This is a genomic window from Bacillus sp. mrc49, from assembly GCF_002803435.1.
The window spans coordinates 403,403-634,088 of the sequence record NZ_PHNG01000800.1; the positions used below are offsets into that span (position 1 = coordinate 403,403).

Below are 230,686 nucleotides of genomic sequence, written 5' to 3' on the forward strand. Positions count from 1 at the left end.
TTCCCTAAACCGACGATAGCTGTATTGAACGGCCTCACTCTAGGAGGAGGATGCGAACTCGCTTTGGCCTGTGACTTGCGTATTGCAGAGGCTCAAGTCCAAATCGGCCTTCCCGAGGTTAAATTAGGCTTATTTCCTGGAGGCGGCGGGACACAACGCCTGTCCCGACTTGTCGGAAATGCAAAAGCAAAGGAAATCATTTTTACCGGTGATCCTCTTGATGCCAAAGAAGCGGAAAAGATTGGGCTCGTCAACAAAGTCGTCGGAAAGGGCAGCGGTTTGGCCGAGGCAAAAATGCTGGCCTCAAGGATGACCAGGCACTCCCTGCAGGCGCTTTCGAGAATCAAGAAGGCGATCAATGATGGAAGTGAAGCGACACTTGAAGCAGGACTGGAGCTAGAAACGAATTTATTCGTGGAAATCTTTCAAACCGAAGATGTCAAAGAAGGTGTTTCCGCTTTCCTGAATAAGCGAAAACCGTCTTTCGTACACCGTTAATCAAGGAGGGGTCTTATGCATGAATTCAGAGTGAACGTCCGTTTTTCCGAAACGGATGCCTTTGGTCCTATCAATAACACCAGTTATTTCATCTATCTCGAAGAAGCACGCATGAAGTTCTTTGAAGCTCTCGGTCTTACAATGGATGCTCAACCATGGAATTTTTTATTAGCCTCGACAAACTGTAATTTTATTGGTCAAGGTTACTTCAATCAACTGTTGACGATAAAGACTTCATTGACAAAGGTAGGCACAAAAAGCTGTGATATGATCCACGAAATCCTTTGTTCCCAAACCGGCGAGATCATTGCCGAGGGGCATGCGGTTTTGGTCTGTTATAATTTTGCCACTCAAAAAAGTGAACCGATACCTGAAAAGATGAAAGAGAAGCTCATCTCGGAGATTGTACTTCATTAGCTTGAACTAAGTCGAAAGGATTGAAGCATATATGGTGGACGATACGATTCCGGTTCGGCCCGGGGAGGAGCTGGATATTACCGTTTTAGAAAATTTTCTCAGGAAAAATGTCAAGGATCTTCCCATTGAGCCGTTAAACCTTCAACAATTTTCAACAGGCTATTCAAACTTGACCTATCAATTGAAAATGGGGGAGTGGGAGGCTGTCCTGAGAAGACCGCCGCTTGGTCCTGTTGCTCCCAAGGCACACGATATGAAGCGTGAACATCATATCCTTTCTTCCATCCATCCCTATTTCCAATCGGCCCCCGAGCCTATCTTGTTTTCGGATGATGAATCGATTGTGGGAGCCCCCTTTTTCTTAATGGAAAGGAAACATGGACTGGTCATAGATGGTGCATTTCCCGAAGGCATCGTTCCTACGGTGGAGCGATGCCGCAGCCTTTCTCATGTCATGGTCAATCGGCTCGCCGATCTTCACGCGATACCATATGAGAAAACGGGGTTAGTGGAAATCTCCAGACCAGATGGATTCATCAACAGGCAGGTACACGGGTGGATTTCGCGATATGAGAGGGCAAAGACGGATGAAATCAAAGAATTGATGCCGCTCCTTACTTATTTACAGCAGAATATCCCAAAATATAGCCAGACTTCGATCATCCATTATGACTATAAGATCAACAATGCCATGTTCAATTCAGATCTTACGGAAATGGTGGGGTTATTCGATTGGGAGATGGCGACAGTTGGCGATCCGCTCGCCGATCTAGGAGTGGCCTTAAGCTATTGGATGGAAAGCGATGACCCTGAAATGATCAAACTTGGCCTTGGACATGCTTCAATCACCACTTTAAACGGTTTTTTGACGAGAGAGGAATTTATCGAGACGTATGCAAGCAGAAGCGGCAGGGATGTATCCAATATCGATTTTTATGTTACCTTTGGTTATTTTAAATTGGCCGTCATCCTTCAGCAAATCTATTCCAGGTATAAAAAAGGGCAGACGAATGATCCCCGCTTTTCCCAACTTGGAAAAACGGTAAAAAGCTTAGTTACCCATGCAGCAAATGTTGCAGCGAAGGAAGTTTAAAGGCATGGGGCATGTACAAAACATTCATTTACTTTTAAAAAAAGAAGAGATCCGGAGGGATAAGCTTTCCGAAGGAGAGAAAGTGGCGGTCGTCCTTGATGTTCTGTTAGCGACCACCACGATCATTTCGGCGCTTCATAGCGGAGCTCGCCGGGTGATACCTGTCATGGACCCTACTGAGGGCTTGTTAATCAGCAAGGAGGAGGAACAGGGTGAGTATGTATTGGCAGGAGAGCTTAATGCGGCGCCTGTTGATGATTTGATCTATCCAAGTCCGACGCTGTTGAAGAAGATGGTACGCGATAAGACGCTCATCCTGTCCACAACCAACGGAACGGTTGCTTTGAGAAATTCCGCCGCTGCCAAAAAGGTGTATATCGCTTCTTTGTTGAATAACCCGTCTGTTGCAGAAAAAATAAAACGACAGCATCAGTCCGAAACGATCATCATCGTGTGCTCCGGAAACTCAGGTGAATTCAGCCTGGAGGATTTTTACGGGGCAGGACATTTGATCGATTGCCTGATGCTTGGCTCACGGGAGAGATTCATCCTCAATGATGCCGCAAGGGCTGCAAACGCGCTCTATCGCACGAATATCGAAAATGCTTTCGATATCCTGCAATCATCATATGTCGGACAGCTGTTCGACAGGCACAGCTTGATCGACGATTTGAAATTGGCTGCGAATAAAGGCTCGATCGATCTTGTTCCCGAGCTGGTGAATGGAAGAATCGAAGCTGAATCAAGCAGGCTGGAAATGCAGCATCAAAATCCGGATAAGAGGTGAAAGGGATGAAATTCTCACAGTCAATAGCGGTGGTGACAGGAGCAGGTTCCGGAATTGGGAAAGCTACTGCCCAACGCTTATCGGATGAAGGGGCAGACGTATTGCTGGTCGGGCGGACCAAAGCGAAGCTGAAGGAGGCTGCAGCTGAAATAAATGCCAGGCATACGCGGCCGGTCGCCGATATCTTCCCGGCAGATGTGACGGACGAGGAAGATGTCATGGAGCTTGCGATGTATGTGAAGGAACATTATCGCGATCTTCACATTTTAATCAATAATGCGGGCGGATCAAGGTCCTCGAAGCTTCTGGACACCTCAGAGGATGATTGGGACATGGTTCAGGATGTCAACTTGAAAAGTGTATTCCTTGTGTCCAAGCATTTGGGGAAATTGATGGTGGAAGGAGCGAGCGGAGAAGTGGGAGAACGTGTAAATCGGGCAATCGTGAATGTCGCTTCCTTATCGGGACATCAGGCGGGAGCAGTCATTCCCCACTACAGCTCAGCTAAAGCAGGGGTCATCAGCTTAACGAAATCTTTGGCATTGGAACTGGCCCCTGCGGGTATCCGGGTCAATTCCGTTTCGCCAGGATTCATCGAAACACCATTAACGGAGGGTGGACTGCAAAATGAAAAATTCGTGAAGTCCATCCAGCGGAACACGGTATTGGAACGGGTGGGGAAGGCTCAGGAAATTAGCAACGTCATCGCGTTTGCTGCATCAAGTGAGGCCTCCTATATGACGGGGACCGACATTCTTGTCGACGGCGGCTGGCTAATCAAATAATAAGGAGATGGGAAAATGATAAAAGACCATTTATTGACAGAGGTAACAGGCAATGTATTGATATTGACTTTGAATCGACCTGAAAGCTTGAATGCCTTCAGTCCGGAGATGATTTCCAACTTGACGAAGGAAATCAAGGAGATTAAAGAAAAGCCCCATATAAGGGCAGTCGTCATCAAAGGGTCGGGACGGTCTTTTACTGCTGGCGGCGACGTGAAATCGATGGGGAAGGCCTCTGCCGGCCAATTATATGACCATGTCGGGAGGATGAATGATTGTATATTGGCTCTTGATGCTGCCGAGGTTCCCGTAATTGCTGCCGTCCATGGGTTCGCGGCAGGAGCCGGCTTTAATTTGGCCCTTGCCTGCGATTTGATCATTGCCTCCGAAGACAGTCAATTCGCCATGAGTTTTTCCCAGGTTGGCTTGATTTCGGATGGAGGGGGTTCGTACTTTTTACCGAAGCTGGTCGGACCACATCTTGCAAAGCAGCTCTTCTTCTCGGCTGAACCGATTTCAGCTGAGCGTTTATATCAGTTGGGCATCATAAATTATTTATGTCCACTCGATCAACTTGAGGAAGAAACATTCACGCTTGCGAAAAAGCTGGCCAATGGACCGACAAAAGCCTATGGAATGATGAAAAAGCTCGTTAGCCATTCGTTTACGGCGACACTTGATGAAATGCTCGAGCAAGAGCGAATTACCCAAACGTTGATGGCATCAACGGAAGATCACTTGGAGGGAGTCACTGCTTTCAAGGAGAAAAGAAAACCGGAATTCACAGGAAATTGAGGGGGGACCATGATGAGAGCGATACAATTTAAAGAATATGGCGGGCCGGATGTATTAAAAATGACAGATACGGAAAGACCGGTCCCAACTGGCCATGAGGTGTTGATTGAAATCGATTGTGTCGGCGTCAATTATGCAGATACAGCCAGAAGGGAAGGGCAATATGTTGTGCCAACGCCGCTGCCGTTCATCCCGGGTGCCGAAGTGGCTGGAGTTGTGGTCGAGGTTGGCGGGAAAGTGACCAAAATCAAACCAGGTACAAGGGTGGTGAGCCTAATTGAATCGGGGGGATATTCCGAATATGCCTTGTCCGACGAGTACTCTGTCATTCCGATCCCTGACGCCATTTCCTTTCATGAAGCTGCAGCATTGCCCCTTCAAGGGCTGAGTGCTTATCATATTTTAAAGACGATGGGACGTTTGCAGCACGGGGAAACGGTCTTGGTACATGCCGCAGCAGGTGGAGTGGGAACGATTGCGGTCCAGCTTGCGAAAATATTTGGTGCAGCTAAAGTGATTGCAACTGCCAGCACGAAGGAAAAGTTGGAATTGGCAAAAAAACTGGGCGCTGATGTACTGATCGATTACACGGAGGAAGGCTGGGAATTGAAGGTTCGTGAGGCTACAGGAGGGACGGGAGTTGACGTGGCGCTGGAGATGGCTGGGGGCGACATATTCAATAAAACGTTGAAGTGCCTGGCACCATTTGGCCGTCTTGTCGTGTTTGGCAACGCCAGCCGTGAGGGCTATACGATGAACCCGCAGCAATTAATGAGACGCAATCAATCCGTCGTAGGCTTTTTCCTGCCCCAAATCATGAAAAAACCGGATTTGCTTTTGCCCAGCATCGACGACCTTTTTTCATACGTTGCATCAGGAAAGCTTAAACTGACGATCGGCGGAATTTATCCGTTTGAAAAGGCAGCCAATGTTCATGAAGAAATGAATACCCGTCAAACGACCGGGAAATTGATCTTGCAGGTTAAATGAAGGGAAGGGGTGCACCGAAGGAGCGGTACACCCCTTTTCCCCAAGGATTAAAAGCAAAGAGCAACTCAATCCGTTTCGGCGCTGACATCTTTTTCAGGATGCATAAAGGGCGGCTGGGGCGTTCTTTTTGCTTCTAAGAGTTCACGGTTTTCCGCTGTATTCCAGCCTATATCATTGGTGGGATGGATCCATTCGTCTCCAGCCATGACTTCGGGATCGGTATCTTCACTCCAATTTTCAAGTGGGGAGTTTTCTGATGCATATTTACTGTCTCCGATCACGACGCCGTAATCATTAACAAATGGAGCTTGTGGTTTTATGCCCGTTCCTTTAAAGCTTGGCGCGTTGATTTGGTGCGGCTGTGTATCCGCGATGATGGGTGAATCCATTTTCTTGTTCTTTTTCATAGCCTATCTCCCTTTTTTGTTTACGGTTATTTTTCTCGTCTGTCCCTATATTATCCCTGAATAATTTCCGTCGTAATTACCCCATCATAAACCGTTAACTTTATTGAAAAAGGATGGATGAAAATGAAACGGAAAGCCAATGTGGATGGAGCTGTCAAAGCAAGTAAAACCCCAAAAAGAAACCAAGCTGAAAATGATTTCTCAAATGAGTTTGCAGCAGAAGAAAACCCAATGAAGGGTGCCAACCGCAATTCAAAGCAGGGCAGAAAAGGAAGAAGTTAATGGATAAGGACAAGCGGCCCCAAGCGGAAAAACAGATGGGAGAACATGTACGGACAGAATTCGGAATGGAATTCAGCGGTGACATGAACGCAACCAAGATTTATGAAATATTGGCAAAAGAAAATAAAAAGCGGGATAATAAGTAAAAAAAGGGGACGGATCCATTTTGGATCCGTCCTTGTTCTTACAATACAGAAATTCCTGAATCTGGCATTGCGAAGACCTTTGAGCCATTACCGCCCGGGTCGAAATAAGTGAGCATGATCGAAGGCTTCTCGATAATGGTTCCTTCAGTTAAATAGATTTTCAAATCAAAAGGGAGGGCCTCAAGCAATGTATGTTTGTGGATTTCCTTTTCATTAAGCCCCAGGGCTGAATATTTGTCCCCAAGCAGCTCAGGTTCGGATAAGATGGCATCATAAATCTCTTTCCGTCCTTGTTTGTCAAGTGATGGTTCCCACCATGGTTTACGCGGCTTGAATTTTTGATTATTGAAATAATCCAACTTCATGAGACCTGTAATAGTTTCCAGCTGACTCGGCTCACGGGAAGCCAGAAATTGCTGCAGACGTTTGAATAAGTCCTCCAATTGATGTCCGATACGGGACCAGCCTTGTTGATCCCAATATGTTCCGAAAGACTGAAAAAAGTCAAAGGGCGATTGAAAGACCGTGTTGACCAGGTATTCAGTCGTATGATCCATTCTATGATCATTCCAGTACTTTTCAAGAACATCCTCCACTTGCTTGATCCGCACGATATCATCAAAGGATAAAACATTATTCCCGAGAATTTCATAGGGTGCATGTTCACTGTAAATGTAACGATGTTCATCGGCACGTATCCTCAACCCAGTCCCGCGGAGCATTTTCAAAAATCCAAGTTGCATCTCTTCCGGTCTGAGTGCGAAAACATCATTGAAGGTCTTTTTGAAGGTTAGATAATCTTCTTCAGGTAAACCGGCAATCAAATCTAAGTGCTGATCTATTTTCTTTCCTTCTTTCACCATTGTAACGGTCCTGGTCAGTTTTTCGAAGTTTTGCCTTCGCATGACGAGATCATTCGTATGGTCGTTTGTTGATTGTACACCGATTTCAAAGCGGAACAGCCCTGCGGGAGCCTTGTCGTTCAAAAACTGGATAACCTCCGGACGCATGATGTCTGCAGTGATTTCAAACTGGAAAACCACTCCCGGCTGATGTTCATCAATCAAGAATTGGAACATATCCATCGCATAGCTTCGGCTGATATTAAAGGTCCGATCAACGAACTTAATGGTCTTTGCCCCATTATTCATCAAGTACCTGATATCTTCCTTAATCTTTTCACGGTCAAAATACCTGACACCCACTTCGATGGAGGAAAGGCAAAATTGGCAGCTGAACGGGCAGCCGCGGCTAGTTTCGATATAGGTGACCCGCTTGGATAGATCAAGGCGGTCTTCTTCCAAACGATAGGGGGTAGGAAGCGATTTAAGATCAACCTTGCCGTTCTGCGGCTGGATGATTTTTTTTCCGTCCTCCCGATAGGCGATGCCGCCAATCCTCTTATAATCTTGTAATCCTTCTATTTCAGATAAAAGGGACTTGAAGGTGACCTCACCTTCTCCCATTACGATGAAATCAGCTCCGGGAATTTGGTCAAGCCATTCGTTAACATCATACGTAACTTCAGGCCCCCCGAGAATGATGACTAATTCTGGATTGATTTTCTTAAGCATGGCTATGACTTTCATCGTTTCCTCGATATTCCAAATATAACAGCTGAACCCGACGACATCAGGTTTTTTGGAATGAAGGTCACCTACAATGTTCATGATCGGGTCTTTTATCGTATATTCCGCCAGCTGCACCTCATAATCCGGCTGGGCATACGCCTTTAAATATCGTATCGAGAGCGATGTATGGATATATTTTGCGTTAAGGGTACTAATGATTATATTCATAATGAAGAAACGCCTGTCTCCTTTCATGTTCTAATTAAGACAGTAAACACTAACGAGTAATTCTACCATAGCCTACTCCATTTGAAAAACGGATACCCAGAATTATTATTTTATAAACCGTCAGTGAAAAGGGACTCCGCAACCTGTACGTTGGAAGTCCGCTTCATTATTATCCAGATAAAGGTGTCAGACTCCCGCTTGGGAATGTCGTACAAAGGGGAGATCTCCCAAGCGCTAGGGAGAAAGCGCCGGGACGCCTGTGCCTATTTGTGCGCAATGAAAAGGGGAGTATCAAAAAAACGGCAGGTGAACTTCATTATCCTCGAGTTCACCTGCATTCATAGCAGCTTTCTTTTAAAAAGCTTGTTTTATATATTCTTTGGTTCTCGTCATGAACCGTTTTGTTTTGGTGGCCTTCAGTTCTATGATTGGCTGGGCCATGGTTGCGATCATCTCGCTTGATAATAGGACCGTGATCAAGAAAGATAGGCAGGCAAGCATGATGAAACTTTCCGTATTGCTGAAATAGTCCTGTATCGTACTCTCACGGAAGAATCGAATGAAGAACCCATGCAGCAGATAAACATATAAAGTTTGCTTGCCCCAATTGGTAAAGAAATACTGTCCCCGCGGGATGAAGGATAAGAAGCTGAACACGGAAATCAGGCTCAACCCGTAAAACCCAAGGCGTTTGAACATCGACACGATCGTTGCATCTTCCAACTCGGCATATGGCTTGGAACCGAGCAGCCATTTATAATTGATATCGGTATTTAAATAAAAGCCGATGAATATCACTACCATGACACCAAGGGAAGCGAAACGAACTTTTGGTGTAAATAATTTCTTTAGATGATCCTTACTTAAATGATAGCCGATTAAGAACATCGGGAAAAAAACGAAAGTCCTTGAGAGACTAAGGTAATTGGAGATATTGTCCATATAACCAATCAATAAGGCGATCAAGATCGATAAACCTATCCCTAATGATGGCTTTAGCTTTGAAAATCCAAGCAGCATGATGTTCCAGCAGAATAGACTGATCAAGAACCAAAGAGACCACTGCGGGTCAAGCAAGTCAACAGTGAGGGCAGACCTTTGATAAAGGAAATAATAATAAACGGCATATATTAATTGAAAAATGACGTAAGGTAAAATCAATTTTTTTGTAATTTTAGCTAAATATCCTTTTTGATAGAAGCCTTTTGCAAAGAAGCCCGAAACAAGGATAAAGGCTGGCATGTGAAAGGAATAAATGGTTTTATATAAGGCGTAAATCGTTTCATTATCATGGATATACGTATTAAGCAAATGTCCAAAAACGACAAATGCCATAAGAATGAACTTGGCATTATCAAAGAAAAAATCACGTTGTTTCATAGTTGCCTCCATTTAAGAGAATTTTAAGGTAGCTAGAAAGCATTGTTATTTTTATACCCTAATTTTGTAGTGGGGAATCATGAATTATTAAATTAATTTTATGATTTCAATCTTAATTTAAGCTTAACGCTAAATATTATCGGATTCAACTTACGATAATTTGACATGAAGGGAAATAATGGATTTCAATAATTGCGATTATTTTCGGAAAAATAGCGAGGAAATTCAAAATGGGTGTCGAATAAAGGTTGGTAAGTAAGGGTTTTGATAAGGGGTGTGGATGATCATGAATATCGGTTTAAAAAATGAAACGGAATATAAACAAGAACTTGAAAAATTGAAAATGCAGATTGAAGATTTTCAAAATATTTTCAACTCAATGTCGGAGCCTTATATCAGGATTGATGAAGAACTAGGGTTTACATATGTCAATGATGCCGCCTGTGCCCTGCTGGAGACCCCTGCAGGAAAGCTTTACTCGATGAAGATGACGGATTTTCTCGACGTCATCTCTTTGAATAATCAGGAAGAGTCCGCCATACGGGGAAAACCGAGAGATAGGGAGAAGCAAATGATCCAGCTCCACACAGGGGATCTTAAACAAATTGAATTCGTACCTGTCGGTGCCGTTACCGAAGGAGAGCAAATGTATCGCCTGGAAGATGTGAGTTTGCATGTGTCCGCATCCCGGGAAAAAAGCATGTCAAGGCAGATGTTTTTGGACATATTCGATACTGCCATTGAGAGCATTGTCCTGTTTGACAGTTCGGGAATAATCATGGAAGTGAACCATGCCTTTATCCAGGTAATGGGGATTCCGAAAAAGGAAATCGTCGGAAAGAATATGCAGGATTTCATTTCTCCCGATTATAAGGGCTATTGGGATCAATGCATACGTAAAGTCTTTGATGTATCGAACTTCAAGGGAGAGGTAGAAATGATCATCAGGGACGAACCTTATCATTTCACCTTTTCGATAAGTCCAATGGGAGGAAATGACTTATATATGTCAGTGCTTCGGAGACTTACAGAATCCAATCTTATCGAAAAAAGGTTGGAGACGAGCGAACGGATTTTTGCCGAATTATTTGACCAGTCGATGGATGCGATCATTTTTTGGAATGATGACGGAATCATTTTTCGAGTCAATTACTCCGCATGCAAAATATTCGAATCGACGAGGGAGGATTTGATTGGCAGTTATATCTGGAAATACGTTTACAGCAACAATCAGCATTTCGGGCAGATGATGGAAACGTTTGAAAGGGACACGCAAGTGAGGGGCGAACTGTTTTATAAAATGCCGAATGATCAAATTAAATTACTTGAATTGACGGCAAAAAAACATGAGGGTGACGGGTACAACGTCACGATTTTTCGCAATGTCAGTGAGCGCTGGCTGATCGAAAAGGAATTGAGGGATAGTGAAAAGAAATTCAGGAAAATATTTGAGGGAACATTGGACGGCTTGATCTTATGGAATCATGAGGGATTCAAGGATATTAACGAAGCGGGTCAGGAAATATTGGAAATATCGAAGGATAGGCTGCTATCTTTTACGGTAAAAGAATTCATCGAGAAAGTTCCAGGAAACGCCCCTGACTTGAATGTACACATCGAGAATGTATACCAGCATGAGGTTTTCTCCTCCATCATTCCGATAAAATTCGAGGATGGGCGTGTTAAACATATTGAATTTTTAACGAGGAAAAATGTATATTCGAGTCTGAATTTAAGTATTTTTCGTGATGTGAGTAAAAACCTGGAAATGCAAGAGCAAATCCGCAAGTCGGACACGTTGAATGTAGTCGGTGAATTGGCGGCCGGGATTGCCCATGAAATCAGGAATCCAATGACGGCTTTAAAAGGTTTTATCCAGTTGCTGGAGGATGGAGTGGAAGGGGATTTCTCCACATATTTTCATGTCATTACTTCCGAAATCAAGAGAATTGAAACCATTATCACGGAATTTCTAGTTTTGGCTAAGCCGCAGGCGCTCAAAATCATTAAACAAGATGTGCATACCATTTTAAAGGAAACACTCGAATTGCTTGCAGCTCAGGCTTTATTGGACAATATTCAATTCGATACGTACTTCGAAGAAGTGGAGCTTCCCGTTTTATGTGAAGCGAACCAGCTAAAGCAGGTTTTCATTAACATCATAAAAAATGCTTTGGAGGTGATGCCGAATGGTGGATCAGTTCGGATCAAAACAAGTCGATGCTCAGGGGAATACGTTTGTATTTCCATTACTGATCAGGGAATGGGAATTTCATCGGAAAAACTGAAAAAGTTGGGTGAACCTTTTTATACGACGAAGGATCGGGGAACCGGGCTTGGACTGATGGTCAGCTATAAAATAATTGAAGAGCATAAAGGTTATATAGATGTCGAAAGTCAAGTGGATAAAGGGACGAGCTTTCATATATATTTGCCTTTGGAGTAGTGAAGATGGCTTGCTGAAATCGTAAGGTATATCATTTTGAAATCCAATGCTTGAAAAGGGGAATCGATGAATGGATTCCTTTTTTTTTTGCCTTTGGAGTAGTGACTTGTACAGCTGGTCCCTTCAGGGAATGAGTTTTTCCAAGGTTGAGAGCGATAAGAATTCCCGTCATATTCTGTCTGCTTCTGGGACATGCTTTAGCGCAATTTAAGAAGTTTTGTCTTTTTTTGCGAATCTATTTACATATAAGGCATATTTTGTAATACTTCTTTATTATGATGTAACTTTAAAAGGGCAGGAGTAGTGAATGTAGTTATGAATTCTAGGGGTGCAATGGAAATTTGTTCTGAGATTAGCATGAAACGTTGGGAAATGATGGAGTTTGCAAAGGCGTATGGGATAGGCCATGAGTATACTCTTCGCCAAAGCGAGCAACTCGATAAGCTTATAAATGAATATTTGATCCTTCAACACCATTCATCGGTGGAAGTGAGGAATAAGCGAGAAGACATGGTCGTCATTGTACAGAAGCCATTTCATGATGACTTTGCATGATAAATGGAACTGCATGTTTTCATATAAAGGAAATATCTAATTATTCATGATGAGAAGCTGAACTTCAACGGCAATCGGCTATAAACGATTAAATGTATCGAAGAAATGGGGAAAGGCACCTTGAGGTGTCCTTTCATGCGTTGGAAAAGCCAAATCGGCAATTGGTTTTACATAGGTTGGATGACTAATGATATTGTCCAAGAGGAATATGGAAACGCTTGGATGAATAAAAAGTAATAGCTGACTCACTTAAGCGAGCCAGCCCATGCATTACAATATCTCCAATAATATGACCATGAACAAAAGGCCGATAATGAAGGAATAGGTGGAGGATCGTTCATTGCCATCTCCGTGACTTTCCGGAATCAATTCCTTATAGACAATGAAAAGCATGGCCCCGGCCGCAAAAGCCAAGCCGTACGGAACGAGGAACCCGATGTACGATGTTAAGTAAAAACCTAATAGGCCCGTAATTATTTCGATGGCGCCAGTTAAGGTGGCGATGATGAACGCCGTGAATTTACCGATTTTTTGATTGATTAAAAAAAGGGCGACAAGCAAGCCTTCGGGGGCATTTTGCAGCCCGATGGCAAAAGCGATCAAGTTACCCGTATCAGCAGTAGTCGAGGCGTAACTCACCCCGACGGAAAGCCCCTCAGGAATATTATGAAGTGTAATGGCAGTAATGATAAGCAAAGCCTTTTCATCGAATTGAATGCCGCTTTTCGTATGGCTGAGATCGATATGCGGAATATTTTTTTCCATCATCGTCAATGTCATGACCCCGAGGAAAACTCCAATGACAAGCTGAATATAGCCTCCCGTCGCAAGAGACTCCGGAATCAGGCTCAATAACGAAGCGGCCATCATGATACCAGCGGTGAATGCCAGAAGCGTGTCCCTGAACCGGTGTGTGATCGAGCCTTGAATGAAAAGAATAGGTAACGCACCGAGCCCTGTGGACATAGCAGATAGGATGCTGCCTAATAAAACTCCACTCATAAACGTCTCCTTTGTATGATACTTATCAATTCGTATTCGTAAACCATATGGTGAAACAATAATGTATTGTATTGAGCGGACGAAAAATTGGTTCCAGATAAAAGGGCATTCCTATCATCATTTATGATCATTCTGCGGGATACCATTTTTTTAAAGTGGAATCCGTCGGCAGCAGCAGGCTGATGATGCCGAGCAACGGCAGGAATCCGACAAGCTTGATCATGGATTCAATCCCGATTATATCAGCAATGGCTCCTAGTGATACGGATCCGATGGCGCCCATCCCGAAGGCCAAGCCAACAGTCAGGCCGGCCATCGTTCCCACTTTGCCAGGGACCAATTCCTGTGCATATATGACAGTGACTGAAAAGCTGCTCATGATAATGAAACCTGCTATCAATAACAAGATGAAAGCGGCTGCAGGAGGCACGAATGGCAGAAGGGCGGTGATGGGCGTGCTGGCAGCGAAAGAAAGGAAAATCACGTTTTTGCGCCCGAATCTATCCGCAAGCGGACCGCCGAAAAATGTTCCTACAGCTCCAGCTGCCAAGAAGGCGAACAGGAATATTTGAGCGGATTTTATCGTGAATGAATGCTGTTCGATTAAGTAAAAACTATAAAAGTTGGTCATGCAGGATACATACCAGGAACGGGCAAAAATAATGAACAAAATTAAGATCAATGCTTTCGCGACTTTATGGGACCTTTCTTTATTGAAAACCTTGGCAGCCACCTTTTTCGGTTGAAAGGAAATGAGTCTTTGCGAATACCACTTGGCGATATAGAGTAATAATATAACCGCTGTTAAGGCAACGAGGGCAAACCAGAGTGCGCCTTTTTGACCGAAAGGGACAAGCACGATCGCTGTGATGAGCGGGGCGAGTGCCTGCCCGCTATTCCCGCCAACCTGATAAATCGATTGTGCCAGGCCTCTCTTGGGGCCTCCTGCCATATAGGCGACCCTTGAGCCCTCCGGATGGAAAATGGCCGAACCGAAGCCCATCAGGATCACTGCACCCAGGATGATGGTGTAGTTCGGGGCAAGTGCAAGGATGATGACCCCGATTAGCGTGCTTGTCAAGCCAATGGGCAATGCATAGGGAATGGGCTTTTTATCCGTATAGAAGCCAACAGCAGGCTGCAGGAGCGATGAGACGATATTCAGGCAGAATGCAATCATCCCAAGCTGGGTATATGTCAGCGACATGGATTTTTCAAGGATGGGGAACATGGCCGGTACAACGGCCTGAAGAGAATCATTCATCAAGTGGCAAATGCCGATGATGATCATGATTTTCAATGTCATATCTTGTTTTTGTGATTTGGTTTTCATGGCAGTGAGACTTCCCATTTGTATATTTCCTTCTTCCTGATATAGAAATTTGACTATTCATATATATGTAAAAAGCAGAGGCCTTATTAACGGGTGCCGCTTATCCTGTGTCTTACTGGCAGGGACGATCATGGATGTTTGGTAACTAACGGTAAGCTGATTGTAACGGTGGTCCCGATTAGCGGTTTGCTTGCAAGCTGGATCGTTCCATTGAATGATTCAATGATTCGTTTGCACACGAACAGCCCTAATCCAGTTCCCTCTTTTTTAGATGTGTAGAAGGGGTCGAACACTTTACCGATTTCTTTTTCGTTCAAGCCTTGTCCAATGTCGATGATGTCGATTTTCGCATGGTCCTTTTCATGGTAAATTCGTATGCTCAATTTTTCGCCATCCTTCATGGCCTCGAATCCGTTTTTGGCTGTGTTGAGAACGATTTGTTTAAACTGGTCCTTCGTGCATTGGACCCATATTGGCTCCTTTACGATATGCCATGTCACTTCCATATTGAAATAACGTGCTTCTGACTCTATTATTGGTCTCAATTCGGCAATGATACTGCGAACATCAAAGATGGATAAGTCCCTTGCCATTGGTTTCCCTAAAATCAAAAACTCGCTGACGATGCTGTTGATCCGATCGATCTCCTTCATGATGACAGAGTAATAAAACTGATCTTGTTCTTCAGGGTGTTTTTCAACCAGCAGCTGTATGAGTCCTTTTATGCCGGTAAGGGGATTTTTTATTTCATGCGCGGTGCTGGCCGCCAATGTGCCGACAAAATCTATTTTTTGCCTTTCAATCAATACCTTTTGTTTTTTTTCTTCTCTGCGAACGTTCAGCTCCTCCACGGCAGTATAGATCATGTGGGTAAAAAAGAAGGTGAAAAAGACAAACATTAAAAAGACATTCATGTTATTTGTGTTAAGCGTGTCAGGCTTTTTGACGGAAAGGGTCCAATCTACTTCTGACAAAGGAACATCCACCCATTCCGAATGCCTGGAAATGGTTTCATTCATGCCTAAAACTCGAATATTATCGCTCGTTTTAAGTTTCAAGGTTTGATCAGGGATGAGTATATTCAATATTTTTTCCATATGGTCGAGCCGGATTTGTGCCAATAAAAACCCATGGGCCCTTTTCTCGTGGTCGAGAATGGGAGCGAATATGGAAAAATGGTTAATGCCTGAGTTATTCAACGCCTTGCCTTTTGCAACTACGGCTCTTTGCGTTATAATGGCACGGTTAATATCAGCTTGTTCGATTAAATAGTAATGGTAGAATTCCTTATTCGTCCCCGACAAGGAGACTCCGTCCATGTTTATCCAATAAACACCTGCATATCTCGGGTCGGTATCCATGATCCATTTCATAAGGTGCTCAGTTCTATTATCATCCATATAAAGGACGGAACTGCTAAGGCTTAGCAGTTCAAGCTTTTTTTTCGTTTCACCGATAACTTGGTCTATATAATCTCGATAGACAGAACCGGCCCATTCAGCTTGCTCCTGTCTTTCCTTTTGGATGGACTTGTCTAAATGACGCCAATATATGATGGACAGAATGATTAATGGTAAGATAACAATGAGAAGATAGGTCGTGAATTTATGCCTTGTTTTCATGTTCGTCACTACTTTAACTTTTTTTTTCAAGTATAACAAACTGTTTGATTAAACAATACATTCCCGAGTCGTAAATTGACAAAGAAGTCATATTGTCATATAATAACTTTTAATTCAAGATATTTTAATTAAAAATACTTTAAGGTTGTGAATTTATGGAGAATAATAACATCCAGCAGTCGTTGAAACTGTTCATTGTGATGTCTAGAGCTCATCGCTCCATTAATGATGTGGTAAATAAATATATAGCAGAAGAGGGTTTGAATCCAACTGAATTTGCGGTACTGGAATTACTTTATCACAAAGGTGATCAGCCTCTCCAGCAAATAGGCGGAAAAATCCTCTTGGCCAGCGGCAGCATCACGTATGTCGTGGATAAACTTGAGCAGAAGGAATATCTTCAGCGCATAGCCTGTAAGGAAGACCGCCGTGTAACCTTTGCCAAAATAACGGACAAAGGAAAAGATTTCATTGAAGGGGTATTTCCCGAGCATGAAAAGAGAATCGATGATATCATGAGCGTACTTACCCAAGAAGAAAAAGCTACAGTGATCGAACTGCTCAAAAAGATAGGTTATTCCGCTCAAAAATAGCTTTTGAATCAGCGCCCCGTTATTTAATGGGTGCTGTTTTTTTGTGTAATGGAATGATTAGGAGCAACAACTGAAAACCTTTTTTGGCAGGGTTTGAAGGTTTTTAATATCGTTGCGGAGAATGTAATTATATGACGGAACCTACATATAGGGGTTTTGTGAAAGAGGTAATATAGGTTAGGGAGAAAAAGCTGGCGAAATGGAAAAAGGAGCGTGTACATATGAAATTTAACGAGTATGAATATAACCGCCCAAAACTGGATGAGATTAAGGAACGGTTCATGAAATCCTTGAAAAAGATGACGGACGCAAAAGATGTGTCTGCGCAAATGGCGGCTATTGAAGAAATAAATGAAATCCGAAACCATGTAGGTACGATGTTTAACTTGGTCCTTATTCGACATTCCATCGATACGAATGATGAATTCTATAAAGCGGAGAATGATTATTTGGATGACTTCTCCCCTGAAATGGAAGAGTTGACTTCGAAATTTTACAATGAACTTGTCCACTCTACATATCGCCAGGAGCTTGAGGCCAGATGGGGCAGCCAACTGTTTGATTTGGCGGACGCCCAACTTAAAACCTTTTCACCTGAAATCATTCCGCAGCTTCAAAAGGAGAATAAATTATCCAGCCAATATTCGCAATTGATTGCATCCGCAAAAATTGACTTCGATGGGAAGGAGCTGACACTAGCTCAGCTGCAGCCTTTTATGGAGTCGGAGGATCGTGAATCAAGAAAAAATGCAAGCGAGGCATATTATGGTTTCTTTGAAGAAAATCAGGAAAAATTGGATCGTATATTCGATGAACTTGTCAAGGTGAGGCATGAAATTGCGCTTGCGCTCGGTTATCGAAATTTCGTCGAGCTTGGATATTATCGAATGACAAGGACTGATTATGATGCCAAAATGGCTGCTGCATTTCGCAAGCAGGTAAAAGAGGAAGTGGTCCCGCTTGTTACCAGGTTGAAGGACCGGCAGCGTGAACGTCTTGGCTTGGATACCCTGAATTACTATGACGAGGATTTTCATTTCAAGACAGGAAATCCAGTTCCTAAAGGTGATGCGGAGTGGATCATCGCAAATGGGAAAAAGATGTATCAGGAGCTTTCGCCTGAAACGGGTGAGTTCTTCCATTTTATGATCGACAATGACCTATTGGATCTAGTGGCCAAGAAAGGAAAAGAAAGCGGAGGTTACTGCACTTTTATCGAAGATTATAAGGCTCCGTTCATCTTTTCCAATTTCAACGGGACTTCAGGAGATATTGATGTTTTAACACATGAGGCAGGCCATGCATTCCAAGTGTTTCGCAGCCGTAACCTCGATATTCCTGAGTATTACTGGCCTACCTATGAGGCCTGTGAAATCCATTCGATGAGCATGGAATTTCTTACGTGGCCATGGATGGAGCTGTTTTTCAAGGAAGATACGGAAAAGTATAAGTTTTCCCATTTGAGCGGGGCACTTATATTCCTTCCGTACGGGGTGGCTGTTGATGAATTTCAGCATTTCGTTTATGAAAACCCTGAAGCTTCCCCACATGAAAGAAAGCAAGCCTGGCGTAAAATCGAGCGGGAGTATTTGCCGCATCGTAATTATGAAGGAAATGCATTCTTGGAGAATGGCGGGTTTTGGCAGCGGCAAAGCCATATCTATCAGTCACCATTTTATTATATCGATTATACACTTGCCCAAATATGTGCTTTTCAATTCTGGAAGAGGTCCGTTGAAAAAGATGAAACGGCATGGCAGGATTATTTACAGCTATGCCAACTTGGTGGCAGCCAATCTTTCCTTGGACTCGTTGAATCCGCGAATTTGAAATCTCCCTTTGTCGATGGAACTGTCCAGTCCGTCGTGAAGGTGATAGACGAATGGCTCTCCACCGTTAATGATAAGGCACTATAATTGATGATGAGGCATCGCATGTCATGGTATAGTACCTGATGACAACGCTTGAGGATTTTTCCTTAAGCGTTTTTTTATACAGTTCCTGATTTCGCATGGATGGCGGACTTGCTTTTTAACGTTCAAAAGCTAGCCTGGCGTAAGGAATATCTCTTGGCTTGTCTTAAATGTATCTTCCTTACATATAGATGTAGGGAGGAGGGGAGCGTATGCTTTCAAGGTGGACGGGGGTTTTTCAGATTGCAGCCGTTTATGTAGGCACGGTGGTAGGTGCTGGATTTGCGACTGGAAAAGAAATCGTCGAGTTTTTTACCCGTTATGGGTTTTATGGCTTTATCGGAATCTTAATAGCAGGTTATATTTTCATATTTAGCGGTACGAAAATCATGCTCATTGCTGCAAGGATCAACGCAGCATCCTACGAGGAGTTCAATCAATTCCTTTTCGGGAAAAAAATAGCCGGAATCATCAATATCTTTTTCCTCTTCATGTTATTGGGCGTGACAGCTGTCATGATCTCCGGATCAGGAGCGGTGTTTGAAGAACAACTGGGCGTACCGAAAAGTATAGGAAGCTGGTCGACGATCATACTGGCATCGTTGGTATTAATGATGGGGATGCGGGGAGTTTTCACGGTCAACTCATTTGTCGTGCCGATCATGATTTGTTTTAGTATCATCCTTTTTTGCTCGACATTAGGGAACGGGGAATTCCTTAGGAATCTTACGAAGGTGCCGGAAGAAGTGATCACCTTGAAAATGATATTATCCCCATTTGCCTATACTGCCTTCAATCTTGCATTGGCACAAGCTGTGCTTGTTCCCGTTGCATATGAAGTCCGCGATGAGAAGGTCATCAAACATGGTGCAATTCTTGGAGGCATTTTTCTGACCATCATTTTATTGACGGGGCATTTTTCGCTCATGACGCTACCTGACGTTAATAGTTTTGAAATTCCTTCAGCGGTAATCATGAGGACTGCTGCATCCCAATTGTATTGGATGTTCATTTTGGTGATTTACGGGGAAATATTCACCTCGGTGATTGGAAATATATATGGATTACAGAGGCAAATAAGCCGGTATATTAAATTGCCAAGCATATTGATCATTGCATTGATTTTCTTAATAGCGTTAGGGATAGGTGCATTTGGATATGGAAGGTTATTAGGCTATATTTATCCGGTTTTTGGATACATCAGCCTGCTTTTTTTAATGTTGGTATGGAAAAGCAAGGCAGGAAAGGAGTAAGGAGAAACGGGGCATGTCCTTAGCCTCCTTCCCAAGATAGGAGTGTCAATCTTTCGAAAGCGTCTTGGCCATTTCCAGGAAAGCATCCCGGTAATCCTTATCTTTTTGCGTGAACATGGTCAAGCGGAGGGGTTCATTTTCATTTTTGATCAATACGGATGTTATGACTTCATCCCCATTCTTCACTTCAAATCCAGTCCCGTTCCCCACATCAAGTCCTGGATCCGAAATCGTTCCTGAAAGGCTTTTCAGTTGGAGTTTAGTGTTTTCTTCAGCTTCATCCCAATCGGTGTCCCTTGCCAGCAACTCGATACGCATGAATATCGAGTCATCTTCCTTCAAGACGAGAACATCTTTTCCTGGTTCTACGGCACTTAACTTGAACTGCTGCAGGACATAGAGGCTAAATGGTTGGTTGTTACTTTTTTTTAGGAAGGCCGTTTTTTCTATGGTCCTGCCATTCCTCTTATATTGCAAATTCTTTTCCATCAGTCTTACTTTGTTGTTTTTTTCAGGACTGCCATTTTTTTGATGAGCTGAATGATTTTCATTATCTTCTTGCTCGACATTTGTTTTGGTCGCATCTTGGCTATCGTCTTTGGCCGCTTCACAGCCAGTTAAAAGTAAGCCCGTCAATATGGCACAGCCTATATGAATTTTCCAATTGATCATGTCTTGGACCTCACCCTTCTGTTTGGAGTTCATGCAAGATAGTTGTGGAAGATGAATTTTCCCATATAAGAATAGACGGTCTTGGCAGAGAAAAGTTACAAAGCTGTAAAATGAAAGCGGAATGGTCAGTTTAGTGACCATTCCGCTAGGCTATGATGAAGTTATCCGATAATTTTATAATTTTTATGATTGACGACGGTTTTTTGTTCAAGTTCCAAATCACGATAATTTTCCATATACGTGACGTCCACGATTACGGAGTTCTCGTTCACTTTCTCGACGATTCCTTTTAAGCCTTCTCTAAATTCAATGATATTTCCAACTTCCGCTTTCTTCATGGTAATCATCCTTTCCCATTTCGTTTCCAATGATTAAAAAGTAATTATGGAGTAATTGGATTATTCGAACATCTTGCCGTTTAGATTTTGACGTGGGGGAGTGCAAGTAAAAGCATTGGACATCTCTTCTGTCGGTACAGTATGCTAAATTGTTAAGGATGGCGCCTTTCTTGTCATGAAGCGATTGTAATGATAACGCTTTATTTGGTAGATCTTGCATATGGATGTGTTCTGACCAGTATGTATTCCTATGTACAAAAAATGCCAAACATTTTACATTATGATATTTTACTATACAGTTTGCACTATTTTAAAGCATACGTAAAGAATAATGTAGCAAGTATGCCCAAAAAATTCTGATTTAAATAAAGTGCCAAGCTTATGATAAAATGGAAACGGAATTTCTCCTGTCAAATGGATGGAAGCTTATTTAAAAAAAAGGGGATCATATGATGAATGCAGACGAAGCAAATGAAGTACTGAATAAACTGGCAAATCGTGAAATCGATGAATTCAGGATCTCAAAGGAAGATTTTTTAGGGTTTCGTGAGGTACTAGTGAACAGGGAAGACTTTAAGCATTTCCGGGGCAATGCACACCATGACGGTGTAATCATCTATACGTATTTAGAAGAAGCGAGAAGCTGATATAAGGAAGAGGGGAGGGTGGCTCATTATTTGAGCCACCCTTCCATCATTTACAATCAACTTTCATTTGCCTTCTCAATTTGACTAAAGCCGACTTTCTCCATGATTTGACAGCTGATGGGGATACCTGGTATATATAGGCGATTTCGGTTACTGTTTTATTTTGCAAGTAGGTTTGCAAAAGCCATCTTTGCTGATTTAAGGTCAACCCTTCGGTGTAGGTTAAAATCGTTTCATTCTTGAAGGCCTCTTCGTGTATGGAAAAGGGATCTATGATTTCAAGGTTGACGGCATCATATGGTTTGTTGCTGGATTCATATTTATGATGGTTCTTCAATTCATTCATGATTCGGCCTTTGATGACAGTATAGGCGTAGTTATGGAATTGTCCTTGGTCCGCATTGAAATTCCGATAAGACTCCCAGAGGGCGATCAACCCTACTTGGAAATACTCTTCCTTATTTTTATAAATGGAAAGAGATCGGATAATGTGATGGATCATCGGGGTGAATTTCGTTGTAATTTTCGAAAAATCCGTCATAAAGCACAACTGCCTCTGGAAAGTGCACTTTCATGTATTCCCGGGTGCTTTTACCATATATGATTGGAAATGCTTTAGCGAAAAGGCATTTCGGGAAAAATGACAGGCCTAAAAGGAGGCTGCCATCCAACGAATAACAAAATTAATGCCATGATACTGTCCATTTTCAAGATAAGGGAAAAATGGACTTGATTCCAGGTTGGATAGGTGGAGTTCACTAGTCATGTCCCTTTTTACGGGCTCTTAGTTCCTGGAAGATGATCTGTTCCAGTTTTTCATCTTCATGATTGAAGGCAGCGTCCCCATTCTGTTTCATGTTTTAAGTGGTGTAGGTATATAATGCTGAATAAACCAGGAATCGGTGGCGAGAAGCTGAATCCAAATACTTCATTCCTGTATATTTCATTATGTATCCCCTTTACATACTTCTTCAGCACGTGCAGAGTTTCCCAAAATCGGCCATTACCTCTGCGATTTACGGAATCCCGCTTCTTGTGCGTCTTGTTCGGTACAAAACATTTCCTCCGCTTTGGTTATATCGTAATATTGGCCGGAAGGAAGGTGATAGATTTTATTGCCTTTAGAGTTTATATTCCCTTTAATTTTGGGATTGCTGCAAGCTAATGTCCCAGTGGATTCCACCTTTGATGCTTCATCAGTTTTCGAATCATCAAATCCTTTTGAAGTGGCATAGTCTTCAAGTGACCAAATGCCAATTCTCTCTTTTTGGGCTTGTTTCTGAATAGACTCCAATTCATCCAGATATTTAGTATTCGGTGCGTATACATAGGCGACTCTTGCCAATCCTTTTTCAAGCAGGAGCTCATTCACCATTTTTCCATTCACATAAAAATAGGCGAGCAGCCGACCATATTTATCTCTTTCACCAATACCGGTTTCCACTTCCACGGTAGATCCTGCAGGCATTAATTCCTTGGTGAACTTGCTTGCTTCCGGCCCAAACGGCTGTACCGGCTTGGAAGGGTGAACGGTTTCCGGTGTATCGATCAACAAAAGCCTGACCGTTTCTTCATTTCCATTTTCCAGTTTGATTTTTACAGTATCACCGTCAACCACCCTGACGATTTTGGCTGTGAAGGTTTCTCCCTTTTCTTCATTGACAGGCGAATCTGTACTGGATTGGACGTCTCCGTTGGACTTCGAGGTTTCTTGTGTCGATCCATTTCCCAGGCTATCTACTGTTCCCTGGCAGCCAGTCAAGATGAACAGGCAGAATGCACTCATGAGAATTGCGTGCAAATAAGTTTGTATAAAGGAATTTCCGTTCATGATCGTCCTCCGTTTCAAAGATGTTTTGTCAGTCAGTCATGGATTTAATCGGCAGAAATAATACTAACCTATAAAAAAGGGAAAGAAAACGAAAAAAGTTTAAATTTGAGTTTCCTTGCTACCCCAAACGCCGGTAGTTTCTTATAATGGATAAGAGGGGCAGGGGAGGAAGACTTAAATAATGACGTTTAGGCTCGAAAAAATCAGGTATAAAGGGATTCTGCATATCGATCATTTGAAAATATCAGCTGGGATGGTTACCTGCTTGACTGGAGAAAGCGGAGCGGGAAAGACGTCTTTACTCCGGCTATTGAACAGGATGGATGATCCGGATGGCGGTTCGATCTTCTATCAAGAGCAGCCGCTCGATCGTTTCAATCCGATTGAGTTGAGGCGTAAAGTCACGATGCTGTCTCAAACGTCATTCACGTTACCGGGAACGATTGGGGAAAACCTTCAGGCGGGCCTGGAAATGACGGAACGGGAAAAGAAGGATGAGGCCGTATTGTTGAAAGCGCTTGAAACGGTCCAACTGCATAAGTCCTTATCAGCTGGGGCAGGGAATCTTTCTGGAGGTGAGAAGCAAAGGCTTTCACTTGCGAGAGTGCTTTTGTTGAAACCAGAAGTGTATTTATTGGATGAACCGACAGCAGCTCTTGATGAGGAGACAGAGCTGAAGGTCATGAGCCGGTTTTTAGAGGAAGTGAAACGGGATAAGGGAACGGTCATCATGATTACCCATTCTAAACAACTTGCCGAAATATGCGCCCAAGACACAATCACTTTGAAAAAGGCGAAAGAAGGTGAGTATTAATGGAGGGAAATGGAATAATAGATATTGAGTTCTGGCGTCTTAGTGCAGCGTATATCTTCGTTATAGTCCTGCTCATCATCGTGAAATGGAGGGGGATTTCAAGGGAGAAGCAAATCATTCTCGCTACGGTGCGGATGACGGCCCAACTCATCCTTGCCGGGTATGTTTTGACTTATATCTTTGAAAATCCCCAGCCATTGCTCTCCTTGGCATTTTTATGCGTGATGGCTCTGTTCTCCATCCATAATATTTTTAAGCAAGTTCCATTCACGCCTAATAAGAAAATCAAAAGGATAGTTATCCTAAGTATGCTGACAGGACCGATGGCAGCCTTGTTTTATTTTAACTTGGTCGTGATTCATTTCACCCCCTGGTACGAGCCAAGGTATTTCATTCCAATCGCCGGAATGATTGTCGGGAATGCGATGACTGGTGTGACATTAGCGCTTAAAAACCTTCATGGAGGGATTACCGATAATCGTGACAAAGTAGAAGCGATGCTCATGCTTGGGGCGACTCCTGCGAGGGCTGTAAAAAGTCACGTGGATGCAGCATTCGACTCGGCGGTGCTCCCGACATTGAACAATATGCTGGGGATGGGGATCATTTTCCTTCCCGGTATGATGACAGGGCAGATCATGTCCGGGATAAGCCCGCTTATTGCTATTGAATACCAGATTGCCATCCTTATCGGGATTCTCGGGAGTGTGTCATTGACGGTTGTCCTTTTCATCATGCTGAGTTTTAGAGCCTTTTTTACCAAAAATGCGCAGCTTTGCATTTAATCATTGAAAAATTCTAATAAGTAATAGTTGCAGTTCCATCTATATTTTTGTACTATTTTTAGGTACTGAATAGTTTTGGTTTGTTTGTTGGGTATGATAATGCTATTCTGATAAGGAAAAGGGCATTTCTTTTTTCCTGATTGGATCGAGAGACCCCTTACATAACCTATTTTGTTAATTTATCTTAAAGGAGATTGATTCATATGGTAGAAAAAACATTTACAGTAACAGCAGAAACAGGAATTCACGCACGTCCAGCTACATTGCTTGTACAAGCTGCAGGAAAATTCGATTCAGATATTAACCTTGCATATAAAGAGAAAAAAGTGAACCTTAAATCCATCATGGGCGTAATGTCCCTAGGTATTGGCAAAGATGCAGAAATCACGATCTCTGCTGAAGGAAGCGATGAAAACGATGCACTAAATACACTAGCTGATACATTGAACAGAGAAGGACTAGCAGAATAATGTCCACTTTGATTAGTGGAATAGCAGCTTCAAATGGGATAGCCATCGCTAAAGCCTATCGCCTTACAGAGCCGGATTTAACGATCGAAAAAAGAAACATAGAAGACGTTCAGGCGGAAATATCCCGTTTTAAGGAAGCTATTCAAAAGTCAACGGTTGAATTAGAGGTTATCAGGGATAAAGCCGAAAAAGATCTAGGGGCGGATAAAGCCGCTATTTTTGACGCGCACTTGCTCGTATTGGCAGATCCGGAGCTTATAAACCCGATTTCCGATAAAATACAATCCGATAAAGTCAATGCCGAGTACTCTCTGAACGAGACAGCAAGCATGTTCATTACGATGTTCGAGCAAATGGATAACGAGTACATGAAGGAACGTGCGGCGGATATTCGCGACGTCACGAAGAGGGTACTATCACATCTCTTAGGTGTCCATATCCCCAATCCGAGCTTGATTGCCGAAGAAGTGATCATCATCGCCGAGGATTTGACTCCTTCGGATACAGCTCAGCTGAATCCGGTTTACGTGAAAGGGTTTACGACCGATATTGGTGGACGTACATCCCATTCAGCCATCATGGCCCGTTCATTGGAGATTCCAGCTATCGTTGGCGCAAAAACAGTAACATCTTCCATTGAAAATGGAGATTTGGTCATCATAGACGGTTTAAAGGGTGAAGTTCATATCAATCCTACTCCGGAATTGGTGAAACGCTACGAAGAGGAACAAGTTGCCTATGCTAAGCAAAAGGCTGAGTGGGCCAAGCTGGTTCATGAACAAACGGCTACAAAAGATGGCCATCATGTTGAATTGGCTGCCAATATAGGGACGCCGAAAGACTTAGAAGGCGTACATCAAAACGGCGGCGAAGGAATCGGGTTATATCGTACCGAGTTCCTTTATATGGGCAGAAATGACTTCCCTAGTGAAGAAGAACAGTTCGAGGCATACAAAGCGGTACTGGAAGGTATGTCAGGAAAGCCTGTAGTCGTCCGCACGCTTGATATTGGCGGAGACAAGGAACTGCCTTACTTAGAGCTCCCTAAGGAAATGAATCCTTTCCTTGGATACCGTGCGATTCGCCTTTGTCTTAATGAACAAGAGATATTCCGGACCCAGCTCCGTGCCCTTCTAAGAGCAAGCGTTCATGGGGATTTGAAAATCATGTTCCCGATGATTGCCACATTGGCTGAATTCCGCGATGCAAAAGCCGTTATGGCTGAAGTCAGACAGGAATTGCTTGATGGCGGTATTCAAGTTGCTGAAAACATTGAAGTCGGCATCATGGTTGAGATCCCTTCAACAGCCGTAATGGCGGACGTTTTTGCTAAGGAAGTCGATTTCTTCAGCATCGGTACCAACGATTTGATCCAATATACCATGGCTGCCGATAGAATGAATGAGAGAGTATCTTATTTATATCAACCATATAACCCAGCGATTTTACGTCTGGTCAAAATGGTCATCGATGCAGCTCATAAAGAAGGAAAATGGGCAGGAATGTGCGGAGAGATGGCTGGAGATGAAGTGGCCATCCCGATCCTGATCGGTCTTGGACTTGATGAATTTTCGATGAGTGCCACTTCGATTCTAAAAGCACGTTCGTTGATCAGCCAACTTTCGCTTGAAGATATGCAAAAACTATCTCAAGACGTTTTAGAGCTGGATACGAATGATAACGTGAAAGAAGCGGTTATCAATGCTTTGAAGTGATAAACCAATAGTGAAAAAAGGTGCCCCTTACCTGTTTAGGATGGGGTACTGAACATTCACTTTTTCTTTATCATTTTACGGAAAATATGTTTATTGCAATAAAATCGGGGTATATAAGAACCAAGCACAGTTGTTAGCTCTAAGCAGAGCAGCTGACATTCTCATTTCCCCCTTTGACGCCGGTTGGATTATCCAACCGGTCGTTTTTTTGAATTCATACATATGGGGGAACTGAAAAAGCGCTTGAAAATGATAATTCAGATTTTTCACTTTTCGATTATGACGATATAATGGAATTATATTTATATTGAGAATGGAGGATATGATATGGACTTAAAATTGGAACAGAAAAATGCTTTGATATTAGCGTCAAGTCAAGGGTTGGGAAAAGCGATAGCGGAAGAGCTGGTTAAAGAAGGAGCAAATGTCATGCTCGCAAGCCGGGATGAAAATAAGCTCGCTGCCGTCCAAAAGGAATTGTCGCTGCTTGGCACCGGTAAAGTAGCGTATGTGGCTACCGACATAACGGATGGAGAAGCTATCAAACGTTTGGTAAACCAAACTGCACTTGAGTTTGGGGGAATCGATATCCTGATCAATAACGCTGGAGGACCTCCTGGGGGGAGCTTTACCGATTTCAATGATGAAGAGTGGCAACAGTCTTTCGAACTCAATTTACTAAGCTTCATCAGGACGATCCGTGAAAGCCTGCCACACCTGAAAAAACAGGGCGGAAAGATCGTTAATATTGCATCTTCATCCATAAAGGAACCTATTCCTGGATTGATATTATCAAATACATTCAGGACTGCAATCGTTGGATTGTCCAAGACATTAGCATCCGAATTGGCGCCAGACGGGATCTTGATCAATACAGTCGGACCCGGCAGGATCGCGACGGATCGCATTCAGCACCTGGACAAAATGAATGCAGATAAACTAGGGTTAACACAGGAGAAGATTACAGAACAATCGATTGGTAAGATCCCTCTCGGCCGTTATGGGGAACCGGAGGAATTCGCGAAGTTCGTTACATTCCTTGTTTCGGGTGCCAATACATATTTAACGGGCCAATCTTATTTAGTTGACGGAGGAATGGTTAAATCCATTTAAAAGTATCATGAAGCAAAATGATTTGGAGGAAATTGCATTGACACAATCAAACGAAACAATCGGATTCATCGGTCTAGGAGTTATGGGAAAAAGCATGGTACGAAATCTTCTTAAAGCCGGATATGAGGTTCATGTGTATACAAGGACGAAAGAAAAAGCGGATGAATTGCTCTCAGAAGGCGCCATATGGGCCGCTGCCCCTAAGGAAATCGCTCGGAAAGCCGATTTGATCATCTCCATGGTAGGTTATCCAAGTGACGTGGAGGAAATTTACTTTGGAGAAGATGGACTTATCGAAAATGGGAGAGAAGGTACCTATTTAATCGATATGACGACCTCCACCCCATCTTTGGCAATGAGAATCGCCGAGGAAGCCAAGAAAAAAGGCATGGCTGCATTGGATGCACCTGTATCCGGTGGCGATATTGGCGCACGCGATGCAAAGCTTACCATCATGGTTGGCGGGGAAAGCACCGCATTCGAAGCAGTCAAGACCATTTTTGGTAAAATGGGCAGCAATGTTGTCCATCAAGGTCCGGCTGGATCTGGCCAGCATACGAAAATGTGCAATCAAATTGCCATTGCTTCCAATATGATCGGAGTTACAGAAGCCATTTCTTATGCAAAGAAGGCGGGCTTGGACCCAGACCGCGTCCTGCAAAGCATTTCATCCGGATCTGCCGGAAGCTGGTCACTGTCCAATTTGGTGCCTCGTATGGTCAAAGGTGACTTTGAACCAGGCTTTTATATCAAGCATTTTATAAAAGATATGAAGATTGCCCTTGATGAAGCCGAAAGAATGGGAATGGACGCACCGGGATTAAGCTTGAGTAAATCCCTCTATGAAGATCTTGCGGAAGCTGGCGAGGAAAATAGCGGTACCCAGGCATTGTATAAACACTATAATTAAGTGCTAGCTTTTCTTTTTGATGAATAAGCTGATAGCGACAGCCTTTACAAAAAGGAGTGATCGTTATGGGCGAATTCGATGACATTCAAATGAAATTCCAGGAATTGGAGGATGGTCGATATATTGTCAGGATTGAAGGCTTTAAACGCGAAAAAACCATTCACCAAACAAAGCCCATTCGCTGGGACCTGAAATTAATGAATGAAAGTCCGCTAATCCTGCCGGTAAAGTTCAGTCATATTGAAACGAATGCCGGTTTCCAGATTTTGATGCGCGAATTGAAAAACTTAGGCTTTTCAAAGCCGCGGTCTGCGAAGGAATTTGAAGAAGTGATGGCTGATTTACTCGGATCGATCGTTGAAGTGAGCCTCACGACGACAAATAAGGAAGAAGGATACCGGGAGATTCGCTTTTTACGGAGATTATATTGATTACGATCTTGCATTCTCGGGAGCTTTTCAGGAGCTGGCATATAGATATAAAGTTGAGGCCTTCAATCATCCATTCGATTGAAGGCCTCTTTTTTGTTAACTTTCAAGCTAAAAAAGTCTCTATGCGATCCAAAGCCTTTTCCAGCGTTTCCATGGAATAGGCATAAGATAATCTGAAGTATCCTTCGCCGAGCGGAGAGAATGCATCTCCCGGGACTACAGCAACCTTTTCCTGTTTGACAAGGCTTAAGCAAAAGTCCAGCGAAGAGGAATACCCTTCAGGAAGTTTAATGAAAAAGTAAAAGGCACCATTCGGCTTGACTATTTCCAGCTTCATCGATTGCAAGCGCCTGTATACATAATCCCTTCTCCTTGCATATTCTTCCTTCATCGGAATGGCATCATCCTTGCCTGCGGTCAAGGCTGCCAAGGCCGCCCTCTGCGATATGGAAGCAGCACAGGTCACATTGTATTGGTGGACCTTCAAGATATGCTTAGAGATGGCCTTGGGGGCAAATAGAAGCCCAATCCTCCATCCGGTCATCGAATGGGACTTGGATAAGCCATTCAAGACGATGGTTTGTTCCTTCAGGAAAGTGGCAATCGAAACATGCTCCTGATCAAATACGAGTTCGCTGTATATTTCATCGGCTAGAATGAAAATATCCTTCCCCCGGACAAGTTCCGCAATGTCCTGGAGTTCACTGGCAGACAATGTCACCCCGGTTGGATTCGATGGATAAGGTAACACGATGCAACGAGTCTGGTCAGTTATGTACTTTTCGATGATATCCGCAGTCAGCCGGAACCCATTTTGGGTTGTATCGGCATAAATCGGGGATGAACCGCACATTTTGATGATAGGTTCGTATCCTGGATATACCGGCCCCGGCAATATCACTTCATTTCCCGGGGTAAGGATCGTCCGGAATGTAATGTCGATCCCCTCACTGGCTCCTGATGTGACGATGACTTCATTCAACGGATCATAGGAAAGCTTGTATTTATCCATAACATATTCAGATGCAGCTTCTCGCAATTCAAGGTAACCTGCATTGTGGGTATAAACCGTATGATCTTGATCGATGGCTTGTTTGGCCGCTTCTTTAATATGCATAGGAGTAGGGAAATCAGGCTGTCCTATCGTTAAAGAAATCGTCCCTTCGATTTCAGCGACCATATTGTAGAATTTGCGGATTCCTGATATTTGAACGTCTCTTACTAAAGGATTAACTAAGTGTTCCATCTATGAATATCCTCCCTTTTCATACTTGATGAAATGATGTACTTCGTTTGACTGGTTCATCCTATTTTATCATTTAGTTTGGATGGGGGATAAATACTTTTTGCGATTCATGAATTAAAGGTATAATGAAAGATAAGAAAAATTTGAGGGCTGATACATATGATTAGAACTTGCGCAATAACGTCCAACCAGGAAGTGACGTTCGATTTACCGCTATCTGATTTGAATGATTCGAATATAGAGTGGTTTTGGGTGGACTTTTCCAATCCCACACAAAAGGAAATCGAGCTATTATCCAACCATTTTCATTTTCACCCGCTGGCAATCGAAGACTGCCTCGATGACTTTAATCAACGTCCCAAGATGGATTTTTATGAGAACTATCAATTTCTTGTGCTTCATGCCCTGAGACAGAAGGTATTCAGGGCGGTAGAGTTGGATATGTTTGTCGGGGAAAAATGGATCGTCACTTTCCATAAGGAAGATATGCTTGAGCTGGAAAAGGTATGGGAAGAAATTTCAGGTAATAAAATGCTGAAGCAAGGTCCATTTTTCTTGATGCACAGAATCATCGATAGGATCGTCGATGAATTTTTCCCTCCCGTTTATAAAATGGAAAGCGAGTTAGGGATCATCGAGGACAATACGGAAAATGAAACGATAAATGATTTGATGGATCAACTATTCGATTTGCGTACGGATATGTCCAGGCTTCGGCGGACCATTTTACCGATGCGAGATTTATTGTATAGGATGATTTCATCAGAGCGCTTGAATTATTTGAAGGACCAGCACCTTTATTTCAATGACGTATACGATCATCTTTTGAAGTTAACCGAAATGCTGGAATCCTATCGGGACTTTTCCTCCGATATCCGGGATAGTTATTTATCGGTGAACTCCAATAATATGAACTCGACGATGATGACCTTGACCGTCATCACGACCATTTTCATGCCGCTGACTTTCATAGTTGGTGTATATGGGATGAATTTTGAATTTATGCCCGAATTGACCTGGCATTATGGCTATTTCCTCATCCTTGGAATGATGGGCGGAATTGCCTTGATGATGTTTTTATACTTTGTTAAGAAAGGCTGGTTGAACCCAAGGAAAAAATCACGAAAGAACTGAAATTTCAGCTTGATAGGACAGTCTTGGGGAAATGTTCCTGAATACCAGCTATTCAAAAAAGCACTTGGAGCGGAAATCGAAATTCTTTGAATTAAAAAGAATTAAGAGTTTCAACTCCGTCAAGTATTAACACGACTTAACACGATTGTAGTCAAAGGTTCATGGCTGGAGTGAAAGGAACGAAGAGTGGGAGGTTCCCGCTAGAGGTGCGAGCCCAGACTAACAGCCCCAAAAGTGCCGACGAGACTCCCGGACGAATTCGGACAAGCTTAGTGCCTGCAGTGAAATGAAACGATCAAAATGCAAATCCCTCCACTCGGAGGGATTTGAAGGTTTATCCCGTTTTGATGCAGAGCGCCGAAGCGACTCGAGCGACCACCCGCCCCAAAGCAAGTGCCTTATGTTCCATGTGACAGGCATTTTTATAAGCCAATAAAAATTGGATAACCTCAATTATCCTTTTGCGAATTCTTTTTTTATCTATACTCTAAACAAAAGCCATAAATATCCGAATTATTAGGTATGAGCATTGATGAAAATCATCATGGTCCATTTGATTAGCAGCTTTTGCTGCTTCGCCAAAGGTTTGGATTCATGGAGCGATAAAATGAAAATAGCAAGAGAAGGGCGAGATGAACCAATGGAAGCAAATAAGGGGATATTATTGGAAAGTGGAACGAATGAGCTTGAGATAGTGGAATTCGGCATCGGAAAGAATAAATTCGGCATTAACGTAATCAAGGTGAAGGAAATTATTAATCCTGTTCCTATCACAGTCGTTCCCCATTCACATGCAAATGTGGAGGGGATCATTGAACTCCGGGGAGAGGTCCTGCCAGTTGTGAACGTGGCTGACGCGCTCGGTTTCCCTCCTTCTGCAACTCCTGAGCATGACAAATTCATAGTTGCGGAATTCAATCAGCAAAAAGTGGTTTTCCATGTACATACCGTGACACAGATACACCGTATTTCCTGGTCCCAAATCGAGAAGCCATCGGATATGTATCAAGGCCTTGAAAGTCAGATTATCGGAGTCATTAAGTTAAATAGCGAAATGTTATTGCTGCTGGACTTTGAAAAAATAGTGGTTGAAATCAATCCGGAATCAGGAATAAACGTCCAACAGGTCAAGAAACTCGGTATCCGTCAAAACTCAGACAAGAGAATCCTGATTGCGGAAGATTCTCCATTACTAAGGAAGCTATTGTTTGATACATTATCAGAGGCTGGTTTCAAGTTCCTGGAGTTTTATGAAAATGGACTTGATGCGATTGGGTATTTAGAGAATTTGATCGAATCAGGAAAAGATGTAACGGAAGAAGTGCAATTGGTGATTACCGATATCGAGATGCCCCAGATGGATGGGCATCACTTGACTAGGAGAATAAAGGAAAACAGTGAGCTCGCCGTATTGCCTGTGATCATTTTCTCTTCGTTGATTACGGATAGCCTGCGTCATAAAGGGCAAATGGTAGGGGCCGACGCCCAAATCAGCAAACCGGAAATAGCGGAGCTTGTAAAATTAATAGACAGATTCGTATTATAAGTATGAAAAACGGGCCGGGGAGGGATCACCTCACGGCCCGTTTGTATTTTCCAAGGATTATCCTTAATACTTGGAACCTTTTCCTAAAAAGGAGGATGGAAATGGATTGTGAAAAGGCTGCTTGACCGAATTTCGGCCATAAGCCTTTTTCTCGGTAGCGAGGTTAGGTTGTTTGTCACCGGCTTGTCCAACATATGCTTGAAGGATTTGTTTTGCCTTGGATAAGGACAAAGCGGCTTTGGGATTGCGTATGGATGCTGCCCGGCTGCCGAGGTGGGGGAGTTTTTTCAAGTCTTCCTTAGTGGGAGGCAGATGAAAAACATACGATCCGCATTCGACAATGACATCGGATTGCTGCGCTGCAAAGCGAGGGTTATCAGAAAAATGCAAGCCAATCTTTTTTGCTTTGCCTTCTTGCATGAGCTTGCTTAATGCGAGCCGTTTTAAATGATATAAATTTTTAGGCTCCAACGCGGTCTTCGCATGTTTGTTAACGATAAACACGGCTTGGGCAAGGGAGTTAATCGAAAACTCATCCCTTTCAGAATGTCCCTTCGTTTCGTTCATTATGGAAACTCCTTTTCTTAATAAGGTTAGAAGGTACGATACATGGGACCTTCAATAAATACCTGTATTCATATTGAGTGTAATAAAGATGCGGTGCGACTTGGGCTTATAGCCGCATGAAAATGATGCTTGTACCTTTCTAGGGCAGGACAAATTTTACCAACACTTTACCATCTATGCATTTCATATTATACCACTTCAAAATAGATAAGGAAGTAAATTTCAAATAGACAGTGTTTGGCCAAAGAAAAAGAAGGCGTTTCATGACGCCTTCTGCCAATTTCTTATTGAGTGTATATGTTGATATTTTCAGACACTCCTGCTTGTGCCTGTGCACCGAATTGTTGTGGATACCCCTGAAAGCCTTGATAAACAGGATAAGGAGGGTAAGCGTAAGCTGGCGGGTAAGGCGGGTAGGGAGGAGGATATGGCGGATAGGCTGGTGGGCGGTTGTTGAATAACAATGGTCCCACTGCCAATCCCGCTACAAAAGCAACAGGTGCTAATAGAGGAAAGAACGGAAAAAATCGCTCGTCATTCCAATATTCCGCTCCATATTCATTCCCATTCCTATATTCGTTTTGCAGCGTGAAGGATTGAGGATAGTAGTGGTAAGGCAAATACTGTGGTTGCATAATTGGCCTCCTTTCCTATAATTCTATACATAGTATGGTTTTTTTTTAGAAAAGAGCCTGTTTCACCTCAATCTGTTATAATGAATCTACTTATGAAAAAAATCAGAGGTGACCGTAATGGATTTCCTTAAAAGCATTTTAGCCGTTGGATTCGGCGGGGCAGCAGGAGCTTTGTTGCGTTATAGCGTAATCTTGGCGACCGCACATACCTTCCTTCCATTGGGAACCCTCTTAATAAATATAGTAGGCAGCTTTTTACTTGGCATGATCAATGGCTATTTCGCCTCGAAAAGGAAATCGCTCGTTTTTTTAACTTTGGGCAGCGGGTTTTGTGGCGGCTTCACGACCATGTCGACATTCTCCCAAGAAACTGCCGATTTCCTGCAAACATCAGTGTTACATGCAGGAGTGTATGTGGGGACCAGCGTTTCCTTGGGCTTGCTTGCCGGTTTTCTCGGACTGGGCCTTTTCAATAGACAAAGAGGTGAAATGCAATGAATCACATTCTTTCAGTTTTTATCGGAGGTTTCTTTGGTTCAGCCTCAAGATATGTTTTACAGACGATTTTTAATAGGCTAATGCCAGCAGGTTCGATCCCCATTAGTATTTTACTGATTAACCTGATAGGTTCTTTCGGCTTAGGGATTGCGTTTCCCCGGAAGGAAGCTTGGGACCCTTCTTTTCAAGTTTTCCTGACAATAGGTTTCCTGGGGGCGTTCACGACCTTTTCCACATTCAGTATGGAAACAATCGAACTTATAAGAAAATACCGTTGCATAGATAGCCTCATCTATGTAACGGTATCGATTTTAGGCTGTATCGGCGCTTTCCTATGTGGATATTTAATGTATGTATGACCTTCATGAAATTGGCCGATGTGGCTGGTAAAAAAATCTAAGTTTCTCATTTATCCTTCTAATGCTATAATTCATTACAAATGATAGGAAACAGCAAGACATTCTCGTCGCACAGGTTTTGTTAATAAGTCTGGCGGCTTTCCCCTGTGTTCTTTTCTATTCCTTTTCGACCTTGAATTCGTATACGGTCAGCTCAGGGCGTGAGAGAAAACGATATGGAAGCCGGGTAGTGCCAAGCCCCCTATTGACATGTAACGTCAGTGAATCAAGTTCATATGTGCCTTCGCGATACTTTTCAGCATATGGAGGAGTGACAAGGGCACCGGCAAATGGAATCTGGACTTGACCTCCGTGACTGTGACCGCTTATTTGATACTGGATATTATAAGTTCTTGATATATCGGCCAGATCAGGGGCATGCGAGAGCATGATTGTGAATACTTCTTCTGGGATGCCGGCAAGGGCCTTTTCAAAATCCGGTTTCCCCAGCATGGCATCGTCAACGCCAGAAATGAATATTTCTTCACCCGTCAATAAGGAAAGTTTGGTTGAGGTGTTTTGCAGCATGGTAAAATGAGATTCCTTCATGATATTGTTGTAAATCGTTGAGCCGTATCCGCCATGGTCATGGTTACCATAGATGCAGAATTTTCCAAATGGTGCTTTGAGTTGATTCAAGACAGAGGGTATTTCCTGCTTGGACCTGTATTTATTAGGCTGGTCCATTAAATCGCCGGTAAATAAAATAACATCAGGATTCAGTTGATTGATCTTATTGACAACGGCTTGTAGATCCTTTAGCTGAAATTGAAAGCCTAAATGCGTATCACTGAATTGAATCATTTTCATGCCATTGAATCCTTTGGGGATAAGAGGGTGGCTGATGACCTTGTACTTGGTTTCTAACCATTTTGGCTCCAGATTATGGGCATAATAGTTTCCGCCAATGCCTAAACCGGTTAAGGCAGCCAATGTACCAAAGCTTTTCTTTAAAAAAGTTCTTCTGGATATGGGTTTATTCAAATTAATCAACCTATCTGATTTAAAAATGTTACTTCCTCATACTAACAAACAATATACAAAATATGAAGAAAATATCTTCTTTACGCATATGAAAAATGTAACCCTATACGGTTTGAAATTGAACATCTATACGGAGGTAACATGATGACCGAACCATTGTTTATAACACTGATTATACTTCTATGCGCAATTGCGCTTTTTATACAAGGGAAATTTCGCGCTGACTTAATTGCGCTAAGCGCACTTTCCATGCTCGGTCTCCTCGGGATACTTACATTGGATGAGCTTGTCGCTGGTTTTGCCAATCAAGTGGTGATCATGCTGGCTGGGTTATTCATCGTCGGTGCTGGACTCTTGAATACAGGTATCGTGGAGAAGGCAGGAAACAAACTATTAGGTTTATGCGGGGGAAGTGAGTGGAAATCGCTGCTTATCGTCATGCTGACGGCTGGGATATTGAGTGCATTTTTAAGTGGTGCGGGCATTGTTTCCATTTTGCTTCCGCTCGTTATGAGCATGGCTTTACAACAAAAAACCAGCCCGACAAGGTATTTATTGCCTCTTGCCTATGCAAGCAGCATTGGCGGGCTATTAACCCTTACCGGTACACCCTCCAATATGATCGTTGCTGACGTGCTGCAGCAAAACGGATTGGTGACTTTATCTTTTTTTGACTTTTCACCGATTGGCTTAATCGCATTTGCAGCCGGCTTATTCTTCATGCTGACACTTGGGCGCCTGCTGCTGCCGGAAAGAACGATTGCCGCTAACAATAGTGTCAAAGGATTGTCGGCAGGCGAACTTGCCGGTATGTACAAGGTGTATGATCGATTGCACTACCTGCATATACCCGCAACTTCGGATATTGTCGGTGAAAGGCTGTCAGACTTGCAGCTTCCGATTCAATATGAATTGACTTTGATTGAAATCCAGCGGAAGCCGAAGGATAAGCAATTACCGCTGTTACAAAGGCAGCTTACCATTTCAGCCAGAGCGGATGAAGTGCTTCACCCTGACGATATCATATTGGTGTTCGGTGAAGAAGAAGCAGTTGAGAGATTGGCACTCAACTATGAACTGGAATTTAAACATTTCAATACGGAACAAATAAAAAAGCACTTTCTCAGCAGCAGATTTGGTTTGACGGAAATATTGATCGTCCCGAATTCCGATTATGAAAATCAAACATTGATCGATGTCCATTTCCGTGAGAAGTACCAATGCAATGTATTGGCCATCAATCGTAATGGTGAATATATTCAAGCGGATGTCGGTACGGAGCGTCTGAAACCGGGTGATGCCATACTCATACATGGCGAATGGGAAAATATTGAGAGGATTTCCTCGGATTTGCAGGACGTCATCGTTATCGGAAGTACTTCGGAAGATGGCTCGCATATCTACTCCAAAAGCAAAGCTTGGATTTCCGTGGGCATCACGGCATTGATGGTCATTCTTTTGTCGCTGGACTCGATACCTCCCGTGCTCTCAGTATTGACCGCTGCCTTGCTGATGATCATTACCGGCTGTGTCCGATCGATGGAAGATGCTTACCAAAAGATTAACTGGGAGCCTATCCTATTGATTGCGGCGATGTTCGGCATCACGACTGCATTGGATAATACGGGTGGGGTGAGAATGATCAGTGATTGGCTGGCAGTGCTGTTCAGCAATATCGGCCCACATGGTATACTGGCGGTGTTCTATCTGTTGACATTGATCCTTAGCCAATTCATCCCCTATGGGGCCGCTGTCGTGATCATGACGCCGATTGCGCTGACATCATCCGTTAACCTGGGGATTGACCCCATTCCTGTCTTCATCTGCCTTGCTGTCGCTGGGAGTTTGGCATTATCCACACCAAGGGTGGCAACGACCAACGCACTTGTCATGACAGCAGGTGATTACAAATATAAAGACTTTATCGTAATTGGGATATCTATCCAGGTATTCATCGGTGTCATCATGGTGATCACCATTCCATGGATCTTCCCATTTTGATGGATTTTGAGGCATTGCTCTATAAATGGACAATGCCTCTTCCATATGCTTGTAGGCAAAGGGAATTAATTGGCGGAAAATGGAGTTATGCCTAGGGAATTAAAATTATTTATTATCAATATTAGAAACTAATGGTATAATTTTTGCATATTGGTGTTTTCGTAATTAGGGGGAAGATGCATCTTGGATACAGAAAAAATATTGAAAAATTTAGACAGGGTGACACCATTCTTTCAACCGATTTTCAGTGCAGATCAACATCAGGTAATCGGATATGAAATTTTAGGGCGTTATGAGGAACAATCGGAATATAAAAGCCTGGGGTCATTCTTTCATGATTCTTCAGTGCCTAAAGAGTATAGGGTGGAAGTGGATAATTACGTACTTGAAATAGCCTTGGAAAGAATAAAAGACTATGGTGAAGATTTTCTGATCTTCATTAACAGAGATCCGAATTTGCTCATGCTCGATCATGGCGAAGAATTCATGGAGATTTTACATCGTCATTTCCAGCCGGAGGAAATGCACAGGATTGTACTTGAACTATCAGACACGATCAGCCCGGAAAATTTTGATCCTTTACAGCATGTTCTCGCTTACTTTAAAACGTATGGGATTAAAATAGCTTTCGATCATTTGGGTCAGGATACGAAATTGGATCAAATTGCGCAAATTTCTCCGAATATTTTAAAAGTTAATTTGGACCAGCTTCGCATTTCAGGTGGGGATGCCTATCAGGTCATCCTGTTTTCACTAAGCATGCTTGCACGAAAGATCGGTGCCAATTTACTATTTGAGAACATTGAGTCCGAATACCAGCTCCGCTTTGCCTGGAAGAACGGCGGACGATATTATCAAGGGTATTTCTTGGCCAAGCCCGAAGGTGAGTTCATCAATAAAGATTTACTTCGGGAAAAATTCCATCAAGAATGTCAGTCCTTCATTTCACTTGAAACGAAGAAGCTGGAAGCAGTATATCAAAAGACCTTGCAATTTAATGAAAATATGCAAATCTTTTTGAAGCAGCAAAAGCGATTTGGATCTCATGAAGAATTTCTTGGGACGATCGCGAAAAAGTTGGAGTCCATATGTTTTCGACTTTACATTTGTGATCAAGAGGGGTATCAACGATCGCCGAATATCCTCCAAAAAAATGGGCAGTGGATCATCCAGCCGAGTTATCTCAATAAAAATTGGAGCTGGCGGCCTTATTTCCTCGAAAACATCGTAAAGATGCGCAATGAGAAAAAGGGGATTTTGTCTGATTTATATAGTGATATCGAAACAGGCGAGACCATAAGGACCTTTTCCTATCCGCTTAATAATAAGGAATACATTTTCTTCGATCTTTCTTATAGTTACCTATATGAAAATGATGCCCTTTTATAAAAAGGATCCATGTATATAAAAGCTTGAAATGTGTAAACCTAAGCAAAATGATGCGCTGGGAGGAGACATATTTTGAGCACGTACATCTGGATTCTACTCATAGTCGTTACAGTCATGGCGTTATATCTTCTGTTTTATACATATTCTGTAGCCAGGGCACAAAAAGTCAAAGCCAGATATGATTCGACAATCGATGATGCAGTTAAAGAACATCCTTATTTGAAGAACCCGATATTCGTTTCTCTAATCGTCGGAACTCTTTTGGTTGCCGGTTTTATTTTCTACTATGCCTTTCAATGGCTATAAGAAGGAGATTTCATCATATGAAATCTTCTTTTTTATGGCTGCGGATGCAAATGGACTTCATGAGAATTTGTAGTTTCACTTTGTCCTGGAAGGGTATTGAAAGAACATAGGCAGTAATCGGAACCAAATTATTCTATAGTGAGGGGATGATAGGATTGAGTAAATATGTAGTAGCATGTCTCGCCAGTATCCTTCTTTTTTTAGGCGGAGGGTTCACAGCTTCGGCAGAGGGGTTACATAGGGAGGAAGCACTTAACTTAGTGAAGGAAGCCGCAATGAGCCAGGGCTCGATTAGCGAGGAAGTAAGCACGAAAGAAGCGATAGATGCCAAGCTCGAAAAACATTTCACAGATGATTTCATCAGGAAGTTTGTGAAAGCGAATGTAGTGAAAGTCGATGATGGGTATACTTCATTTGGATCGGACTTCGCGCCTTATTATATCCCGTTTTTCAGCTACGATGAACATACTGAAGTTGTATATGGGGACAATGGTGATCTCATGTATGTGCAGGAGGAGTTCAAGGGCACAGAGGACGGGCCGGTATTAAGCGGAAAACATGTTGAGTGCGTTACGTTGAAAAAAGAAAATGGCGTTTGGAAGGTAAAGGATGTAAGATATGAAAACGAAAAAATGAAATGAAAAAGTCTGGAGGGTGGCCCCTTCCAGACTTTTTGTTATATATTCAGTTCCTTTTTTATGGCATCAATTTCAAAGCCTATGATGGCCTTCCCATCGATGACGACCGTTGGCGTGGAATAAGCCCCATATTTATCCGTTAATTCTTTACGTGCATGTCCGTCTGCTTTAATATCTTTTTCATTATATACGACATTATTATCATCAAAAAACATTTTCATGATTTTGCAGGGAGGGCAATCAGGTTGGGTATAAAGCGTGACGTCTTTCATTTCATTCCTCCATGTATGTGCTATAGGTAAGGTCCACTCTTTCATTATAGGTAATCCCGAGCCATTTGGATAGGAAAAAAACTTCAACAATCTACTTATTCTGCTCCTGCTTCATAAGGTAGTCTATCAATCCCATGGAACTGACATTCAGGTCCATGGATATGATATCGAAAACAGGGTGGTTTATGCTTATACCCTTTTCCTCCAAATGAGCCGCCACTGCCTTGAAAATATTTTTACTGGTTGCTGCGACCCTTTCCTCGAAGGCAGCATATTCCCGAAATGCCGATTTTGCCGTCTCGACAAAAATAGGCAGCCAGTACTGAAGTTGCCTATATACTTCCTTAGGGTTTTCCGATACCCCGTAATGGCCGAAATATATTCGCTCCACGCCGATGCTTTCATACAATTCTGCTGCAGCCAGCATGGCTTCGGGGTTAAATTGATTTGGTGATGTGGATGGTAAGTGAAATTCCAATCCTTCTTCATCGAGTTCACGGTAATAGATGCCAATCGTGTCACCAGAAAACATCCCTTTTGACATGGAATCGAAAATGCTCATATGATGGTTTGCATGGCCTGGGGTGTCATAAAAAGTCAGCGTGGAGTTATCACCGGTTTGTAAGGTTTCCCTATCATGTTTCCCTATCATCCTTTCGGGGGGAATGGGCAGGATCGGATCGAAAAGCTTATTGAAGTCTTCCCCATAAACCGCTTTAGCTCCGGCTATCAAACGTGTAGGATCTTCTAAGTGCCGTACACCTTTTGGGTGGACGATCACTTTGGCATTCGGGCAATGTTGTAAAAAAAGTCCGGCACCGCCTGCATGGTCCAAATGAATATGGGTAAGAATGATATATGTAACATCCTCGGGGGCTATGTCAAGTTCAGCGAGCCCCTTGAGTAAGTGTGGGATGGAGGGACTGGCGGAAGTTTCTACTAACGTGATATCCGTATCGGCAATTACATATGTTCCCGTTCGATTTCTTCTGTCCAGATCAAAACCATCAATCAAAGAAATGCGATAACCAAGTTCACTAATGTTTTGCAATCGAATCTACCTCCAGAAAATTTTTCATGTACAAAATCCATTCCTTATTTTATGCTGTTAATAGTGTCATGTAAAGAATGAAGTTTTAAATTATTCTGAATTTATTTCAGCGTGGCTACTGGATAGAAAAGTATGGTATAGTGAAACCTATCGAAAAGGTTTTATTCAGAAAGGAGAGGGAGTATGTCTCAATTACAGGGCATCCTTACCAGATTGAAAAGTCTTCAAGAGCAAGCGAAGGAATCTGAATCTGCTCAACGTTTTTTTGAAATAGATGGTGTGAAAAAGTGCCAGGTTACATATTTCAGCAAAACAGAAATGTTCGAGCTTGAAGTATACAGTGATAAAGGGAAATCATCGAAATATCAATTCGATAATATCGATATGATTACCATTGAAATCTTTGATCTTCTTCAATCTTAAAAAAACATGAAAAAGCTGGCTTCCATTTGGAAGAGGCTTTCAGACCGTAGATAAGCTCCAGATTAATGGAGGTTGTCTACGGTTTTTTGTTTTTTGCTATTGGTCGTTGAAAACGAAGATAGAATCTCCATTGCATTTTTGATGGTTTGTACGATGAACGTTTCATTGCACTGCAGGCGCTCCTTGAGCCTCCTGGGCTTTTAGCCTGCGTGGTCTCAAGTAGACAGGCATTTCCCGCAGGAGTGTCGGGCCTTCCGTTTCATTCCACTCTGCGTGAAAACGAAAATTGAAGGGCGTTGCCTATAGTTTTGTTGATTTGTAAAAAGACCGCTTCATCCCATTTTGAGTGAAGACAAAGAGGAAATCCCGATTGTCCATATGTAGCTGGAGAGAAAAGGTACAAAAAGCATGTGAAAAGTGCGATTTTTATGAGAACCTGCCTCAAATTCGATGCAAAGCCCAAACTCGCGAGTAAAAGCAAGAAACTGGCGAGAGCTGACTTCCGTTTAGAATAGGAGTTTTATTATAGAGCGAACACGTTTCGCTTTTTGAATGAAGAAGTGCTTTTTACGACATCTTATTAATTGGAGGGATGTAAATGAAGAGTCCAATCGTATTATGCCCTGTTTGCGGTGAGAAACGGGAAATGGAAAATGTATTGACGGCACAGTCCAACCAAAATGTCATTTACCAATGTCCTGAATGCGGTTACAAAAGGGTAAACATCAAAACTAGTAAGGGCTAAGGATTTCAAGGGAAAATCCCGCTGTTTGGGATTTTTATTGCTCTGGGAATGAGCCTTTTCAGCTTACATATGTTAAACTAAAAGGAGAGCTGTATATAAAAACATATGGTAAGGGGTTTTAACATGATCGGTACTCATGATGGGGATTTATTGGAATCCAGCGTTAAAGATTTGATGATTTCTTCTGAACGCGTGGCCCACGTGCAGGTAACCAATAATTTAGAACATGCACTATTGGTATTGACAAAGAGCGGTTATACGGCCATTCCTGTGTTAGATCCGATGTATAAGCTGCATGGCTTGATTAGCACACCAGTCATTCTTGATTCAATCTTGGGACTGGAACGAATTGAATTCGATAATCTTGAGAATAAAAAAGTTTCAGAAATAATGAATATAGACATACCTCGCTTGCATATTGAGGATACACTGACCAAGGGTGTGGAATTGTTAATAGATCATCCGTTTGTCTGTGTAGAAAATGACGAACATGTATTTGAAGGAATTTTGACAAGAAGAGCGATCTTGAAAAAGGTATTCAAACAAAGTTCACCTGAATAAGTTCGGCTGCGCATTATGGTTTCTTCAGAACTCGCCAATTGGCGAGTTTTCTTGTTTAACTTGAACCGAAATCAATACATATTGGGAAAGGATGCGAAAATTGGGGAAAACAGCGGATCGTTCAAAAAAACAGTATAAACAATTGAAACGTCCCTTCATATTGACTGCCATCATGCTGGCGATGTTCATGAACGCCATTGAAGGGACGATCGTATCGACGGCAATGCCGGCCATTGTAAGTGATTTAGGCGGTTTTTCCTTATACAGCTGGGTGTTTTCGGGCTATTTGTTAATGAATGCCGTGACGGTCTTGATATATGGAAAGCTTTCCGATATCCTCGGGAGAAAACCGGTTTTATTATTTGGAATTACTGTATTCTTAATAGGCTCGCTTCTTTGCGGCTTTGCGAATAATATGACTGAACTCATCATTTATCGCTTTATACAAGGCTTTGGCGCGGGCGCTGTAGCTCCGGTAGCTTCAACGATCATTGGGGATATCTATAAAAATGAAGAACGGGCACGCGTTCAAGGATATCTATCCAGTGTATGGGGCATTTCGGCGGTCATGGGACCTGCCTTGGGCGGCTTGCTTGTTGAAAACCTGACCTGGAAACTTGTTTTCTGGGTGAATATCCCCCTTGGCATATTATCTTTTATTGGAATATGGTTTTTCCTTCATGAAAATATCGAAAAGAAAAAACGGGATATCGATTACTTGGGAGCAGCCTTATTGACTTTATCCATCTCCACTTTCATGCTGATCCTTGTAGAAGGAGGAGTGAAATGGTCATGGGCATCGGTACCGATCATTTCACTAGCCATTGTGGCCTTGCTTGCCTTCAGCTTATTCATTCTTCAGGAAAAGCGGGCAGCGGAGCCGATGATGCCGTTTGAAATCTGGCAGGAGCGCTCCATCTTGATAGCGAATCTTGTATCCCTTACGACAGGGGTCATGATGATTGGTTTGTCGAGCTTTCTTCCGACCTTCGTTCAGGGAGTGATGGAACGTTCGCCAACGGTGGCCGGTTTTACCTTGACCGCCATGTCGATAGGCTGGCCGATTGCATCCATGGTTTCAGGTCGGCTCTTGATGAAGATTGGATTCAAGGCGACTTCTCTCCTTGGAGGGTGTTCCTTGATCATAGGAAGCTTGATCCTGGTCTTGATGAAGCCTGAAGCAGGCCCGCTCCTGGCAGCGTTTGGTTCTTTCTTTGTCGGGGTGGGGATGGGCCTGACTTCGACTTCATTCATTGTCGTCATTCAAAAAACAGTCAGCTGGGAACGGCGCGGGATTGCTACAGCATCCAATATGTTCATGCGTAATCTAGGCAATACTGTAGGCGCTGCCTTACTTGGAGGAGTCATGAATACCAGACTTCATGACTATTTAAGCGGACATGCGCCAAAAGGGACGGAAGTGACCATCGATACAGCCAATAAGTTATTGAACAGCGAAGAAAGGGAGTTGCTTCCTGATGCTGTCGTGAAGGTCCTGCAGGAGGGACTCACATTGTCACTGCACACGATTTATCTAATCGTTCTCGCCTTCTCTGCAGTTAGCTTCATATTGCTTACGAGACTAAGGAAGAATGGGTAGTTATATAAGGCAAAGGCAGTCTTGTTCATGAGGTTGCCTTTGCTTTTTTCGTTAAGGAAAAGCAACGCGGATGATCAATTGAAGCAGCAAGGCGATCGTGACTCCATGTAAAATGAACTTCAGCTGACGGGTTGAGATTTTCTGGGCGACACGAACGGCTAGCTGCGAGCCGATCATGGAGCCAATGGTATAATAAGTGGCAATCTCCCAGGCAATGTTCCCTGCAAGGAAATAGGTGATGAATGCAGCTGAGCAGCTTATGAAAGTTTGGAATCTAGTAAAGGCTAGGGATTGAAGGTACGTGGCGCCATTTCTTAAAAAGGTATACATAAGCATGGTTGCCTGTCCTGGACCGAACATTCCATCGTAAACACTGATCCCGAATAAAGAAGGGTACGCTTTTTTAGGCAGATGCCAAATTGATCCCGATTCCGGCTTTGGCTTCTTGATGAAATTCATCACCAAGGCAATCGTCAAGAGGCAGATGGCCAATAAGTTCATCATTTTTTCAGAAAAGGAATTAGCAAGAAGGCCGCCACAGAAGCCGCCAAATAAGGCAAATGGGATTAACTTGAGTGCATCCGCCACTTTTAACTGTTTTTTCTTCAATAAGATATAAAAACTCGAAAATGAGGAAAACATATTGGAAAATTTGACTGAGCCAATGACTTGGTGAATCGGGAAGCCTATCAAAAGGAGGGAAGGCATGCCGATAAGACCTCCGCTGCCAGCCAAGGTGCCTACGAATGAGGCGGCAAAACTGATGACCAGCAATAAAATGATCGTCAATGGATATCACTCCGTTTCTTTTCCCTTGTATTATAAGCGGACTTTGTTGATAATTAAATGTAAATAATTTTAATCATCATGATAAGAAGTAATTATCAAGAGGTTGGTGTGTATGTCATTTTCAGAATTTCATCTATTATCCGTGCTAGCTCAGGAAATGAATATGAGAAAAGCGGCTGAGCGGTTGTTTGTTTCCCAACCGGCGTTATCTCAGCGTTTACAATCAATAGAAAAGGATTGGGGCTCGAAACTGTTTCTCCGTTCACAAAAAGGACTATCCATGACGCCAGCAGGAGAAGCGGTGATCCGATTGGCCAATGAAGTGATCGAAAAAGAAGAAAAGGTAAGGGAAAGTATCCAGGCAATGGATCATGAAGTGTATGGCACATTGAAAATAGCCTGCGCCTCGATCGTCGGCCAAAATTGGCTGCCTCAAGTCTTGAAAAAATTCGTCCAAAAATACCCTTATGCCAAAATCTCGCTAATCACCGGCTGGAGCAGTGAGATTTTAAAGTCTTTATATGAGGGGCAAGTGCATATTGGCATCATCAGGGGAGCACCTGATTGGAAAGGAATTAAACAGCACTTATTTACCGATATGCTCTATTTGGTGGATACCGAAATGAAGGAATTGAATCAAGTGTTCGAAACGGACCGCCCGTTCATTCAGTTTAAAAGTGATTCCAATTATTATCAGGAAATTCAGGACTGGTGGCATCGGCAATTTAAAACGACACCAAAAAACACTATAGTCGTCGACCAAATTGAAACATGTAAGCAAATGGTGTTCAATGGAATAGGATATGCCATTTTGCCGGCCATCACGTTACATGATAAGGATACGAATGTGTTCAAGATCCCGCTTTTGGATGGGCATAACCATTCGATTGAAAGAGATACATGGCTTTGCGGATATGAATCTGCTTTCCAGCTAAAGCAAGTCCAAGCGTTCACTGAAGTGGTGAAGGAACATATTCGTGAACAAGGCATGATATGAATCAGCTAAAGCCTAGATAGGGCGAATAATAAATTGGAGTGACATTCAGCTTGTCTTGCCAGCAGTTGTCTGGTAAATTTAAGACGAGTAATGATACATATTTAGGAGGTTTTACCCGGAATGAATAAAATGGATGCAAACGAAATTATTTCTTTTATCTCAAATAGTAAAAAATCCACACCAGTCAAGGTATATGTCAAAGGTGATTTGGAAGGCATCGATTTTGGCGCAGCTTCGAAAACCTTCATTACAGGGAATACTGGGGTCGTATTCGGTGAATGGTCTGAAGTGGAAGAGGCAATCAAGTCGGCCGGAACGAAAATCGAGGATTATGTAGTAGAAAATGATCGCCGTAATTCTGCCATTCCTTTATTGGATCTAAAAGGAATCAAGGCGCGTATCGAGCCTGGTGCCATAATTCGTGATCAAGTGTCGATCGGGGACAATGCAGTCATCATGATGGGGGCTTCAATCAATATTGGCTCCGTCATTGGCGAGGGTACGATGATTGACATGAATGCGATCCTTGGCGGTCGTGCAACCGTTGGGAAAAACTGTCACGTCGGGGCAGGGGCTGTATTAGCAGGTGTCATCGAGCCTCCTTCCGCACAACCGGTCATATTGGAAGATGATGTGTTGATCGGAGCCAATGCGGTCGTTCTTGAAGGCGTTAAAATCGGCGAAGGATCCGTTGTAGCGGCTGGTGCTGTCGTAACGAAAGACGTTCCTCCATACTCTGTTGCTGCTGGCATTCCGGCTAGGGTCATCAAGCAAATTGATGAAAAAACGAAATCGAAAACAGAGATCATGCAAGAGCTTCGTCAACTTTAATTTCTTAATCGAATATTGTCTAAAGCGTGGATAATTTTATCCACGCTTTCTGTATAGGGAGGAAAATCGCGTGAAAATAAATCCTTTTGCCGAGATTCGGCGTGAATTGCATCAAATTCCGGAGATTGGATTCAAAGAATTCAAGACACAACAATATCTACTGAATTACATACAAAATTTACCCTCTGAGCGAATGGAAGTGAAAACTTGGAAAACCGGGATATTCGTCAAAGTGAGGGGAAGGAAACCGCGGAAAATGATTGGCTACAGAGCTGATATAGATGGACTGCCGATAAAAGAAGAGACGGACTTGCCCTTCGCCTCCACCCATGAGGAGTATATGCATGCATGCGGTCATGATTTTCATATGAGCATCAGTTTGGGTCTATTGACCCATTTTAGTGAAAGTCCGATTGATGATGACTTACTTTTCATTTTCCAGCCAGCGGAAGAGGGACCTGGCGGCGCCGAGCCGATGCTGAAATCGGAAGCGATGATTGAATGGAAGCCGGATATGATTCTTGCCTTGCACATTGCGCCGGAGTATCCGGTGGGGACGATTGCTGTTAAGGAAGGGCTTTTATTTGCCAATACATCCGAATTATTCATCGAATTAAAAGGCAAAGGCGGACATGCAGCGTACCCTCATGAAACAAGGGACATGGTCATCGCAGCCTGCTCGCTTGTAGGGCAGTTGCAAACCATCGTTTCCCGAAATGTCAATCCGCTTGATTCAGCCGTGATTACAGTTGGGAAAATCACAGGCGGGACGGTGCAAAACGTTATTGCGGAGACAGCGCGCCTGGAAGGTACGATACGCACGCTTAATCCGGAAACGATGATAAAGGTCAAGTCGAGGATAGAAGCGCTTGTGGAGGGCATGAAAGTGGGCTATGAATGCCTTGCGGAGATAGATTATGGGGCGATGTACCATCAAGTATATAATGAAGAACGATTGACCAGGGAATTCATGGAGTTTACAGAGGCGACAGCTGATGTTCATCTGCATCGCTGTACGGAAGCGATGACGGGTGAGGATTTTGGGTATATGTTAAAAGAGATACCAGGTTTCATGTTTTGGCTCGGGGTTTCATCGGAATTCGGATTGCACCATTCCAAGTTGAACCCTGATGAAAGGGCAATTGAACTTGCCATCAACCATATTGCCGATTATTTAACGTTCAAAGGGAACGAAGCGTAAAGATTATACGGAACACAGAGCAAAGAAAGATGTTGGAGGGCTTAAAGTGAAAAAAGAATTTGCTGTGATTGGACTGGGTCGCTTCGGCGGTAGTATAGTGAAGACATTAGCCGAAGAAGGATTGGGAGTGCTGGCCATCGATGCTGACGAAGATCGAGTGAATGAATTCGCAAGGATCGCTTCACATGCCGTAGTTGGAGATACGACAGATGAAAATGTGCTGAAAAACTTGGGAATTCGCAATTTCGATCACGTCATTGTAGCCATTGGCGAGAATATTCAGGCGAGTATATTGACGACGCTCATGCTGAAGGAGCTGGGAGTCGGCAATGTTACCGTGAAAGCGCAAAACGACTATCATGAGAAAGTTCTTCGGAAAATCGGGGCCGATTTTGTCGTGCATCCCGAACGTGACATGGGGAGAAGGATCGCCCATAATATCGTTTCCAATAATATCCTCGATTATTTGGAGCTGTCTGATGAACATTCCATCGTCGAAATAGTTGCAAGCCAGAAGATGAACGGAAACTCGATATTTGACCTTGATATCCGTGCCCACTATGGGCTGAATATCGTCGCGATAAAAAGAGGCAATGAAATCAACGTTTCCCCGCAGGCGAACGACTTGATTCATAAAGGGGATATATTGATCGTAATCGGCGCCGATTCCGATATCAACCGTTTTGAAAAGAAGATTGTGGAATAAGAAAGATTCTTGTGCCTGACTCAATGGGACGATTAAAAAGCCCAGCCATTTGAATGGCTGGGCTTTTTCCTGTTTATTGAACTTCCATGATGATCGGCAGGATCATCGGACGGCGTTTCGTTTTTTCATAAAGGAATGGAGACAATGTATCCGTTATTTCATTTTTAATTTCAGACCACTGTGTAGTCTTCCGATCCATCACTTTATTCAGATGCTTAGTGATCAAGGATTGGGCATCGCTGATCAGATCTCCTGATTCTCTCATATAAACAAAGCCGCGTGAGATGATGTCAGGACCCGAAGCAATTTTAAATTCCTTCATGTTGATGCTTACTACGACAACCACAAGGCCTTCTTCAGAAAGAATGCGACGGTCACGTAAAACGATGTTGCCGATATCCCCGATGCCGCTTCCATCGATGTAAACCGAACCAGAAGGGATTTTACCAGCGATTTGTGCGGTATTTTCACTTAAGGAAAGCACCTCACCGTTATCCATGATAAAACAGTTTTCCTCAAGAACTCCGCAATCGACTGCATGGCGTGCATGAAGTTTTTGCATCCGGTATTCGCCGTGGATCGGCATGAAGAATTTTGGCTTGATTAAACGCAGCATAAGCTTTTGTTCCTGCTGTCCGCCATGTCCTGATGTATGGATATCACTCAATGGTCCGGAAATGACTTCTGCACCCGCGCGATATAATTGATTGATCGTTCTGGAAACACTGATCGTGTTACCAGGAATAGGGGAAGAAGAAAATACGACTGTATCCCCAGGAATGATCTGGATTTGTCTGTGTGTCCCATTAGCAATTCTCGAAAGGGCTGCCATTGGTTCACCTTGGCTGCCTGTACAAAGGATGGTAACTTTGTTTGCGGGCATGCGATTTAATTGCTGTACGTCAATGAACGTATCTTTCGGCGCCACGATATAGCCAAGGTCTTGGCCTATTGATATGGCAGAGTCCATGCTGCGGCCAAAGACGGCAATTTTACGCCCATTTGCCACCGCTGCCTCCACAACTTGCTGAAGACGGTGAATGTTCGACGCGAATGTTGCGAAAATAATCCGGCCGTCCACCTTACGGAAAATGTCTTGAATGGTATCGCCGACACGGCTTTCGGACATAGTGAAATTCTGAACCTCACTATTCGTGCTGTCTGAAAGCAGGCATAATACGCCTTCTTTGCCGATTTCAGCCATCTTTGTCAAATTGGCCGGTTCTCCAACTGGAGTGAAGTCGAATTTAAAGTCACCAGTATGAACAATCTGTCCAGGCGGCGTCTTTACAACTATCCCGTAAGAATCCGGGATACTGTGGGTCGTCCTGAAGAAAGAAACGGAAGTCTTGCGGAACTTGATCACTTCATCTTCGCTGATTTCGATCATCGTCGTCTGACGTAAAAGGCCGTGTTCTTCCAATTTGTTGCGAAGCAACCCAAGTGCCAGCTTCCCGCCGTATACCGGGACATTCACTTTTCTAAGTAAATACGGTATCCCGCCAATATGGTCTTCATGGCCATGCGTGATGAAGACACCTTTAATTTTATCTACATTTTTCTCTAAATAGCTGTAGTCTGGAATCACATAGTCAATACCGAGAAGTTCATCTTCCGGAAATTTAATTCCAGCATCAATGACGATGATCTCGTCTTGAAACTGAACCGCGTATGTGTTCTTACCGATTTCGCCTAAACCGCCCAGGGCGAATACAGCTGTTTGATCATTTTTTACGAATTTCATAAATTATAGCTCCAATACTTTGTAATCTTCATTTTGTTTTTCATAGTCTAGATAGGCTCCCGTTACGGGCAGTACGATTTCTACGTTGTAAGGTTCCTTCTTTAATTTTAGACGAACGTCGCGAACGGATTCACCTTCAACAAACATCGTTTTCGTATTCTCCCTGATGGGAACCTCTGATATGGTTACTTGATAGTATACCTTAAAAACCATTTTAATCTCTCCTCACTTGTGTGCATTGCTTTTTTCATTATATATAAAAACAACAATTTTTACATGTTTTTCAACATCATGTAAAAATAAACCCAGCTCCGCCATGAAAACGGAAGGGGTTTTGCTGAACCAAATATACTAATGTCTGCCAAAGTATATAAAAAATAGATCGCCGGTCCGTTTAGTCCTCTATCCTCTATCCTAACCGTTTTTACTAGGTGTAAAACTTAAATCGGCAAAGAAAGTTTCGGACAGCACGTTTTCCGGCGATTTCAGCTTATCTCGATTACTGGAATGATCAATGTTTTCTTCCCGCCTAACGCAGCGTTTCAAGAAAGAATAACGGCCCATATTCGACACGAAATATGTATGGTACCCATTGGTTGGCTGTTACATGGCCAATGGAGAGAATGCTTAACAAGAACTTTACAACAAGGAAGAAGCCCTCCGCAAGTTTTTGAAGGGCTGTCCGAAAAAAATACGCAAATGGATGACGGCCATGGCAAAAAATGAATGGCGAATCATGCGATGGATTTTTTTCTTAAAAGATCATTCCACTGTTTTACAAGCTTTTTACGAAGCTTTTTTAACATGGCGATCACACTCCCTTAGTTATTATTGTATAGGATTATTCAATAATGTAAATATGTCTTTACAAGTACTTGGCCCATTATTTTTAAAAAAAGGCACGAACGACGGGTAACTGAGTTTGTGGGGGAGGAAGGAGAAATATTAAATGGAGGCCCTGGTAGGTGCTCCCTTAACGATAGTATATGCACGTCCCCGAATAAAAAACGTGACTTAGCGTGGAATTTGGCACAGTTACTTGACTTATCTTGATGACAATTATTAAATGGGTACATATTAGAAAAGGATAAATCCGAATGAATTGGAAGTGAATGATTAGTGAAAATCGTATTTTTTGATATTGACGGAACATTGCTCGATCATGACAAAAAGTTACCTGCCTCTACGAAAAAGGCGGTTAAGCAGCTGCAGGAAAGCGGGGTGTTTGTTGCGATTGCAACGGGAAGGGCTCCGTTCATGTTCGAATCATTGAGGGAAGAACTTGGCATCGATACGTTCGTGAGTTTCAATGGACAGTATGTCGTGTTTGAAGGGAAAATGGTTTATAAGAACCCGCTGAGCAAATCAGAGGTAAGGAAGCTTCACGATCATGCTGAGAAAAATGAAATCCCGATCGTCTTCATGAATGAAGAAACGATGAAATCAAGCGTGCCTCATCATGACCGAATCGAAGAGGCCATTAGCACCTTGAAATTCCCACATCCTGAGCATGTGGCCGATTTTTATGAGGATCATGAAATATATCAGGCATTATTATTTTGCTCCGAAGATGAAGAAACGGATTATGTAGGGAAATATGATGACTTCCATTTCATTAGATGGCATCCTTATTCAACAGACGTACTTCCGTTTGGAGGATCAAAAGCAGAAGGCATAAAAATATTAATGGAAAAAGTCGGGTTCGCGCTCGAAGATGTTTATGCCTTTGGAGATGGGTTAAATGATATTGAAATGCTAAAAGTAGCGGGCTATGGCGTGGCGATGGGGAATGCCGGCCAACTTGTGAAGCAGGAGGCTGACTTTGTAACGAAGGCTGTCGATGAGGATGGAATATTTTTTGGCTTGAAAGAACTTGAACTCATTTAAAAATAAAAACTCCCGTCGGACAACAGACGGGAGTTTTTCACACAAAAGGATCACCGTTCCACCGCGATCGAATGATCCGGCACGGCATAAGGGTCTTCCTTATTGATGCGATCATAAAACATGATTCCATTCAAATGGTCGATTTCATGCTGAAAGCAAATGGCTGGGATGCCTTTCAGCCGGAGCAGGACCGAATTTCCTTCCAAATCCGTACCTCCAACCGTAATTCTAGCATAACGTGGTACATAGCCTGAAACAGGCCGGTTAACGGAAAGGCAACCTTCTCCTGTAGTCAAGTATGCTTTCTCCACTGAATGGCTTAGGAGCTTAGGGTTGAAAAGCGCATAGCTGTACAGTTTATCATCCTTTTCTTTTAAATGAACCGCAATCATTCTTTTAGAAACATTCACCTGTGGTGCGGCCAAGCCAATTCCTGCACGCAGTCCGTATAGGGCGGCAATATCAGGCTTTTGGCTGTTTTGCACATATTCCATCAAGCTGGCCAAAAGCTGCTTATCGGCATCTGATGCCGGGAGAGGGACCTCCACTGCGACTTTCCTTAAGATAGGATCGTCTTCTTTAACAAAATCATCCATAGTAAGCATCGTTTTTCACCCCCATCGTACTGTCATTGATATGTATAGGGTTATTTTAACAAAAAACATGCCAAAAGTTAATGGAATGATCGGAACTATTAATAGCATGGGATAGGAAGCGAACCCTTGGGTAAATCCCTATCCCACCCATTGTTTTATTTTCGAGTTAAGGTCAAAAGAAAAAAGTACATCTTTTTTTGTGAATCAGGGTAAATAGATAACATTTTCGGGTAAAGGTAATAGTAATTATCTGTTTAGCATAAGCAAGCGCCGACGATGATGAGCAGGATGAAAAGGACGATGATCAGGGCGAAGCCGCATCCGAAGCCTCCACCGCCACCACATTGCTCACCATAGCCATAACTGGGTGCAGCTGAAACCGGATAACAACATTCCTGGTTGTAACCTCCATACATAATTTCATACCTCCGTATTTGTATTGTTTTTACTTGTTGACCACTCTGATTTGAAACGGTCCCTACAGCCTATGCAGTATGGTTTAAAGGGTGTAGGCTAACGCCCAGTAATGAAAAAATCCTGTTATGAATATGATTAGTACGAGGTCTGCTGCTATAACGGAAATTCAAAAGAAACTTAAATCTTCGAAGAACTTATCAGAAGGAGTTGTCTATATTGAAGCGTTTGGGCGCCATTGTTATTTTACTTTTTTCCACTACATTGATCATGTCCGGTTGTTTTAATGGTTCACCAGAGGAAAAAATCCAAAAGATTTTAGAAAAAACGGCAGAAAAGGAAAGTGATTTCAACGAACATCAGGAGCCGCTTAATGAATTGGAGAAAAAAGAAAAAGAGCAATATGAAAAAATTATAAAACTTGGAATGGATGAATATGAACAAATCGTAGAGCTATCAGATGAAGCGACCAAGAATCTTGAACAACGGGAAGCAATAATCGAAAAGGAACAAACTAGTATGCAGAACTCGAAAGAAGAATTTAAAAAGATAGATGAACAAATAGGTAAGATAGAGGATGAAAAAGTAAAAAAAGAAGCGACTGAAATGGAAAAGGTCATGACTGAACGTTACGATACATACGACAGCTTATATGAAGCCTACCGGCAAAGCCTGGATTATGATCGAGAATTATACGAGTTGTTCAAAAAAGAAGATTTGAAGATGGATGAATTGCAGGGTCAAATCAAGAAAATCAATACCTCATATGCAAAAGTGTTGAAAGCCAATAAGCAATTTAACGCTTTAACGGAAAAATCCAATCAAAAAAAAGAAAGTTTTTATGATTGTTCAGGCATAGAAATGGCTAATTCAACAAAAGAATAAATATTGATGGGCTGTGATTCTCACTCACAGCCCTTTTTTTGCATCAGGCTGAAATCAGGGTGTGCGAAAAAGTAAATCCAGCAAATCGTGAATATTCCAGGGCCTGTACTAAAAAAAATCAAATGTGTAAAATCTAACAGCATGATCAAATGAAAGCGTTTGATGATTTTTTCTGAATATTCCTCAAAATCACGAAAATGCCTTTAGTTCAAGGGATTTTTGAATTGCTGGTATGAGTGAGCGAAGGCAAATGATCCCCATTCTCCTACCCAAAATGAAAGAAAGCGCAATTTTAGTAATACAGTAATAAACCCAAAACTAATACAGAGATGCAAATCCTTTGTTGTTCGCACTATGGGTTTGAAAAAATAAGGAACTTCAAGACATTGACTGATGTTAATTCATCTTGTAAATTAATATTTGGATATCCCTTGTATCATTTTCCTTGATTTTTTTTATGGTACAGACTAAGATTGAAGCATATTAAGCGTATCCACGTTTGAGGGATTGGTCTTAAGGGAAAAATAATTCAATGGATTGTTGAAGAAGCTAAAAAGCAAACTATCTTTGCTTTATAGAAGAATAATCACAAACCTTTTTAATGAAAGGATGAGGTGCCAAATGGCTCAAAAAACTAAACAAGCTAAAATTAATGTTCAGGATCAGCTTAAGAAAGTGGAAGAACAATTTGAAACTTTTCAAATTATAAACGAAGAGGGAGAAGTCGTGAATGAAGCGGCAATGCCTGATTTAAGTGATGAGCAGCTGCAGGAATTAATGCGTCGTATGGTTTATACACGTATCTTGGATCAACGTTCAATCTCATTGAACCGCCAAGGACGGTTAGGATTCTATGCACCGACTGCCGGTCAAGAGGCTTCTCAAATCGCTTCGCAATATGCTTTGGAGAAAGAGGATTTCATTCTTCCTGGCTATCGTGATGTGCCGCAAATCGTTTGGCATGGCCTGCCGTTATGGCAAGCATTCCTATTCTCCCGCGGTCATTTCAAAGGAAATCAAATTCCTGAAGATGTTAATGTCATCTCACCGCAAATCATTATCGGCGCCCAATATATCCAAGCTGCCGGTGTAGCGCTTGGACTGAAAAAACGCGGTAAAAAAGCCGTAGCGATCACTTATACTGGTGATGGCGGAACTTCACAAGGTGACTTCTATGAAGGAATCAACTTTGCAGGTGCATTTAAAGCGCCAGCTATCTTCATCGTGCAAAATAACCGTTTTGCGATTTCAACTCCTGTTGACTTACAATCCGCAGCGAAAACATTGGCACAAAAGGGTGTAGCTGCTGGTATTCCAGGTATCCAAGTTGATGGAATGGATGCATTGGCCGTTTATACTGCCGTTAAGGAAGCCCGGGAACGTGCAATTAATGGTGAAGGCCCTACATTGATCGAAACATTGACGTACCGTTATGGACCACATACGATGGCTGGAGATGATCCGACACGCTACCGTACTTCCGACATGGATAATGAGTGGGAACTGAAAGACCCATTGGTTCGTTTCCGTAAGTTCTTGGAAAACAAAAAGCTTTGGAATGAAGAGTTGGAGAACGAAACGATAGAAAAGGCTAAAGAAGATATTAAAGAAGCAATCAAAAAGGCAGATGCAGAACCTAAGCAAAAAGTAACTGACCTTATCGAAAACATGTTTGAAGAAATGCCTTACAACCTAAAAGAACAATATGAAATTTATAAAGAGAAGGAGTCGAAGTAAGCCATGGCTCAATTGACGATGATCCAAGCAATTACAGAAGCATTACGTACAGAACTAAAAAATGACGAAAACGTACTCGTTTTTGGAGAAGATGTCGGTCTTAATGGCGGAGTATTCCGTGCAACGGAAAATCTTCAAAAAGAATTCGGCGAAGATCGTGTGTTTGACACTCCCCTTGCCGAATCTGGAATCGGTGGATTAGCGGTCGGTCTTTCTTTACAAGGTTTCCGTCCTGTTCCTGAAATTCAATTCTTCGGATTTATATATGAAGTAATGGACTCCGTAAGCGGTCAGCTTGCTCGTATGCGCTACCGTTCAGGCGGACGTTACAGTGCGCCTGTTACGATTCGTTCACCATTCGGAGGCGGAGTGCATACTCCGGAAATGCATGCGGATAGCTTAGAAGGTTTAATGGCCCAGCAACCAGGGTTAAAGGTAGTTATCCCTTCAACTCCTTACGATGCAAAAGGCTTATTGATTTCGGCAATTCGTGATAACGATCCTGTCATTTTCCTTGAGCACATGAAATTGTACCGCTCGTTCCGTCAGGAAGTGCCTGAAGAAGAGTATACAATTCCGTTAGGAAAAGCGGATGTGAAAAGAGAAGGAACGGATTTATCCATCATAACTTACGGTGCGATGGTACAAGAATCCATCAAGGCAGCGGAAGAATTGGCCAAGGATGGTCATTCTGTTGAGGTCGTCGACTTAAGGACTGTATCTCCACTTGATATTGACACGATCATTGCTTCCGTAGAAAAAACGGGACGCGCCATCGTTGTTCAAGAAGCGCAAAAACAAGCTGGTATAGCAGCGAATGTTGTTGCAGAGATTAACGAACGTGCCATCTTAAGCTTGGATGCTCCTGTATTGCGAGTGGCGGCTGCTGATACGGTATTCCCGTTCTCTCAAGCTGAAACAGTATGGCTCCCTAATTATAAAGACATTATGGAAACGGCGACTAAAGTCTTAACGTTTTAACTTAATCTTGAGTAATGCGAATGAAAGTGCTTGCTTAAGAAAGAATTAGCATGTATGAAATGCAAGATAAAGGACTTTATTCGAAGCACTAAGTATGATTTAATATAGGAGGTTGAACTCAGTGGCATTCCAATTTAGACTCCCAGATATCGGAGAAGGTATACACGAAGGTGAAATAGTGAAATGGTTTGTAAAACCAGGAGATAAGATTCAAGAAGATGACGTGCTTTGCGAGGTTCAAAACGATAAAGCCGTTGTAGAAATTCCATCTCCCGTTGAAGGTACCGTGGAAGAAATCCTTGTTGAAGAAGGAACGGTTGCCGTTGTTGGTGATGTTCTTGTAAAATTTGATGCTCCAGGATATGAAAATCTTCAGTTCAAAGGGGATCATGGAGACGAAGAGAAGGCTGAAGGCGATAAGGATACGGAGGCTCAGGTTCAAGCTACTGCTGAAGCTGGACAAGAAGTCAAGAAAGAGGCTGCTCCGGATCAAGCCAATAGTGCAGAAACGGGCGCAGGAGCACAACCACAGGTTGAGGTGGATCCTTCACGTCGTATCATCGCCATGCCTTCTGTTAGGAAATATGCACGCGAACAAGGGGTAAACATTCGTGAGGTTGCTGGTTCCGGGGATAACGGCCGTATCATGAAAGAAGACATCGATGCGTTCAAAAATGGCAAATCCGCTCCACAGCAGCCAGCAGCTGAAAGTGAAGCTTCACAACAACAAAGTGAAAAGGAAACGACTGAAAAAGCTAAAGTGTCCATTCCAGAAGGTCAATATCCTGAAACTCGCGAGAAAATGAGCGGCATGAGAAAAGCGATCGCTAAAGCGATGGTTAAATCCAAGCAGACAGCTCCACATGTAACATTGATGGATGAAATCGATGTGACGTTACTCGTCGCTCACCGCAAGAAATTCAAGGATGTTGCCGCTGCAAAAGGAATTAAGCTTACATTCCTTCCTTATGTTGTTAAAGCGTTAACAAGTGCATTGCGTGAATTCCCTATGCTTAACACATCATTTGATGATGAGGCTAGTGAGATTATCCATAAACACTATTACAATATCGGAATTGCGGCAGATACAGACAAAGGCTTGCTCGTTCCTGTTGTTAAAGATGCAGATCGTAAATCACCTTTTGCTATTTCACAAGAAATCAATGAATTAGCCACAAAAGCTCGTGATGGAAAATTGGCACCTAACGAAATGAAAGGTGCATCATGCTCGATCACGAATATCGGTTCAGCAGGCGGCCAATGGTTCACACCTGTAATCAATCACCCAGAAGTTGCCATTCTAGGTATTGGACGCATTGCCGAAAAAGCAATTGTACGCGACGGGGAAATTATCGCCGCTCCAGTTCTGGCATTATCACTGAGCTTTGATCACCGCATGATTGATGGAGCAACTGCTCAAAATGCATTGAATCATATCAAAAAGTTATTGAACGACCCAGAATTATTGTTAATGGAGGCGTAAATAATGGTTGTAGGAGATTTTCCAATCGAAACAGATACTTTAGTGATCGGTTCAGGCCCAGGGGGATATGTTGCAGCAATTCGTGCAGCACAGCTTGGACAAAAAGTTACGGTCGTTGAAAAAGGAACAATCGGCGGAGTTTGTTTGAATGTAGGCTGTATTCCATCGAAAGCTTTAATTTCGGCGGGACACCGTTTCCATGAAGCTCAGCATTCAGAAGACATGGGGATCTTTGCAGAAAAAGTTTCTGTTGATTTTTCTAAAGTACAAGCTTGGAAAGGTACTGTTGTCAAAAAATTAACGGGCGGCGTCAGCGGCCTGCTAAAAGGAAATAACGTGGAAGTTGTAACAGGCGAAGCGTATTTCGTTGATGAAAACAGCATCCGTGTTATGAATGAAGACTCAGCCCAAACATATACATTTAAAAACGCAATCATCGCCACTGGTTCATCACCAATCGAGATTCCGTCATTTAAATATACGAAACGCGTAATTAACTCTACTGGTGCCCTTGCTTTGGATGAAGTTCCAAAATCAATGGTAGTAATCGGCGGAGGCTACATCGGTACGGAGCTTGGCGGAGCATTCGCAAGCTTTGGCACTAAAGTGACCATTCTTGAAGGCACGGAAGAAATTCTTTCAGCTGGTTTCGAAAAACAAATGGCAGCACTTGTTAAACGTAACCTTAAAAACAAAGGTGCTGAAATTGTTACGAAAGCAAATGCCAAAGGCGTGGAAGAAACCGAAACAGGCGTAACCGTTACTTATGAAGCAAAAGGCGAAGAGAAAAAAGTCGAAGCTGATTACGTATTGGTTACTGTGGGACGTCGTCCTAATACTGCCGAAATCGGTCTTGAGCAAGTCGGAATCAAAATGACGGATCGCGGTTTGATCGAAACGGATAAACAATGCCGTACAAGCGTGAAAAACATCTATGCGATCGGTGATATCGTTTCTGGACCTCAATTGGCTCATAAAGCTTCTTATGAAGGTAAAATTGCAGCCGAAGCCATTGCAGGACATTCATCAGAAATCGACTACCTTGCCATTCCGGCTGTTGTATTCTCTGAACCGGAACTTGCATCTGTCGGCTATAATGAAAAAGAAGCGAAGGAAGCTGGAATTGAAGCGCTTGCTTCCAAGTTCCCATTCGCTGCAAATGGACGTGCTCTATCCTTAAACAATACTGATGGATTTGTGAAGCTTATCACTCGCAAAGAAGATGGATTGGTTATTGGAGCACAAATCGCAGGGCCGAACGCATCTGATATGATCGCGGAACTTGGCTTGGCCATCGAAGCAGGAATGACTGCCGAAGATATCGCGATGACGATCCATGCGCACCCAACTTTAGGGGAAATTACAATGGAAGCTGCTGAAGTGGCCCTTGGAACTCCTATTCATATCATTAAATAATTTAATCAGATAGTAGCGTGCTGCCCTTGCAGCACGCTTTTTTTCATTAGATTGGTCCATGAAAAAGGAATGCACCCGCCAATTCGAGATTTTCTTTACACTATTTAAATGAAAAGGACAAAATGGGCATAAGCTATATAAAGGGCTTTTTACTTTTTTTCTCCAAAAGGTTTGAATATGGAAAAAGAGGATAAAAAATAAGATGGGCAATGTGCGAATATAAAGTTATTGCTCATGACATGAGTAGGCCTGATGTATTCATTTGAAAATGGGGTGGATCACTTGAAAAATTATCTGGTAATCCTCTTTCAACTAATCGTATGGAGCGGCTATACACTGGTTGAATGGCTTTCTGTTAATGATCGGTTTGTCTTCAAGGTTTTCATGTTTTTGGTCTTTTCATATTTGGCCATTTACATTGGTAAAATGATTTTGAAATCCAATAAGCGAACCATGCTTATAACTGTGATCAGCCTATTATGCTACGGGCTGTTACAAATCCTTTTAGAGACATTAGTACCCGTTTATTGAATTTTTTGCAGGGCCTGCAAAGACACAAAACCACGGAGGTATCATGTTCAACAAAGTTTTAGTTTTGTTAGCGAGTGTAGCCATTTTATTGATCGCTTGTACTGGCCAAGATTCCGATCACGCGGAAAAAGAGAAGAATAAAAGCGTGGAAACGGCAGCGTCCGTCCGAGATGAAAGCCAGCAAGAGAAAAAAGAACAAGAAGAAGCACCTAAGACGAATGCGGAAGAGAAAGTTAAGGCAGAATACCGGGTCAATAAAGATACTTGGTCATTTGAACCGATAGGGGACGCAGATCCGAAGGTTGTTCTGTTGACATTTGATGATGCTCCTGATAAATATTCGCTAGAAATAGCCAAAACCCTTCATCGACTTAAGGTTCCAGCGATATTTTTCGTCAATGGCCATTTTCTTGAAAATGATGAAAATAAAGCGATGCTGAAAGAAATTCATGAACTAGGTTTTCCCATCGGCAACCATACATATTCCCATGTGAATTTAAAAGAATTGACCGAAAAGGAACAAGAGAGGGAAATCGTTAAACTGAATAATTTGGTTGAGGGCATTATCGGGGAACGCCCTAAGTATTTCAGGGCGCCGTTTGGTTCGAATACCGATCATTCAAGAAAAGTTGCTGAGGAAGAAAAAATGTTGGTCATGAATTGGACATATGGATATGATTGGGAAAAGGAATATCAGGACAAAAAGGCCTTAACAGAAATCATGTTGAACAGTCCTTATTTAGGAAATGGTGCGAACCTTCTAATGCATGACCGAAAATGGACGAGTGAAGCGATTGAGGAGATCGTGAAAGGTTTTCAAAAGAAAGGCTATAAGATGCTTGATCCTGACTTGATTGAGACACCTGCATGAGCTGGCTTTCAGCTTTTGCAGGTTTTTTCATTTTCTTGGATAGTAGTACATCACGCGATTATTAAAGAGATGAAGCTGCGCCTTTAATTTTTTTGCGAGGAACTTGCATAATTCATTTGCTTTCCCTTTATCCCCGAAGGTTGCTGTTTCCGGAAGGGTGAATTGGATATAAGATTGGATTCGCTCCAATCCGTCTTCATCCTTGATCACTTCCTGGTCTACACCGATCAAGATCATATGGTAACGATCTTCTTTGGCTTGGAGATATATGGCCTTGTCTTTCATTTTTTCAGGTTCCCTCATTTCATAAGGAAAAGCTTTCTTATCGTAGTCCCAATCCAGTTGCTTTCCTGTTTTTGCCGTGATCATTTGATAATAGGTCAGCAATTCCTTTACATCCTCGATGGTAACGGTCGCTTTGACTGATTCGGGAACTAGCTTGATATACGCATTTTCTGCCATTCGGATCCCCCTTATTCGTTCGCTTTTACCATTATATTAACATTTTTTGGTTGATTTATATACTTATCTATATGTATATTTAAAAGTAAAATTACTTTTACCCTTTTTTTGGAAAGAAAGGGAGGGCGAAACTTTCAATGGTATTAACTGCTGCTCATTGCTTTACCAGCAGGATTGGAATACCCGTATGCAGCAAACATTCCCTGATCCGATAAAATGATTATGTCATACTTTTTGGCTTGATATTATAAATGTGTTATATTATAATTCATTTAAAGCGGTTACATTAATGGAATGTTGCATACAATATAGAGGAAGGGGTTGTAAAAATGGGAACTATCGTATGTCAAACTTGCAATAGCACGATTGAACATTTTGAAGATGAAAAAGTAAGTGTACTTTATACACACAATCACAACTGCCAAAGCTGTGATACAGCTGCCTCTCAGGAATAATACCGAAAACCTTCGATGAGATTAATAGAATTCAAGAGTGCTCCGCGACTTTATGGTCTGGAGCACTTTTTTTGAACAATCGATAGGCTGCTGCGCCATTTTAATGCTGACTATATGAAAAAAACCAGGGCGGTCAACCGCTCTGGTTTGTGTATTCAATCAGTTCTTTATGATGCGTAAATATTTTATTTCTGGATCCTCTGGACCTTGAACAGGCAGGCCCGCCTCGATGTTTTTTTGGATATAACTGATATTATCTTCCGTGATCAGTTCACCAGGAATAAAGATCGGGATGCCCGGCGGATATACCATGATGAATTCAGCACTGATTTTTCCGACGGATTCCTCGATCGGCACCACTACGGTTTCGGCATAAAATGCCTCCCTTGGCGATAGGGCAAGCGGTGGTGTATCAGGAAGGAGCACTTCGATTTTTTCATGTTCAGCCGCCATTTCCTTAAACTCATCCGAAAGGTCCTTCAAGGCAGCGATCAGAAGATCCGCTTCCGTTTTTGAGTCTCCTGGTGTAATCAGGCAAAGGATATTATACAAATCGGAAAGTTCCACTTCGATATTATGCTTCTCACGTAGCCATTTCTCGACGTCGTATCCGGTAATGTTCAATTCCTTGATGGAAATGATCAGTTTTGTAGGGTCATAGCTAAAGGCAGCCTTGCTTCCGAGAATTTCGCTGCCGACACAGTATAGATAAGGGATCTCATTTACGGCCTCCCTGATGTACCCTGCAAGGTTGATGGCCTCTTCGATCATTTCCCTGCCTACGGTCGCTAGCTGCCTCCTAGCCGTGTCCAGGGAAGCTAGAAGGATGTAGGAGGTTGAGGTAGTAGTGAGCATGCTTAAAATCGCTTGAACTCGATTTGCGGAAACCAATCCATCTCTCACATTTAAAATCGAACTTCCTGTCAGCGAACCACCAAGTTTATGAACACTCGTTGCGGCCATATCGGCCCCAGCCTGCATGGCTGACATGGGCAAGTCTTCATGGAAGTGGATATGGACTCCGTGTGCTTCATCAACGAGGACAGGGATTTCGTAGGAATGGGCAATTTCGACGATTTTTTGCAAATCAGCTGAAATGCCGAAATAGGTAGGATTGATTACAAGCAATCCTTTTGCATCACTATGCTCTTTTAACGTTTTTTCAACGGCATCGAGGGTGATACCGTGTGAAATGCCGAGATCTTTATCTATTTCAGGGTTGATGAAAACGGGAACGGCTCCGGAAAAGACAATCGCAGACATGACGGATTTATGTACGTTCCTTGGTACGATGATTTTATCCCCAGGACCGCATACCGTCATGACCATCGTCATGATAGCTCCGCTTGTTCCTTGAACGGAAAAGAACGTGTGGTCGGCCCCGAAAGCTTGGGCAGCCAGATCTTGTGCTTGTTTAATGATCCCTTTTGGCTGATGGAGATCATCGAGCGGAGCGATATTGATTAAATCTATGGATAATGCATTTTCTCCAATGAATTCACGGAAATCGGCGTCCATTCCTTTTCCTTTTTTATGACCTGGAATATGGAATTGAACGGGATTTTTTTTGGCATGCTGCAATAAGGCAGTGTATAAGGGTGTTTCATTCTGTGACAATTCTTTGTGGCCCCTTTTCAATATAGTAGGTACAAATATGGGGAGGAAGACTCCCATTCTATAAAATGATCGAATGTTTCTCCAATTTTGCAACCATATGAATGGTGGTAGCTATGGAAAGACATAAAACAAATGAATTATAGCACGTCTTATAATAAATGCCTAGCATGAGTTTAACGTGCTGACATGAAAAATCACCTTGTTCCTCGAATGACCGGGGAAGAAATAATGGCGAATATCGTTAATGAACCAGTCTTTCCCATGAAGCTGGATTGTGTCGAATGTAAAAATTGAATGGTTAAACAATATTTGCCATAATGAAAATGTACGTTCATATCATACATAAAAAGGGAGTGGGGAGTTTGAATTGGAAGACGCGTGTGACAGATTTGCTAGGAATACAATACCCGATTGTACAAGGAGGGTTGGCTCATTTAGCTTATGCGGAACTGGCAGCGGCCGTTTCAAATGCAGGGGGGCTGGGGCAGGTAACGGCGATGTCCTTGGACAGCCCAAAGCAATTGGTCGATGAAATAAGGAGAACGAAGGAATTGACGGATAAACCGTTTGGCGTGAATTTTGCAATTGGGCAGCATGGAAGACCTTATGAGCATATGCTTGAAGCGGCCGTGGAGCAAGGAATTGCAGCTGTTTCCGTAACGGGCGGCAACCCTGGGCCCTTTCTTGATTGCGTCAAGGACACTTCTGTGAAAAAACTTGTGCTGGTTGCAGCGACAAGGCAAGCGGTGAAGGCTGAACAGCTTGGTGCAGATGCAGTTATGGTGGTTGGCCAGGAGGGGGGCGGACATTTAGGACGGACGGATATCGGTACCGCTGTTTTGATTCCTCAAGTTGTGGATGCCGTGAAGATTCCGGTCATTGCTTCTGGCGGCTTTGGTGATGGACGCGGTTTGATAGCAGCGATGGCACTTGGGGCGGAAGGAATCGAGATGGGAACCAGGTTCATTGCAGTCAAGGAGTGTATACATGCACATGAATTATATAAAAAAGCCTTGGTTTCCGGTACGGAAAATGATACCGTTGTCATTAAGCGGTCCATCGGTGCACCGGCCCGGGTGATAGCAAATGGCTGGACGAGTAAAATTCTTGAAATTGAAAAAGAAAACGGTGGATATGAGCAATTGAAGGATTACATAAGCGGAAAAGCGAATCAGCGCTATATCCATGATGGTATGAAAGAAGAAGGATATGCTTGGGCAGGACAAGTGATGGGTCTGATCCATGATGTTCCGACGACAGCTGAGCTGTTCAGCCGGATCATCGGCCAAGCTGAGGCAATTCGCTCGAAATGGGCATACTGAAGGTGGATGGTCTCCCCCGACAACATGAAAAAACGATCTAGAAGGAGCGTGTTTAAGGTATGGATTATCAGTATCCAATGGACCTTGATTGGTCAACGGACGAAATCGTCGATGTAATTAAATTTTTCGAAGCGGTGGAAAAAGCTTATGAGAGCAAAATCCAGAAGGAAGCGTTCATGAAGGCTTACCGAAGATTCAAGGAAATCGTTCCAGGTAAGGCGGATGAAAAGAACTATACGGATGAGTTCGAGTCGGTCAGTACCTATTCTGCGTATCAAGTCATTAAGAAGGCTAAGGGGCTTGAGGACGGCGACTGGGTTAAAATGAAATAATAATTTGAAAACTTTATTGACTTACTGAAAAGATTGTTTTAACATAATAACCAAGAAAAAGATAAAGGCAGTGACGAAGAAGAGTACCTTAATGCAGTTCCGCAGAGAGCCAGTGGTTGCTGAAAACTGGTGAACGAATTTAAGCGAATGGACTTCCGAGCCCCAAACCGAAACGGATGGACGGAGTAGGCTTTGGCGATTATCTCATCGTTAATGGAGATAGGCATGGAATGAATCATGCCGTAAAGTGAGCTAATTTAGCTAATTAAGGTGGTACCACGGGTTCCTCGTCCTTTGGATGAAGGGCCTTTTTGCGTTTTTTCGAAAAAATGATACTTAAATCTATGATTAAGAGTAGTAATCTTTTTAGATTCGTCACAGAGAGCCGGCATAGGTGGAAACCGGTACGATATAAAAGGATGAATGGGCTTATGAGTGGTTTCTTGAAATAAGTAGGGAAACCCGGCTTCCTCCGTTAAAGGGTTTGGCAGGAAATATTTCCTGCTTGAGAGGGAAAAATGATTTATTTTTCCAACTTGAGGTGGCACCGCGGTATCCCGTCCTCTGCAGACACATTTTTGTGTTTGCAGGGGATTTTTTTGTGGATTTTAATTCGGTTGAGGCAGAAGCGCCATATACCCAAAAAGGGCACGGCAATCGAGTTCACATGATCGAATAAGAATTTGGAGGGGATTTTTGATGAAAGATTTGAATGAAAAGAAGATGCTTCGCTTCAAAATGGAAACCATTGAAGGCGATATTCATACACCCATTGCCATATTTCAGAAATTAGCAGGGGAACAAAGGTTTTTATTGGAGAGTTCGAATTCCCATCATGATAATGGACGTTACTCGTACTTAGGCTCGAATCCGTATTTGGAGGTAACGTCACTTGCTGGCCGCGTTTATGTGAACGATCCTGAGACGGGTGGCCAAAGCATCAAGAACATAAACATCATCGAGTTTCTGAAAAGGGAATTGTTGGTGGAGATAGGGGACACCCCAATTAACATTCCGCCATTTAATGGGGGAGCGATCGGATATATGGGGTATGATGTCATTCGCCTATTTGAAAATATAGGTCCGGTGCCTCCCGATTCTCTTCAAATGCCGGATGCCCATTTTCTTTTTTATAAGGAATTATATATATTCGATCATGTGCTTCAGAAGATACATCTGTTGACTGCTGAGGAAGAAAGTGAAAAAAGTCTGTTGCGGATGAAGGATACAATCAACCAGGCAAACATACCATCAAAGGAAATATCGTCGGAATATTTGGAATTCGACTCGAATTTCACCCAGGAAGAATTCGAGCAGATGGTACGCGAAGTTAAAGAGGCGATTGTGGCAGGTGAGGTGTTTCAAGTGGTTCTATCGCAAAGGTTTAAAGCGGACTTTGATGGAAAGCCTTTCGATGCATACCGCCGTCTGCGTTTAGCCAATCCCTCCCCATATATGTTTTATATAGAATTTGGTGATTATACCATCATAGGATCTTCTCCGGAAAGCTTAATCAGTGTTTCATCTGGAGTCGTCCATGTTAACCCGATTGCCGGCACAAGGCCAAGAGGAAAAACGGATGAAGAAGATAAAGGCTTTGAAAGAAGCCTGCTGATGGATGAAAAGGAACTTGCCGAACATAGGATGCTTGTTGATTTGGGAAGGAATGATCTTGGGCGGGTATGTGAAATAGGATCGATCCACCTTACCGAGGAAATGGAAATTCAAAGATATCAGCACGTGATGCATATTGCTTCGAAGGTCAGCGGAAAGCTTAGAGAAGGATTTACGAGTTTGGATGCATTGTCTGTCTGCCTTCCTGCCGGGACTGTTTCAGGCGCCCCTAAGATTCGGGCGATGGAGCTGATCAATGAACTGGAGAATTGCAAACGCGGGGTGTATTCCGGCTCCATAGGTTACATGGGCTTCGGAGGGGATCTGGATATGGCTTTGGCGATTAGGACGATGATCATTAAAGGCGGTAAGGCCTATGTACAGGCAGGTGCGGGAATCGTCTATGATTCAGATCCAAAAACGGAATATGAAGAAACACAAAATAAGGCACGGGCGCTAATGGAGGTACATGGAAAATGATTTTACTAATTGATAACTACGACTCATTCACCTATAACCTTTATCAATATTTAGGGGAAGTGGAGAAAGACATCATCGTAAAAAGGAATGACGAAATAACCATAGCCGAAATCGAGGAACTGAACCCAATGGCAATCGTTATTTCCCCTGGCCCTGGACGGCCGGAAGATGCTGGTATCAGCATTGAAATCATCCTTCATTTTTATAAGAAGGTTCCGCTTTTGGGCATTTGTCTCGGGCACCAAGCGATCGGTGCAGCTTTTGGTGCGAATGTGGTTGGGGCACAACATATCATGCACGGGAAAACATCGGTTATCGAGCATGATGGATCAGGGGTATTTGCCAATCAGGATGTGCAATTTCCGGTCATGCGTTACCACTCCCTAGTGGTGGAGAGAGGAAGCCTGCCAAAAGAATTGAACGTTACGGCAGCAGCACTGGATGATGGGGAGATCATGGCATTGCAGCATGATGAGTTCCCATTATACGGTCTGCAGTTCCATCCTGAGTCCATCGGGACGAAAATCGGCAAGGAATTATTGCATGAATTTTACGAGATTGCCGGGAATTTTCAGTTGGAAAAGAAACAATCCATTTTATAAAATCAAAAAACGACTGGGGGAGTTAGCGGTGAAGGAATATTTAGCAAAGTTAGCAGAGCGTCAGACATTGACGGAAGATGAGATGAGCAGAGCAGCCCAAGCGTTATTTTCTAAAGATATCACCGAAAGCGAAATGGCAGCTTTTATCATTGCCCTGAAAGCGAAAGGGGAAACGGCAGGAGAAATAGCAAGCCTTGTTAAAGTCATGAGAAAGGAAGCAAGGAGCGTCCAAACAAGCTCGGTTAATGTAATGGATAATTGCGGTACTGGGGGGGATGGGTCAAAAAGCTTCAATATAAGTACGGCATCGGCCTTCGTAATTGCTGGAGCAGGAGTCAAGGTGGCCAAACATGGCAACCGCAGCATTTCAAGCAGAACGGGCAGTGCGGATGTACTGGAAGAGCTGGGAGTTAATTTGTCCTTGGAGCCTGAGATGCTGAAAGAGGTATTGGAGGAAAACGGGATAGCATTTCTGTTCGCTCCATCCGTCCACCCTAATATTGCACGGATCATGAAAGTGCGAAAAGAATTGAAAATCCCGACAATCTTCAATTTAATTGGGCCCTTGACCAATCCAGTCCAACTTGAAACCCAATTATTGGGGATAAATCGTCGCGATATGCTCGAGCTATTCGCAGATGTGCTCCATAAATTAGGCAGAACACGCGCTATCGTCATAAATGGCGCCGGATTCATGGATGAAGCAAGCCTTCAGGGAGAGAATTCGCTCGTGCTGTTGGAGCGAGGGGATATCATTCCGTTTACCCTGCATCCCGAGGAGGTGAATCTGCCCGTATACGATAACGAAAAGATCAGGGGCGGCGATGCCAAACAGAATGCCGATATCATGCTGCGCTTGCTGAAAGGGGAAAAAGGGGCCTACCGTGATACCGTTTTATTGAATGCCGGCCTGGGTTTATACGCACATGGCACGGCAGCAACGATCAAGAAAGGAATTTCCTTGGCCAAGGAAAGCCTGGATAGCGGCTCCGCTCTTTCGAAATTGGAAAATTTGATTGCTTACGGCAATAGAAATAAGGTGGTCTTGTAATGGAAAATATCTTAACGAAAATCATCGAACAGAAAAAAGTCGAAGTCGCAAAATTAAAGGAAACAGGTTTAGATGAATCAGTCATGATCGACGTGGTCAGGCCGTCTCTCGTGCAAACGTTGAAAACTGCCAAGACCATCGCTGTCATTGCCGAAATCAAACGGGCCTCCCCTTCGAAAGGGAATATTAGGATGGATGTAAATCCGATCGAGCAGGCGCTGTCCTATGAAAGGGGCGGTGCGGCAGCGATATCCGTATTGACGGATGAAGCATTCTTCAAAGGGTCGATCGCGGATTTAAGGTCGGTGAGCGAAGCCATAAAAATCCCAAGGCTGTGCAAAGATTTCATCATCGATGAGATTCAGATCGATCGTGCCTATCGTGCTGGTGCGACCATCATCCTATTAATTGTGGCAGCACTTTCCCAAGATCGGCTTCAGGAGTTATATCAATATGCAAAAAATAAAGGGCTGGATGTGTTAACCGAAATTCATGATGAAGCTGAATTGGAACGAGCTCTTGAAATTAATGCAGAACTTATCGGGATCAACAATCGGAACTTAAAAACATTCAAAGTGGATTTGGCTGTCACGGAGCGATTGGCGAAACGGCTTGATCCAAAGCGCCACCTCATCATCAGTGAAAGTGGAATCAAGACAAAAGAAGACGTATTGCGAGTGAAGAAGGCTGGTGCTGTGGGGATTCTGGTCGGCGAAACACTGATGATCTCAGCGAATCTTCCCAATACCATGGCAGAACTGCAAATGAGCATATAAGGAGATTGCTATGTTAGTAAAAATATGTGGGATAAAGACATTGGCTGCTGCCCAAGAAGCTGTAAAATACGGAGCGGATTTGATTGGGTTCATTTTTGCAGAAAGCAGCAGGAAAGTAGCTCCTGAATTGGTCGGTGAATTCGGATTGAAGCTTCCGGGTCATGTTAAAAAAGTCGGAGTGTTTTCCAACCAGACCGAGCAAGAAGTGATAAGGATTGCTGAAGTGGCAGGGTTGGATTTTATTCAGCTGCATGGCGATGAGTCGGCCAGCTTCGCTCGCAGGATGCCGCTCCCGGTGATCAAGGCTTTTGCCATCCGCTCAGAAACAGATCTTGAAAAGCTTCAGGACTACCCAGCTGAATTTTTATTGGTGGATCTTCCAAAGGGATCTTCTGGCAAGGGTCTGACTTTGGATTGGGGTATGATCGGCGAAGCGATGTTACCTCGCAGGAAACTGATCCTTGCAGGCGGTCTGACTCCTGAAAATGTGGGGAACGCAATTAATGCCGTTTCACCAATTGCCGTGGATGTAGCAAGCGGGGTTGAAACAAATGGATTAAAAGATTCGCTGAAAATGAAAGCATTTATTAATGAGGCGAAAAATACAGCCGGAAAAGGGGAATGAATAGATGACTACTTATACGCAACCTGATCGAACTGGACATTTTGGAGCTTACGGGGGCAGGTTCGTTCCGGAAACATTAATGGCCGCGATAACGGAACTTGAGGAAGTATATGATCGATCCAAAAAAGATCCTGAGTTTCAAAAGCAGCTGAGCTATTATTTGAAGCAGTATATCGGTCGCGAAACTCCTCTCTATTATGCGGAGAATCTTACGAAACTGGCTGGCGGTGCCGATATTTATCTGAAGCGTGAGGACTTGAACCATACCGGAGCACACAAAATCAATAATACGATCGGCCAGGCGTTACTGACTCAGAAAATGGGCAAGAAAAAAGTGATTGCCGAGACGGGGGCAGGGCAGCATGGAGTGGCGACTGCGACAGTTTGCGCTTTGCTGAAGCTGGAGTGCATCATCTTCATGGGAGAAGAAGATATCAGGAGGCAGAAACTGAATGTGTTTCGGATGGAGCTATTAGGCGCCAAGGTCGTATCCGTATCACAAGGAAGCGGGACACTGAAGGATGCAGTTAATGAAGCCCTGCGTTATTGGGTAGCTAATGTGGACGACACCCATTACATAATGGGGTCCGTTCTTGGTCCGCACCCTTTTCCGGTAATTGTTCGCGATTTTCAAAGTGTGATAGGCAAGGAAACGAAGCGCCAGTATTTGGAGGAAAACCACACCCTGCCAGATGCCGTAGTCGCATGCATAGGCGGGGGCAGCAATGCGATGGGAATGTTTTATCCGTTCATTGAAGATGAAACGGTCGAATTATATGGAGTGGAAGCGGCAGGTCATGGACTTGATACACATTTACATGCTTCCAGCCTGACGAAAGGGAAGCCAGGTGTGCTGCACGGTGCATTCATGTATGTTTTACAGAACGAAGACGGGCAGATCCAGGAGGCGCATTCGATTTCAGCAGGGCTGGATTATCCGGGGGTGGGTCCGGAACATAGTTACCTAAAAGATACCAAGCGAGTGGAATATACGTCTGTTACAGATGATGAAGCCTTGGAAGCGCTGATGCTGCTATCAAGGGAAGAAGGGATAATTCCTGCTTTGGAAAGTTCACATGCCATTTCCTATGGTTTGAAACTTGCCAAGGAAATGGATAAAGGTACAGGATTGGTGATTTGCTTATCTGGCCGTGGCGATAAGGATGTAGAAACGGTTCAATCGTTAATAGGGGGCAGTGAACATGAATAAATTAACAAAGGCGCTTGAAGAATGTAGGATTAAGCAGGAAAAAGCGTTCATTCCTTATATAATGGCAGGCGATGGCGGTCTAGAACGTTTGAAGAGCCAGCTTCTTTTCCTTGAAAATAGCGGAGCGACAGCCGTGGAGCTAGGTATACCATTCTCTGACCCTGTTGCGGATGGACCGGTCATCCAGCAGGCTGGCATCCGTTCCTTGGAAAATGGCACCACTTTAAGGGATGTACTGAAAAAAGTGAAGGAAATCAAAAATGAGGTGAAGATCCCCATCATCTTAATGGGCTATTCCAATTCGCTCATGGCCTATGGTCTTAAAGAATTTACCGAAGATTGCCTTAGTGCGGGAATATCCGGATGTATCATTCCGGATGTGCCAATTGAAGAAGAAGCGGTGTTTTCCTCTATCAAAACGGCAGGGATCGTGCTTATCAGGCTCGTGACACTCACCTCCTCGAAAGAGCGCATCACAGAGATTACAGCAGGGGCAGAGGGCTTTATTTATGCAGTTACAGTTAAGGGCATCACTGGTACCCGTGACACTTTTGCAGGGGAACTGGGGGACTACCTCAAGAAGGTGAAGGAGCTTAGTCCCGTTCCTGTTCTTGCTGGTTTTGGCATTTCGACGCCAGAACATGTCCGGGATACGATCAAGTCCTGCGATGGGGTCATTGTCGGCAGCAAGATCATAGAATGCTTTGAATCAGGTCAGGAAGATCAAATCAATGAACTGATACAAGCGAGCAAAGATTTAGTTCGAAAATAAAGAAAAAGGGTTCCGGAATGTAAAAATTCCGGAACCCTTTTGGATTTTCGCTTCATTTATAGAATAACCCTACGGCCCGCTATGTAAGGCCAAACAAGGACAGTGTGTTTGGGCCAGGGAGATGAATGCTTAGACTGTTGCTTTCCAAAGCAGGCATAAAAAAATACCCCCTTAATTGTTAGTTTGGTGCCTAACAGTTAAGGGGCAGTTCAACTCATTTTTCATCGGGTTTGCCTACAGACTGGTGAAGCAAGCGACCGCTCTCCTTTTCATTTGCAGCAAGATTGGCGAGCGTCCCATAATCCCATGTCGAATGATGATTCATCGTGTTTAATTTAATTTATATAAGGGTAAAAGATGTTCAAACGCATCTTGAATGGTCTTCATGAAATCATCATCATTCATTTTAATGGCATCATCACGTGAAATTCTTATGCCGCATAGGATTTCAGCTTTCTTTACAGTTTGCAACCGGTGGAACATAGAGTTCAAATCTTCTATGTCTAGACCTTCATGAGGAATGACATCAGGTTTTGTATGATCCATCGACCAAACATAATGAGATGGAATGCTTTTGATCAAACGGTCCGCCTGTTGCTCCAGTTTCTTTCCGATTTCCATTTTATTCGGGGCTTCATAAATGACGGCGTACCAAATGAACATATGGGTTTCCCACAGCCCAATTTGAAAATGCGGCATCATTTTATATCCTCTGCTGTTTGCAGCGAAAGCTACCCATGTATCTTTAGGAGGATTCACAGTCCGTCTAGCATGCTTTGCCACATGAGGGTACATTTCATCCCCCGTCATCACGGAAAGCTGTTGGGAAAAATGCTCGCCAAGAGCTTGTAGTTTGGGTTGGATTCGATCTTTTAAAGTTTCCATGCGTTGTTCCAATCCATCAATCGTGAAAACGTTAAAATCATCTGCCGTGAATCTTGCTATATTCATTATCATCTCTCCTACTGTGTCATTTGCACATATTGTAGCATAATTAAAAGTGAAAATTAATTAATACGATTATGGGGCGTCGCGGCAAAATTCCTTCTAGGTTAAAACACAAATTAGTTGCTATTTGTTGTAGGAAGACATATGATAAACTATAAATAAATTCAGAAAATTAGGTTAATTGAAGGGAGAATGTTAATTATGAAACAAGTCATGAACCAAGCATTAAAGGCTAAAGAAGTTGAGAGACATAGAGCTGCAGTGTTAAGAATGGAAATGGACTATGAATTAGCAACCCTTTTTGAAGCGATTGGTGAAGAGAATGATCAAATGCGGTCACAATGCAAGCAAAGGCTTGAACGGATCCGGTTGGAATTGTTGAAGTTAAAAGCATTGTAAGAAGCTTGTCCGCAAGGATCATGAAGGAGAATGACTGAAGGAAATGAATCAATTTCAATACAAGGAATTTCATTATAGATGAACGGACACTTATTTTATTTAAAAAATAATGTGTCCGTTTTTCATTCGAAGCCCAAACTAAAAAATGGGGGGCGCCCGACGTTTCCCTGCTTTCGATAGGATTATCAAAAATGTAAGATGTTAAAAACTTGAAGACAAACTATATTTGCTTTAATCTTTATAGGAGGATCATTTTAATGTAGTTTCTGATCATAAAGGACGGGGATATTATAATGGCATCGGTAAAGGAAATGGATACATATGCAAAATTATGGATGAAGGAAGCGGGATCGAGACTAAGGGCTTCCTTTAATACCAAATTGGATATTGAAATGAAAACGAATCCTAATGATTTGGTTACAAATATGGATAAGGGGATCGAAAAGTTTTTTTGCGACAAGATTGGTGAGGTCTTCCCTGATCACCGGATTTTTGGGGAAGAGGGAATGGGCAATGATATAAAAGATTTAAAGGGAACAGTGTGGATCATCGACCCGATTGACGGGACATTGAACTTCATTCATCAACAGAGGGATTTTGCCATTTCTCTTGGGGTTTATGTGGATGGCATCGGAAAAATCGGCATGGTCTATGACGTCGTTAGTGATGAATTATATCATGTGATCAAGGGACAGGGAGCATACATGGATGATCAACGCCTTCCTTCGCTCGAGCCGGCAACGGTAAATAGGTCCATTGTTTCCATTAATGCAAGCTGGGTGACGGAAAACCGCAGGATAGACCCGCGTCTTTTAGCGCCGCTCGTCCGGGATGCACGAGGAACCCGTTCGTATGGTTCGGCAGCATTGGAGCTTGCCTTCGTGGCTGCTGGAAGGATTGATGCCTATATAACGATGAGGCTCATGCCGTGGGATTTTGCCGGAGGAGTGTTACTTATAGAGGAAGTGGGCGGAGAAGTAAGTAATATCAAAGGTGGCAAGTTGAACTATATAGAAGGTGATTCCCTTTTCGTTTCCAAGCCGGGACTGCACAAAGAAGTATTCGATAAATACTTATCAGGTAACTCCGGCCTTTGATGCCGAATTGCCTTATTGTAATAATTAACAAAAAAAAACTCGCTGTTTCAGCGAGTTTTTTATATTATAACTTTCCTGCTTCGCGTAATTTTTTCTTCTGAGTGAATCCAAACCCCATCAAACCGCAAAGGACAACGATTGCAGCCAATATCCCAATCAAGCTTTTTTCAGCAATGAAGATGCCGATGGAGCCAATACTGGATGTTGCCAATATCGCTAATATTAAGAAATTCCATTTAATATTCATACTATCACCCCTAATATGTCTATTGTACATAATTTCTGTATTTGTTTCTAGTATGTTTGTGATATAATATGTAAGTTAATACTAGTGATACGTTATACACAAACTTTTTTAGGAGTGAATTTTTTGAAATTAAGAGAAAATATTCGTAATATAGCCATCATTGCCCACGTTGACCATGGTAAAACAACGTTAGTGGATCAGTTGCTTAAGCAATCTGGTACTTTCCGTGAAAACGAGCATGTGGAAGAGCGTGCGATGGACTCTAATGCGATTGAAAAAGAACGCGGAATTACGATTCTTGCGAAAAATACAGCAGTACAATACCAAGATACACGGATTAACATTTTGGATACACCAGGTCATGCCGACTTCGGCGGTGAAGTGGAACGGATCATGAAAATGGTCGATGGCGTTTTGCTTGTCGTTGACGCCTATGAAGGTTGCATGCCGCAAACTCGTTTTGTGTTGAAAAAAGCATTGGAGCAAAAAATCACGCCAATCGTTGTCGTGAACAAAATCGATAAAGATTCTGCACGTCCAGATGAAGTGGTTGATGAAGTAATCGACTTATTCATTGAATTGGGAGCTGAAGAAGAACAGTTGGAATTCCCGGTTGTCTTCACTTCAGGTATTGCTGGTACAGCAAGCTTGGATTCCGATCCTGCCAAACAAGAAAAAGACATGACACCACTATTCGAAACGATCGTTGAAACGATCCCTGCACCAATCGATAACTCAGAGGAACCGCTTCAATTCCAAGTGGCCTTACTTGACTACAATGATTATGTAGGTCGTATCGGTGTTGGCCGTGTATTCCGCGGTAAAATGCATGTAGGACAGCAAGTTTCATTAATGAAGCTTGATGGAAAGGTTAAACAATTCCGTGTAACGAAAATCTTTGGTTATATCGGCTTGAAGAAAGTTGAAATCCAAGAAGCCGTTGCCGGTGACTTGATTGCCGTTTCTGGTATGGAAGATATTAACGTAGGGGAAACGGTCTGTCCGGTCGAACATCCTGACGCGCTTCCAATCCTGCGTATTGACGAGCCAACATTACAAATGACATTCCTTGTCAATAACAGCCCATTCGCAGGACGTGAAGGGAAATTCGTTACAGCGCGTAAAATCGAAGAGCGCTTGAAAAGCCAATTGCAAACGGACGTCAGCTTAAGAGTCGAAAACACCGATTCTCCGGATGTTTGGGTCGTTTCAGGCCGTGGAGAGCTTCACCTTTCCATCTTGATCGAAAACATGAGACGTGAAGGATACGAGCTGCAAGTTTCTAAACCGGAAGTTATCGTTCGCTTGATTGATGGTGTCCGTTGTGAACCGGTTGAACGCGTTCAGATTGACGTACCTGAAGAGCACACTGGTTCTATCATGGAATCCATGGGAGCACGTAAAGGTGAATTGTTGGATATGATCAATAGCGGAAGCGGTCAAGTCCGTTTACTGTTCACGATTCCAGCTCGCGGATTGATCGGTTATTCAACCGAGTTCTTAACGATCACTCGCGGATATGGCATCATGAACCACTCGTTTGACAGCTACCAGCCAATGGCACAAGGCCAAGTCGGCGGAAGACGTCAAGGTGTACTTGTTTCCATGGAATCAGGAAAAACTACACAATATGGAACGATGCAAGTAGAAGACCGCGGTGTTATTTTCGTTGAGCCGGGTACGGATATTTATGAAGGCATGATCGTCGGGGAACATAACCGTGATAGCGATTTGACTGTAAATATCGTTAAAGCGAAACAAATGACGAATATGCGTTCAGCGAATAAAGACCAAACTTCTTCCATGAAAAAACCGAGAATCCTGTCTCTTGAAGAAGCTTTGGAATACTTGAACGATGATGAGTACTGTGAGGTAACTCCGGAGTCCATCCGCCTTCGTAAAAAGATCCTTGATAAAAACGAGCGTGAAAGAGCGGCTAAAAGGAAAAAAGTTGCTGTTGAAGAAAAATAAATAGCAAGAGGAGGAGAATAGATTGGATATCCAAGAGCGATTATCATTTTTTGCAGCATTGTACAGAGTGGATGAGAATCCTGAAGCAGGAATGTGGTATTTGTATTTAACGGTCTTAGGATTGTGCATCCTTGTCTATCAGTTAGGTTTTGCCAAAAAGTTACCTTTGCTAAAAAATGTGGTCATTTATGCAGTAATGGCACTTGGATGTACCCTTCTTTCTTTCTTTGCGGTGTTTCTTCCTATGGGGGAAGCCTTGGTCATCGCATCTCTTGTTCTTGGGATTTATAGAATCCGTCTTCATAATTCCAGAAAAGAAGAACGGGCATAAGCTGATGAAATCATTACAGGATGCTTTATACAATTGGTTGACTATAAAAGTTGTCTGTGATGCAAGACCTGATGACACTGCTGCGCGCGAAACCGAAATGTTTTTCATGCAGTTGTTGAAAGACGATCATCGAGTGAACATTGATTCGGTTTCACGAGCAGAGCCTTTTTACTTCGTCGAGTATACAATGGATGAAGAAACGAAAAAGCAGCGTTTCCCAATCGAATTGATTGATATCATGTTAGATCAAATTCAGCTGGAACCAGAAAAGTATAAAAATATCGAGTAATGATAAAAAGAACCGTGCGAAATTCGTACGGTTCTTTTTATATGGCTTTTGGTAGGGAAAGTGCGTAAAACAGGTGCAGAATTGCCCACAAACTGAAGGCGGTCATATCTGAAGGCAGGACATCGCCTGTCAAGGACCATGCCGATAATGGAAAGTACAGAATGACCGCAGGGATGATCGTCAGGAATGCAAGCAGGTATGTATTCAAGCCCCTGAAGATTTTTAATGGAACGACGACTTGGACATAACCATAAGTAATCGCTAACGAGAATAGCAGATGGAATAAGAACAATGACTCCTCACCCCAGGGAACGGTGCCGATGACAGGAAGGAAATCCACATTCAGTAAAAGCGTATACACTTTTATTCCAGAAAGCATTTCAACCCACCTCATAACCAATCCAAGGACAATCCCATTAAGGAGACCGATCACAACGGTTCTATACCTGCGATTACCATTCATCTTCCGTTTTGATAGTACGGTAAAGCCTGAAGTTCCCCGTTGCAATCCGTTCATTCGTACGCTTTTCTATGCGTTGATTGCAGGTATTGCACATATAGGTATGTATAGGCCGATTACGGAGTTTCTTTGCTTCTGGACTATCGTCAGGGATCGATTCGATTTGATCGCATATTACACATTTAACCTTCATATCATTTGAACCTCACTTCAATTCGAATATGCTTTTAAGTATACCAATATTTTAATGGTAAAACGAGGATAAAGTGCAAGCGTACCTTGAACGTGAAACGTTTTTTGGAGCAAGGACAGCCATAAAACAAAAACCCGAAGAATCGCTTCGGGTTAGTAAACTCATTCCATATGGTGATTGGATTGATCATTTTGCTCTTTATCCAGCTCTTTTCTTTCCTGATTGTCATTCAGCTTATTCTTTTCCCTGTCAATCGTTTTTGAAGGCATTGGTGTCAAAATATCACCCGGAACCTCAGGGATTACTCTGCTTGTGATGTCAGCCAGTTCATTCAAGATCCCTCTTACAGGTTTACCGTTTTTAATATCCTTTGCTACTTCCCGGATCCGTTCGTTTAAATCCGGATCGGCGACGATGATGGCACTTGCACCGTCAGGATCATGCTTTAACGTTTCACCGACCGAGTATTTAATCGACCCTACCTGTGAACGCTCAATGTCCTGGTCAATATCTATCCCTACTATCGCATATTTGCCGAGAACCACTGCAGTGGCATCATTCACTTCTGGAATGGATTCAGCCAAACCAGTGAGCCTTTTTGCCGTTTGCTGCCCGGTATCTCTGTCCGCTTCCTGGATGGTCGAGTTGTTGACTTTCGTTATATGGTTTTTTGCATGATCTTCCGACGCTTGATTTTTATTATCCATTGAACACCCCACCATCAAGAGCATGGCAGAAATAGATAAAATGATTTTTTGCAAGATATGGCCCCCTTAAAGTATTGGTTAGTTACAGCCTGTCCACACCGGCTATTTCTGATGCATATAGGCATAAATTTCAGCAGACAATGATATGTTCCGTGTTATGTGATGATATCTTTACAGGAAGTTTTCTTTATAGTCTGTAAATGTTCTTCTATCTTTATGCAAAGGAACATATATTTTATCAACAGTCTCGTCCGCTACATAACTGCTGAGTGTAGTAAATGGTAAGGCATATCCTAAAGAGCAGGCAGGAGGCGTCATATTGGGAAATAAAATCTATGTTTTAGATACGAATGTCCTATTGCAGGATCCGTATTCGATTTATTCATTTCAAGATAATGAAGTGGTCATTCCTGCAGTCGTCTTGGAAGAATTGGATTCGAAAAAAAGGTATATGGATGAAATAGGAAGAAACGCCAGGCAAGTATCGAAGCTGATCGATAGCTTCCGTGAAAAAGGGAAGCTTCACCTGAGCATCCCCCTTCATAATGGAGGAAGCTTAAGGATTGAACTCAATCACCGGTCATTCCATGAGCTTCAGGAAATTTTTGTGGAGAAAACGAACGATAACAGAATATTGGCCGTTGCCAAAAATTTATCATTGGAAGAGGAGACGAAAGAAGGCGGCAAAACCGTCATCCTTGTAAGCAAAGATACCCTTGTAAGGGTGAAAGCCGATGCGATCGGGCTTGAGGCAGAGGATTTTTTAAATGATCGCGTCGTTGAATTGGACCATATATACGGTGGGCATAAAGAAGTGTTCGTCGAGATCGATAATCTGAATAAGTTTTATGAAAAAAGTTTTCTGCCACTTGAAGAACTGACAAAAGACACGTATTATCCCAATCAGTTCCTGTTGATGAAGGACACGCTGGGGAGTTCAGCTTCCGCAATTGGCATAGTGGATGAGAACTGCAGGTTCGTTAAGAAATTGGTATATGAAGGTGAGCATATTTGGGGGATCAAGCCTAGGAATGTCCAGCAGACGATGGCCCTTGATTTGTTGCTTCGTTCCGATATCCAGCTGGTGACGCTGATAGGGAAAGCAGGAACAGGGAAAACATTATTGGCATTGGCGACAGGCTTGATGCAGACGGAGGATCTGTCACAATATAAGAAACTTTTGGTTGCCAGGCCCATCGTCCCCGTAGGCAAGGATATTGGATATCTCCCTGGGGAAAAAGAAGAGAAGCTACGACCTTGGATGCAGCCTATTTTTGATAATCTGCAATATTTGTTCAATACGAAAAAACCGGGTGAATTGGATGCCATTTTAGCGGGCATGAGTTCGATTGAAGTCGAGGCATTGACGTATATAAGGGGGAGGAGCATCCCTGATCAATTCATCATCATCGATGAAGCGCAAAATCTAACGAAGCATGAGGTCAAGACAATATTGACGAGAGTAGGGGAGCGGAGCAAAATTGTCTTGATGGGGGATCCCGAGCAAATAGATCATCCTTATTTAGATGAATATAATAATGGCTTGACCTATGTGGTGGAAAAATTCAAGACAGAGCGTATAGCCGGACATGTTAAATTAATTAAAGGGGAACGGTCAGGGTTGGCCCAACTCGCCGCTACGCTATTATAAAGGAATAGGCAAGCGGGGGAAGCCCCCTTGCCTATTCCTTTAAGGCTTTATGACCCTTCAGCCACTATTTTATGGTGAAAGACCGTACATTCTTAATCGGATCATCGAGGTTGGAGGCATCGCCAAAATAAATTTCCATCGGCCCGCCCTCTGTTACTTTAAGGGGCTTGCCATCCTTGGAAAAGCCAAGGAAAAATTGAAGAGCCGTTTCCAAAGGGAACGTAAATTCTTTATCTGCAGTTGTAACCATGACTTCCGTTACCCCGTTTTCAGGTTCGGCATTTTTCAAAAAAGGTTCGAAGGGGATGCCGAAAGTCCCTTCCATCAATCTTTGCTTTTCGAATTTCCGTTCCGTCTTCAATGTAGGAGGCATGGTTGCTCCTTCTTGTATTTCTTTTTGCCAATGCTTGGAGGCCTTGATCGTATACTCTTCCAATTCATTGACCTCTGCTCTGTCAGCGTGGAAATATGTATCGATTTCGACTTTACGGTCATCAAAAATCCAGACACCGGGATCAAGCGTTATAGGATATTTCACTTTTCCATTTATAAACACGATGGGTTCCAAATATCTCATTCCTTTCTGTTGCTCTTAAGTAATTATAATCAATAATAAATGAAATGTCACATCATCAAGGATGTCGATTATTATCGTGGCTTCGTATAAGTAACGGAGAGGTGGATGTGACGTTCAGGCGGGAATTTGTTTGTCAATGTCCTTGCTTTTTCACAAAACTAAAGGTAGAATTTAAAGATAAGATATAATCGCTCTGAGCGGGGGGATTTAACATGGCATCTGATATGCTTGTCAATCATCGAGAAAAAGCTTATGCTTTATTAAAAGCAGATGCTGACAAGATTCTAAAACTGATTAAAGTTCAAATGGAGAATCTCACTATGCCTCAATGTCCTTTATATGAAGAGGTACTGGATACTCAAATGTTCGGCCTATCACGGGAAATCGATTTTGCCGTCCGTTTGGGCTTGGTAGAGGATACCGAGGGTAAATCCCTTTTGGAAACACTCGAACAGGAATTGTCAGTTTTGCATGAAGCATCATTGAAAAAATAATAGATAAAACATACTAACTCAAACAAATCTCGATGATTGTTTGAGTTTTTTATTTGTGTACAATCGGCGTTAATAGTGCTATACTTTTTTTGAATGTTACATACTAATTGCCGTGATTTAGCTCAATAGGTGGGCTTTTTTTTACGACCAGAATACGTAGGTTACGTGCACTTTTTTGTACAGCAAAATTCCCGATTGACACTTCTTACGAAATGGATTCCAGGAAAAAAAGCTTGCTCAATTCCTTGTTTTTGCATATGAATATACATAATTTTTTATTTTTTTATTGTATTCAGTTTATTTTAGTATTATGGTTATATTAATTGATTCCAAGTCCAACTGCTTCTTTTTGATAATATATTATAATAGCTTAATATTCTGTTACTAAATGCTAGGGGTTATTTATCATTTGTGATAAGATACGTGAAAATAAAATCTAAAAATATATCGAAATAATTACAACGGCGATAGAATAGGTGTTATCTGATCGTTCTCCCCGCAGTGAGGGAATAACTTTGTGAATAAAAAGTGGTGTATTCATCACGCTTTTTTTCTATATATTCTATAAAAATACATATTGATTAGGGTGATAGCAATGGGTAAACGTATAGAAAAAGTACTGGCGGCAAATCGTGGGGAAATTGCGATTCGGATTTTCAGGGCATGTACGGAACTGGATATTCATACAGTTGCAATCTATTCAAAGGAAGATTATGGTTCTTATCACCGTTATAAAGCGGATGAAGCCTACCTGGTCGGGGAAGGCAAAAAGCCGATTGATGCATACTTGGATATTGAAGGCATCATTGAAATCGCCAAAATGAGCGGTGTCGACGCGATTCATCCTGGTTATGGTTTCCTGTCTGAAAATATTGAATTTGCCAAACGGTGTGAAGAAGAGGGCATAATCTTCATCGGGCCGGAATCAAGACATCTTGATATGTTTGGTGACAAAGTTAAAGCAAGAACACAGGCGGAATTAGCTAATATACCGGTCATTCCTGGCAGCGAGGGCCCAGTGTCCAGCGTGGAAGAAGTCAAGGCATTCGGTGAACAATACGGATTTCCGATTATTATCAAAGCTTCTTTAGGCGGCGGCGGGCGCGGAATGCGGATTGTCGGGAAAATCGAAGAAGTGGAAGAAGCATATGATCGTGCAAAATCAGAAGCCAAGGCAGCCTTTGGCAATGATGAAGTGTATGTAGAACGATTCATCCAAAATCCAAAACACATCGAGGTTCAGATCCTCGCTGATACGCATGGAAATATCGTCCATCTATATGAACGTGACTGTTCGGTCCAGAGGCGGCATCAAAAAGTTGTCGAAGTGGCACCTTCCGTTTCCCTCACGGATCAATTAAGGGAAGAGATTTGCGAGGCAGCAGTCAAATTGGCGAAAAATATTGACTATGTGAATGCCGGTACGGTCGAATTTCTTGTCGCCAATGGAGAATTCTACTTCATTGAAGTGAATCCAAGGGTTCAGGTTGAACATACGATCACGGAAATGATCACCGGTATCGATATCGTCCAATCGCAAATCATGATTGCCGAAGGACATGATCTCCATGGCAAAAAGATCGGAATTCCCGAACAAGCAGGAATAAAAACTCATGGGTATGCCATCCAATCACGGGTGACGACTGAGGATCCTTTGAATAACTTCATGCCTGATACCGGCAAGATGATGGTATACCGTTCAGGTGGGGGCTTTGGTGTTCGGCTGGATGCGGGGAATGGATTCCAGGGTGCGGTTATCACGCCTTACTACGATTCCCTTCTTGTTAAACTCTCGACACATGCGCTTTCATTCGAGCAGGCAGCCTCTAAAATGGTTCGTAACCTTAAGGAGTTCAGGATCCGCGGGATTAAAACGAATATTCCCTTCCTTGAAAATGTTGTAAAACATGAAAAATTCATAACTGGCGAATACGATACTTCCTTCATTGATTCAACTCCGGAGCTTTTCAGCTTCCCGGTCAGGAAAGACCGCGGGACAAAAATGCTTTCGTATATCGGAAACGTAACCGTAAATGGTTTCCCGGGCGTCGAGAAGAAGAAAAAGCCTGTTTTCGACCCAGCCCCAATTCCTAATGTTGCAGGTTTGCCGCTTCTTTCCGGCACAAAAAACATCCTTGAACAAAAAGGCGCAGATGGGCTCGTTAACTGGATTAAAGAGCAAAATGAGGTATTGATCACTGATACCACGTTCCGTGATGCCCATCAATCCTTATTGGCGACGAGAGTCAGGTCGAAAGATATCCTTGATATCGCCGAACCGACAGCAAAACTCCTTCCCGAATTATTTTCAATGGAAATGTGGGGCGGGGCAACGTTTGATGTAGCCTATCGATTCCTGAAAGAAGATCCATGGGACAGGCTGTTAAGCTTCAGGAAAAAGACGCCGAATATCCTTTTGCAAATGCTATTGCGGGCTTCAAATGCAGTAGGTTATAAAAACTATCCTGATAATGTCATTCGTGAATTCGTGGAAAAATCAGCAGATGCAGGGATCGATGTTTTCCGGATCTTCGATAGCTTAAATTGGGTCAAGGGTATGGAAGTGGCGATCGATGCAGTCCGTCAATCAGGTAAAATTGCGGAAGCGGCCATTTGTTATACAGGTGATTTGAATGATCCATCGAGAAGTAAATACAATATCGACTACTATAAAAACATGGCAATGGAATTGGAGCATGCCGGTGCCCATATTCTTGCGATCAAGGACATGGCCGGTCTCCTGAAGCCGGATGCCGCGTACCGTCTTGTTTCGGAATTGAAAGCAACGACATCGCTGCCGATTCACCTTCACACACATGATACAAGCGGGAATGGGATATACATGTATGCCAAAGCGATTGAAGCGGGCGTGGATATCGTTGATACGGCGATTGGCTCTTTAGCCGGGCTGACATCACAGCCAAGCGTGCAAACCCTTCATTACGCACTGGAAGGATCAAGCAGGCAGCCTAAATTGGAAGTAGATGCACTAGAGCGTTTAGGGGAATACTGGGGAGAAGTCCGGAAATTCTATAATGACTTCGAGAGCGGCATGAATGCCCCTCATACGGAAGTGTACAAACACGAGATGCCAGGAGGTCAATACAGTAATCTGCAGCAACAGGCTAAAGCTGTGGGATTAGGAGAACGCTGGCATGAAGTGAAAGAGATGTATCAGCGAGTGAATGCAATGTTCGGTGATATCGTTAAAGTTACTCCTTCTTCCAAAGTGGTGGGGGACATGGCTTTATTCATGGTACAAAATAACCTATCCGAAGAAGATGTCCTGACGAAAGGCAAATCCATTGATTTCCCTGATTCGGTTATCGAGTTATTCGAAGGTTACTTGGGGCAGCCGGTTGGCGGTTTTCCGAAAGAGCTTCAGGAAGTTATCCTAAAAGGGAAGAAACCGATAACGGTAAGACCTGGAGAATTATTGGAAGAAGTGGACTTCGGTGCCCTTAAAGAAGAATTATTCAAGGAATTGGGCCGGGCTGTCACGGATTTCGACGTGCTCGCATATGCCTTATATCCAAAAGTCTTCTTGGATTATAATAAAACCATCGAGCTGTTTGGCGATGTTTCCAATCTTGATACCGCGACTTTCTTGTATGGAATGCGATTGGGAGAAGAAATCGAGGTCGAAATTGAAAAGGGAAAAACCCTTATCGTTAAATTGGTATCAATTGGCCAACCATTGGCTGATGGAACACGGGTTGTGTACTTTGAGTTGAACGGTCAATCGCGTGAAGTGATCATCAAGGATGAAAACATAAAATCATCCGTTATCTCAAAAATGAAGGCTGATCCAAAAAATAAAGAACAAATCGGTGCGACGATGCCTGGTACGGTAATTCGTGCCGTCGTAGAAAAAGGCGATCAAGTCAAGCAGGGGGATCACCTGATCATTACCGAAGCGATGAAAATGGAAACCACCGTCCAAGCACCATTCTCTGGAACCATTAAAAATATCTATGTGAAGGATGGAGAAGCGATCAGCACTGGGGATTTATTGATTGAAATAACCAAGTAGTACCGCTGGCTGTGGCTCTGCAAATGAATGGGGGCATAATGGGGTAGGCTTAAGCCTTCAAGCTTCCCTAAGCCCCTCTACAGGCAATTTAGGGCCATCATATGCATGGATGAAACAGAAAACCACCAATCAAAATGATTGGTGGTTTTTCAGTCTGTAGAAATTATGGTGAATAATGGAGAGCATCTCCTTTTTTTGCTTTGCACACTATATTATTGATTGAACAATCAGATATTAACGAGCAGGTAACGTCGGCGTTATATCATGTTCATTATGCACGTTGACTGTGTTTGGGGAGCTCCCTTTCAGCTTGGCTAAAGCATTTTTCTTGCTTCTGGATGTCAGCAGCATCAAATAGCTCATGACACCAAAAAAGCAGGCGATGAACAAGGCGTGCGATAATGCAATGTATAGGTTCTGCCTTGAGAAAATGATGAATGCACCGGCGGTAACTTGCAGAAAAACAAGAATGAATGCAGCAATCCATCCGCCGTATATCACTTTTTGGTTTTTGTAATATTTATGTGCAATATAAGTCACATAAGATACCCACAGGAATATGGTGCCGGCAATTGCGCGGTGCCCCATTTGAACCCATTCATATAGATTGGAGGGAAGCGCGGGGCTGTCATTAATGCATAAAGGCCAATCCTTACAAATCAGGCTGGATTCCGTATGCCTTACAAGGGCCCCCGTATACACGACAAATAGACTGAAAACCAATACTCCGGTGATATGGAATTTCATCCGTTTATCAACGATAAGTTTTTCGGCTTCGAACTTCTTGTCCACTTCAAAAATCAACAGCGTCAATAAAAAGACGGATGCGAAGGAAATCAGTGATATGCCAAAATGGAGGGCGAGAACAAAATCGGATTGCGACCAAAGGACGGCAGCGGCTCCTATCAACCCTTGCAGCAACAGGAAGCTAAAAGAAAGGACGGATAAAAAACGAGCTTCCCGAATATGGCCAATTTCCCGCCAAGACATATACGACAATAATAAAACCAAGAAACCTCCTGCACCTGAAACGAGGCGATGGGAAAGCTCAATGACCAATTCAAGCGTGATTTTGTCAGGAATCAGCTGACCGTTGCACAATGGCCAGGACCTGCCGCATCCCATTCCGGAATCCGTCTTGGTGACTAGAGCTCCACCCAGTAAGATGAATAGCATTACAATCGTAGTTAAAACAGCAAACCATTTAAGAGACGATTTCACTAGTAGTCCCACCTTCTTCTCTGTAGCCAAGTTATTTTGTTCCATAGTATCAATAATAGCATAAAATATTTCACAAATATTTGTCGAACTTCCTCGATCTTACACAAAATAGGATGATTTTACAAGTTCGGTTAATATTATGGGACGTGAATTAAAATGCCCGAAATAGTTGAAAGTTACATAAGACTTTGATAGAAATAAAGGGAGTGTAAACCTTCAAGTAGGTGCAAAATAGAGATAGAGCCTAGGGGATGATGATAATGACGTACGATTCAAGTTCCGATGGGAAATTTGGCAGCTGCTTACGAATGCAGTGAAAGGTATGGAGACACAAATTGGTCAAAAAATATCCAAATTTTTTTCACAAAAGCTTCCAAAAATGTGTTTTAATATATTGGAGAAATGATTTTACTAAATTTTACTGTTGATAAGCATGATATGAAGAATAATAGCTCTCGATGCATTCCATTGACTACAGTCATTGGTAAATAATTTACTTTTTGTTTTACGCTTCCTTGGTTACAAATATCGAAAAGTATGAAATAATGTTCCTATAGCATATGTAAGTATTTTTTTTGCATTTGCGTCTGTGTTTAATGATTTAAAGGAGGAAAACAAATGTCAGAAACAAGGGGTTTGTCAGAAGCTGTCATGAAGGACAGTAAAGCCGCCCTTCAATCGGATATACCGGAAACAACAGCTTGGAAGGACTTTCTCGCTCTTATAAAAGTGGGGATTGTCAATTCAAATATAATAACAGCTTTTACCGGTGTATGGTTAGCCCTTCATTTTTCAGGGCTAAGCTTTTTAAGTAATCTTGATGTAGTATTTTATACACTTGCCGGATCCGCGCTCATCATGGCGGGATCGTGCAGTTTCAATAATTATTATGACCGGGATATAGATCATTTAATGGAAAGAACGAAAAACCGGCCAACGGTAACCGGAAAAGTTCAGCCTTCGAAGGTTTTGGCGTTAAGCTTCGGCTTAATAGCTGCAGGGTTGATTTTACTAGCCTTGACTAATATGACCACGGCCTTGATTGGTGCATTTGGTGTTTTCGCCTATGTTGTTTTATATACCATGGTATTTAAACGGAGATTCGTATCGAATACGATCATAGGCAGCATATCGGGAGCGGTTCCTCCGCTTATTGGCTGGGCTGCCGTCGATCCGGGCCTTGATACGATCGCTTGGGTTTTGTTTGCGATCATGTTCCTATGGCAGCCGCCCCATTTCTATGCACTTGCGATGAGGCGTGTCGAAGAGTATCGTGCAGCGGGTGTTCCAATGCTTCCGGTCGTAAAGGGGTTCAAGGCTACAAAACGATCAATTATGTTATGGATCATCTGTTTAATGTTCATTCCTTTCTTCCTGATTCCATTAGGAATTCCTCTAGTCATCTTGGCAGCTTTATTAAGTACAGGCTGGCTTATTCTGGGAATTAACGGGTATAGAAAGAAAGATGATGTTAAATGGGCAACATCCATGTTTGTATATTCTCTAAATTATATGACCATTTTATTTGTAGCGATGGTTATTGTCACACTTATCTAGTTTGGTTAAATGAGCTGCGGCCTGTTCCTATACAGACGGCAGCTCACCAATACATATTGCATTAACCGCCATACATACATATTAACGGAAAAGTTTTTCAGCAGGGTCTTCATAAGAGCGGTTACATGAATCATCGTAAAAAAAATCCTTAGATTAGGGATTCTTTCTTTTTTAGAAATTGACATAGAGAGAATATTCGCAATTGCGCCCATTTTTTATTTTGTTAGAAAATTTTGACGAAAGAGGGGGTTTCTGAAGCTATGAAAAAAAGGCTGCACAAATGGCGCCTGTTTGCTCTGCTGGGTATTGTAGGGCTTGTCCTTTCGGGCTGCGGCGAACCATATCTATCCGCACTGAGGCCAGCTGGCGATGTTGCACAATCTCAGTTTGACTTACTGATATTGAGTACACTAATCATGGTATTGGTTATTATTGTAGTGATTGTTTTGTTCGTTGTAGTTTTACTGCGCTTCCGTCGGAAGAAAGGCGACGAAACAATACCGAAACAAATTGAAGGAAGTCATAAACTCGAAATCATCTGGACTGTCATTCCTATCCTTCTTTTAATTGTTCTGGCTGTACCAACCGTCGTCACGACCTTCGACCTGGCTGATACAAAGGCGATGGATAAGAAAGATAAGGATGGAAAAACGAAGGATGCGCTCGTTGTGAATGTTAGGGCTAACCTTTATTGGTGGGAGTTTGAATATCCAGACCTAGGCGTTGTAACAAGCCAAGATTTGGTTGTCCCAACCGATCAAAAAGTCTATTTCAATCTGACTGCTTCAGATGTCAAGCATTCATTCTGGATACCGGCCGCCGGCGGGAAAATGGATACGAATACGGATGGAGTCAATAAGTTTTACTTAGAATTCGATAGTAAAAAAGCAGAAGATTCGAATAATTTATTTTACGGGAAATGCGCTGAGCTTTGCGGTCCTTCCCACGCATTGATGGATTTCAAGGTTGTCCCGAAGTCAAAAAGCGACTTTGATGCATGGGCAAAAGATATGAAATCCGTAAAAGAACCTGTCGTGGAAGGGGATGCAGCCAAGCAGGGAGAAGCTGTGTTCAACAAAAGCTGCATTGGTTGCCATGCAGTGACTCCAAATGATAGCAGACCTGAAGCTGCTCGTCAGGCACCTAATCTGGCTACGTTCGGTGAACGTCAAAAAATAGCGGGCGTTTTGGATCACACGGAAGCAAATGTGAAGAATTGGATCAAAGACCCTGAGAAGTATAAACCGGGCAACACGATGACCGGTACTTACGGTGAACTTTCAGATTCAGATATTGATGCGCTGGCAGCTTATCTATTACAGCTTAAGGTGGAAGAAAAATAGAAGTTTGATCAAGGAGGTTAAATCGTGAGTACGTACGCTAATAAAAAAGGATTTGGCGCTACGATTTGGGATTATTTGACGACGGTGGACCATAAGAAAATCGCCATTTTATATCTTATCTCTGGCGGGCTATTCTTTGTAATCGGCGGTTTGGAAGCGATGTTTATCCGTATCCAGCTTGCAATCCCAAATAATGATTTCGTAAGTGCCGGTTTTTATAATGAAATTTTGACGATGCACGGTACTACCATGATATTTCTGGCGGCGATGCCATTGGTATTCGCCCTTATGAATGCGGTCGTACCGTTACAGATAGGGGCCCGTGATGTCGCGTTCCCATTTTTGAACTCGTTAGGCTTTTGGTTATTCTTCTTCGGAGGAGTCTTTTTGAACCTTTCTTGGTTTTTAGGAGGGGCGCCTGATGCAGGCTGGACGTCATATGCATCGCTATCCATGCACTCTGCGGGGCATGGCATTGATTTTTATGTCCTCGGGTTACAGTTATCGGGCTTTGGATCACTAATAGCGGGTATCAATTTCCTTGTTACCATCATTAACATGCGTACACCAGGTATGACCTATATGCGTATGCCGCTGTTTACGTGGTCAACTTTCGTCGTTTCTGCATTGATATTATTCGCTTTTCCACCGCTTACAGTTGGATTGGTGCTAATGATGTTCGATCGGATGTTCGGCTCGAATTTCTTCGATGTCGCAGCAGGAGGAAATACCATCATTTGGGAGCATTTATTTTGGATATTCGGTCATCCTGAGGTATATATCCTGATCCTCCCTGCATTCGGGATTTTTTCGGAAATATTTGCCACGTTCTCCAGAAAAAGATTGTTTGGTTATTCTTCGATGGTATTTGCAACCGTTTTAATCGGGTTCCTTGGTTTCATGGTATGGGCCCACCATATGTTCACCACTGGTTTGGGACCTATCGCAAACGCGATCTTTGCTGTGGCTACCATGGCCATCGCGGTACCAACCGGTATCAAGATTTTCAACTGGATCTTTACGATGTGGGGCGGAAGTGTCAGGTTCACGGTACCGATGCTATATGCGGTTGCCTTTATTCCTACATTCACAATGGGTGGCGTGACAGGTATCATGCTCGCATCAGCTCCAGCCGATTATCAATACCATGATAGCTATTTCGTTGTTGCCCATTTCCACTATGTCATTGTCGGTGGGGTAGTATTGGGTTTACTGGCAGGAATCAATTTTTATTGGCCGAAAATGTTTGGAACGATGTTAAGTGAAAAATTGGGACAAATCACATTTTGGACATTCTTGATCGGTTTCCACTTAACATTCTTCATTCAACATTTCCTAGGTCTTATGGGTATGCCTCGTCGCGTATTCACGTTCTTGGACAATCAAGGCCTCAATACAGGCAATATGATCAGTACCGTCGGAGCCTTCTTGATGGCATTTGGTGTTTTGGTCATGGTAATCAATATCATCATCACAGCCGTGAAAAATGAAAAAGTTGGCAATGATCCTTGGGGAGATGGGCGGACGCTCGAGTGGGCCATTCCTTCACCGCCGCCGTTTTACAATTTCAAGCAACTGCCGCTTGTTCGCGGTTTAGATGCTTACTGGGTTGAAAAGATGGAAGGCAAAAAGGAAATGACACCTGCAGAACCTCTAGGGGATATCCATATGCCGAATTCGTCCTTTCTGCCGGTGACGATTGCTTTCGGTTTATTTGTAGCCGCCTTCGGTGCTTTATATCATATGGATGACAAGTCTTGGACATTGCCGATTATCATTGTCGGACTTTTGATCACATTCGGTTCAATGTTGATCCGTTCCGTTAAAGATGATCATGGATACCATATTCATAAAGAAGACCTGATGGACGATTCTGACAAGGGAGGTAAGGCATAATGCACACAGATGAAAGATTCACGGATGCCACTTGGCCTGCCTCTCCCGAGAAAGCAACTCTGGAAGGGAAAAATAAGTATTTGGGATTCTGGTTGTTTCTCGGTGGAGAGACGGTTTTATTCGCTTCACTATTTGCAACTTACCTTGCCTTAAAGGATAAGGTACCGAATGGTGAAGCAGCCTTGGCAAAAGATTTGTTTGAATTGCCACTTACTTTTGTGGCGACGATGCTGCTATTGACCAGTTCGTTAACAAGTGTATATGCGATGTACCATATGAAAAACAACCATTTCAAACAAATGCAAGCCTGGCTTGTCATAACGATTGCGCTTGGTTTCGGCTTTCTAGGCCTTGAAATTTATGAATTTAATCACTATGTTCATGAGTTTCATCATACATTCACAAGTAGCGCATTCGGCTCGGCTTTCTATACGTTGGTCGGATTTCACGGGGGGCACGTTGCGTTTGGTCTGATGTGGTTCATAACCCTTATGGTGCGAAATGCAAGGAGGGGCCTTAACTTGTACAATGCCCCTAAATTTTATATTGCGAGTCTTTATTGGCATTTCATTGACGTGGTCTGGGTATTTATCTTTACAGTCGTATACTTAATGGGAATGGTGGGATAACTGATGGCGAATGAACAATCAAATTCAGCGAACCCGAATGTCGATTTAAAATATCGCCGAAAGAAAAACGCTGAAGAGATGAAACATCAAGTGATTACATTTGTATTAATGATTTTCTTTACAGTCATTGCCTTCATTGCAGTGGGAATGGAAGAGTTTTCACATTGGTTCATCAAACCGGTCATTTTACTGCTAGCGGTCATCCAAGTGGTGTTCCAATTGTATTATTTCATGCATATGAAGCACAAAGGTCATGGGACGATCTCTTTGTTTTTATTCTCTGGCCTGGCGGTCGGCTTAATTACGGTCCTCGTTTTCACAACGATCGTTTGGTTATAAACCTTAAAGGGAATCGGCTATTGCAAGATAGCCGGTTTTTCTTTTTGTGCCCATCATCAAGAATGAAAATCCAGGTTTATCTATATTTGTTACTATGTTTCATTTTAGGTATAATGAAAGCAAGGAAAAAGTTGATGAACGAGGTGATTTTTTGTCTATTGATATTTTTGGATTTCGTGCATTGTGGAGTCCTTACTATTTCGCGGCCCTCGTACTTATAACCGTAGGCTATTTTTGGCTGGTGACAAAGAAAAGGGGAAGGTTTTCGGGCGGTACATCGCTTACCGGCAGGCAAATCACCTATTTTTTAGTGGCCATGATCCTTCTATATGCTGTGAAGGGGTCGCCGCTAGATTTGTTGAGCCATATCATGTTCAGCGCCCATATGTTCCAAATGGCTTTGCTTTATCTTGTGATTCCCCCTTTATTCATCATTGCGATCCCGGATTGGGTTTGGAGATCCTTCATACATTCAAGGGGAGTGCATGGTTTTTTTCATTTTTTTACTAGGCCTTTATTCGCCCTTTTACTATTCAATGTTCTGTTCTCGTTATACCATATTCCATTAGTGTTCGATTTCATTAAAACGGGAATGTGGATACATGCGGGGTACACGGTGCTTTTATTTGCGACTGCCATTCTGATGTGGTTCCCGCTTGTCAATCAATTAGCAGAACACGAGAGCCTCTCAGGTGTGAAAAAGGTGGCTTATATTTTCGGGAGTGGAATTTTAATGACCCCGGCTTGTGCATTGATCATTTTTGCTAACGCACCTTTGTATGATACGTTTACGAACGCGGAATCATGGGCGAGCGCGATGGAGCTTTGCGTACCTGCATCAGCATTGTCCAGCTTAACGCTCAGTGGCCCGGAAATGTTCAATGGATTGCCCTTGCTTGAGGATCAGCAGCTTGGCGGAGTTCTGATGAAGGTGATTCAGGAAATCGTGTTGGGCTATGTTTTAGGTGTCATTTTCTTTGCTTGGTTCAAAAAAGAGAATGGCGGGCAAAACGATATCGATCCGATCCCGGTGGATTTTCAGACGGTCAAATAGCTGCTTCATAAAGAACTTGTCTAAAGACAGACAAGTTTTTTATCTGTTTGCCGCCCCATCCCCATACGAATATAAAGGGATGAATGAAGATTCAGCCTAAATAGCCAGTGATTTGTCTTGGTTTTTCTGTAAAAGTGAGCATTCTGTTAATAATGCTTGATTTTATTGAATTTTATGATTGCCTCTTATAAAATGAAAGGTGATTAATAAATATAGAGAGGAATACAATTCTTATGTCTTTACCAATCCTTCCAACGATAAGTACAGCCTTCATTGTATTAAGTGCCATCACTGTAGCAATAGGCTGGTATCAAATTAAACAACGTAAAATCGAGACCCATAAAAAAACGATGATGGTAGCTGCCGTCTTTGCGGTGATCTTTTTCACCATCTATCTCTCTAGAACGGTGTTCATCGGCAGTACGTCATTTGGCGGACCAGATGACATTAAAATTTACTATACGATCTTTTTGATCTTTCACATCACGCTTGCCACAACCGGAGCTGTCTTGGGAATCATCATGCTTACCACTGGATTTAAAGGGAATTTTGCCATTCATAAAAAAATTGGGCCTACGACAAGTATCATCTGGTTTTTCACCGGGATTACGGGAGTGGCCGTTTACATCCTGCTTTATGTCATTTATCATGGCGGAGAGACGACCTCTTTAATAAAGGCGATCCTAGGATTTTAAAATCATCAAAAAGCCTGGTGCAAAAAGCATCAGGCTTTCGTATTAAATACTTACATCATGCTGGAACCCTCTGATTTGCATTTGTTGAAGGCTATTACAGGCCATTGAATTGTGTAAGTTCCTCTTTCACCTGTGCGAGGATTTTTTCACATTGTTTAACTAGAGATGCAGGGAAATCCTCACCTTCGCCATATTCTACTCCGTGTGGATAATAGTGTTTTCCCAATAGCGGAACCATCAGTTTGATGACCGCCCTGTGGGCCCCGACATCGCCTTCTGTGGCATAGCCAAGTATCCGCAAGTAAAAGGTGCCTTCTTTCAATTCGAATTTACGATCGTAACTGACTCTTTCATAATCCCATTGTTCTGCACGAATTAACCCATATTGCGGCATTAGGTCATCTAATCGGTTTAGGTCGGCTGAGATATTTTCAATTTCAAAGCTTTCAAATTTCACGAGTAGTACCCCCTATGTTCAGTATTTGAGAATGAAAATGACATACCGGGAAAATATTATGTACAAGAATATATTAAAAATCTCCAAGTATGTTTATAATATACCATTTTATCCTATATTTTATAATAGTACGAATTGCTGGAAGTTGCAATGAACTAAAAACACCGTATTTTAATCATTCGCAAAAGTATCGCTAGTGAAAAAATTTATTGAAGCGGCAGTTTATCGTAAATTAGAAAATTATCATTGAACAATGATATAATCAGGTAAGGTAAGCAGGGCTTTTGCATTGGATACATAAAATAGATAGAGAGAGGGTGTGTTCCTCTGCGCAGATTAGGTAAGGTTTTAGTGTTGATCATTATTTTTTTCGTTATTGGTATTTATCTTAATATCGGCAATGAAGATGAAGGGAACCCTCTTATTGATGGTAATAAAGGTGTTAATCCCAATGAACATATAAATGAAAAGTCCAATTCCCCCGAAAAGGGAAGGGCGCCTAAAGCAACCGAAGGGTTGGCCGTGACAATCGGGAAAAATGCAAAAGAGATCAAAAAGGAGTTCGGTGAGCCAGATCGGATTGATCTGTCGGCCTACGGATATGAATGGTGGGTTTATAAAAAGGACTATAGCCACTACATTCAACTAGCCATTGAATCTGGAAAAGTGGTATCTGCATACGGAATCGGTGAGAAGGTTAATGTCGCTCCATTCAAGATCGGGCAAACCCTTGATGGCATCTATTCCAGCTTATACGTAGAACCTACGGTCGATATTGAGGTTGACGACAGTTCTTATCGTTTTGAATTGTCTGAGGAAGATATGAATATGAGGCCGTTGATCAAACTTGGTAACATTCATGTTCAGCTGTATTTGGATAAATTCACAGGGACCGTATCGAGCATCCGATTTTTAAATGATTCCGCCCTTTTGAAGCAACAGCCCTATGAGTTGACCTATCATGGTAAACTTCCGAGTGCTGAGCCTCTATCCCAAGAGGACTTGGAGAAGGTGGAGGATGGGAATGAACAGCAAATTTTTGATATCACCAATATCATGCGCAGCAGGTTCGATTTGAAGCCTCTGGAATGGGATGATCCTACAGCGGAGGTTGCTTATCTCCATAGCAGGGAAATGACCGACTCGCCTGAAGGAACCCATGTTTCCGAAGCGAAAGGGGATTTGGAAAAACGGCTTGATGCAGGTCATGTTACATACAAGGTAGCAGGTGAAAATATTGCCGCTAATTATGTAGATGCAGCAGCGGTGATGGAAGGCTGGCTTAATAGCAAAGGTCATCGTGATACGATGCTGAGTGAGGAATTCACCGGTCTAGGGGTCGGCGTTTATAACAAATATTACACCCAGAATTTCATAAAAAAATAACAAAACGGATCCGCAGTGGGTCCGTTTTTCATTTTCTGGCTTCTTGCATTTTCAAGATGAAAAAATTTCCCGTGGATACAGCGCAAAGTTCCCCATCATCACGGTGGACCTTCCCCTCGATGATGATCGTTTTGCTTCCGGTATGGATTAATTCGCACGTGCATGTCAATGAATCACCGATCGCTGGTTTAACATATCTGACCTGGATATCCGTAGTCACCGTTACATGGCCTTTTGGAACGGTCGAGCTTGCCAGCGTCCCCATGGCCGTATCAATAAGAGTGGCTATCATGCCTCCATGGGTGATGTTCAATTCATTATGTACAAGAGGCGTGTTGGGCATGGTCATCTTAAGTCTCGTCCCGTCGGTGCTTATATTCTTATTTAACTGGAGCAGGCTGGAAATATAGGAATATTTACTTTGCTCCCTTCTTGCTTTTAGTCCGGAGATTAATCCGGATAAAATGGATAACTCTGTTGTATCCGCTGACTCTGCCAGCTTTTGAAATTCTCTGATCACATCACCTGAATCCGGCATGGAATTCCCTCTTTCATTCCCTTACCTATATTATACTATAAAGAAAATGAATGACAGTGGAAAAGGGAGCGATGCACTTTTTATTTCCCTGTTGCATATGGTGAAATAGGCGATGTCTAAGTGTGAGGTGAGAGTAATGGCAAAAAAAAAGCGCCCCTCCGTGGATGGATTTAGGGAGTTTGTCAAGAAGCACCCTTATTTAGTGAATGAAGTGAGAAACAAGCAAGCAACATGGCAGGAACTTTTTGAGGAATGGTATTTACTCGGTGAGGATCATCCGCGCTGGCAGGCTGAAGGCGGCATGAATCAACCCGTTGTGAATGCAGGATCTCCATCACAACCGGTGGAAAAGGAAGAAAGTACGGAGTTGATCGGTACGATAATGAGTGCAGTCAAAAATATGGATATGGGGCAGATTCAACAATATATTGTGAATGCCAACCAGGCCATCGGAGCCATCCAAGGAGTGCTATCTGCTTTTCAGGGGAATAAATCAGGGGGTGAATCGAGCCCTCCTGCAAAAGAAAAAGAGCAGAGATCCAACCCTTTTTTATTCACAAAAGATTAAGGAGGGATTTTGATGCGTCAGAATATATATGAATTCATTCAAACGAATGAAGATATGCGAAATTACTTGAGAGTTCAACCTGCTTGGTACAAAAGATTAATGCGTAATCCTCATGAAGTGGATGTTTTCGAAACTGAGGCTAAATATTATTTCGAGAAGTCGATTCCCCATCGTGTTTCTAAATTTTCGGAAAGCGTTCAGGTTGCCTCGATGATGCTTCATATGTTTCAAGCCATGAACGCTCCCGGTGAATGAAGAAAAAAAGAGTAATTTACTCCGTTTTGCTAACAATAAAGGCAAAAGGGGGACGATGGTATGAGAAAATCGATTGTCGGTCTAGCAGTGTTGATGGCAGTGGCGGGTTGTGGCAAGAAAATACCCGAACCTGAAAATGCAAAAATGGCTATACAGGATGTATCAACCCTAAAAGCTGCCACCACTGTATTAAGCATTCGAAATTCAGATGAGGATTTTCGGGTGAAAACGTTTGTAAAGGGCAACGCCGTTTATGTAGAGTGCTACTTGAAAAACTATGGTTTTTCAAACGAGAATGGTGAAAATGCGGCAACGGTGTCCGTATATATTGATAATGAGAAAAAAGTCGATATGAATACGGCAGCATTTATTGTAAAGGATGTCCCAAGTGGCATGCATAAAATGAAGCTTGAGATATTGAATGGTTCTGGAAAGAAAACGGGACTGCAAAAAGAGTTTGAGGTACATATCACTTCTTCGCTCTAATTAAACCATTAGCATCTGTAAGGGAGTAATGGTAAAATGAAGGTGGAGGTGAGCTTGTTAATGCTTGCTACTATGGAAATCATCGACATTCTGCAACAGGCTGATGGATTAGCTGAAATGATCCTTCATTCTGAAATAGGAGAAGAATATCTCCTTAGTTTATATAAATTACAGAGCGACAAAGAGGCACAGCAAAAAATCTCGAAGTTCACTTCTTTGAAGGATCTATTCGAGGATGTCCAAAGGTTCGGTAAATATCATCCGGATTATAAACGCATCAATCTAGAAACGAGAGAGGCCAAACGGGATATGGATATGCACTCTACCGTTGCCGATTTCAAAAGGGCGGAGACCGAACTGCAATCCGTTCTTGATGAAATCAGCGGAAGGATCGGCCGCGCGGTTTCGGAGCAAGTCAAAACGCCTGCCGGCAATCCGTTTTTTGTCTCTTCGGGTGGGTGTTCAACCGGAAGCTGTGGCACTGGAGGAAGCTGCGGGTGCTCTGCCTAACTAGTCGAACCTAAATGTTGGCCGGCTTTGACGCGGTGCATTAAAGCCATCGGAATTCGTTAGTATTCTCGAAATCCGGTGGCTTTTCCGTGTCCAGAACCCTAGGGAAGCGGTCAACTGCGAAAAAGGATACAATCCGGACAAAGATTACCGCAGCAAAACATCTTTTTCTGCGGGACAAAAAAACGATGGCGGAATACATATACCTGCTCTTCCTGCCTGACGAAAATGGTTTCACAGTGGAGCTGCTTGCCGCGCATCGAATGGCTCGCAGCCTTTTTTATGAGGAAAAAAAGCAACCCTTCATCCTTTTCCGGTGATTGGTAATGGATATATATAAAGGGGATGCCGGTGAACTTCTTTACCGAAGCTTCGGTAATTTCATCATTAGCCAGAAGGCGAACGATAAATTGATGCCAAATTGGATCTAAATCCATTTTTATGAGCTCCCTTCCAGTAATTATATTCATAATAGTGAGAGAATTTCGTTTATAATCTTTTTCTTGGTTGAAAGTAAAGATTCTGCTATGCTACACTTAGTTAAAACCTTTATAAAAGGGAGTTATTGAGATATGCTTGGAGCGAGACAAGGAATCATCGTCTATTTACATACATTAAAACAAGCGAAAATGCTTAGGAAATTTGGAAATATCCATTATGTTTCGAAAAAACTGAAATATGTGGTCCTATATACGAATATGGATGAGGTGGAGCCGTTAGTGGAAAAGCTGAACAATTATTCGTTCGTAAAAAAAGTGGACCTTTCTTATAAGCCATTTTTGAAGGTGGAATACGAAAACTCCAAACCGGATAAGGCGAAGGAATACGATTATAAGATGGGGATTTGAAAAAAACTGACTCAAATAGAGTCAGTTTTTTTTTAGCCCAATGGAGGAAGGTACCTATTCATTCGCAAAATGCCGATTAAGTGCTGGTAGTAGAGCTCGGTTTCTGCAAAAAGCACCGAGGATTTCACATCGATTTCGATGATCGGTTTATCCAGCTCCTCAGCCAAGTTCTCAAAAAGCTCATAGCGTTTATTTTTGGTGATATGAGGATTTGGTATACCTTCACGGCAAATATAAAGCGGTTGGAAATTACCGGGATCCGTAGGCTGCATAACGATGACCATGGAGGTTACCTGTTTATCGTTTATGGTTGTATGCAGCGCCAATAGCCTGATGACACGATGTTTTTGGTTGCGCCCTACCTCAAGCAATTCATATATATCAGAATGTCCTTGTCCAAGTTCAATAAAACGTTGAATCAATTAAACCTCTCCTAACTTGCTTATTATTCATTACTTTATCATTTTCCCCCCTAAAAGAGAAGGACAACTTCATGGTTGAATCATGAAAAAGGATCATGGGATTGATCAGGCAAATAAAAAAAGCCCTGCAAAAAATTTGCAGGGTCCTTCTATGTCTAACTATGGACCAGAAGGCAAAGGGAGAGGAGAAACCGGAGGAAGAACTTATGGGGAAACGTAAGCCTTCTCCGCGGTTGGCAACAACACCTAAAAAGGAATGTTGTTATTCTTATTATGGCCAAAATTTGTTATCTTATTCAAAATGAATAAGATTTGTCAATTTGTATCCAGAGGAAACCATAAGGGAAGCCAATCGCGCCATGAGGAATCGTATTAAATATTGGCTTGCTTTTTCGAATATGTTAGGATAGGAAAGTAACAGAAATTTGTCATAAAATGTGGTGAGAATGATGAGGGTCGTTTCCGGTATTTGTAAAGGAAGACCACTTAAGGCTGTACCGGGTACAGGAACCCGGCCGACTACGGATAAAGTGAAGGAATCCATCTTTAATATGATTGGACCTTATTTCGAAGGAGGTATAGTCCTCGATTTGTTTGCAGGTAGCGGTGGCCTTGGAATTGAAGCGTTAAGCAGGGGCATGGATAAAGCCATATTTGTCGATCGCGACTTTAAAGCAAATCAAACGGTTAAGTCCAATTTGGAGCTATGTAAGTTTACAGACCGTGCAGAAGTTTATAAAAATGATTCAGAGCGTGCTTTGAAAGCCTTGGTCAAGAGGGAAATGGCGTTTGAGTTAATTTTTCTTGATCCGCCGTATAAGAAACAAAAGCTAGTGGAAATTTTGGAAGAAATACATAAATACCGATTACTAAGCGATATGGGATATATCGTTTGTGAACATGGCCATGATGTTACGTTGCCGGAAAGTGTTGCCGGCTTTACCGTTAAGCGGAAAGAAGTGTATGGCGTCATTGCTGTTACGATATATCACTGGGGAAACGTACACGAACAGGGGGAACTATGAATGTCCAAAATAGCGATTTGTCCAGGGAGTTTTGATCCAATAACATTCGGTCATCTTGATATCATTCAAAGGGGAGCCAATGTTTTCGATGAGGTATATGTCGTCATCGTGAATAATTCAGCGAAAAATTCTCTTTTTTCAGTGGAAGAAAGGCTGGAATTGATTACGGAAGCTACGAAACATATGCCTAATGTTAAAGTGGATTTCTATCAAGGATTGACAGTCGACTATGCTGAAAGCGTTTCCGCCAACGCCATTATCAGGGGGTTACGGGCGACTTCCGACTTTGAATACGAAATGCAGGGAACTTCAATGAACCGCTTCCTTAACAATAAAATTGAGTCATTCTTTATCATGACTAAAAATCAATATTCTTTCTTGAGTTCAAGTATCGTGAAAGAGGTCGCGAAATATGGAGGAGATATCTCCGAACTAGTTCCGCCTGTTGTCCAGGAAGCCCTGGCCAAAAAGTACGCACAATAGTAAAAACAGAAAAAAAGAGCATTGCCAGCTGCGCAATGCTCTTTTTTCTGTTTATGATAGTCCTTTGAATAACCTTTTCGTGAAAATGATGATATAAAGGACGAGAAAAATCAGGGTAAGGATCGGACCGAAATCAATCATATATTGGTATAGGGAGCTTGCCTGTTCCCCTGTACTGCTGACTGGGAAGGCATGCACCGGGCTGCCGCTATCCATATTGCCTCTATAGAAGGGTACCCAAAGCAAGACGGTGATCATCGATGCCAAAAAACCATGTGCTACTCTGGCAAGGAAAAACGGCAAGAAACGAATGTCGGTCGATGCTATGATGCTGGCAACCTGTGCCTGTATGCTGAACCCGTTGAAAGCTAGGATGAAGCTTGTCATAACTGTCTGTTGGAAAAGACTCGCATTTCCGACGGCGCTGGTCAACTTTGAACCGAGCGTCATTTCAAACATTCCTGAAATGAACGGGAGGCTTAAGGAATCCGGAAAATGAACAATATGTAATACCCCTCCGACCCATGTTGCGAGCAGTACGGTAATATTCATGTGAAACAGAAGCTTGTTGACTACCGAAAAGAGAATGATGAAACCTCCGATCATTAATAAGGTTTGAATCGAAGAGAGTACGGCGTCTCCGAGCAAACTGCCAAAGGGTCTTGTTTCCTTAATTCGTGTCCGGTGCATCTCGCTAAAGGCTTGTCTAATGGAGGGGAGCTTGGTCATGGATTTCGGATGGGATTTTTCCTCTTTCCGCCGGTAAAAACGCATGATGATGCCTACACAAAAATTTCCAAGGTAGTGGGAGAGTGCAAGGATGATCCCCAAATGAGGATTGTGGAAAAAGCCTACGGCAACGGCAACGAACAAAAACAAAGGATTGGATGAATTAGTGAAACAAACGAGTCTTTCAGCTTCAATGCGCGTCAATTGTTCCTCCTGGCGAAGCCTTACCGTGAATTTTGCACCAGCAGGGAACCCTGATGCAAGTCCCATGGCCCAGACGAACCCGCCCACTCCGGGTACACGGAATAAGGGCCGCATGAATGGTTCGAGCATGACACCGATAAACTTCACTACTCCAAAACTGATCAATAGCTCCGATAAAATCAAAAAAGGTAAAAGGGAAGGGAAAACGATTTTCCACCACATATTCAGCCCGCCTGTGGAAGCTTCAAAGGATTCTTGGGGGAAGATGATCAAGCCGACTGCCAGCATCGTGACGAAGGCGGCCAACAGTATTGTTTTCGATTTTGATTTAAGCAAAATTCAGCCTCCTTTTGAAGGTTACTAAATAGGGGCAGTCCATTTTGTATATAATAAAATATGAACTTTCTTTTCTAGAAAAGAAAAGTGCAGGATGCCACGTGATCTGCATGCACCTGGCTACATGGGCAACATCGTACATTGTAGATTCAATGACTACATTAAACCACACGGGACATGCATTCTCCGCCAAGCTTGTTTCACTGTCAATATAAATAATATGCTTCTATAAATCCGTTTAAGACCATAACTTTGAATGAGTTGTATTTTCAATATTTTTCAACAGGGGGGATATCTTTGTCGGAACCAAAGGTCGGGCTAGCTCTTGGATCGGGAGGCGCGAGGGGGTTTGCACATATTGGAGTGATAAAGGTATTGGAGCAAGAAGGAATTCCAATCGACATGATTGCCGGGAGCAGCATGGGGGCAATGGTGGCGGCCTTTTATGGAGCAGGTTCGGACATCGAACGGCTGTATAAGCTGTCTCGTGCATTCAAACGAAAGTACTATTTGGATTTCACGATTCCTAAAATGGGCTTCATTTCTGGGAAACGAACAAAGGATCTGATCAGGGTATTTACATATGGAAAGAATTTTGAAGAACTCGATATTCCTGTGGCTGTTGTCGCCACTGATATAAGAACGGGAGATAAGGTCATTTTTCAAGAAGGTCCCATCGCCCCTGCAGTCAGGGCGAGCATTTCGATTCCCGGAATATTCATTCCCGAAAGAATTGGCAAGAGGCTGCTTGTCGATGGCGGGGTCGTTGACAGGGTTCCTGTTTCTGTCGTGAAGGAGATGGGGGCCGACATCATAATCGGAGTGGATGTCGCCCATGTGAAACAGGACATGGAGATAAACTCCATCTACGATGTTATCATGCAAAGCTTGGATATCCTGCAGATGGAGCTTGTTAAAAGCAGGGAATTTGCTTCAGATATCATGATACGTCCAAGGGTCGAGAAATACAGTTCTAAATCATTTACAAACGTACAGGAAATAATTAGTATTGGAGAAGAAGCAGCAAGAGGAAAGATCGATCAAATTAAACAAAGCATTGTTACTTGGAAGGAGTCCTTTGAAGATGAACCGTAAAATGTATGTACGCACTTTCCTGGTGGTTGCTATACTTCTCATAGCATCAGCACTTTATTCTTTACCTTTTTATGTATCCAAACCAGGAATGGCTAAGGAATTGGAGCCTATTATTGAGGTTTCAGGCGGGGATGAAGCGAAAGGGAGCTTTATGTTGACTACGGTAAGGATGGGCAGGGCGAATATTTATTCCTATTTGCTGGCGAAATGGAGCAAATATCAGGAGCTTTATCCGGAAACCTCGATCAGGAGCGCAGATGAAACGGATGAAGAATATAACATTAGGCAATTGCACTTAATGGATGGTTCTAAAAATAATGCCATTCAGATAGCATATGAAAAAGCTGGGAAAGAAGTAGATTATCAGTATTTGGGTGTGTATGTTTTGGACGTGCTTAAGGGAATGCCGGCTGCCAAGGAACTGAAAGCGGGCGACCAAATCATTCAGGTCGATAACCTTAAATTCAAGTCTGCTCAAGAATTCATGGGCTACATTAACGGAAAGAAAGCCGGTGATAAAGTGGAATTGGTGTATAAACGGGAAGAGACGGAGAAAAAAGCCGTATTATCCTTGGAGCCTTTTAAAGATGATCCGAACAGGGTTGGCATAGGCATTTCACTCGATGACAACCGGAAAGTGACAACAAAGCCGGCGATCGCCATCGATTCTGAACAAATAGGCGGTCCTTCTGCAGGATTGATGTTTTCCTTGGAAATTTATAATCAATTGACGGAAGGAGATCTTACGAAAGGTTACGATATAGCAGGTACAGGAACGATGTCGGATGATGGGACAGTCGGCCCGATTGGCGGAATCCAGCAAAAAATAGTGGCTGCCGATAAGTCTGGAGCGGAAATTTTCTTTGCCCCAAACGAAAACGGAGCGGATGGCTCGAATTATGAGGATGCACTTACAGCAGCGAAGGACATTGGGACGGAGATGAAAATTGTCCCGGTCGATAACTTTGAGGATGCTTTAGCCTATTTAAACAAGTTAAAGGAAAAATGAAAAAAAGCGCAGGCAGGTTAACTGTTTGCGCTTTTTTTGTTCAGGAAATCCCTTTTAATGCGCCATGCCGGAATCGTTCTTCATGTAATGATGAGGGGAGCTTCATATTCCCGTTTCATCAGGGCAGCTTGAGACGGACCGGATAAGCCAAGTGCGTATATCTGCGCTGCCCGGACATCCATTTCGATATCCTGCTTTTGATAGGCAGACAATCTGGATATGAGCGGTAGCGGCAAGTCCTTCTTGACGTTGTGCAAATATTCCCGTCCCTTGCCATTCATGCCAAGGAGCCTGAAATAGGTTGGGAGGTGAGTATGTGCCATATCTTCCTTGTAAGTATGGGTCAATATATGGACACACATACGTTGGAGCCGTGTCCATGTGTAGCGTTTTGTTTTCAGCCCCGTCATGAACTGTGAAAAGGTAGTGGCAGTTTGAGCCATCTGCTTGATCCGATGCTCTATCCCTTCCTCGATTTCATAAACCTCTGCCAATTCGCTTAAGGAAGAAGAGAGGATCCGATATTTCAACAAAGGCCAATACATTTCCCAATCATGCAAGGCGCGGTAGCTCGATAGGTAATGCTCAAGACCTGTTCTAGTCGGTCGGGGAACATAGTTTGAAACGGAATCCAAGCCTTTGCCCCCTTCTTCCTGTATGGCTTTGCGTATCCCTGTCGCGCTGGCAATGGAATCATTGGACAAATCAGTATCATGGTATCCGGCAGCAACTCGTCGGATCGTATAGGGGCGGATTGAAAAACCGTTAGTAAGGGCAGCACTTACATATTCCTTTCCAAGAATATTATTGGGCTTCGTCAAATCCAAGGCCCCCTCGTCCTTGACGATCGCTTGATAAGCTTTGGCCGCACTTGCTGGATAGCTGTTTCCGGCATCCATGGCCAGTTTGACGGCGGCATCGAAAGGAACCGACCGATCCGACATGACTTTATGCGCGGTGATGAAAGGTTCAATCCTGCCATCTTCGCTCCCAAAACAAAAAGAGTCGCAGCCAAGATACTCCAAAAGGGAGATGGAGCCTCTTGCGAAGATCTCCGCCTTCTGCGTTGCAAAAGCGTAAGGAAGTTCGAGGACCAGGTCGATGCCTCCTTGCAGGGCCATGGCGGCACGGGTCCATTTGCTGACTAAAGCAGGCTCTCCCCGCTGTAAAAAGGGGCCGCTCATCACTGCCACAACGATATCTGCCCCGCTTTCTTCCCTGCTTTTTCTTGCATGTAAAACATGTCCATTGTGAAAAGGGTTATATTCGACTACTAAACCGCAAGCCTTCATTCGTTCACCTCAGAGAAAAACTTTGTATTTTTTCAACTTAGTGCTAAAATAGTATTTCAAGTTAAATTCTATAATGTTTCATCGTGATTTCTTGTTCAAAAAGAATCTTAAACTTTGGATAATCAGTTAGGATGACTACATTATAGTGTAAAGAAAAAATATTGACAAACTTATAATTGAAAGCTATAATTATTTTTGTTGCCTTGAGGTGATTTCATTTGAAATGGACGATTAGTCAACTTCAAAAAATTCGGGACAAAGATTTACGGTTTGATGAACTGGTGGATGTCTTAGACATTAGAGAAAGAGACCCGCAAATTCGCGATGTTTCTCCAATCAGAGTAGCAGGAAGAGCTGATATCAGCTCGACCGAGATTACTTTTCACTTGCATCTTTCAGGTGAATTGACATTACCTTGCTCCCGTACACTGGTAGACGTTAAATATCCGATTGATATTGATACAAAGGAAACCTTTCTATTAAAGGCAGATGGCACTGATTTCTACGGAGATGATGTCACTGTTGTAGAAGGCGATGTTGTAGACCTTATACCGGTAATTAAAGAAAATTTATTGCTAGAAATTCCGATGCAGGTTTTTTGTGAGGATGTCGATTCCAATGAAGCTGCTCCTCAATCCGGTAAAGACTGGGCCGTTATTTCTGAAGAGGAAAATGAGCATAAGGTTGATCCGAGATTTGCAAAGCTTGCCGACTTTTTTGACAACAATAAAGAATCTTGATTGGAACGGAAAATCGTTAATCCGATTTTTCCAGCTTTTTTATATTTTTTAAGGAGGTGGGAATAATGGCTGTACCTTTTAGAAGAACGTCGAAAACTGTAAAAAGAAAACGTCGTACACACTTCAAGCTTCAAGTACCTGGTATGGTAGAATGCCCAAGCTGTGGTGGAATGACTCTTTCACATCACGTTTGTAAAGAATGTGGAACATACAAAGGAAAAGAAGTTGTCGCAAAATAATTTCTTTTTCTACTTGAAAGCTTTGCTTTCTTGATGCAACACGCTAATCAAAGCGCAGAGATTTTCTCTGGGCTTTTTTTATAAGTTCATTTGGCGGAATATTCGGGAAACGCAACAACTTAAATGAAGAATATGGCGGAGGTGCTTACGTGAATCGGGTGATTAAGGTTGAAAAGGATTTGCGCGGTTTCATGAAGGTCATATTTAATAGACCGGAGAAAAGGAATGCCGTTAATTATCAACTTATGGACGAACTCGAATCGATATTGGCGGAAGCGGCCCGCGATGACGAGGTTAAAATGCTTGTCCTAACAGGGGCGGGTACCAAGGCCTTCTGCTCAGGCGGGGATTTGAGTGAGTTTCAAGATTTATATACCGAAGAAGAGGCCTTTACGATGTTATCGCGAATGGGTGAGATTCTGTATACACTAGCAGTTTTTCCAAAACCGACCCTGGCCTATATTAATGGCAGCGCTATTGGCGGTGGATGCGAAATAGCGACTGCCTGTGATTTCCGTTTAGCGAAAAGCGGAGTCAAGCTAGGATTTGTACAAGGGACGCTAGGGATCACTACGGGCTGGGGCGGCGCATCGATTTTACTTGAAAAAATACCAGGGCAAAAGGCGCTAAAGCTATTGATGGATGCAAGCATACATAAGGCGGAAGAGGCTCAAGGATTCGGTTTCGTAGATGAAATAGTCGGCGAGGAAGGATGGGAAGGTTTCGCGGAAAAATTACTCCGCCATGAGACAGGGGTATTGGCGGCTTATAAAAAGGTGCTGGTCAATAAGTGGCAGGCGAGTGGCCTTAAAGGGAGAATGGAGGCTGAAATCCATGAGTGTGCCAAACTTTGGGCAAGTGATGCACATCATGCTGCTGTCCGCCGTTTCTTAAGCGTGAAAAAATAAAAAATTACTGCCTCTATATTTCTTCTATCTTTCCTAGCATGTGCATATTATGAATTAAAACTTGCTAAGGAGGTAGAGGGATGTCGATTGCGAGACAAGATGCATGGACCCATGATGAGGATTTGCTGTTGGCTGAAGTGGTGTTAAGGCATATAAGAGAGGGCAGTACACAATTGAAGGCCTTTGAAGAAGTGGGGAAGCAATTATCAAGAACATCGGCGGCTTGTGGGTTTCGGTGGAATTCTTTTGTAAGGAAGCAATATAAATCGGGGATCGAGCTCGCAAAGAGACAAAGGAAGGAACAGGCCGTCCTTGAGCCTGATGCGGAGCAGAATCCTGTTGCAGCAGTGGAACATAGCAAGTTTGAACAAGAGGAGTCCCAAGAGGAGGTACAAGATTCTATTACGCTTCAGAAGGTAATATTATATTTAACCAAAATGGATGAGTTCTTCCAGCTTGATAATAGGGAGAAGGAACGGATATCCGCGCACTCCCTACTTATTGAACAGGAAAATTGCCGTTTGCAGGAAGAGAATGCCCTGTTGAGAGAAAACTTGAATGCTGTGGAGGAAGATTATCGTGCACTGATGCAAATCATGGAGCGTGCCAGGAAGCTTAGTGTACAAGAGGATGAAAAAACGAACCCGAAAGTGAGTTTTCAGATGGATAAAAACGGTAATTTAGAAAGAGTCAACAAATAAAAAAGGCGGGTGGAAAAATCCGCCCGCATTTCGTTATTCTTCTGTATCTGTTTCTGTCTTCGTTTGGTTGTCGAATGGGCTCCAAATCAGCGGGTTTTCTCCGAGGTCCCGGTCCATGTCATAGGAAACGGCAGAAAAGCCCATCTTTTTCCAAAAATCTTGTGAGTGAACTCTTGGATTGGTTTTAATAGGCATGTTCAGGCTTTTGGCGAATTCGACCAAAGCTTTTCCATACCCTTTTTTCTGATAGTTAGGGAGGACTTCAAGTTTCCAAAGAACAAGGAAGTCCCTTGAATTGTCAAAATACTGATCAAATTTAGCGCTTCTTTTGTACAGGCTCATCCTGGCTACAAGTTTGTCGCCGTAAAAGATTCCATAAAAAGGTGACTGGCTGTCATTTTCGATGATGTTACCTTCCAAATCATCTAGCATTGACAGTTCCTGAACCCCGTATTCTTTGAATTTTTTGAATTCCTCAAGCGTTTTAAAATTTACAAGTAAACGTTCCACCTTGTATTCCATAAAAAAGCTCCCCCTTAATTCTGATAAACCTCTTCGATAGTGACCTTCGAAAGTCATCCCGCTGCCAGGTACCTTTCCGAAACCCGGCAAAAGGCTAAATCTAGCATGACATCGACCCATCCTGCTGACTTATGCTTATAGCCATTGCCAACCATCTCCGCCCCTAGCCTTCGATTGCTCGCCGCTTTTAGGTTGGAGGTATTTTCTATCCCTTAAAGAGTGAAGATTGGCTAAGCTTTTCGTATCTAATATACCATTAATTCAACGTTTAAAGAAGAAAATAAATCTCCGGCATCTCATTTATGGCACTTTTAAATGGAATGTTTTTCAAGTCGTGCGCATCGGATCTTCCAACGCTGGTTCGCAGAATTTTCCAAAGTGGTTGGTATGAAATTTGATGCAGGATAAAAAAGATTATGTGTTAAAATAGTAAATATATCTAGAAAAGTAAGGATTGGTAATATGCGAATTGGAATCATTGGAGGAGGGGCGATCGGACTGCTGTTTGCATCTCGTTTGAGCGGCAAACATCTTGTGACGCTCTATACTCGCACAGAACAGCAGGCCTCAATCATCAATCATGACGGGCTCCGGCTAATCGAAGAAGGTGAAAGCCGGTTGCTGGACAGTGTCATGTCGAAAAGCTTGGACGAAGGGATAACCGATCACGACCTCCTTATAACGGCAGTTAAACAATACCACCTTCCATACATTCTGCCTGCGATCAATTGCCTTGATGTACCGTTGCTGTTCTTGCAGAATGGCTACGGGCATATTGCTCATTTAAGGCAGCTGAAATCTCCTGCCGTCTATGTGGGAGTCGTGGAGCATGGGGCCTTGAGACATGATGCGAATACAGTGGAGCATACCGGGCTTGGCCTTACCAGGATCGCTTCCTTTCAAGGGGAGCTGGATCGGCTCTCGTTAGTGAATGAGAAGATAGATGGTTTTCCTTTTATTAAGAGCGGGGACTATCGATCGATGCTCCTCGATAAACTTGTCGTCAATGCAGTGATCAATCCATTAACAGCGATCCTGCAAGTGAAAAATGGCAGCTTGATCACCAATGCTTTTTATTATCAATTGTTTCAGGAACTTTTTGATGAGATCTCCGGGATTTTGGAATTGGAGAATAAAGCGGAGTCATTTGAACATGTTAAATCCGTTTGCATGGCGACTGCAGGGAATCGATCGTCCATGCTCAAGGATTTGGAAAAGGGCGGCCAAACGGAAATTGATGCTATATTGGGTCATATCCTTTCCATGGCAGAGCGTAAGGGAAAAACTGTTGGTCTGGCGTCTTCTCTATATAAGATGATCAAGGGGAAAGAGACTCAGGGGGGATGAGTGTGTGCCGAACGTTGTTTCTAGTCTAGTCGCGATATTCATTACATTGCCTTTTGTAGGGTATATACTTTTTTTTATAGGCGCCAAACAATTCACGGGAAACCATAGGCGCTCCGTTCAGTTCGCGATGGACATGAGTGCGCTGCTTTTCGTAATATCCGTCCATTATTTAATCATTGCCATCTGGGATCAGCATATCCTTTGGGTGATCATGCTGATCATGATCGTCAATGCATTCGTGGTGGTCATGGTTCATTACAAGGTGAAAGAGGAAATCATCTTCCATAAGGTGGTAAAGGGTTTTTGGAGAGTGAACTTCGCCTTCTTTTTCGTTGCGTACATTCTATTATTTTCCATCGGATTAATTACAAGTATTACAAAGATATTTACTACATAAAATAGAACGCCACATCAATTTTCTGCTGCTGGGCAACTTCTTTTGTTTTCTTAAACCGGAATGTTATACTCTAAAAAGAATTGTAGTTGCAGAGAAAGGGAGAACAGAAATGGAGATGAAAGATCTCGCGTTACCATCTTTAAACCGTTTTGCATCGGACTATTTACAAAACCATCTTGAAGCGGAGGATTATTTTCACTATGACTTGTCTAAGCCGGGTATATATCGCGATAGATATAATGAATTGATGAACCGTGCTTTTTCCCGTCGTGAATTATCCGATTACATACAACGATACATGTCCCGTTTTTCGAGCAGTGAGGGAGTTAAAGGAAATATCGAAAGGTTGCGCAGGGATGATTCCGTTGTCGTGATCGGCGGACAGCAGGCTGGGTTGCTCTCAGGTCCGCTTTATACCATCCATAAAGTGATTTCGATCATAAAACTTGCGGAAGAACAGGAAAAAGAACTTGGACGCCCTGTCATACCGGTTTTTTGGATAGCCGGGGAAGATCATGATTTGGCTGAGGTCAATCATGTGTATGTTATGAAAAACGGAAAACCGCACAAAAAAACATATCCTTCCTATCAGCCTTATAAAACGATGGTATCGGATGTGGAGCTTGAAACGGAAAAGGCAGAGAAGTGGTTCGAAGAAATCATCGAAACCTATGGAGAAACGGCCTTTACGAATAAACTCCTGATCAATATGAAAGAAACGATTAAGGAATCGAAAACCTTTGTCGACTTTTTTGCCCGGCTGATCCATGAGTGGTTCCATGAATATGGTCTATTACTCATGGATGCAGCAGATCATGATCTAAGGCAAATCGAGAAGGGCCACTTTGTATCGATGATCCAAAAAAGTGAGCGGATCGCTGAAGTGGTCGAGGATCAACAAGCATTCATGCAGGCAAAAGGTTATCCGAAAATGATCGAAATGGATAAACACGCAGCGAATTTATTTTATTATGATCCAGAGAAGAAAGATCGATGTTTGCTGGATCGTGTAGAGGGCGGCTTCAGCGGAAAAACCGCGGAGGCATCGTTTTCGGAGGCGGAACTGCTGATGATAGCCCAGAATCATCCTGAACGGCTAAGCAATAATGTCATCACACGTCCGCTTATGCAGGAAATGCTATTTCCGGTATTGGCCTTCATTTCCGGTCCGGGGGAGATTGCCTATTGGGCCGAATTAAAACGTGCCTTTGAGTTGTTTTCAATGAAAATGCCGCCAATCATCCCTAGGTTAAACATCACGATTGTAGAACGGGGTGTCCTAACCGATTTAGAAGAAATGGAACTTGCTTTGGAAACCGTCTTGACTGAAGGGACCGCCAATGCTGAAAAACGGTACTTGGAAGCAGTGGAAGATGTGAAAACGGCTGATCTCTTCGGGATTCTGAAATCACAGCTTGAAGAGAACCATAAAAAACTCTCCGACCATGCTGTTTCTTTAGATAAAGGGATTGAGCCGATGCTGAACAAAAATATGGAATTCATTCAAAAGCAATTGGATTTCATATACGGGAAAATCGGTGACCGAACAAAGGAACGTCATGCGGTTACATTGAAAAAATATGAACGGATCGCCCATTCGCTTTATCCGCTGGAATCGCCTCAAGAGCGGATCTGGAATGCTTTTTATTACCTGAATCAATATGGAACGGAATTCATTAGCGATATCATGAAGCTGGATTACCAATTCAATAATCAGCATAAACTGATTTTCATTTAGAAAAACGAGCCGTTTTGGGAATGGTGGCGGATTAAATTTCATGCTGCATAGAGTTGCTGAATGCCAACCTCTGTCGGAAGTTAATAAGTGGAAAAAAGGATGAATGCAATAACCTGTCTAGGTTTGTAGTTTAAGGGGGTTCGGATTTGAAAATTCCGAACCCCCTTTTATGTTCAGGGATTGACTCTGCTAAACCACTTAAGTTCAGCCAATTTTCAGGTGCTTTCATGTAATTGGCCATACAGTTTTGGAAGCGAAATCGGGGCCTCGGACCCGCATGAAGTGGTCCAACACACTTGCTCTTCTTGCGAAAGAAACCTTCTTTTATTCGAGGGTGTGCATAGGAGAAGGAGATGGGATTTCTTTGTTGAAAATAGTGTGCCGACTTTTTCAATCACTTGTAAGTTGCCGAGACAAAAACGTTACGGTCAGCGGTCGCTTAGAATGAAAGGGCGAAAGTGCAACAAAGTGGTTTGGGACGGAAGGTGCGAGACTCCTGCGGGAATGGCGCGTTTACGTGATGCCCCCTAGGCACCCGGACCGACCGCTGAAAGCGAGTGCCTTTCATTAAAATTAACCTTCGAATGTTGTACACGTATTCATCGAGTTTGTCCACAGTATGAAAGACAGGTGCTAAAGCCTGTCTTTTTCTGTTTCCTGGACACTTGTCAGGCAGTGCTTCGACAGGAATAGCGGGACTGCGTCCTAGTTTGAGTCCATTCGAGGGAAATGCACGGTTCTTTGAAAAATTTGGCTAAATAAAAAAGGCATTGAAAAGAAGGGAATTATTACTTGGAAGGAGAAAGTAAAAACAAGTGGAGAAAGGTGGGGGATTGTGGTACATTGAGATTAGAATGTGGGGGTAATGGGTATGTTCATGGGAGAGTACCATCATAACATCGATATTAAGGGCCGTTTGATAGTCCCAGTGAAATTCCGGGACAATCTCGGGGAGCAATTTGTATTGACCCGCGGACTCGATCAATGTTTATTTGGTTACCCTATGGAAGAGTGGAAGCTGCTTGAAGAAAAGCTGAAAGCCTTGCCTTTAACAAAAAAAGATGCCCGGGCCTTTACCCGTTTTTTCTTTTCTGCAGCGACAGAATGTGAAATTGACAAACAAGGGCGAATTAATATCCCCACGCCGCTTACTTCATATGGCCAATTGGAAAAAGAATGTGTAATTCTTGGTGTTACCAATCGTATTGAGATTTGGAGCAAATCCCTTTGGGAAAACTATTTTTCAGCTTCGGAGGATTCTTTCGCTGAGATAGCAGAAAATATGATTGGCTTTGATATTTAAGGCTGCCCTCAGAAATAGAGTCACTCAATAACCGATTGGAAGGATGTCTAGCATGTTTCAACATACGACAGTGTTATTAAAAGAGACGGTTGATGGATTGAACATCAAACCTGATGGAGTTTACGTAGATTGTACACTAGGAGGAGCCGGTCACAGCGAATACTTGCTTTCACAGCTCTCTGACAAGGGCAGGCTTTATGCTTTTGATCAGGATGAAACGGCGATTCGAAATGCTAAGGAAAAACTGGAAAGCTATGGTGATCGGATCGTTCTTGTTCCTAATAATTTTAAATACTTGAAAGAAGAGTTGAATGCCAGGGGGATCGAGAAAGTCGATGGGATCCTATACGATTTAGGAGTGTCATCGCCCCAATTGGATACACCGGAACGGGGTTTCAGTTATAACCATGATGCTCCATTGGATATGAGGATGGACCAAAGTGCGGCCATTTCTGCATATGATGTCGTGAATACTTGGTCATTCCATGATTTGATGAGGATTTTCTTCCAATACGGAGAAGAAAAGTTTTCCAAGCAAATCGCCAGGAAAATAGAAGCGGCACGCGAGATAAAACCGATTGAAACGACATTCGAGCTTGTGGAGCTGATTAAAGAAGGGATCCCAGCACCTGCAAGACGTAAAGGTGGACATCCTGCAAAACGGGTATTTCAAGCAATCAGGATCGCCGTGAACGATGAGCTTGGTGTCTTCGAGGATTCCCTGGAGCAAGCGATTTCGCTTTTGGATATGGAAGGCAGGATATCGGTTATCACATTCCATTCACTTGAGGATAGGATTTGCAAAACGGTATTTAAGAAAGCGAGCAGCATGCCGGACCTTCCGCCTGGACTTCCTGTCATACCGGATGAATTCAAACCAACCTTAAAGATCATAACGAGAAAACCGATATTACCTTCGGAAGATGAACTGGAAGGGAATAACCGTTCACGTTCGGCTAAGCTAAGAATTGCTGAAAAGCAAAAAATATAGAAAAAATCAGTAAGGGGGAACAGGAATGAGTTCCATAGCCAAAAAAATGCAAGAACAGCAATATGAAGACCAACATCAGCAACAGACACAAACAGTGGTCATCCGTAAGGCGAAGATATCCATTGGTGAAGTTTTCTTACTATGTGCCCTTGCTATTATGGTTGCTTTTATGGGAGTGAAGATCGTTTCCAATCAAGCGTCCATCTATGAAACGAATAAAGAGATCCAGCTTGTTGAATCGAAAATTGACGAACAGGGCAAAGTGAATGACGATTTGAAAGTGCAAGTTGCCGAACTTAGTACATACGAGAGAATTTGGAAAAAAGCTGCAGCGCTTGGGTTCAAGTTAAATAAGAATAATGTGAAGGGTGTGCAGTAATAATGCAGAAACAAAAAAATATGAAGCATGGGGCAGCCGGATTATTCTTCTTATTCGGCCTGCTCTTTTTTGTTTTAATTTGCCGTTTTTTATATATTCAGGTGACAGGAACAGCAGGCGGGGAAGTGCTTGCTTCGAAAATTGAAAAGAAATACGAGAAAAAACAGGTAATAGAGGCAAAAAGGGGCAGCATCCTCGATACAAAGGGGGAAGTCATCGCCGAGGATACTTCATCTTATATCTTAAGAGCTGTTCTCAGTGACAAGGAACCTAAGCACGTCGAGGATCCGGAAATGACCGCGAGTAAGCTTGCTAAATATATTGACATGGATGAGCAGGAAATTTATGAGCGTCTTACTAGTAATAAAAAGGCTTATCAAGTCGAATTTGGCAGCGCAGGCAAGGATTTGACCCAGGTCGTCAAACAGAAAATCGAAAAAATGGAGCTGCCGGGCATCACATTCGGAAGGACGAATAAACGTTTTTACCCGAATGGAATTTTCGCATCCCATTTGATAGGTTATGTGGAAAAGGATGAGAAAACGGGCGAGATGGCCGGTAAGTTCGGCATTGAGAGGTATCTCAACAAAGAATTGAAGGAAACGAACGGGAAGCTGACGTATGACAGTGACTCATGGGGATTGCTATTACCGGATGCGAAGGAGAAAGTGGTTGCCCCGGATAATGGCAATGATGTCATGCTGACCATCGACAAGAAAATCCAAACCTTCTTGGAAGATTCATTGAGCAAAGTGCAGGCAAAATATGATCCCGAGCAAATCATAGCGATCGTATCCAATCCTAAAACGGGAGAGATTGTGGCGATGGGACAAAGGCCCACCTTCCATCCGACAACGAAAGTGGGGCTTACGGATACATGGCGCAACCTTGCCATTGAAGAAACCTTCGAACCGGGATCAACGATGAAAACCTTCACGCTTGCGGCGGCTGTTGAGGAAGGAGTCTTCAATCCGAACGACAGTTTTGTAGCGGGAACCTATAAGGCGGGTTCAGGGGAAATTCATGATCATAGTGGAATCGAAAGAGGGAAAAGCATGACGTTTCTTGAAGGGGTCCAACGTTCTTCCAACGTCGCTTTCGCAACACTGGCCATGGACAAAATCGGAGCGGATACTTTCAGGGAGTATTTGACGAAATTCGGGTTCGACAACAAAACGGGAATCGATTTGCCGAATGAAATAACCGGTAAAATTCAATATAAGTACAAGCTTGAAAAAGTGACCACTGCCTTCGGGCAAGGTTCGACCGTCACCCCGATCCAACAAATCCAGGCTGCTTCCGCCATAGCCAATGACGGAAAGATGATGCAGCCTTATGTAATCAAAAGCATTTCCGATCAGGATACAGGCAAGGTTTTGAAAACGACAAAGCCGAAAGTGACAGGGAACCCGATTTCAGCAGAGACTGCCAAGCAGGTGCGTGACTATTTGGAAACGGTCATTTCTGCGAAAAAGGGGACAGGAAGCAAATATGCCATCGACGGATATGAAGTCGCAGGAAAAACCGGTACTGCACAAATTGCCGGTCCGACTGGAAGATATCTGGAAGGGAAAAATAATTACGTATTCTCCTTTTTAGGGATGGCTCCAAAAGATGATCCGCAATTGGTCATGTATGTGGCAGTGAAGCAGCCCAAGCTGGGGGCTTCTTATGTCGGAGCAGACCCATTGTCAGAGATTTTCAATCCGGTCATGCAGAATAGCCTGCAATATTTAAACATCAAGCCATCTGATGTGAAAAAACAAAAAGCGATTGCCATCGCCGACTATACCAACGAACCTGAAAGCTCCGCCGCCAAGGAGCTGAAGGAACTTGGTTATGATGTAAGCACGATAGGGAGCGGGCGTAAAGTGCTCGATCAATCCCCGAAGGCTGGGAGCACGCTACTGCAGGGAGAAAAAATCATCTTGAGAACGGAAGGTGGAATGAAAGTTCCGGATATGACAGGGTGGTCCTTACGGGACGTCATGAAATTCGCTAATATCGCAAAACTGGATCTGAAAACGACAGGAACGGGATATGTGAGTAAACAGAATCTCCAGGCAGGGAAAAAGGTGAAGGAAGGGGATTCCTTCCATATTGAATTATCCCAGCCAGAAGGGACTACTGAAGATATCCCGAAAGATAAAAAAACCGAATGAGCAATGAAGGGGGAATCCATACGGGTTCCCCCTTCATTTTTTTGAAGGTTTCTTAGTCTAGCATCAAGTAGACAAGCATATATTGAAGCATGTATGAAATGGAGGTGCCTGTTTTTGCGTGTTTCGAATGTTACTGTCCGAAAACGGCTGGCAATCGCATTGGCAGTGGGTATCATAGTTTTTTTTATCATTGATATCCGCTTGGGAATTGTACAATTCTATCTAGGTGATAAGTTGACGGGGCTCGCTAAAGATTCCTGGAGCAGGAATATTCCTTTTGAAGCTAAGCGGGGAGAGATTTTGGATCGCAATGGTGTAGAGCTGGCAACGAATATTTCCGCCCCTACGGTCTATGTCATCCCAAGGCAGATTGAAGATCCCGATCAGACGGCGGGACAGCTTGCTTCCATATTGGATATGACCAAGGAAAAGGCTTATCAATGGCTGACGAAACAAGCGATGAGCGTCAGAATTCCCGAAGGCAGAAAAATATCCCATGAAAAGGCGAAAGAAATAAAAGCATTGGGGATAAAGGGCGTGTATATCGCTGAAGATTCAAAGCGCCATTACCCATTCGGTGAATATCTTTCACATGTACTCGGTTTCACGGGATCGGATAACCAGGGGCTGATGGGAATTGAATTGTCCTATGATAAGGAGCTAAGCGGGAAAAAGGGGTTTGTTAAATTCTATTCGGATGCCAAAGGGAAGAGGCTGGAAAACATGGCCGATGACTATAAGCCTCCCGTTGATGGAGATAACTTGAAGCTGACGATCGATAGCAAAATCCAGACGATCGTGGAGAGGGAGCTCGATAATGCGGAGGCAACCTATGACCCTGATGGTCTTATCGCCATTGCCATGGACCCCAATACTGGCGAAATTTTAGCCATGTCCAGCAGGCCGACCTTCGATCCTTCCAATTTTCAAAATGTACCATCCGAAGTGTATAACCGTAATTTGCCGGTTTGGAGTATATATGAACCGGGATCGACTTTCAAGATCATTACCCTTGCTGCAGCGCTGGAGGAAGGGAAGGTGGATTTGCAGAGGGAACATTTTTATGACTCCGGGCATGTTGAGGTGGCTGGATCCACGCTCCATTGCTGGAAAAGCGGAGGACATGGCGATCAAACCTTTCTTGAAGTTGTCGAGAACTCATGCAACCCAGGTTTTGTGGAGTTGGGCAACAGGCTCGGGAAAGACAAGTTATTTAAATATATCAATGATTTCGGGTTTGGACAAAAAACGGGAATTGATTTAACCGGAGAAGGAAAAGGGATCATGTTCAATATGGATCGGGTGGGCCCTGTTGAGCAGGCAACGACCGCGTTTGGACAAGGTGTGGCCGTAACGCCCATTCAGCAGGTGACGGCGGTATCGGCTGCCGTGAATGGCGGGACTTTATACACGCCATATATCGCAAAGGAATTGGTTGACCCAAAAACGGGTGAAGTACTTATGAGAAAGACCCCGCAGGCCAAGAAAAAGGTGATTTCGGAAGCGACTTCGAAAAAGGTGCGTGAAGCTCTTGAATCAGTAGTAGCGCAAGGCAGCGGTAAAGGTGCATTCGTCGAGTCATATCGCGTTGGCGGGAAGACAGGTACGGCGCAAAAAGCGGAAAATGGCCGATACCTTGAAAATAATTATATTCTCTCATTCATTGGTGTCGCTCCAGCAGATGACCCGCAAATCGTCGTCTATATCGCGGTCGATAATCCGAAAGGAACGGTGCAATTCGGCGGTGTCGTTGCGGCTCCGATCGTCGGCAATATCATGGAGGATTCTCTTAGGGCGATGGGCGTCAAACCTAGGAAAAACCAGATTGAGAAGGAAAGGGTCTGGACGGATCCCGTCATGGTCGAGGTGCCGGACGTGGTCGGAATGAGCAGAAAAGAGCTGCAAACCCAGCAAGTGGATTTGAAGCTCGATATAGCCGGAAATGGGGATAAAGTCATAAATCAAGCACCTGATGCGGGCATTAAGGTAAAAGAAGGCTCTACAATAAGAATTTATCTTGGCGAAAATAAAGATTAAGTATAATATAATAGATGAATAGTTTAAGCGGCTGAAGAATCATCAGCCGCTTTGTTTACGGAGGCGCGATAACCACGTATAATTAAAAATGGTTTCTCGACAAGCCAAGGTTAATCACATATAATGAATCCTCAAATTAAGTTGAGAGGGATGGAAAAATGAAGCTTCAAAAATTACTATCTTATTTACACTCCTTATTTAGCCATGAAGGAGAGAATCCTGAAATCACCTCCATTGAAAATGATAACCGTAAAGTCAAAGACGGAAGTTTATTTGTTTGCATAAAAGGTTATACGGTCGATGGTCATGATTTTGCCCAATCCGCTGTTGAAAATGGAGCTGCGGCAGTCATTGCCGAACGGGAGCTTGATTTGCCTGTACCCGTAATCGTCGTCAGGGATTCAAGCAGGGCGATGGCGGTCCTTGCCGATGCATTTTATGGTCATCCGACGCAAAAGCTGCGTTTGATCGGAATCACCGGCACGAACGGAAAGACGACAACCAGTCATCTGCTGGAAAAGATTTTCGAGGATCGGCATGAAAAAACGGGATTGATCGGCACGATGTATACAAAAATTGCCGATAAGGTCTATGAAACAAAGAATACGACGCCGGATAGCGTTACATTGCAAAAGGCTTTTCATGAAATGACCGAAGCGTCTGTGTCTACGGCCATAATGGAAGTATCTTCGCATGCACTTGAACTTGGACGCGTCCATGGCTGCGACTATGATATTGCCGTATTTACGAATCTCACACAAGACCATTTGGATTTCCATAAAACGATGGACAGATACAAGCAGGCAAAATCCTTGTTTTTCTCGCAGCTCGGAAATGCTTACATAGAAAATCGTCCTAAATATGCCGTGCTTAACGCTGATGATGAGGCAACCGAGGATTTCATTAAAGCGACGGCTGCCACAGTCGTAACTTACGGTATAGACAATGAAGCCGATATCAGGGCGAAGGATTTAAAAATTGATGCCAACGGCACATCATTCATCTTGACAGCGGGTAAGGAAGAACGTTACATTCAGCTGAAGCTCATTGGTAAATTCAGCGTATATAATGTACTCTCCGCCATCGCGGCTTCCTTATGCGCAGGCAACGATATAGATGACACCATTAAATCGATCGAGGAGATAAAAGGAGTGGCAGGCCGTTTTGAACTCGTTACGGCGAATCAAGCCTTTCCAGTCATCGTTGACTATGCCCACACTCCTGACAGCTTGGAGAATGTCCTCAAGACCGTTGCTGAGTTCGCTGAAAAGAAAATTTTTGTGATAGTCGGATGCGGCGGGGACCGAGACAAGACGAAGCGCCCGATCATGGCTGAAATTGCATGCAACTTGGCGACAGATCCCATTTTCACCTCCGATAATCCACGCAGTGAGGATGCGGCCCAGATTTTGCGGGATATGGAAGCCGGAGTGGCAGGTAAAGAATATTTGGTAATTGAAGACCGGAGGCAGGCAATAATCCATGCCGTTTCCAAGGCTGAAGAGGGCGACGTTATTTTAATAGCGGGCAAAGGTCATGAAACCTATCAATTGGTCGGTGACGAAGTGCTGCACTTTGATGACCGTGAAGAAGCGGAAAAGGCGATTCAAAGCCGTTTCGGTACAGTTTAAACCGTCGGTGAATGTGCCCTGTTTACAATCAGGAAAAGACAACAAGCAGAATTTTTATTTGAATTGTGTTAGGAATGAGGGAGTAAGGAATGTTGGAACAAGTAATTTTTTATACGATTTTGGTGGCGTTTTTAGTAACTGTACTTCTTTCGCCTATTTTCATCCCGTTTTTGAGAAGGCTGAAATTCGGGCAAAGCATCAGGGAAGAAGGCCCGCAATCGCACTTGAAGAAAACGGGAACGCCTACCATGGGCGGTTTGGTGATATTATTATCGGTTACCATCGCCACGCTGGTGATGACTTTTAAATTTTCGGTACCTTCCACCGAAACCTATTTATTATTATTCGTTACTTTAGGGTTTGGATTGCTGGGTTTCCTGGATGATTTCATCAAGGTGGTCATGAAGCGGAACCTAGGCTTGACATCCAAGCAAAAACTGCTTGGACAAATCGTGATTTCGGTCATCTTTTATTTCGTTTTCAAGCAGACAGATCGTTTCAATCCGGAATTGTCGATCCCAGGCACTGACTTTTCCGTCGACTTTGGCTGGTTTTATCTATTTATCGTGATTTTCTGGTTGGTCGGTTTTTCGAATGCCGTCAATTTGACGGATGGACTTGACGGACTTGTCTCAGGAACTTCAGCCATTGCCTTTGGCGCTTTTGCGATTTTGGCATGGAGTCAGTCACAATATGATATTTCTATATTTTCGGTGGCAGTCGTAGGGTCTGTTCTTGGATTTTTGGTATTCAATGCACACCCTGCTAAGGTATTCATGGGTGATACAGGGTCCTTGGCCCTGGGAGGAGCCATCGCAACGATAGCCTTACTGACGAAGCTTGAAATACTGTTAGTAATCATTGGCGGAGTTTTTGTCATTGAGACACTCTCTGTCATCCTGCAAGTAGGATCTTTTAAAACGACTGGTAAACGTATTTTTAAAATGAGTCCGCTCCACCACCATTATGAACTATCTGGGTGGTCCGAATGGCGCGTCGTCGTGACTTTCTGGACAGTAGGCTTGCTGTGTGCGGTACTCGGAATCTATTTAGAGGTGTGGATATAATTGAAAGAGACGGCAAGGTATTCAGAAAAAAAAGTATTGGTATTGGGCTTGGCAAAGAGCGGAGTGATGGCAGCATCGCTTCTACATAAATTAGGTGCTTTCGTGACGGTGAATGACATGAAGCCATTATCGGAAAACCCTGAGGCTCAAGGACTGCTGGAACAGGGAATCAAGGTCATCTGCGGCAGCCATCCGATTGAACTGCTTGATGAAGGCTTCGAATTGATCGTGAAAAATCCCGGGATACCCTATCGAAATCCGATTGTAAAAGGGGCGTTGGAAAAAGGGATACCGGTTATTACGGAAGTTGAACTTGCCTATCAAATCAGTGAGGCTCCTTTCATAGGAATTACGGGCACGAACGGGAAGACGACTACGACAACTTTGATATTCGAAATGTTGAAGGCCGGTGAAAAGTCACCGCTCATCGCCGGGAATATCGGGACAGTCGCATCTGGTGTGGCCGAAAAGGCGACAGCGGATGATTCGATCGTCATTGAATTATCATCTTTCCAGCTAATGGGAATAGAGGAGTTTCGTCCTGAGATTTCCATCTTGACGAATCTGTATGATGCGCACCTGGATTATCATAGCTCCAAACAAGAATATGCGGAAGCAAAAGCGGCGATTGCGAAAAATCAGCTAGCCTCCGATTTCTTGATTTATAATGCAGACCAGGATGCCGTTGTATCCATGTCGAAAAAGACCAAGGCTCAGCTCGTTCCCTTTTCGACCGAAGGGAAGAACGAAAATGGTGCCTATGTAGAAGATGGAGCCGTCTTCTTCCGCCAAGAAAAAATCATCGGCATTGCCGACATAGCCCTTCCTGGGAAACACAATTTGGAAAATGTGCTCGCAGCCATTTCAGCGGCCAAATTGAAGGGTGTTGCAAACGAAGCGATCCAAACAGTTCTGAAAACATTTTATGGCGTGGAGCATCGTCTGCAGTTCGTAGCTATGATCGAAAACCGTAAATTCTATAATGATTCGAAGGCGACGAACATCCTAGCAGCATCCAAAGCGTTGACATCCTTTTCTGAACCTGTCATCCTTTTGGCGGGCGGATTGGACCGCGGCAATGAATTCGATGAGTTAAAACCGGCCATGAAAAATGTCAAGGCCGTGATAACGTTTGGTGAAACGGCAGAAAAAATTGAGCGGATAGCCAAAGAAATAGGAATAACGAATATAAAACGTGTCGATAATGTAGAAAAGGCCGTACCGGCTGCATTTGAATTATCTAATGAAGGCGACTGTATTCTTCTCTCCCCGGCTTGTGCAAGCTGGGATCAATATAAAACTTTTGAGCAAAGAGGAGACATGTTTATGGAGGCTGTGCATAAACTGAAGTAACAGCTTTCGCAGAAAGAAGTGAATCTGCTTCTACGTTGACACCTTGGAAAAAAGCGATAATGAGCCGTTATCGCTTTTTTTTTGGCTATAGTGCAGCATTGATTTTTATATTCGTACAGGCTCGAAAAACTTCCTCGAGGTGGATGTCCGTGCCATTAAAAAAATCGAATCCTGATCTCATTCTCATTATCGTCACCTTAACTCTTCTGACCGTTGGTTTAATCATGGTTTACAGCGCAAGTGCCATTTGGGCAACATATAAATTTGATGATTCCTTTTATTTTGCAAAACGACAGTTGCTGTTCGCCTGCGTCGGGGTCATCGCCATGTTTTTCATCATGAATGTGGATTACTGGACATGGAGGACATGGGCCAAGATCCTGATCATCATTTGTTTCATCATGCTGCTTGCAGTATTGGTGCCTGGAATAGGGATGGCAAGAAATGGTTCGCGAAGCTGGATTGGCGTAGGGGCATTTTCAGTCCAACCCTCCGAGTTCATGAAGTTGGCGATGATCGCTTTTTTAGCCAAGTTTTTATCCGAACGGCAAAAGCTCATCACCTCCTTTAAAAAAGGGATGCTTCCATCCTTAGGGTTAGTGTTTTTGGCTTTTGGGTTGATCATGTTACAGCCCGACCTTGGAACGGGAACGGTCATGGTGGGAACATGCATCGTCATGATTTTCATTTCCGGAGCAAAAATCAGCCACTTTGTTGGCTTGGGGCTGATCGGCGTAGCCGGCTTCATCGGTTTGATTTTGTCGGCGCCCTACAGGATAAAAAGGATCACATCTTTCTTGGATCCGTGGGAAGATCCTTTGGGAAGCGGCTTTCAAATGATCCAGTCCTTTTATGCGATCGGTCCGGGTGGATTGTTCGGCCTTGGCCTCGGGCAAAGCCGGCAGAAATTTTTCTATTTACCAGAGCCGCAGACCGATTTCATTTTTGCGATCCTTTCCGAGGAACTGGGATTCATCGGCGGCTCTCTAGTCATTCTGTTATTTGCGCTTATGCTTTGGAGAGGGATTAGGATAGCGCTTGGGGCACCTGATTTATACGGCAGCCTTGTAGCGGTGGGGATCATTGCCATGGTCGCCATCCAGGTGATGATCAATATCGGGGTCGTGACGGGTTTGATGCCAGTTACCGGCATCACCCTTCCTCTGTTAAGCTACGGTGGTTCATCGCTTACACTCATGTTGATGGCGATTGGGGTACTATTGAACATTAGCCGCTACTCAAGGTTTTAAGAGAATTTCAAAAAAAGGGAGGTCCTGTCACACGCGGGGCTTCCCTTTTTAGGTTGAAAGCCTTTGCAGGAAATGAAGGGTGAAAGAACCTTGGCTTAAATTAGAAATAAATGAAATGCCAATAAAATATTACCATGTATGAATGTTTGCGAATCCACAATAAATATTGGCAATACAGCTTTGTTTAGACTATAGTATAAGAGGGTTAGGCCGCATAGGCGCTTGCTTCTGTTCATTTTATATGCTTTTACTTGCAAGATGTCATCATTCTCGGAAAAAAACAGTGACCTCATGAAAGAGGAAATGAAAATCATGATTTGGAATTATGGGAACAACAAGGAGGTTTATCATGGATAAAGTGATAAAGCAATTAACTGAAATGAAAATCGGCAAGGTTCTTGAACAAGAACCGCTTGCGAATCATACAACTATGAAAATAGGAGGGCCCGCTGATTTATTCATCGTGCCATCTTCCGTTGAAAATATAGAAAAAACGATGCAGATCATCAAAGAGCATGCCATACCGTGGCGGGCTATTGGCAGGGGCTCCAACCTTCTTGTAAGTGATGGGGGAATTGAGGGTGCCGTGCTTAAATTGGGCAGAGGCCTTGATCATATCGAGATGAATGGAACGGAAATCAAAGCTGGAGCTGGTGTTTCACTTGTCAGCTTGTCTGTTCAGATCAGTAAAAAAGGTTATGCAGGATTGGAATTTGCCAGTGGAATACCTGGTTCCGTCGGCGGAGCTGTCTATATGAATGCCGGTGCACACGGTTCCGATATGAGTGAGATTCTCAAGGAAGCGCATGTTCTGTTTGAGGATGGTTCTTTAGCTTGGCTTTCGAAGGAGGAAATGGAGTTTTCTTATAGAACTTCCGTACTTCAAAAGAAAAGACCTGGTATCGTGTTGGAAGCCGTGTTCCAATTGACCGAGGGAGATAAAACCGAAATCGTTGCAAGAATGCAGGATAACAAAAATTACCGGAAGGATACGCAGCCGTATAACCTGCCATGTGCAGGCAGCATATTCCGGAATCCACTACCGCATCATGCCGGTAAATTAGTGGAAAATGCCGGTCTGAAGGGACACTCGATTGGCGGAGCGCAAATTTCCCCAATGCACGGTAACTTTATCGTCAACACGGGTAATGGGAGTGCAGCGGATGTTCAGGCCTTGATACAGCATGTGAAAGATACTGTATATGATAAATTTGAAGTTGAAATGGAAACAGAAGTCGAAATTATCGGCCGTAAATAATAGGATGTAATATATCCAAATTTTGTGTTATAATGTGTTACCTTTTAAAGTTTCATAGAAACGGACTTAGAGTGTGCCGTGATTTCGTATTGTATAAAAACCATCCATTTTTTCAGGAAGAGGTGAAAGGGATGGAAAAGGGGAAAATCGTTTCCATTGAGGACCGCATCCCGAAATTAAAACAATTAAGAAAAAGCAAAGCAAACAAACGGCTGGTTCTGTTGCTTTCCCTTTTCTTCATTCTGGTTGCATGCGTACTATATTTCTTATCCCCGCTAAGCTATGTGAAAACCGTTCAGGTGGAAGGGAATCGATATATCACTTCCAAGCAAATCATTGAATTGAGCAAGGTGAAGAAAGATCGAAGCATTTGGAAGGTCGATACAGGGAAAGCGGCAGCCAATATTAAAAAAAACCAGGAAATAAAAAGTGCCAAGGTAACACCCGTATTTCCTAATTCGATTAAAATTACAGTATCCGAGCATAACAAGATGGCATACCTGTCCAATAATGGGAAATATGCCCCTATTTTAGAGAACGGGACCGTCCTGGAGGAGTTAGTGACAGGGGAAATGCCATTATATGCCCCGGTTTTAATCGGTTTCAAAGAGGGTAAAGCATTAAAGTTGCTCTTAGAAGAGCTGGATAAGCTTCCTGTCGAAATTCAAAATGCCATTTCGGAAATCCATTATGCTCCAACCAAAACCGACGCCTACCATATTGTCATGTTCATGAACGATGGGTTCGAAGTGAACGCGACAAGCCGGACGTTATTCGAGAAAATGATCCACTACCCATCAATCGTCAGTCAGTTGGATCCAAAGGTAAAGGGAGTCATCGATCTGGAAGTGGGTTCTTATTTTAAAGCGTATAAAAATGCGGAACAAAAGGAAGACACGAATGAGCAAAATTGATGGCAAACGGGTGGTGCTATCCCTCGTTTGCCTGGTGCTCGGATTTATGGTTGCCTTCTCTTACAATCTGGCTAAGGATAATCGGGGAGTAAGTGAGGACAAGGCATGGAATCAAGAATATGAGCTTAGGCAGCAACTGATTGAACAAGAGACCAAGAACCGGGAATTTCAGAAGGAACTGCTTCAAAAGCAGGAAACCGTATCCAGGATAGAAAAAGATCTGGCCCAGGAAAAGCAGCAGTTTTTCAATTTGGCCAAAGATACGGAGAAATACCGGATGTTTCTCGGGAAAGTGAAGGTGAAAGGTTCAGGCCTTCAGGTAACCCTTGACGATGGTGGGAATGTGGATCCGGAAGCCAATGTCAATAACTACTTGGTTCATGAACAGCATGTCTTCAAGGTTGTAAATGAATTATACATATCAGGTGCAGAGGCTGTTGCGATCAACGGTCAGAGATTGAACCATGATTCCTATATAATCTGTAATGGACCAGTCATCACAGTCGATGGACACCAGCATCCGGCTCCATTCATCATTACTGCAATCGGGGATCCGGAAGTCCTGGGGGCTTCCCTCGACCTTCCTGGAGGCATAAAGGAACAGTTGGTTGACGAAAATATCATCTTTACTATGGAAAAGAAAAAGAATATCATGTTTGACCCCGTTATTGGAGGGAGATCAGTTTCCTGGATTCGATGAAAGATTGGTGAGAGACTGGAAATGAAAAAAAAGCTTTCTTTTAGTTTGCTTACTTTGATTGCGGGCTTCATGCTCGCCATCCAATTCAATTTGGTGAATCAACCTGTCGTTTCCGATACAAGGGATATGTGGGAGCTGAAAAATGATTTATTGAAAGAACAGCAAGCACAAGTGGAATTGATAGATGGCATCAGTAAGCTCGAAGGGAAAATAGCATCCTATGAAACCGAGAGAAATGAAAGCAAGGAAGAATTGCTGCGAAAGACCCTGACTGAATTAAAGACTGAAGCTGGTTTGACCGAAATAAAGGGTAAAGGTGTAATCGTGTCCATTCAACCGATTAAGGAAGGGATCCTACTTGGCGAGCGGATTGAGTATATTTCCCCGGTATTATTAATCAGGCTCCTTAATGAAATGCATAGGTATGGGGCGGACGACATTTCCATAGCTGGTCAAAGGTACATAACGACATCGGTCATTCGTGATATAAATGGACAGCCGAAAATGGACGGATATCCGTTAACCGATTACCCGGTCGAACTGCTGGTAATGACGGATGATCCAAAGAAATTAAAGCAACGTATTGAAGGCTCGGAACTAATGGATGATTTTTTCATCGATAACTTCGAATTGCAAATAAAGGCACCTTCTCGTGAATTGACATTGCCTGCCTACCAAAATGATGTAAAAGTGGAACACATGATGCCCATCATGAATGGGGGGGATTCGTAATGTGGCTTCCAGTTTTTGGACTCCTGATTGGGGTCACCCTCGGCTTTTTGGTCGATTTGGATATTCCCCATGAATATTCAAATTACCTTTCCATTGCCGTGCTCGCGGCTTTTGATACCTTATTTGGAGGCATCAGGGCCCATTTGCAAGGTCTTTATGATGAAGTTGTATTCGTAACCGGATTCTTCTTTAATATAATTCTTGCCGCAGGTTTGGCTTTTCTAGGTGTACATCTTGGTGTAGACTTATATTTAGCCGCTATCTTCGTATTTGGTGTAAGACTGTTTCAAAATATCGCCATGATCAGAAGAATACTGATTGAAAAATGGTCCGATTCCCGTAAAAAGCAGAAAAAAAATCTATAATTTTAAAGGGAATCACATCTTAAATGACGAATAGTTTATGCAGTATCCAGTTTAGCAGATTTCTCCATTATGACGAGAAGCGAACAATGTGCAGCTTAAAGTGAGAAATCTACGAAATGTACCGCTAATTATGACATTCACGAGTTGGTGAAATCAGTTCAGTTATTCTATAATGAATAGGTCTTTCGATATAAAAATGTTATTCTACTAAAACATGTATAAAACTGAAGGAGGTGCCATGGAGAATGAACAGCAATGAAATATACGTAAGTCTTGACATCGGTACATCCAGTGTAAAAGTAATCATTGGGGAAATGGTCAATGACACATTAAATATAATCGGTGTAGGAAATGTTAAATCGGAAGGGCTCAAAAAGGGCTCGATCGTCGGTATTGATGAAACCGTCCAATCCATCCAAAAGGCTGTCGAGCAAGCAGAACGTATGATAGGGATGGAGATAAAAAACGTAATCGTCGGCATAAGTGCAAATCACGTGACGCTGCAACCTTGTCATGGGGTAGTAGCGGTATCCAGTGATAATAAAGAAATTACGGAGCATGACGTTTTCCGTGTTAGGGAAGCAGCGGAGTTAATTACGATCCCATCCGACAGGGAGATTATCGACGTGGTGCCCATCCATTACAAAGTTGATGAACTTGATGAGATCAGCGATCCAAGAGGCATGATCGGCGTTCGCTTGGAAATGAGAGGGATCTTAATCACAGGTCTTCGGACAATCTTACATAATACGCTGCGGTGTGTGGAAAGGGCTGGGTTAGAAATAACCGATATCGCCCTGCAGCCATTGGCGGCAGGTTCCCTTGTTTTATCCAAGGATGAAAGAGAACTTGGGGTGGCGCTTGTCGATATTGGCGGGGGTTCCACTACGCTGGCAATATTCGAACAAGGCTATTTACAATATACGTCTGTGATACCTATAGGCGGGGAAACACTTACGAAGGATCTTTCCATCGTTCTTAGGACAACGATGGAGGAGGCTGAGAAAATAAAAGTAAAGCATGGCCATGCCTTTTATGATGACGCGTCCGAAGATGAAGTATTCCAAATACCGATCATCGGCAGCGACCAGCAACAGCCCTGCAATCAATTAATGCTTTCGGATATCATTGAAGCGAGATTGACCGAAATTTTCGAGTTGATTCAAGATGATTTGAGGAGACTTGGTTTTCAGGATATTCCAGGAGGTTTCGTATTGACCGGTGGCGTTGTCAAAATGCCGGGAGTCCTGGAGCTTGCTCAATATGTGTTCCAAAACCGTGTAAGGACGGCCGAACCGAATTACATCGGTGTCAGGGAACCCCAATATACGACTGCAGTCGGACTGATTAAACATGCATGCAAGAAAGAGAGAATGCAAAAAAACACCGCTCATAAAACTCCTGTAGCAGCCGGTCAAACGCAAGAAGAGAATGACCAGCGCAGCCAAAAGGTTTCTCAGAAAAACAAAGAGAACGTACCGGCTAAAAAACAAGGTGAAAAAGGTGAATCTAAATTCAAAAAAATCCTAGGTTACTTTTTTGAATAACAATCATTAAGAATCGGGAATTTCGTCAAAATAGGAGGATTGTCATGTTGGAGTTTGATTCTAATTTAGAACAATTAGCAACGATAAAAGTAATAGGTGTTGGCGGCGGCGGAAACAATGCGGTAAACAGAATGATCGAGCATGGCGTACAAGGTGTTGAATTCATTTCTGTCAATACTGACGCACAGGCTCTTAATCTATCAAAAGCTGAGATCAAAATGCAAATCGGCGGAAAGCTTACACGCGGATTGGGTGCTGGAGCCAATCCTGAAGTGGGGAAAAAGGCTGCTGAAGAAAGCAAAGAGCAGATTGAAGAAGCGCTTAAGGGTGCCGATATGGTTTTCGTAACCGCTGGAATGGGTGGCGGAACCGGAACGGGAGCTGCTCCTGTCATCGCCGGCATTGCTAAAGATTTAGGCGCGCTTACCGTTGGTGTAGTCACACGTCCATTTACCTTTGAAGGCAGAAAACGGGCAACACAAGCACAAGGCGGCATTTCATCGATGAAGGAATCCGTCGATACGCTGATCGTCATACCAAACGACCGTCTCCTTGAAATCGTCGATAAAAGCACACCGATGCTTGAAGCTTTCCGTGAGGCCGACAACGTACTTCGTCAAGGTGTACAAGGGATTTCAGATTTAATTGCGGTTCCCGGTCTTATTAACCTGGACTTTGCCGATGTTAAGACCATCATGTCCAACAAAGGTTCGGCGCTTATGGGCATCGGGATTTCCTCAGGGGAAAACCGTGCGGCAGAAGCGGCGAAGAAAGCCATTTCCAGCCCGCTACTCGAAACTTCGATTGATGGTGCCCAAGGCGTACTGATGAACATCACTGGCGGAACGAACTTAAGCCTCTTCGAAGTTCAGGAAGCAGCCGATATCGTCGCTACTGCCTCCGATCAGGACGTAAACATGATTTTTGGTTCAGTCATCAACGAGAATCTTAAAGATGAAATCGTCGTGACGGTAATTGCAACAGGGTTTAACGAAGTGGAAGCTTCCATACGCCCTACTGGACGTCCAACACTCGGACAGCAGCAGCAATCAAGGCCGCAGACACAGCAAGCGCCACAGACTAATGTGAAGCGTGAAGTGAAGCGGGAAGAAGTCAATGAGCAGCCTTCGCGCAATGCGAACCAAGGCGAAGAGGCTCTGGATATTCCAACTTTTCTCCGTAACCGCAATAGACGCCGTTAATATCACCGGCTAAAAAAACCGTTCCCGCTGGGAACGGTTTTTTTTCGATTTTTTTTACGCCCCGTTTTCATCTTCTTGCGGCTATCGCAAATATCTTCTGCAGAAACCTGGATTGGTTTTTGGGTGATGTTTTAAATGATTTCTGCAAGGGGGCCGTTTCCGGGCTGGGACCTTCATTAATATAAAGGAAAAAGGGATGGTTCCCCGAAAATCTTAAACTTTTAAAACATAAATCGACAGAAGTAAAAGGGGGCAGGATAGTCTCTCGGAAAGTATTGGAAAATTTCAAGAGCTGTTTTTCTACAAAAAGGGTAAAAATGACTGAAAAACTCTTAAGTTTTCGGTACAAAAAGTGACACACTTTCCAAGGCCAGGTACGCTATACTTTTTGCTAGTGGAAGGTTAGTTCCTAAAGGGAGGGGAGGGTGTTTGACCTTATATTTAGATGTGATCTGGTTGTTGAATTGGTTATTTGACTGCCTCCTTTTATATGGGACCGCAATCATTCTCAAACGAAGAGTCGCTCTTTGGCGGATATGCATCGGCGGGTTGATCGGTTCCTTCATTATCGTAATGGCATTCACTCCTTTTTATGCAATGGCGGACCGAGTGTACATGAAGATTTTTGTATCCCTGGTCATGGTGCTGGCCACCTTTGGATTTAATAGGTTAAAGCTTTTCATGAAATCGGTGGCCACTTTATACTTTGTGACGTTTTTATCTGGGGGAATCCTCCTGGGCCTTCATTATTTATTCGAATTTCAAATCGTAGCCAAAGACCCCGGTCAATATGCAGGAATCAATCGTTTTGGCGACCCTGTCAGCTGGATATTCGTAATGATCGGATTCCCGCTTGCTTGGCAATTTTCCAAGCGTACACTTGAAGGGATGGAAATGACAAAGCTGACACATGAACAAATGGTTATGGTTTCGGTTAAGATATCTGACTTCGAAGGGACATTCCACGGACTGGTGGATACCGGGAATCAATTATATGATCCGATTTCACGCTCCCCTGTGATGATCATTTCTCTATCGGGAGGGGAATCGGGAATTCCTGACGATATGCTAGAGCTCTTTAAAAACCCTGATAATCTGATCAAGCAGGAAGAACAACCTGAGTATTCATGGACTGGACGAATGCGGGTCATCCCTTATAAGGTGGTGGGGCATGAACATCAGCTTTTGACCGCTATCAAGCCGGATTCCATCAAAATCGTTCAAGGGGAAAAAGAATATCACGTTAAGCAAGGGCTCGTTTCATTCACCTTTTCGAAACTCTCTCCCGACAACAGCTATCAATCTATCGTTCACCCGAAAATGTTAACCGGCATCCCGGTGCAAAATGCCTCCTGAACCATTGATTCACTCTAACATCTGACCCATAATCCGTTTATTAGAAGGGAGAATTATTTTGAAGAAACTCATTCTTCGGCTCACTTATTTTTGGTACAAACTATTGTTCAAGCTTGGATTGAAGACGGACGAAATATATTACATTGGAGGAAGTGAAGCGCTGCCGCCGCCCCTTTCGAAGGAAGAAGAGGCAATACTGATCAATAAATTGCCGAATGGCGATGAAGCAGCACGATCGATATTGATCGAACGTAATTTAAGGTTGGTCGTCTATATCGCCAGGAAATTTGAAAATACGGGCATCAATATCGAAGACCTCATCAGCATAGGCACCATCGGTTTAATAAAGGCCGTGAATACATTCAATCCAGAGAAGAAAATAAAATTGGCTACATATGCCTCGAGATGCATCGAGAATGAGATTTTGATGTATTTACGAAGGAATAACAAAATCCGTTCTGAAGTTTCCTTTGATGAACCATTGAATATCGATTGGGATGGAAATGAGCTTCTGCTATCAGATGTCCTTGGCACTGACGATGACATCATCACGAAAGATCTTGAAGCGAATGTGGACCGCAAGCTGCTGACGAAGGCACTCACGCAGCTATCTGAACGCGAAAAACAAATAATGGAACTCAGGTTTGGCCTGGCAGGCGGAGAAGAGAAAACACAAAAGGATGTTGCCGATATGCTTGGAATTTCCCAATCATACATTTCACGTTTGGAAAAACGGATCATCAAGAGGCTTCGAAAGGAATTTAATAAAATGGTGTAAAAAAATTTAGCACCTAAATGCCAATTAAATCAATACTTTGGCAGCGATATTAAAAATTATGGTGATTTTCTGTTCTAGCCAAGTGCATATTTTTCCCTCCCGCGGAAATACTGTTTTTTGTACAGCGCTCCTGTGAGGAGGGAATAATTTTGTCTCGTAATAAGGTTGAAATCTGCGGTGTGGATACATCAAAATTACCGGTTTTAAAGAATGAAGAGATGAGAAAACTCTTTAAAGAACTGCAAGATGGCGAAATTTCAGCAAGAGAAAAACTGGTAAACGGGAATCTTCGACTCGTTCTAAGCGTCATTCAGCGCTTTAACAATCGGGGAGAGTATGTGGATGATCTATTTCAGGTAGGCTGTATAGGGTTAATGAAGTCGATAGACAACTTTGACTTAGGTCAAAATGTTAAGTTTTCAACATATGCTGTACCGATGATTATTGGAGAAATCAGAAGATATCTTCGTGACAATAATCCGATTCGGGTTTCCCGTTCTTTAAGAGACATCGCTTACAAAGCTTTGCAGGTTAAAGAAAAGCTCATAAGTCAGACCCTTCGTGAGCCGACAGCTGAAGAAATCGCCAAGGTGTTGGAAGTACCTCATGAAGAAATCGTTTTTGCACTTGATGCGATACAAGATCCAGTTTCACTTTTTGAACCGATTTATAATGATGGCGGGGATCCGATTTATGTACTCGACCAACTGAGTGATGAGAAAAATAAAGACAGTACGTGGATTGATGAAATAGCTATTAACGAAGGCATGAGACGGTTGAATGACCGGGAAAAAATGATCCTTCGGAAACGGTTTTTCCAAGGGAAGACGCAAATGGAGGTAGCCGAAGAAATCGGCATTTCACAGGCGCAGGTGTCCCGGTTGGAAAAGGCGGCAATAAAGCAAATGAATAAAAATATCCAACAGTAGAAGCTGAGCATGAGAAAAGGTAGCTTAAGCGGGTAGTGCAGCAATGTTCATTACCCGCCCAAAGCCACTTATCTGTAGCGGCTTTTTTATTTTGTCGAAAATGCATAAGGGAGGAGATGGAGGGCGAAACGTTTATTTATCGTATTCTTCATCCTTGAGTGAATCATGTCATATACATGTGAAGAGGACCTTCATCTATGATGAAATTGTGAGGAGCTGAGTGGGATGACCAGAATTTCCGAATTTCAGATCAAGGATATCGTCAACATAGCAGATGGAAAGAAACTTGGGAATATGTCGGATCTTGAAATCAATACGGCTACAGGGCAAATTGAGGCAATCGTCGTTTCAAATGGCACCAGGTTAATGGGGTTCTTCGGCAGGGAACAGGATATTGTGATTCCATGGCGCAAGATAAAAAAAATCGGCGCAGATGTCATTCTTGTTGAACATCAGACGGTATTTCAGGCAGAACTGAAAGATGAACGGTTTTAAGGGGTGAAGTGCACAAATCTATGATACACTAGACTAAAAATGAAGAGGTTAAAAGCATGAAAGAGCCATTTGTTTTAATAGATGATCAATATATGCTCATTGACAGCTGGAGACAGCAAAATCTCCAGCTCGTAGCGGGCTTCACCACGAAAAATGGGGGAGTCAGTTCAGGGGATTTCCAAACATTGAATACCGGTTTCCATGTCGGTGATCGCCTTGAAGATGTCCAGGGAAATCGCAGGATCTTGGCAGAAAAGCTGTCATTTTCCCTAGATGGCTGGGTAGGGGCGGAACAGACGCATGAAACGCAAATATTGCAAGTGAACAGCCTCGATGGCGGCAGAGGCGCAACGGATTATCATTCAGCCTTTAAAGGCACAGACGGATTTTATGCGAAGGATCATAATGTTCTTTTGACAATGTGCTACGCAGACTGCGTGCCCCTATACTTTCTTGCCCCGGCGCATGGTATGATTGGGGTGGCGCATGCTGGCTGGAAGGGTAGTGTAAACGGAATTGCCCGGAAAATGGTTGAAGCATGGCTAAGAGAGGGTATAAAGGAAGCGGAGATATTTGCTGTAATAGGACCGTCCATTTGCTCGAAATGCTATGTTGTTGATGACAAAGTCATAGATTTAGTGCAGAATTTGCTGGAAGATAATGACGAAAAGCCATATAATTTAATCAGTGAAGGACAATATCAGTTAGATCTTAAGCGACTCAATTCTTTGGTTCTTCAGAAAGCGGGAATTCCAAACAGTCAAATTGAGATTACATCGTACTGCACAAGCTGCGATCAAGATTTGTTTTTTTCACATCGCCGTGATAACGGGAAAACAGGCAGGTTAATGAGTTTTATCGGTTGGAAGGAGGATTTAGGGTAATTGTGAAAGTATTGGACAATTTAAAAAACATCGAAGAAAAGATAAATATAGCATGTGAAAATAGCGGCAGGCGCCGTGAAGATATAAAGTTGATCGCCGTGACAAAATATGTTTCGGTCGAGAGGGCGAAGGAAGCCTTGGAAGCGGGAATCAGCGACTTAGGTGAAAACCGTGACGAAGGGCTCCTGAATAAGTACGAGGTACTGCAGGACAAGCCGAACTGGCATTATATTGGCTCCTTGCAGACGCGAAAAGTGAAGAATGTCATTGATAAAATCACCTATATCCATTCACTGGACCGAATTTCTTTAGCGGAAGAAATTCAAAAACGGGCAAAAGAGCCGATAAATTGTTTAGTGCAGGTGAATGTTTCGGGCGAGGAATCCAAACATGGCATGGATCCAGAGGCAGCAATGAGCTTCATAAAGGGGTTAGCCGGTTTTGATAAGGTGAAGGTTGCAGGATTGATGACGATGGCTCCTTTGACGGATGATGTACAAGTTTTACGTCAGTGCTTCCGGAACCTGAAAAATCTGCAGGTGGAAATCCAAAATGCTGCGCTTGCGCATGCACCATGCACGGAATTATCCATGGGGATGTCCAATGATTTCATGATTGCCATCGAAGAAGGCGCTACTATGATCAGGATTGGCACAGCACTTGTAGGCGAATAATTTTAAGGAGGTACGCTATAGATGTCGTTCGTATCAAAATTTAAATCTTATTTCGCACTGGATGATGAGTATGAGTACAAGGATGAAGTGATGGAAGAAGAGGAGGCTGAACGAAAAACCGTGAAGTCAGCTAAACAGCAGCCAGTTTCTGCAGGGACTAATGCCAATCAGAATATCGTAAGTTTGCAAAGCGTCCAGAAATCTTCTAAAGTAGTATTATTGGAGCCTCGTGCCTATGCAGAAGCCCAGGAGGTAGCCGACCATCTGAAGAATAGGCGGGCTGTTGTCGTGAACCTTCAACGGATTCAGCATGATCAAGGAAAGCGGATCATTGATTTTCTTAGCGGGACTGTCTATGCAATCAGCGGGGATATCCAAAAAATCGGAACAGATATATTCTTATGTACCCCTGACAACGTCGATGTTTCCGGTAATATTACCGGCTTTGCCGTCGATGAGGAGTATGAAGAAGCGAGGTGGTAATGATTAATGGGTTTAGTGCTTCAAGGTTTATATTATTTAATTGAAATTTATTCAATGGCATTAATCGTATACATATTGATGTCATGGTTTCCAAATGCAAGGGAGACATCCATCGGTCAATTCCTGGAAACGATTTGCGAACCATATTTAGAGCCTTTCAGAAAGTTCATACCACCACTTGGCATGATCGATCTTTCACCGCTTGTGGCCCTTCTGGTGCTTAACTTCGCAAGTGGTTATGGCATTCATTACCTTCAGACGCTGGTAGGTTAACAACAACCGGCAAAGAACTAAACTACACAGCCGGAAGATTCTCAGCTGTGTAGTGGCAACGAAGGAAGAAAGCATGTTTAGATCAATCATTATCTTGATAATTAAGGAGCAATTATACAATCATGAGTATTTATCAGCATTTCAGGCCGGAGGAAAAGGAATTCATCGACCAGGCAATGAATTGGATCGATCAGGTGAAAGATTCTTACGCTCCGAAATTATCTGATTTTCTGGATCCGCGACAGCAGGAAATCCTTATTTCCTTATTGGGAAATGATCCGGATGCCAAACTGCAATTCAACGGCGGGAGCGAATTCGTTGAGCGAAAACGTGTGCTCATTTACCCTGATTATTACTCTCCTGAACCATCGGATTTCAATATCTCCTTATACGATATTTCCTATCCAAAAAAGTTTGTTACGCTTGAACATAGGCAAATACTTGGAACCTTGATGTCACTTGGGGTAAAACGTGAAAAATTCGGTGATATAATCGTGACGGAGGAGCATATCCAATTTATTGCGGCCGAGGAGATGGATGCATACCTCACTGGGAACCTGGAGAAAATCGGTAAAGCTTCCGTTGCCATAAAACGGCTTCCTATCGGGAATATCATCCAAGTCCAAGATAAATGGGAAGAACAAGTCACCACTGTCAGTTCCCTAAGGCTGGATAGTTTGCTTTCTGCCGTCCTTAATATCTCCCGCCAAAAAACGCAAGCCCTGGTAACGTCAGGTAAAGTGAAGGTCAATTTCAAGCAAACGGAAAATGTTTCTGAAGAATGCCGCGAGGGGGATACGTTATCCATCAGGGGGTTTGGCAGGTGCAAGATACTGTCGATAGATGGAAAAACCAAGAAGGATAAGTGGAGAATCTCGTTAGGCAGGCAAAAATAATTCAAGATTAAGCAGGATTTGTACATTTATTGTCGAATATAGAGTTTTAATATACTAGAGTAGAAACCGTTCTGGAGGTGCCGTAATGCCCTTAACCCCGATAGATATACATAATAAGGAATTTAATAAAGTATTTCGAGGGTATGATGAAGATGAAGTAAATGAGTTTCTCGACCAGGTCATTAAAGATTATGAACTGATTTTGAGGGAGAAAAAAGAACTTGAAGATAAACTGAACGAGACTTATGATCGTTTGGGACATTTTACGACAATCGAGGGTACACTTAATAAGTCGATTATTGTCGCACAAGAAGCAGCTGAGGAATTGAGGCGCAACGCCCAAAAAGAAGCGAAGCTGATCATTAAGGAAGCAGAGAAAAATGCCGATCGGATCGTCAATGAGTCACTTGTGAAAGCAAGGAAAATCGCGATGGACATCGAAGACTTGAAAAAACAATCCAAAGTATTCCGGACCCGTTTCAAAATGCTTGTCGGTGCACAGTTGGATTTGCTGGACAATGATGATTGGGACCACCTTCTTGATTACGAAGTGGATGCTACTGAAATAGAATTAAATGAGAGAGTGGAAGAGGAAATTTAAACGATTCCTTGACTTTCAACACTTTTTTCGCATATAATTTTTTAACAATACAATTCATGATTACTTTAGACGATGACAGGGAAAGTAAATTCTTCACATGCTTATTAATAGCGACCGGGGATGGTGAGAGCCTGGAATAAGCGAAGATATTGAAGATCACCCTCGAGTTCTGAGTTGAACCTGCTTTTGCAGCAAGTAAACGAAGCGTTTCATTCACGTTACGAATGCTCGAGAGGTTGGATTCACTTTGTGAATCTTTCTAGCCAGGGTGGTACCGCGGGAAGCAAAGCTTTCTCGTCCCTTTTTTAGGGATGAGAAGGCTTTTTATTTTGCCTGGAGGAGTTTTGGGTTCCAATGAAATTGTGTAAAGACGGATGGAGGATGTAACGATGGAATACAAAGATACCTTATTGATGCCAAAAACGGAATTTCCAATGCGTGGAAATTTACCAAAACGAGAGCCGGAGATTCAAGAGAAATGGAAAGAAATGAATATTTATAAAAAGGTGCAGGAACAAACGGCAGGACGCCCTTTATTCATTTTACATGACGGACCGCCATACGCTAACGGTGATATCCATATGGGTCACGCGATGAACAAGGTTTTAAAAGATTTCATTGTCCGCTTTAAATCAATGAGCGGTTTTCAAGCACCGTATGTTCCGGGTTGGGATACGCACGGCCTTCCGATCGAAACGGCCTTGACTAAAAAAGGTGTAAAGCGGAAAGAAATGAGTGTAGCCGAATTCAGGAAGCTTTGTGAAGAGTATGCTTATGTCCAGATCGACAATCAACGTGAGCAGTTTAAGAGAATTGGGGTTCGCGGGGATTGGGATAACCCTTACATCACATTAAAGCCTGAATATGAAGCCCAGCAAATCAAGGTCTTCGGGGATATGGCGAAAAAAGGCTATATTTATAAAGGGAAAAAACCTGTTTACTGGTCACCTTCCAGTGAATCAGCACTTGCGGAAGCTGAAATTGAATACCAAGATAAACGTTCTGCGTCAATCTATGTTGCTTTTGAAGTTACGGATGGCAAAGGAGTAATCGAAGAAGGAGTTAAAATCATCATTTGGACGACAACTCCTTGGACGATTCCTGCTAACCTTGGCATCTCGTTGCATCCGCAATTAAATTACGTCGTAGTGGCAGTCGAAAATGAAAAGTTCTTAATTGCTGAAGCTCTTCTTGAGTCCGTGACCGAAACGCTAGGCTGGGATAACCCAACCGTTGTGAAAACGGTAAAAGGGAACGAATTGGACCGGGCAGTTGCCAAACATCCTCTTTATGATCGCGAATCTTTAGTGATGCTGGGTGAACATGTTACGACGGAAGCTGGCACGGGCTGTGTCCATACCGCTCCAGGACATGGTGAAGATGACTTTATCATCGGACAAAAATACGGCTTGGATGTCCTTTGCCCCGTGGATGAGAAAGGGGTCATGACAGAAGAGGCCGGTGAATTCGCTGGATTATTCTATGATCAAGCAAATAAACCGATTACAGAAAAATTAACCGAAGCTGGCGCGTTATTAAACTTGACGTTCATCAATCACTCTTATCCACATGACTGGCGGACGAAGAAACCGACGATTTTCCGGGCAACTGCACAATGGTTCGCATCAATCAAAGACTTCCGCAGTGAACTTCTGGAGGCCATCGAAGAAACGAAATGGGTTCCAGCCTGGGGGGAAACGCGGCTATTCAATATGGTCCGTGACCGCGGAGATTGGTGTATCTCCCGTCAACGTGCATGGGGTGTACCGATTCCTGTCCTTTATGCAGAAAATGGCGAGCCGATCATTACCGATGAAACGATCACTCATATTTCAAACCTTTTCCGTGAACATGGTTCAAACATCTGGTTCGAACGGGAAGCGAAAGAGTTACTTCCGGAAGGCTTCACTCATGAAGGCAGCCCAAACGGCATCTTCACGAAAGAAACGGATATCATGGACGTATGGTTCGATTCCGGCTCATCTCATCAAGCTGTTCTTGAAGAAAGAGAAGACTTACAGCGTCCTGCCGATCTTTATTTAGAAGGTTCGGATCAATATCGCGGCTGGTTTAACTCTTCACTTTCAACAAGTGTTGCCGTAACAGGAAAAGCACCCTATAAAGGCGTGCTGAGCCACGGATTCGCTTTGGATGGAGAAGGCCGCAAAATGAGTAAATCGATTGGGAACGTTGTCCTGCCATCCAAGGTCATGAACCAGCTTGGTGCAGATATATTACGCCTTTGGGTCGCTTCTGTCGATTACCAATCAGATGTCAGAGTTTCAGATCCTATCCTTAAACAAGTCTCGGAAGTGTATCGTAAAATCCGCAATACATTCCGCTTCCTGCTGGGGAATTTGGATGGATTCAATCCGGAAACCGATAAAGTGGCAATCGATGAACTGCCTGAAGTGGACCGTTACATGCTAGTCAAATTGAATAAGCTGATCACTCAGTCCAAATTGAGTTATGAAAATTATGAGTTTGCGACCATTTATAATATGGTCAATAACTTCTGTACACAGGATTTGAGTTCGTTTTATCTTGATTATGCGAAAGACATTTTATATTGTGAAGCACCAAATGGTAAAGAGCGTATGGCCATTCAAACAGTGCTATACGAATCATTGGTAAGCTTGACGAAATTGGTATCGCCAATCCTTTCGCATACGGCTGATGAAGTATGGGCGTTCATTCCCGGTGTAACGGAAGAAAGTGTCCAATTGACATGGATGCCTGAAGAAATTCACGTTGATGATGCACAAGCCATCGAAGAAAAATGGACGGCTTTCATGAACGTGCGTGATAACGTACTGAAAGCATTAGAAGAAGCTCGCAATCAGAAAATCATCGGTAAATCACTGAACGCAAAAGTGAAGGTTTACGTGAATGAAGAAACGAAAAATCTGCTTGATAGCATCAAGGAGAGCTTTGAACAGTTATTCATCGTATCCGAATTTGAACTTGCTGGAGATGTGTCAAGTGCACCATCAGAAGCGGTTAAACTCGAGGATATTGCAATCGCGGTGACAAAAGCCGAAGGTGAAACATGTGAGCGTTGCTGGAATGTTTCCAAACAAGTGGGTCAAGTGGAGGAACATCCGACACTATGCCCGCGTTGTGCAACTGTAGTGAAAGAGCATTATGTGAATCAATGATCCAGAAGGCATGCGGCGGGACCCCCTATGAAGGGTCCGGTCAGCATGTATACAAAAAGGCTTCGAAATGATTACATTTCGAAGCCTTTTTAATGTTAGACAGGTTTTGAAGCAGGTAATCCCATTTTAGATAGTCATGTGTGCGAAAGAACCCTTCTTTTGATCGAGAACGTGTATAAGGTAAAGCCGGTATATTCTCATTTTTTAAGGCTGTTTTCGCATACTTTGTTGCTATTCACCCAGGAATGCGTTGAGGTTATAGTGGAAAGGAACGTTTATAGTACAGTACCACAAAAATGCAGGCAAATAGAACTCTATCTACGTTTAAACGCAGAGTGGAAGGGAGCGCCTGCAGTGGCTTGGAACGGTCCAAGTATAAACCTTAAAACTGTAAACAAACTCCATTATTATCGACTTTGTCTACAATTTTGCCGTTCTCTATCTGGAGGGTCCAAAAAAGGTATATCGCATAAAGGAATATTGCCATGGTTTTATACTTTTCGGATTAGTCATTATTTCTAGTTTATGCTACAATTCAAAAGTGAAGATTTGATTAGTTTGGGGGAAAAAATGTGTTTTATTATTTAATTGCCCTTTTGGTCATTGCTCTCGATCAGCTGACAAAATGGATGATTGTGAAAAAAATGGAGTACGGAGAAAGCATTGAAATTATTGAAAACCTTCTATATATTACCTCGCATCGTAATCGTGGGGCAGCATGGGGAATTCTACAAGGACAAATGTGGTTTTTCTACATCATCACCATCGCTGTCATTATTGGACTTGTCTATTATATTCAGAAAATGGCAAAGCAAAGCCGTTTGCTTGGAGTGGCCCTTGGCCTCATGCTAGGCGGGGCAATCGGTAACTTCATCGATCGCATCGCTCGCCAGGAAGTAGTGGATTTCGTTCATACCTATATTTTTAGCTACAGTTTTCCGGTATTTAATGTTGCCGATGCTTCGCTTTCAATTGGAGTCGGACTGCTCGTGATTCATATGTTATTAGAAGAAAAAAACGCTAAGGAGAAAAATAATGGATAAAAGGTTATACAGCATCGATGAAACACTAAAAGGTGTCAGGATAGATAAGGCACTTTCGACTTTGAACGAGGAATGGTCGCGTACACAAGTTCAGCAATGGATTAAAGATGATCATGTATTAGTCAATGGCTTGGCCATAAAAACGAATTATAAATCGATTCCAGGCGATACGATCGAGGTGACGATTCCCGAGCTTGAGGAATTGGATGCAGCGGCAGAAGAGATGGATTTGGATATTTATTATGAAGATGCGGATGTCCTCGTGGTCAACAAACCGAGCGGAATGGTCGTCCACCCAGCACCTGGACATGTATCAGGCACGCTGGTAAATGGGTTGATGGCCCACTGTACAGATTTGTCTGGAATTAACGGCGTGATGCGTCCCGGCATCGTCCATCGAATCGACAAAGATACATCTGGTCTATTGATGGTTGCCAAAAACGACATGGCACACGAAAAACTTGTCCAGCAGCTTGTTGACAAGACGGTTACCCGTAAATATCAAGCAGTAGTCCATGGTGTGATCCCACATGATTTCGGAACGATCGATGCACCGATCGGCAGGGATAAAAAAGATCGTCAAAGCATGACCGTGACGGACTCGAATTCCAAAAATGCTGTAACACATTTCCGTGTCATCGAACGTTTCAATGCTTTCACTTTGGTGGAATGCCAACTTGAAACCGGAAGGACGCATCAAATCCGTGTTCACATGAAATACATTGGCTTCCCGCTTGCAGGCGATCCTAAATACGGACCGAAGAAGACCCTGAAGCTAGATGGACAAGCGTTGCACGCAGGCCTTCTAGGATTCATCCACCCCCGTACCAATGAGTATATGGAATTCGAAGCTCCGATACCCGAAGAGTTTGAACAGCTAATTAATCAATTGCGTAGAAGTAAGGATTGACAAATTCGTTTTTATGATATATCATGATAACAACTTAACAAGAACCTTTAACACAGTTCAGAGAGACTGAGAAGGAAACGGATACGCGAAGTCGGGATACCCATGCCCACGTCGTTAAAAATCCTCATGCCTTCTTGGCATGAGGATTTTTTGTTGAAGGAAAAAGGAACCGAGGTGGCCGAGATGTTGAATGAGAAAGCGATAGTACTTGATGAACAGGCCATTGGCAGGGCCTTGACGAGAATTGCCCATGAGATTATTGAGAAAAATAAGGGAATTGAAGATTGTGTATTGATCGGGATTCGTACACGCGGGATTTTCCTCGCTGATCGACTGGCCAGACGCATCAATCAAATAGAGGGTAAGGCAATCGAGCTAGGAGAACTGGACATTACCCTATATCGCGATGACCTTTCGAAAAAAACCAACGATGGAGATCCCATTGTAAAAGGCTCAGATATTCCGGTCAATATAAGCGACAAGAAAGTGATTTTGGTTGATGATGTTCTTTTCACAGGCAGGACCGTCAGAGCGGCAATGGATGCCTTGGTGGATTTGGGAAGGCCTTCGCAAATCCAGCTCGCAGTTTTAGTGGACCGAGGGCATAGGGAACTTCCGATACGGGCAGATTTCGTCGGGAAAAATGTTCCGACATCACAATCCGAGAAGATTACCGTTACGTTGACAGAAGTGGATGAAGCAGATCAAGTCACTATATTAGAAAAATAAACAAGCTGAAAATTATATAAAACCCTTTTAAAGACAGTCCAGAGAGGCTGGCAAAGGGGAGTCAATCGGGAGATGTGTGCCTATCTATGGGCGTGCACCTTCCGTGAAACCCTCTTTGTTTAGACAAAGAGGGTTTTTGCCGCTTTAACGCATCATGAGGAGGATACAGAAATGGAAGAAGTAAAAAGGGACATCGTACTTGATGTTGAGGACGTGCCAAAGGTTGGTCAATGGATTACACTAAGCATCCAGCATTTGTTCGCCATGTTCGGCGCGACGGTGCTCGTGCCATTCTTGGTGGGATTAAGCCCGGCGGTTGCACTGGTTTCAAGCGGGTTGGGAACACTATCCTACCTATTGATTACCAAGGGGCAGATACCCGCTTACCTTGGCTCATCCTTCGCCTTCATCACGCCCATCATCGCGGCAAAGGCGTTAGGGGGGCCAGAGGCGGCCATGATTGGCTGTTTTGCAGCCGGATTGATATATGGGATAGTAGCCCTGGTCATCCAAAAAGTCGGTTTGCGCTGGTTAATGAATTTACTTCCTCCGGTTGTGGTAGGTCCGGTCATTATCGTAATCGGGCTAAGCCTTGCCGGAACGGCCGTGGATATGGCCATGTATGATCCGAAGCATGAATATAGTGTGACATATATAGTAATCGCGCTGATTACATTAGCGGTAACCATCATCTGTAACGTATTCTTTAAAGGCTTCCTTAACTTGATCCCAATTTTAATGGGGATTATAGTGGGCTATGGCTGTTCGGCTGCAGCAGGAATAATAGACTACTCACCAATCAAGAAAGCCGACTGGTTTGAAATGCCGGATTTCATGTTTCCATATGTCACCTATACTCCGACCTTCTCATGGGAAGTCATTGCCATCATGGTACCCGTGGCCATCGTCACTTTATCCGAGCACATCGGACACCAGATGGTTTTGAGTAAGGTAGTCGGAAGGAATTTTTTGGAAAAACCCGGCTTGCACCGCTCGATCCTTGGGGATGGAGCTGGTATCATGATAGGCTCCTTCATTGGGGGTCCGCCGCTGACATCCTATGGTGAAAATATCGGGGTCCTGACAATGACAAAGGCTTACAGTGTATACATCATCGGCGGCGCAGCATTGGCTGCAATCATCTTTGGCTTCAACGGTAAGATTTCAGCGGTCATCAGCTCGATACCTACAGCGGTAATGGGCGGAATTTCAATCCTGCTCTTCGGAATCATCGCTTCAAGCGGGCTGAGGATGTTGGTTGATAATAAGGTTGATTTCGACAAAAAAAGAAACCTGATGATCGCTTCAGTCATACTAGTGTTGGGGATCGGGGGAGCATTCGTGCAACTATCGGAAACGGTTTCGCTTTCCGGAATGGCACTTTCGGCAATAGTCGGCATCCTGCTTAACCTGATCTTACCTGACCGTGAAAAAATATCTGAGGATATCTTTGGAAAATAAGAAAAACTGAATCATAATAGATCACCTTTTAAAAGAAGTCCAGAGAGGCTTAAAAGGGTGTTGCTGTAAAGATGAATGAGAACGGGACAAGGCTCTTATAACCAATCCCCATGCTCACGCCTCTTTATGACCTACACCCTGTCCTTAAAAGGCGGGGTGTTTTTTATGCCCCGCATCACGAATGTGAAAGGAGCAGGATCAATGAAAAAATTATTCACGATGAATGAATTGACCGTTACTGAAATTGAAGGAATTCTTCATGAAGCGGAGGGATTTGCCAATGGATCGAGCTGGCATCCTGAACTGCAGACCATGGTTGCCAACCTTTTCTTTGAACCTAGCACACGTACCAAATCAAGTTTCGAAATGGCGGAAAGGAAACTAGGCTTGGAGGTCATTCCTTTTGATGCTGGTACATCATCCGTATTAAAAGGAGAAACCTTATATGACACGGTTAAAACGCTTGAGGCAATAGGCGTCAATGCTTTGATCATCCGGCATGAGCAAGATCATTATTTTGACGAATTGAAAGAGAAGATCAGGATTCCGATAATCAATGCCGGGGATGGATGCGGAAATCACCCGACCCAGTCATTGCTCGACTTGTTGACGATAAAACAAGAGTTTGATAGTTTCAAAGGTCTGAAGATTGCGATAATCGGCGATGTGAGACATAGTCGGGTCGCCAAATCGAATGCTGAGGCATTAACGCGCCTAGGAGCGGAGGTCGTATTCTCAGGTCCGCCTGAGTGGTTTGACGGAGAAAACGGTTTGGGAAGTTATCAGGACATCGATGAAGCGATAGCGACATCTGATGTGGTCATGCTGCTTAGAATCCAGCATGAAAGGCATAGTGAAAAATACAATCATGCGAATGGGGACTATCTGGAACGTTTTGGCCTGACGAAGAAACGTGAAAAAAATATGAAACAGGACGCGATCATCATGCATCCTGCACCAATAAACCGCGGTGTTGAAATTGACAGTGATTTAGTCGAATGCAGCCGCTCTAGAATCTTTAAACAGATGGAAAATGGCGTGTTCATTAGAATGGCCGTGTTGAAAAATGTGCTCGAACAAACCGAAGGGGGAATGAACCATGAAAACTGTCATCAAAAATGGAGTATTGCTAGATAATCAAAACTCATTCAAAAAAGCGGACATTGAAATGGAAGGAAAGGTCATCACGAAAATCGGCGAGGACTTGGCTACGGAAAATTGCAAGGTAGTTGATGCAAAAGGGTTGCTTATAACGGCAGGCTTCATTGATTTGCACGTCCATTTACGCGAGCCGGGCGGTGAACATAAGGAAACGATCGAAAGCGGAACGCTTGCAGCAGCAAGGGGCGGTTTCACGACGGTTGCTGCGATGCCCAATACAAGGCCCGTTCCTGATACAGTGGACCACCTAGATGCTCTCAATCGGAAAATCGAAGAAACGGCACATGTACGGGTCCTTCCTTATGCATCCATCACGATAAGGGAAGCGGGCAAAGAACTAACAGACTTTTCTTCATTGAAACAAGCTGGCGCTTTCGCATTTACGGACGACGGAGTAGGGATTCAAGAAGCGGGGATGATGCTTGAAGCGATGAAGCGGGCTGCCGCCCAAGATATGGCGATTGTCGCTCATTGTGAAGATAATAGCTTGATCAATAAAGGCTCCGTCCATGAAGGGAGATTCTCTAAAGAGCAGGGAATCAATGGAATTCCGTCTGTATGCGAAGCTGTACATATCGCCAGGGATATCCTCCTTGCGGAAGCGGCGGACTGCCACTACCACGTTTGCCACATATCGACGAAGGAATCGGTCAGAACAGTACGCGATGCCAAACGTGCAGGCATTCGGGTGACAGCCGAGGTTACTCCGCATCACTTATTATTGTGTGAAGATGATATACCGGGGCTTGATGCCAATTATAAAATGAATCCGCCTTTAAGAGGTCGTGAAGATCGGGACGCATTGATTGAAGGGCTGCTGGATGGGACCATCGATTTCATTGCAACGGACCATGCTCCACATGGAGCAGAGGAAAAAGCAGAAGGAATGCAGCTGGCTCCATTTGGAATAGTAGGATTGGAAACGGCCTTTCCGCTGCTATATACCGAATTGGTCAAAAAGGAAGTTTTGACATTAAAGCAATTGGTCGACTTCTTGACAATCAAGCCATCTGAAAGCTTTTCCCTTCCATATGGGGACCTGAAGGAAGGCGCCATTGCCGATATCGTGCTCATTGACTTGGAAGCGGAAAAAGAAATTAATGTAGAAGAGTTTGCATCAAAAGGGAAAAATACACCTTTCAATGAAAAGAAATGCTATGGCTGGCCGGTCATGACGATTTCAGAAGGTAAAATAGCTTGGGAAAAAGGACGTGTTCAACAATGAAAAGACAGTTAATCTTAGAAGACGGAACGATTTTCCTTGGGGAAGCATTCGGCGGGGACGTAGAAAAAATCGGTGAGGTCGTTTTTAATACAGGGATGACAGGATATCAAGAAATCCTTTCCGATCCATCATATTGTGGCCAAATCGTCACACTGACGTATCCATTGATTGGAAACTACGGAATTAACCGGGATGATTTTGAATCAATCAACCCTGCTATCGCTGGGTTTGTCGTTAAAGAAACGGCAGATCATCCGTCCAACTGGCGCAGCCAATCATCTCTTGATGAATATTTGAAAATGAAGAACATACCCGGAATAAGCGGTATCGATACAAGGAAGCTGACAAGGATCATCAGGAAATCTGGTGCCCTGAAAGGTGCGATCTGCAACATCGGCAAAGATGCTGAAGAAGTTATCTCACAACTGAAGGCAACGGTGATTCCAACCAATCAGGTGAAACAGGTTTCTACGAAAGCACCGTATTCAAGTCCAGGCAGGGGTCCCCGGGTCGTCCTCGTGGACTATGGAATGAAGCATGGAATTTTGCGTGAGCTGACCAAGCGCGGCTGTGATGTAGTGGTCGTACCATACAACGTCACGGCTGAGGAAGTGTTGCATTATCATCCGGACGGCGTGATGCTTTCTAACGGACCTGGAGATCCGAAAAGCGTTCATGAGGCGCTTGAAATGATACGCACCATCCAAACAAAAGTGCCATTATTCGGAATCTGTTTGGGACATCAACTTTTCGCCCTTGCAAATGGAGCAGATACGGAAAAGTTAAAATTCGGCCATCGAGGATCAAACCATCCTGTAAAGGAACTTCGCACCGGGAAGGTATCCATCACTTCTCAAAATCATGGTTATACGGTCGAACCGCTTTCCATCGAACAGACGGAGCTTATTGTGACCCATACTGCGTTGAATGACGATACGATTGAAGGACTGCGTCATAAAAAATATCCAGCCTTCACGGTACAATACCATCCTGAAGCTTCACCTGGACCGGAAGACGCCAACTACTTATTCAATGAATTCTTACAAATGATCGAGACTGCAACCACCAAGGGGGAAGAAACATGCCAAAACGCAATGATATAAAAAGCATCCTAGTGATCGGGTCAGGTCCGATCGTCATCGGCCAGGCAGCCGAATTCGATTATGCCGGAACCCAAGCATGCATGGCCTTGAAAGAGGAAGGCTACCGAGTAATCCTGATTAACTCTAACCCTGCTACCATCATGACAGACAGTGAAATGGCCGATGCGGTTTATATCGAACCGATCACATTGGAATTTGTCAGCAAAATCATTCGTAAAGAGCGTCCTGATGCACTGTTACCTACACTTGGCGGTCAGACTGGACTGAATATGGCCGTTGAATTGGCCGAAGCGGGAATTCTGGAAGAATGCAATGTGCAGATCCTTGGGACGAAACTTTCCGCGATTCAGCAAGCGGAAGATCGGGATCTTTTCCGTACCCTCATGAACGATCTTGGGGAGCCCGTTCCTGACAGTGATATCATTCATAACCTGGAAGAGGCTTATACATTCGTGGAGCGGGTCGGATATCCGGTCATCGTCCGCCCGGCCTTCACGCTTGGCGGAACGGGCGGCGGAATTTGCGATGACGAGGAGCAACTGATCGAGATCGTGGAGGGCGGCCTGAAAAGCAGCCCCGTCCACCAGTGTCTGCTCGAAAAAAGCATTGCCGGTTTCAAAGAGGTGGAATATGAAGTGATGCGTGATTCGAACGATAATGCCATTGTCGTTTGTAATATGGAAAACTTCGACCCTGTCGGCGTCCATACAGGAGATTCAATCGTTGCGGCACCAAGCCAAACGTTAAGTGACAGAGAGTATCAAATGCTCAGAAATACATCCTTGAAAATTATCCGTGCCCTGAAAATTGAAGGAGGATGCAATGTTCAACTAGCCTTGGATCCGGATAGCTACCAATATTACGTCATTGAAGTGAACCCGAGGGTGAGCCGTTCGTCAGCGCTTGCTTCAAAGGCAACTGGATATCCGATTGCCAAGCTTGCAGCAAAAATCGCGGTTGGCTTGACGCTTGATGAAATGATGAACCCGGTCACAGGCAAAACCTATGCGAGCTTCGAACCGGCCCTGGACTATGTTGTAACGAAAATCCCGCGCTGGCCATTCGATAAGTTCGAAAGTGCCAACCGGAGGCTCGGTACGCAAATGAAGGCGACAGGGGAAGTCATGGCAATCGGCCGTACCTTCGAAGAATCGATCATGAAAGCTGTGCGTTCCTTAGAAGCCGGCATATACCATCTTGAATTGAATGACGAGTTTGGGGATGAAAAAATAGAGAAACGGATCCGTAAAGCGGGAGATGAGCGGTTATTCTATATCGGCGAAGCTTTAAGAAGGGGGAAAACGATCGAAACCATTCATGAATGGAGCCAAATCGATTTATTCTTCCTCCATAAGCTGAAAAAGATCATTGACTTTGAAAAGGAACTGCTGGAACATTCCTTTGAATGTGAAGTTCTGCAAAAAGCTAAAGAACTTGGTTTTTCTGACAAAACGATTGCAGAAATATGGAGAGTTCCCGAAATCGAAGTCTATGAATTTCGGAAACAACAAGGAATCATCCCTGTTTACAAAATGGTCGATACTTGTGCGGCGGAATTCGAATCGGAAACACCTTATTTCTATGGAACATATGAAGATGAAAATGAATCCATCGTGACCGATAAGAAAAGCGTCATTGTCCTGGGGTCAGGTCCCATCCGGATCGGCCAAGGCGTGGAATTTGATTATGCGACTGTACATTCGGTCTGGGCAATCAAAGAAGCGGGCTATGAAGCGATCATCATCAACAATAATCCGGAAACAGTTTCAACGGATTTCAGCATCTCCGATAAACTTTATTTCGAACCTTTGACACTGGAAGATGTCATGCATGTCATCGATTTGGAAAAACCGGAAGGGGTCATCGTCCAGTTCGGCGGACAAACGGCAATCAACCTCGCGGAGGGCTTGGTTGAAAGAGGCGTGAAGATCCTTGGCACTTCATTGGAAGACCTCGACAGGGCGGAAAACCGCAATAAATTCGAGAGGGCCCTGAAGGATTTAGGCATCCCGCAGCCAAAGGGAAAAACGGCTACATCTGTTGACGAAGCGATCGTCATTGCGGAAGATATCGGTTATCCGGTTTTGGTCAGACCTTCCTACGTACTTGGCGGAAGAGCGATGGAAATCGTCTATAAACAAGAAGAATTGCTGCATTATATGAAAAATGCCGTGAAGATCAACCCAGATCATCCGGTGCTTATAGACCGATACTTGACGGGTAAAGAAGTTGAAGTCGACGGAATATCCGATGGGAAAACGGTCGTCATCCCAGGAATCATGGAGCATATCGAGCGTGCGGGCGTCCACTCAGGTGATTCGATTGCCGTCTATCCGCCCCAGAATTTAACGGAGAAACAAAAACAAGTGATCATCGACTACACGACAAGACTGGCAAAAGGCTTGAATATAATTGGTCTCTTGAACATTCAATATGTCATCAGCAACGAGGAAGTATATGTCATTGAAGTGAACCCGCGTTCAAGCAGGACCGTTCCATTCTTGAGTAAAATTACGAATGTGCCGATGGCTAACTTAGCCACTAAAGTGATCCTTGGCCACTCGCTTGAAAGCCAAGGGTACCAGTCCGGTTTAGTCGCCGAACAATCCGGGGTTTATGTGAAAGTGCCGGTCTTCTCATTCGCGAAATTAAGGGGTGTGGATATTTCCCTCGGACCTGAAATGAAATCGACCGGTGAAGTGATGGGGAAAGATAGCACCCTTGAAAAAGCTTTATATAAAGGGCTGGTCGCTTCCGGATTCAAAATAAAAGGGCATGGTTCGGTCTTATTGACGATATCGGATAAGGATAAGCAAGAAGCACTGCTGTTGGCAAGACGGTTCCATAATATCGGGTTCAAGCTAATCGCCACAAGCGGAACTGCGGCCCTATTGAAGCAATCGGGCATCCCGACTGCGATTGTCGGTAAAATCGGCGAAGAAGGCAGAAACCTGCTCGATGTCATCAGGAACGGGGAAGCGCAATTCGTCATTAATACTTTGACAAAAGGAAAGCAGCCTGCACGTGATGGATTCAGGATCCGCCGCGAATCGGTTGAAAATGGAGTGACATGCCTAACATCTCTCGACACGGCAGAAGCGATTTTAAGAGTGATAGAATCCATGACCTTCTCTGCCGAAGCAATGGGGAAAATGGAGAAAAGTCGTGAGGTGAGCTATATATGATCAAGAAGGAAAGAATGAAGGTGTTAACTCATAAAGAACTGGCCCCCTCCATCTTTGAACTAACCCTGCAAGGGGAACTGGTTTCAGAAATGAACCAGCCAGGCCAGTTTGTCCAAGTCAAGACAACAGAAGGCACTGAGCCATTGTTACGACGCCCGATTTCCATTTCTTCTTATAACAGCAGTGAAAAGCGGTTCACGATGATATACCGGGCTGAAGGAAAAGGAACGACACTGTTATCGCAACGTAAACAGGCTGAAGCGGTCGATATCCTTGGCCCGCTGGGCAATGGGTTTCCCATTCATGAAGCGAAAGAGGGGGAAACAGCTTTATTGGTAGGCGGCGGTATTGGGGTTCCCCCGCTCTATCAACTATCACAGATGCTGGTCGCCAACGGGGTAAAGGTCATCCATGTATTGGGCTTCCAAACGAAGTCGGCGATTTTTTACGAAAAAGAGTTTAGTGAATTAGGTGATACGTATATTGCCACAGTGGACGGTTCATATGGGACAGCAGGATTTGTAACGACTGTGATTGACAAGCTGGAGCAGGAATTTACTACGATCTTTTCATGCGGGCCGACACCGATGCTGAAAGCGTTGGAAGCGGGCTATCACGAGAAAAAGCTTTACCTGTCCCTTGAGGAAAGGATGGGTTGCGGGATCGGCGCCTGTTTTGCCTGTGTATGCCATACAGGAGATGATCCGGCTGGATTCAGTTACAAAAAGGTATGCAGCGATGGTCCGGTATTCCGGGCGGGAGAGGTGGTATTATGAGCAGACTTTCAGTTGAGTTACCAGGCTTACATTTGAAAAATCCGGTCATGCCTGCCTCTGGCTGCTTTGGATTTGGCCGTGAATACAGCCAGTTTTTCGACTTGGATATTCTAGGGGCCATCATGATTAAAGCGACAACACCGGAACCTAGGTTCGGAAATCCGACTCCGCGCGTTGCCGAAACCTCTTCGGGCATGCTGAACGCTATCGGCCTGCAAAACCCAGGCTTAAAAAAGGTAATCGATGAAGAGCTGGCTTGGCTTGGTAGATACGATGTCCCGATCATCGCTAACGTTGCCGGTTCACAAATAACGGACTATGTAAAGGTCGCCCGTGAAATAAGTAAGATCGGAAATGTCAAAGCACTTGAATTGAACATTTCCTGTCCGAATGTAAAAGAAGGAGGCATCGCTTTCGGGACGGTCCCGGAAGTTGCCAAAGAGGTTACAAAGGCAGTCAAGGAAGTATCTTCGGTGCCTGTATATGTGAAGCTCTCACCGAATGTCAGTGACATCGTGGAAATGGCCAAAGCGGTTGAACAAGGCGGTGCCGATGGGCTGACAATGATCAATACATTGGTCGGCATGCGATTGGATTTAAAAACGGGCAAGCCGATCCTTTCGAACCGGACGGGGGGACTATCAGGTCCTGCAATTAAACCGGTTGCCCTCCGGATGATCTATGAGGTGAGCCAGCAAGTGTCGATTCCGATAATCGGAATGGGCGGAATCGCTACTGCCGAAGATGTCATCGAGTTTTTCTATGCTGGTGCCAGTGCGGTCGCAGTCGGAACAGCCAACTTCGTCGATCCCTTTGTATGCCCGACCATCATTGAGGAATTGCCGAAATTGCTGGACGAGCTCGGATATGACCATATTTCACAATGTACCGGAAGGAGCTGGAAGCAGAATGAAGCAGTCGCTAATTATCGCCCTTGATTTTCCCGATGTCATTCAGACGGAACGATTCCTGAGTCAGTTCCCGTCGGAAAAATTGGCACTGAAAGTAGGGATGGAACTATTTTACCAAAATGGACCGTCCATCATTTCCTCCATAAAGGAACGGGGCCACGATGTGTTTCTGGATTTGAAGCTGCATGACATTCCAAATACGGTCAAAATGTCCATGACAGGTTTGGCAACATTAGGTGCTGATATGGTCAATGTACACGCTGCGGGTGGTCAAAAGATGATGGAAGCAGCCATGGAGGGTCTCGATAAGGGAACGTCTGCAGGGAGAGAACGCCCGTTATGCATAGCCGTTACCCAACTGACAAGCACTTCCGAGCAACAAATGAACAAGGAACAAAGCATTAGCGGTTCTCTTACGGATTCCGTCCTCCGTTATGCAAGGCTTACTCAACAGGCAGGCTTGGATGGCGTTGTATGTTCCACTCATGAAGTGAAGGACATCCATGATCGCATCGGCCAAGGATTTCTAACCGTCACACCTGGAATTCGCAGTGCAGGCGGCAAAACGCATGACCAAACTAGAATAGCAACGCCTGAACAGGCAAGGGGCTTTGGAGCGGATGCCATCGTTGTAGGAAGAGCGATAACGAAAGCACAGGATCCATTGAAGGCGTATTTGGATATGAAAGCAGCTTGGGAGGGAATAACATGTTAAACGAAATGATTGCCGAACATCTATTGGAAATAAAAGCAGTGTACCTGCAGCCGAATGACCCATTCACTTGGGCATCAGGAATTCAATCACCGATTTATTGCGACAACCGCTTAACCCTTTCTTACCCAACGGTACGTACGGAAATCGCGGAAGGATTAAAGGGTTTGATTGAGCAGCATTTCCCGGAAGCTGATCTGATTGCAGGCACCGCTACTGCCGGCATTCCGCATGCAGCCTGGGTGAGCGAAAAATTAAATGCACCGATGTGCTATGTCCGCTCTAAAGCGAAAGAGCATGGAAAGGGCAATCAAATCGAGGGCAGAGCCGTTCCGGGACAAAAAGTGGTGGTCGTGGAAGATTTGATATCAACCGGAGGCAGTGTGATCACCGCTGTAAATGCACTGAAAGAAGCGGGATGTGAGGTTCTTGGAGTCGTTTCGATCTTTACCTACGAATTGGAAAAGGGAAAAGAAAAGTTAAGTGCGGAAGGCATCACGAACCATTCATTGAGCAACTATTCAACGTTGATCAAAGTCGCTAATGAAAAAGGATACATCACAGCTGATGAATTGGAAAAGCTTAAAAAGTGGCGCGAGAATCCTGCGGATACCGCATGGATTTCAGCATGAAAAAAGAGGTGGCCCAAACATGTCGATTGGGCCACCTCCTTTTTTTACTCTTTTACCGTTTCCTTTAAGCGGATGACGGTATCGGCATCCGGTGTAATATATACGGTCTGCTGCTGGTCATAGATAACGAAGCCTGGCTTGGAGCCATTCGGTTTCTTTACATGGCGGACTTGTGTGAAGTCAACGGGAACAGAGCTCGATTGCTTGGCTTTACTGAAAAATGCTGCCAACACAGCTGCCTCTTTTATCGTTTCTTCGCTCGGTGATTCATTTCGAATCACAACATGTGATCCAGGGATGTCTTTCGTATGAAGCCAGATTTCGTCCCGGCGTGCAAATTTATTCGTTAAATAGTCATTTTGTTTATTATTCTTTCCGACAAAAATGAGATCCCCATCGGTAGCGTAATAGGTTTCAAGCTGCGGTTTGGCATTGGCAGGTTTTTTCATGCCTTTTTTCTTTTTTTGGCGGATGTAGCCTTCTTCCTGAAGCTCTTCGCGTATTTCCTCTATATCCCGGGGCGAAGCCGATTGAAGCTGCTGGTGCAAGGCCTCGAAGTAGGATAATTCCAATTTTGTCTTTTCGATTTGTTCTTGGACCACTCCGACCGCATTTTTGGACTTTTGGTATTTGGAGAAGTACTTTTGCGCATTATCGGATGGGTTTTTTAACGGGTCAAGCGGAATCGTTATCGTACCTTGCCCCTCATCATAATAATTGTCGACCTCAATCTCCTTCATGCCTTTTTTCATTTGATAAAGATTTGCTGTAAGCAGTTCACCGAATAATTGATACTGTTCCCCGCGTTCCGTATCTTTCAACGTACGCTCGAGCTTCCCGATTTTTTTGGAATTCTTTTCAATTTCGTTGGAAATGAAACGTTCCACATCCTGGCTCTTCTGCTTAACCCGATCTCGTTCGGCCTTGCCGAAGTAATATCTGTCTAGCATTTTGCTTAATGAAGGGAACGACCGTTGTGTTTCACCCAGGTGTTCAAGTGGAAGCATATAAAAAACTTCTTTATTTCCGTCTTGTTTAATCGTCGCAGTATATTTTTGTGCCGATATTTCTTTGATTAGGCTTGAAAAAGCGGCAGGAAGGGTGGTGCTGTTTGCCAATCCAGCACGGTATACGGCTTCCTTGGCTACTAAAGGTGATATTCCTGAAAAGCTGGCGACAAGCTGTCGGTCAAGTCTTCCTGCATTGAAATCCAGGTTCTTCCTGATATCTTCCTCGGTGGCCTCGAAGGGATTAACCTTCTCCTGGGCAGGAGGCACCTTATATTCCTGGCCTGGCAATATGGCACGGTAACTGTTCACGGCGTATGAGACATGCTTAATGCTGTCCAATATCATGTTCCGTTCTTTATCGACTAGCACAATGTTGCTGTGACGGCCCATGATTTCAATGATTAATTGCTTTTGAGAGACATCCCCCAGTTCATTGCGGCCCTTCACCTCTAATATAATCATCCGATCGAGTTCATATTGATAAATATCTTCTATTGTATAACCTTCTAGATGTTTTCGAAGAAGCATGCAGAACATGGGTGCCTCTTTTGGATTTTCATAACTTTCTTCCGTCAATTGCACTCTTGAATAGCTTGGATGTGCTGATAAGAGGAGCTTATGGTTCTTCCCCCCTGCTCGAACCACCAATATCACTTCATTTTTGTATGGTTGATGTACCTTGTTGATCCGACCGCCTTTTAATATAGAAGCGATTTCTTCGGTCATCGCTTTTGTAAATAATCCATCGAATGACATTCTATTTTTACTTCCTTTACATAAGATTTTCTATGATACTCCATTCTTCGAAGACACGTTAGTGATGATTCGAGAATGTTCTCATTCATGATGATTGACGCATAAACTGGAGCTGGCCGATTTAATATCACCTGTTAACCGGCAAGGTTCTATAGGCAATGTTCAATTTGGGGCCGGTCTTCTTTCCGCAATTCTGTTTAATTATAGCATTATTTTGGACGAGTCTGAATAATCATGGAAGAAGAGCAGGTTGTTTTATGTATCGATAAGCGGGCAGGTGTTGGGTGAGTAAAGCAAAAGCGCCTGTTTAAGATGTATACAGGGGCCTATTTCATTCTACTCAAAGGGATGTGTGATACTTGATGGAGTTTAAGGAAATGAACAATCAAGAAATGGAAAAAGCGCTTCAAACAAACGTTACACACGGTTTGGACGATGATGAAGTAAAGGACAGGCTGCAGAAGCATGGGTTCAACGAATTGAAGGAAGGTGAAAAGCAGTCAGCCATACTTTTATTTTTTGCTCAATTCAAAGATTTCATGGTCATCGTATTACTAGCCGCGACTTTAGTATCCGGGATATTGGGTGAATATATTGATGCGATTGCCATCATGGCGATTGTTTTTTTAAATGGATTACTCGGTTTCTTTCAAGAACGAAAGGCTGAAAAATCTCTCGATGCGCTGAAGGAAATGGCAGCACCGCAAGTGAATGTACTTAGGGATGGCCGTTGGTTGAAGGTCCCTTCACGAGAGGTGGCCGTGGGGGATATCCTGAAATTTTCAAGCGGTGACAGGATAGGGGCCGATTTGCGGATTGTCGACCATTCAAGCCTTGAAATCGAAGAATCGGCACTTACAGGCGAGTCGCTTCCAGCCGTTAAATGTTCCGATCCATTGATGAATGAGGTCGAAGGGATCGGGGATCAGGAAAATATGGCTTTTATGGGTACGATGGTCACAAGAGGGAATGGTGTGGGAATCGTCATCGCTACGGGAATGAACACGGCAATGGGGAAGATTGCCGACTTGCTGCAGACTGCAGAAACAAAAGAAACACCTCTGCAACGGAGGCTGGAGCAGCTAGGGAAAATATTGATCATCACCGCCTTGATATTGACGGTCATTGTCGTCCTGACTGGCGTCATTCAAGGGCATGACCTTTATACGATGTTTTTAGCCGGTGTATCCCTTGCAGTTGCCGCGATTCCGGAAGGTTTGCCTGCCATCGTGACTGTCGCCTTATCCTTGGGCGTACAGCGCATGATCAAACAAAAAGCGATTGTCCGCAAGCTTCCTGCTGTTGAAACGCTTGGGTGCGCCACCGTGATTTGCTCAGATAAGACGGGTACACTTACCCAAAACAAGATGACGGTTACGAAAGTTTGGAGCGGGGGGAAAACATGGGATGTCACAGGCACTGGATATAATCCGGTCGGTGAGTTTTCCTTGAGGGGAGTTGCGGTTGCACCGAAAAACCATAATGCCCTGCTTCAAATCATCACGTTCGGGATGCTTTGTAACAAGGCCGAGTTAAATGAGAAGGGAAAACAACATGTACTGGACGGTGATCCGACAGAAGGGGCCATGTTGGTCGCGGCGATGAAAGCGGGCTTGACGAGGGAGCACCTTTCCAAAAGGTTTACGATCGTGAAGGAGTTTCCCTTCGACTCAAGCCGCAAAATGATGAGTGTGATCGTCAAGGATGACAAAGATAATCATTTCGTCATCGTTAAAGGAGCCCCAGATGTATTGATCGCCCAGTGCGATACGATTCTGTGGGAAGACAGATCGGAAATATTGAATCGCGAAAGTAAGGCAAGGGTACAGCAGGATATGAATGAGCTTGCTTCACAGGCACTTCGGATGATTGCTGTCGGTTATAAACCCCTTCCGAAAGGAACGATTCTTCTTCACGAAACGGAAGCTGAGCGTAATTTGACCTTCATGGGACTTCAAGGCATGATCGATCCGCCGCGTCCGGAAGTGAAGCTGGCTGTCAAGGAATGCCGGGATGCCGGAATAAAAACCGTCATGATTACTGGCGATCATGTCATCACCGCAAAGGCAATAGCTAAAGAGCTTGGCATCTTAAAAGGAAAAGACCTTGTACTTGAAGGGCGGCAATTGGCTGACATGGAAGTGGGGGAACTTGAAGAAATAGTTGAAAGTGTTTCGGTATTTGCCCGTGTTTCCCCTGAACATAAATTGAAAATCGTAAAGGCCCTCCAAAATAAAGGACATGTCGTAGCGATGACTGGTGATGGCGTCAATGATGCCCCTGCGATAAAATCTGCGGATATTGGCATATCGATGGGCATTACCGGGACGGATGTTGCCAAGGAGGCATCATCCCTGATATTGGTCGATGATAATTTTGCAACGATCAAATCTGCAATTAATGAAGGCCGGAACATATATGAAAACATCAGGAAGTTCATCCGTTATCTGCTTGCTTCCAATGTCGGGGAAATTTTGGTCATGTTTTTTGCGATGTTATGTGCCTTGCCTCTTCCGTTGATTCCGATCCAAATCTTGTTCGTGAATCTTGTTACGGACGGGCTTCCTGCCATGGCACTGGGCCTTGATTCGGCTGAAGAAGATGTCATGAAACGAAATCCGCGAAATGCCAACGAAGGCGTTTTTGGCAGAGGGCTTGGCTGGAAGATCATCTCGCGCGGTTTCCTGATAGGGATATCAACGCTGATCGCCTTTTATGTCGTATATCGGGCAAACCCCGAAAACCTGGCATATGCACAAACGATTGCGTTCGCTACCTTGGTTCTTGCCCAGCTCATTCATGTTTTTGATTGCAGGAGTGAACGGTCGATCTTCTCTAGAAACCCGTTCGGTAACATGTACCTTGTTGGGGCGGTCCTGTCTTCGTTGTTTTTGATGCTTGCAGTCATGTATGTAGAGCCATTGCAAACGATCTTCCACACAGTGCCCATTTCGGGAAGGGATTGGCTATTGGTGATAGGAATGGCTTCCATCCCAACTTTTTTATTGGCCGGAACCTTTTTAGCAAGAAAAGCACAGTGAAATATGTTATAATCTTTAAGGTGGTAGAGTCTTGCTCTATTGCCTTTTTATTTTTTGTAGTCTATTATTTATAAGCTAAACTGATGATGCAGCAGTTGATATATAATCAAACTAATCGCGAAATTACTACAATATGCTTGATAGGAAGTGGAACCATGGTTACCAGCATGACGGGCTATGGAAGAGAAGAATCGGGAAACGGACAGGTCAAGGTCTTTGCCGAGATAAAGACGGTGAATCATCGCTTTTGTGAATATACGATTAGAATGCCGCGCCAGCTTTTGATTTTGGAAGAAAAAGTTAAGAAAAAGGCGAATCAATACATAAGAAGGGGACGGGTGGAAATCTTCATTACAGTGGAAGGTGAGAGCCTCGTTTCCAAAAAAGTGAAGGTCGATTGGGATCTTGCCGATCAGTATGTAGAGTTGATGGCCAAGGTCAAGGACACATACAAACTGGAAAGCCCCATTACATTACAGGATATGCTTCACCTTGAATCGATTTTCATGACGGAAGAAGTGCCTATGGTCCCTCACGACTTGGAAGCTTTATTATTGAAGGCTGTTTCGGGAGCCTTGGATAACCTGAAAACAATGCGGACACACGAAGGGCAGGAGCTGGCCCTGGACATGGTCAACCAGCTTAATAGGTTTCGAGAAATTATCGCAGGCGTCAAAAACCATGCGCCTAGAGTCGTCGAGAAATACAAAGCCCGTTTGGAAACCAAATTGGCCGATTTAACGGATGGGCTGATTGAGGATAGCAGAATTGTGACAGAAGCGGCCATTTTCGCTGATAGATGTGATATAAATGAAGAACTTACGAGGCTTGAAAGCCATGTCCAGCAATTTTCAGCAACGCTTTCAGAGAATGAGCCTATCGGCCGAAAATTGGACTTCCTAGTCCAGGAAATGAATAGGGAAGTCAATACAATCGGATCGAAGGCTAATGATTCCTTAATTACCAAAGATGTGGTGGAAATGAAAAGCCTGCTTGAAAAATTAAAGGAACAGGTTCAAAATATCGAGTAGTCGGTTTATGATGAACCTAAAAAGGTGACAATAGAATATGAATGGGGGACAAAAATGTCAATTAAGCTCATTAATATTGGATTTGGGAATATCGTATCCGCCAACCGGATCGTATCCATCGTGAGCCCTGAATCGGCTCCGATTAAAAGGATCATCCAAGATGCCCGAGATCGCGGATCCTTAATAGATGCTACATACGGAAGAAGAACCAGGGCCGTTATAATTACAGACAGCGACCATGTCATCTTATCTGCCGTTCAACCGGAAACGGTTGCAGCACGGCTGCAAGATAAAGATGACAGCGTGGAAGAGGGGTAACTGAAACAATATGAGAGAAAAAGGTTTATTAATCGTTTTGTCCGGACCATCCGGTGTTGGTAAAGGTACAGTAAGGAAGGCAATTTTTTCTCAGCCTGGAACAGCTTTTGAATATTCCATTTCGATGACGACTAGACTGCCTCGCCATGGTGAAGTGGATGGAGTGGATTATTTCTTCAAAAAGCGCGAGGAATTCGAGTCGTTGATTGAAGAAGGCAAATTGCTTGAATATGCAGAGTTTGTCGGTAATTATTATGGAACGCCAGTGGATTATGTCCGTGAAACGATCGATTCCGGAAAAGATGTTTTTCTGGAGATCGAAGTTCAAGGAGCAAAACAGGTCCGCGAGAAATTCCCTGAAGGACTTTTCATTTTCCTTGCCCCTCCAAGTTTGACCGAACTCGAAAGCCGGATCGTTACACGCGGCACCGAGACGGAGGAAGCGATAAAAGGGCGAATGAAAGTGGCTAAGGAAGAGATTGAACTTATGGATCTATATGATTATGTCGTGGAAAATGATCATGTGGATGCAGCATGTGCTAGAATTAATGCAATAGTGATTGCCGAGCATTGCCGTCGGGAAAGAGTCGCTAAGTTATATAAAAAAATGTTGGAGGCGGAATAAACTATGTTATATCCATCAATTGATTCCCTATTATTGAAAATCGATTCTAAATACTCGCTTGTATCTGTGGCAGCTAAACGTGCCAGGGAAATGCAAATTAAAGATAATTGCCTCATCACCAAACCGGTCTCCCATAAAGCGGTGGGCCGTGCCCTTGAAGAAATTCATTCAGGCAAATTGACCTATGATAATTCTTACGAGGAAAACTAAGCGAGAACACATAAGCTTGACCTATCGGGTCTGACACCCTTAAGCAAACAGGATGCGTTACATTTTTGAAAGTTGCTTCCTTCCTGCGGCCAAGGTGTCAGGCCTGTTTGTTTTGATTTTTCAATAAATAAAGCAGGCAGCAATGATGGGGAAAACCCCATATTAATTGCGCATATCAAATGATTTTTCTACAGTTTTCCTTCATAATTAAGAAATCCAGAATGTATAGTTAGGGGAAATTTGCATGCTTATCAAGAAAAAAGTACTTCTTTGCGTCACTGGCGGTATTGCTGTATATAAGGCTGCTGCCCTGACCAGTAAATTAACACAGGAAGGTGCACACGTAAAAGTGATCATGAGTGAATCTGCACGTCAATTCGTGACGCCGCTCACTTTCCAAGCTCTTTCAAGGAATGATGTGTACACAGATACATTTGATGAAAAGGATTCTTCTGTTATTGCCCACATCGACTTGGCTGATTGGGCTGATATCATCCTTGTGGCTCCGGCGACGGCGAATGTCATCGGCAAGGTGGCAAATGGAATCGCCGATGATATGATCACGACCACGCTGCTTGCAACGGAAGCACCTGTTTGGATAGCGCCGGCCATGAATGTTCACATGTATGCCCATCCCGCCGTTCAGAAAAACATGGAGACACTTCGTACGTTCGGATATCAATTCATTGAACCGGGGGAAGGGTATTTGGCATGCGGGTATGTAGGTAAAGGGCGGTTGGAGGAACCGGAAACGATCATGGATCACCTGAGGAATCACTTTGCCGAAAGTAAACCGCAGCTTCTTAAAGGAAAGAAAGTCTTGATAACCGCAGGTCCTACTCGCGAAGCAATTGATCCGGTACGTTATGTCACCAATCATTCCAGCGGAAAAATGGGCTATGCTTTAGCTGAGCAGGCAATCGAAATGGGTGCTGAGGTTACATTGGTGACGGGGCCCGTGAATTTGATGCCGCCCTTGAAGGCCCATGTCATTCCAGTGGAATCGGCAGCAGATATGCATGATGCCGTTCTCAATCAGTTCGATGCAAGTGATGTCGTCATCATGACCGCTGCCGTCGCAGACTATAAACCGAAGTTTTATCATGTACAGAAGATGAAAAAGCAGCCGGGAGAAAATGTGATTGAATTCGAACGGACAAAGGATATCCTTAAGGAACTCGGTGAGAATAAAACGCACCAGATCTTGGTAGGCTTTGCTGCTGAAACGAACAATGTCGAAGAATACGCAAGAGGGAAATTAGAGAAAAAGAATGCAGATATGATCGTTGCCAATAATGTGACCGTCGCAGGGGCAGGCTTTGGGACGGATACGAATATCGTGACCATTTACAAGAAAGATGGAAGTGCAATCGAGTATCCCAAAATGAGTAAAGCGGATATAGCTAAAAGCATCCTGGCAGAATTATCCCGCAACCAAAAGGAATGATGTGTTATGGATATTGCATCCGTGATTGTGGATGTACCCGCCAAACAAACCGATCGTGAATTTGATTACCGCATACCGGAAAAGTGGAAACAAGTCATCAAGCCTGGCATGCGGGTCATTGTGCCATTCGGTCCAAGAATGGTCCAAGGATTCGTCACAGGTGTAAAAGACGAAAGCGATTTTTCGAAATTACGCCATATAAAAGAACCGATGGACTTGGAGCCGATCCTTAATGAAGAATTGCTTCGGCTGGGGAACTGGTTGACCAACGAGGCCATGTGCTTTAGAATTTCAGCGCTCCAAGCCATGCTTCCGGCAGCAATGAAAGCGAAGTATGAAAAAGTGATCAATCTCATTGAAGATAAAAAGGATCAACTCCCGCCGATCATTGAAACACTTTTCGGAAGAAACGCTTCTTTGTCCTGGAAAGAGGTGATCGAAGGAGAGCATGCATCCCTTTTTCAAAAAGAACTCCAAAATGGCAATCTGGAGCTCGTTTATAATGTGAAAAACCGCCTTAATAAGAAAACGGTCCGTGTCATTCAATCGCTGCTTTCGACCAGTGAACTGAAAGAAATGGCGTCGGGCCTATCCGGTCAAGCAAAAAAACAACAGGAACTGCTGCTTTACTTTATGGAACATCAAGAGCCTGTCCCGTTAAAAGAACTGCTTGAAGTGACCCATACATCCAGCAGTACCGTCAAATCCCTTGTATCAAAAGGGGCATTGGCGGAACTGGATCAGGAAATATACCGTGATCCATATGAGAACCGTGTGTTCCAACCATCCAATCCTTTTACGCTAACAGATGAACAAGCGGTTGCCCTAAAGCCCATCCAAGAGAAAATACATCATGATGAACATGATGTATTCCTTTTATACGGTGTGACCGGGAGCGGGAAGACGGAAGTGTATTTGCAGGCGATCGCCACCGTTATTGAAAAGGGAGAGGAAGCCATCATGATGGTACCTGAGATCTCCTTGACACCGCAAACGGTTAAAAGATTTAAGGAACGCTTTGGCGAGCAGGTCGCTGTCATGCACAGCGGTTTATCCGTAGGGGAAAAATATGATGAATGGCGAAAAATCCACCGAAAAGAAGTGAAAGTGGTAGTGGGCGCACGTTCAGCCGTGTTTGCCCCGTTTGAAAACCTGGGACTGGTCATCATTGATGAGGAACATGAATCCAGCTATAAGCAAGAGGAAACGCCAAGGTATCATGCCAGGGATGTTGCCATTGAACGGGCAAAATCCCATCAGTGCCCAGTTATCCTTGGCAGCGCGACCCCTACACTCGAATCGTTTGCACGTGCCAAGAAGGGCGTCTATAAACTATTGACACTGAGCCGGAGGATGAATGAAAATGCATTGCCGGCAGTCGATATTGTTGATATGAGGGAAGAACTAAGAACGGGAAATCGTTCGATGTTCTCTGAACTGCTCTTTAGCAAGCTGCAAGATCGGCTTGAAAAGGGGCAGCAAACGGTCTTGATGCTGAACAAACGGGGGCATTCCTCCTTTGTGATGTGCCGAAGCTGCGGATTGGTGATCAATTGCCCTAATTGTGACATTTCACTCACCTATCATCGCTTTAATGATATAATGAAATGCCATTATTGCGGGTTTGAAGAGGGGATGCCTTCCGTTTGCCCGGAATGTGAAAGCGAACATATCCGATTCTTCGGTACGGGCACTCAAAAGGTTGAAGAAGAGTTAGCGAAAATCCTCCCTGAGGCGCGGGTCATTCGGATGGACGTTGATACGACGAGCAAAAAGGGCTCACATGAACGTCTGCTCAATGCCTTTGGAGAAGGAAAGGCTGATATATTGCTTGGCACACAAATGATTGCCAAGGGACTGGATTTCCCTAATATCACCCTGGTAGGTGTCCTTTCAGCTGATACGATGCTTCATCTGCCTGATTTCCGCTCGTCGGAAAAGACTTTTCAGCTGCTGACACAGGTCAGCGGCAGGGCAGGACGTCATCAACTTCCGGGGGAAGTGGTCATTCAAACTTATACACCAGAGCACTACAGCATCGAACTTGCTGCTCTGCAGGATTATGATGCCTTTTATGAAAGGGAGATGGATCTCCGCAGGAAAAGTCATTATCCACCGTATTATTACGTTGTCCTTATCACGGTTTCTCATGAAGATTTGATGAAGGCAGTGAGTGTCACCGAAAAAATTACCAATTATTTAGGTTCGCGATTGAATCGGGACTCAATCGTTCTAGGCCCAGTCGCTTCGCCGATCAGCCGAATCAACAATAGATATCGTTACCAATGTCTGATAAAATACAAACGAGAGCCGGACCTTAATCAACATTTACGAACGCTTTTGGAACATTACCAAAAAGAAACGGCTCAAAATCATCTGCAGATTTCGATCGATTTAAATCCGCAGATCATGATGTGATGGTTGAAGAGTAAGATGATTACACCGCGGACTGTTACGAGCTTGCGTTTTTATATAATGAAGTGTTGTTTCTCATATCTAGGAGGGTACTTTGAATTTTGGCTATTTTACCGATTGTTTTATTTCCTGAAAAAATTTTACAACAAAAATGTGATAAAGTAACAAGTTTTGATAAAAAATTGGCAAAGCTGTTAAATAATATGTATGAAACGATGGTGGAAGCGGATGGCGTAGGGCTGGCTGCGCCGCAAGTCGGCATTAAAAAGCAAGTGGCCGTCGTTGAAATAGATGAAGGTTCGGGTCACCTTGAGTTGATCAATCCAGAAGTTCTGGAAATGGAAGGCGAGCAGACGGGTGTGGAAGGTTGCCTTAGCTTTCCAAACCTATATGGTGAAGTGTCCCGTCCTTATCGCATCAAAGTGCGCGCACAAGACCGAAAAGGAAGCTTTTTCGATATAGAGGCGGAGGATTTCCTCGCAAGGGCACTTCTGCATGAGATCGATCATTTGCAAGGGGTTTTATTTACAAGTAAGGTTTCGCGCTATATTTCAGAAGAAGAGTTAGAAGGGTATGAAGAAGAATGACAAAAATTATCTTTATGGGGACACCGGATTTCTCAGTACCGGTATTGAAAAGGATCATTGACGAAGGGTTTGACGTGATTGCAGTCGTCACGCAGCCGGATCGTCCCGTTGGCCGTAAAAAGGTGCTGACGCCCCCGCCGGTCAAGGTCGAAGCGGAAAAACAGGGAATTCCCGTTTATCAGCCTGAAAAGATCCGTGAAAAAGCAGAATTGGAAAAGATCATCGCATTAGGTGCTGACCTTGTGGTGACCGCGGCGTTCGGGCAAATCCTCCCGAATGAATTGTTGGAAGCCCCTAAATACGGATGCATCAATGTACATGCCTCCTTGCTTCCTGAGCTTCGTGGTGGCGCACCGATCCATTATTCAATATTGCAGGGAAAAGAAAAAACGGGTATCACCATCATGTATATGGCGGAAAAATTGGATGCCGGAGATATATTGACGCAAGCTGAAGTGGCCATCGCGGAAGAAGATAATGTGGGAACCCTGCATGATAAGTTAAGCAAGGTAGGTTCGGATTTGCTTGCGGAAACATTGCCGAAGCTTATCAATGGCGAACTGAAGGCAACCAAGCAAGATGAGGGAAAAGCGACCTTCGCTCCTAACATTAAACGTTCGGAGGAAAAAATCGACTGGTCGAAAACAGGGGAAAATATCTATAACCATGTACGCGGGCTGAATCCATGGCCAGTTGCCTACACAACCTTAAACGGATCGGTCTTGAAAATTTGGCAGGCCGATAAGTTTGAATACGGCAACCAGGAAGCACCCGGCACAATTTTAGAAGTGCAAAATGATGGTTTCATCGTTTCGACAGGCAATGGAACGGCGATACTGGTTACAGAACTGCAGCCTTCAGGGAAGAAAAAAATGCCGGCGAAAGATTACTTGCGCGGAGCCGGGTCGTTCATTAAAGCAGGCATGAAGTTAGGAGAACAGAATGAAGCAAACTAAAAAAGGAGTACGTGACATTGCTCTCGATATTTTGGAATCTGTAGAGAAAAACCAATCCTACAGTAACCTCTTATTAAACAACTTGATCAAAAAGCATCAATTATCCCCTGTTGACAGCGGTTTGCTTACGGAAATAAGCTACGGGACGATACAGCGTAAGATGACATTGGATTACTTTTTGAGCCCTTATATTAAACAGCCGAAAAAGACGCAAAGCTGGGTCATCAATTTGCTTAGGCTGTCTGTTTATCAAATGGTTTATTTAGATAAGGTGCCGGACCATGCGATCATCTTCGAGGCAGTTGAAATTTCCAAAAAACGCGGTCATAAAGGTACATCTTCGATGGTCAATGGCGTGCTTCGCAACATCCAGAGAAATGGTGTTCCTTCCCTTGATGCCATCAAAGACGATCTTGAACGGCTTTCCATCGAAGTGAGTCATCCAGTCTGGTTGATCAAACGCTGGGTGGAGCAATTTGGGTATGAAAAAACCAAGGAAATGTGTGAAGTGAACTTAACGGCCCCATTGCAAACGGGACGGGTCAATTTAAAGAAGATTTCCCGCAATGAATTAATGAGCATATTAAGGGAAGAGGGATATGACGTCGAAGCAAGTGAAGTCGTCCCAGAAGCCATCGTCAGCTATAGAGGCAATCTTGCCCATTCAGAAAGTTATAAACTAGGCTACCTGTCGATCCAGGACGAAAGCTCGATGCTTGTTGCTCATGCTTTGGGGGCAAATGATAATGATGCTGTTCTCGATTGCTGTGCTGCTCCTGGAGGGAAAACGACCCATATTGCAGAAGGTCTGACGACTGGACAAGTCTATGCGCTGGATCTTCATGAGCATAAAGTCAAGCTCATCAAGGAGCAGGCAGAGCGGCTAAAACTGAGGAACAACATCAAGACTATGGCACTCGATAGCAGGAAAGTGCAGGAACACTTCAATAAAGAAGGGTTCGACCGGGTCTTGATCGATGCTCCGTGTTCAGGGTTGGGAGTCATGCGCCGGAAGCCTGATGTAAAGTACACAAAAACAAAAGATGATATAATGAAACTCTCAAGTATACAAAAACAATTATTGGAAGCTGCCGCACCGCTGGTAAAGCAAGGCGGACGGTTGGTATATAGTACATGCACGGTGGATAGGGAAGAAAATGACCAAGTGGCCATGTCGTTTTTGAAAGACCACCCGGATTTCGAGAGCGATCCATCGCTGTCAGAAAGAATGCCCGAGAGCGTTCAGCCGTTTATCGAGGGCAATACGCTGCAAGTTTTTCCGCAATATTTTAGCAGTGACGGATTCTTTATTGCGAGTTTTAGAAAGAAGGTGCTGTAATGGCAGAAATCACCAAATCATCCAGAGTAAGAAAAGACACAACACCAGAAAAACCATCCATCTATTCATTGGAGCTTCACCAAATTAAAGAATGGATCATTCAAAATGGCGAGAAGGCTTTCCGGGCCGAGCAAGTATACGATTGGCTTTATAAAAAGCGCGTCTCCAGTTTTGAAGATATGTCCAACCTATCGAAATCTTTACGCGATAAGCTGGAATCACATTTTACCTTCACTACCTTGAAAACGCTGATCCAGCAAACGTCAAATGATGGAACGATGAAGTTTTTATTTGAACTCCATGATGGATATTCGATTGAAACGGTATTGATGCGCCACGAATATGGAAACTCCATTTGCGTGACAACACAGGTTGGTTGTAGAATTGGTTGTACCTTCTGTGCATCGACACTAGGTGGATTGAAGCGAAACCTTGAAGCAGGCGAAATAGTTGCCCAAGTCGTTAAAGTGCAGCAAGCGCTTGACGAAGTGGAAGAACGTGTCAGCTCAGTCGTCATCATGGGAATCGGGGAACCGTTCGATAACTACGATAATATGATGTCATTCTTGAAGAATATAAATCATGAAAAAGGCTTGAATATCGGGGCCCGTCATATTACCGTTTCTACAAGCGGGATCATTCCTAAAATCTATAAATTTGCAGAAGAGAGCATGCAAATCAACTTTGCGGTTTCCCTGCATGCACCAAACACGGAATTGAGAAGTAAATTGATGCCAATCAACAAGGCTTACAAACTTCCCGACTTGATTGAAGCCATAAAATACTATACCGAAAAAACAGGGCGCCGTGTAAGTTTTGAATATGGTCTATTCGGCGGGGAAAATGATACAGTCGAACACGCCGAAGAATTAGCCAATTTAATAAACGGGATCAAATGCCATGTCAACTTAATTCCGGTTAACTATGTACCGGAACGCAACTATGTACGTACACCTCGGGATCAGATTTTTGAGTTTGAAAAAACATTGAAAAAGCGCGGTATCAATGTGACGATCCGAAGGGAACAAGGCAGTGATATCGACGCAGCCTGCGGCCAGCTTCGGGCCAAGGAGCGCAAAGAAGAGACGAGGTGACCCTATTGAGGGCGATATTTAAAACAGACCGTGGAAAAGTCCGGCAGCATAATGAAGATAATGGCGGAATCTTTAAAAACTCGGAAGGCGTTCGCCTTGCCATCGTTGCAGATGGCATGGGCGGCCACCGTGCCGGGGATGTGGCAAGTGCGATGACGATTGACCTTTTGAAAAAGGGATGGGAGGAATCCGGCGGGATCGAAACGGCAAATGATGCCGAGGAGTGGCTAAAACAGCAAATCTTCTTGGTCAATCATTCGCTTTTTGAATATGCCGAGTCACATACAGAGTGTAAGGGCATGGGAACCACCGTTGTTGCTGCGATATGTACTGATACATTTGCGACCATCGCCAATATCGGGGACAGTCGATGTTATTTGTACAATGAGAGTGGCTTTAAACAGGTTACGGAAGATCATTCACTCGTAAACGAATTGGTCCGTTCCGGGCAGATTACGAAGGAAGATGCCGAGAACCATCCACGAAAAAATGTTTTATTGCGAGCCTTGGGAACGGAAAAGCAAGTTGAAATGGACATCACGACGGTCATTTTCGAAGAAAGTGATTTATTGTTGCTTTGTTCGGATGGCTTAACGAATAAAGTGAATGAACAGGAGCTTGAAGAAACGGTTACAAATGGGCAGCCTCTTGAAGAAAAGGCAAAATCATTAATAGACAAGGCCAATCACTACGGTGGGGAAGATAATATCACCCTTGTGCTTGTTCAATTTACTGATGAAAGCGAAAGCAGGTGAATTGAATGTTGATTGGCAGAAGAATCAACGGCCGTTATAAACTGATCGAGATGGTCGGCGGCGGTGGCATGGCGAATGTTTACCTTGCAAGGGATATGATTTTGGATAGGGATGTTGCGTTGAAAATCCTTCGCATGGACTTCAACAATGACGAAGAATTCATCAAGCGCTTCAACCGTGAAGCTCAATCGGCAACCAGTTTGGCCCATCCCAATATCGTAAGTATTTATGATGTTGGAGAAGAAGATGCCATCTATTATATCGTCATGGAATATGTGGACGGCTTCACACTTAAGCAATACATACAAAAATATTATCCGATTCCAGTTGATGAAGCCTTGGATATCATGAAGCAAATCACGGCAGCGATTTCCCATGCCCACCATAATGGGATCATCCATCGTGACATCAAGCCACAGAACATATTGATCGATAAAGAAGGAACCGTCAAGATAACGGACTTTGGAATTGCCTTGGCCTTGAGTGCAACCAACATTACTCAGACGAACGCAGTCTTGGGTTCCGTCCATTACTTATCTCCGGAACAGGCAAGGGGCGGCATGGCCAATAAGAAATCGGATATTTACTCCCTTGGCATCGTCATGTTTGAATTGCTGACGGGTAGATTGCCTTTTTCCGGTGAATCAGCCGTGTCGATAGCGCTTAAGCATTTACAATCGGAAACCCCTTCGCCAAAACGGTGGAACCCTGAAATACCTCAGAGTGTAGAAAATATTATTTTGAGGGCGACAGCGAAGGATTCATATTACCGATATGAAAGCGTAGATTCAATGGAAGATGACATTCGTACGTCGTTGAATCCTGAGCGTTCAAATGAGCAGCCTTTTACGATACCGGAAGACCATGATGCAACGAAAGCGATACCTGTCATCACGGATGATCAGCTCTCGAGCATTGATGAGACGATTATAAGAGGGCCGGAGAAAAATACGGCAGTCTATGCAGACGATGCTGAAGATGACTCAGTGGAAGCCATGAAAGTGAACAAAAAACAAAAGAAACAGAAAAAACAAAAAATGAAGACGAAACAAAAGGACAAAAAACGGAAGAGAATGCCAGCTATTTTGGTAACCATCTTTTTAGTCCTCGCACTGCTTGCTGTCTTATCTGTCACGTTAGGACCATCCCTGTTGGGCTCGAAGGAAGTGACGATCCCTGACCTTAAAGGGAAGGAATTGGATGATGCGATTACTGATTTGCTTAATCTGGATTTGGTCGTCGGAGAAACGATTGAGATCGAGGATGAAGAGGTTGAAGCGGGACTGGTGATCAAAACCAACCCGAAGGAAGGAAAAACCGTCAAGGCAGGTGCAAAAGTCGATATTTATCAAAGTGTAGGTAAAGAAACGATCTCGCTTTCCAACTATGAAGGCCGGAATTACTCGGATATTAAATCCCTGCTTGATAATATGGGATTCAAAAACACGATCGTGACCTACAAATTTGATCAAAGTGCTGCCGGTACCATCATAGATCAGACGCCATCGGGCTCCACTGAAATCGTCCCTTCCGAAACGGAACTTGAGTTGACTGTAAGCAAAGGGGAAGATTTATTGAGCCTGAAAAATCTCAAGGGGTTCAATGAAGCCGGCCTAAATGATTATTCCAATGAAAGCGGAATAAAGATCGATGTGGAAGAAGAGGTATACGATGATTCCGTCGAGAAGGGCCTGGTCATTTCCCAGTCGCCTGAACCGGGTACTAAGGTGGAAAAAGGCAGTACGGTGAAAGTCATCGTCTCAAAAGGGAAAGAAGAGATCCCCCCCAAGACCGTAACGGAGAAAATCAAGATTGAATATGATCCAGTTGAACCTGGCAAAGCGCAAAAAGTGCAAATTTTCATTGAGGATATCAATAATAGCATGACGGAGCCTAAGGAATCATTCTTTATCGTGGAAGATGCCAAGCGAACGATCGAATTGACGGTTTCCCAGGATAAGAAAGCTGGCTATAAAGTCATGAGGGACAACCAGGTCATCATCGACAAAGCTGTCTCTTATCCCGACTAAATATATAAATTAGGAGTGTGGCTATGCCCGAAGGAAAAATTATTAAAGCACTTAGCGGATTTTATTATGTGCTTGATGGGGAAGAAGTTTTTCAATGCCGCGGACGGGGCGTTTTCAGGAAAAATAAGGTAACTCCGCTCGTTGGTGATTATGTGGTGTACCAAGCGGAAAATAAAACCGATGGGACCGTTACCGAGATAAAACCGCGAAAGAATGAGTTGATCCGTCCGCAAATTTCAAATGTAGACCAAGCCATCCTCGTCTTTTCGGCAGTTGAACCTGACTTCAGTCCGGCGCTGCTCGATCGTTTCCTCGTATTGATCGAAGATAACGAAATCGAGCCCATTATCGTCGTGACGAAACTGGACTTGGTCACATCTGAAACCCGGACGAAATTGACACAGTACATCAATGATTATCGCAAACTTGGGTATACGGTATTGGAAACATCCTCGGTTACCACAGGAGGCATTGAAGAACTTGTTCCTTATTTAGAAGGGAAAACGAGTGTATTTGCCGGTCAGTCAGGAGTTGGGAAATCGTCTTTGCTAAACGCGATCAACCCTGAACTGGCTTTAAAGACGGATGATATTTCGTCACATCTTGGACGGGGGAAACATACTACGCGTCATGTAGAATTGATTCATATCGGCTCCGGCCTTGTCGCGGATACGCCTGGTTTCAGTTCACTCGAATTCACGGAAATGGAAGCTGAACGGCTATCCTATTGCTTCCCCGAAATGCATAAGCATGGAGAGGACTGTAAGTTCAGGGCTTGTTTGCACGATAAAGAACCGAGGTGTGCCGTGAAGGAAGCGGTCGCATCCGGCGAAATCCCGCAATATCGCTATGAGCATTATATGCAATTCCTGGAAGAAATAAGAGATAGAAAGCCGAGGTATTGAAATGGTTAAAATTGCACCTTCGATTTTATCAGCTAACTTTGCAAAATTGGGAGAAGAAATCCTTGATGTGGAAAGAGGCGGGGCGGATTTTATCCATGTGGATGTCATGGATGGGCAGTTCGTTCCGAATATTACCATCGGACCGTTGATAGTGGAAGCCATTCGTCCTGTGACAAAGCTACCGCTTGACGTTCATCTTATGATCGAACAACCGGACCGTTATATCGAGGCGTTCGCAAAAGCGGGAGCCGACTATATAACGGTGCATGCAGAGGCCTGCACACATCTGCACCGAACGATCCAGTTAATTAAATCATTCGGCCTCAAGGCAGGGGTGGTGCTTAATCCAGCCACGCCAGCGTCCTTGCTCCAACCTATAATCGAAGATATTGATATGGTGCTGTTGATGACGGTTAACCCAGGCTTTGGCGGGCAAAAGTTCATCACATCCGTATTGCCAAAAATCGCTGAAGTTAAGGCGATGGCGGACAACCATAATCAGGATCTGGAAATTGAGATTGATGGCGGAGTCAATGAAGAAACGGCGAAACTATGTATTGAACAAGGGGCGACGGTCCTTGTGGCCGGGTCAGCAATATATAATCAGGAAGATCGCCGTGCTGCGATTCAAAGAATTCGGGGAAATTGATATAAAGCCGACATTATCATATACATAGGATAATGATCGGCTTTTTTTATCAGTGTCACAAAGAAATCTCGTATATGCATATACGTGTAAAAAGGATGATGATCATGATCATTAGTATAATGGCGGGCGGTCCAGAATCGCTATGGCCTGATTTGGCAAGGTATAAGGAAGTGACGGATCTCTGGATCGGGGTTGATAGGGGAGTATGGGCCTTGCTTGAAAATGGGATCGACCCTAAATGCGCCTTCGGGGATTTTGATTCGGTTTCGCAAGAAGAATACAAGGTAATAGCACAAAGGCTTCAGCAAGTGAATTTATATTCTTCCGAAAAGGATGAAACGGATCTGGAAATCGCTTTTCATTGGGCGATAGATCAAAAACCGAGTGAAATTCACATCCTTGGGGCCACTGGGGGGAGAATGGATCATTTTCTTGGCAATATCCAGCAGCTCCAAAAGGAAAGCATTCTTCCCATTCATGCCGAAATTGATATATACATAGTCGATCGCCAAAACATTTTCACAGTCAAGACAGCAGGCTCTTATGAGGTAACTGCATTGAAGGATAAGAAGTACGTATCATTCCTGCCAGTCACAACGGCAGTCACTGGCATCACCCTGACAGGCTTCAAATACCCGCTGAGCGATCGCAGCTTGGAGATAGGTTCGACACTCTGCATCAGCAATGAACTAATTTCCGAATCTGGGAATGTTTCATTTAAGGAGGGCATATTAATGATGGTAAGAAGCAGAGATTAAAATTCATGCTTAAAGCAGATTCGGATATAATTACAAATCCTATATCCGCTTAAAAGCTTATGTTGTAATAGAAAAATTCCACTTCATCTTAATTTGTGGGATGCAAAGAGGAGGGGCATGATGAAATTTTATACAATAAAATTGCCAAAAGTTCTGGGTAGTTTGGTAAGGGCTATGCTCGGAGCGTTTAAAAAGGGCTGATACTTATTCTACATGACACCTCTCGGATTTCCGGAGGTGTTATTTTTCGTGAAACCAGGGTTAACGAATGTGTGGCCATCCATTAATGGGAGATGACTTTCTAGATGCGGATATAAAAAAGTCTACGAAGCTATCAACCATCCCCATTAAATTGTTAGCCATTTCAAGTAAAAAGGCATCCTTAGAGGATGCCGTAACATTATACGCGTTCTACTTTGCCCGATTTAAGAGCTCTTGCAGAAACGTATACACGTTTAGGTTTACCGTCAACTAAAATACGCACTTTTTGAAGGTTAGCGCCCCATGTACGCTTGCTAGCGTTCATTGCGTGAGAGCGGCTGTTACCAGAACGAGTTCTTCTTCCAGTGATTACACATTTACGTGCCATGTTCAATTCCCTCCTAACTACACCAAGCTTAAGTTTTCACAGTCATCTTAAGTCTTTGTAAAATACTTTAATAATTTATCATACCTACCGTGAGAATGCAATACTTCAGTTAATTACTTTCAAGAAAAATACCTTGACATACAAACTGGAAAATTGAATTATATTAAGTACCGTAAGACAATTACTTTTAAAACCTCAGACATTATAGTAAAATGTCTTTAGTTGACTTGATTTTTTGGGAGGGAAAAGAGAAATGTCTATTGAATTACAAACGAAATATGGACAAATTGATATCTCTAATGATGTTATCGCAACTGTAGCAGGCGGAGCAGCAGTGGATTGCTACGGAATTATAGGAATGGCTTCCAAAAAACAATTTAAAGATGGCATTGCTGAAATTTTAAGAAAAGAAAACTTTACTAAGGGTGTAATTGTCCGTCAAGAAGAGGAAGAAGTTCATATCGATATGTATATCATCGTAAGCTATGGAACGAAAATCTCGGAAGTTGCGCATAATGTGCAATCGAAGGTAAAGTACACTCTGAACAAAACTGTAGGATTAGCGGTTGATTCCGTAAACATTTTTGTCCAGGGAGTTCGTGTGACGAACCCTTAAGTATAGGAGGAAAGTTTAGTGTCAATTACAAGTTTAAATGGAAAGCGCTTTGCAGAAATGATCATTCAAGGTGCCAATCATTTAGCGGCCAATGCCCAAATGGTTGATGCGTTGAATGTTTTCCCTGTCCCAGATGGAGATACCGGGACGAATATGAATTTATCGATGACTTCCGGAGCGAAGGAAGTGCAAAATAACGTCCAGGAACACATCGGAAAAGTGGGCACATCCCTTTCGAGAGGATTGCTGATGGGCGCTCGCGGCAATTCTGGTGTTATCCTTTCACAGTTGTTCCGAGGCTTTGCAAAAGCGATTGAACATAAATCGGAAATCAATAGTGAAGAATTCGCACAAGCTTTTGAAGCAGGCGTGCAAACAGCTTATAAGGCTGTAATGAAACCTGTCGAAGGAACCATTTTAACGGTTGCCAAAGATGCAGCCAAGCAAGCGGTTACATCAGCTGCCAGGCACCAAGACCTCATTCAGGTTATGGAAGAAATCGTAATGGAGGCCAATGCCTCACTGAAACGCACACCGGATCTCCTTCCAGTCTTGAAAGAGGTGGGAGTCGTCGACAGCGGCGGACAAGGCTTGGTGTTCGTATATGAAGGCTTCCTGGCCGAACTGAAAGGTGAAGCACTCCCAGCCCGTTCTGAACATGGTCCTAGCATGGATGACATGGTCAGTGCCGAGCATCACATGAACGTCCAAGGGCATATGAACACGGAAGATATCGTGTTTGGTTACTGCACGGAATTCATGGTCCGGTTAGAAAGTGACAAGCTGGCAAATAAATCATTTGATGAGGAAAAATTCCGAAATGAATTGAGTGAATACGGAGATTCATTATTAGTCATTTCAGATGATGAAGTTGTCAAAGTACATATTCATTCTGAACAGCCTGGAGAATGTCTCAATTATGGACAGCGATACGGTAGCTTAATCAAAATGAAAATCGATAATATGCGCGAACAGCATACTGCGATCGTGGGTGAAACGCAGACTCCGCTTCAAACGAAACCGGCAACGAAAGATAAATACGGCGTCGTGTCCGTTGCGATGGGTGCAGGAATCAGTGAATTGTTCAAAAGCATCGGCGCCAAGTCGGTCATCGAGGGTGGACAAACGATGAATCCTAGCACGGAAGATATCGTTAAAGCCGTTGAAGAGGCATATGCCGAGCATGTCATCATCTTGCCTAACAATAAAAATATCATTATGGCTGCCAACCAAGCAGCAGATGTCCTTGGAGATCATGTGACGGTCGTCCCGACGAAGACGGTACCACAGGGAATGGCTGCCTTGTTGGCATTCAATCCATCACTTGATGCTGCCGAGAATACACAAGCGATGAGCGAAGCCCTTTCGCATGTGAAAACCGGCCAGGTCACTTTTGCCGTACGTGATACCAATATTGATGGTCTAGCCATTGAGACGGGGGATTTCATGGGAATAGCTGAAGGAACCATCAAAGTGAAGGATAAAGACAAGACGCAAGCGGCAAAAGAACTTCTTACTGAAATGATTGACGAGGATGCCGAGATCCTGACGATATTATATGGAGAAGATGCCAATGCAGAAGAAGTCGAAAATCTTGTTGCATTCTGTAAGGAGAATTTCGAAGACGTTGAAGTTGAAGTCCATAATGGCAAACAACCTTTATATTCTTTCATTTTTTCAATTGAATAAGTAACCTTTCATGAAGCTAAAGCATGTTCCGTTTCTTTCTTAGGATCATGAACGAATAAAAGGCAAGAAACTGCATAAGTCATTAGGCTATGCAGTTTTATTTTTTTTGCTGCTATTCGCTTATCAAGAGGGCGGGCTGCCTTATCGGCAAGAACGCTTGTTCAGTCTCAACTGTCCCCTGCCCGCGCAGGAGTCTCGCAATCAACCTTAACTAGTGTCGGTTTAAAAACAGCACTCTTTAGGAAAAGAGCCCATTTTTTGATGAACGATATGAACGGCCTGAATGGAATTACGGCGAATTTGACGTTATTATTAAGCTAACACCCAGCCTTTCCCTTGATTTCAATAGCTGAAGGAGGAGCAATGCATGAAATTCAGAAGTGTATTCGATATAATAGGTCCTGTTATGATTGGCCCCTCTAGTTCCCATACTGCCGGAGCGGCAAGAATTGGGAGGGTGGCCAGGAACTTATTCAACCGTGAACCGAAATGGGCACATATTTCTTTTTATGGATCGTTCGCTAAAACCTACAAAGGACATGGAACGGATGTAGCCATCGTAGGAGGTTTACTTGATTTTGATACATTCGATGAGAGAATTAAGGAATCGTTGGAAATAGCACGTAAAAAGAAAATTAAAATTGCTTTCCGGGAAGAAGAAGCAGTCCCTGAACATCCCAATACAGCAAAAATAACGGTGGGGGATGAGGATGGGGAACTTGAACTCGTCGGAATATCGATTGGCGGGGGGAAAATTGAAATTGTCGAATTGAATGGGTTTAAGTTGAGGCTTTCGGGCCACAACCCTGCCATACTTGTCGTGCATGATGACAGATTCGGGGCCATTGCCAGTGTTTCTAACATTTTGGCTAAGCATCGAATCAATATTGGCCAGATGGAAGTTTCCCGTAAAGAAAAAGGGAAGATGGCGCTGATGACGATTGAAGTGGACCAAAACCTTGAGGATCAAGTCATTGCTGAAATTACGGCACTCCCCAACATCACTCAGGTAGCGAGGATTGTTGATTGATAAGGAAATCGATTCGTTCCCACATAGGAAGGAGAAGATACCATGTTTCGAAATGTTGCGGAATTGATAGAATTAGCTGAATCAAAACAGAAAAAAATATCAAATTTGATGATAGAACAGGAAATGGAAGTGACGGGCAGGACACGTGAACAAATCATCCACCAGATGGGGGTCAATCTGGATGTGATGGAACAGGCTGTTGAAAAGGGCCTCCAAGGTGTCCGGTCCGTTTCCGGCCTTACTGGCGGTGATGCAGTCCTGCTTCAGGATTATATTAATTCCGGGAATTCCCTATCCGGTGAATTGTTGTTGGATGCGGTCAGCAAGGCCGTGGCCACAAACGAAGTGAACGCAGCCATGGGAACCATTTGTGCGACCCCCACTGCCGGATCGGCCGGGGTGGTGCCAGGAACCCTTTTTGCGTTGCAAAACAAACTAAAACCGAATCGGGAACAAAAAATCGAGTTCTTATTCACGGCAGGTGCCTTTGGCTTTGTTGTTGCGAACAATGCTTCAATTTCCGGGGCAGCGGGTGGCTGTCAGGCAGAGGTTGGTTCCGCTTCGGGAATGGCAGCGGCTGCAATTGTTGAAATGGCAGGGGGAACACCTGCGCAAAGCGCTGAAGCTATGGCGATTACGCTAAAGAACATGCTTGGTCTTGTATGTGACCCGGTTGCCGGGCTTGTGGAGGTGCCTTGTGTGAAACGGAATGCGATGGGGGCGGCCAATGCAATGGTTGCCGCTGATATGGCGTTGGCGGGGATTACAAGCCGTATACCATGTGATGAAGTGATTGATGCGATGTACAAGATTGGGCAAACGATGCCATCGGCTCTTAGGGAAACTGCACAAGGAGGATTAGCGGCTACACCGACTGGACGGGAGTTGGAAGCGAAGATTTTTGGCTTGCCGCTTAACAAAAAGTGACTTCCGCCATTTTTGAGCCGATAACGGCAGTGAAAGGGATCGGGAGCGAAACGGCGGCAGCCCTGGAGGAAATGGAGATCCATACCGTCAAGAATCTCCTTGAACATCTTCCATATCGTTATGAAGATTACCGTTTGAGGGACTTGGAAACGGTAGAACATGACGAGCGCGTCACCGTAGAAGGAAAGATTCATACCGTGCCCACATTAGGGTACTTTGGAAAGAAAAAATCGAGGCTGACGATAAAAGTATTGACCGGGAGATATTTAATAAATGTCATATTTTTTAACCAGCCATATTTGAAATCGAAACTTGCGATAGGGGAAACCATAACGGTAACTGGAAAATGGGATCGTCATCGCCAAACCATTACAGGCTCAGAGTGCCTTATTGGCAATCACAGTCGGGAGAAAGAGTTTGAACCGGTTTATTCCGTGAAGGGCAGCATTACGGTTAAAGGTTTGCGCCGCTTTATCTCCAATGCATTTACCCAGTATGGGTCCATGATTGAAGAGAATTTGCCTCCGCAATTGTTGGCGACATACAAACTGATGCCGCGTAATGATGCTCTTCGCATGATGCATTTTCCTTTATCCGCTGATGATATCAAGAAAGCGCGGCGCCGTTTTGTGTATGAGGAATTTTTATTGTTTCAATTGAAAATGCAGGCATTGCGTAAAGTGCAGCGGGAGCAATCAAAAGGAATCGGTCAGGAATTCGACATCAAGTCGGTGGAAACCTTCATAGAAACGCTTCCTTTTCCATTAACACATGCTCAAAACCGTGTTGTCGATGAAATCTTGAATGACATGAAATCCCCTTATCGGATGAATCGCCTTCTTCAAGGCGATGTTGGATCAGGAAAAACGGTTGTGGCTGCGATCTGCCTGAAGGCGTCGATTACAGCGGGTTTCCAAGGCGCCCTTATGGTCCCGACCGAAATACTGGCTGAGCAGCATACGCAATCATTGAAGGCGATGCTTGAACCGACCGGAGTGAAAGTAGCGTTATTGACCAGTTCGGTGAAGGGCAAAAAACGCCGGGAGCTATTACAAATGCTCGGATCCGGGGAGATCGACCTTTTGATCGGAACGCATGCTTTGATACAGGATGAGGTGAATTTTCAAAACCTAGGTCTTGTCATAACAGATGAACAACATCGTTTTGGGGTGGAGCAACGTCGGATCCTCCGTGAAAAAGGTGCGAATCCGGATGTTCTATTCATGACGGCAACACCCATTCCGCGTACGCTCGCGATTACCGTTTTTGGTGAAATGGACGTCTCGACGATAGATGAAATGCCGGCTGGACGCAAAGCGATCGAAACGTATTGGGCGAAACATCAAATGCTTGATCGGATTTTGACTTTTGTTGAAAAGGAACTAAAAAAAGGACGCCAGGCTTACGTCATCTGTCCATTGATCGAGGAATCGGAAAAGCTTGATTCTTTGCAAAATGTTCTGGATGTCCATGCGATGCTGAACCAATACTTTGGCAATCGCTATAAAGTGGGACTCATGCATGGACGCCTTCCCGCGGATGAAAAAGACGAGGTCATGCAGCAGTTCAGTGTAAATGTGGCGCAAATCCTCGTCTCTACGACCGTTGTCGAGGTTGGAGTCAATGTTCCAAATGCAACGGTAATGGTCATTTATGATGCAGAGCGTTTTGGTCTGTCCCAGCTGCATCAGCTGCGGGGAAGGGTTGGACGGGGAAGTGATCAGTCCTTTTGCATCCTCCTGGCAGATCCGAAAACGGAGGTCGGAAAAGAACGGATGAAAATCATGACAGAAACAAATGATGGCTTTGTCCTCTCGGAGAAAGATTTGGAACTTCGTGGCCCAGGTGATTTCTTTGGCAAAAAGCAAAGCGGGCTGCCGGAGTTCAAAGTGGCTGACATGGTCCACGATTACAGGACCTTGGAGGTGGCGCGCGAGGATGCCGCAAAACTGATTGCCTCCCAAAGCTTTTGGCATTCCCGGGAGTATGCACCGTTGCGTACCTATTTAGAGGGGACAGGGGTATTTACGGGAGAAAAGTTGGACTGAAATAATGAAAACCATTAGCAGATTGCGAGAATTTCCACAATATCTTGCAATCTGTTTTTAAAATATATATACTACTATTAGTACCTAGTCATAATACTACGGATGGTGACCTTCAAATGCGAAGAAACAAGAAGGAACGCCAGCAATTATTAATCGAAACGATTAAACAGAATCCTTTTGTAACGGATGAGGAGCTGGCTGAAAAATATTCGGTGAGCGTCCAGACAATTAGGCTTGATCGTCTAGAATTATCGATACCGGAACTGCGTGAACGCATTAAGAACGTGGCCGAGAAAAAATTCAGTGACGAAATCAGGGCTTTGCCTTTGGATGAAATCATCGGGGAAGTAATAGATCTCAATTTAGATGACAATGCCATTTCGATTTTGGATATAAAAAAAGAACATGTCTTCAAGCGGAACGGAATTGCCAGGGGGCATCACCTTTTTGCCCAAGCGAATTCATTGGCAGTGGCAGTCATGAATGATGAATTGGCACTGACAGCAAAGGCATCCATTTTATTTACTCGTTCCGTAAAGGAAAATGAAAGAGTGGTAGCCAAAGCGAAGGTTAAAAGCGTGGACCATACCAATGATCGATCAGTGGTGGAGGTCAGAAGCTACGTAGGTAATGAGCTGGTTTTTAAAGGCGAGTTCGAAATGTATCGCTCTTAACTTTCTAGTAAAGGATGAATGAACATGAAAATCACGATAGATGCAATGGGCGGAGATCACGCGCCTAAAGCACAGGTTTTAGGGGCGATGAAAGCTGTCGAGGCTTTTTCCGATGTGGAAATCACCTTGGTCGGGAATGAAGCCGAGATCAACCAACACTTAATCAAACATGGCCGGATAAAGGTCGTACATACTGAAGATAAAATATTGAGTACCGATGAGCCTGTTCGCGCGGTTCGCCGCAAGAAAAGTGCCTCGATGGTATTGGCTGCACAACAAGTAGCAGATGGGGAAGCCGACGCATGCATTTCATCAGGCAATACAGGAGCGCTTATGGCTGCAGGTTTGTTTGTTGTCGGAAGAATCGATGGCATCGAACGTCCGGCATTGGCACCGACACTGCCGACAATCGACGGAAAAGGATTTGTCCTGCTTGATGTGGGCGCTAACTCCGATGCGAAACCCGAGCATCTGCTGCAATTCGCGATAATGGGTTCCGTTTATGCCCAAAAAGTACGCGGAATAGATAAGCCGCGTGTCGGCCTTTTGAATATCGGGACAGAAGAAAAAAAGGGGAATGAATTGACCAAGCATGCTTTTTCATTGCTGCAGCAGTCATCGGAAATCTCCTTTATTGGTAATGTTGAAGCACGAGACCTTCTAAATGGACCGGCCGATGTGGTCGTTACGGATGGATTTACGGGAAATATGGTGTTGAAGACACTGGAAGGTACGGCTATGAGCGTGTTCACCATGTTGAAATCGGCTTTGACGAGCAACCTGAAGAGCAAGCTGGCTGCTGCAATGGTGAAGCCGGAATTAAAGGTCATAAAAAATCAAATGGACTATTCGGAATATGGCGGTGCAGGATTATTCGGCCTGAAGGCTCCTGTCATCAAGGCGCATGGATCTTCGGATGCGAATGCCATCTATAATGCGATACGCCAGACTCGCGACATGGTTGGTCATGACGTCATCCCGACCATTGCGAAGACGATAGAAAAACAATAATAAATCATAGAGGCAGGGGAGTAACAGATGGGTAAAATTGCTTTTGTCTTTCCAGGACAAGGTTCACAATTAATAGGAATGGGGCTTAGCTTATATCAGGAAAACGAGCGTGCTCAGCAAATTTTTCGTACAGCGGATGAAAAACTTGATTTACCGCTTTCTGAACTTATCTTTAATGGTACACAGCAGGAATTGACGGTAACCTACAATGCACAGCCAGCTTTATTGACTACAAGTTATGCACTGGTCAGCGCTTTGGAAGAAGCGGGAATCAAAGCGGATTATACAGCGGGCCATAGTTTGGGTGAATATACGGCTTTAGTGGCATCTGGTGCCATCTCTTTTGAAGATGCCGTATATACCGTTCGTAAACGTGGGGAGTTCATGGAAGCGGCTGTCCCGAATGGTCAAGGCTCAATGGCGGCGATACTTGGAATGGATCGTGAAGCTCTGACTGAAGTGACTTCTGAAATAACTGCCACAGGCGAATCCGTTCAATTGGCCAATATAAATTGTCCGGGGCAAATCGTCATTTCCGGCACATCGGAAGGTGTTAAACTGGCAAGTGCAAAGGCGAAGGAGAATGGAGCCAAAAGGGCGCTTCCCCTTGAAGTGAGCGGACCTTTCCATTCGGAATTGATGAAACCAGCAGCAGAAAAACTACAGGGTGTCCTGGATGAAGTGACCTTCCAACAAGCGGATATTCCCGTCATTTCGAATGTAACGGCCAAACCGATTACTGCACCTGTTGAAATTAAAGAAAAATTGATCGAACAGCTGTATTCCCCAGTACTTTGGGAGGACAGCGTCAGAACATTGCTCGAGCTGGGTGTCGATACGTTCATCGAGGTAGGCCCGGGGAAAGTTTTGGGCGGATTGATCAAGAAAATTGACCGTTCCGTGCAAATCCATTCCGTATCCGATCTAGAAACCCTGACTAAAACAGTCGAAACTCTGAAGGAGGTACAAGCATGATCCTTAAAGGTAAAAAGGCACTCGTAACAGGAGCCTCAAGGGGCATTGGCAGGGAAGTGGCGTTAGAGCTTGCTCTTCAGGGAGCGGATGTTGCCATCAATTATTCCGGCAGTGAAGCGAAAGCGAATGAAGTGGTCGATGAAATCAAGGCATTGGGCCGTGAAGCATTCGCCATTCAATGCGATGTTGCCAATGGTGAATCAGTGACTAACATGGTCAAAGAAGTCGTCGAACGGTTCGGCCGCGTGGATATCCTGGTAAACAATGCCGGCATCACACGCGATAACTTATTGATGCGCATGAAAGAAGATGAGTGGGATGCAGTGATCAATACGAACCTTAAAGGCGTTTTCCTTTGCACAAAAGCGGTCACCAGGCAAATGATGAAGCAGCGCAGCGGCAGGATCATAAATATGGCATCGATCGTCGGCGTAAGCGGAAATGCAGGTCAGGCCAATTATGTGGCGGCGAAGGCGGGCGTAATCGGCCTGACCAAAACCACTGCGAAGGAACTTGCTTCAAGAGGGATAACGGTTAATGCGATTGCTCCCGGCTTCATCTCGACTGATATGACTGGGGAATTGCCTGAAGATGTCCAAAAGGCGATGCTGGACCAAATTCCACTGGCGCGTTTCGGTGACCCTAAAGAAGTCGCATCTGTCGCATCTTTCCTTGCTTCAGACGCCAGCAAATATATGACTGGACAAACACTTCATGTAGATGGCGGCATGGTTATGTAAGTTTTCTTTGATTTTTTTCGAATTTAATTTATAATGTCTTGAGGGGAGGTGAACAAATTGGCAGATGTATTAGAAAGAGTAACGAAAATCGTTGTGGATCGTTTGAACGTAGAAGAATCAGAAGTGAAACTTGAAGCTTCTTTCAAAGAAGATCTTGGTGCCGATTCCCTAGATGTAGTTGAACTAGTCATGGAATTCGAAGACGAGTTCGATATGGAAATTTCGGACGACGACGCTGAAAAAATCGCCACAGTAGGTGATGCTGTGAATTACATACAAAGCACTATGTAATGTATGGTCTTTTGACTAAAAGCTCCGTTTTTAACGGGGCTTTCTCTTGTAATGAAAGAAGTTTAAGGAAAGCTGCTTGATATAAGGGAATGATGATTGGCTAAAGCAAGCTTCTTTCTGCCTGACAGTGGTTGACGGTTAGTTTTCTTTAAGCGAATTATCATGTATGATGGTACATAGGAAAGCTTGACAGGAATTCCTGCCAGGTTTCTTTTTATATATTGGAAAAATATGCTTTTTTGAACCGTTGTGGAGGGTTTTAAGTGATACGTAGGAACGGAAATAATCGTAAACCATCAATCAAGGATAATAAATTTAAACAGTTGCAAGAAAGTCTTGGTTTTCATTTTCAGGATGAAAATTTATTGAAACAAGCTTTTACACATTCATCTTATGTGAATGAGCATCGCCGTAAGCCTTATGAAGATAACGAAAGGCTTGAATTCTTGGGAGACGCTGTGCTGGAACTGACCATCTCTAAATACTTGTATCAAAAATACCCGATGATGAGCGAGGGTGAACTGACCAAATTAAGGGCAGCCATAGTGTGCGAACCCTCGCTTGTTGCTTTTGCCAATAGTCTTTCCTACGGGGAATATGTATTACTCGGAAAAGGGGAAGAAATGACAGGCGGAAGGGAACGGCCTGCGATGTTAGCGGATGTATTCGAAGCATATATCGGGGCGTTGTACCTTGACCAAGGGTTGGAGTCGGTTGTGCAGTTTTTGAATAATGTTGTGTTTCCGAAGATAGACGAGGGTGCTTTTTCTCATGTGATGGATTATAAAAGCCAGCTTCAAGAGCTGATCCAGCGTGATGCTATCGGTGTCCTGCAATATAAAATCCTGCAGGAGAAAGGGCCGGCCCATAACCGGGAGTTCGTTTCCACCGTCTCTTTGAACGGGGTAGAGCTTGGCACTGGTTTAGGGAAGTCCAAAAAAGAAGCGGAGCAGCATGCAGCCGAGCATGCATTGATCGTCTTAAAAGAAAAAAATCAACAAGATAGTTGAACAGTAGAGGAGGAAAGGTCATGTTCCTCAAACGCTTGGACGTTGTAGGATTTAAATCTTTCGCAGAGAAGATATCGATTGATTTTGTACCTGGTGTCACGGCAGTGGTTGGACCGAACGGAAGCGGTAAAAGCAATGTGACCGATGCAGTCCGATGGGTACTTGGAGAGCAGTCTGCGAAATCGCTTCGTGGCGCAAAAATGGAAGATATCATTTTTTCGGGGAGTGACACGAGGAAAGCGTTGAATTTTGCAGAAGTATCCTTGACCCTTGATAACGAGACCAATTCCCTGCCGATAGACTTTCATGAAGTAAGTGTGACGAGAAGGGTATACCGATCGGGAGAAAGTGAATTTTTCATTAATAATCAAGGATGCCGCTTGAAAGACATCATAGATTTGTTCATGGATTCAGGCCTTGGCCGTGAAGCGTTTTCGATAATCAGTCAGGGGAAAGTCGAAGAAATCCTAAGCAGCAAAGCAGAAGAAAGACGTGTGATCTTTGAAGAAGCAGCAGGTGTCCTCAAATATAAAACAAGAAAACGAAAAGCGGAATCGAAGCTGACTGAAACACAGGATAATTTGAACCGTGTCCATGATATCCTCCATGAATTGGAGGGGCAGGTTGAACCCTTAAAAATCCAATCCTCCCTTGCCAAGGAATTTTTGGAGAAAAAAGACGAGCTTGAACAAATTGAAGTTGCTTTAACCGTGTTTGAAATTGAAGAACTTTATGAAAAATGGGAAAAGCTGTCCCATGATCTAGAAAAGCATAATGAAATGGAGCAGCAAATGGCAGGGCAGCTTCATGAACGGGAAGCGCATCTCAAAAAGCTCCGGGATAATCTGGCTACGCTCGAGACATCAATCAATGAGCTTCAGGAAATTCTCCTGAACGCGAGTGAGGAACTTGAAAAGCTTGAAGGCCGTAAAGAAGTATTGAAGGAACGGAAAAAAAATGCTGCCCAAAACAAATCACAGCTTGAAAGAGCGATCGTGGAAGGCGAGACTATTGTCAAGCGCCTGTCTGTCCAACAGAAAAGTGAAAGGGACATCCTCCATGCGCTGAATTCGGAAGTGAACGGCATCCAGGAAACCTTATATGAAAAACAAAAAAGCCTGGGGCTTTTCAATAGCGATATCGAAGCCGTGATTGAAGCGAAAAAAAGTGATTATATTGAGTGGCTGAACAAGCAGGCAACGGCCAAAAACGAAAAACAGTATCTGCTTCAGCAGCTAACGCAACAGGAGCATAAAAACGCTAAACTGGATTCGGAAAATGAAAAGTTCCTAATTGAAAGAAATGATATCACCGCAAAAAAATGGGAATATTCACAGCGGATGGACAAGGTGACCAAGCAGCTTGAAGAGCATGTCTCGGTTTTCAGGAATCAGCAGAATAAACTGGATGCGGCTAAAGATGTGTATCAAAAGCAAGAAACCACTCTTTATAAAGCTTATCAATTCCTTCAACAAGCCAAGTCTCGCAAAGAGCTTCTTGAAGAAATGGAAGAAGACTATGCAGGCTTTTTTCAAGGTGTTAAAGAAGTTTTGAAAGCGAAAGAAAAGCTTTCAGGCATTGAAGGCGCAGTCGCAGAGTTGATAAAGGTGCCAAAGGAGTATGAAACGGCCATCGAAACGGCCCTGGGCGGAGCTATGCAGCATGTTGTCGTCGAACGCGAAGAGCATGCACGTGAAGCGATTTCCTTCTTGAAGAAGAATAGATATGGACGTGCTACGTTCTTGCCGTTATCAGTCATAAAGGCAAGGGAAATTTCATCAAGTCAATTATCGATGCTGAAAAGCCATGCAGCATTTGTCGGGACAGGCTCCTCTCTGATCCAATATGATGTCAGGCATGCTGCAATCGCCGAAAACCTGCTAGGAACGGTCATCATCACCACCGATTTAAAGGGTGCGAACGACCTGGCCAAAATGATGCAGCATCGCTTTCGTTTCGTAACGCTCGAAGGCGATATCGTCAATCCAGGCGGTTCAATGACTGGTGGGGCGCTAAAGCAAAAAACGACCTCCCTGCTTTCAAGAAAGACGGAATTGGAAGAACTCCATCAAAAACTTTCCGCAATGGAAGCAAAAACGAACCAGCTGGAAAAGCAGGTCAAACAGCTGAAAGTGGATGTCGGTGTTCAAGAGCAAACGCTTGAACAAACGAGAAAAATGGGGGAGGATCTCCGGTTACAGGAGCAAACCCTGAAGGGCGAACTGCGTGAAATCGAATTGCAGGAAAGAAACGTTAATGACCGGCTTCACCTGTATGATTTGGATAAAAACTCTTATTTGGAAGAGCAACAACAAAAAATGGCCAGATTGGAAGAGTTGGACGAGCTATTGAATTCATGCAAAACGGAAATCGAAGCGCTTGACAAGTTGATTTCAGACATGACAGCACAAAAACAATCTCAACAATCTTCAAAAGAAAGTCTTGCTGAAGAAACGAATGAGCTAAAGGTAACACTGGCCTCTAAGCGCGGACTGCTTCAAAACCAAAAAGAGAAGATGGAACGCATTGAATTTGATCTTGCAAAGGAAACGAGCAAGCTTGCCGAAAATAAAGATGACTTGGGGCTTCTGACAAATGAAATGACGGACAGTTCAAGCGGAGAAGAGACACTCGAGGATATGGCCCAGCAAAAATTGCTTGATAAAAACGGGGCCATTGAAGGGATTGCCAGTAAAAAACAAGAAAAAAATGAGCTTCTTTCACAAGTTGAAACGCTTGAATTGGCCTTGAAGGAAGAAAATAGGGTTTATAAAGGCGTTATCGAAGTGATAAAAGATGAAGAGGTCAAATTAACTCGCTTGGACATGGAACTTGAAAACCGCCTTGACCATTTAAGGGAAGAGTATACGCTATCCTATGAAGGGGCCAAGGAACGGTATCCATTGATGCTCCCTGTAGAAGAAGCACGCAAAAAAGTGAAGCTCATCAAGCTGGCGATCGAGGAATTGGGGACGGTCAATCTAGGTGCAATCGAGGAATACGCCCGTGTAGCTGAACGCTATGAATTCCTGATGAGTCAAAAGGAAGATCTTCAACAGGCAAAAGACACATTATTCCAAGTTATAGATGAGATGGATGATGAGATGAAACGTCGCTTTGCTGATACCTTCTATTCGATACGGGAGCAATTCGAACAGGTGTTCAAAGCTTTATTTGGCGGGGGAAGAGCGGAGCTGAAGCTGACGAATCCCGATGATCTGCTTCATACAGGGGTAGATATCATTGCACAGCCACCAGGTAAAAAACTGCAGAACTTAAGTCTTTTATCCGGGGGAGAACGGGCATTGACGGCAATAGCCCTATTATTCTCCATTCTAAAAGTGAGGCCGGTGCCTTTCTGTATCCTTGATGAGGTCGAGGCAGCACTCGATGAGGCGAATGTCGTCCGGTTCAGCCAATTCTTAAGGAAGTTCAGCAGGGAAACGCAGTTTATCGTCATCACCCACCGGAAAGGTACGATGGAAGAGGCTGATGTCCTCTACGGGATTACGATGCAGGAGTCAGGTGTGTCCAAGCTTGTTTCTGTCCGGATGGAAGAGTCGGAAAACTTTATCGAAGTGTAAATTCATGAATGAGAGGAAGTGGGACAATGAGTTTTTTCAAGAAGCTAAAAGAGAAGTTTACGACCCAGGAAGAGAAGGAAAAAGAAATTGAGGTACAAGAAATCTCCATAGGGGAGAAATTCAAGCAAGGTTTGACGAAGACGAGGAATTCCTTTACTGGAAGAGTTAATGAGCTTGTTGCCCGTTACCGGAAAGTGGATGAGGATTTTTTTGAAGAACTTGAAGAAATCCTGATTCAAGCTGACGTTGGCTTCGACACCGTCATGGAATTGATCGATCAATTAAAAACGGAGGTCAAACTCCGCAATATCTCGGACACAAGGGAAGTGCAGTCCGTCATTTCAGAAAAGCTTGTGGACATCTACCAAGGTGATGACGGTGATACCTCAAGGCTGAACATCCAAGAAGAAGGTTTGACGGTCATTTTGTTTGTCGGTGTGAATGGGGTAGGTAAAACGACGACAATCGGTAAACTTGCTCATAAGTTCAAGAGTGAAGGTAAATCGGTTGTACTGGCAGCGGGGGATACATTCCGTGCTGGCGCAATCGAACAGCTTGAAGTATGGGGGGAGCGCGTCGGTGTCAGTGTAATCAAACAAGGTGAAGGGTCCGATCCCGCTGCGGTCATGTTCGATGCCGTTCAGGCTGCCAAGGCAAGAAAAGCGGACATTCTGATATGTGATACGGCCGGACGCTTACAGAACAAAGTGAACTTAATGAAGGAATTGGAAAAAGTGAAACGCGTAATCGAACGCGAAGTACCGGGTGCTCCACATGAGGTGCTCCTTGCCCTTGATGCAACAACGGGACAAAATGCCCTGATTCAGGCCAAGACATTCAAAGAAGCGACGAATGTCTCGGGAATCGTTTTAACAAAGCTAGACGGCACGGCAAAAGGCGGAATTGTTTTGGCGATTCGCAATGAGCTGGCCATACCCGTTAAATTCGTCGGACTTGGTGAAAAAATGGACGACCTGCAGGAATTCGATGCCGAAAAATATGTTTACGGCTTATTTGCTGATATCATTGATAAAGAAGAGCTTTGAATATAACTTAGTAAGCCGGAAGAGATTATTCTCTTCCGGTTTTTTGTTGATACTATAGTATTTAAGGGAAAAACCATTCACCGTTCTATAAGTAGGGGAGAAAACATTTTGAGCAAATGTCAGATTGAAAATAATACGCCAACGTTGGAAGAATACATATATTTGTGTGCTTCTGTGGGCATGGGCAGAATTGTCGGGGATGGGGCCCCAGATCATCAGAAAAAAGGTATTGGAAAGGAAATCATGGATCATTTGGTTAGGTACTTGAATACCCATGCGCCAGATAAGGCATTTATCGGTTTGTTTGCTTCGCACGGTAAACAATCTTTCTATGAAAAATATCATTTTAAAGATTATTCTCCCAATATGATGGGGATGTTTACTGTAATTTCAAGATAGATATATTTTAAAAATCGGATATGACTGTCGATCAAAGCATCGGATATCGAAGACAAGCGTTTTAACCGTCCATATAGCTGCTCCAGAGGGGCATGGCTGATATTTAGACCTATTTCTTCATTATGGAGCCTATCGTCCCCATAATGAAGAAATGGACGCACTTCCTCTCGGCGGTCAATTATAAAAGAAGAGCAGGAATGGTCACGATAGGGGTAGCCGCCGCTGTCCTTGGCGGAAATCGGCCGACACATGCGGATTCAAAACACAGGGAAACCTCGGCGTCTTTCCGACCTTTCCCTGTTTATTTGTACAATTGAAATTTGGCTTACACAGGCATTATATGCAGATGAAAAGATGGCAAGTTAAACTTAAAAACCGGCTGAAGCGGCGTTTGAAAGTGAGAAAAAGAAAAAAATGATTGGCTCCAAGCAAGTGGTAAGGAGTTTAGCTTGACATCAAATAAACAAGACGATACAATATAAACTTGTAAAGGGTTTTCACTTAACAGCAGGGAGGCTTGCTAAGATGCTTGAAAAGACAACGCGGATTAACTATTTGTATGACTTTTATCAATCGTTGTTAACAGAGAAGCAGCAGAGCTATATGTCCCTCTACTATCTGGATGATTACTCTCTTGGGGAGATTGCCGATGAATACGAAGTGAGTAGGCAGGCAGTCTATGATAATATAAAAAGAACAGAAGCGATGCTTGAGGAATATGAAGCAAAGCTATTGTTATTTCAAAAATTTCAAGAGCGTAACCAGTGGATTGCGAATATGAAGGCACTCATTGAAAAGGATTCCTTTTCGAAGGAGAAGCTGCTTGATGCAATCACGACGCTTGAGAAGTTGGATTAGGAGGCGGCAATATGGCATTTGAAGGATTGGCCGACCGACTGCAGAGCACGATGCAAAAGATCCGCGGAAAAGGGAAGGTCAACGAAGCAGACGTAAAAGAAATGATGCGTGAAGTTCGATTGGCCCTGCTTGAAGCGGACGTTAACTTTAAAGTCGTGAAGGAATTTGTAAAGCGTGTAAGTGAACGTTCGGTAGGTCAGGAAGTGCTGAAAAGCTTAACCCCCGGTCAACAGGTAATTAAAGTAGTTAAGGAAGAATTGACGGAGCTGATGGGCGGCGAACAGAGCAAGATTGCCGTAGCCTCGAAGCCGCCGACCGTCATTATGATGGTTGGTCTTCAAGGGGCGGGTAAAACGACGACCACCGGAAAGCTTGCCAATCTTCTTAGAAAGAAATACAACCGCAAGCCATTGCTCGTTGCGGCTGATATTTACCGTCCGGCGGCGATTAAGCAGCTTGAAACACTTGGCAAACAATTAAGCATGCCTGTTTTTTCCCTTGGTGACCAAATCAGTCCTGTTGAAATAGCGAAACAGGCGATTGAAAAAGCGAAGGAAGAGCATCATGATTATGTTTTGATCGATACCGCAGGCCGTCTTCATGTTGATGAAAACTTGATGGGCGAACTGAAGGATATTAAAGAACTGACAAAACCGGATGAAATCTTCCTTGTGGTCGATGCGATGACGGGGCAGGATGCGGTCAATGTAGCCGAAAGCTTCAATGATCAGCTCGGCCTGACTGGAGTCGTCTTGACGAAACTCGATGGGGATACACGCGGTGGTGCGGCACTTTCGATTCGTTCAGTCACGAACACGCCGATCAAATTCGTCGGTATGGGAGAAAAATTGGATGCGCTTGAGGCATTTCATCCAGAACGGATGGCGTCAAGGATCCTCGGCATGGGCGATGTATTGACCCTTATCGAAAAGGCACAGGCCAATGTCGATGAAGACAAAGCGAAAGAATTAGAGAAAAAGATGCGTACAGCGACTTTCACCTTTGATGATTTCCTTGAACAGCTTGGTCAGGTGCGGAATATGGGGCCGCTTGATGATATTCTGAAAATGATTCCTGGTGCGAACAAAATGAAAGGGATGGACAATCTTCAAATTGATGACAAGCAGATCGGTCATGTTGAAGCCATCATCCGTTCCATGACGACCCATGAAAAGGAACATCCAGAAACCATGAATGCATCCCGCAAGAAACGGATTGCCAAAGGAAGCGGCAGATCGATTCAAGAGGTGAACCGTCTATTGAAGCAATTCGAAGAAATGAAAAAAATGATGAAACAGGTCACGAACATGCAAAAAGGAAAGAAAAAGGGATTCAAATTCCCATTCATGTAAGGGTTATTTCAAGTCGAAACGAAGCGGAAATACAGGCTGAAGCCATGTAGTTCAACACTTTTTTCGCCTGTTAAGAAAAAAACCTTTACAAACATACAAGACATTTGATATCATACTATCTTGTGTGAAACTATTCGGAGGTGCTTATTTAAAATGGCAGTAAAAATTCGCTTAAAACGTATGGGAGCTAAAAAATCTCCTTTCTATCGTATTGTAGTTGCAGATTCCCGTTCACCACGTGACGGACGTTACATTGAAGTGGTAGGAACTTATAACCCGGTGACTCAACCAGCTAAAGTTGACATCAACGAAGAGCTTGCTCTTAAATGGTTACAAGATGGAGCTAAACCATCTGATACAGTTCGTAACTTATTCTCAACACAAGGCATCATGGAAAAATTCCATGTTGCAAAAAACAGCAAGTAATCGACGGTAGTTGATGAAAGCATTAATTGAAACGATTGTTTCAGCACTTGTGGATTTTCCCGAAGAAGTCACTGTGACCTCCAAGGAAGAGTCCGACCGGCTTGTCTATATCCTCTCCGTTCATAAAGAGGACATGGGTAAGATCATCGGGAAGCAAGGGCGTGTTGCTAAGGCGATTCGGACTGTAGTATATGCAGCAGGATCTTCACAGCAGAAGAAAATCTATTTGGAGATTTCCGAATAAGGAGGGCTAATACCCCTCCTTTTTTTGCACTTCAAGAAAGTGAAATACCGGCTCCCCTCACTTCTGAAAATGGTCCGGAGTTAAACTTTACGCCTTTTTAAGACGCATCTTTTATCGATATACGTTATACTTAAGGGAATGACCCCCATTGTTCAAAAAGATTACCCCATCATACATATTTTTTGAAGTAAATAAGAAATCTTAGATAATAGGAGGTGCTGGAATGAAAATTCTCCAAAATGTAATCGTTAACCAAGTATTAACGGAATCCAGCAAGAGTCAGCTCCTCGAGAATTACAAATCAAAACGCCTTCAGCTTCAAAAAGAGAGTGAACAACTCCGATTTGAGCTGAAAAAGCTTGAAAAAACAAGAAATCTCCAGCCTGCCAGTCTCCGTGCCCATTTCGAAAAAGAGATAAATCAGAGGCAGGAAAAAATTAAACTGCTTGAATTTCAGATGGAACAGCTGGAGATCCTTCCCGCCGGAAGCGAATTGAAGGAACGGGAAGTTCAAAGTATCATTGATGTGGAAATCGGGGCAGATTGGGACGAAATAATGGCAACGAAGACCATTGTCATTAAAGATGGAATCGTCTCGGAAATTCGTTAGAGGTGAAAGAATGGAAAACTGGTTTAATGTAGGTAAAATTGTCAACACCCATGGTTTATTAGGAGAGGTCCGGGTCATTTCTTCAACAGACTTTCCGGAAAAACGCTACAAAGTGGGGAATACCCTGTATTTGTTCAGGGATACGGAGAAAAAGCCATTGCCGCTTGTCATCAGGTCCCACCGCACCCATAAAAACTTTAACCTATTGACTTTCGAGAACTATTATAACGTGGGTCAAGTCGAGGCTTTTAAAAACGGGGTCCTGAAAGTCAAGGAAGCACAGCTTGGTCCATTGGACGAAGGCGAGTTCTACTTCCATGAAATCATCGGCTGTGCGGTATTTACGGATGAGGGCAGTGAAATAGGGGAAATCGTTGAGGTGCTGACGCCAGGTGCCAATGATGTATGGGTCATAAAGAAAGCCGGAAGCAAGGATATTTTGATACCGTACATTGCTCAAATTGTCAAAGAAGTGGATATAACCGCCAAAAAGGTCATCATTACGCCGATGGAAGGACTTTTAGATTGATGAAAATCGATGTACTTTCGCTTTTTCCAGAAATGTTCGAAGGCGTGTTCGGCTCGTCGATTCTAAAAAAGGCTTCCGAAAAGCAGGCTGTCAGTTATAAGGTGACCAATTTCCGGGATTATGCCGATAATAAGCATTCGACGGTGGATGATTATCCTTATGGCGGAGGTGCCGGGATGGTGTTGAAGGCACAACCGATTTTTGATGCCGTGGAAGCTCTTAAAGGACAAGCTGAACAAAACCCCCGGGTGGTCCTGCTTTGTCCTCAGGGAGAGCGTTATTCGCAGAAAAAAGCTGAAGAGCTTGCTAAAGAGGAACATCTCATTTTCATTTGTGGACATTATGAAGGATATGATGAACGCATTCGTGAGCATGTCGTAACGGATGAAATATCAATCGGTGACTTTGTGCTTACAGGCGGGGAACTGGGCGCTATGGTCATTATTGACAGCGTGGTCCGCCTGCTGCCTGGTGTTTTAGGAAATGTAGACTCCCCGATCCTTGATTCCTACTCTTCTGGTTTGTTAGAGCATCCCCATTATACTAGACCTGCAGATTTCCGGGGAATGAAAGTGCCCGATCCGCTCATATCCGGAAATCACAAAAAAATCGATGAATGGCGGATGAAGGAATCACTGCGCAGAACGTGGACGCGGCGTCCCGATTTGCTCAAGAGTTATGAACTTTCGGATCTAGAGAAAAAATTATTGTCCGAGATTCAAAAAGAAGACTGATCCCTATTGCATCGACGTTTGGAATATGATAGGATATACCTTGTGACTTGGGCGAAATGCTCAGTCTTATAACGATGTTCCGCTGCAAACATTCAGTATTTGCAAGAGCGTCCAGGAGGAGTTGGAAACGATGCAAAACATTATTAACGAAATTACAAAAGAACAACTTCGCTCAGATCTTCCATCATTCAGACCTGGTGACACAGTACGTGTACACGTAAAGGTTATTGAAGGAACTCGCGAACGTATCCAGTTGTTTGAAGGCGTTGTAATCAAACGTCGTGGCGGCGGAGTCAGTGAAACTTTCACAGTTCGTAAGATCTCTTACGGCGTTGGAGTTGAACGTGCTTTCCCTGTTCACACACCAAAAATTGCAAAACTAGAAGTTATCCGTCACGGTAAAGTACGTCGTGCGAAACTTTATTACCTACGCGAACTTCGTGGTAAAAAAGCACGTATTAAAGAAATTCGTCGTTAATCCTTCGAATATCTCTATGCGGGTTTACCATGATCCACATAAGGTGAATAACCAAACAGTATCATGCGAAAAGGGAGCTTGTTCATCAGGCTCCCTTTTTGCACTTGATGAAACTCATGAATGCTCCAAGTGGCTGAAAATCCAATTGGAATCCTGCTCGCTATAGCTTCCGCGACATGTTAAAATGGTTGTTGATATGCATTCTAAAAGGGTGGGTAAGGATGGCGAAAAAGAAAAATGAATTGTGGGAATGGACAAAGGCGGTCATAATCGCGGTCATAGCTGCGACACTGATTCGGTATTTCCTCCTGGCACCTATTGTCGTGGACGGTAATTCCATGATGCCGACATTGAAGGACACGGACCGCATGATCATTAACAAAATCTCCTATTCGATCGGTGAACCGAAAAGATTCGACATTATCGTGTTTCATGCTCCAGAGGGCAAGGATTACATAAAGCGGGTCATCGGACTGCCAGGCGAAAAGGTAGAATATAAAAACGATACACTTTATGTGAATGGAAAAGCTTACGCTGAGCCATACTTGGATGAAAATAAAAAGAAATTGATTGATGGCGGTGCTTTGACGGAGCCGTTTACATTAAGCGAGGTCATTGGCCGGGAAACGGTTCCTAAGGGCCATCTGTTCGTCTTGGGGGATAATCGCCGGCTAAGCAAGGACAGCCGTTATGATAGCGTAGGCGTCGTTCCTTACGATAAAGTGTTAGGAAAAACTAAATTAGTTTATTGGCCAATCAAAGACTTTCGATTGGCGGAATAGTAGGAAGGTTGATTCCATTGACAATACAGTGGTTCCCTGGCCATATGGCCAAAGCGAGACGGGAAGTAACGGAAAAATTAAAACTCATCGACATCATTTTTGAACTAGTGGATGCCCGTCTTCCGGCATCATCAAGAAATCCAATGATAGATGAGATCATACAGCATAAACCGAGGGTCATCCTTTTGAATAAAGCGGATATGGCTGATCCGGCAAAAACGAACATGTGGCTGGATTATTATAAGTCACAAGGGAAAACGGCCATTGCGATTAACTCGCAGGCAGGGAATGGATTGAACCAGATCACGGCTGCCGCAAAAAAACTTTTAAAAGAGAAGTATGACCGGATGGAGTCAAGGGGAATCAAGCCGCGAGCGATCCGTGCGATGATCGTGGGAATTCCGAACGTTGGGAAATCAACGTTAATCAATCGACTCGCCAAAAAGAACATTGCTAAAACAGGGAATACACCCGGTGTAACCAAAGCACAGCAGTGGATAAAGGTCGGCAAGGAAATGGAGCTGCTTGACACGCCGGGAATCCTCTGGCCTAAATTCGAGGATCAGGAAGTGGGCTTGAAGCTTGCGTTAACCGGAGCGATCAAGGATACGATTCTAAACTTGCATGAAGTCTCCTTATACGGGCTCCGTTTCTTGGAAAAGGAATATCCTGATAGGATGAAATCACGCTATAACCTTGATGAAATTCCTCAAGAAACGCTGGAACTCTTTGATGCCGTCGGAAAGTTCAGGGGATGTTTAGCTTCTGGTGGGTTCATTGATTATGATAAAACCGCGGAGTTGGTCGTACGTGAAATCCGTTCGGAAAAGATGGGGCCCCTTACGTTTGAGGTGCCCATGGACTATGAAGAGGATACCATTACGGAATAATCTGGCGTGGAGATTGAAAATGCTGGCTGAGTTTTGAAAACAGTAAGCGAAAAATGGGTGATACGGAGCTGGAGTTGGATATCAAGATGTTTTTTGATGTCTCTTTTCCGCTCCGTATTTTTGTTTGGGCTGTAAGCGGGAAGCAAGACGGCCGATAATGAAGATGATGGGTGATGAATGATGAAAACTTCAATGCGTATAAAAGATATATCTGAAAAATTAAAAGCAATCAACGATCCTGAAGATTTATTTTTGCAAGAATGCTTGGATGACGGCAGAAAGGGAGTCGCCGACTTAGTGAGCAAATGGCAAAGGAAGTATGAAAAAGAGCAGCAGGTAAAGAATGCATTCATGGAAATGACGGAGTTTGAAAGGCAACTTCGAGCACAGGGTTTTTCCATTCTCGCTGGCATCGATGAAGTGGGGAGGGGGCCGCTTGCAGGACCGGTTGTGACGAGTGCAGTCATCTTGCCTGAATCTTTCTATTTGCCAGGGCTTAATGATTCCAAAAAGATTCCGGAGTCCAAACGGGAACTGTTTTATGAGATGATTTATAAAGAAGCCCTGTCCATTGGGGTCGGTGTTGTACATAGCGATATAATCGATGAAATCAATATATATCAAGCTACGAAAAAGGCCATGATTGCAGCTGTCAACGACCTGTCAGGCCTCCCGGATCACTTGCTGATCGATGCGATGGAGCTGGATGTCCCGATTCCGCAGCTTTCGCTCATAAAAGGGGATGCAAGAAGCATTAGCATCTCCGCCGCCTCCATTATAGCCAAAGTGACACGTGATCGGATGATGAAGGAGTATGGGGAGAAATATCCGGAATACGGTTTCGAAAAGCACATGGGCTACGGGACAAGCCAGCATTTGGACGCACTGGACAAGCACGGGCTAACCCCATGGCACAGGAGGAGTTTTGCGCCTGTCAAGGAAATTGCTGCACGAATGAATGATTAAGGGAGGATGAGAGATGCAATCCATAACAAGCGGTCAAGCTGCAGCTTCACCAGTTGAAACGCTAGGGGCTGCGAGTCTGAAAAATGGGCAAATCCTTTTCGGGAAGGTGAATAAGGTATTTCCTAACCGGATGGCCGAGGTGCAGATTGGCGATCAAAAGATGATTGCGACGCTCGATATCCCGCTTCGCACAGGGGAGAGATATTGGTTTCAAGTAGAGCAGCCGATTGAAGGGAAGCTTGTATTGAAGGCTCTGGATTTGCCGGATGTGAATTATGCCAATTTAAAGGGAGCGGTTGCACAATTGACCGCTCACTTTGGCATGAATTCCGACCCGGCTGCAGCCAAGCTTGCCGAATATTTCCTGAAAAATCGTCTTCCTATAACCAAGGAAACCTTTCAGTCCGCTTTGCAATGGTTAAAAGCTGCTGATTCACCTGAAGCTGGTCTTCCCATCCTTAAAATGATGTTTATTCAGCAATTTCCCATTGTTAAAGAGGTTTTTGATGCATTATTGGCACAGGCCAAGGGAGGATCCTTCCACAAACAGCTCACTTCCCTCCAGCAGCAGTTACAGGCGGTGGGGGAGAAAACGATAACAACCGTCAAGTTAATGGCCGTATTGGACAGGTTGCAAATTGCAGGAAAGAGCCAAATTCAACAAACCGGTTTGCAGCAACTTGTGACTAGCTGGCTCGATCCCGATTCTACAGCCGAAATGAAATCCGGTGCTTTCTCACTGCTCCAAAAGACAGGATTCATTCCAAAGGGTTTGACGGAAGCTTTCTTTTTGAACGATTTAATGGATGGAGCACGGGCAAGGGCCGGATTTCCTGACAATCCAGCGATCGATAAATTTCACCACGGCTTGCAAATGCTGTCAAGGGCAAAGGATGGGTCATTGGGGGAACTTGAAAAGGTCGAAATTAAATTACAGCGCTTAATGAACGATATTGACCAGGTAGGGGCAAAAATGCCAGCTGAAGTCCAGCAGGTTCAGAAGAAAAATACTTCTTCTGAAAAGATATCTTCGCTTTCTTTTCATATGCTTGTGGATGCTTTTACTGAAGTGGCATCAGGAAGAAAAGCGGTAGGTGCCAATATGGCAGTGGATGACCTCTTGGCTTATTTGAATGGGGATAAGCAGCAGGTAGCTGAAGCGAAGGGCAAGGCAGCCGAGATGATCTTGCAGTCGGATTCACAGCAGCCTGGTGCCCTGTCCTTAAGGAATAATGAGAAATTGGTTCTGGCTGCTGTTATGGAAGCGGAATACCAAGCCGTCGATCTTACAAATGGTGCATCTGTTGCACTTCAGCTCAAAGAATTGACGAAGTTACTCGGCCTTCAGCTGGAGCATGCACTCATTAACCAATCCGCCGCCAATTTGGAGGAAAACCCGCAGGATATAGAGACACTAAAGCCGCTGCTGTTAAAACTGCTGAATGAACAATTGCCAGCAAGTATCAAGGAGTTGGCTGAACAGATCCTGAATCGGATCACGGCGCAGCAGATCCTTTCACAGGAAAATGGGCCATTGCAGAATCTGCTCCTTACACTTCCTCTTAATCTGGGGCATGCCCAAACAGATTTAACATTGCAATGGAGCGGACGGAAAACGAAAGATGGCAATATAGATCCCGATTTCTGTCGGGTCCTGTTTTATTTAGAGCTAGAAGGCATAAAAGAAACGGTCATCGATATGCATGTTCAAAAACGGGTCATCAACGTGACGGTCATCAATGAGCAAGTGGCACACATGGAAGAGGCAGCCAATCGATATGTAAATCTGCTGAGAGGGAATTTGGAGAAGATGGATTACAGATTGTCCGGTGTGTCGTTTGTTAACCCGAAGCAAGAAAGAATCGGCGGCAAAGGGCCGAAGTTCGTTCCTTTTTCAGAAACAGGATCTTATAGTGGAGTGGATATTCGAATATGAAAAATGAAAAACGAAAAGAAGCGATTGCCTTAAAATATGATCAAGAGAAATCGATTGCCCCTGTGATCTTGGCGAAAGGAAAAGGAAAAACGGCGGAAAATATTCTGGAAAAGGCGATGAAGCTGAATATTCCCGTTCAAAGTGATGAGTCGCTTGCAGCGCTTTTAGGTCAATTGGATATAAATCAGACGATTCCTGAAGAATTGTATGCTGCGGTAGCGGAGGTATTTGCCTTCATTTATAAAGCGGACAAGGATATGCAGATGAAGGACAATGGGTGAGCCATTAGACTTTTTAGGTGATTCATGTTGGTTTATGTAGAAATTTAGGGAAATTGCCAAAAGAATTTAATTATACTAAAAACATAATTAATAAGTAGCAAAAAGGAAAATCCAGAATTTTTCCTTTTTGCTTTTTTATTAGGGTAATGCTGGAAAAGACTGTTTTTTTAGAAAAAACTATAATTTATAAAAATAACTTACTAGATTTAAATCATGGAAAAGGCTTTCATAATAAGCTCTATTATTAAATCCATTCTATAAATTACCTTTTCTGGAATAGGTTTAGGAAAGCCGGTTAAATAAAATTTAATAGAGGGAAAGCGAGAGGAAGATTAAATTATTACCTTTTTATTCCTTTTTATATTAGTATATTATTATAATGATTTTTAAAAAAAACGAAAGAAAATTATGCACGAAGCAGAATTTTGTTGTACTATGTAAGAGAAAACACGCATTAAATCTCAAAGTTGTTTTTTAGTAGATAAGGAGGATGGGAAATGAATATCCATGAGTATCAGGGGAAAGAGATTTTGCGACAATACGGGGTATCCGTTCCGAATGGCCGGGTTGCCTTTACTGTTGATGAAGCAGTGGAAGCAGCGAAGGAGTTAGGTACGGAAGTTGTTGTCGTCAAAGCTCAAATTCATGCGGGCGGCCGCGGAAAAGCCGGTGGAGTTAAGGTAGCGAAAAACCTTGACGAAGCGCGTACATATGCACAAGAGATTCTTGGTAAAACGCTGGTGACCCATCAAACTGGTCCTGCAGGCAAGGAAGTTAAGCGTTTACTTATTGAAGAAGGCTGCGACATCTCGAAAGAATATTACATCGGTCTGGTTTTGGACCGTGCTACCAATAGTGTCGTTTTGATGGCTTCTGAAGAAGGCGGAACGGAAATTGAAGAAGTGGCTGAAAAGACACCGGAGAAAATTTTCAAAGAAGTGATCGATCCGGTTGTCGGCCTGACGGGCTTCCAGGCGCGCAGGATCGCTTTCAATATCAATATCCCTGCCAAACTTATAAACAAAGCTTCCAAGCTTATGGTGAACTTATATACAGCTTTCGTTGACAAAGATTGTTCAATTGCTGAAATCAATCCGTTAGTCGTTACGGGTGATGGAAATGTCATGGCACTTGATGCTAAATTGAACTTCGATGATAATGCGATTTACCGCCATAAGGACATTGCGGAATTCCGTGATTTGGATGAAGAGGATGCGAAAGAGATCGAAGCATCAAAACATGGCCTTAGTTACATATCGCTTGACGGTAATATTGGATGCATGGTTAATGGTGCTGGGCTTGCTATGGCAACGATGGACATCATTAAGCATTATATGGGAGATCCGGCTAACTTCCTTGATGTTGGCGGCGGCGCCACAGAGGAAAAAGTAAAAGAGGCTTTCAAAATCATCCTGTCCGATCAAAATGTTAAGGGCATTTTCGTTAACATCTTCGGCGGAATCATGAAATGTGACATCATTGCGGCAGGCGTCGTAGCTGCTGCTAAAGAGCTTGGCCTGGACGTACCTTTGGTTGTTCGTCTTGAAGGAACGAATGTGGATCTTGGCAAACAGATCTTAAAAGAGTCAGGTTTGAATATAACGGCTGCTGAATCAATGGCAGATGGAGCACAAAAAATAGTATCACTTGTAGGATAATAGGCAGGGGGGAACATAATGAGCGTTTTTATTAATAAAGATACGAAAGTGATCGTTCAGGGAATCACTGGTTCAACAGCGTTATTTCACACTAAACAAATGTTGGAATATGGCACGAAGATCGTTGGCGGAGTCACTCCGGGTAAAGGTGGAACGGAAGCGGAAGGGGTACCTGTATTCAATACAGTTTCCGAAGCTGTCACTGAAACCGGAGCGAATGCATCGGTAATCTACGTTCCTGCTCCATTTGCGGCAGATGCAATTTTGGAAGCAGTTGACGCAGAGCTTGATCTTGTCATTTGCATTACGGAACATATTCCCGTTCTGGATATGGTCAAGGTGAAGCGTTATATGGAAGGCAAAAAGACCCGTTTGATCGGGCCGAACTGCCCGGGTGTCATCACCCCTGAAGAATGCAAAATCGGTATCATGCCAGGCTACATCCATAAAAAAGGCCATGTAGGCGTAGTTTCCCGTTCCGGAACTTTGACGTATGAAGCCGTTCATCAATTATCTCAAGAAGGCGTCGGGCAATCGACAGCTGTCGGAATCGGTGGAGATCCCGTTAACGGAACGGACTTCATTGATGTGCTGAAAGCATTCAACGAGGACCCGGAAACCCATGCAGTGATCATGATCGGAGAGATCGGAGGCACGGCAGAGGAAGAAGCAGCTCTCTGGGTGAAAGAAAATATGACAAAGCCTGTTGTTGGTTTCATTGGCGGCCGTACGGCTCCTGCCGGTAAACGTATGGGACACGCAGGTGCAATCATTTCTGGAGGAAAAGGCACTGCTGACGAGAAAATCCGCGTTATGAACGAATGTGGAATTAAAGTTGCCGAGACTCCATCCGTGATGGGCGAAACATTGATTTCCGTCCTGAAAGAAAAAGGCATATACGAACCTTGTAAAACACATTGATCCATGCTGGCCGACCTGTTTTTTGGGTCGGCCTTTATTTCCCTCTCATTTTTCCGGGAATTCACATTCAATCCGGCTTCCGCCACGATCAACCTCTTTAAAAATAAATGACTAGGGGTGCTTCCGTTGAATCGAATAGAAAAGTTAATCCACCTCCATCATTGCCGCGGTGCAGGATGGAAAACGATCCGAACAATCATGTCCAATGATCCATCCCTTTCTTCCCTCTTTACTACCAAACGCAATGAATGGGTAAAATTGCTCCCTATCCCTTCCAATAAACTTAACCTCTTTCTCAAAGATTTACATTCTCTCAATACCATTGAAAAGCTCAGGAGATATGAAGATAGCCAAATTCATTGGGTAACGATCCTTGATGAAGATTATCCTTTTTTATTGAAGCAAATATTCGATCCCCCTTGGGTTCTTTATTATAAAGGCGATAAGAAGCTCTTAAGCAGGAGTAATACGCTAGGTGTTGTTGGGACGCGTAAGCCGACCTCGTACGGACTGGAGGCCTTAAAAACGATTTTATTACCGCTCGTTAAGAAAAAATACGTCATCATCAGTGGTGTTGCGGCGGGAATCGATTCAAGGGCGCATGAAATCACGTTAGATGCTGGCGGGGATACAATTGGAATCTTGGGAGGAGGGCTTATGCAAATATACCCAAAGTCCAACATTCCCCTTGCAGAGCGAATCATGGATAAAGGGGTGCTCATTTCCGAGACTCCACCGGAAATGAGAGCGGAACCATGGATGTTCCCGCTAAGGAACCGTATCATCAGCGGATTATCACAAGGAGTGTTCGTTGTGGAGGCAAAAGAAAAAAGCGGTTCCCTAATAACGGCACAAACGGCTTTGGAGCAGGGGCGTGAGGTGTTTGCACTTCCAGGAAATGTAACGAGTCCAGAATCAATCGGGACCAATCAATTGATTTCCGATGGAGCCAAACTTGTTTTGAATTCCAAGCAGATCGAGGAAGAGTTTTTTCGCAATATAATATAGAAGATAGACGGAAAATCAGCCAGGGAATTAGTAAAAAAAGGCGATTTTTAGCCGAATGGGTTGAAATATTAGACAAAAGGGTTGAAAATATTGTAAAACTGTTATAAGTTTTGCAAATGGAATGCTATCGCTAAAATGGTTAGGAATATGTAAGTCAACATGCTTTGAAAAGTAATGGGGTGTTGACAAATGATTTTTGTATGATTAATAATAGTGAAGATTTATATTACCTCTTTGAGGAGGATTTATTGGATGTCAGAATACTTAGTGATTGTGGAATCGCCTGCGAAGGCGAAAACGATAGAACGCTACTTGGGAAAAAAATATAAAGTAAAGGCTTCCATGGGGCATGTGCGTGATTTGCCTAAAAGTCAAATGGGTGTCGATGTTGAACATGAATATGAACCTAAATATATAACGATCCGTGGCAAAGGCCCGGTTTTAAAAGAATTGAAAACCGCTGCAAAAAAAGCGAAAAAAATATATCTCGCAGCTGACCCCGACAGAGAAGGTGAAGCCATTGCCTGGCATTTGGCTCACAGTCTAGATGTGGACATCAACTCCGACTGCCGCGTGGTTTTCAATGAAATCACGAAAGAAGCGATCAAAGAATCATTTAAATCGCCGAGGCCGATCAACATGAAATTGGTTGATGCACAACAGGCAAGAAGGATCTTGGATCGCTTGGTCGGCTACAATATTAGCCCGCTGTTATGGAAAAAAGTAAAAAAAGGCCTAAGTGCTGGACGGGTCCAATCGGTCGCTGTAAGGATGATCATCGACCGGGAGAAAGAAATCAAAGATTTCAACCCGGAAGAGTATTGGACAATCAAGGCGGATTTCGTGAAAGGAAAAGAACAGTTTGAAGGTTCCTTTTTCAGTATCGGCGGAGAGCGTAAAGAATTAAACAACGAAGAGGACGTCAAAAAAGTACTCGCTTCTTTAAAAGGCAGTGAATTCACTATCGGGGCCGTGGCTAAAAAGGAAAGAAAACGTAATCCGGCAGCACCTTTTACGACGTCTTCCCTGCAACAAGAGGCGGCACGTAAATTGAATTTCCGTGCAAAGAAAACGATGATGCTTGCCCAGCAGCTTTACGAAGGAATCGAGCTTGGAAAGGAAGGGACAGTCGGATTAATCACTTATATGAGAACGGACTCGACCCGGATTTCCGATATCGCTAAACAGGAAGCACATACCTTCATCCAAAATAGTTATGGGAAGGATTATGTACAGGTTGAACAGCGCAAAGAGAAAAAGCAGACCAATGCACAGGACGCGCATGAAGCAGTTCGGCCAACCAGCACATTACGTGAACCTAATATCGTCAAGGAGTATTTATCCAGAGATCAATTTCGTCTATATAAATTGATCTGGGAACGGTTCGTTTCGAGCCAAATGTCATCGGCGGTCATGGACACAATGAGCATTGACCTTCATAATGGCGATGTAATCTTCAGGGCCAATGGATCCAAAATCAAGTTTCCTGGTTTCATGAAGGTATATGTGGAAGGTTCCGATGACTCTGTGGAAGAAAAGGAAAATTCCCTTCCGGATGTAAAGAAAGGCGATCAACTCTTTTCGAAAGATGTAGAGCCGAAACAGCATTTCACACAGCCGCCGCCCCGCTATACGGAAGCGAGGCTTGTCAAAACCTTAGAAGAACTTGGTATAGGCCGACCTTCTACATATGCACCTACCTTGGATACGATTCAAAAACGGGGCTATGTTACCTTGGACAATAAACGATTCATCCCGACAGAGCTTGGTGAGATTGTCCTTGAATTGATACGTGAATTCTTCCCTGATATTCTTGATGCCGAGTTCACGGCCAAGATGGAGCAGGAATTCGATAGCGTCGAAGAAGGCAGCATCGAATGGATTAAGGTCATCGATGAATTTTATAAAGAGTTTGCGGTTCATTTGGCTAAAGCCGAAGTCGAAATGGAGAAAATCGAGATCAAAGATGAGCCCGCTGGAGAAGATTGTACGGAATGCGGCCATGAAATGGTCTTTAAAATGGGGCGCTACGGGAAGTTCATGGCATGCAGTAATTTCCCGGATTGCCGTAACACCAAACCAATCGTGAAAGAGATTGGTGTGAAATGCCCGAAATGTAAAGAAGGGAACATCATTGAAAGGAAGAGTAAAAAACGCCGCATATTTTACGGTTGTGATACTTACCCTGGATGCGACTTCATTTCTTGGGATAAGCCCCTTCCTCGTAGTTGTCCGAAATGTGAGGGCACACTTGTTGAGAAAAAGCTCAAAAAAGGTGTGCAGGTCCAGTGTATGGACTGTGATTTCAAAGAAACGCCCCAAGCGTAGAGGTAAATGGGATGGAATGGCCTTTTGTGCCTGCATCCGGAAGAAAACGCAATATAGACCGACTCGGCATTCGCCGAGTTTCTTTATGTTCCTGGAAGTATGGTATCATGGTAACGAGCACAATTACTTCCCAAGAAGAAAATGGATGGAACATGAAACTTTTTTATTTGGGTGATGTGATGTAAAATTCAGTGGACAAGTGTATTCCTTTAAAGATATAATTCCTCTTTGCGCCAAATTATCCACTTAGGAAAAAAGGTTGGCAAGAGGAATGCCGTATCCAAGGCATATGCTTTATAATTATCGTTAGCAGGAGTAGGTATTTCTTAGTATAAATACATAGATATCGTTAAAAATGAAACGCTTATGAATGCAATTTTAATGATAAATGATCCTGTCTTATCATATCTATACATGGAGGTTCAAAAAAATGAAAGAAACAAAAGTAAGTGTTATCGGTGCGGGGCTTGCTGGAAGTGAAGCGGCTTGGCAGTTAGCTAAAAGAGGAATTAAAGTGGATCTATACGAAATGCGTCCGGTAAAACAAACGCCAGCCCATCATACCGATAAATTCGCTGAACTTGTTTGTTCCAACTCACTTCGGGCAAATACGCTAACAAATGCAGTCGGAGTATTAAAAGAAGAAATGCGCATGCTTGATTCGGTCATCATGTCCGCAGCAGATGCCTGTGCTGTACCTGCAGGCGGCGCACTGGCAGTCGATCGTCATGAATTTGCCGGACTTGTAACGGAAAGGGTGAAGAATCATCCCAATGTAACGGTCATTAATGAAGAGGTAACAGAGATCCCCGATGGGCCCACCATCATTGCAACAGGTCCGCTTACAAGTCAGTCCCTATCCGACAGCTTAAAGCAAATCATGGACGAAGAATACTTATACTTCTATGATGCAGCCGCTCCTATTCTTGAAAAGGACAGCATCGACATGGATAAGGTATATCTAAAATCCCGTTATGATAAAGGCGAAGCTGCTTACTTGAACTGTCCGATGACAGAGGAGGAATTTGATCGCTTTTATGAAGCGTTGATTTCTGCTGAAACGGTTCCGCTAAAAGAATTTGAAAAAGAAATCTTTTTTGAGGGATGTATGCCGATTGAAGTGATGGCATCGCGCGGGAAGAAAACCATGTTATTCGGTCCATTAAAGCCAGTTGGCTTGGAAGATCCCAAAACAGGAAAACGTCCTTTCGCTGTCGTCCAATTGCGTCAAGACGATGCAGCAGGCACACTATATAATATTGTTGGTTTTCAGACACATTTAAAATGGGGCCCGCAAAAAGAAGTGTTAAGGCTCATCCCTGGATTGGAAAATGCGGAAATTGTACGTTATGGAGTTATGCACCGCAATACGTTCATAAATTCTCCTAACGTCCTGAAACCTACGTACCAATTCAAAAATAGGGATGATTTGTTCTTTGCCGGTCAGATGACTGGTGTCGAAGGGTATGTTGAATCCGCAGCATCAGGACTGGTAGCAGGTATAAATGCAGCAAGAATCGTCCAAGGCCAGGACCCTGCCGTTTTCCCTGCCGAGACGACAATGGGGAGCATGGCAAGGTACATAACATCCACAAACGGAAAAAGCTTCCAGCCGATGAACGCGAACTTTGGACTGCTTCCGGACCTTGAAGTGAGGATCAAATCGAAAAAAGAACGGAACGAAACGCATGCTAAGCGCGCTTTGGACACAATTCAGAACTTTGTGAAAAATTTGTAAAATATTTGCCTGCCGTTTTAAAGTATGATACTATTTATTAGCCTTTGCGAGGTGTTTCCATGATGAATCAAAAAAAGGCATTATCATCCTTCATCGAATATTTACAAATTGAAAAAAACAGTTCACATTACACCATTGAAAATTACAAACGTGATATTCTCGAATTTTTCCTGTTCCTTGATGAACAGGGAATGACGGATATCACCTCTGTTGAATATTTTGATGTCCGGTTGTTTTTAACGAGTTTATATGAGAAAAACCTTTCTAAGCGCACAGTAGCAAGGAAAACTTCTTGCCTGCGGAGCTTTTATAAATTCTTATTACGTGAAGGCGATGTGAAGGATAATCCTTTTTCCCTTGTTTCTTTGCCTAAAAAGGATCAAAAACTGCCAAGATTTCTTTATGAGAAGGAAATGGAACAGTTGTTTTCTTCTTTAAATAAAGATTCACCGATAGGAAAAAGGAACAATGCTTTACTGGAATTACTGTATGCCACTGGCATTCGCGTAAGTGAATGTTGTGAGATTAAGCTGCACGATATCGATCTGTCCCTTGGTACAGTACTGGTGCATGGGAAGGGGAAAAAAGATCGCTACGTTCCGGTTGGTAAATATGCTCAAGAAGCGATAGAGTTATACATACGTACAGCCAGGATGGAATTGACTTCGTCTGACGCCAAGGCGCATGTTTATTTATTCGTTAATTTTCGTGGAGACCCTCTGACACCTAGGGGAGTTCGCTATATATTAAATGAATTGATTAAAAAGTCAGCCGCGGAGGGAAGTCTTCATCCCCATATGCTAAGGCATTCATTTGCAACCCATCTATTGAATAATGGGGCGGATATTCGTACCGTTCAGGAATTGCTTGGTCATTCCAAAATTTCATCAACGCAAGTGTATACGCATGTTACAAAAGACCAATTAAAAAAAGTCTATAATGCAACACATCCACGGGCTTAAATGTTGAAAGGGGACACTTTATGACAACGATATTTGCAGTGCATCATAAAGGTGAATGCGCCATGTCCGGTGATGGGCAGGTTACGTTAGGAAATTCAGTAGTGATGAAGCATACAGCAAGAAAAGTCAGGAAAATCTTCAATGGTAATGTCCTTGCAGGTTTCGCAGGCTCTGTTGCAGATGCATTCACCTTATTTGAGATGTTCGAAGCAAAGCTTGAAGAGTATAATGGCAACCTCCAGCGTGCTGCCGTCGAAATGGCAAAACAATGGAGAAGTGACAATGTATTGAGAAAGCTCGAAGCCATGCTTGTCGTCATGGATAAGGACCATTTGCTCCTCGTTTCCGGTACCGGGGAAGTCATAGAACCTGATGACGGGATTCTCGCCATCGGATCAGGGGGCAACTATGCACTTGCTGCCGGCAGGGCATTGATGCGATTCTCCAGTGAGCATTTATCTGCAAAGGAAATTGCCCAATCATCTTTACAAATTGCAGCGGAAATTTGTGTATTTACGAATACGAACATAATCGTGGAAGAGTTGTAAGGAGGAGCGCAAATGTCAAATAAAGCTAATTTAACACCGAGGCAAATCGTCGAAAAACTGGATCAGTATATCGTGGGGCAGCGTGATGCAAAACGGGCAGTGGCAGTGGCTCTTCGCAATCGCTACCGACGTTCCCTTCTCTCGGATCAACTTCGTGATGAAGTCGTTCCGAAAAACATATTAATGATTGGACCGACAGGAGTCGGGAAAACAGAAATAGCTCGGAGAATGGCTAAATTGGTAGGTGCTCCTTTTGTAAAAGTTGAAGCAACGAAATTTACGGAAGTCGGATATGTCGGACGGGATGTAGAATCCATGGTCCGAGATTTGGTGGAGACTTCCGTCCGCCTCGTGAAGGAAGAAAAGATGGCCAGCGTAAAAGAACGTGCCGAAGAAAATGCCAACCGCCGTTTAATTGAGCTATTGGTGCCATCTGCGAAAAAACAGAGTAATTTCAAAAACCCCCTTGAAGTCTTTTTTGGCGGCAATAGCAATCAAGATGAACAGGACCCGGAAGAAAATTCCGAAGATTTAAGTTTGCAGGAAAAAAGAAAAATCGTCGCTGCAAAGCTTGCTAATGGTGAGCTCGAAAGTGAAATGATCACGGTTGAAGTGGAAGAGCAGGCTGCTTCAATGTTTGATATGCTCCAAGGTTCGGGAATGGAACAAATGGGGATGAATATGCAAGACGCTTTAGGCAGCTTGATGCCGAAAAAAAGCAAAAAGCGCAAATTGAAAGTAAGTGAGGCAAGAATCGTTTTAACAAATGAAGAAGCGGGCAAATTGATTGATATGGATGATGTCACCTCTGAAGCCGTTTACGGTGCTGAGCAAAACGGGATCATCTTTATCGATGAAATCGACAAAATCGCCAGCAAGCAGTCTGGAAGCTCTTCAGCCGATGTCTCCAGGGAAGGTGTTCAAAGGGATATATTACCTATAGTAGAAGGCTCGACGGTCGTGACGAAGTATGGTTCCGTAAAGACGGATCATGTCCTGTTCATTGCGGCAGGCGCCTTCCATATTGCGAAGCCATCCGATCTTATCCCGGAACTGCAGGGGAGATTTCCAATCCGGGTGGAATTGAACAAACTGACCGTTGATGACTTTGTGCGGATTCTCCATGAACCTGATAATGCATTGTTAAAACAATATGTTGCTTTGTTGGAAACTGAAGGTATAGAAATTGAATTTTCTGACGATGCTGTTCGTAAGATAGCTGAAGTGGCCTTCGAAGTAAATCAAAATACAGATAATATTGGTGCAAGACGGCTTCATACCATTTTGGAACGGTTGCTTGAAGACCTGTCGTTTGAAGCTCCCGAGATCACAATGGAGAAGATTACGATTACACCACAATATGTCGAAGGGAAGCTGGGTTCTATCGCACGGAATAAAGATTTAAGTCAGTTTATCCTTTAAGAACGAAACAATGGCAAACATTTGCCGATGTAATGAACATACAATTACGGAAATACAACTTCATAGTTATGTGAACCATGGTATTTTTAGGAGGAACAAATCAAATGAATTTATTAGCAAAAACAAGAAAAATCAATGCAATGCTCCAAAAGGCAGCCGGTAAAGCCGTTAACTTTAAAGAAATGGCAGAAAGCTTGAGTGAAGTTATTGAAGCAAATGTATTCGTCGTCAGCCGCCGCGGGAAATTATTGGGAATAGCTGTAAGTCAGCAAATCGAAAATGAGCGCATGTACAAGATGTTGGAAGATAAACAATTCCCTGAAGTGTACACAAACAATTTGTTCAATATTCCTGAAACATCTTCGAATCTTGATATTGAGAGCGAATATACTGCGTTTCCAGTGGAAAACAAAGAGCTTTTCAAAACGGGCTTAACAACAATCGTACCAATCATGGGTGGAGGAGAGCGTTTAGGAACTTTGGTTCTTGCCCGTTTACAAGAAAAATTCCACGATGACGATTTAATTTTAGCCGAGTATGGTGCGACTGTAGTCGGTATGGAAATTCTTCGTGAGAAATCAGAAGAGATTGAAGAGGAAGCTCGCAGTAAGGCTGTCGTTCAAATGGCGATTTCCTCGTTATCTTATAGTGAATTGGAAGCTATCGAGCACATTTTCGAAGAGCTAAAAGGAAATGAAGGTCTGCTCGTAGCATCTAAAATTGCAGATCGCGTAGGTATCACCCGTTCAGTAATCGTTAACGCACTAAGGAAATTGGAAAGTGCAGGAGTCATTGAATCACGTTCCCTTGGAATGAAAGGAACTTATATCAAAGTATTGAACGATAAATTCCTGCTAGAATTAGAAAAACTTAAAAATAATTAATTACCAAAAAGGCAATCCTTGCAAAAAGGCTGCTTCAAAATGTAGACGAACTCGATGAAGACCGGGTTCGCCTGCATTTTTTTTTGATTTGATTTGGCTCTCGCAACAAATTCGCTTGGATTTTACATGTTGCGAGTATACCATTTGACTACAGTTATAAAAAAAGAGGTATTTCGGATTACCGAACCTTGAGGATAATGTGAAAATAGGGGTGTTTTCCCAATCGGACAGTTAAATTTCTCTTGAAAAGGGTAATTATATTATTATAACTACTCAACTAACGGACAGTCGATACTTTTGATTGAAGAGTTGGTTTTTTGAACTTCCCTTCAAAGCAGATTCGGTTTTCAGCCGTTTGCCGAATTTGTCGAATGGATGGACGATGTTTAACTCTCTCTTTTTTTTAAAAAACTGAATAGATGGATAACTTGTATTTTTTGATGAATTCCTTGCTGGTAAAAGGGTTAGGTGTGAGAAATGGAAAAAATTACTTTGAATTTATTTAAAAATTAGTTCTAAAGTATCAGGTATATGGATACGTTTTTCGATATGATAAATAAGCTAATAGAAGTAAAATTTGGTTAAAATGTAGAATACCATAACAAAATGTAATAAACCGTAATATTATACCTTGAATAATCCTATGAAAATCGTCAAATTTGAGCATTTTGTGACATTTTTCGACTATAATAGGACTAAAGTCTGCGTATAGTTTATAGACATAGTTATTTTGTTTCTTTAAAATTAAACCATGAACGCAATGGATTAATTTAATGAAAAAGTAATTATTTGTTATAAATAGAAAGAGGTGAATGGTATGGAACTATTTTCAAATACTTTTCGATCACTTGAAAATGCTCTTGATTATTCTAATACAAAACAAAAAGTCATTTCACAGAACATAGCGAATTCGGATACGCCTAACTATAAAGCTAAAGAGGTCGATAAAACACAATCTTTTAAAGCGGAGCTCGAATCTTCACTAGAATCATATCGAACAGATGTCAGGCATCTTGCCTTCACCCCTGAAGACAGTCAGGGATCAACAATCGTGACAAAGAAAAATGTCCAATACAACAATAATGGCAATAGCGTGGACGTAGATAAGGAAATGACGGATCTTGCGGCCAATCAAATTTATTACAATGCCGTATCCGATAGGCTATCAGGTAAGTTCAAATCATTGGAGAATGTAATTAAGGGAGGTAAGTGATGGGGATTTTCCAAAGTATAAATATGACCGGCTCCAGCCTGACCAGTCAGCGGTTAAGGATGGATGTAATCTCTGCAAATATGGCTAATGCCGAAACCACCAGAGGCGAATATGATGCGGAAACGAAATCATGGAAGCCATACACAAGAAAAGCGGTCGTGCTGCAAAGCAAGGAAGAGGGTTTTTCCAGTTTCCTAAACGCCGCATCCCAAAAAACGAGCGGGGTTGGAAATGGTGTCAAGGTGACGGAAATCGTAAAAGATCAAACACCCTATAAACTGGATTATAATCCCGATCATCCAGATGCCAATGAAGATGGATACGTTGAAATGCCAAATGTCGATCCACTAAGGGAAATGGTGGATTTAATGAGTGTCACGCGCTCATACGAGGCAAATGTGACCGTGTTGAATGCCTCAAAGGGAATGATGATGAAGGCGTTGGAAATAGGCAAATAAAAAAATGAATGGAGAGTGTTGATGTGGAGGGGATTTCGCTATCGCCTGTCAGCAATGCCGGGAATGTACTGAAAAAAGAACAAAGCAAGATTAATACACCATACGAAGCACAGCAAAATTTTGCGTCCGTCTTAAAAGAATCAATGAATAAAGTTAATGAAACACAGGTGGCATCAGATGACCTGACGACTAAACTGGTGAATGGAGAAGATGTTGAGCTTCATTCGGTGATGATAGCTTCACAAAAAGCCAGCATTACGATGCAGGCTACATTAGAGGTTCGGAATAAGGTGGTTGAAGCCTACCAGGAAATGATGAGAATGAGTATCTAGCATTCATTTTTTAAAACCTCATTTATATAGAGAAAAAATGACCAGGGGGATATGCATCCCCCATCATAAATTCATAGACTGACCGGGGGATTTAAATGAATGATGCACTAATGAATATAAAAAATAAAATAACTGCCTACTGGACGAGCCGGAGTAAAAAGCAAAAAATGATGATGATTGGTTCCGCCGCTTTATTGATCATCATCATTTCGGCCGTTTCGATCCTGACCACGCGCACGACGCTGGTGCCCTTATATTCCAATCTAACTCCTTCGGAAACGGGGAGCATCAAAGAGAACTTAGACAGTCAAGGAATCAAAAATGAAATTACGGAAAATGGTACGACGATAAAAGTTCCTGAAGAAAGCGTGGATACGCTTAAAGTGGAATTGGCAGCTGAAGGAATTCCTGATTCGGGCAATATCGACTATTCATTTTTTAGTCAAAGTGCTGGAATCGGGATGACCGAAAATGAATTCAATGTCATTAAATTGGACTCGATGCAAACGGAGCTTGCCAGTTTAATTAAGAAAATAGATGGTGTACAGGATGCAAGCGTGATGATCACGCTTCCTGATAAAGGTGTATTTGTAAGTGATGCAGCGGGAGAAGCTTCGGCATCCATAGTGCTGAATACGAAGGCGGGATATAAATTTGAAGAAAGCCAAATCAATTCGCTTTATCATCTTGTTTCGAAAAGCGTCCCGAACCTCCCTACCGATAATATCGTCATCATGAACCAAGACTTTGAGTATTATGACCTGAAAAATGAAAATTCTTCTTTCGCGTCGGCATTTGCTTCTCAAAACGAGATAAAAAAAGAAATAGAACGTGATATTCAAAGGCAAGTGCAAAATATGCTCGGAACGATAATGGGCCGGGATAAAGTGGTCGTTTCCGTCACGACGGACATCGATTTCACACAAGAAAACCTGGAAGAGAATTTAGTGGAACCGGTCGACAAAGAAAATATGGCCGGAATCGAGATTTCCGCACAAAGGATCAATGAGTCGTATAGCGGGGATGAAGCGGCTGCCGGGGGCGTTCCGCAAAGTGAGGACTCCTCAGATTCATTGGGATCTTACTCATCAGGAGATAACGGATCCGGTGATTATGAAAAAGTGGATGAAAAGATAAATAGTGAAGTGAACCGGATCAAGAAGGAAATAGTTGGTAGTCCTTATAAAGTGAAGGACTTGGGCATACAGGTCATGGTCGAGCCGCCGAAGGCAAACGACCCCAATTCTTTATCTCAACAGAGTGTGGATGATATCACCCAGATTCTCGGTACGATAATCCGCACGACAATCGAGAAAAAGGCTGAAGGGGAAGAGCTGACGGACGAAGAGCTGACGAATAAAATAGCGATTTCTGTTCAACCGTTCAACGGGAAAATGAAACTGCCGAAAGAGGAAGCAAATTCTTCGTTGCCAATGTGGGCTTACATAGTCGGAGGAGTGCTGATACTTGTCATTATCATTCTCTTAATCTTATTCTTCCGTTCCCGCAGGCAATCCGAAATGGAAGAGGAATATGTGGTGGAAGAGGAAGAGGTCGTATTCGATGTACCGGATTTGAACAAGGAAAAAGAAACGGAAGCATCTTTAAAGAGAAAACAACTGGAGAAACTTGCAAAAGAAAAACCAGATGAATTCGCAAAATTATTAAGAAGCTGGATAGCGGAAGATTAGGAGGCTGGGCAAGTGACAGACAGAAAGAAAAAGGCCGGATTGACTGGTAAGCAGAAAGCCGCCATCCTCCTTATTTCATTAGGCCCGGATGTTTCTGCATCCGTATATAAGCATCTTTCCGAAGAGGAAATTGAGAGGTTGACCCTTGAAATCTCGGGAGTGAGAAAAGTGGAATCGCATGATAAAGAGGAGATTCTTGAGGAATTCCACAACATTGCTTTGGCCCAGGATTATATTTCCCAAGGCGGGATAGGGTATGCAAAGCAAGTGCTTGAAAAGGCGTTGGGATCCGATCAGGCAGCGGCCATCATTAACCGGTTGACATCTTCTTTACAGGTACGGCCGTTCGACTTTGCAAGAAAGGCAGATCCAGGCCAAATATTGAACTTCATCCAGAATGAACATCCGCAGACCATTGCATTGATCCTGTCGTACCTTGACCCGGCACAAGCTGGACAAATATTGTCTGAGCTCCCGCAAGAGGTACAGGCCGATATTGCGAGAAGGATAGCTTTAATGGATAGCACCTCTCCGGAAATCATCAATGAAGTGGAGCAAATACTCGAAAGGAAGCTGTCTGCGACCGTGACTCAAGATTATACGCAGACCGGTGGAGTAGAGGCGGTTGTCGATGTATTGAATGGTGTGGATCGCTCAACGGAACGAACGATCTTGGATGCCCTCGAAATTCAGGATCCGGAGCTTGCAGAAGAAATCAAGAAACGGATGTTTGTTTTCGAAGATATCGTGACCCTTGATGGCAGAGCGATTCAGCGTGTGGTCAGAGAATCCGAAAACGAGGACCTTAAACTTTCCCTTAAAGTGGCAAGTGATGAAGTAAAGGAAATCGTTTTCCGAAATATGTCAAAACGGATGGTCGAAACGTTCCAGGAAGAAATGGAGTATATGGGACCTGTGCGTTTGCGTGATGTTGAAGAAGCCCAATCAAGAATCGTTGCGGTCATCCGCCGTTTGGAAGAAACTGGAGAAATTGTGATTGCCCGCGGCGGAGGGGATGATATCATTGTCTAGGATCATAAAATCCCGGCAGGCACAACAAGAGGACAGTAGAAAGGTCACGATAAAGGTGCGTCCTTTCGACTTTTTTCAAGCGGGCAATGAGGATGAGGGGCAAGGTCTTCACCATACTCAATCTTTTGATTTCCTGAATCATGCCAAACAGGAAGCTGAATTGTTATTACTGGAGGCTCAGCAACAAGCGCAAGCGATTGCTGCCGGTATTCAGAAGGAACGTGAGAATTGGGAAAACGAAGAAAAGCTGATGTATATTGAACAAGCCCAAAAAGAAGGCTATCAGCAAGGTGTCGAAGATGGCATCCAAAAGGGCTATAACGAAATCGCAGGTGAAGTCGCCTATGCGAAAGACGTGGTGGAATCTTCAAAAAAAGATTATCGCCAGCATATCGAATCCTCGGAAACCGTAATTTTGGACCTTGCCATGAAGGTGGCGGCGAAAATTATCGGAAACGAGATTGAAAAAGATGATGCGTCCTTTCTATCGATCGTCAAGAACGCGGTCAAAGAGGTGCGGGATTACCGGGAAGTGCAATTGCACATCCATCCTGTTCACTATCAATCGATTCTTTCCCACAAGGAAGAATTGATCGCGATCTTTCCGAGGGATACGGAGCTGTATATCTTTCCCGATGATGAGCTGGAAGAAAGCAGCTGTATTATCGAATCCGAAAAGGGAAGGATCGATGCAAGCGTCGATAGTCAGCTGGAGGTAATCAAAACGAAACTAACTGAATTGCTGGAAGGGGAGCAAAAATGAAAGCTTTGGATCTATTGCCCTTGGTCGAAGAAGTCGATCCATACAAACATTATGGACGGGTCAAACGGGTCGTCGGGTTAATGATAGAATCTCAAGGCCCTGAAAGCTCTGTAGGTGATGTTTGCTATATCTATACGGGCATGCAAAAAAAGAAAAATCGAATATTGGCGGAAGTCGTCGGGTTTCGTGATGAGATGGTCATCTTAATGCCATTTACGGCAGTTAGTGATATAGCCCCGGGGTGCATGGTTGAAGGGAGCGGGCGGAGCCTGGAGATAAAGGTTGGCAGCAGCTTGATTGGCAAAGTGGTAGATCCATTGGGGCAGCCAATTGATGATTCCCTGCTCCCGAAAGGCCTCGCTACCGTTCCGGTTGATCAAGATCCGCCCAATCCGATGAAACGGCCCCCCATTCATGAGCAGATAGATGTAGGTGTAAGGGTGATTGATAGTTTATTGACCGTCGGAAAAGGTCAGCGAGTGGGCATCTTCGCAGGTAGCGGTGTCGGGAAGAGTACACTGCTTGGCATGGTGGCAAGGAATACGACCGCTGATATAAACGTAATCGGCCTTGTGGGTGAACGTGGCCGTGAAGTTCGTGAATTCATCGAAAAGGATCTCGGTCCAGAAGGATTGGCGCGATCGATCGTTGTTGTTGCGACTTCCGATCAGCCGGCGTTGATGAGGATAAAAGGAGCATTGACGGCAACGGCAATAGCCGAATATTTCCGTGATAAAGGATTGAACGTAATGCTGATGATGGACTCGGTCACAAGGGTTGCAATGGCCCAGAGGGAAATTGGGCTTGCCATTGGCGAACCACCAACGACCAAGGGGTATACTCCATCCGTTTTCGCCATTTTGCCTAGGCTTTTGGAAAGGACTGGGACAAATCAGTTAGGAACGATTACAGCTTTTTATACGGTTCTAGTCGATGGTGATGACATGAATGAGCCGATTGCCGATGCAGTGAGGGGGATCTTGGATGGTCACTTCATACTTGACCGAGATTTAGCCAATAAAGGACAATTTCCCGCGATCAACATCTTAAAGAGCATCAGTCGGGTCATGAATAACATTGCTCAAGATAGGCATAAGGAATCCGCAGAAAAACTGCGGGCAAACTTATCAACTTATATGGAGTCGGAAGATTTGATCAATATAGGTGCTTATAAAAGAGGATCATCAAAACAAATTGATGACTCGATTACGCGCTATCCGGAAATCATCTCTTTCTTAAAGCAGGGGACTCATGAAAAGGCGGCCAAGGATGATAGCATCAATGCCCTGGTCGGATTGATGGAGAAAGGTGATCAGTCATGATTTATCAATATAAATTCGAGAAGATCCTGACCATTAAGGAAAAGGAAAAAAACGATGCATTGGCTAAATATAATGCTGCTGTAAAACGATTTGAAGAAGTGGCAGAAAAATTATATCGTCTCTTGAAGAAAAAAGAAGAGTTGCTTGACTTTCAGCAGGAAAAGCTGCGAAATGGTTTATCGATCCAGGAGATTCGTCATCATCAGTTATTCATGGATAATCTGGAGATACTGGTGAGCCATTGCCAACAGGAAGTCATTGAATCGCGTTACAAGATGAATTTTCAACGGGATGCTCTTATGGAAAGAAATATTGAAGTGAAAAAGTACGAAAAAATGAAAGAAAATGATTTTCTTAAATTCCTCGATGTCATAAAGGAAGCTGAGAATAAACAAATGGATGAAATATCAATCCGCCAATTCTTAAGCAAAGGCGTTAGGTGATAGAATGCGTAAAAAAATCGAATCTAATGGAATGGAAGAATTGGAAGAAAGCAAGATAAGTAAGTTTCAATGGTTTCTTGTCATTTTCATACCTTTAATCTTTGCTGTAACTGTAGCATTAGTCGTTTTAACGGTTGCAGGAGTCAATGTGGCGGATAAGGCCAAGGAAATGTCCGCAAAAATTCCCTTCATTGAATCGGGAAAAAAGGATGAGGAAAAAGGAAATGCAGACCGGGATGATGAGAAAGTTTCAATCAAACTTGAAAAATTGGAAACGGAAATTGAAAACAAGCAAAAAGAGATAGACAAGCTTGAAGGCATCATCGATACACGTGACAAGACCATTGAAAAGGCTGAAGCAGAAAAGCAGCAGCTTCAATTGGAAATGAATCAACTCAAGGTTAGTCAGAGTGGCAATGCCAAGGCTTTCAAAGATATCATCCGCACCTATGAAACGATGGCTCCTAAGAAGTCTGCACCAATCATTACTGAAATGAATGATCAAGACGCATTGAAAATTCTCTCAAGCATGAAGGCGGCCACATTAGCCAAGGTATTGGAGAACATGTCAACTGCAGATGCCGCAAGGTTAACGAAGAGGCTTGCGGAACAAAGCACGCAAGAGGAAAGTTGAGGGAGGTTAGGATAGATGAATTCAGCCATTAATGCTTTTCTCCCGTCTGTATCGGCAGGTCAAAAAATATCGTCAAAGCAAAACCAACCAATCCATTCCGGTTTTGGCTCAGTCCTTCAATCTGTTGCGGGGGCAGAAGCATCCCTTCCATCTGAAAGCCCTGACGATTTTGAGGGAAGATTGTCCGCATTAGGGGAATTGCTTGATTTTTTGAAACGCGGCTCGTTGATGGGCGATGAGGAAGAGGCAGTTGTTGAAGGGGGTGCAGTTAATACCCAAGAAGATATAAGCAACCAACTTATGCAGGTCCTAAAAAAAATAACTGGAAACAATGAAGATAGTCTTTCGGAATTCCTTTCCAGCATAGAAGAGCTGGATTTAGAGCAAGAACAAGATGATTTGGACCTGAAATCTCAAAGCCTGGTATCGGGCAATGTCATGGAGCTATATACCCTTCTAAAAAAAGTCTCGGTGTTTAGTGAAGAAGAATGGCAGAAGCTGCCCATCCCTGGTGGGGCGAATTTATTGAAATTGGTAAAAATCCAAGATTTGCTATCAGAGAATAAAGAGATGACGCAAGATGAAGCGGTCATCCAGAAGCAACTGAAAAACCTACTTGAAGGGATGACCGGCAAGCTGGAAAAATGGCTGTCCCATCAGCAAAAAGCAAATCCTGAACCTGATCAAACCAACATTTTGGGTACGGCACGAACTAACCAAAGTGAAATCCTAAAAAGCGCATTCTTGACATTCTCAACAAGTGAGAAGGGAAGCAAGGAAACTAAAAGCGGCAGCGGTTTAGCTGTAAAAACCGTGGATGGGGGTCTCTTTCAAGGCCCAGGCATACCTTTGAACATGACGAAGCTGGAACAATTCGTACTGACCGTTTCCAAAGGGGAGCAAACAGTCAGCCAAGAAGAATTCGTTAAGCAATTCGAAAATATTTTGGGCAAGGCTAATTTCAATGCGCATAACGGTGTAAATAAGCTGTTGATCCGGTTGAATCCGGAACATCTAGGAACCTTGAGAATCGAATTGATCCAAAAGGACGGGCTGTTGTCAGCAAGGATATTGGCCACTACTGCACAGGCAAAGGATATGCTCGAGAAGCAGATTCATGGATTGAAGCAAGCTTTTAGCGGGCAAAGCATTCAAATCGAAAAAATTGAAATTTCCCAGGCCTTCACCGCTTTCGGTTCCGAGAAATTCTTACAGAAGGATGCGGATGACCGGCATGAGCGGCAGCAGCGTAAGGAAGAAAGCAACGATGAGGGAGAAGGCGAATTTACAGGCACCCTTGCTGAAGCTCTGCTAAATATGGAAGTGTAGGTGAAAAAATGACGACCATCGATACATCACTTTTATTATCGAATAATCAACAGGACAAAAGAAAAACGGGCGATGCATTAGGAAAAGATGACTTTTTGAAATTGCTGCTCACCCAGCTGCAAAACCAAGATCCTTCAAGTCCAATGGACAATACTGAATTCATTGCTCAGATGGCGACATTTTCATCACTCGAACAGATGATGAATCTGGGGACGAAAATGGATGAAATCATCGGGATCAATCAACAAAATAGTTTAATGAATTATAACTCCTTTGTCGGAAAAGAAGTCACGTGGCATAAATTGGATGAGGGCGATGATAACCTTGCGATAGAAGAAGGAAAAGGCATCGTGAAATCCATTCAATATAAGGGCGAGAATGTGTATTTCCTTTTAGAAGATGGCACAAAACTTACACCGGCCAATATTTCCGCCATGGAACAAACAAGCACGACTTCGATAGGCCTAACTGCGGCAAGCGAGTTAATCGGGAAACGGGTAAGCTGGAAGGATGAAAAAAATGGGGATTCGTCAGCAATCGTTGTCTCTGTGTCCATGAATAAAGGCAAGCTGCAAATAGAAGTGGATGATGAAAGCAAAACCAAGCTGTCCTATGAGCAACTGACCGAAATTGCCAAACCATAAAGGGGCGGGAAATGAATAAACTTGGTTTCCAAGCAAATCCCGCTCAGATGTTGTCACAGCCAAAGTTACCTTTGCGCCAAAGGCAAATCACCCCTCAAGGATTTCAGCACCATTTTCAAGCCGCCGTGTCCCCTATTGAAAAATTGACCATAAGTAAACATGCGCAAATGAGGGTGAATGAAAGAAATATCCAAATAGCGCCGCAAATGTGGGGGGAATAGAAGTAAAAGCAGATGAGGCCAAAAAGAAGAGTGTGACCGAATCTCCTGTCATTACGGATAATGCTGCGCTCATAATAAGTACGAAAAATAACAAAGTCATTACGGTCATGGATAGGGATGAAGCATCAGCGCAAATTTTCACGAACATTAATGGAACCATCATTTTGGATTGATAGAATAGTAGGCTGGACCTAATATAGGAAGTCTGGACTGTGGAATGACGGAAGCGGTCGCAAAAAGAAAGGGGAGCTTTAATATGCTTCGTTCAATGTATTCGGGAATAAGCGGATTAAAAAACTTACAAACAAAATTGGATGTTATCGGCAATAACGTCGCCAATGTCAATACTTACGGTTTCAAAAAAAGCCGTGTGACATTCAGCGATGCGATGAACCAAACGATATCCGGTGCAAGCGCAGCTACAGCCAATAAGGGTGGGACTAACTCGAAACAAATCGGATTGGGCTCCACGATTGCTACGATTGATACCATCCATACTCAATCAAGCTTACAAACGACCGGACGGGATCTTGATTTGGGGATATCTGGCGATGGCTATTTTGTGGTCAAGCAAGGCGATGCACTTTCCTATACGCGGGCAGGAAACTTTTATTTGGATGATAACGGTACTCTAGTAAATGCGAATGGTTTGAAAGTACAGGCTTACAAGGTCGATGAAAACGGGAAACGGTCGAAAACCATCGGCGATGTCGCCGTTAACGTCAATGCCATCTTACCTGCAGTAACCACGACGAAAATATCGGTAAGTGAAAATCTTGCTGCTGACGCCATTGATGGTTCCGTATTCAGCCAGCAAATAAAAGTGGTGGATGGAAAGGGAAAGGAACAGACGGCCACGATTTATTTCCAAAAGACGAGTGATAATAAATGGAACGTTTTTGATGAAGAGCCTGCTGCACTTGGGGATACTTCAGCCACAAAACCAAAACCGTTCACTTCGTTGAATTTCGACGCGAATGGCCAGCTCGTGGCCGCTGACAAAAATCAGCCAAACAAAACGATTAACATAACAAGCGGCAAAGAGGATGACACGAATACAGCGGCTGATGAAAGCGTCCAAAGGGCTCAATTGGATTTTGATTTCTCAAAGCTCACTCAAGTCAAAGGCTCTACAACTGCATTAGTCAACCCGAATGGCAATAAAGAAGGAAAACTGGAAAGCTTCAATATTGGTTCGGCAGGGGAAGTGAATGGCGTTTATTCCAACGGTCTGATCACTACATTGGGTCAGCTGGCTGTTGCCAAGTTTTCCAATTCATCAGGCTTGACGAAAAAGGGAGGGAATACTTTCCAGGAATCCATCAACTCAGGTACGGCAAACATCAATATCCCTGGTGAGGGGCGCGGTGTGATCGCTTCAGGTTCATTGGAAATGTCCAATGTCGATCTGTCAGAAGAGTTCACGGAAATGATTGTTGCCCAACGGGGTTTTCAATCGAATTCCAGGATCATCACGACTTCGGATGAGATATTACAAGAATTGGTTAATTTAAAAAGATAGGCTAAAGGAGGGAGGAGCCCGGTGCTTATTGCTCTGGCTCCTAAATATCATTATCAAAGTGACAAGACTCAATGGAAAATGCTTTCACGTCAATGCGTTGTACATAGACACAATCGAATCATTGCCTGATACGACCATCTCTTTTACAAATGGCAAAAAGATCGTGGTACTTGAAAAGGAAGAGGAAATGGTCGAAGCTATTATTCAATTTTATCGTACCGTGAATATTCTTGGATTCAGGAAGGATGTGGAGGAAGGAACATGAAAAAAAAATTAATGACCATAATATTGATCATACTTGTGGCCATCACGCTGGTAGGTGTCATAGCGGTAGTGGTTGTGACAAAGTTATCTGAGCCCACATCTGCCGAAGCTAAACCGAGCATTGACGAAATCGTCAAATCATCTGTTGAAATTCCCGAAATAACAACGAACCTTGACGGCAATGATTATATCAAAATCTCATTTATGGTCCAAACCGAAAATAAAAAGGCAAAAGAAGAATTGGAAAAAAGAAATTTCCAGATGAAAAATATCATCATTACTGAACTGTCCGAAATGAAAGCGGAAGAGTTAACCGGTAAAAAAGGTAAAGAAAAATTACAAAATGTATTAAAGGATAGAATGAATGAATTAATGGAAGAAGGAAAAGTTGAAAAGGTTTATATAACCTCCTCGATTCTTCAATAAGGACAACCTTGCTTCATTAAATAAGAAGGGGAAGCTTTGGAGGTGAATGTTAATGTCCGGGGAAATATTATCACAAAATGAAATCGATGCTTTGCTATCGGCCATTTCAACAGGTGAAATGGATGCAGATGATTTAAAGAAAGAAGAACTGGAAAAAAGAGTGAAAGTGTATGACTTCAAAAGGGCACTCCGTTTTTCAAAGGATCAAATCAGGAGCCTGACCAGGATACATGAGAACTTTGCAAGGTTGCTGACCACTTACTTTTCAGCTCAGCTAAGGACGTATGTTCAAATATCCGTTGCTTCTGCAGACCAAATCCCGTATGAAGAGTTTATCCGTTCCATCCCTAAAATGACGATCCTGAATGTGTTTGAGGTGCCGCCTCTGGATGGCCGGATCATTCTTGAGGTCAACCCGAATATCGCCTATTCGATGATGGATCGAGTGTTGGGGGGACGGGGCATAAGCGTGAACAAAGTGGATAGTTTAACGGAAATAGAAACGAAAATCATGTCCAATTTATTCGAGAAGGCTTTTGAGAATTTGCAGGAGGCTTGGGGGACGATTGTTGAAATCGAGCCGGAGATGACCGAGTTCGAGGTGAACCCGCAATTCCTTCAATTGGTCTCGCCCAATGATACGGTAGTGGTCATTTCCTTGAATACACAAATTGGTGAAACGAGCGGAATGATCAATGTGTGCATTCCACATGTGGTTTTGGAGCCGATCATACCAAAGCTATCAGCTCATTATTGGATGGAAACTGCCCAGAAGGAGAAAATTCCTGAGGAAATCATGATTTTAGAAAAACGGATCAGGAATGCTGACCTTCCGATTGTGTCCGAGCTCGGTTCTACCGATATCACCATCCAGGATTTTTTGTTACTGGATGTTGGTGATGTGATTGACTTAAATAAGGCGATCGAGGAACCTTTGATGATAAAGGTAGGAGGAATCCCTAAATATAGGGGACAGCCAGGAAAAGTAGGTAAAAAGCACGCCATCCAGATTCTTGATATTTTGAAAGGGGGAGACGAAGATGATAAGTGATGAAATGCTCTCGCAAGACGAGATAGATGCCCTTTTAAAAGGTACAAGTGACATAGAAGATGAGGTGAGCCCTCTTTCGATTGACGAGTATTTATCGATGATGGAACTGGACGCTCTCGGTGAAATTGGTAATATTTCTTTCGGAAGCTCGGCAACGGCCTTATCCACATTATTGAACCAGAAAGTGGACATCACGACACCGACGGTAACCTTGATTGAGAGGGGCCAGATCGCTAGTGAATTTCCGCATCCATATGTAGCGATACAGGTGCAATATACGGAAGGTTTTTCAGGCATCAATATGCTCGTCATCAAACAAAGCGATGCGGCCATCATTGCCGATTTAATGCTTGGTGGCGATGGGCTGAATCCATCAGATATGCTGGGGGAAATCCAGTTGAGTGCCGTTCAGGAAGCGATGAACCAAATGATGGGCTCGGCCGCGACATCCATGTCGACCATTTTTAGTAAAAAGGTCGATATTTCCCCGCCAAGCATAGACCTGCTTAACTTTTTGAATGGTGAAGGGGAAAACGCGATACCAAATGAAGATTTATTTGCAAAAATCTCATTCCGTCTTCGTGTCGGTACGTTAATCGATTCCAGCATCATGCAGCTGCTGCCTTTGGAATTCGCCAAAGGGTTAGTCTCTGAACTATTGAATGGGACAAACGAAGAGGCCGATATGAAGTTGGAAAAACCAGTTAGCCAGCCAACACACAGCCCCTCACCTGAGCCTGAACGTGTCCAGAGTACGGGAATGAATCCACCACCGGAAAATGACGCTTATGGGCAAGGCGGCTATCAAACGCATCCGGCAAGTCAAAGCCCGAATGTGCCGCAGCACTTTGGAGCCCCATCGGCACCAGCAGGTCCACCGGTGAATGTGCAGCCTGCGAGCTTCACTAGTTTTCAGCCCCATCAGCTTCAAGAGTCTGAATCGAAAAATCTAAGCATGCTGATGGATATTCCGCTGCAAGTAACGGTGGAGCTGGGGAGAACGAAGCGTTCTGTCAAGGATATTTTGGAGCTTTCCTCCGGTTCGATCATCGAATTGGATAAATTGGCAGGAGAGCCAGTCGATATCCTGGTTAACAGCCGATTGATAGCAAAAGGTGAAGTGGTAGTGATCGATGAAAACTTTGGTGTCCGGGTTACGGATATCATGAGCCAAAGTGAACGATTAAATAAAATCAGATAAATTTGGGGGAGAAAATAATGGCGAATAGAATTTTAATAGTGGACGATGCAGCATTTATGAGAATGATGATTAAGGATATCTTGTCTAAAAATGGATTTGAGATCGTCGGCGAAGCAGCAGATGGTGCACAAGCGGTGGACAAATATAAAGAAACACATCCCGACCTTGTAACGATGGATATCACGATGCCAGAGA

Annotated in this window: 237 protein-coding genes and 2 other annotated features (2 of these 239 cut by a window edge); of the genes, 198 read left to right on the forward strand and 39 right to left on the reverse strand. The window is 43.5% G+C overall.

From position 1 onward, the window contains the following. The 7 genes in view from CVN76_RS28275 to CVN76_RS28305 are tightly spaced (at most 31 nt apart) and all read left to right on the forward strand, a layout consistent with a single transcriptional unit that may run on beyond the window. A protein-coding gene (locus CVN76_RS28275; protein WP_198512669.1) for an enoyl-CoA hydratase crosses the window boundary here: on the forward strand, positions 1-498 show its 3' portion. Its footprint begins 282 nt before the window's first position; the window shows 498 of its 780 coding nt (coding positions 283-780); its start codon lies beyond the left edge, outside the window; the stop codon is at positions 496-498. 15 nt (positions 499-513) lie between these two features. Then, entirely contained in the window at positions 514-915 is a 402-nt protein-coding gene (locus tag CVN76_RS28280) for an acyl-CoA thioesterase (protein WP_100533951.1), read from the forward strand. A gap of 31 nt (positions 916-946) precedes the next feature. Next, positions 947-2,008, forward strand: coding sequence for a phosphotransferase family protein (locus CVN76_RS28285; protein WP_100533952.1), 1,062 nt, complete (start codon positions 947-949; stop codon positions 2,006-2,008). Positions 2,009-2,012: 4 nt separating this feature from the next. Continuing rightward, positions 2,013-2,795 (forward strand): 2-phosphosulfolactate phosphatase, encoded by a 783-nt coding sequence (locus tag CVN76_RS28290; protein WP_100533953.1) that lies wholly within the window; start codon positions 2,013-2,015, stop codon positions 2,793-2,795. A gap of 5 nt (positions 2,796-2,800) precedes the next feature. Then, positions 2,801-3,580, forward strand: coding sequence for an SDR family NAD(P)-dependent oxidoreductase (locus CVN76_RS28295; RefSeq protein ID WP_100533954.1), 780 nt, complete (start codon positions 2,801-2,803; stop codon positions 3,578-3,580). Between the two features lie 15 nt (positions 3,581-3,595). Next, the gene (locus CVN76_RS28300; protein ID WP_100533955.1) at positions 3,596-4,375 is read left to right on the forward strand and encodes an enoyl-CoA hydratase/isomerase family protein; all 780 of its coding nucleotides are present in this window, start codon (positions 3,596-3,598) and stop codon (positions 4,373-4,375) included. A gap of 12 nt (positions 4,376-4,387) precedes the next feature. Continuing rightward, the gene (locus tag CVN76_RS28305; RefSeq protein ID WP_100533956.1) at positions 4,388-5,365 is read left to right on the forward strand and encodes a quinone oxidoreductase family protein; all 978 of its coding nucleotides are present in this window, start codon (positions 4,388-4,390) and stop codon (positions 5,363-5,365) included. A 65-nt stretch (positions 5,366-5,430) separates the two neighbouring features. Here CVN76_RS28305 and CVN76_RS28310 read toward each other — a convergent pair whose 3' ends face one another. Next, positions 5,431-5,772 carry a DUF3905 domain-containing protein gene (locus CVN76_RS28310; RefSeq protein WP_100533957.1) on the reverse strand — a complete coding sequence of 114 codons (342 nt, stop codon included), beginning with the start codon at positions 5,770-5,772 and terminating at the stop codon, positions 5,431-5,433. Between the two features lie 123 nt (positions 5,773-5,895). On the opposite strand from CVN76_RS28310, the gene CVN76_RS31530 reads away from it, so the two are divergent. Then, positions 5,896-6,054: a hypothetical protein gene (locus tag CVN76_RS31530; protein ID WP_061144505.1), complete on the forward strand. Its 159-nt coding sequence runs from the start codon at positions 5,896-5,898 to the stop codon at positions 6,052-6,054. Further along, positions 6,054-6,200 (forward strand): hypothetical protein, encoded by a 147-nt coding sequence (locus CVN76_RS31320; RefSeq protein ID WP_157805830.1) that lies wholly within the window; start codon positions 6,054-6,056, stop codon positions 6,198-6,200. Before CVN76_RS31530 ends, CVN76_RS31320 begins: the two co-directional genes overlap by 1 nt. Positions 6,201-6,238: 38 nt before the next feature. Here CVN76_RS31320 and CVN76_RS28315 read toward each other — a convergent pair whose 3' ends face one another. Both CVN76_RS28315 and CVN76_RS28320 read right to left on the reverse strand, forming a co-directional pair. After that, positions 6,239-7,999: a B12-binding domain-containing radical SAM protein gene (locus CVN76_RS28315; protein WP_100533958.1), complete on the reverse strand. Its 1,761-nt coding sequence runs from the start codon at positions 7,997-7,999 to the stop codon at positions 6,239-6,241. 354 nt (positions 8,000-8,353) lie between these two features. Then, positions 8,354-9,379, reverse strand: a complete 1,026-nt coding sequence (locus tag CVN76_RS28320; RefSeq protein WP_100533959.1) for an acyltransferase family protein — start codon at positions 9,377-9,379, stop codon at positions 8,354-8,356. A 286-nt stretch (positions 9,380-9,665) separates the two neighbouring features. On the opposite strand from CVN76_RS28320, the gene CVN76_RS28325 reads away from it, so the two are divergent. Both CVN76_RS28325 and CVN76_RS28330 read left to right on the forward strand, forming a co-directional pair. After that, entirely contained in the window at positions 9,666-11,825 is a 2,160-nt protein-coding gene (locus CVN76_RS28325) for a PAS domain S-box protein (protein ID WP_198512670.1), read from the forward strand. A 315-nt stretch (positions 11,826-12,140) separates the two neighbouring features. Continuing rightward, on the forward strand, positions 12,141-12,380 hold the full coding sequence (locus tag CVN76_RS28330) for an aspartyl-phosphate phosphatase Spo0E family protein (protein WP_100533961.1): 240 nt from the start codon (positions 12,141-12,143) through the stop codon (positions 12,378-12,380). A gap of 270 nt (positions 12,381-12,650) precedes the next feature. On the opposite strand, the gene CVN76_RS28335 is transcribed toward CVN76_RS28330, so the two are convergent. The 3 genes from CVN76_RS28335 to CVN76_RS28345 form a co-directional block, all read right to left on the reverse strand. Beyond that, positions 12,651-13,382 (reverse strand): ZIP family metal transporter, encoded by a 732-nt coding sequence (locus tag CVN76_RS28335; protein WP_061144152.1) that lies wholly within the window; start codon positions 13,380-13,382, stop codon positions 12,651-12,653. A gap of 127 nt (positions 13,383-13,509) precedes the next feature. Further along, positions 13,510-14,715 carry an MFS transporter gene (locus tag CVN76_RS28340; RefSeq protein WP_232732495.1) on the reverse strand — a complete coding sequence of 402 codons (1,206 nt, stop codon included), beginning with the start codon at positions 14,713-14,715 and terminating at the stop codon, positions 13,510-13,512. Between the two features lie 128 nt (positions 14,716-14,843). Next, positions 14,844-16,337 (reverse strand): ATP-binding protein, encoded by a 1,494-nt coding sequence (locus tag CVN76_RS28345; protein WP_100533963.1) that lies wholly within the window; start codon positions 16,335-16,337, stop codon positions 14,844-14,846. A 155-nt stretch (positions 16,338-16,492) separates the two neighbouring features. On the opposite strand from CVN76_RS28345, the gene CVN76_RS28350 reads away from it, so the two are divergent. The 3 genes from CVN76_RS28350 (at position 16,493) to CVN76_RS28360 (ending at position 20,096) form a co-directional block, all read left to right on the forward strand. Beyond that, the gene (locus tag CVN76_RS28350) at positions 16,493-16,930 is read left to right on the forward strand and encodes a MarR family winged helix-turn-helix transcriptional regulator (RefSeq protein ID WP_100533964.1); all 438 of its coding nucleotides are present in this window, start codon (positions 16,493-16,495) and stop codon (positions 16,928-16,930) included. A gap of 221 nt (positions 16,931-17,151) precedes the next feature. Next, on the forward strand, positions 17,152-18,846 hold the full coding sequence (locus tag CVN76_RS28355) for a M3 family oligoendopeptidase (protein ID WP_100533965.1): 1,695 nt from the start codon (positions 17,152-17,154) through the stop codon (positions 18,844-18,846). Positions 18,847-19,055: 209 nt separating this feature from the next. Next, on the forward strand, positions 19,056-20,096 hold the full coding sequence (locus tag CVN76_RS28360) for a YkvI family membrane protein (protein WP_100533966.1): 1,041 nt from the start codon (positions 19,056-19,058) through the stop codon (positions 20,094-20,096). A 45-nt stretch (positions 20,097-20,141) separates the two neighbouring features. Here the strand turns inward: CVN76_RS28360 and CVN76_RS28365 are convergent, their stop codons facing one another. Further along, on the reverse strand, positions 20,142-20,768 hold the full coding sequence (locus tag CVN76_RS28365) for a hypothetical protein (protein ID WP_100533967.1): 627 nt from the start codon (positions 20,766-20,768) through the stop codon (positions 20,142-20,144). A 161-nt stretch (positions 20,769-20,929) separates the two neighbouring features. Beyond that, positions 20,930-21,106 (reverse strand): YkvS family protein, encoded by a 177-nt coding sequence (locus tag CVN76_RS28370; protein WP_064505160.1) that lies wholly within the window; start codon positions 21,104-21,106, stop codon positions 20,930-20,932. A gap of 452 nt (positions 21,107-21,558) precedes the next feature. On the opposite strand from CVN76_RS28370, the gene CVN76_RS28375 reads away from it, so the two are divergent. Next, positions 21,559-21,753, forward strand: coding sequence for a hypothetical protein (locus tag CVN76_RS28375; protein ID WP_100533968.1), 195 nt, complete (start codon positions 21,559-21,561; stop codon positions 21,751-21,753). Positions 21,754-21,799: 46 nt separating this feature from the next. Here CVN76_RS28375 and CVN76_RS28380 read toward each other — a convergent pair whose 3' ends face one another. Beyond that, complete coding sequence (locus CVN76_RS28380; protein WP_100533969.1) at positions 21,800-22,294, reverse strand: sigma-70 family RNA polymerase sigma factor; 495 nt, start codon at positions 22,292-22,294, stop codon at positions 21,800-21,802. 462 nt (positions 22,295-22,756) lie between these two features. Continuing rightward, positions 22,757-23,584 (reverse strand): thermonuclease family protein, encoded by an 828-nt coding sequence (locus CVN76_RS28385; protein WP_232732496.1) that lies wholly within the window; start codon positions 23,582-23,584, stop codon positions 22,757-22,759. A gap of 181 nt (positions 23,585-23,765) precedes the next feature. Between CVN76_RS28385 and CVN76_RS28390 the strand changes: the two genes are divergently transcribed. The 7 genes from CVN76_RS28390 to CVN76_RS28420 all read left to right on the forward strand — a co-directional run bounded on the left by CVN76_RS28390 (position 23,766) and on the right by CVN76_RS28420 (position 29,822). Next, positions 23,766-24,398: an ABC transporter ATP-binding protein gene (locus tag CVN76_RS28390; protein ID WP_100533970.1), complete on the forward strand. Its 633-nt coding sequence runs from the start codon at positions 23,766-23,768 to the stop codon at positions 24,396-24,398. Then, entirely contained in the window at positions 24,398-25,183 is a 786-nt protein-coding gene (locus tag CVN76_RS28395) for an ABC transporter permease (protein WP_100533971.1), read from the forward strand. Before CVN76_RS28390 ends, CVN76_RS28395 begins: the two co-directional genes overlap by 1 nt. 203 nt (positions 25,184-25,386) lie before the next feature. Beyond that, a complete protein-coding gene (locus CVN76_RS28400; RefSeq protein WP_061144140.1) occupies positions 25,387-25,653 on the forward strand; it encodes a phosphocarrier protein HPr in 267 nt (88 codons plus the stop codon). Further along, positions 25,653-27,368, forward strand: a complete 1,716-nt coding sequence (ptsP, locus tag CVN76_RS28405; protein ID WP_100533972.1) for a phosphoenolpyruvate--protein phosphotransferase — start codon at positions 25,653-25,655, stop codon at positions 27,366-27,368. The genes CVN76_RS28400 and ptsP overlap by 1 nt, the downstream gene beginning before the upstream one ends. 327 nt (positions 27,369-27,695) lie before the next feature. Further along, entirely contained in the window at positions 27,696-28,481 is a 786-nt protein-coding gene (locus CVN76_RS28410) for an SDR family oxidoreductase (protein WP_100533973.1), read from the forward strand. 7 nt (positions 28,482-28,488) lie between these two features. Next, positions 28,489-29,391 carry an NAD(P)-dependent oxidoreductase gene (locus CVN76_RS28415; protein ID WP_100533974.1) on the forward strand — a complete coding sequence of 301 codons (903 nt, stop codon included), beginning with the start codon at positions 28,489-28,491 and terminating at the stop codon, positions 29,389-29,391. A gap of 65 nt (positions 29,392-29,456) precedes the next feature. Then, a complete protein-coding gene (locus tag CVN76_RS28420) occupies positions 29,457-29,822 on the forward strand; it encodes a hypothetical protein (RefSeq protein WP_061144136.1) in 366 nt (121 codons plus the stop codon). A gap of 103 nt (positions 29,823-29,925) precedes the next feature. On the opposite strand, the gene CVN76_RS28425 is transcribed toward CVN76_RS28420, so the two are convergent. Further along, a complete protein-coding gene (locus CVN76_RS28425) occupies positions 29,926-31,068 on the reverse strand; it encodes an aminotransferase A (protein ID WP_100533975.1) in 1,143 nt (380 codons plus the stop codon). Between the two features lie 159 nt (positions 31,069-31,227). Between CVN76_RS28425 and corA the strand changes: the two genes are divergently transcribed. Together corA and CVN76_RS28435 are read left to right on the forward strand one after the other, a co-directional pair. After that, on the forward strand, positions 31,228-32,202 hold the full coding sequence (gene corA, locus CVN76_RS28430) for a magnesium/cobalt transporter CorA (protein WP_198512671.1): 975 nt from the start codon (positions 31,228-31,230) through the stop codon (positions 32,200-32,202). A 640-nt stretch (positions 32,203-32,842) separates the two neighbouring features. After that, positions 32,843-33,748: a chemotaxis protein gene (locus CVN76_RS28435; protein WP_100534225.1), complete on the forward strand. Its 906-nt coding sequence runs from the start codon at positions 32,843-32,845 to the stop codon at positions 33,746-33,748. Between the two features lie 63 nt (positions 33,749-33,811). Here the strand turns inward: CVN76_RS28435 and CVN76_RS28440 are convergent, their stop codons facing one another. Together CVN76_RS28440 and CVN76_RS31535 are read right to left on the reverse strand one after the other, a co-directional pair. Next, a complete protein-coding gene (locus CVN76_RS28440; protein WP_100533977.1) occupies positions 33,812-34,315 on the reverse strand; it encodes a YkyB family protein in 504 nt (167 codons plus the stop codon). Positions 34,316-34,599: 284 nt separating this feature from the next. Next, the gene (locus CVN76_RS31535; RefSeq protein ID WP_442857618.1) at positions 34,600-34,902 is read right to left on the reverse strand and encodes a hypothetical protein; all 303 of its coding nucleotides are present in this window, start codon (positions 34,900-34,902) and stop codon (positions 34,600-34,602) included. Between the two features lie 165 nt (positions 34,903-35,067). On the opposite strand from CVN76_RS31535, the gene CVN76_RS28450 reads away from it, so the two are divergent. Both CVN76_RS28450 and crcB read left to right on the forward strand, forming a co-directional pair. Further along, positions 35,068-35,448, forward strand: coding sequence for a fluoride efflux transporter FluC (locus CVN76_RS28450; protein WP_100533978.1), 381 nt, complete (start codon positions 35,068-35,070; stop codon positions 35,446-35,448). Further along, complete coding sequence (gene crcB / locus CVN76_RS28455) at positions 35,445-35,807, forward strand: fluoride efflux transporter CrcB (RefSeq protein ID WP_100533979.1); 363 nt, start codon at positions 35,445-35,447, stop codon at positions 35,805-35,807. The genes CVN76_RS28450 and crcB overlap by 4 nt, the downstream gene beginning before the upstream one ends. Before the next feature lie 156 nt (positions 35,808-35,963). On the opposite strand, the gene CVN76_RS28460 is transcribed toward crcB, so the two are convergent. After that, positions 35,964-36,830, reverse strand: coding sequence for a metallophosphoesterase (locus CVN76_RS28460; protein WP_100533980.1), 867 nt, complete (start codon positions 36,828-36,830; stop codon positions 35,964-35,966). A 144-nt stretch (positions 36,831-36,974) separates the two neighbouring features. Here CVN76_RS28460 and CVN76_RS28465 point away from each other — a divergent pair, with 144 nt between their 5' ends. The 4 genes from CVN76_RS28465 to CVN76_RS28480 all read left to right on the forward strand — a co-directional run bounded on the left by CVN76_RS28465 (position 36,975) and on the right by CVN76_RS28480 (position 41,167). Next, a complete protein-coding gene (locus CVN76_RS28465) occupies positions 36,975-38,831 on the forward strand; it encodes an SLC13 family permease (RefSeq protein ID WP_232732497.1) in 1,857 nt (618 codons plus the stop codon). Positions 38,832-39,011: 180 nt separating this feature from the next. Then, the gene (locus tag CVN76_RS28470; protein ID WP_232732514.1) at positions 39,012-40,220 is read left to right on the forward strand and encodes an EAL domain-containing protein; all 1,209 of its coding nucleotides are present in this window, start codon (positions 39,012-39,014) and stop codon (positions 40,218-40,220) included. Between the two features lie 72 nt (positions 40,221-40,292). Continuing rightward, positions 40,293-40,526: a hypothetical protein gene (locus tag CVN76_RS28475; protein WP_100533983.1), complete on the forward strand. Its 234-nt coding sequence runs from the start codon at positions 40,293-40,295 to the stop codon at positions 40,524-40,526. A gap of 155 nt (positions 40,527-40,681) precedes the next feature. Continuing rightward, entirely contained in the window at positions 40,682-41,167 is a 486-nt protein-coding gene (locus tag CVN76_RS28480) for a DUF3993 domain-containing protein (protein WP_157805831.1), read from the forward strand. Positions 41,168-41,202: 35 nt separating this feature from the next. Here the strand turns inward: CVN76_RS28480 and CVN76_RS28485 are convergent, their stop codons facing one another. Together CVN76_RS28485 and CVN76_RS28490 are read right to left on the reverse strand one after the other, a co-directional pair. Then, positions 41,203-41,436, reverse strand: coding sequence for a glutaredoxin family protein (locus tag CVN76_RS28485; RefSeq protein ID WP_100533985.1), 234 nt, complete (start codon positions 41,434-41,436; stop codon positions 41,203-41,205). A gap of 91 nt (positions 41,437-41,527) precedes the next feature. Beyond that, positions 41,528-42,487 carry an MBL fold metallo-hydrolase gene (locus CVN76_RS28490; RefSeq protein WP_100533986.1) on the reverse strand — a complete coding sequence of 320 codons (960 nt, stop codon included), beginning with the start codon at positions 42,485-42,487 and terminating at the stop codon, positions 41,528-41,530. 183 nt (positions 42,488-42,670) lie between these two features. Here CVN76_RS28490 and CVN76_RS28495 point away from each other — a divergent pair, with 183 nt between their 5' ends. From CVN76_RS28495 to CVN76_RS28505, 4 genes are all read left to right on the forward strand, one after another. Next, positions 42,671-42,910 (forward strand): YkuJ family protein, encoded by a 240-nt coding sequence (locus CVN76_RS28495; RefSeq protein WP_034314086.1) that lies wholly within the window; start codon positions 42,671-42,673, stop codon positions 42,908-42,910. A gap of 598 nt (positions 42,911-43,508) precedes the next feature. After that, positions 43,509-43,655 carry a hypothetical protein gene (locus tag CVN76_RS31540; RefSeq protein ID WP_198512673.1) on the forward strand — a complete coding sequence of 49 codons (147 nt, stop codon included), beginning with the start codon at positions 43,509-43,511 and terminating at the stop codon, positions 43,653-43,655. Positions 43,656-43,778: 123 nt separating this feature from the next. Next, a complete protein-coding gene (cbpB, locus tag CVN76_RS28500; RefSeq protein WP_061144123.1) occupies positions 43,779-44,216 on the forward strand; it encodes a cyclic-di-AMP-binding protein CbpB in 438 nt (145 codons plus the stop codon). Positions 44,217-44,307: 91 nt separating this feature from the next. After that, the gene (locus CVN76_RS28505) at positions 44,308-45,816 is read left to right on the forward strand and encodes an MDR family MFS transporter (RefSeq protein WP_100533987.1); all 1,509 of its coding nucleotides are present in this window, start codon (positions 44,308-44,310) and stop codon (positions 45,814-45,816) included. A gap of 51 nt (positions 45,817-45,867) precedes the next feature. Here CVN76_RS28505 and CVN76_RS28510 read toward each other — a convergent pair whose 3' ends face one another. Then, the gene (locus CVN76_RS28510) at positions 45,868-46,605 is read right to left on the reverse strand and encodes a sulfite exporter TauE/SafE family protein (RefSeq protein WP_100533988.1); all 738 of its coding nucleotides are present in this window, start codon (positions 46,603-46,605) and stop codon (positions 45,868-45,870) included. A gap of 112 nt (positions 46,606-46,717) precedes the next feature. On the opposite strand from CVN76_RS28510, the gene CVN76_RS28515 reads away from it, so the two are divergent. The 4 genes from CVN76_RS28515 (at position 46,718) to CVN76_RS28530 (ending at position 50,340) form a co-directional block, all read left to right on the forward strand. Then, positions 46,718-47,602, forward strand: coding sequence for a LysR family transcriptional regulator (locus CVN76_RS28515; protein WP_100533989.1), 885 nt, complete (start codon positions 46,718-46,720; stop codon positions 47,600-47,602). A gap of 120 nt (positions 47,603-47,722) precedes the next feature. Continuing rightward, positions 47,723-48,433: a 2,3,4,5-tetrahydropyridine-2,6-dicarboxylate N-acetyltransferase gene (gene dapD / locus CVN76_RS28520; RefSeq protein WP_100533990.1), complete on the forward strand. Its 711-nt coding sequence runs from the start codon at positions 47,723-47,725 to the stop codon at positions 48,431-48,433. 70 nt (positions 48,434-48,503) lie between these two features. Next, the gene (locus CVN76_RS28525) at positions 48,504-49,634 is read left to right on the forward strand and encodes an N-acetyldiaminopimelate deacetylase (protein ID WP_442857611.1); all 1,131 of its coding nucleotides are present in this window, start codon (positions 48,504-48,506) and stop codon (positions 49,632-49,634) included. Positions 49,635-49,680: 46 nt separating this feature from the next. Then, the gene (locus CVN76_RS28530; protein WP_061144119.1) at positions 49,681-50,340 is read left to right on the forward strand and encodes a potassium channel family protein; all 660 of its coding nucleotides are present in this window, start codon (positions 49,681-49,683) and stop codon (positions 50,338-50,340) included. 73 nt (positions 50,341-50,413) lie between these two features. Here CVN76_RS28530 and rnjA read toward each other — a convergent pair whose 3' ends face one another. Then, positions 50,414-52,084: a ribonuclease J1 gene (gene rnjA, locus CVN76_RS28535; protein ID WP_061144118.1), complete on the reverse strand. Its 1,671-nt coding sequence runs from the start codon at positions 52,082-52,084 to the stop codon at positions 50,414-50,416. Between the two features lie 3 nt (positions 52,085-52,087). After that, entirely contained in the window at positions 52,088-52,297 is a 210-nt protein-coding gene (locus tag CVN76_RS28540) for a DNA-dependent RNA polymerase subunit epsilon (RefSeq protein WP_061144117.1), read from the reverse strand. A 906-nt stretch (positions 52,298-53,203) separates the two neighbouring features. Here CVN76_RS28540 and CVN76_RS28545 point away from each other — a divergent pair. Next, positions 53,204-53,971, forward strand: coding sequence for a Cof-type HAD-IIB family hydrolase (locus CVN76_RS28545; RefSeq protein WP_100533991.1), 768 nt, complete (start codon positions 53,204-53,206; stop codon positions 53,969-53,971). 50 nt (positions 53,972-54,021) lie between these two features. Here CVN76_RS28545 and def (CVN76_RS28550) read toward each other — a convergent pair whose 3' ends face one another. Continuing rightward, on the reverse strand, positions 54,022-54,576 hold the full coding sequence (gene def, locus CVN76_RS28550; RefSeq protein WP_061144115.1) for a peptide deformylase: 555 nt from the start codon (positions 54,574-54,576) through the stop codon (positions 54,022-54,024). 245 nt (positions 54,577-54,821) lie between these two features. Beyond that, a complete protein-coding gene (locus tag CVN76_RS32510) occupies positions 54,822-54,983 on the reverse strand; it encodes a YjcZ family sporulation protein (protein ID WP_061144114.1) in 162 nt (53 codons plus the stop codon). 217 nt (positions 54,984-55,200) lie between these two features. Here CVN76_RS32510 and CVN76_RS28560 point away from each other — a divergent pair, with 217 nt between their 5' ends. The 6 genes from CVN76_RS28560 (at position 55,201) to CVN76_RS28590 (ending at position 62,885) form a co-directional block, all read left to right on the forward strand. Next, on the forward strand, positions 55,201-55,866 hold the full coding sequence (locus CVN76_RS28560; protein WP_232732498.1) for a YkyA family protein: 666 nt from the start codon (positions 55,201-55,203) through the stop codon (positions 55,864-55,866). Between the two features lie 621 nt (positions 55,867-56,487). Further along, positions 56,488-57,603, forward strand: coding sequence for a pyruvate dehydrogenase (acetyl-transferring) E1 component subunit alpha (gene pdhA / locus CVN76_RS28565; RefSeq protein ID WP_061144112.1), 1,116 nt, complete (start codon positions 56,488-56,490; stop codon positions 57,601-57,603). Between the two features lie 3 nt (positions 57,604-57,606). After that, positions 57,607-58,584 (forward strand): alpha-ketoacid dehydrogenase subunit beta, encoded by a 978-nt coding sequence (locus tag CVN76_RS28570; RefSeq protein WP_061144111.1) that lies wholly within the window; start codon positions 57,607-57,609, stop codon positions 58,582-58,584. A 121-nt stretch (positions 58,585-58,705) separates the two neighbouring features. Next, on the forward strand, positions 58,706-60,067 hold the full coding sequence (locus CVN76_RS28575) for a dihydrolipoamide acetyltransferase family protein (protein WP_100533992.1): 1,362 nt from the start codon (positions 58,706-58,708) through the stop codon (positions 60,065-60,067). Positions 60,068-60,070: 3 nt separating this feature from the next. After that, positions 60,071-61,483 (forward strand): dihydrolipoyl dehydrogenase, encoded by a 1,413-nt coding sequence (gene lpdA, locus CVN76_RS28580; protein ID WP_061144109.1) that lies wholly within the window; start codon positions 60,071-60,073, stop codon positions 61,481-61,483. Positions 61,484-62,057: 574 nt separating this feature from the next. Next, positions 62,058-62,885 (forward strand): polysaccharide deacetylase family protein, encoded by an 828-nt coding sequence (locus CVN76_RS28590; protein WP_100533993.1) that lies wholly within the window; start codon positions 62,058-62,060, stop codon positions 62,883-62,885. Positions 62,886-62,912: 27 nt separating this feature from the next. On the opposite strand, the gene CVN76_RS28595 is transcribed toward CVN76_RS28590, so the two are convergent. Continuing rightward, positions 62,913-63,347, reverse strand: coding sequence for a DUF1885 family protein (locus tag CVN76_RS28595; protein ID WP_100533994.1), 435 nt, complete (start codon positions 63,345-63,347; stop codon positions 62,913-62,915). Between the two features lie 329 nt (positions 63,348-63,676). On the opposite strand from CVN76_RS28595, the gene CVN76_RS28600 reads away from it, so the two are divergent. Continuing rightward, the gene (locus CVN76_RS28600) at positions 63,677-63,802 is read left to right on the forward strand and encodes a GapA-binding peptide SR1P (RefSeq protein WP_081092558.1); all 126 of its coding nucleotides are present in this window, start codon (positions 63,677-63,679) and stop codon (positions 63,800-63,802) included. 159 nt (positions 63,803-63,961) lie between these two features. On the opposite strand, the gene CVN76_RS28605 is transcribed toward CVN76_RS28600, so the two are convergent. Continuing rightward, positions 63,962-65,419: an aminotransferase class I/II-fold pyridoxal phosphate-dependent enzyme gene (locus tag CVN76_RS28605; RefSeq protein WP_100533995.1), complete on the reverse strand. Its 1,458-nt coding sequence runs from the start codon at positions 65,417-65,419 to the stop codon at positions 63,962-63,964. A 362-nt stretch (positions 65,420-65,781) separates the two neighbouring features. Here CVN76_RS28605 and CVN76_RS28610 point away from each other — a divergent pair, with 362 nt between their 5' ends. The 9 genes from CVN76_RS28610 (at position 65,782) to trpA (ending at position 74,203) form a co-directional block, all read left to right on the forward strand. Further along, a complete protein-coding gene (locus tag CVN76_RS28610; protein ID WP_100533996.1) occupies positions 65,782-66,741 on the forward strand; it encodes an NAD(P)H-dependent flavin oxidoreductase in 960 nt (319 codons plus the stop codon). 59 nt (positions 66,742-66,800) lie between these two features. Then, complete coding sequence (locus CVN76_RS28615) at positions 66,801-67,073, forward strand: UPF0223 family protein (protein ID WP_100533997.1); 273 nt, start codon at positions 66,801-66,803, stop codon at positions 67,071-67,073. A 61-nt stretch (positions 67,074-67,134) separates the two neighbouring features. Then, positions 67,135-67,371 (forward strand) — a binding site (T-box leader). 37 nt (positions 67,372-67,408) lie between these two features. Continuing rightward, positions 67,409-67,641, forward strand: a binding site (T-box leader). Between the two features lie 131 nt (positions 67,642-67,772). Further along, on the forward strand, positions 67,773-69,167 hold the full coding sequence (gene trpE / locus CVN76_RS28620) for an anthranilate synthase component I (protein ID WP_100533998.1): 1,395 nt from the start codon (positions 67,773-67,775) through the stop codon (positions 69,165-69,167). After that, entirely contained in the window at positions 69,164-69,769 is a 606-nt protein-coding gene (locus CVN76_RS28625; RefSeq protein ID WP_100533999.1) for an anthranilate synthase component II, read from the forward strand. The genes trpE and CVN76_RS28625 overlap by 4 nt, the downstream gene beginning before the upstream one ends. 28 nt (positions 69,770-69,797) lie before the next feature. Then, complete coding sequence (gene trpD / locus CVN76_RS28630) at positions 69,798-70,820, forward strand: anthranilate phosphoribosyltransferase (protein WP_100534228.1); 1,023 nt, start codon at positions 69,798-69,800, stop codon at positions 70,818-70,820. Then, positions 70,820-71,596 carry an indole-3-glycerol phosphate synthase TrpC gene (gene trpC / locus CVN76_RS31325; RefSeq protein WP_157805832.1) on the forward strand — a complete coding sequence of 259 codons (777 nt, stop codon included), beginning with the start codon at positions 70,820-70,822 and terminating at the stop codon, positions 71,594-71,596. Before trpD ends, trpC begins: the two co-directional genes overlap by 1 nt. A 10-nt stretch (positions 71,597-71,606) precedes the next feature. Beyond that, entirely contained in the window at positions 71,607-72,221 is a 615-nt protein-coding gene (locus CVN76_RS31330) for a phosphoribosylanthranilate isomerase (protein ID WP_157805833.1), read from the forward strand. A 4-nt stretch (positions 72,222-72,225) separates the two neighbouring features. After that, a complete protein-coding gene (gene trpB / locus CVN76_RS28640; protein ID WP_100534000.1) occupies positions 72,226-73,431 on the forward strand; it encodes a tryptophan synthase subunit beta in 1,206 nt (401 codons plus the stop codon). After that, positions 73,424-74,203 (forward strand): tryptophan synthase subunit alpha, encoded by a 780-nt coding sequence (gene trpA / locus CVN76_RS28645; RefSeq protein ID WP_100534001.1) that lies wholly within the window; start codon positions 73,424-73,426, stop codon positions 74,201-74,203. Before trpB ends, trpA begins: the two co-directional genes overlap by 8 nt. A gap of 330 nt (positions 74,204-74,533) precedes the next feature. Here the strand turns inward: trpA and CVN76_RS28650 are convergent, their stop codons facing one another. Further along, complete coding sequence (locus CVN76_RS28650) at positions 74,534-75,154, reverse strand: YktB family protein (RefSeq protein WP_100534002.1); 621 nt, start codon at positions 75,152-75,154, stop codon at positions 74,534-74,536. Positions 75,155-75,352: 198 nt separating this feature from the next. On the opposite strand from CVN76_RS28650, the gene CVN76_RS28655 reads away from it, so the two are divergent. Continuing rightward, a complete protein-coding gene (locus CVN76_RS28655) occupies positions 75,353-75,550 on the forward strand; it encodes a hypothetical protein (protein WP_061144096.1) in 198 nt (65 codons plus the stop codon). 293 nt (positions 75,551-75,843) lie between these two features. After that, the gene (locus tag CVN76_RS28660; RefSeq protein WP_100534003.1) at positions 75,844-76,647 is read left to right on the forward strand and encodes an inositol monophosphatase family protein; all 804 of its coding nucleotides are present in this window, start codon (positions 75,844-75,846) and stop codon (positions 76,645-76,647) included. 64 nt (positions 76,648-76,711) lie between these two features. On the opposite strand, the gene CVN76_RS28665 is transcribed toward CVN76_RS28660, so the two are convergent. Next, positions 76,712-76,894: a YlaF family protein gene (locus tag CVN76_RS28665; protein WP_061144094.1), complete on the reverse strand. Its 183-nt coding sequence runs from the start codon at positions 76,892-76,894 to the stop codon at positions 76,712-76,714. Between the two features lie 123 nt (positions 76,895-77,017). Between CVN76_RS28665 and typA the strand changes: the two genes are divergently transcribed. The 3 genes from typA to CVN76_RS28680 are packed head-to-tail and all read left to right on the forward strand — an operon-like array spanning position 77,018 to position 79,485. Then, a complete protein-coding gene (typA, locus tag CVN76_RS28670) occupies positions 77,018-78,865 on the forward strand; it encodes a translational GTPase TypA (protein WP_061144093.1) in 1,848 nt (615 codons plus the stop codon). A gap of 22 nt (positions 78,866-78,887) precedes the next feature. Next, the gene (locus CVN76_RS28675; RefSeq protein ID WP_100534004.1) at positions 78,888-79,196 is read left to right on the forward strand and encodes a YlaH-like family protein; all 309 of its coding nucleotides are present in this window, start codon (positions 78,888-78,890) and stop codon (positions 79,194-79,196) included. A gap of 4 nt (positions 79,197-79,200) precedes the next feature. Beyond that, positions 79,201-79,485 (forward strand): hypothetical protein, encoded by a 285-nt coding sequence (locus CVN76_RS28680; protein ID WP_100534005.1) that lies wholly within the window; start codon positions 79,201-79,203, stop codon positions 79,483-79,485. Positions 79,486-79,522: 37 nt separating this feature from the next. On the opposite strand, the gene CVN76_RS28685 is transcribed toward CVN76_RS28680, so the two are convergent. From CVN76_RS28685 to CVN76_RS28695, 3 genes are all read right to left on the reverse strand, one after another. Beyond that, a complete protein-coding gene (locus CVN76_RS28685) occupies positions 79,523-79,864 on the reverse strand; it encodes a hypothetical protein (protein WP_100534006.1) in 342 nt (113 codons plus the stop codon). Between the two features lie 73 nt (positions 79,865-79,937). Further along, on the reverse strand, positions 79,938-80,138 hold the full coding sequence (locus CVN76_RS28690; RefSeq protein ID WP_081092555.1) for a YlaI family protein: 201 nt from the start codon (positions 80,136-80,138) through the stop codon (positions 79,938-79,940). A 161-nt stretch (positions 80,139-80,299) separates the two neighbouring features. Continuing rightward, the gene (locus CVN76_RS28695; RefSeq protein ID WP_100534007.1) at positions 80,300-80,899 is read right to left on the reverse strand and encodes a YhcN/YlaJ family sporulation lipoprotein; all 600 of its coding nucleotides are present in this window, start codon (positions 80,897-80,899) and stop codon (positions 80,300-80,302) included. A gap of 265 nt (positions 80,900-81,164) precedes the next feature. Between CVN76_RS28695 and CVN76_RS28700 the strand changes: the two genes are divergently transcribed. After that, positions 81,165-82,496 (forward strand): PhoH family protein, encoded by a 1,332-nt coding sequence (locus CVN76_RS28700; protein WP_100534008.1) that lies wholly within the window; start codon positions 81,165-81,167, stop codon positions 82,494-82,496. A 64-nt stretch (positions 82,497-82,560) separates the two neighbouring features. On the opposite strand, the gene CVN76_RS28705 is transcribed toward CVN76_RS28700, so the two are convergent. Next, positions 82,561-83,064, reverse strand: a complete 504-nt coding sequence (locus tag CVN76_RS28705) for a hypothetical protein (protein WP_100534009.1) — start codon at positions 83,062-83,064, stop codon at positions 82,561-82,563. 221 nt (positions 83,065-83,285) lie between these two features. Between CVN76_RS28705 and CVN76_RS28710 the strand changes: the two genes are divergently transcribed. After that, positions 83,286-83,567 carry a YlaN family protein gene (locus CVN76_RS28710; RefSeq protein WP_061144087.1) on the forward strand — a complete coding sequence of 94 codons (282 nt, stop codon included), beginning with the start codon at positions 83,286-83,288 and terminating at the stop codon, positions 83,565-83,567. 595 nt (positions 83,568-84,162) lie between these two features. Continuing rightward, positions 84,163-87,600 carry a pyruvate carboxylase gene (gene pyc / locus CVN76_RS28715; protein WP_100534010.1) on the forward strand — a complete coding sequence of 1,146 codons (3,438 nt, stop codon included), beginning with the start codon at positions 84,163-84,165 and terminating at the stop codon, positions 87,598-87,600. A gap of 234 nt (positions 87,601-87,834) precedes the next feature. Here pyc and CVN76_RS28720 read toward each other — a convergent pair whose 3' ends face one another. After that, positions 87,835-88,821 carry a COX15/CtaA family protein gene (locus CVN76_RS28720; protein ID WP_100534011.1) on the reverse strand — a complete coding sequence of 329 codons (987 nt, stop codon included), beginning with the start codon at positions 88,819-88,821 and terminating at the stop codon, positions 87,835-87,837. 618 nt (positions 88,822-89,439) lie between these two features. On the opposite strand from CVN76_RS28720, the gene cyoE reads away from it, so the two are divergent. The 7 genes from cyoE to CVN76_RS28755 all read left to right on the forward strand — a co-directional run bounded on the left by cyoE (position 89,440) and on the right by CVN76_RS28755 (position 96,334). After that, on the forward strand, positions 89,440-90,378 hold the full coding sequence (cyoE, locus tag CVN76_RS28725) for a heme o synthase (RefSeq protein WP_100534012.1): 939 nt from the start codon (positions 89,440-89,442) through the stop codon (positions 90,376-90,378). A 260-nt stretch (positions 90,379-90,638) separates the two neighbouring features. Then, entirely contained in the window at positions 90,639-91,721 is a 1,083-nt protein-coding gene (coxB, locus tag CVN76_RS28730) for a cytochrome c oxidase subunit II (protein WP_100534013.1), read from the forward strand. Between the two features lie 24 nt (positions 91,722-91,745). Next, positions 91,746-93,617, forward strand: a complete 1,872-nt coding sequence (gene ctaD, locus CVN76_RS28735) for a cytochrome c oxidase subunit I (protein ID WP_061144082.1) — start codon at positions 91,746-91,748, stop codon at positions 93,615-93,617. After that, entirely contained in the window at positions 93,617-94,246 is a 630-nt protein-coding gene (locus tag CVN76_RS28740; RefSeq protein ID WP_061144081.1) for a cytochrome (ubi)quinol oxidase subunit III, read from the forward strand. The genes ctaD and CVN76_RS28740 overlap by 1 nt, the downstream gene beginning before the upstream one ends. Positions 94,247-94,249: 3 nt before the next feature. Next, a complete protein-coding gene (gene ctaF / locus CVN76_RS28745; protein ID WP_061144080.1) occupies positions 94,250-94,585 on the forward strand; it encodes a cytochrome c oxidase subunit IVB in 336 nt (111 codons plus the stop codon). Positions 94,586-94,736: 151 nt separating this feature from the next. Further along, a complete protein-coding gene (gene ctaG, locus CVN76_RS28750; protein ID WP_100534229.1) occupies positions 94,737-95,639 on the forward strand; it encodes a cytochrome c oxidase assembly factor CtaG in 903 nt (300 codons plus the stop codon). Positions 95,640-95,872: 233 nt separating this feature from the next. Then, positions 95,873-96,334 (forward strand): DUF420 domain-containing protein, encoded by a 462-nt coding sequence (locus CVN76_RS28755; RefSeq protein WP_053345207.1) that lies wholly within the window; start codon positions 95,873-95,875, stop codon positions 96,332-96,334. A gap of 94 nt (positions 96,335-96,428) precedes the next feature. Here CVN76_RS28755 and CVN76_RS28760 read toward each other — a convergent pair whose 3' ends face one another. Beyond that, entirely contained in the window at positions 96,429-96,791 is a 363-nt protein-coding gene (locus CVN76_RS28760) for a YugN family protein (protein WP_061144078.1), read from the reverse strand. Between the two features lie 351 nt (positions 96,792-97,142). Here CVN76_RS28760 and CVN76_RS28765 point away from each other — a divergent pair, with 351 nt between their 5' ends. Then, positions 97,143-98,177 (forward strand): CAP domain-containing protein, encoded by a 1,035-nt coding sequence (locus CVN76_RS28765; RefSeq protein ID WP_232732499.1) that lies wholly within the window; start codon positions 97,143-97,145, stop codon positions 98,175-98,177. 28 nt (positions 98,178-98,205) lie between these two features. On the opposite strand, the gene CVN76_RS28770 is transcribed toward CVN76_RS28765, so the two are convergent. Continuing rightward, the gene (locus CVN76_RS28770) at positions 98,206-98,715 is read right to left on the reverse strand and encodes a PaaI family thioesterase (RefSeq protein ID WP_100534014.1); all 510 of its coding nucleotides are present in this window, start codon (positions 98,713-98,715) and stop codon (positions 98,206-98,208) included. Positions 98,716-98,851: 136 nt separating this feature from the next. Between CVN76_RS28770 and CVN76_RS28775 the strand changes: the two genes are divergently transcribed. The 4 genes from CVN76_RS28775 to CVN76_RS28790 are packed head-to-tail and all read left to right on the forward strand — an operon-like array spanning position 98,852 to position 100,534. Next, positions 98,852-99,283, forward strand: a complete 432-nt coding sequence (locus CVN76_RS28775; RefSeq protein ID WP_100534015.1) for a YlbD family protein — start codon at positions 98,852-98,854, stop codon at positions 99,281-99,283. Positions 99,284-99,295: 12 nt separating this feature from the next. Beyond that, a complete protein-coding gene (locus tag CVN76_RS28780; RefSeq protein WP_061144075.1) occupies positions 99,296-99,538 on the forward strand; it encodes a YlbE-like family protein in 243 nt (80 codons plus the stop codon). A gap of 60 nt (positions 99,539-99,598) precedes the next feature. Then, the gene (locus tag CVN76_RS28785; protein ID WP_100534016.1) at positions 99,599-100,024 is read left to right on the forward strand and encodes a hypothetical protein; all 426 of its coding nucleotides are present in this window, start codon (positions 99,599-99,601) and stop codon (positions 100,022-100,024) included. Positions 100,025-100,084: 60 nt separating this feature from the next. Beyond that, complete coding sequence (locus CVN76_RS28790; protein WP_061144156.1) at positions 100,085-100,534, forward strand: YlbF family regulator; 450 nt, start codon at positions 100,085-100,087, stop codon at positions 100,532-100,534. A gap of 113 nt (positions 100,535-100,647) precedes the next feature. On the opposite strand, the gene CVN76_RS28795 is transcribed toward CVN76_RS28790, so the two are convergent. Continuing rightward, entirely contained in the window at positions 100,648-100,971 is a 324-nt protein-coding gene (locus tag CVN76_RS28795) for a hypothetical protein (protein WP_100534017.1), read from the reverse strand. Between the two features lie 135 nt (positions 100,972-101,106). Between CVN76_RS28795 and CVN76_RS28800 the strand changes: the two genes are divergently transcribed. Continuing rightward, positions 101,107-101,382, forward strand: coding sequence for a YlbG family protein (locus CVN76_RS28800; RefSeq protein WP_034313951.1), 276 nt, complete (start codon positions 101,107-101,109; stop codon positions 101,380-101,382). 32 nt (positions 101,383-101,414) lie between these two features. Here the strand turns inward: CVN76_RS28800 and CVN76_RS28805 are convergent, their stop codons facing one another. Next, positions 101,415-101,804, reverse strand: coding sequence for a DUF7147 family protein (locus CVN76_RS28805; RefSeq protein WP_100534018.1), 390 nt, complete (start codon positions 101,802-101,804; stop codon positions 101,415-101,417). 449 nt (positions 101,805-102,253) lie between these two features. On the opposite strand from CVN76_RS28805, the gene rsmD reads away from it, so the two are divergent. Continuing rightward, positions 102,254-102,829, forward strand: coding sequence for a 16S rRNA (guanine(966)-N(2))-methyltransferase RsmD (rsmD, locus tag CVN76_RS28815; RefSeq protein ID WP_100534020.1), 576 nt, complete (start codon positions 102,254-102,256; stop codon positions 102,827-102,829). Next, positions 102,830-103,312, forward strand: a complete 483-nt coding sequence (gene coaD / locus CVN76_RS28820; RefSeq protein WP_100534021.1) for a pantetheine-phosphate adenylyltransferase — start codon at positions 102,830-102,832, stop codon at positions 103,310-103,312. Between the two features lie 51 nt (positions 103,313-103,363). Here the strand turns inward: coaD and ylbJ are convergent, their stop codons facing one another. Further along, positions 103,364-104,581 (reverse strand): sporulation integral membrane protein YlbJ, encoded by a 1,218-nt coding sequence (ylbJ, locus tag CVN76_RS28825; protein WP_100534022.1) that lies wholly within the window; start codon positions 104,579-104,581, stop codon positions 103,364-103,366. Between the two features lie 297 nt (positions 104,582-104,878). Between ylbJ and CVN76_RS28830 the strand changes: the two genes are divergently transcribed. Beyond that, positions 104,879-105,676, forward strand: a complete 798-nt coding sequence (locus tag CVN76_RS28830) for a patatin-like phospholipase family protein (protein ID WP_100534023.1) — start codon at positions 104,879-104,881, stop codon at positions 105,674-105,676. Beyond that, the gene (locus CVN76_RS28835; protein ID WP_100534024.1) at positions 105,666-106,685 is read left to right on the forward strand and encodes a SepM family pheromone-processing serine protease; all 1,020 of its coding nucleotides are present in this window, start codon (positions 105,666-105,668) and stop codon (positions 106,683-106,685) included. Before CVN76_RS28830 ends, CVN76_RS28835 begins: the two co-directional genes overlap by 11 nt. An 80-nt stretch (positions 106,686-106,765) precedes the next feature. On the opposite strand, the gene CVN76_RS28840 is transcribed toward CVN76_RS28835, so the two are convergent. Then, positions 106,766-107,977 (reverse strand): nucleotidyltransferase, encoded by a 1,212-nt coding sequence (locus CVN76_RS28840; protein WP_100534025.1) that lies wholly within the window; start codon positions 107,975-107,977, stop codon positions 106,766-106,768. Positions 107,978-108,195: 218 nt separating this feature from the next. Here CVN76_RS28840 and CVN76_RS28845 point away from each other — a divergent pair, with 218 nt between their 5' ends. From CVN76_RS28845 to CVN76_RS28860, 4 genes are all read left to right on the forward strand, one after another. Beyond that, positions 108,196-108,717 (forward strand): YceD family protein, encoded by a 522-nt coding sequence (locus tag CVN76_RS28845; RefSeq protein WP_048684570.1) that lies wholly within the window; start codon positions 108,196-108,198, stop codon positions 108,715-108,717. 65 nt (positions 108,718-108,782) lie between these two features. Then, a complete protein-coding gene (gene rpmF / locus CVN76_RS28850; protein ID WP_034313929.1) occupies positions 108,783-108,956 on the forward strand; it encodes a 50S ribosomal protein L32 in 174 nt (57 codons plus the stop codon). Positions 108,957-109,105: 149 nt separating this feature from the next. Continuing rightward, positions 109,106-109,864: an enoyl-CoA hydratase/isomerase family protein gene (locus CVN76_RS28855; RefSeq protein ID WP_232732500.1), complete on the forward strand. Its 759-nt coding sequence runs from the start codon at positions 109,106-109,108 to the stop codon at positions 109,862-109,864. Positions 109,865-109,944: 80 nt separating this feature from the next. Next, positions 109,945-110,565, forward strand: coding sequence for an RsfA family transcriptional regulator (locus CVN76_RS28860; RefSeq protein ID WP_100534026.1), 621 nt, complete (start codon positions 109,945-109,947; stop codon positions 110,563-110,565). A 33-nt stretch (positions 110,566-110,598) separates the two neighbouring features. On the opposite strand, the gene CVN76_RS28865 is transcribed toward CVN76_RS28860, so the two are convergent. Next, positions 110,599-111,087, reverse strand: coding sequence for an N-acetyltransferase (locus CVN76_RS28865; protein ID WP_100534027.1), 489 nt, complete (start codon positions 111,085-111,087; stop codon positions 110,599-110,601). 462 nt (positions 111,088-111,549) lie between these two features. On the opposite strand from CVN76_RS28865, the gene CVN76_RS28870 reads away from it, so the two are divergent. The 42 genes from CVN76_RS28870 to pyrE all read left to right on the forward strand — a co-directional run bounded on the left by CVN76_RS28870 (position 111,550) and on the right by pyrE (position 157,835). After that, positions 111,550-112,434 (forward strand): 2-dehydropantoate 2-reductase, encoded by an 885-nt coding sequence (locus tag CVN76_RS28870; protein WP_100534028.1) that lies wholly within the window; start codon positions 111,550-111,552, stop codon positions 112,432-112,434. Between the two features lie 4 nt (positions 112,435-112,438). Beyond that, complete coding sequence (locus CVN76_RS28875; RefSeq protein ID WP_100534029.1) at positions 112,439-112,831, forward strand: DUF3397 domain-containing protein; 393 nt, start codon at positions 112,439-112,441, stop codon at positions 112,829-112,831. Positions 112,832-112,940: 109 nt separating this feature from the next. After that, the gene (gene bshC / locus CVN76_RS28880; RefSeq protein ID WP_100534030.1) at positions 112,941-114,569 is read left to right on the forward strand and encodes a bacillithiol biosynthesis cysteine-adding enzyme BshC; all 1,629 of its coding nucleotides are present in this window, start codon (positions 112,941-112,943) and stop codon (positions 114,567-114,569) included. A gap of 871 nt (positions 114,570-115,440) precedes the next feature. Continuing rightward, complete coding sequence (mraZ, locus tag CVN76_RS28885) at positions 115,441-115,872, forward strand: division/cell wall cluster transcriptional repressor MraZ (protein WP_053345229.1); 432 nt, start codon at positions 115,441-115,443, stop codon at positions 115,870-115,872. 52 nt (positions 115,873-115,924) lie between these two features. After that, positions 115,925-116,863, forward strand: coding sequence for a 16S rRNA (cytosine(1402)-N(4))-methyltransferase RsmH (gene rsmH / locus CVN76_RS28890; RefSeq protein WP_100534031.1), 939 nt, complete (start codon positions 115,925-115,927; stop codon positions 116,861-116,863). Between the two features lie 25 nt (positions 116,864-116,888). Continuing rightward, the gene (gene ftsL, locus CVN76_RS28895; protein WP_100534032.1) at positions 116,889-117,242 is read left to right on the forward strand and encodes a cell division protein FtsL; all 354 of its coding nucleotides are present in this window, start codon (positions 116,889-116,891) and stop codon (positions 117,240-117,242) included. Positions 117,243-117,244: 2 nt separating this feature from the next. After that, positions 117,245-119,404 carry a penicillin-binding protein gene (locus CVN76_RS28900; RefSeq protein WP_232732501.1) on the forward strand — a complete coding sequence of 720 codons (2,160 nt, stop codon included), beginning with the start codon at positions 117,245-117,247 and terminating at the stop codon, positions 119,402-119,404. 114 nt (positions 119,405-119,518) lie between these two features. Then, positions 119,519-121,441 carry a stage V sporulation protein D gene (locus CVN76_RS28905; RefSeq protein WP_100534034.1) on the forward strand — a complete coding sequence of 641 codons (1,923 nt, stop codon included), beginning with the start codon at positions 119,519-119,521 and terminating at the stop codon, positions 121,439-121,441. 158 nt (positions 121,442-121,599) lie between these two features. Then, on the forward strand, positions 121,600-123,072 hold the full coding sequence (locus tag CVN76_RS28910; RefSeq protein ID WP_100534035.1) for a UDP-N-acetylmuramoyl-L-alanyl-D-glutamate--2,6-diaminopimelate ligase: 1,473 nt from the start codon (positions 121,600-121,602) through the stop codon (positions 123,070-123,072). Between the two features lie 89 nt (positions 123,073-123,161). Then, positions 123,162-124,139, forward strand: a complete 978-nt coding sequence (gene mraY, locus CVN76_RS28915; RefSeq protein ID WP_061143457.1) for a phospho-N-acetylmuramoyl-pentapeptide-transferase — start codon at positions 123,162-123,164, stop codon at positions 124,137-124,139. Continuing rightward, on the forward strand, positions 124,140-125,492 hold the full coding sequence (gene murD / locus CVN76_RS28920) for a UDP-N-acetylmuramoyl-L-alanine--D-glutamate ligase (RefSeq protein WP_100534036.1): 1,353 nt from the start codon (positions 124,140-124,142) through the stop codon (positions 125,490-125,492). Between the two features lie 143 nt (positions 125,493-125,635). Beyond that, positions 125,636-126,742: a stage V sporulation protein E gene (gene spoVE / locus CVN76_RS28925; protein ID WP_061143463.1), complete on the forward strand. Its 1,107-nt coding sequence runs from the start codon at positions 125,636-125,638 to the stop codon at positions 126,740-126,742. Between the two features lie 349 nt (positions 126,743-127,091). Continuing rightward, the gene (gene murB / locus CVN76_RS28930) at positions 127,092-128,000 is read left to right on the forward strand and encodes a UDP-N-acetylmuramate dehydrogenase (protein WP_100534038.1); all 909 of its coding nucleotides are present in this window, start codon (positions 127,092-127,094) and stop codon (positions 127,998-128,000) included. Positions 128,001-128,131: 131 nt separating this feature from the next. Then, complete coding sequence (locus CVN76_RS28935; protein WP_100534039.1) at positions 128,132-128,914, forward strand: cell division protein FtsQ/DivIB; 783 nt, start codon at positions 128,132-128,134, stop codon at positions 128,912-128,914. After that, positions 128,901-129,614, forward strand: coding sequence for a DUF881 domain-containing protein (locus CVN76_RS28940; protein ID WP_232732502.1), 714 nt, complete (start codon positions 128,901-128,903; stop codon positions 129,612-129,614). The genes CVN76_RS28935 and CVN76_RS28940 overlap by 14 nt, the downstream gene beginning before the upstream one ends. 21 nt (positions 129,615-129,635) lie before the next feature. Further along, a complete protein-coding gene (locus tag CVN76_RS28945; protein WP_100534041.1) occupies positions 129,636-130,346 on the forward strand; it encodes a DUF881 domain-containing protein in 711 nt (236 codons plus the stop codon). Then, positions 130,346-130,711, forward strand: a complete 366-nt coding sequence (locus CVN76_RS28950; RefSeq protein WP_100534042.1) for a small basic family protein — start codon at positions 130,346-130,348, stop codon at positions 130,709-130,711. The genes CVN76_RS28945 and CVN76_RS28950 overlap by 1 nt, the downstream gene beginning before the upstream one ends. Positions 130,712-130,956: 245 nt before the next feature. Next, positions 130,957-132,258 (forward strand): cell division protein FtsA, encoded by a 1,302-nt coding sequence (gene ftsA / locus CVN76_RS28955; RefSeq protein ID WP_100534043.1) that lies wholly within the window; start codon positions 130,957-130,959, stop codon positions 132,256-132,258. A gap of 44 nt (positions 132,259-132,302) precedes the next feature. Beyond that, positions 132,303-133,460, forward strand: a complete 1,158-nt coding sequence (ftsZ, locus tag CVN76_RS28960; protein WP_061143449.1) for a cell division protein FtsZ — start codon at positions 132,303-132,305, stop codon at positions 133,458-133,460. Between the two features lie 429 nt (positions 133,461-133,889). Beyond that, positions 133,890-134,816, forward strand: coding sequence for a sigma-E processing peptidase SpoIIGA (spoIIGA, locus tag CVN76_RS28965; RefSeq protein ID WP_100534044.1), 927 nt, complete (start codon positions 133,890-133,892; stop codon positions 134,814-134,816). Between the two features lie 58 nt (positions 134,817-134,874). Continuing rightward, the gene (gene sigE, locus CVN76_RS28970; protein ID WP_100534045.1) at positions 134,875-135,594 is read left to right on the forward strand and encodes an RNA polymerase sporulation sigma factor SigE; all 720 of its coding nucleotides are present in this window, start codon (positions 134,875-134,877) and stop codon (positions 135,592-135,594) included. Between the two features lie 149 nt (positions 135,595-135,743). Next, positions 135,744-136,523 (forward strand): RNA polymerase sporulation sigma factor SigG, encoded by a 780-nt coding sequence (gene sigG, locus CVN76_RS28975; protein WP_100534046.1) that lies wholly within the window; start codon positions 135,744-135,746, stop codon positions 136,521-136,523. Between the two features lie 225 nt (positions 136,524-136,748). Then, entirely contained in the window at positions 136,749-137,018 is a 270-nt protein-coding gene (locus CVN76_RS28980; protein WP_100534047.1) for a YlmC/YmxH family sporulation protein, read from the forward strand. Between the two features lie 56 nt (positions 137,019-137,074). Continuing rightward, positions 137,075-137,902 carry a peptidoglycan editing factor PgeF gene (gene pgeF / locus CVN76_RS28985; RefSeq protein ID WP_100534048.1) on the forward strand — a complete coding sequence of 276 codons (828 nt, stop codon included), beginning with the start codon at positions 137,075-137,077 and terminating at the stop codon, positions 137,900-137,902. A 2-nt stretch (positions 137,903-137,904) separates the two neighbouring features. Then, entirely contained in the window at positions 137,905-138,576 is a 672-nt protein-coding gene (locus CVN76_RS28990) for a YggS family pyridoxal phosphate-dependent enzyme (protein ID WP_100534049.1), read from the forward strand. A 21-nt stretch (positions 138,577-138,597) separates the two neighbouring features. Next, positions 138,598-139,059, forward strand: coding sequence for a cell division protein SepF (locus tag CVN76_RS28995; RefSeq protein ID WP_100534050.1), 462 nt, complete (start codon positions 138,598-138,600; stop codon positions 139,057-139,059). 6 nt (positions 139,060-139,065) lie between these two features. Next, complete coding sequence (locus CVN76_RS29000) at positions 139,066-139,332, forward strand: YggT family protein (protein ID WP_061144554.1); 267 nt, start codon at positions 139,066-139,068, stop codon at positions 139,330-139,332. A gap of 122 nt (positions 139,333-139,454) precedes the next feature. Beyond that, positions 139,455-140,228 (forward strand): YlmH family RNA-binding protein, encoded by a 774-nt coding sequence (locus CVN76_RS29005; RefSeq protein ID WP_100534051.1) that lies wholly within the window; start codon positions 139,455-139,457, stop codon positions 140,226-140,228. 85 nt (positions 140,229-140,313) lie between these two features. Next, the gene (locus tag CVN76_RS29010) at positions 140,314-140,829 is read left to right on the forward strand and encodes a DivIVA domain-containing protein (protein WP_061144556.1); all 516 of its coding nucleotides are present in this window, start codon (positions 140,314-140,316) and stop codon (positions 140,827-140,829) included. 389 nt (positions 140,830-141,218) lie between these two features. Continuing rightward, complete coding sequence (gene ileS / locus CVN76_RS29015; protein ID WP_100534052.1) at positions 141,219-143,987, forward strand: isoleucine--tRNA ligase; 2,769 nt, start codon at positions 141,219-141,221, stop codon at positions 143,985-143,987. Positions 143,988-144,559: 572 nt separating this feature from the next. Beyond that, positions 144,560-145,030 carry a signal peptidase II gene (lspA, locus tag CVN76_RS29020; RefSeq protein WP_061144558.1) on the forward strand — a complete coding sequence of 157 codons (471 nt, stop codon included), beginning with the start codon at positions 144,560-144,562 and terminating at the stop codon, positions 145,028-145,030. Continuing rightward, positions 145,023-145,940: an RluA family pseudouridine synthase gene (locus CVN76_RS29025; RefSeq protein WP_100534053.1), complete on the forward strand. Its 918-nt coding sequence runs from the start codon at positions 145,023-145,025 to the stop codon at positions 145,938-145,940. The genes lspA and CVN76_RS29025 overlap by 8 nt, the downstream gene beginning before the upstream one ends. Before the next feature lie 183 nt (positions 145,941-146,123). Next, positions 146,124-146,669: a bifunctional pyr operon transcriptional regulator/uracil phosphoribosyltransferase PyrR gene (pyrR, locus tag CVN76_RS29030; protein WP_061144560.1), complete on the forward strand. Its 546-nt coding sequence runs from the start codon at positions 146,124-146,126 to the stop codon at positions 146,667-146,669. Positions 146,670-146,840: 171 nt separating this feature from the next. Then, positions 146,841-148,130: a solute carrier family 23 protein gene (locus tag CVN76_RS29035; RefSeq protein WP_100534054.1), complete on the forward strand. Its 1,290-nt coding sequence runs from the start codon at positions 146,841-146,843 to the stop codon at positions 148,128-148,130. Positions 148,131-148,331: 201 nt separating this feature from the next. Then, the gene (locus CVN76_RS29040) at positions 148,332-149,267 is read left to right on the forward strand and encodes an aspartate carbamoyltransferase catalytic subunit (protein WP_100534232.1); all 936 of its coding nucleotides are present in this window, start codon (positions 148,332-148,334) and stop codon (positions 149,265-149,267) included. Beyond that, positions 149,230-150,516 carry a dihydroorotase gene (locus CVN76_RS29045; protein WP_100534055.1) on the forward strand — a complete coding sequence of 429 codons (1,287 nt, stop codon included), beginning with the start codon at positions 149,230-149,232 and terminating at the stop codon, positions 150,514-150,516. Before CVN76_RS29040 ends, CVN76_RS29045 begins: the two co-directional genes overlap by 38 nt. Then, complete coding sequence (locus CVN76_RS29050) at positions 150,513-151,619, forward strand: carbamoyl phosphate synthase small subunit (protein WP_100534056.1); 1,107 nt, start codon at positions 150,513-150,515, stop codon at positions 151,617-151,619. The genes CVN76_RS29045 and CVN76_RS29050 overlap by 4 nt, the downstream gene beginning before the upstream one ends. Next, positions 151,598-154,804: a carbamoyl-phosphate synthase large subunit gene (gene carB, locus CVN76_RS29055; RefSeq protein WP_100534057.1), complete on the forward strand. Its 3,207-nt coding sequence runs from the start codon at positions 151,598-151,600 to the stop codon at positions 154,802-154,804. The genes CVN76_RS29050 and carB overlap by 22 nt, the downstream gene beginning before the upstream one ends. Next, positions 154,801-155,580, forward strand: coding sequence for a dihydroorotate dehydrogenase electron transfer subunit (locus tag CVN76_RS29060; RefSeq protein WP_100534058.1), 780 nt, complete (start codon positions 154,801-154,803; stop codon positions 155,578-155,580). The genes carB and CVN76_RS29060 overlap by 4 nt, the downstream gene beginning before the upstream one ends. Next, complete coding sequence (locus CVN76_RS29065; protein WP_100534059.1) at positions 155,577-156,518, forward strand: dihydroorotate dehydrogenase; 942 nt, start codon at positions 155,577-155,579, stop codon at positions 156,516-156,518. The genes CVN76_RS29060 and CVN76_RS29065 overlap by 4 nt, the downstream gene beginning before the upstream one ends. Then, positions 156,490-157,206, forward strand: coding sequence for an orotidine-5'-phosphate decarboxylase (gene pyrF / locus CVN76_RS29070; protein WP_100534060.1), 717 nt, complete (start codon positions 156,490-156,492; stop codon positions 157,204-157,206). Before CVN76_RS29065 ends, pyrF begins: the two co-directional genes overlap by 29 nt. After that, positions 157,200-157,835: an orotate phosphoribosyltransferase gene (gene pyrE / locus CVN76_RS29075; protein WP_100534061.1), complete on the forward strand. Its 636-nt coding sequence runs from the start codon at positions 157,200-157,202 to the stop codon at positions 157,833-157,835. The genes pyrF and pyrE overlap by 7 nt, the downstream gene beginning before the upstream one ends. 44 nt (positions 157,836-157,879) lie before the next feature. On the opposite strand, the gene CVN76_RS29080 is transcribed toward pyrE, so the two are convergent. Continuing rightward, entirely contained in the window at positions 157,880-159,601 is a 1,722-nt protein-coding gene (locus CVN76_RS29080) for an Rqc2 family fibronectin-binding protein (RefSeq protein WP_100534062.1), read from the reverse strand. 362 nt (positions 159,602-159,963) lie between these two features. Between CVN76_RS29080 and CVN76_RS29085 the strand changes: the two genes are divergently transcribed. From CVN76_RS29085 to spoVM, 17 genes are all read left to right on the forward strand, one after another. Further along, the gene (locus tag CVN76_RS29085) at positions 159,964-162,642 is read left to right on the forward strand and encodes a calcium-translocating P-type ATPase, SERCA-type (RefSeq protein WP_100534233.1); all 2,679 of its coding nucleotides are present in this window, start codon (positions 159,964-159,966) and stop codon (positions 162,640-162,642) included. 155 nt (positions 162,643-162,797) lie between these two features. Next, positions 162,798-163,673, forward strand: a complete 876-nt coding sequence (locus CVN76_RS29090; protein ID WP_100534063.1) for a YicC/YloC family endoribonuclease — start codon at positions 162,798-162,800, stop codon at positions 163,671-163,673. A 54-nt stretch (positions 163,674-163,727) separates the two neighbouring features. Next, positions 163,728-163,991, forward strand: coding sequence for an extracellular matrix/biofilm regulator RemA (gene remA, locus CVN76_RS29095; RefSeq protein WP_057913464.1), 264 nt, complete (start codon positions 163,728-163,730; stop codon positions 163,989-163,991). A gap of 10 nt (positions 163,992-164,001) precedes the next feature. Beyond that, positions 164,002-164,616, forward strand: coding sequence for a guanylate kinase (gene gmk, locus CVN76_RS29100; RefSeq protein WP_100534064.1), 615 nt, complete (start codon positions 164,002-164,004; stop codon positions 164,614-164,616). 3 nt (positions 164,617-164,619) lie between these two features. Continuing rightward, the gene (rpoZ, locus tag CVN76_RS29105) at positions 164,620-164,826 is read left to right on the forward strand and encodes a DNA-directed RNA polymerase subunit omega (protein ID WP_061144573.1); all 207 of its coding nucleotides are present in this window, start codon (positions 164,620-164,622) and stop codon (positions 164,824-164,826) included. Between the two features lie 244 nt (positions 164,827-165,070). Next, complete coding sequence (gene coaBC / locus CVN76_RS29110; RefSeq protein ID WP_100534065.1) at positions 165,071-166,273, forward strand: bifunctional phosphopantothenoylcysteine decarboxylase/phosphopantothenate--cysteine ligase CoaBC; 1,203 nt, start codon at positions 165,071-165,073, stop codon at positions 166,271-166,273. 6 nt (positions 166,274-166,279) lie between these two features. After that, positions 166,280-168,691, forward strand: coding sequence for a primosomal protein N' (priA, locus tag CVN76_RS29115; RefSeq protein WP_100534066.1), 2,412 nt, complete (start codon positions 166,280-166,282; stop codon positions 168,689-168,691). Positions 168,692-168,789: 98 nt separating this feature from the next. Beyond that, positions 168,790-169,275 carry a peptide deformylase gene (gene def, locus CVN76_RS29120; protein ID WP_100534067.1) on the forward strand — a complete coding sequence of 162 codons (486 nt, stop codon included), beginning with the start codon at positions 168,790-168,792 and terminating at the stop codon, positions 169,273-169,275. Then, entirely contained in the window at positions 169,272-170,231 is a 960-nt protein-coding gene (gene fmt / locus CVN76_RS29125) for a methionyl-tRNA formyltransferase (RefSeq protein WP_100534068.1), read from the forward strand. Before def (CVN76_RS29120) ends, fmt begins: the two co-directional genes overlap by 4 nt. Continuing rightward, on the forward strand, positions 170,218-171,570 hold the full coding sequence (gene rsmB, locus CVN76_RS29130) for a 16S rRNA (cytosine(967)-C(5))-methyltransferase RsmB (RefSeq protein WP_100534069.1): 1,353 nt from the start codon (positions 170,218-170,220) through the stop codon (positions 171,568-171,570). The genes fmt and rsmB overlap by 14 nt, the downstream gene beginning before the upstream one ends. Beyond that, on the forward strand, positions 171,570-172,664 hold the full coding sequence (gene rlmN, locus CVN76_RS29135) for a 23S rRNA (adenine(2503)-C(2))-methyltransferase RlmN (protein WP_100534070.1): 1,095 nt from the start codon (positions 171,570-171,572) through the stop codon (positions 172,662-172,664). Before rsmB ends, rlmN begins: the two co-directional genes overlap by 1 nt. 5 nt (positions 172,665-172,669) lie before the next feature. Further along, positions 172,670-173,419 (forward strand): Stp1/IreP family PP2C-type Ser/Thr phosphatase, encoded by a 750-nt coding sequence (locus CVN76_RS29140; RefSeq protein ID WP_100534234.1) that lies wholly within the window; start codon positions 172,670-172,672, stop codon positions 173,417-173,419. A 5-nt stretch (positions 173,420-173,424) separates the two neighbouring features. Next, positions 173,425-175,449, forward strand: a complete 2,025-nt coding sequence (gene pknB / locus CVN76_RS29145) for a Stk1 family PASTA domain-containing Ser/Thr kinase (protein ID WP_100534071.1) — start codon at positions 173,425-173,427, stop codon at positions 175,447-175,449. Positions 175,450-175,472: 23 nt separating this feature from the next. Further along, positions 175,473-176,354, forward strand: coding sequence for a ribosome small subunit-dependent GTPase A (gene rsgA, locus CVN76_RS29150; RefSeq protein ID WP_100534072.1), 882 nt, complete (start codon positions 175,473-175,475; stop codon positions 176,352-176,354). A 1-nt stretch (position 176,355) separates the two neighbouring features. After that, a complete protein-coding gene (gene rpe, locus CVN76_RS29155) occupies positions 176,356-177,003 on the forward strand; it encodes a ribulose-phosphate 3-epimerase (RefSeq protein ID WP_100534073.1) in 648 nt (215 codons plus the stop codon). A gap of 104 nt (positions 177,004-177,107) precedes the next feature. Continuing rightward, positions 177,108-177,761, forward strand: coding sequence for a thiamine diphosphokinase (locus tag CVN76_RS29160; protein ID WP_100534074.1), 654 nt, complete (start codon positions 177,108-177,110; stop codon positions 177,759-177,761). A 120-nt stretch (positions 177,762-177,881) separates the two neighbouring features. Next, a complete protein-coding gene (spoVM, locus tag CVN76_RS29165) occupies positions 177,882-177,962 on the forward strand; it encodes a stage V sporulation protein SpoVM (RefSeq protein WP_034313769.1) in 81 nt (26 codons plus the stop codon). A gap of 199 nt (positions 177,963-178,161) precedes the next feature. Here the strand turns inward: spoVM and rpmB are convergent, their stop codons facing one another. Continuing rightward, positions 178,162-178,350: a 50S ribosomal protein L28 gene (gene rpmB / locus CVN76_RS29170; protein ID WP_034313767.1), complete on the reverse strand. Its 189-nt coding sequence runs from the start codon at positions 178,348-178,350 to the stop codon at positions 178,162-178,164. 253 nt (positions 178,351-178,603) lie between these two features. On the opposite strand from rpmB, the gene CVN76_RS29175 reads away from it, so the two are divergent. From CVN76_RS29175 to CVN76_RS29440, 55 genes are all read left to right on the forward strand, one after another. Next, positions 178,604-178,966: an Asp23/Gls24 family envelope stress response protein gene (locus tag CVN76_RS29175; RefSeq protein WP_061144584.1), complete on the forward strand. Its 363-nt coding sequence runs from the start codon at positions 178,604-178,606 to the stop codon at positions 178,964-178,966. Between the two features lie 18 nt (positions 178,967-178,984). Continuing rightward, the gene (locus CVN76_RS29180) at positions 178,985-180,655 is read left to right on the forward strand and encodes a DAK2 domain-containing protein (protein ID WP_100534075.1); all 1,671 of its coding nucleotides are present in this window, start codon (positions 178,985-178,987) and stop codon (positions 180,653-180,655) included. A gap of 367 nt (positions 180,656-181,022) precedes the next feature. Continuing rightward, positions 181,023-181,685, forward strand: a complete 663-nt coding sequence (gene sdaAB / locus CVN76_RS29185) for an L-serine ammonia-lyase, iron-sulfur-dependent subunit beta (RefSeq protein ID WP_061144586.1) — start codon at positions 181,023-181,025, stop codon at positions 181,683-181,685. Between the two features lie 42 nt (positions 181,686-181,727). Continuing rightward, positions 181,728-182,612: an L-serine ammonia-lyase, iron-sulfur-dependent, subunit alpha gene (gene sdaAA, locus CVN76_RS29190; RefSeq protein ID WP_061144587.1), complete on the forward strand. Its 885-nt coding sequence runs from the start codon at positions 181,728-181,730 to the stop codon at positions 182,610-182,612. Continuing rightward, complete coding sequence (gene recG, locus CVN76_RS29195) at positions 182,609-184,660, forward strand: ATP-dependent DNA helicase RecG (protein WP_100534076.1); 2,052 nt, start codon at positions 182,609-182,611, stop codon at positions 184,658-184,660. Before sdaAA ends, recG begins: the two co-directional genes overlap by 4 nt. Positions 184,661-184,776: 116 nt before the next feature. After that, positions 184,777-185,334, forward strand: coding sequence for a transcription factor FapR (gene fapR / locus CVN76_RS29200; protein ID WP_057913446.1), 558 nt, complete (start codon positions 184,777-184,779; stop codon positions 185,332-185,334). 24 nt (positions 185,335-185,358) lie between these two features. Beyond that, on the forward strand, positions 185,359-186,345 hold the full coding sequence (gene plsX / locus CVN76_RS29205) for a phosphate acyltransferase PlsX (RefSeq protein ID WP_100534077.1): 987 nt from the start codon (positions 185,359-185,361) through the stop codon (positions 186,343-186,345). Positions 186,346-186,372: 27 nt separating this feature from the next. Continuing rightward, entirely contained in the window at positions 186,373-187,320 is a 948-nt protein-coding gene (gene fabD / locus CVN76_RS29210) for an ACP S-malonyltransferase (RefSeq protein WP_100534078.1), read from the forward strand. Further along, positions 187,320-188,060, forward strand: coding sequence for a 3-oxoacyl-[acyl-carrier-protein] reductase (fabG, locus tag CVN76_RS29215; protein WP_198512677.1), 741 nt, complete (start codon positions 187,320-187,322; stop codon positions 188,058-188,060). Before fabD ends, fabG begins: the two co-directional genes overlap by 1 nt. A gap of 57 nt (positions 188,061-188,117) precedes the next feature. Then, complete coding sequence (locus CVN76_RS29220; protein ID WP_034313729.1) at positions 188,118-188,351, forward strand: acyl carrier protein; 234 nt, start codon at positions 188,118-188,120, stop codon at positions 188,349-188,351. Positions 188,352-188,617: 266 nt separating this feature from the next. After that, positions 188,618-189,361: a ribonuclease III gene (gene rnc, locus CVN76_RS29225; protein ID WP_061144737.1), complete on the forward strand. Its 744-nt coding sequence runs from the start codon at positions 188,618-188,620 to the stop codon at positions 189,359-189,361. 20 nt (positions 189,362-189,381) lie between these two features. Next, a complete protein-coding gene (gene smc, locus CVN76_RS29230; RefSeq protein WP_100534080.1) occupies positions 189,382-192,945 on the forward strand; it encodes a chromosome segregation protein SMC in 3,564 nt (1,187 codons plus the stop codon). Positions 192,946-192,971: 26 nt separating this feature from the next. Then, positions 192,972-193,991: a signal recognition particle-docking protein FtsY gene (gene ftsY / locus CVN76_RS29235; protein WP_100534081.1), complete on the forward strand. Its 1,020-nt coding sequence runs from the start codon at positions 192,972-192,974 to the stop codon at positions 193,989-193,991. 108 nt (positions 193,992-194,099) lie between these two features. Then, complete coding sequence (locus tag CVN76_RS29240; protein WP_100534082.1) at positions 194,100-194,390, forward strand: GNAT family N-acetyltransferase; 291 nt, start codon at positions 194,100-194,102, stop codon at positions 194,388-194,390. 525 nt (positions 194,391-194,915) lie between these two features. Further along, a complete protein-coding gene (locus tag CVN76_RS29245) occupies positions 194,916-195,248 on the forward strand; it encodes a putative DNA-binding protein (RefSeq protein ID WP_061144596.1) in 333 nt (110 codons plus the stop codon). A gap of 11 nt (positions 195,249-195,259) precedes the next feature. Further along, positions 195,260-196,600 carry a signal recognition particle protein gene (gene ffh, locus CVN76_RS29250; RefSeq protein WP_100534083.1) on the forward strand — a complete coding sequence of 447 codons (1,341 nt, stop codon included), beginning with the start codon at positions 195,260-195,262 and terminating at the stop codon, positions 196,598-196,600. Positions 196,601-196,753: 153 nt separating this feature from the next. After that, positions 196,754-197,026, forward strand: a complete 273-nt coding sequence (gene rpsP, locus CVN76_RS29255) for a 30S ribosomal protein S16 (RefSeq protein WP_053345299.1) — start codon at positions 196,754-196,756, stop codon at positions 197,024-197,026. A 13-nt stretch (positions 197,027-197,039) separates the two neighbouring features. Continuing rightward, positions 197,040-197,270: a KH domain-containing protein gene (locus CVN76_RS29260; RefSeq protein ID WP_100534084.1), complete on the forward strand. Its 231-nt coding sequence runs from the start codon at positions 197,040-197,042 to the stop codon at positions 197,268-197,270. A gap of 223 nt (positions 197,271-197,493) precedes the next feature. Next, complete coding sequence (locus tag CVN76_RS29265; protein WP_061144599.1) at positions 197,494-197,880, forward strand: YlqD family protein; 387 nt, start codon at positions 197,494-197,496, stop codon at positions 197,878-197,880. Between the two features lie 10 nt (positions 197,881-197,890). Continuing rightward, on the forward strand, positions 197,891-198,409 hold the full coding sequence (gene rimM / locus CVN76_RS29270) for a ribosome maturation factor RimM (protein WP_100534085.1): 519 nt from the start codon (positions 197,891-197,893) through the stop codon (positions 198,407-198,409). Next, positions 198,409-199,143, forward strand: a complete 735-nt coding sequence (gene trmD, locus CVN76_RS29275; RefSeq protein WP_100534235.1) for a tRNA (guanosine(37)-N1)-methyltransferase TrmD — start codon at positions 198,409-198,411, stop codon at positions 199,141-199,143. The genes rimM and trmD overlap by 1 nt, the downstream gene beginning before the upstream one ends. Positions 199,144-199,273: 130 nt before the next feature. Next, positions 199,274-199,621 carry a 50S ribosomal protein L19 gene (gene rplS, locus CVN76_RS29280; protein WP_057913433.1) on the forward strand — a complete coding sequence of 116 codons (348 nt, stop codon included), beginning with the start codon at positions 199,274-199,276 and terminating at the stop codon, positions 199,619-199,621. 221 nt (positions 199,622-199,842) lie between these two features. Beyond that, the gene (gene lepB / locus CVN76_RS29285; protein ID WP_100534086.1) at positions 199,843-200,403 is read left to right on the forward strand and encodes a signal peptidase I; all 561 of its coding nucleotides are present in this window, start codon (positions 199,843-199,845) and stop codon (positions 200,401-200,403) included. Between the two features lie 17 nt (positions 200,404-200,420). Then, the gene (gene ylqF, locus CVN76_RS29290) at positions 200,421-201,293 is read left to right on the forward strand and encodes a ribosome biogenesis GTPase YlqF (RefSeq protein ID WP_100534087.1); all 873 of its coding nucleotides are present in this window, start codon (positions 200,421-200,423) and stop codon (positions 201,291-201,293) included. A 180-nt stretch (positions 201,294-201,473) separates the two neighbouring features. Then, on the forward strand, positions 201,474-202,259 hold the full coding sequence (locus tag CVN76_RS29295; RefSeq protein ID WP_100534088.1) for a ribonuclease HII: 786 nt from the start codon (positions 201,474-201,476) through the stop codon (positions 202,257-202,259). A gap of 13 nt (positions 202,260-202,272) precedes the next feature. Continuing rightward, the gene (locus CVN76_RS29300; RefSeq protein ID WP_100534089.1) at positions 202,273-204,195 is read left to right on the forward strand and encodes a hypothetical protein; all 1,923 of its coding nucleotides are present in this window, start codon (positions 202,273-202,275) and stop codon (positions 204,193-204,195) included. Beyond that, positions 204,192-204,476 carry an EscU/YscU/HrcU family type III secretion system export apparatus switch protein gene (locus CVN76_RS29305; RefSeq protein WP_100534090.1) on the forward strand — a complete coding sequence of 95 codons (285 nt, stop codon included), beginning with the start codon at positions 204,192-204,194 and terminating at the stop codon, positions 204,474-204,476. The genes CVN76_RS29300 and CVN76_RS29305 overlap by 4 nt, the downstream gene beginning before the upstream one ends. Positions 204,477-204,973: 497 nt before the next feature. Then, positions 204,974-206,134: an ADP-forming succinate--CoA ligase subunit beta gene (sucC, locus tag CVN76_RS29310; protein ID WP_061144606.1), complete on the forward strand. Its 1,161-nt coding sequence runs from the start codon at positions 204,974-204,976 to the stop codon at positions 206,132-206,134. Positions 206,135-206,152: 18 nt separating this feature from the next. After that, a complete protein-coding gene (gene sucD / locus CVN76_RS29315) occupies positions 206,153-207,055 on the forward strand; it encodes a succinate--CoA ligase subunit alpha (protein WP_100534091.1) in 903 nt (300 codons plus the stop codon). Between the two features lie 126 nt (positions 207,056-207,181). Beyond that, positions 207,182-208,063, forward strand: coding sequence for a DNA-processing protein DprA (gene dprA, locus CVN76_RS29320; RefSeq protein ID WP_442857612.1), 882 nt, complete (start codon positions 207,182-207,184; stop codon positions 208,061-208,063). Between the two features lie 252 nt (positions 208,064-208,315). Beyond that, positions 208,316-210,391: a type I DNA topoisomerase gene (topA, locus tag CVN76_RS29325; protein ID WP_061144609.1), complete on the forward strand. Its 2,076-nt coding sequence runs from the start codon at positions 208,316-208,318 to the stop codon at positions 210,389-210,391. A 430-nt stretch (positions 210,392-210,821) separates the two neighbouring features. Next, positions 210,822-212,129 (forward strand): FADH(2)-oxidizing methylenetetrahydrofolate--tRNA-(uracil(54)-C(5))-methyltransferase TrmFO, encoded by a 1,308-nt coding sequence (gene trmFO / locus CVN76_RS29330; protein ID WP_100534092.1) that lies wholly within the window; start codon positions 210,822-210,824, stop codon positions 212,127-212,129. A 59-nt stretch (positions 212,130-212,188) separates the two neighbouring features. After that, positions 212,189-213,091 carry a tyrosine recombinase XerC gene (gene xerC / locus CVN76_RS29335; RefSeq protein WP_100534093.1) on the forward strand — a complete coding sequence of 301 codons (903 nt, stop codon included), beginning with the start codon at positions 212,189-212,191 and terminating at the stop codon, positions 213,089-213,091. A 20-nt stretch (positions 213,092-213,111) separates the two neighbouring features. Continuing rightward, positions 213,112-213,639 (forward strand): HslVU peptidase proteolytic subunit, encoded by a 528-nt coding sequence (gene hslV / locus CVN76_RS29340; protein WP_057913421.1) that lies wholly within the window; start codon positions 213,112-213,114, stop codon positions 213,637-213,639. A 12-nt stretch (positions 213,640-213,651) separates the two neighbouring features. After that, positions 213,652-215,061 (forward strand): HslU--HslV peptidase ATPase subunit, encoded by a 1,410-nt coding sequence (hslU, locus tag CVN76_RS29345; RefSeq protein ID WP_061144612.1) that lies wholly within the window; start codon positions 213,652-213,654, stop codon positions 215,059-215,061. 104 nt (positions 215,062-215,165) lie between these two features. After that, complete coding sequence (gene codY, locus CVN76_RS29350) at positions 215,166-215,945, forward strand: GTP-sensing pleiotropic transcriptional regulator CodY (RefSeq protein ID WP_057913419.1); 780 nt, start codon at positions 215,166-215,168, stop codon at positions 215,943-215,945. An 817-nt stretch (positions 215,946-216,762) separates the two neighbouring features. Then, positions 216,763-217,158 carry a flagellar basal body rod protein FlgB gene (gene flgB / locus CVN76_RS29355; protein ID WP_061144613.1) on the forward strand — a complete coding sequence of 132 codons (396 nt, stop codon included), beginning with the start codon at positions 216,763-216,765 and terminating at the stop codon, positions 217,156-217,158. Then, on the forward strand, positions 217,158-217,616 hold the full coding sequence (gene flgC / locus CVN76_RS29360) for a flagellar basal body rod protein FlgC (protein WP_100534094.1): 459 nt from the start codon (positions 217,158-217,160) through the stop codon (positions 217,614-217,616). The genes flgB and flgC overlap by 1 nt, the downstream gene beginning before the upstream one ends. 23 nt (positions 217,617-217,639) lie before the next feature. Beyond that, entirely contained in the window at positions 217,640-217,948 is a 309-nt protein-coding gene (gene fliE / locus CVN76_RS29365; protein ID WP_232732504.1) for a flagellar hook-basal body complex protein FliE, read from the forward strand. 95 nt (positions 217,949-218,043) lie between these two features. Continuing rightward, positions 218,044-219,639 carry a flagellar basal-body MS-ring/collar protein FliF gene (fliF, locus tag CVN76_RS29370; RefSeq protein WP_100534095.1) on the forward strand — a complete coding sequence of 532 codons (1,596 nt, stop codon included), beginning with the start codon at positions 218,044-218,046 and terminating at the stop codon, positions 219,637-219,639. A 12-nt stretch (positions 219,640-219,651) separates the two neighbouring features. Next, positions 219,652-220,671 carry a flagellar motor switch protein FliG gene (fliG, locus tag CVN76_RS29375; protein ID WP_061144617.1) on the forward strand — a complete coding sequence of 340 codons (1,020 nt, stop codon included), beginning with the start codon at positions 219,652-219,654 and terminating at the stop codon, positions 220,669-220,671. Further along, positions 220,664-221,434, forward strand: a complete 771-nt coding sequence (gene fliH / locus CVN76_RS29380; RefSeq protein WP_157805834.1) for a flagellar assembly protein FliH — start codon at positions 220,664-220,666, stop codon at positions 221,432-221,434. Before fliG ends, fliH begins: the two co-directional genes overlap by 8 nt. Continuing rightward, a complete protein-coding gene (gene fliI / locus CVN76_RS29385; RefSeq protein ID WP_100534097.1) occupies positions 221,431-222,756 on the forward strand; it encodes a flagellar protein export ATPase FliI in 1,326 nt (441 codons plus the stop codon). Before fliH ends, fliI begins: the two co-directional genes overlap by 4 nt. After that, positions 222,753-223,199: a flagellar export protein FliJ gene (fliJ, locus tag CVN76_RS29390; RefSeq protein WP_061144620.1), complete on the forward strand. Its 447-nt coding sequence runs from the start codon at positions 222,753-222,755 to the stop codon at positions 223,197-223,199. Before fliI ends, fliJ begins: the two co-directional genes overlap by 4 nt. A gap of 4 nt (positions 223,200-223,203) precedes the next feature. Beyond that, a complete protein-coding gene (locus CVN76_RS29395) occupies positions 223,204-223,833 on the forward strand; it encodes a MotE family protein (protein WP_100534098.1) in 630 nt (209 codons plus the stop codon). Positions 223,834-223,848: 15 nt separating this feature from the next. Beyond that, the gene (locus tag CVN76_RS29400) at positions 223,849-225,162 is read left to right on the forward strand and encodes a flagellar hook-length control protein FliK (protein ID WP_100534099.1); all 1,314 of its coding nucleotides are present in this window, start codon (positions 223,849-223,851) and stop codon (positions 225,160-225,162) included. Positions 225,163-225,170: 8 nt separating this feature from the next. Then, positions 225,171-225,806, forward strand: a complete 636-nt coding sequence (flgD, locus tag CVN76_RS29405; protein WP_100534100.1) for a flagellar hook assembly protein FlgD — start codon at positions 225,171-225,173, stop codon at positions 225,804-225,806. 11 nt (positions 225,807-225,817) lie between these two features. Further along, entirely contained in the window at positions 225,818-226,027 is a 210-nt protein-coding gene (locus tag CVN76_RS32015; protein ID WP_232732505.1) for a hypothetical protein, read from the forward strand. Then, the gene (locus tag CVN76_RS32020; RefSeq protein ID WP_232732506.1) at positions 226,015-226,200 is read left to right on the forward strand and encodes a hypothetical protein; all 186 of its coding nucleotides are present in this window, start codon (positions 226,015-226,017) and stop codon (positions 226,198-226,200) included. Before CVN76_RS32015 ends, CVN76_RS32020 begins: the two co-directional genes overlap by 13 nt. Before the next feature lie 83 nt (positions 226,201-226,283). Next, on the forward strand, positions 226,284-227,549 hold the full coding sequence (locus CVN76_RS29415) for a flagellar hook protein FlgE (RefSeq protein WP_100534237.1): 1,266 nt from the start codon (positions 226,284-226,286) through the stop codon (positions 227,547-227,549). 49 nt (positions 227,550-227,598) lie between these two features. Next, positions 227,599-227,814 (forward strand): flagellar FlbD family protein, encoded by a 216-nt coding sequence (locus CVN76_RS29420; protein WP_100534238.1) that lies wholly within the window; start codon positions 227,599-227,601, stop codon positions 227,812-227,814. Further along, a complete protein-coding gene (fliL, locus tag CVN76_RS29425; RefSeq protein WP_061144625.1) occupies positions 227,811-228,239 on the forward strand; it encodes a flagellar basal body-associated protein FliL in 429 nt (142 codons plus the stop codon). The genes CVN76_RS29420 and fliL overlap by 4 nt, the downstream gene beginning before the upstream one ends. Positions 228,240-228,291: 52 nt before the next feature. Then, positions 228,292-229,290 (forward strand): flagellar motor switch protein FliM, encoded by a 999-nt coding sequence (fliM, locus tag CVN76_RS29430; protein ID WP_100534101.1) that lies wholly within the window; start codon positions 228,292-228,294, stop codon positions 229,288-229,290. After that, positions 229,280-230,491 carry a flagellar motor switch phosphatase FliY gene (fliY, locus tag CVN76_RS29435; protein WP_100534102.1) on the forward strand — a complete coding sequence of 404 codons (1,212 nt, stop codon included), beginning with the start codon at positions 229,280-229,282 and terminating at the stop codon, positions 230,489-230,491. The genes fliM and fliY overlap by 11 nt, the downstream gene beginning before the upstream one ends. A gap of 17 nt (positions 230,492-230,508) precedes the next feature. Then, positions 230,509-230,686 carry the beginning of a response regulator gene (locus tag CVN76_RS29440; RefSeq protein ID WP_061144628.1) on the forward strand. It continues 185 nt past the right edge of the window, so 178 of the gene's 363 nt are visible here — the first part of the coding sequence; it begins with the start codon at positions 230,509-230,511; the stop codon falls past the right edge of the window.

Bases quoted from the DNA above. Each gene is read 5' to 3' on its own strand.
- lpdA (WP_061144109.1), top strand. From the start codon at position 60,071: ATGGTTGTAGGAGATTTTCCAATCGAAACAGATACTTTAGTGATCGGT.
- CVN76_RS28950 (WP_100534042.1), top strand. From the start codon at position 130,346: ATGTGGCTTCCAGTTTTTGGACTCCTGATTGGGGTCACCCTCGGCTTT.
- fliF (WP_100534095.1), top strand. From the start codon at position 218,044: ATGAATGATGCACTAATGAATATAAAAAATAAAATAACTGCCTACTGG.
- CVN76_RS28740 (WP_061144081.1), top strand. From the start codon at position 93,617: ATGCACACAGATGAAAGATTCACGGATGCCACTTGGCCTGCCTCTCCC.
- CVN76_RS29265 (WP_061144599.1), top strand. From the start codon at position 197,494: ATGAAAATTCTCCAAAATGTAATCGTTAACCAAGTATTAACGGAATCC.
- flgB (WP_061144613.1), top strand. From the start codon at position 216,763: ATGGAACTATTTTCAAATACTTTTCGATCACTTGAAAATGCTCTTGAT.
- CVN76_RS29050 (WP_100534056.1), top strand. From the start codon at position 150,513: ATGAAAAGACAGTTAATCTTAGAAGACGGAACGATTTTCCTTGGGGAA.
- CVN76_RS28515 (WP_100533989.1), top strand. From the start codon at position 46,718: ATGTCATTTTCAGAATTTCATCTATTATCCGTGCTAGCTCAGGAAATG.
- CVN76_RS28315 (WP_100533958.1), bottom strand. From the start codon at position 7,999: ATGAATATAATCATTAGTACCCTTAACGCAAAATATATCCATACATCG.
- murB (WP_100534038.1), top strand. From the start codon at position 127,092: ATGGATAAAGTGATAAAGCAATTAACTGAAATGAAAATCGGCAAGGTT.
- CVN76_RS28910 (WP_100534035.1), top strand. From the start codon at position 121,600: ATGAAGCTTCAAAAATTACTATCTTATTTACACTCCTTATTTAGCCAT.
- sucC (WP_061144606.1), top strand. From the start codon at position 204,974: ATGAATATCCATGAGTATCAGGGGAAAGAGATTTTGCGACAATACGGG.
- rlmN (WP_100534070.1), top strand. From the start codon at position 171,570: ATGGCAGAAATCACCAAATCATCCAGAGTAAGAAAAGACACAACACCA.
- CVN76_RS29415 (WP_100534237.1), top strand. From the start codon at position 226,284: ATGCTTCGTTCAATGTATTCGGGAATAAGCGGATTAAAAAACTTACAA.
- rpmB (WP_034313767.1), bottom strand. From the start codon at position 178,350: ATGGCACGTAAATGTGTAATCACTGGAAGAAGAACTCGTTCTGGTAAC.
- CVN76_RS29035 (WP_100534054.1), top strand. From the start codon at position 146,841: ATGGAAGAAGTAAAAAGGGACATCGTACTTGATGTTGAGGACGTGCCA.
- cbpB (WP_061144123.1), top strand. From the start codon at position 43,779: ATGATCGGTACTCATGATGGGGATTTATTGGAATCCAGCGTTAAAGAT.
- CVN76_RS28935 (WP_100534039.1), top strand. From the start codon at position 128,132: ATGGAAAAGGGGAAAATCGTTTCCATTGAGGACCGCATCCCGAAATTA.
- CVN76_RS29025 (WP_100534053.1), top strand. From the start codon at position 145,023: ATGGATAAAAGGTTATACAGCATCGATGAAACACTAAAAGGTGTCAGG.
- gmk (WP_100534064.1), top strand. From the start codon at position 164,002: ATGAGAGAAAAAGGTTTATTAATCGTTTTGTCCGGACCATCCGGTGTT.
- CVN76_RS28355 (WP_100533965.1), top strand. From the start codon at position 17,152: ATGAAATTTAACGAGTATGAATATAACCGCCCAAAACTGGATGAGATT.
- mraZ (WP_053345229.1), top strand. From the start codon at position 115,441: ATGTTCATGGGAGAGTACCATCATAACATCGATATTAAGGGCCGTTTG.
- CVN76_RS28655 (WP_061144096.1), top strand. From the start codon at position 75,353: ATGAAACAAGTCATGAACCAAGCATTAAAGGCTAAAGAAGTTGAGAGA.
- ffh (WP_100534083.1), top strand. From the start codon at position 195,260: ATGGCATTTGAAGGATTGGCCGACCGACTGCAGAGCACGATGCAAAAG.
- trmFO (WP_100534092.1), top strand. From the start codon at position 210,822: ATGAAAGAAACAAAAGTAAGTGTTATCGGTGCGGGGCTTGCTGGAAGT.
- CVN76_RS28980 (WP_100534047.1), top strand. From the start codon at position 136,749: ATGACCAGAATTTCCGAATTTCAGATCAAGGATATCGTCAACATAGCA.
- spoVM (WP_034313769.1), top strand. From the start codon at position 177,882: ATGAAATTTTATACAATAAAATTGCCAAAAGTTCTGGGTAGTTTGGTA.
- xerC (WP_100534093.1), top strand. From the start codon at position 212,189: ATGATGAATCAAAAAAAGGCATTATCATCCTTCATCGAATATTTACAA.
- CVN76_RS28710 (WP_061144087.1), top strand. From the start codon at position 83,286: ATGGCATCTGATATGCTTGTCAATCATCGAGAAAAAGCTTATGCTTTA.
- pyrF (WP_100534060.1), top strand. From the start codon at position 156,490: ATGAAGCAGTCGCTAATTATCGCCCTTGATTTTCCCGATGTCATTCAG.
- trpA (WP_100534001.1), top strand. From the start codon at position 73,424: ATGAATAAATTAACAAAGGCGCTTGAAGAATGTAGGATTAAGCAGGAA.
- CVN76_RS29300 (WP_100534089.1), top strand. From the start codon at position 202,273: ATGCAATCCATAACAAGCGGTCAAGCTGCAGCTTCACCAGTTGAAACG.
- CVN76_RS28350 (WP_100533964.1), top strand. From the start codon at position 16,493: ATGGAGAATAATAACATCCAGCAGTCGTTGAAACTGTTCATTGTGATG.
- CVN76_RS28835 (WP_100534024.1), top strand. From the start codon at position 105,666: ATGAACCGTAAAATGTATGTACGCACTTTCCTGGTGGTTGCTATACTT.
- fliY (WP_100534102.1), top strand. From the start codon at position 229,280: ATGATAAGTGATGAAATGCTCTCGCAAGACGAGATAGATGCCCTTTTA.
- rsgA (WP_100534072.1), top strand. From the start codon at position 175,473: ATGCCCGAAGGAAAAATTATTAAAGCACTTAGCGGATTTTATTATGTG.
- CVN76_RS29175 (WP_061144584.1), top strand. From the start codon at position 178,604: ATGTCTATTGAATTACAAACGAAATATGGACAAATTGATATCTCTAAT.
- CVN76_RS28290 (WP_100533953.1), top strand. From the start codon at position 2,013: ATGGGGCATGTACAAAACATTCATTTACTTTTAAAAAAAGAAGAGATC.
- rsmD (WP_100534020.1), top strand. From the start codon at position 102,254: ATGAGGGTCGTTTCCGGTATTTGTAAAGGAAGACCACTTAAGGCTGTA.
- CVN76_RS28865 (WP_100534027.1), bottom strand. From the start codon at position 111,087: ATGGAATACAAGGTGGAACGTTTACTTGTAAATTTTAAAACGCTTGAG.
- CVN76_RS31540 (WP_198512673.1), top strand. From the start codon at position 43,509: ATGAAGAGTCCAATCGTATTATGCCCTGTTTGCGGTGAGAAACGGGAA.
- CVN76_RS28505 (WP_100533987.1), top strand. From the start codon at position 44,308: ATGCGAAAATTGGGGAAAACAGCGGATCGTTCAAAAAAACAGTATAAA.
- fliJ (WP_061144620.1), top strand. From the start codon at position 222,753: ATGATTTATCAATATAAATTCGAGAAGATCCTGACCATTAAGGAAAAG.
- coaBC (WP_100534065.1), top strand. From the start codon at position 165,071: ATGCTTATCAAGAAAAAAGTACTTCTTTGCGTCACTGGCGGTATTGCT.
- trpB (WP_100534000.1), top strand. From the start codon at position 72,226: ATGACTACTTATACGCAACCTGATCGAACTGGACATTTTGGAGCTTAC.
- CVN76_RS28625 (WP_100533999.1), top strand. From the start codon at position 69,164: ATGATTTTACTAATTGATAACTACGACTCATTCACCTATAACCTTTAT.
- spoVE (WP_061143463.1), top strand. From the start codon at position 125,636: ATGTCCGTGCCATTAAAAAAATCGAATCCTGATCTCATTCTCATTATC.
- CVN76_RS29010 (WP_061144556.1), top strand. From the start codon at position 140,314: ATGCCCTTAACCCCGATAGATATACATAATAAGGAATTTAATAAAGTA.
- CVN76_RS28590 (WP_100533993.1), top strand. From the start codon at position 62,058: ATGTTCAACAAAGTTTTAGTTTTGTTAGCGAGTGTAGCCATTTTATTG.
- sdaAA (WP_061144587.1), top strand. From the start codon at position 181,728: ATGTTTCGAAATGTTGCGGAATTGATAGAATTAGCTGAATCAAAACAG.
- CVN76_RS28395 (WP_100533971.1), top strand. From the start codon at position 24,398: ATGGAGGGAAATGGAATAATAGATATTGAGTTCTGGCGTCTTAGTGCA.
- ftsA (WP_100534043.1), top strand. From the start codon at position 130,957: ATGAACAGCAATGAAATATACGTAAGTCTTGACATCGGTACATCCAGT.
- ftsZ (WP_061143449.1), top strand. From the start codon at position 132,303: ATGTTGGAGTTTGATTCTAATTTAGAACAATTAGCAACGATAAAAGTA.
- corA (WP_198512671.1), top strand. From the start codon at position 31,228: ATGATTAGAACTTGCGCAATAACGTCCAACCAGGAAGTGACGTTCGAT.
- CVN76_RS28940 (WP_232732502.1), top strand. From the start codon at position 128,901: ATGAGCAAAATTGATGGCAAACGGGTGGTGCTATCCCTCGTTTGCCTG.
- CVN76_RS28870 (WP_100534028.1), top strand. From the start codon at position 111,550: ATGCGAATTGGAATCATTGGAGGAGGGGCGATCGGACTGCTGTTTGCA.
- CVN76_RS28400 (WP_061144140.1), top strand. From the start codon at position 25,387: ATGGTAGAAAAAACATTTACAGTAACAGCAGAAACAGGAATTCACGCA.
- CVN76_RS28685 (WP_100534006.1), bottom strand. From the start codon at position 79,864: ATGCTTTCTGGAATAAAAGTGTATACGCTTTTACTGAATGTGGATTTC.
- CVN76_RS28300 (WP_100533955.1), top strand. From the start codon at position 3,596: ATGATAAAAGACCATTTATTGACAGAGGTAACAGGCAATGTATTGATA.
- CVN76_RS28690 (WP_081092555.1), bottom strand. From the start codon at position 80,138: ATGAAGGTTAAATGTGTAATATGCGATCAAATCGAATCGATCCCTGAC.
- CVN76_RS28615 (WP_100533997.1), top strand. From the start codon at position 66,801: ATGGATTATCAGTATCCAATGGACCTTGATTGGTCAACGGACGAAATC.
- CVN76_RS29005 (WP_100534051.1), top strand. From the start codon at position 139,455: ATGAGTATTTATCAGCATTTCAGGCCGGAGGAAAAGGAATTCATCGAC.
- CVN76_RS28660 (WP_100534003.1), top strand. From the start codon at position 75,844: ATGGCATCGGTAAAGGAAATGGATACATATGCAAAATTATGGATGAAG.
- CVN76_RS28780 (WP_061144075.1), top strand. From the start codon at position 99,296: ATGCGTCAGAATATATATGAATTCATTCAAACGAATGAAGATATGCGA.
- pgeF (WP_100534048.1), top strand. From the start codon at position 137,075: ATGAAAGAGCCATTTGTTTTAATAGATGATCAATATATGCTCATTGAC.
- bshC (WP_100534030.1), top strand. From the start codon at position 112,941: ATGGAGATGAAAGATCTCGCGTTACCATCTTTAAACCGTTTTGCATCG.
- remA (WP_057913464.1), top strand. From the start codon at position 163,728: ATGTCAATTAAGCTCATTAATATTGGATTTGGGAATATCGTATCCGCC.
- rsmB (WP_100534069.1), top strand. From the start codon at position 170,218: ATGAAGCAAACTAAAAAAGGAGTACGTGACATTGCTCTCGATATTTTG.
- trmD (WP_100534235.1), top strand. From the start codon at position 198,409: ATGAAAATCGATGTACTTTCGCTTTTTCCAGAAATGTTCGAAGGCGTG.
- CVN76_RS28995 (WP_100534050.1), top strand. From the start codon at position 138,598: ATGTCGTTCGTATCAAAATTTAAATCTTATTTCGCACTGGATGATGAG.
- lepB (WP_100534086.1), top strand. From the start codon at position 199,843: ATGGCGAAAAAGAAAAATGAATTGTGGGAATGGACAAAGGCGGTCATA.
- CVN76_RS29045 (WP_100534055.1), top strand. From the start codon at position 149,230: ATGAAAACTGTCATCAAAAATGGAGTATTGCTAGATAATCAAAACTCA.
- rpoZ (WP_061144573.1), top strand. From the start codon at position 164,620: ATGTTATATCCATCAATTGATTCCCTATTATTGAAAATCGATTCTAAA.
- CVN76_RS29085 (WP_100534233.1), top strand. From the start codon at position 159,964: ATGGAGTTTAAGGAAATGAACAATCAAGAAATGGAAAAAGCGCTTCAA.
- CVN76_RS28755 (WP_053345207.1), top strand. From the start codon at position 95,873: ATGTCTTTACCAATCCTTCCAACGATAAGTACAGCCTTCATTGTATTA.
- CVN76_RS28365 (WP_100533967.1), bottom strand. From the start codon at position 20,768: ATGATCAATTGGAAAATTCATATAGGCTGTGCCATATTGACGGGCTTA.
- CVN76_RS28795 (WP_100534017.1), bottom strand. From the start codon at position 100,971: ATGGATTTAGATCCAATTTGGCATCAATTTATCGTTCGCCTTCTGGCT.
- CVN76_RS28285 (WP_100533952.1), top strand. From the start codon at position 947: ATGGTGGACGATACGATTCCGGTTCGGCCCGGGGAGGAGCTGGATATT.
- CVN76_RS29395 (WP_100534098.1), top strand. From the start codon at position 223,204: ATGCGTAAAAAAATCGAATCTAATGGAATGGAAGAATTGGAAGAAAGC.
- rplS (WP_057913433.1), top strand. From the start codon at position 199,274: ATGCAAAACATTATTAACGAAATTACAAAAGAACAACTTCGCTCAGAT.
- CVN76_RS28380 (WP_100533969.1), bottom strand. From the start codon at position 22,294: ATGACGGATTTTTCGAAAATTACAACGAAATTCACCCCGATGATCCAT.
- hslV (WP_057913421.1), top strand. From the start codon at position 213,112: ATGACAACGATATTTGCAGTGCATCATAAAGGTGAATGCGCCATGTCC.
- rpmF (WP_034313929.1), top strand. From the start codon at position 108,783: ATGGCTGTACCTTTTAGAAGAACGTCGAAAACTGTAAAAAGAAAACGT.
- CVN76_RS28330 (WP_100533961.1), top strand. From the start codon at position 12,141: ATGAATTCTAGGGGTGCAATGGAAATTTGTTCTGAGATTAGCATGAAA.
- coxB (WP_100534013.1), top strand. From the start codon at position 90,639: ATGAAAAAAAGGCTGCACAAATGGCGCCTGTTTGCTCTGCTGGGTATT.
- CVN76_RS28540 (WP_061144117.1), bottom strand. From the start codon at position 52,297: ATGGTTTTTAAGGTATACTATCAAGTAACCATATCAGAGGTTCCCATC.
- CVN76_RS28385 (WP_232732496.1), bottom strand. From the start codon at position 23,584: ATGAACGGAAATTCCTTTATACAAACTTATTTGCACGCAATTCTCATG.
- carB (WP_100534057.1), top strand. From the start codon at position 151,598: ATGCCAAAACGCAATGATATAAAAAGCATCCTAGTGATCGGGTCAGGT.
- rsmH (WP_100534031.1), top strand. From the start codon at position 115,925: ATGTTTCAACATACGACAGTGTTATTAAAAGAGACGGTTGATGGATTG.
- dapD (WP_100533990.1), top strand. From the start codon at position 47,723: ATGAATAAAATGGATGCAAACGAAATTATTTCTTTTATCTCAAATAGT.
- CVN76_RS28785 (WP_100534016.1), top strand. From the start codon at position 99,599: ATGAGAAAATCGATTGTCGGTCTAGCAGTGTTGATGGCAGTGGCGGGT.
- CVN76_RS28415 (WP_100533974.1), top strand. From the start codon at position 28,489: ATGAAGCAAAATGATTTGGAGGAAATTGCATTGACACAATCAAACGAA.
- CVN76_RS28770 (WP_100534014.1), bottom strand. From the start codon at position 98,715: ATGCCGGATTCAGGTGATGTGATCAGAGAATTTCAAAAGCTGGCAGAG.
- CVN76_RS28800 (WP_034313951.1), top strand. From the start codon at position 101,107: ATGCTTGGAGCGAGACAAGGAATCATCGTCTATTTACATACATTAAAA.
- CVN76_RS28440 (WP_100533977.1), bottom strand. From the start codon at position 34,315: ATGAACGAAACGAAGGGACATTCTGAAAGGGATGAGTTTTCGATTAAC.
- CVN76_RS29305 (WP_100534090.1), top strand. From the start codon at position 204,192: ATGAAAAATGAAAAACGAAAAGAAGCGATTGCCTTAAAATATGATCAA.
- CVN76_RS28665 (WP_061144094.1), bottom strand. From the start codon at position 76,894: ATGAATATTAAATGGAATTTCTTAATATTAGCGATATTGGCAACATCC.
- ftsY (WP_100534081.1), top strand. From the start codon at position 192,972: ATGAGTTTTTTCAAGAAGCTAAAAGAGAAGTTTACGACCCAGGAAGAG.
- pyrE (WP_100534061.1), top strand. From the start codon at position 157,200: ATGTTAAACGAAATGATTGCCGAACATCTATTGGAAATAAAAGCAGTG.
- CVN76_RS28465 (WP_232732497.1), top strand. From the start codon at position 36,975: ATGACCGAACCATTGTTTATAACACTGATTATACTTCTATGCGCAATT.
- CVN76_RS28680 (WP_100534005.1), top strand. From the start codon at position 79,201: ATGAAATCATTACAGGATGCTTTATACAATTGGTTGACTATAAAAGTT.
- CVN76_RS28595 (WP_100533994.1), bottom strand. From the start codon at position 63,347: ATGGCAGAAAATGCGTATATCAAGCTAGTTCCCGAATCAGTCAAAGCG.
- CVN76_RS28900 (WP_232732501.1), top strand. From the start codon at position 117,245: ATGCAGAAACAAAAAAATATGAAGCATGGGGCAGCCGGATTATTCTTC.
- flgD (WP_100534100.1), top strand. From the start codon at position 225,171: ATGACGACCATCGATACATCACTTTTATTATCGAATAATCAACAGGAC.
- rpe (WP_100534073.1), top strand. From the start codon at position 176,356: ATGGTTAAAATTGCACCTTCGATTTTATCAGCTAACTTTGCAAAATTG.
- sucD (WP_100534091.1), top strand. From the start codon at position 206,153: ATGAGCGTTTTTATTAATAAAGATACGAAAGTGATCGTTCAGGGAATC.
- flgC (WP_100534094.1), top strand. From the start codon at position 217,158: ATGGGGATTTTCCAAAGTATAAATATGACCGGCTCCAGCCTGACCAGT.
- CVN76_RS29260 (WP_100534084.1), top strand. From the start codon at position 197,040: ATGAAAGCATTAATTGAAACGATTGTTTCAGCACTTGTGGATTTTCCC.
- rpsP (WP_053345299.1), top strand. From the start codon at position 196,754: ATGGCAGTAAAAATTCGCTTAAAACGTATGGGAGCTAAAAAATCTCCT.
- priA (WP_100534066.1), top strand. From the start codon at position 166,280: ATGGATATTGCATCCGTGATTGTGGATGTACCCGCCAAACAAACCGAT.
- CVN76_RS29000 (WP_061144554.1), top strand. From the start codon at position 139,066: ATGGGTTTAGTGCTTCAAGGTTTATATTATTTAATTGAAATTTATTCA.
- CVN76_RS28420 (WP_061144136.1), top strand. From the start codon at position 29,457: ATGGGCGAATTCGATGACATTCAAATGAAATTCCAGGAATTGGAGGAT.
- pknB (WP_100534071.1), top strand. From the start codon at position 173,425: ATGTTGATTGGCAGAAGAATCAACGGCCGTTATAAACTGATCGAGATG.
- CVN76_RS31530 (WP_061144505.1), top strand. From the start codon at position 5,896: ATGAAACGGAAAGCCAATGTGGATGGAGCTGTCAAAGCAAGTAAAACC.
- CVN76_RS28390 (WP_100533970.1), top strand. From the start codon at position 23,766: ATGACGTTTAGGCTCGAAAAAATCAGGTATAAAGGGATTCTGCATATC.
- CVN76_RS32015 (WP_232732505.1), top strand. From the start codon at position 225,818: ATGAATAAACTTGGTTTCCAAGCAAATCCCGCTCAGATGTTGTCACAG.
- CVN76_RS28495 (WP_034314086.1), top strand. From the start codon at position 42,671: ATGTCTCAATTACAGGGCATCCTTACCAGATTGAAAAGTCTTCAAGAG.
- CVN76_RS28280 (WP_100533951.1), top strand. From the start codon at position 514: ATGCATGAATTCAGAGTGAACGTCCGTTTTTCCGAAACGGATGCCTTT.
- CVN76_RS28945 (WP_100534041.1), top strand. From the start codon at position 129,636: ATGAAAAAAAAGCTTTCTTTTAGTTTGCTTACTTTGATTGCGGGCTTC.
- CVN76_RS28485 (WP_100533985.1), bottom strand. From the start codon at position 41,436: ATGAAAGACGTCACGCTTTATACCCAACCTGATTGCCCTCCCTGCAAA.
- CVN76_RS29080 (WP_100534062.1), bottom strand. From the start codon at position 159,601: ATGTCATTCGATGGATTATTTACAAAAGCGATGACCGAAGAAATCGCT.
- pyrR (WP_061144560.1), top strand. From the start codon at position 146,124: ATGTTGAATGAGAAAGCGATAGTACTTGATGAACAGGCCATTGGCAGG.
- fapR (WP_057913446.1), top strand. From the start codon at position 184,777: ATGCGAAGAAACAAGAAGGAACGCCAGCAATTATTAATCGAAACGATT.
- CVN76_RS28425 (WP_100533975.1), bottom strand. From the start codon at position 31,068: ATGGAACACTTAGTTAATCCTTTAGTAAGAGACGTTCAAATATCAGGA.
- CVN76_RS28840 (WP_100534025.1), bottom strand. From the start codon at position 107,977: ATGAAGGCTTGCGGTTTAGTAGTCGAATATAACCCTTTTCACAATGGA.
- cyoE (WP_100534012.1), top strand. From the start codon at position 89,440: ATGTCAGAAACAAGGGGTTTGTCAGAAGCTGTCATGAAGGACAGTAAA.
- CVN76_RS28600 (WP_081092558.1), top strand. From the start codon at position 63,677: ATGGGAACTATCGTATGTCAAACTTGCAATAGCACGATTGAACATTTT.
- CVN76_RS28650 (WP_100534002.1), bottom strand. From the start codon at position 75,154: ATGAATATAGCAAGATTCACGGCAGATGATTTTAACGTTTTCACGATT.
- CVN76_RS28305 (WP_100533956.1), top strand. From the start codon at position 4,388: ATGAGAGCGATACAATTTAAAGAATATGGCGGGCCGGATGTATTAAAA.
- fliM (WP_100534101.1), top strand. From the start codon at position 228,292: ATGTCCGGGGAAATATTATCACAAAATGAAATCGATGCTTTGCTATCG.
- crcB (WP_100533979.1), top strand. From the start codon at position 35,445: ATGAATCACATTCTTTCAGTTTTTATCGGAGGTTTCTTTGGTTCAGCC.
- pyc (WP_100534010.1), top strand. From the start codon at position 84,163: ATGGGTAAACGTATAGAAAAAGTACTGGCGGCAAATCGTGGGGAAATT.
- fmt (WP_100534068.1), top strand. From the start codon at position 169,272: ATGACAAAAATTATCTTTATGGGGACACCGGATTTCTCAGTACCGGTA.
- rimM (WP_100534085.1), top strand. From the start codon at position 197,891: ATGGAAAACTGGTTTAATGTAGGTAAAATTGTCAACACCCATGGTTTA.
- CVN76_RS31330 (WP_157805833.1), top strand. From the start codon at position 71,607: ATGTTAGTAAAAATATGTGGGATAAAGACATTGGCTGCTGCCCAAGAA.
- CVN76_RS28295 (WP_100533954.1), top strand. From the start codon at position 2,801: ATGAAATTCTCACAGTCAATAGCGGTGGTGACAGGAGCAGGTTCCGGA.
- CVN76_RS28410 (WP_100533973.1), top strand. From the start codon at position 27,696: ATGGACTTAAAATTGGAACAGAAAAATGCTTTGATATTAGCGTCAAGT.
- CVN76_RS28775 (WP_100534015.1), top strand. From the start codon at position 98,852: ATGGCAAAAAAAAAGCGCCCCTCCGTGGATGGATTTAGGGAGTTTGTC.
- CVN76_RS28370 (WP_064505160.1), bottom strand. From the start codon at position 21,106: ATGAAGAAAGCGGAAGTTGGAAATATCATTGAATTTAGAGAAGGCTTA.
- CVN76_RS28310 (WP_100533957.1), bottom strand. From the start codon at position 5,772: ATGAAAAAGAACAAGAAAATGGATTCACCCATCATCGCGGATACACAG.
- topA (WP_061144609.1), top strand. From the start codon at position 208,316: ATGTCAGAATACTTAGTGATTGTGGAATCGCCTGCGAAGGCGAAAACG.
- CVN76_RS29065 (WP_100534059.1), top strand. From the start codon at position 155,577: ATGAGCAGACTTTCAGTTGAGTTACCAGGCTTACATTTGAAAAATCCG.
- coaD (WP_100534021.1), top strand. From the start codon at position 102,830: ATGTCCAAAATAGCGATTTGTCCAGGGAGTTTTGATCCAATAACATTC.
- plsX (WP_100534077.1), top strand. From the start codon at position 185,359: ATGAAAATCACGATAGATGCAATGGGCGGAGATCACGCGCCTAAAGCA.
- fliI (WP_100534097.1), top strand. From the start codon at position 221,431: ATGAAAGCTTTGGATCTATTGCCCTTGGTCGAAGAAGTCGATCCATAC.
- trpE (WP_100533998.1), top strand. From the start codon at position 67,773: ATGAAAGATTTGAATGAAAAGAAGATGCTTCGCTTCAAAATGGAAACC.
- fliL (WP_061144625.1), top strand. From the start codon at position 227,811: ATGAAAAAAAAATTAATGACCATAATATTGATCATACTTGTGGCCATC.
- CVN76_RS28345 (WP_100533963.1), bottom strand. From the start codon at position 16,337: ATGAAAACAAGGCATAAATTCACGACCTATCTTCTCATTGTTATCTTA.
- CVN76_RS31320 (WP_157805830.1), top strand. From the start codon at position 6,054: ATGGATAAGGACAAGCGGCCCCAAGCGGAAAAACAGATGGGAGAACAT.
- CVN76_RS28325 (WP_198512670.1), top strand. From the start codon at position 9,666: ATGAATATCGGTTTAAAAAATGAAACGGAATATAAACAAGAACTTGAA.
- ftsL (WP_100534032.1), top strand. From the start codon at position 116,889: ATGAGTTCCATAGCCAAAAAAATGCAAGAACAGCAATATGAAGACCAA.
- CVN76_RS29040 (WP_100534232.1), top strand. From the start codon at position 148,332: ATGAAAAAATTATTCACGATGAATGAATTGACCGTTACTGAAATTGAA.
- CVN76_RS28435 (WP_100534225.1), top strand. From the start codon at position 32,843: ATGGAAGCAAATAAGGGGATATTATTGGAAAGTGGAACGAATGAGCTT.
- mraY (WP_061143457.1), top strand. From the start codon at position 123,162: ATGTTGGAACAAGTAATTTTTTATACGATTTTGGTGGCGTTTTTAGTA.
- CVN76_RS28860 (WP_100534026.1), top strand. From the start codon at position 109,945: ATGTCGATTGCGAGACAAGATGCATGGACCCATGATGAGGATTTGCTG.
- CVN76_RS29160 (WP_100534074.1), top strand. From the start codon at position 177,108: ATGATCATTAGTATAATGGCGGGCGGTCCAGAATCGCTATGGCCTGAT.
- ileS (WP_100534052.1), top strand. From the start codon at position 141,219: ATGGAATACAAAGATACCTTATTGATGCCAAAAACGGAATTTCCAATG.
- pdhA (WP_061144112.1), top strand. From the start codon at position 56,488: ATGGCTCAAAAAACTAAACAAGCTAAAATTAATGTTCAGGATCAGCTT.
- rnjA (WP_061144118.1), bottom strand. From the start codon at position 52,084: ATGAAATTCGTAAAAAATGATCAAACAGCTGTATTCGCCCTGGGCGGT.
- CVN76_RS28570 (WP_061144111.1), top strand. From the start codon at position 57,607: ATGGCTCAATTGACGATGATCCAAGCAATTACAGAAGCATTACGTACA.
- sdaAB (WP_061144586.1), top strand. From the start codon at position 181,023: ATGAAATTCAGAAGTGTATTCGATATAATAGGTCCTGTTATGATTGGC.
- CVN76_RS29060 (WP_100534058.1), top strand. From the start codon at position 154,801: ATGATCAAGAAGGAAAGAATGAAGGTGTTAACTCATAAAGAACTGGCC.
- codY (WP_057913419.1), top strand. From the start codon at position 215,166: ATGAATTTATTAGCAAAAACAAGAAAAATCAATGCAATGCTCCAAAAG.
- ctaF (WP_061144080.1), top strand. From the start codon at position 94,250: ATGGCGAATGAACAATCAAATTCAGCGAACCCGAATGTCGATTTAAAA.
- hslU (WP_061144612.1), top strand. From the start codon at position 213,652: ATGTCAAATAAAGCTAATTTAACACCGAGGCAAATCGTCGAAAAACTG.
- CVN76_RS29295 (WP_100534088.1), top strand. From the start codon at position 201,474: ATGAAAACTTCAATGCGTATAAAAGATATATCTGAAAAATTAAAAGCA.
- CVN76_RS29090 (WP_100534063.1), top strand. From the start codon at position 162,798: ATGGTTACCAGCATGACGGGCTATGGAAGAGAAGAATCGGGAAACGGA.
- CVN76_RS28790 (WP_061144156.1), top strand. From the start codon at position 100,085: ATGCTTGCTACTATGGAAATCATCGACATTCTGCAACAGGCTGATGGA.
- def (WP_061144115.1), bottom strand. From the start codon at position 54,576: ATGCTTACTATGGATGATTTTGTTAAAGAAGACGATCCTATCTTAAGG.
- CVN76_RS32510 (WP_061144114.1), bottom strand. From the start codon at position 54,983: ATGTATGGAGGTTACAACCAGGAATGTTGTTATCCGGTTTCAGCTGCA.
- smc (WP_100534080.1), top strand. From the start codon at position 189,382: ATGTTCCTCAAACGCTTGGACGTTGTAGGATTTAAATCTTTCGCAGAG.
- fabD (WP_100534078.1), top strand. From the start codon at position 186,373: ATGGGTAAAATTGCTTTTGTCTTTCCAGGACAAGGTTCACAATTAATA.
- CVN76_RS28320 (WP_100533959.1), bottom strand. From the start codon at position 9,379: ATGAAACAACGTGATTTTTTCTTTGATAATGCCAAGTTCATTCTTATG.
- CVN76_RS29245 (WP_061144596.1), top strand. From the start codon at position 194,916: ATGCTTGAAAAGACAACGCGGATTAACTATTTGTATGACTTTTATCAA.
- CVN76_RS28375 (WP_100533968.1), top strand. From the start codon at position 21,559: ATGAATGCAGACGAAGCAAATGAAGTACTGAATAAACTGGCAAATCGT.
- CVN76_RS29400 (WP_100534099.1), top strand. From the start codon at position 223,849: ATGAATTCAGCCATTAATGCTTTTCTCCCGTCTGTATCGGCAGGTCAA.
- CVN76_RS28340 (WP_232732495.1), bottom strand. From the start codon at position 14,715: ATGAAAACCAAATCACAAAAACAAGATATGACATTGAAAATCATGATC.
- CVN76_RS28335 (WP_061144152.1), bottom strand. From the start codon at position 13,382: ATGAGTGGAGTTTTATTAGGCAGCATCCTATCTGCTATGTCCACAGGG.
- ptsP (WP_100533972.1), top strand. From the start codon at position 25,653: ATGTCCACTTTGATTAGTGGAATAGCAGCTTCAAATGGGATAGCCATC.
- CVN76_RS28360 (WP_100533966.1), top strand. From the start codon at position 19,056: ATGCTTTCAAGGTGGACGGGGGTTTTTCAGATTGCAGCCGTTTATGTA.
- CVN76_RS28450 (WP_100533978.1), top strand. From the start codon at position 35,068: ATGGATTTCCTTAAAAGCATTTTAGCCGTTGGATTCGGCGGGGCAGCA.
- trpC (WP_157805832.1), top strand. From the start codon at position 70,820: ATGGAAAATATCTTAACGAAAATCATCGAACAGAAAAAAGTCGAAGTC.